Origin of the sequence: Pseudomonas sp. MRSN 12121 (assembly GCF_000931465.1) — a bacterium.
Taxonomy (GTDB): Bacteria; Pseudomonadota; Gammaproteobacteria; order Pseudomonadales; family Pseudomonadaceae; genus Aquipseudomonas.
Genome location: NZ_CP010892.1, coordinates 6,290,323 through 6,516,887 on the forward strand (window position 1 = coordinate 6,290,323; position 226,565 = coordinate 6,516,887).

The following is a 226,565-nucleotide window of genomic DNA, read 5'->3' on the forward strand; positions in this document are numbered from 1 at the left end:
CCCAGGGGTCCGGTGTCTTGCACGGTGCCGACCGGTACTTGCCACACCAGCTTCCTGGTCTTCAGGTCGATGGCCGACATGGTGCCGAATGGCGGCTTCTGGCATGGAATACCGGCAGGCGAGAGGAAACGCTGGCGCATCGCGCCGAACGGCGTGCCGTCCTGAGGCACTACGCCCATTTCGATACCGCTGGCCCCGGCAGCGATCTTGTCGCGCGGGATCATGTAGTTGGCCAGGCCCAGGCGCATGTCGTTGACGAACATGTAGTGGGTATTGGGATCCACCGACACGCTGCCCCAGTTCATGCCGCCCAGGGAGCCCGGGAACTGCAAGGCATGATCCAGGCCCGGCGGGGTGTAGACGCCTTCATGGCGCATGCCCTTGAACTGGATGCGGCACATCAGCTGATCGAACGGCGTGGCACCCCACATGTCCGACTCGGTGAGGGTCTGGTTGCCGATCGACGGCATCTCCACCGAGAACGGCTGGGTAGGCGAGTAGCGTTCCCCCGGCATGTTGCCCTGGGGCACCTGCCGCTCTTCCACCCGGGCGATAGGCACGCCGGTTTCACGGTTGAGCAGGAAGATTTCACCCTGCTTGGTGACCTGCGCCAGCGCCGGCTGCACCCCGCCCTTGTCGTCGGGCACGTCATAGAGCAACGGCTGCGCCGGCAGGTCGAAGTCCCACAGGTCGTGGTGGGTGGTCTGGAAGTGCCAGCGCACCTGACCGGTCTTTACGTCCAGGGCGACGATGGACGAACTCCACTTGTCATCCAGTTCCGTGCGCTGGCCAGCGAAGAAGTCGGGCGTGGCGTTGCCGGTCGGCAGGTAGACCAGGCCGAGCTTGGCGTCATAGGACATGGCCGACCAGACGTTCGGCGTACCGCGGGTATAGGTCTCGCCCGCCGGCGGACGCTTGGTGGTGTTCGGGTTGCCCGGATCCCAGGCCCAGACCAGTTCGCCACTGCGCACGTCGAAAGCTCGCACCACGCCCGGCGGCTCGCCAATGGAATAGTTGTCCGCCACACGGCCGCCAACGATGACCACGTTGCCCGCCACCAGCGGGGTCGAGGTTTGCTGGTAGTAACCAGGCTTCACTTCGCCCATGTCGGTTTTCAGGTCGACCGTGCCTTTGTCACCGAAGTCTTCGCACGGCTTGCCGGTATCGGCATTGATCGCAATCAACCGCGCATCGCCGGTCGGCAGGAACAGGCGCTTGGCGCAGGCAGCGGGCGCCGTCGAGGGTTCGGCGCTGGCGTCGAAGTAGCCCAGGCCCCGGCAACGCTGCCAGTTAGGCGCCGAACCTTGCGGGTCGAACTTCCAGCGCTCGGCGCCGGTGTCGGCATCCAGGGCGAACACCTTGCCGTAGGCGGTGCAGGTGTAGACCGTGTCGCCGATCTGCAACGGGGTGTTCTGGTCTTCGGCACCGGCGCCGGTGCTTTGCGGAATATCGCCGGTGCGGAAGGTCCAGGCCACCTGCAACCGGTCGACGTTGTGCTTGTTGATCTGGTCCAGCGCCGCAAAACGATTACCGGCGGTGGTATTGCCCCAGTGGGCCCAGTCCTTCTGTTCGGTGCCCGGCACCACGGGCTGGATCGCCGGCTCGCTACCGGCCTTGACCACATGGGTCGGTACGAACATGTAGGCCAGGGTAGCCACGATCCCGACGCCCAGCACGCCCGCCAGGCCATGGGCGCCACGGCCGGCGTTCACGCCCGAGGCCCGAGCCAGCGCGGGGTAGATCAATGCCACCACCAGGCCGATCACGGCAAAGGTCAGTACCCGTGATACCAGCGGCCAGTATTCCAGCCCGGCATCCCACACCGCCCAGATCGCCGTAAGCACCAGCGCCACGGCATACAGCCAGGCGCCGCGCGGGTTGCGCCGGGCGATCAGCAGGCCGGAAACGATCATCGCCAGGCCCATCAGCAGGAAGAACCAGCTCCCGCCCAGGCTGACGAGGTATCCGCCCCCGCCTGCTAGCCCCACCCCCATCAGGGCAATCAACGTACCCAGCGTCGCCAGCAGCCATTTGCCGCCAGTGGTAGTTCCAGAGTTTTTCATATCGGAAGTCTCTCCCATTCCTTGCGTGGCCGAGAGAATGTACTAACTGGTTACTTATGACAACTTGTCGCAGGCAATTCGTAGCGAAAAAACCCTCTGCGCTGCCCTGCACGGCCAGGATTCACGCTGCCGACGCCACGCCATAAGCATCTCCGGGGGCGAGGCTGTAACATGCTGCCCACCGTCGCCCGCGCTGGAGTTCGCCTTGTCTGATAACCGCCCCCCCGTCCTCGATGAAATCGACCGCCAGTTGATCGCAGCCCTGCAGATCAATGCCCGTGAAAGCGTGGCCATGCTCGCCCGGCAACTGGGCATCGCCCGCACCACCGTGACCTCGCGCCTGGCCCGCCTGGAAAAGGCCCGGGTGATTACCGGTTATGGCGTGCGCCTGGGCCAGCGGGTCATCGATGGCGGCTTGCAGGCCTATGTCGGGATCAAGGTCCAGCCACGCTCCGGCAAGGAGGTGCTGCGTCGCCTCGGCGCCATGGCCCAGGTCCAGCAGCTCTGCGCGGTGAGTGGCGAATTCGATTATGTGGCCTGGCTGCGTACCGACTCGCCGGAACAACTGGACCAGCTGCTCGACCAGATCGGCAGCGTCGACGGTGTGGACAAGACCACCACCTCGATCATCCTCAGCAGCAAGATCGACCGCGGGCATCCGGTCTGAAGCCTTCCCCCGCGTGGTAAAGCGTTGTTTTGCAAGCGCTTGGCACTCAATGGCCGCTTGCAACAGGGAGCTTCGTGAAACCTTCGTCAGTTAGTAAAAAACATTCGTCATATTGAATTAAAACAATTCAGAACGACGACACTTTGCGTCTTATTAACGTGCGCAACGCTCCCTAGAATGGCTGCCATCTTTTCCTATACTCAGCGCTCTGCTCGAGTCGCCAGCAAGGTCAGCCATGAACAAGAACAATCGTCATCCTGCAGACGGTAAGAAACCCATCACCATTTTCGGCCCCGACTTTCCCTTCGCCTTCGACGACTGGATCGAGCACCCGGCGGGCCTGGGCAGCATTCCCGAAGCCAACCATGGCGCCGAAGTGGCGATCGTCGGCGCTGGTATCGCCGGGCTGGTGGCGGCCTACGAACTGATGAAACTGGGCCTCAAGCCGGTGGTGTACGAAGCCTCGAAAATGGGTGGCCGCCTGCGTTCCCAGGCCTTCGAAGGCGCCGAGGGAATCATCGCCGAGCTGGGCGGCATGCGCTTTCCGGTGTCCTCCACGGCGTTCTACCACTACGTCGACAAGCTGGGCCTGCAGACCAAGCCGTTTCCCAACCCGCTGACCCCGGCGTCCGGCAGCACCGTGATCGACCTCGAAGGCCAGACGCACTACGCGCAGAAACTCGCCGACCTGCCGGCGCTGTTCCAGGAAGTGGCCGATGCCTGGGCCGACGCCCTGGAAGACGGCTCGCGCTTCAGCGAAATCCAGCAGGCGATTCGCGACCGCGACGTGCCACGCCTCAAGGAACTGTGGAACACTCTGGTGCCGCTGTGGGACGACCGCACCTTCTATGACTTCGTCGCCACCTCGAAAGCCTTCGCCAAGCTGTCGTTCCATCACCGCGAGGTGTTCGGCCAGGTCGGTTTCGGCACCGGCGGCTGGGACTCGGACTTCCCCAACTCGATGCTGGAAATCTTCCGCGTGGTGATGACCAACTGCGACGATCACCAGCACCTGGTGGTCGGCGGCGTGGAGCAGGTGCCGCTGGGCATCTGGCGCCATGTGCCGGAGCGCTGCGCCCACTGGCCGCAAGGCACCAGCCTCAGCTCGCTGCACCACGGCGCGCCGCGTCCCGGGGTGAAACGCATCGCCCGGGCCGCCGACGGCCGTTTCAGTGTCACCGACAACTGGGGCGATACCCGCGAATACGCAGCGGTGCTGACCACCTGCCAGAGCTGGCTGCTGACCACCCAGATCGAATGCGAGGAGTCGCTGTTCTCGCAGAAGATGTGGATGGCCCTGGACCGTACCCGCTACATGCAGTCGTCGAAGACCTTCGTGATGGTCGACCGGCCGTTCTGGAAGGACAAGGACCCGGAAACCGGCCGCGACCTGATGAGCATGACCCTCACCGACCGCCTGACCCGCGGCACCTATCTATTCGACAACGGCGACGACAAGCCGGGCGTCATCTGCCTGTCCTATTCCTGGATGAGCGACGCCCTGAAGATGCTGCCGCACCCGGTGGAAAAACGGGTCAAGCTGGCCCTCGACGCCCTGAAGAAGATCTACCCGAAAGTCGATATCGCCGGGCGCATCATCGGCGATCCGATCACCGTCTCCTGGGAAGCCGACCCGCACTTCCTCGGCGCCTTCAAGGGCGCGCTGCCCGGCCATTACCGCTACAACCAGCGCATGTACGCGCACTTCATGCAGGACGACCTGCCGGCCGAACAGCGCGGCATTTTCATCGCCGGCGACGATGTGTCCTGGACGCCGGCCTGGGTGGAAGGCGCGGTACAGACTTCGCTCAACGCGGTCTGGGGCATCATGCGGCACTTCGGCGGGCAGACCCACGCCGAGAACCCGGGACCGGGCGACGTGTTCCACGAGATCGGCCCCATCGCCCTGGCCGACTGAGCCGCCCAGCCATCATCGCGGGCGACCGGGCTTTCGGGCCGCCCGCGGCAACGGCTACAGTGACAGCCCAGAGCACAGAGGAGCCTCTTCATGCGTGTCGCGCTTTATCAATGTGCCCCACAACCCCTGGATGTCGCCGGCAACCTGCAACGCCTGCAGAAAGTCGCCGTGGAAGCCTGCGGCGCCGATTTGCTGGTGCTGCCGGAAATGTTCCTCAGCGGCTACAACATTGGCGTGGAGGCCGTCGGCGCCCTCGCCGAAGCCCAGGACGGGCCCTCGGCGCAGTACATCGCCAACGTCGCGCAGTCGGCGGGTATCGCGATCCTGTACGGCTACCCGGAGCGCGCCGACGACGGCCAGATCTACAACGCCGTGCAACTGATCGACAGCCGCGGCCAGCGCCTGTGCAACTATCGCAAGACCCACCTGTTCGGCGATCTCGATCGCTCGATGTTCAGCGCCGGGGCGGGCGACTTCCCACTGGTGGAGCTCAATGGCTGGAAGCTCGGTTTCCTGATCTGCTACGACATCGAATTCCCGGAGAACGCCCGGCGCCTGGCGCTGGCCGGTGCCGAGCTGATCCTGGTGCCTACCGCCAACATGGTTCCCTACGATTTCATCGCCGATGTCACCGTGCGTTCGCGCGCCTTCGAAAACCAGTGCTATGTGGCCTACGCCAATTACTGCGGCCACGAAGACGACATCCACTACTGCGGCCAGAGCAGCATCGCCGCCCCCGATGGCCAGCGAATTGCCCTGGCCGGCCTGGACGAAGCCCTGATCGCCGGCACCCTGGACCGCCGGTTGATGCTCGATTCCCGCGCCGCCAACCGCTATTTCCACGACCGTCGCCCGGAGCTTTACGACGACCTGAACAAGCGTTGATCCGGGGTTATCCGCTAGCATGAGCGCTTCACTGTTCTGGAAGTGCTCATGCCCGCGCTGAACCACCCTCACCCCCATCGGGAAACCCTGGCCAACGGCCTGCGGATTTCCTTGCAGCACCCCCCCCGATTGAAGCGTTGCGCGGCAGCCCTGCGGGTCGCGGCCGGCAGTCACGACGTACCGCGCGCCTGGCCCGGGCTGGCGCACTTTCTCGAACACCTGCTGTTTCTCGGCACCGCACGCTTTCCCGCGGAACAGGGGCTGATGGCCTATGTGCAACGCCACGGCGGCCAGGTGAACGCCAGTACCGGCGAGCGCCATACCGACTTTTTCTTCGAACTGCCCGCTGCGGACTTTCCCGCCGGGCTGGAGCGCCTGGCCGACATGCTGGCCCACCCGCGCCTGAGCCAGGAAGACCAGTTGCGTGAGCGGGAAGTGCTGCACGCGGAGTTCATCGCCTGGTCGCGGGACGCCGCGGCGCAACGGCAACTCGCCCTGCTCGACGGGCTGTCTGCGGCGCATCCACTGCGGGCATTCCACGCAGGGAACCGCTACAGCCTGAGCGTGCCGCGCCCGGCATTCCAGCAGGCATTGCAGGGCTTCTACCAAACTCACTACCACAGCGGGCAGATGACCCTGAGCCTGACCGGTCCGCAGCCGCTGGATGAACTCAGGGTCTTGGCCCAAGGCTTCGCCGCTGTCCTGGCCGTTGGTGAACCGCGTCCCCAGGATGCGCCTCCGCCCCTGTTGGTATCGGCGCAGCAGCATTATCGACAGCTCGACGGGCGCCACCTGAACCTGCTGTTCGCCTGCGAACAGCTGCCCATGGCCGCCCGCGAAGCGCTGGATTTTCTCTGCACCTGGCTGGGCTCCGGAAAAGCCGGCGGGCTGCTCGCCACACTGGAGGAGCGCGGCCTGGTCGAAGGCTTGCACGCCGCGCCGCTGTATCAGTTCGCCGGCCAAGCGCTGCTGCATATCCAGTTCACCTTGACCGAGCAGGGCGCAACCCAGACCCGGCAGGTGAGCGAGCTGCTCTTCGACTGGCTGGCCTTTTTCAGCAGCCAGCAGGACTGGTCCGCGCTGCGCGAGGAATACGCCTTGTTGCGCCAGCGCCAACGCCAGGTCGCCGGCGCACTGGAGCTGGCCCGGCTGAACAACGAGCAGTTGGAGCCACAGCTGTCCGCGCAGGGTGTCACGGCCCTCAAGGCCCTGCTGGCGCAGCTCCAGCCCGCGTCAGCCGGAAACAGCGGTATCGCTTGGCAACTGCCCGCGGCCAATCCGTTGCTGTGCAGTTCCGCACCGCCGCCCCGGGCGGGCCTGATTCGCGGGCAAACCAGCGCTCACCGCGGCCTGAGGACCTTTGCCCAGGATCGCCTGCGCCAGCGCCGCGAGTCGTCGGGCATGAGTTTCAGCCCCGCGCTCGCCGACGACGCCGGCGAAGCTGCCCTGTACCTGCGCTGGCGCCTGCCGGAAGGCTTGCCGCACACGCTGCGCGATCGCCTGCAAGGCCATCTGCGCGAGCTGCGGGAGGACGGCCGGCAAGCCGGCGTCGAACTGGCTTTGGGTATTTCGGGCAACCAGTGCCTGTTGACGCTCAAGGGCCATCCCGAACCCATACCGGCCATGCTCCAGCAGGCGCTGCTGGCGCTGGGACAACCTGGCGCGCGCTTCTGGCACATGCCCGAGCCTGTCGCTCCTGCCCCGCTGCTGCCGATCCGGCGCCTGCTCCAGGCGTTGCCCGAATTCAGCCTTGGCTTGCCCATAGTCCGGGAATCGTTGGACGAGCAGGGTTGGCAGGCCTTGTGGCAGGAGGCCCGCTGGGATGGCCTGGCCATCGGCCTGGGCCAGGCCCAGGGTGCCATCGGCGCCGCCTTGGGCAAGGCCCCGGGCACCGCCGATAACCAGCCTTCGGCCCCGCCCTCGATCGCCGCGCAACGGCATTGGCACCAGATCGCGACAGCCCCCGGCGAACAGGCGCTGCTGCTGTGTTGCCCGGCTCCCGACACCACGCTGGCGCAAGAGGCGGCCTGGCGCTTGCTCGGGCAACTGATCCAGACGCCGTTCTATCAGCGCCTGCGGGTCGAATTGCAACTGGGTTACGCGGTGTTCAGTGGAGTGCGGCAAATCGATGGCCAGACCGCGCTGCTGTTCGGCGTGCAATCGCCCAGCGCTTCATCGAACGAAATCCTCGGGCACATCGAGGCTTTCCTGGCGTGTTTGCCCGAACTGATCGAGGCGCTGGACAGCGCCGCCCTGGACTGCCTGAAAACGCAACTGGCCGCCCAGTTCGATGCCCGGGCGCTGCCTCTGCCGCAGCTGGCCGAACTGCTCTGGCAAGGCCGGCTGGCCGGTCACCCGTCGGATTACCTGGAGCAATTGCAACAGGAAGTGATGGCAACCACCCGGCAACGGCTGTTGCTCGCCGCCGACCAATTGCAAAAGGCCCGGGGCGGCTGGCGCTGCCTGGCCAACGGTCCCTGCCCGGGCGCGCCCTGGCAAGCGGGCGATTGATCATTACCCGGGCTGCAACGAGCTTTCTTCGACAATTGCGGTCATTCCCCAGAGGGAATTTAGTAAGATAGCCCCCTAAGCATCTGAACATCTCCGGTTGGAGGTGGACTATATGTATAGATCTCAACTGTCCCATCCACCTGAAGGAGTATCTTTATGACCTGGTCCAAACCCGCTTACACCGACCTGCGCATCGGCTTTGAAGTCACCATGTACTTCGCCAGCCGTTGATTGGTCATGCAGTGCAACGCCTCGGCTCGCCGGGGCGTTTTCATTTTCAGCCCGACCTGATGGAGCGGCCATGTTTGTCCAGATTCTAGGTTCCGCCGCTGGCGGTGGTTTTCCGCAGTGGAACTGCAACTGCGCGAACTGCGCAGGGTTTCGCGATGGCAGCCTGCGGGCCAGCGCGCGCACCCAGTCCTCCATCGCCATTTCCGACGATGGCGTGAACTGGGTCCTGTGCAACGCCTCGCCGGACATCCGCGCCCAACTCCAGAGCTTTGCCCCCCTGCAACCGGGCCGGGCCCTGCGCGACACCGGGATCAGCGCGATCATCCTGATGGACAGCCAGATCGACCACACCACCGGCCTGCTCAGCCTGCGCGAAGGCTGCCCGCACCAGGTCTGGTGCACCGACATGGTCCACGAAGACCTCAGCAGCGGCTTCCCGCTGTTCACCATGCTCACCCACTGGAACGGCGGGTTGAACTGGAACCGCATCGAGCTCGAGCAGAGCTTCACTATCCCGGCCTGCCCGAACCTGCGTTTCAGCCCGTTGCCGCTGCGCAGCGCCGCGCCGCCCTATTCGCCCCATCGCTTCGACCCGCACCCCGGCGATAACATCGGCCTGATCGTCGAAGACCTGCGTACCGGCGGCAAGCTGTTCTACGCCCCGGGCCTGGGCAAGGTCGATGCCGCGCTGCTGGACATCATGCGCGGCAGCGATTGCCTGTTGGTGGACGGCACCCTGTGGGACGACGACGAGATGCAGCGCCGCGGTGTCGGGACCCGCACCGGACGGGAGATGGGCCACCTGGCGCAGAACGGCCCCGGCGGCATGCTGGAAGTGCTGGAGCAGTTGCCGGAGCAGCGCAAGGTGCTTATCCACATCAACAACACCAACCCGATCCTCGACGAGGACTCCGCCGAGCGCGCCGAGCTGGTGCGGCGCAAGGTTGAAGTGGCTTACGACGGCATGAGTATCGAGCTGTAGCCACAGGAGCTATCGCGGGCAAGTCGGATCGCCGCCCGCTCGCTCCTACAGATAGCGCTGCCCGCGATAAAGCCCGATCAGGCAATATTATCCAAGGTTGTTCCCCGGAGAACCGCAATGACCGACACAGCAATGTCCCCCGCCGAGTTCGAGCAGGCCCTGCGGGCCAAGGGCGCCTACTACCACATCCACCACCCGTACCATGTGGCGATGTACGAAGGCCGGGCGACCCGCGAACAGATCCAGGGCTGGGTCGCCAACCGCTTCTACTACCAGGTGAACATTCCGCTCAAGGACGCGGCGATTCTCGCCAACTGCCCGGATCGGGAAATCCGCCGCGAGTGGATCCAGCGCCTGCTCGACCACGATGGCGCACCCGGCGAGGACGGCGGTATCGAGGCCTGGCTGCGCCTGGGGCAAGCGGTCGGCCTGGACCCGGAGCAACTGCGCTCGCAAGAGCTGGTGCTGCCGGGGGTGCGTTTCGCCGTGGACGCCTACGTCAACTTCGCCCGCCGCGCCAGCTGGCAGGAAGCCGCCAGCAGCTCGCTGACCGAACTGTTCGCGCCGCAGATCCATCAGTCGCGCCTCGACAGCTGGCCGCAGCACTATCCGTGGATCGACCCGGCCGGCTACGAGTATTTCCGCACCCGCCTGGGCCAGGCGCGGCGCGATGTCGAACACGGCCTGGCAATCACCCTGCAGCACTACACCACCCGTGCCGGACAGGAACGCATGCTGGAGATTCTCCAGTTCAAACTGGACATCCTCTGGAGCATGCTCGACGCCATGAGCATGGCCTATGAACTCAATCGCCCGCCGTATCACAGCGTCACCGCGCAACGGGTCTGGCATAAAGGAATCACCCTATGAGCTTCGATCGCAGCAAGACCCCGACCTGGCGTCCCGGCTACCGCTTCCAGTACGAACCGGCGCAGAAGGGCCATGTCCTGCTCTACCCTGAAGGCATGATCAAGCTCAACGAAAGCGCCGCGCTGATCGGCGGGCTGATCGACGGCGAACGGGATGTCGCGGCGATCATCGCCGCGCTGCAGATCCAGTTCCCCGGCGTGCCCGAGCTCGGTGACGACATCGAGCAATTCATGGAGGTCGCCCGTGCACAGCACTGGATCGAACTTGGCTGATTCGCCAGTGGCGATTGCGCCCAAGCCGGAAGTCGGCCTGCCGCTGTGGCTGCTGGCGGAACTGACCTACCGCTGCCCACTGCAATGCCCGTACTGCTCCAACCCGCTGGACTTCGCCAAGCAGGGCGAGGAGCTGAGCACCGAGCAGTGGCTCAAGGTGTTTCGCGAGGCCCGCGAGATGGGCGCCGCGCAGCTGGGGTTTTCCGGGGGCGAGCCGCTGGTGCGCCAGGACCTCGCCGAGCTGATCGGCGAGGCGCGCAAGCTGGGGTTCTACACCAACCTGATCACTTCCGGCATCGGCCTGACCGAGCAGAAGATCGGCGACTTCAAGAAGGCCGGGCTCGACCACATCCAGATCAGCTTCCAGGCCAGCGACGAGCAGGTGAACAACCTGCTGGCCGGCTCGAAGAAGGCCTTCGCCCAGAAGCTGGAAATGGCCCGGGCGGTGAAAGCCCACGGCTACCCGATGGTGCTGAACTTCGTCACCCACCGGCACAACATCGACCGGATCGACCGCATCATCGAGCTGTGCATCGCCCTGGAGGCCGACTTCGTCGAGCTCGCCACCTGCCAGTTCTACGGCTGGGCCCAGCTCAACCGCGTCGGCCTGTTGCCGACCCGGGAGCAACTGGTGCGCGCCGAACGCATCACCAACGAGTACCGTGCCCGCCTGGAAGCCGAAGGGCATCCGTGCAAACTGATTTTCGTCACCCCGGACTACTACGAAGAACGCCCGAAGGCCTGCATGAACGGCTGGGGCAGCATTTTCCTCACGGTCACGCCGGACGGCACCGCCCTGCCCTGCCACGGTGCCCGGCAGATGCCCGTGCAGTTCCCCAATGTGCGCGACCACAGCATGCAGCACATCTGGTACGACTCCTTCGGCTTCAACCGCTTCCGCGGCTACGACTGGATGCCCGAGCCGTGCCGCTCCTGCGACGAAAAGGAAAAGGACTTCGGTGGCTGCCGCTGCCAGGCCTTCATGCTCACCGGCGATGCCAGCAATGCCGATCCGGTGTGCAGCAAGTCGTCCCATCACGGCGTGATCCTCCAGGCCCGCGAAGAAGCCGAGCACGCTACCCAGACCATCGAGCAACTGGCCTTTCGCAATGAACGAAACTCACGCCTCATCGCCAAAGGCTGAAGCCTTCAGCGCCGCCCGGGCCGTGGCCGCCGGCATCGACTTCGCCGAGCTGCGGCTCGGCGCCCATGGCCTGTTCTGGAACGAATACCGCCCCGAAGACGGCGCCTGCCGGATCTGGCACTGGCGCGACGGCCAGGCCCACTGCCTGACGCCGCCCGGCTTCAGCGTGCGCAGCCGGGTCTACGAATACGGTGGCGGTGCCTTTTGCCTGAGCGACGACGGGCTGCTGTTCGTCAACGAGGCAGACCAGCAGCTCTACCGGCAATCGCTGCAAGGCGAAGCGCCCGTCGCCCTGACCGCTGGCGAATGCCGTTATGGCGACGTGCAGTTCGCCGCCGGCCAGGTGCTGGCGGTGGAAGAACAGCACGACCAGCATCGCCTGGTGAGCATCGACACGGATAACGGCAAGCGCCAGCTGCTGGCCGAGGGAGCGGATTTCTACGCCGCTCCGACCCTGAGCCCGGACGGCCAGCGCCTGGCGTGGATCGAATGGGACCGACCGCACCAACCCTGGACGGCGACCCGCCTGATGGTCGCCGACCGCCTGGCCAACGGCCGCTGGGACGACCCGCGCTGCCTCGCCGGCGATGACGCGCAAGAGTCGTTGCAACAACCGCGCTTCGATGCAACCGGCCGCCTGTATTGCCTGACCGACCGCGCCGGGTTCTGGCAACCCTGGGGCGAAACCCGGAACGGCCTGCAAGCCTTGCCCTGTGCCGCCGCCGATCACGCCCCGGCGCCCTGGCAGTTGGGCGCCTGTACCTGGCTGCCGCTGGGGGGCGACAACTGGTTCGGCACCTGGACCGAAGCGGGCTTCGGCCACCTGGGATTGCGTGTCGATGGAACGCAACAAGACTTCAGCGGCAGCTACAGCCGCTTCCGCAACCTGGCGCTGGACGAGCGGTTTATCTACTGCATTGCGGCATCGCCTGTGAGCCCGTCCGCGGTGCTCGCCATCGACCGGCAGTCGCAGCAGGTCACACTCCTGGCCGGCGGCGTGGCCCCCCTGCCGCCGGAACAGATCAGCCGCCCGCGCACCTTGCGCTACCCCAGCGGCCAGGGCGAAGCCCACGGCTTTTTTTACCCGGCCATGGGCGACGCCGAGCGGCCGCCGCTGGTGGTGTTCATCCATGGCGGGCCAACCTCGGCCTGTTACCCGATCCTCGACCCGCGCATCCAGTATTGGGCGCAACGGGGCTTCGCCGTGGCCGACCTGAACTACCGCGGCAGCAGCGGTTATGGCCGCGAGTACCGGCAGGCCCTGCATCTGCGCTGGGGCGAGGTGGATGTGGAGGATGCCTGCGCGGTGGTCGCCCACCTGGCCGGGCAGGGCCTGGTCGATGGCGAGCGAGCGTTCATTCGCGGCGGTAGCGCCGGCGGCTATACCACGCTCTGCGCGCTGGCCTTCGCCGATGTGTTCCGCGCCGGTGCCAGCCTGTATGGCGTCAGCGACCCGCTGGCGCTGGGCCGGGCCACCCACAAGTTCGAAGGGGATTACCTGGACTGGCTGATCGGCGACCCCGAGCAGGAGGCCGCACGCTACAGGGCCCGCACGCCGTTGCTGCATGCCGGCAATATCCGCGTGCCGGTGATTTTCTTCCAGGGTGAACTCGATGCCGTGGTGGTGCCCCAGCAGACCCGAGACATGCTCGAGGCGCTACAGGACAAGGGGATTGCCGCCCAGGCGCACTACTACCCGGACGAACGCCACGGCTTTCGCAAGGCGGCCAATCAGGCCCACGCCCTGGAGCAGGAATGGCGGTTCTATCGACAGGTGATGGAACAGGCGGGCACACCGCACTAGCCGGCGCCCGGAAGAAACGCGCCCGCTCCTGGCCGGAGCGGGCGCCAGGACTCAGCGCTTGGCGATGATATACACCGCATGCACGATACCCGGGATGTAGCCGCACAGGGTCAGCAGAATATTCAGCCAGAACGCACCGCCGAACCCCACTTGCAGGAACACTCCCAGGGGTGGCAACAGAATGGCGATGATGATGCGGATAAAGTCCATGGGCAGCTCCTGATAGCAATCGACTCGTATGAGCCTCACAGCCAATCGACCTGCGGCGCTCGGCAGGGTTCAGTCTATTCTGGCCAAGGGCCAGTTTTTCACGCCTGGCCTGTCGCCGCGAAAAAGCCGAGACAAAAAAACGCCCCGTGCGAAAAATCAGACACGGGGCGATGCGTTATACCGCGAGACGGTTCAGGAATTCTGTCAGTGCGTTAGCGGGCGTGGCGGCGGTTTCACACCACCAGCCCTTTGCGGCATTGCAACTGCGCGGTGCGCACGCGTGAAAAGGCTCGCGCCAGGCGCAACAGCATTTCGTCGATGTTCGCCTTGCTCACCGTCAGCGCCGGCGTGAAGCGCAGGCAATCCGCTTGCGTCGCGAGCAACAGCAAGCCCTCATAGCGGGCGGCGCTGACCACCGCCTCCGCGCAGTTGTCCCCCAGGCTCAAGCCCCAGAACAGGCCCTGCCCGCGCAGTTCCCCCAAGGCGTAACGATGGGCCAGGCGGGCCAGCCCTTCGCGCAGGTACTGCCCGGTCTCCCGCACCTGCTCGAGAAAGGCGCTGTCCAGGACGTTGTCCAGTACCGCCAGGCCGGCCGCGGTCATCAGGGCATTGCCATGATGGGTGCCGTCCAGTTCGCCCACCTCGAAGCAGCAAGCGCCGCCACGCGCCAGCAAGGCCGCCAGGGGCACGCCACCGCCGAGGCCCTTGCCCAGCGCGACGATATCGGCACGTACGCCGTAGGCCTGCTCGGCCAGCAACGTACCGCAGCGGCCGATGCCGGTCTGTACCTCGTCCAGGATCAACAGAATGCCCAGCTCGCGACACAGGCGCTCGACGCCCTTGAGGTAATGCCCGGTCGCCGGAATCACCCCGGCCTCGCCCTGGATCGGTTCGAGCATGATCGCCACGGTCTGTGCATCCACCGCCGCGTGCAATGCCGGCAAATCGTTGAACGGCACATGGCTGAAGCCCGCCAGTTGCGGCTCGAAGCGGTTGCCGATGCTCGGGCTCGCCGAGGCCGACATGGCCGCGAAGCTGCGACCGTGACAGCTGCCACTGGCGGTGATGATCTTCGCGGCGCCACCGCGATGCAGCTGGCCCCACTTGCGGGCCAGCTTGATCGCCGCCTCACAGGCCTCGCTGCCGCTGCCCAGCAGATACGCCTGGTCGCTGCCGGTGCTGCGGCACAGCCGCTCGCTGAGGTTGAGCATGCCGCGGTTGTAGAATCCCGAGCCGGGGTTGATCAGCGACTGGGCCTGGGCGGCCAGGGCCTTGACCAGCGCCGAGGGGCTATGCCCGAGGCTGTTGGCGGCGTTGCCCTGGACGAAGTCGAGGTAGGCCCGGTCATCGCTGTCCCACAGCCATGAACCCTGGCCACGCACGAATACCGGATGGGGTCGCTGGACGCTGGGCATCAGGCACTCACTGGAAGGAGTGTCGTCCCTCGGCGACAGGCAGGGCTCGGAGACCAGGTCATCGAGGCTCGGCTGGGAACGGCGCAGGCTGAACAGGTTCATGCGCTCAACCCCTCCAGCGGCAGGCCCAGCAGGCGTGAGGACCAGTCCTCGATCAGCCCGGTGCGCATGCGTTTGATCGCGATATCGCGCCAGCGCGAGGACAATGCCGGGCAGTCCACCAGTTTCTTCAAGCCGGCGTGCTCCAAAGGTTCTCGATAAAAGCAGCGCAAGGCCCAGGCCACGGTCAGCCCCGGGTAGCTGCGCTGGATCAGTTCGAAGGGCTGGTCGGCGCTGACAAAGCCGGGCTTGAGCACCCGGTAGAACCAGCCGCAACGACCATTGTGCTGCGCCTGTTGCGGCAGATCGGGAATGCCCCAGCGGTGGCTCAGGCGATAACAGGGCGAACGCGGCTGGCTGACCTGCAGCAACGCGCCGCCCCAGCGGAACATGTCGCCCAGGCACACCTGCTCTTCGGTCAGTTCGCGGGTAGAGAGGTTTTCGCCAAAGGCCGGGGCGCACCAGTCGATCTGTGGATAACGCTTGCGCCAATAGCGGTAATGCTCGGCGGGGTAATGATGCAGCGCCCGCTCCGGGCCGGTGTGAAAACGCGGATCGCCCTGTTCGTCGCTGCCCAGACCCTGTGGCCATAACCAGAGCCGGTTGGCAACCGGGCGTTTGTCCGTATCGCTGATCAACCCCTGTCCGAGGTTTTTTGCCTTGCCTATGTAAACACCATCCACGTAAACGGTATTCATCGCGCCTTCTGGCCCTGTAAGCCTTGTGAATAGCGGTAGACTAGGCTTCTGCGGCATATCGGGCCATTTCGATTTTCCAGCTTTTTCAATAAGCAGAACTTATGGATTTTAAACAACTGCGTTATTTCGTCGCGGTGTATGAAGAAGGCCACGTGGGCCGTGCCGCCGAGCGCCTGTCGATCTCTCAACCGGCGCTCTCGCAACAGATCCGTCAGCTGGAACAGAACCTCGATGTCAGCCTGTTCGAGCGCAGCAGCAAGCGCCTGCTGCCAACCCTGGCGGCGCATACCCTGTACAACCACGCCCTGCCTCTGCTCGACGGTATGCAACGGGCTCGCGAGGCCCTGGGCAACTTCAAGGGCCAGGCGCTGCGCACCCTGGCGATCGGTGTGTTGCAAACCGTACACAGCAGCCTGGTGCCGCAGATGCTCGAACGGGTGCGCAAGGCCCAGCCGCATCTGGTGGTGCAGATCTATGAATTGACCGGCCTGGAAGTCGAGCGGCGGCTGCTCAACGGCTCGCTGGATATCGGCATCAGCTACCTGCCCCCACGCCAGCCGGGGCTGCATGGCGTGCAGCTCTACGAAGACGAGTTGACCCTGGTGATCCCCGCCGAGCATCCCCTGCGCGAATTCAAGAAGGTCTCCATGAGCCAGGCGGCGGAACTGCCCATGCTGTTGCTGGGCGAAGAATTCCAGATACGCCAGATCTGGCAGGCGCAACTGGCCAATCTCGGACGCCGGCCGCAAGTGCAGGCGGAGCTGAACAATATGGCGGGGATTCTCGACAGCCTGCCCAATACGCGCCTGGCAACGGTATTGCCGGGGCATTCGCGCCAGACCCACAGCCATCCGGAGCTGTTATGGAAACCCCTGAGCGAACCGCGGGTGCCATTGAAGGTGGGGTTGGTGTGTCGAGATGTGCAGCGTCAGCAGGCGACTCTGGAGCTGCTGCGGACCTTGCTCGAAGAAGAAATGAGCGGCCCGGACGGACGGATGCCAGGCGCGATGACGCTGGAAGGGCTCGGCTGAAGCAGCCCGGAGAAAAAACGCGGGCAAAAGAAAACCCCGCCGAAGCGGGGCTTTGCAGACTGTTTCCCTGACATCCTTTTCACTCCACCATCCTGGCGGAATCCTACGTGTCCGTGTTCTTGCTTTGCGCTTCCTGCGCGACGTCCATGTGAAGTAGATTAGCTCTGGATCCAATCTGCCGATATGGGTGATTAGCAGCACGTCATGTAAGAGAAAGCTTACATGACGCGCACAGCCTCAGAACTGCGCCGCATCCAGCAGGAACAGGGATTCGCTGCCCGCCTTCACCGACGCGCTCAGGGAGTGGATACGCGGCAGCAGACGAGCGAAATAGAAGCGCGCAGTACCCAGCTTGCTGGCGTAGAAATCGTCTTGCGACTCCTTGCCCAGAGCGGCCTTGGCCATCAACGCCCACATGTAGGCGTACGCCGTGTATCCGAACGCTTGCAGATATTCGACCGAGGCCGCGCCGATTTCGTTCGGATTGGTTTTGGCCCGGTCCAGCAGCCAGGCGGTGAGCTCGTCGAGATTATCCAGGGCGTCGTTCAGCGGTTTGGTGAATTCGCCCAGGTCGCTACTGGCGGTCGCGGTGAAATGGCGGATCTCGTCAGCGAACAGCTTGTAGAACGCTCCGCCGCTGCCAACGATCTTGCGCCCGACCAGGTCCAGCGCCTGGATGCCGTTGGTGCCTTCATAGATCTGGGTAATGCGCACATCGCGCACCAGCTGCTCCTGGCCCCATTCACGGATATAACCGTGGCCGCCGAAAATCTGCTGGCCGTGGACCGTGGTTTCCAGGCCCAGGTCCGTCAGGAAAGCCTTGGCCACCGGGGTCAGCAACGCCACCAGATCTTCCGCGCGTTTGCGCACGACGGCGTCTTCGCTGAACTTGGCGGTGTCCAGTTGCATGGCCACATAGGTGGAAAACGCCCGACCGCCTTCGTTGGCGGCTTTCATGGTCAGCAGCATGCGCCGCACATCCGGGTGGACGATGATCGGATCGGCAGCCTTGTCCTTGGCTTGCGGCCCGGTCGGCGCACGGCTTTGCAGACGGTCGCGGGCGTACTCCACAGCGTTCTGGTAGGAACGCTCGCCCGACGCCAGGCCTTGGATGCCAACGCCCAGGCGCTCGTAGTTCATCATGGTGAACATCGCCGCCAGGCCCTTGTTCGGCTCGCCGACGATGTAGCCGACAGCCTCGTCGAAGTTCATCACGCAGGTGGCCGAAGCCTGGATGCCCATCTTGTGCTCGATCGAACCGCAATTTGCCGGGTTGCGCGCGCCCAGGCTGCCATCGGCATTGACCAGGAACTTCGGCACCAGGAACAGCGAAATACCCTTCGGCCCCGCCGGGGCATCCGGCAGCTTGGCCAGTACCAGGTGGATGATGTTTTCGGTCAGGTCGTGCTCACCGCCGGTGATGAAGATCTTGGTCCCGCTGATCTTGTAGGAACCATCGGCCTGCGGTTCGGCCTTGGTGCGGATGATGCCCAGGTCCGTACCGGCATGGGGTTCGGTCAGGCACATGGAGCCGGCCCAGACGCCGGCGTACATGTTCGGCAGGTAGGCCTCCTTCAACGCTTCGCTGGCGTGGGCGTTGATCGACAGGCAGGCACCCGCGGTCAGCATTGGGTACAGGCCGAACGACAGGCTGGCCGAGTTGACCATCTCCTCGACCTGCGCCGATACCGCCTTGGGCATCCCCATGCCGCCGTAGGCGGGATCACCGCCGACGCCCACCCAGCCGCCTTCGGCGTAAGTCTGATAAGCCTGTGGAAAACCCGCCGGCGTGGTGACGACGCCATCATTCCAGTGACAGCCTTCTTCATCGGCAGCGCGGCTCAGCGGGGCGATGCTCTTGCCGGTGACCTTGCCGGCCTCCTCGAGAATCGCTTCGACGGTTTCGGCGTCGACCGTATCGGCCAGGGCAGGCAGTTCGGCCCAGAGTTTGGCGACCTCGAAAACCTCATTGAGGACGAAGCGCATATCGCGCAGGGGCGCTTTGTAGTCAGCCATGGCAAACCTCGCAAGATCTAAACAAGTGGAGCCGAACAGCCCCATTCACGAAAGCTCGAGTGTAACCGAACAACTTTTGCGACACATAGGGTCAACTAGTGACTTTTATGTAATTTTTAGTCATTAAAAATCAAAGGCAAGCCGGTTCCTGCAAAAACCCACAAGAACCGACTGGCCCGCGATCGACGAGTGCAGGAAAACCTAGAGCGCAAACAACTGCGCCGGCAATTTCATCAGGCATTCGCTGCCCGCCTCGATCGCCGCCTGGTGGGTTGCCGTGCGTGGTAGCAGGCGCTTGAAGTAGAACTCACAGGTCGCCAGCTTGGCCTGGCAATAATCGCCATCGTCTTCACCGGCATCGAGCCTGGCCTGGGCCACCAGCGCCATGCGCAGCCACAGGTAGGCGAGGATGATGTAGCCGCTGTACATCAGGTAATCCAGCGCCGCGGCGCCGACTTCGTCGGGATTCTTCAGGGCCGCCATCCCGACCTTGGTGGTCAACGCGCCCCACTCTTGATTAAGCCCGTTGAGCTGCGCGACATAGGCCTTGAGCTGCGGATGCTCGGCCTGGGCCACGCAGAACCTGTGGACGATGCGAGTGAAGCCCATCAGCAATTTGCCCTGGCTGCCGAGCACCTTGCGCCCCAACAGGTCCAGGGCCTGGATGCCGTTGGTGCCTTCATAGATCGGCGCGATGCGACAGTCGCGCACCAGTTGCTCCATGCCCCATTCGCGGATGAAGCCATGGCCGCCAAACACCTGCATACCGTGGTTGGTCACCTCCAGCCCGGTTTCGGTCATGAAGGCCTTGCAGATCGGCGTGAGAAAGGCCAACAAGTTTTCCGCGTCCTGACGCTGGCTGTCATCGGTGGCCAAGTGGGCGACATCCAGCAACTGCGCAGTGAAGTAAGTCAGGGCGCGATTGCCTTCGTTGAAGGCTTTCATGGTCAGCAGCATACGCCGCACATCGGGGTGGACGATGATCGGATCGGCAGCCTTGTCCGGCGCCTTCGGCCCGGTCAGGGCACGCATCTGCAGGCGTTCGTTGGCATAGCGGATCGCCCCCTGGAAGCTCGCCTCGCCCAGGCACAGCCCCTGCATCCCGGTGCCGAGGCGCGCGTGGTTCATCATGGTGAACATGCAGTTGAGGCCCTTGTTGGCCTCGCCGATCAGGAATCCTTTGGCGCCATCGAAGTTCAGCACGCAGGTGGCCGAGGCCTTGATACCCATCTTGTGTTCGATGGAACCGCAGCTCACGCCATTGCGCTCACCCGCCTCGCCTTGGGCATCGGGCAGGAACTTGGGCACGATAAACAGCGAGATGCCCTTGGTGCCCGCCGGCGCATCCGGCAGCTTGGCCAGCACCAGGTGAATGATATTGTCACTCATGTCGTGTTCACCGGCGGAAATGAAAATCTTGCTGCCGGAGACCGCATAGCTGCCATCGGCCTGGGGCACGGCGCGGGTCTTGATGATGCCCAGGTCGGTGCCGCAATGGGCTTCGGTCAGGCACATGGTGCCCGTCCACTGGCCGGCGGTGAGTTTGCTCAGGTAGGTGCGCTTCTGTTCTTCGCTGCCGTGGGCATGAATTGCCGACATGGCGCCGTGGGTCAGGCCCGGGTACATGCCCCAGGAAGTGTTGCTGGAGCCGACCATCTCGCTGATCACCAGCCCCAGCGACTGCGGCAGGCCCTGGCCGCCATAGGCCGGATCAGCCGCCAGGCCGTGCCAGCCACCTTCGACATACTGGGCGAAAGCCTGCTTGAAACCCTGGGGCGTGGTGACCACCCCATTGGCGAAATGACAGCCTTCTTCGTCACCGGAACGGTTCAGCGGCGCCAGTACGTTTTCACAGAACTTCGCCCCTTCCTCGAGGATGGCGGCCACCATGTCCGGGCTGGCCTCGTTGGCTCCCAGAGCGGCGTAGCTGGCGTGGAAATCGAAGACGTGGTCGATCAGGAAGCGCATGTCACGCAGGGGAGCTTTGTACTCGGGCATGGTCGTTTCTCCGGCGGCAGATCGATCCAACCTACTGCCGCCCCGATAACCTGCCAATCACAGTCCAGACGCTGAATGCGCCGCCATCACTCAACCCGCAGCGGTATCCATGCGCACCGCGCCGCGGCGGTTCTGACCGAACGCCATAACGCAGTTGCGCCCTGCGCCCTTGGCGCTGTAGAGCGCCTGGTCGGCGGACTTGAGCACTTCTTCCGGCGAGCGGTGCTCCATCTGCCGCTCGGCGACGCCGATACTGACGGTGACCGACACACTGGACGCAGCCGCCCCGCCCCGGCGCTGACGCCCCTGCTGGTCGTCCTGGGGGCGGTTTTCCTGATTGCGCAACTGGATGTTGTAGTTGGCGATGGTCTCGCGGATCACCTCCAGGTGCGGCATGCACTCCTCGAGCGTCTTGCCGGCGAACACCACGGCGAACTCCTCGCCGCCATAACGGTAGGCGCGACCGCCACCGCTGACTTTCGACAACTTGCTGGCGACCAGGCGCAGCACCTGGTCACCGACGTCGTGGCCATGGGTATCGTTGAATTTCTTGAAGTGGTCGACGTCGCTCATCGCCAGTACATAATTGCGCCCCAGCCGCTGCATGCGTTCGTTCAGGGCCCGGCGCCCCGGCAACCCGGTCAGCTCATCGCGAAAGGCCATCTGGTACGCCTCATGGGCGACTGCGGCGGCAATCATCAGCATCACCTGGCTGCACATGATGTTCAGGGTGAAGGGAAGGATGAAGGTCTTGGGCAGCATCCAGAACAGGCCCAGCAGCCCCACCAGCTGCGCGGCATGCAGCGGCCGCGGGTTGCGCCAATACTGGATCGCCAGCAACAGGAAGGCAGCGAGGAACACCGGATACGACAACTGGATCAGGCTCATCCAAGCCCCGTGCAACGCTGGCCAGCGGATTTCCGCGAGCCAGGCCAGCAGCGCCTGGGGATAACTCTGCTCGAGCCCCAGCGCCACGCTGCCAAAGGCAAGCAAGACGGCGAACCGCGCAACCATGTCCTGGAACAGATGAGTGCGCTCCTGCCAGGCCGCGAACAGGCCGAACAGCAACGGCAACAGCAGGCAGACCAGGTGAAACACCACCGCCGCGTCCTCGCGCACCTTGCCGTTGTCGCGGTAATAGTCGGTCTGGGTATCGAGCAGGAAGTAGGCGATGTACACCGTGACCATCAGGAACAGTTCGCGCTGGCGTCGGTATACCGCGCAATAGGCGCCGCCGAGCAGCAGCACCAGGGTCGGCAGCACGTTGAACAGGGAGGTGAAGAAAACGTTGAGATCCTTGACGTAGGCAGCCGCGAGCCCCGCAAGCAGGAGTAACAATGACGGTAGAAAATGACTGAAACGTACAGCGGAAGAACGCGGCAAGGGTAAAGCTCCGACGCGGCTAAAACAGTAGATAGCACTATGCCTTCATCAGGCAGAGTAAAACAGGACAATGTGACACATGTCACATTGCCACTTCTGTAACGGCAGCGGACAGATTTCTCTTAACGTTTTAGTCGGATTAATTTGCAGATTTGTCGCACGTACAAAAAAGCCGCTTCTCCCGAAGGAGAAGCGGCTTCTTGAAGAGCTCCGGTAAGGCTTAGTAAGCCAGGCCGAACGCGTCTTCTTTCATGTCCATCAGGTTGTTGGCGCCCGACAGCATGGCCGCAACGTGAGTGCGGGTACGCGGCAGGATGCGCTGGAAGTAGAAGCGCGCAGTCTGCAGCTTGGCGGTGTAGAACGCCTCTTCGGTGGTGCCGGCAGCCAGCTTCTCGGCGGCCAGGCGCGCCATGTCGGCCCAGAAGTAGGCCAGGCAGGCGTAACCGGAATACATCAGGTAGTCCACGGACGCGGCGCCCACTTCTTCACGGTCTTTCATGGCAGCCATACCGACCTTCATGGTCATCTCGCCCCATTCCTTGTTCAGTGCAGCCAGCGGTGCGACGAATTCCTTGACCGACTCGTTGCCTTCGTTGCTCTGGCAGAACTTGTGGACGATCTTGGTGAAGCCTTTCAACGCTTCGCCCTGGGTCATCAGGACTTTACGGCCCAGCAGGTCCAGGGCCTGGATGCCGGTGGTGCCTTCGTACAGCATGGAAATGCGGCTGTCGCGAACGTTCTGCTCCATGCCCCACTCGGCGATGAAACCGTGGCCACCGTAGATCTGCACGCCGTGGTTGGCGGATTCGAAGCCGACTTCGGTCATGAAGGCCTTGGCGATCGGCGTCATGAACGCCAGCAGCGCATCGGCTTTCTTCTTCTCTTCTTCGTCCACGCCGTACTTGACGATATCCACCTGCTTGGCGGTGAAGTAGACCATCGCGCGGTTGCCTTCGGCGAACGCCTTCATGGTCAACAGCATGCGACGCACGTCAGGGTGCACGATGATCGGGTCGGCAGCCTTGTCCGGCGCTTTCGGGCCAGTCAGCGAACGCATTTGCAGGCGATCGCGAGCGTATTTCAGGCCGCCCTGGAAACCGATTTCGGCGTGGGCCAGGCCTTGCAGCGCGGTCCCCAGGCGAGCGGTGTTCATGAAGGTGAACATGCAGTTCAGGCCTTTGTTCGCCGGGCCGATCAGGAAACCGGTGGCCGCGTCGAAGTTCATCACGCAGGTGGCGTTGCCGTGGATACCCATCTTGTGTTCGATCGAACCACAGCTCACCGCGTTACGCTGGCCGACAGAACCATCGGCGTTCGGCAGGAACTTCGGCACGATGAACAGCGAGATACCCTTGGTACCGGCAGGGGCATCCGGCAGGCGGGCCAGAACGATGTGGACGATGTTGTCGGCCATATCGTGCTCACCGGCCGAGATGAAGATCTTGGTGCCGGTGACTTTGTAGGAACCGTCGGCCTGAGGTTCGGCCTTGGTGCGCAGCATGCCCAGATCGGTGCCGCAGTGCGGCTCGGTCAGGCACATGGTGCCGGTCCACTCGCCGGAGACCAGCTTGGTCAGGTAAGCCTCTTGCTGCTCTGGCGTGCCGTGTTCGGAGATGGTGTTCATCGCGCCATGGGACAGGCCTGGGTACATGCCCCACGACCAGTTGGCCTCGCCGACCATTTCGCTGACCGCCAGGCCCAGGGACTCCGGCAGGCCTTGGCCGCCATGCTCGACATCGTGCGCCAGGCTTGGCCAGCCGCCTTCGACGAATTGCTTGTAGGCCTCTTTGAAGCCAGTCGGGGTCTTAACGCCGGACTCGCTCCAGGTGCAGCCTTCCAGGTCACCCACACGGTTCAGAGGGGCCAATACCTGCTCACAAAACTTCGCGCCTTCCTCGAGGATGGCGTCGACCATGTCTGGAGTAGCGTCCTGGCAAGCCGGCAGGCTCTGATAGTGCGCTTCATAGCCGAGCAGTTCGTCACGAACGAAGCGAATATCACGCAAGGGGGCCTTGTAGTCAGGCATAGCGATAAACCTCTGCTGATGTAACCGGGAATGAACAACCGCGTTGATTTATTGTGGCGGTCAAACAGTTGTTTGAAACATACGTTTACGCCCAAATCTTGTCAAGCACCACGCAAACACCGTTCGTCATCGCTCCGCTGCAAGCCTCGCACGCAAAGGCCCGCAGCGGCTGCCGCGAATATTCCAGGGTTGAATAGAAGTGTAGGAGCTGGCTGAGCAGCAAGGCGCAGGAGACTGTGTCGGGAAGAGTCTGACGCGAGCCGCCCCGCACTCAGAAAGGAACGGGGCTGCCGAAGGAAGGGGTCAAGCGTAGGTGTCGATCAACGTACCGAGGACTTCATCGGCGGCCTTGGCGACTTTCACCCCCAGTTCCGCCTGGACCTTGCCCATGGACATCTCGACCATGTTGCTGGCCAGGTCCGATTGCTGGCTGCGATCGACGGAACGCAGGCGCTCGACCTGGACTTCGGAAGACTGGCTGGTGACAGAACGTTCGATGGTCGTGCTGGCGATCTGGCTGGCGGCCTGATCGACACGGTTCTGCCCGCTCTGGACGGTGCTCAGACCCGCGTAGAAAGCGGTATTCCCGGAAATTTCCATGGGACGACTCGACCTTGAAAAGAATGAACAGCGGCTATTGAACCAGACGCGTCAAAAAAAGACCCGTCAAAAACACTAATGGCACACTGCCTCATCATAGGCAAAATCTAGTCAAGCAGGTCCAGTTGCAGGTGTTCGGCCACCGCCTCCGCGCTGGCGGTCTTCAAGCGTGGCACCCGCCCCAGGCAAGGCGCGGGCAGGCGCTCGGCCAGCGTGGCGAGGTTTTCCTCGAGCCGCGAGGTCTTCGGCTCGATGATATTGGCCACCCAGCCCGCCAGTGGCAAACCGTCCTGGGCAATCGCCTCGGCCGTCAGCAGCGCATGGTTGATACAGCCCAGGCGTACACCCACCACCAGAATCACCGGCAGGTCCAGGGCCATGGCCAGGTCCGACAGGTTGTCCTGGTCGGCCAGTGGCACCCGCCAGCCGCCGGCGCCTTCGATCAAGGTGAAGTCCGCGCCCTTGGTCAGCGTCTGGCGCATGGGCGCGAGCAGCGCCTGCACGGTCAACGCCACACCCGCCTCGCGGGCGGCCAGATGCGGCGCGATAGCCGGCTCGAACGCCAGCGGATTGACCTCATCGTAGGTCAGCGGCAACGAGCATTCCGCCAACAAGGCCAGCGCATCGGCGTTGCGCAGCCCCTTGGGCGTCGGATCGCAGCCCGAGGCGACCGGCTTCCCGGCCGCCGTACTCAGCCCCGAAAGGCGTGCGGCGTGCAGCAAGCCCGCGGCTATGGTGGTCTTGCCGACGTCGGTGTCTGTTCCGGTAATGAAATAGGCTCGGCTCATTGCGGTTTCTCCAATACGGCGTAGACCACCTGATACGTCGCGGGCAGCCCCTGCGTCTGACGAAACTGTTCATAGGCGTCGATCAAGCCCTTGATCCGTGCCCGTCCCGTCAGCCCACCGGGCCGGCCAGGATTGAGGTTGTGCGCGCCCAGGGCTTTCAACTCATGGGTCAGGCTGCGCACATCCGGGTAGTGCAATACATGGGGCCGGGTTTCCAGGCTCAGCACCTGCAATCCGCTTGCCGCGCACAACTGCTGATAGGTAGTGAATTCACGGAAGCGGTTGACATGCACCATGCCGTCGACCTGACGCCAGCTATCGCGCAATTCATACAAGGTACCGACACACAGACTAGCAAAAGCCAGCACGCCACCCGGTTTCAGCACCCGATGCGCCTCACTGAGAACCGCTCGGAAGTCCGCGCACCACTGCACCGCCAGGCTGGAAAAAATCAGCTCGCAACTCTGCGCCTGCAACGGCAGGCGCTCGGCGTCACCGGCGATGAAATACCGCGCCCCACCCAAAGGCCGGGCGTGTTCGAGCATGCCTTCGGCGATATCCAGCGCCAGCCCCTCGCCGGCCGGGAAACGCTGGCCCAGCGACCGGCTGAAATGCCCGGTGCCGCAGCCCATGTCCAGCCAGCGGCCGGGGGCACGATCGCGCGGCAGGCGTCCCAACAGCTCGCTGCCGACATCGCGTTGCAACTGCGCCACGCTGTCGTAGCTGGAGGCGGCGCGGGAAAAGGAAGCCGCCACCTGACGTTTGTCGGGCAAATTGCCAGGCAGTTTGGGAAGGGACAGATCAGTCATCGCCGGACTCATGCAGAAAAGCCTGGATCGCCCCGGCCACTCCGTGGGGGTCCTCCAGAAGAAATGCGTGGCTGGCCTGCTCAATCAGGCCCACCTCGACATCGGGCAGCAACGCCAGCAACTCGCTCGCGGCTTCGGCCGGCACCAGGCCGTCGAGCCCGGCGAACAGATGCAACTGCGGGCCTCGATACCTTTGCAGGGCGTGGCGGGTATCCAGTTGCGCCAGCAGTTCGAGGCCCGCCATCAGCGCCGCCCCCGAGGTCTGCGGAGCACCGCCGGTCAGCAGGCGCGCCAGGCCACGGGGATCGGCGGCGCCCTGGGCGCACAGCAGGCTGAAGCGCTTGAGGGTGGTGCGCGGGTCGGCGTTGCAACCGGCCAAAAAGCCATCGAACGTCTCGCCCGGCATCGCGCTCGACCACTCGCCATGGGCCACGAAGCTGGGGTTGCTGGCCAGAGTCAGCAGGCCGCAGCAACGCTCGCCGCGGCGCGCGGCCAATTCGCAAGCCAGCATGCCGCCCAGTGACCAACCGCCGAGCCAGGCATGCTCCGGCAGGCTGGCATCCAGCTCGTCGAGCCACTCGCCAAGGTCACTGGAGTCAAGCTCCGGCAACGGCTCGATCTCGACCCGCAGGTGTTCGTCCAGCCCCTGCAAAGCCGCCGCCAAGGGTTCCAGCGGCGATACGCCAAGGCCCCAACCGGGCAGCAGAATCAGTCGATCACGCATGGCTTGGCTCCGGTCCCAGTTCGCTAAAACACTCCGCCAATGCATTCAACAATAGCTGGACCTGGGCTTCGCTGTGGGCGGCGGACAAGGTCACCCGCAGACGCGCGCTGCCCGCAGGAACGGTCGGCGGGCGAATGGCGCTGACCATCAGGCCGCGCTCGCGCAGCTTCTGCGACAGGCGCACGGCCCGCGCGCTGTCGCCAATCAGGATCGGCTGGATCGGCGTGAAACTGTCCATCAGCGTCAGCCCGATCTGCTCCGCACCGCGGCGGAACTGGCGGATCAGGGTATTCAGATGCTCCCGCCGCCAATGCTCGCTGCGCAGCAGTTCCAGGCTTTTCAGGGTCGCGCAGGCCAGGGCCGGCGGCTGGCTGGTGGTGTAGATATAAGGACGGGCGAACTGCACCAGGCTTTCGATCAACTCCTCGCTACCGGCGACAAAGGCCCCGGCGGTGCCGAACGCCTTGCCGAGGGTGCCGACCAGTACCGGCACCTCGTCCTGGCTCAAGCCGAAGTGCTCGGCGATCCCTCCACCGTTGGCCCCCAAAGGCCCGAAACCATGGGCGTCGTCGACCATCAGCCAGGCGCCCCTGGCCCGGGTTTCACGGGCCAGCGCCGGCAGGTCGGCGAGGTCGCCGTCCATGCTGAACACCCCATCGGTGACCACCAGGGTATTGCCGGTGGCTTTCTCCAGGCGCTTGGCCAGGCTGTCGGCATCGTTGTGCAGGTAACGGTTGAAGCGCGCCCCGCAAAGCAGCCCGGCATCCAGCAACGAGGCGTGGTTGAGGCGGTCTTGCAGCACCGTATCGCCCTGGCCGACCAGGGCGGTGACCGCGCCAAGGTTGGCCATGTAGCCGGTGGTGAAAAGCAGCGCCCGCGGGCGGCCGGTGAATTCGGCCAGGGCTTCTTCCAACTGATGGTGGGGCGTGCTGTGGCCAATCACCAGGTGCGAAGCGCCGCCGCCCACGCCCCAGCGGGACGCACCGGCGCGCCAGGCTTCGATCACTTGCGGGTGATTGGCCAGGCCCAGGTAATCGTTGTTACAGAACGCCAGCAAGGGCTGGCCGTCGACCACCACTTGAGGCCCTTGCGGGCTTTCCAGCAGCGGGCGCTGGCGGTAGAGGTTTTCGGCACGACGGGCAGCGAGACGCGCGCGGAGATCGAAAGACATGCAAGCCTCGCAGGCAAGGAAAGAAACGTCATCCCTGTAGGAGCGGCCGGTCGACGCTCGATTGCCCGCGATCCAGACACCTCGGTGTTCCTGGCTCACGCGGTGAGCCATTCGCGGGCAAGCCTCGCTCCTACAGAGGCGGTAGATCAGACGGCGGCGTTATAGAACTGCTCGCTGCTCTTCTGCTCCACCAGCGCCTGTTCGATGGCTGCCTGGTGCACCTCGTCGGCGTGTTCTTCGCGGGCTTCCGGGGCGATGCCCAGGCGCGCGAACAACTGCATGTCCTTGTCGGCCTGCGGGTTGGCGGTGGTCAGCAGTTTTTCACCGTAGAAGATCGAGTTGGCGCCGGCGAAGAATGCCAGGGCCTGCATCTGCTCGTTCATCGCCTCACGGCCGGCGGACAGGCGCACATGGGATTGGGGCATGAGGATGCGAGCCACGGCCAGCATGCGGATGAAGTCGAACGGATCGACGTCCTCGGAGTTTTCCAGCGGTGTGCCGGCGACCTTCACCAGCATGTTGATCGGCACCGACTCCGGGTGCTCCGGCAGGTTGGCCAGCTGGATCAGCAGGCCGGCGCGGTCGTCGAGGGACTCGCCCATGCCGAGGATGCCGCCGGAGCAGATCTTCATCCCGGCATCGCGCACGTAGGCCAGGGTCTGCAGGCGCTCGCTATAGGTACGGGTAGTGATGATGTTGCCGTAGAACTCCGGCGAGGTATCGAGGTTGTGGTTGTAGTAGTCCAGGCCGGCCTTGGCCAGCGCTTCGGTCTGGTCCTGGTCCAGGCGGCCGAGGGTCATGCAGGTCTCCAGGCCCATAGCCTTCACGCCCTTGACCATCTCCAACACGTACGGCATGTCCTTGGCCGAAGGATGTTTCCAGGCCGCGCCCATGCAGAACCGGGTCGAACCGATGGCCTTGGCCCGCGCCGCCTCGTCGAGGACCTTCTGCACTTCCATCAGCTTTTCTTTTTCCAGGCCGGTGTTGTAGTGACCGGACTGCGGACAATATTTGCAATCTTCCGGGCAGGCGCCGGTCTTGATCGACAACAGGGTGGAAACCTGGACGCGGTTGGCGTCGAAATGCGCGCGGTGCACCGTTTGCGCCTGGAACAGCAGGTCATTGAACGGCTGGACGAACAGGGCTTTGACTTCAGCCAAAGTCCAGTCATGACGCAGGTGGGCAGTGGTGCTGGCGCTCATGGGCGATTCCTTGATTATGCTTGGCAAGCGGCTGCGGGAAGGCAATACCCACAGCGGCGACACGGATGTCGGGCATATTTAAGGAAGCGCCATGCACTGTCAACCACATTACCAAGGACAGGTTTACATCTGGTTAAAAAACAAACAAACCTGTCTGCTCTGCGACGAGTCGACCGACACCCCGCAGCCCATCTGCACCGCCTGTGAAACCGAACTGCCGTGGCTCGGCGCGCATTGCCAGGTCTGCGCCCTGCCCTTGCCCGCGGCTGGCCTGACGTGCGGACAATGCCTCAAGCAACCGCCCGCCTTTGCCCAGGTGATCGCGCCCTGGCGTTATGGCTTTCCCGTGGACAGCCTGGTCAGCCGCTTCAAGCACAACGGCAAATGGCCCTTTGGCCGTCTTTTGGCCGAACTTCTCGCACAATCCCTGCAACATCGTTTTGCCGAGGATCTGCCGCGTCCCGATGCCCTGCTGCCGGTGCCCCTGGCCCGCCAGCGCCTGCGCCAGCGCGGCTACAACCAGGCGGCGATGCTGGCGCGCTGGCTGGGTGCAACCCTGGACATTCCCTGCGACGACGCCTCGTTGCAGCGCATCCAGGACACCCCGCCGCAACAAGGGCTGGATGCCCGGGCCCGGCAACGCAACCTGCGCCAGGCCTTCGCGCTCGCGCCCGGGGCACCGGTCCGCGGCCGGCACCTGGCACTGGTGGACGACGTGTTCACCACCGGCGCCACCACCCGGGCCCTGGCGCAGTTACTGCGCCAGGCCGGGGCGCGGCGGGTAGACGTGTATTGCCTGGCCCGCACGCCGAAACCCGGCGAACCCGACGGAACTTGACTCCCGGGGCTCAAGCCGCAAACCTCTTTACCACTTCCAGCGTTCAAAGCGTCCCGCCATGCCCTTGCCCACCTTGTTGACCCAGCACATCGCCCGTCGTCCGCAGCGCATCGCCCTGCTGCAACACATCGCCGAACAAGGCTCGATCACCCGCGCCGCGAAAAGCGCCGGCCTGAGCTACAAGGCCGCCTGGGACGCCATCGACGAATTGAACAACCTGGCGCAAAAGCCCCTGGTCGAACGCAGCGTCGGCGGCAAGGGCGGCGGCGGCGCCAGGCTGTCGCTCGAAGGCGAACGGGTGCTGCGCCTATACCAGCGCCTGCAAGCCTTGCAGGCCCAGGTCCTGGAAGCCGCCGAAGACGCCGCCGACCTCGACCTGCTGGGCCGCCTGATGCTGCGGACCAGTGCCCGCAACCAGTTGCACGGCACGGTCCAGGCTATCGAAGCGCAGGGCTGCAACGACCTGGTGCGCCTGGCGCTGGCCGAGCACCTGTCGATCCAGGCTCAAATCACCCACGACAGCACCCTGCGCCTGGAGCTGGAACCCGGCACCGAAGTGGTGGCGCTGATCAAGGCCGGCTGGCTGGAACTGCTGGCCGCCGAACAGCCTGCAACACCCGGACACAATTGCCTGGAGGGCAGCCTGGAAGAAATCCTCGACGCCCAGGACGGCCCCTGCGAGCTGCGGATTACCCTGCCCAGCGGCCAGACCCTCTGCGCCCTGGCCGAACCGCTGCAACTGCGAAACCTTGGCCTGAGCGCCGGCAAACCGGTGCGGGTACAGTTCTCGCCGTCCAACGTTCTGCTCGGCACCCCGCTCTGATCCCGCCTGCCTGTAGCCGCTAGCGATCGATTCGGGCGGCACTCCGACGAAGCAGGCGCCGCGCCTGATTTCGCAACGGCGGCATCGCGCTCTGCAATATGTTCGTCATCGACGCTCATTAAGGTGGCTGCAAAAACCAGCAGGAAGCCTGTGATGAGCCTATTAGAAGAAGACCAACCCACCGACCTCGAGCAGATGGTCGGCCTCAGCCGCCGTGGTTTCATCAGTGCCGGCGCCCTGTGCGGCGCAGCCCTGTTCCTGGGCGGCAACCTGCTGAGCCGCAGCGTGCTGGCCGCCAGTGTCAGCGCCGGCACCAGCAAACTGCTGGGCTTCGACAGCATCGCCGCCGCCACCAGCGACACCATTACCTTGCCGCCGGGCTACAAGTCCTCGGTGCTGATCAGCTGGGGCCAGCCCCTGCACAAGAACGGCCCGGCCTTCGACCCGAGCGGCAACGGCACCGCCGCGGCGCAGGAAGTCCAGTTCGGCGACAACAACGACGGCATGAGCCTGTTCGCCTTCCCGGACGACAAGAACCGCGCGCTGATCGCGATCAACAACGAATACACCAACTACCGCTACCTGTACCCCCACGGCGGCATGCCGCAGTCGGCGGAAGACGTGCGCAAGGCCCTGGCCAGCGAAGGCGTGTCGGTGATCGAGGTGCAGCGGCGCAACGGCCAGTGGCAGTTCGTCCAGGGCTCGCGCTACAACCGCCGCATCCACGGCAACGCGCCGATCCGCCTGAGCGGCCCGGCCGCCGGCCACGCCCTGATGAAAACCAGCGCCGACAAGAGCGGTCGCAAAGTCCTCGGCACCTTCCAGAACTGCGCCAACGGCAAGACGCCATGGGGCACCTATCTGACCTGCGAAGAGAACTTCACCGACTGCTTCGGCAGCAGCAACCCCCAGCAGGCATTCGATGCCGCGCAGAAACGCTATGGCGCCTCGGCGGCCAGCCGCGAGATCAACTGGCATCAGTTCGACCCACGTTTCGACCTGGCGAAAAACCCCAACGAACTCAACCGTCACGGCTGGGTGGTGGAGATCGACCCGTTCGACCCGCAATCCAAGCCGATCAAGCGCACCGCCCTGGGCCGCTTCAAGCATGAAAACGCCGCCCTGGCCGAAACCCGCGACGGGCGCGCCGTGGTCTACATGGGCGACGACGAGCGTGGCGAGTTCATCTACAAGTTCGTCAGCCGCGACCGCATCAACCACCGCAATCCCAAGGCCAACCGCCACCTGCTGGACCACGGCACCCTGTACGTGGCGATCTTCGACAATGGCGACGGCAACCCGGACCACCCCAAGGGCCGGGGCAAATGGGTCGAGCTGACCCACGGCAAGAACGGCATCGACGCCAGCAGCGGCTTCGCCGACCAGGCCGAAGTGCTGATCCACGCCCGCCTCGCCGCCAGCGTGGTCAAGGCCACGCGCATGGACCGCCCGGAGTGGATCGTGGTCAGCCCGAAAGACGGCCAGGTGTATTGCACCCTGACCAACAACTCCAAGCGTGGCGAAGACGGCATGCCGGTGGGCGGCCCGAACCCTCGGGAGAAAAACGTCTACGGGCAGATCCTGCGCTGGCAGACCGCCCGGGGCGACCATGGCTCGCTGGACTTCACCTGGGACCTGTTCGTGGTAGCCGGCAACCCGAGCGTGCATGCGGGCAAGCCCAAGGGCGGTTCGTCCAACATCACCCCACAGAACATGTTCAACAGCCCCGACGGCCTGGGTTTCGACAAGGCGGGCCGGTTGTGGATCCTCACCGACGGCGACTCCAGCAACACCGGCGACTTCGCCGGCATGGGCAACAACCAGATGCTTTGCGCCGACCCGGATACCGGTGAAATCCGCCGCTTCATGGTCGGGCCGGTGGGTTGCGAAGTCACCGGCATCACCTTCTCGCCGGATCAGAAGAGCCTGTTCGTGGGCATCCAGCATCCGGGCGAAAACGGCGGCTCGACCTTCCCCGAGCACCTGCCCAACGGCAAGCCGCGCTCCTCGGTGATGGTCATCACCCGGGAAGACGGCGGCATCGTCGGCGCCTGATCCAGCGCTTCGCGGGCCAGCTCGCTCCTGCACCGACCTGCAGGAGCGAGGCTTGCCCGCGATAGCGTCCCCCCGGCCGCCACCTCCCCCCTCGCCTGCGTTACCATGCCTGGCCAGATGCAGCAGCGCGCTGCGCGCAGGAGTCAGCATGTCTCACCCGTTCGATAGCCTTACCCCGGATTTGGTCCTCGATGCCGTCGAAAGCATCGGCTTTCTCAGCGACGCCCGCGTTCTGGCCCTCAACAGTTACGAAAACCGTGTCTATCAGGTCGGCATCGAAGACGGCGAACCGTTGATCGCCAAGTTCTACCGCCCGCAGCGCTGGACCGGCGCAGCCATTCTCGAGGAACACCGGTTCACCTTCGAACTCGCCGAATGCGAAGTGCCCGTGGTGGCGCCGCTGCTGCACCAGGGCGAGAGCCTGTTCGAGCACCAGGGCTTCCGATTCGCCTTGTTCCCCCGCCGTGGTGGCCGCGCGCCGGAACCCGGCAACCTGGACCAGCTGTACCGCCTCGGACAGTTGCTCGGACGCCTGCACGCAGTCGGCGCCACCCGCCCGTTCGAGCATCGCGAAGCGCTGGGCGTGAAGAACTTCGGCCACGACTCGCTGGCCACCCTGCTGGAAGGCGACTTCGTGCCCAGGAGCCTTTTGCCGGCCTACGAGTCGGTGGCCCGCGACCTGCTCAAGCGCGTGGAAGAGATCTACCAGGCGACGCCGCACCGGAACATCCGCCTGCACGGCGACTGCCACCCCGGCAACATGATGTGCCGCGACGAGGTGTTCCATATCGTCGACCTCGACGATTGCCGCATGGGCCCGGCGGTGCAGGACCTGTGGATGATGCTCGCCGGCAATCGCCAGGAGTGCCTGGGGCAGCTGTCGGAACTGATGGATGGCTACAGCGAATTCCACGACTTCGACCCTCGCGAGCTGACGCTGATCGAACCGCTGCGCGCCCTGCGCCTGATGCACTACAGCGCCTGGCTGGCCCGGCGCTGGGACGACCCGGCCTTCCCCCGCAGCTTCCCCTGGTTCGGCAGCGAACGTTACTGGGGCGACCAGGTGCTGGCGCTGCGCGAGCAGTTGGCCGCATTGAATGAAGAGCCGTTGAAGCTGTTCTGACCTGCCCTGTAGGAGCGAGGCTTGCCCGCGATAGCCCCGCCGCGGTGGGCCTGGGGCACTGCGGTGCATTGATCGCGGGCAAGCCTCGCTCCTACGGATTTCATGACGGCGAACAGGGATAACGCCGACAAAGACACAGCCAGACAAATCTCCTTACAATCACTGACTTTGTTAGCTGCCTAAGCAAGGATTCTGCATGCAAGCCGCCAACCCGCGTCGCGGGTACATCCTGGGCCTGAGCGCCTACATCATCTGGGGCCTGTTCCCGATCTACTTCAAAGCCATCGCCGACGTGCCCGCCGTGGAAATCATCATCCACCGGGTGCTCTGGTCCGCGTTGTTCGGCGCCCTGCTGCTGATGGTCTGGAAACATCCCGGCTGGTGGCGCGAGCTGCGCGAGAACCCCAGGCGCCTGGCGATCCTGGCCCTGAGCGGCACGCTCATCGCGGCCAACTGGCTGACTTACGTGTGGTCGGTGAACAACGGACGCATGCTCGAGGCCAGCCTGGGTTACTACATCAACCCGCTGGTGAATGTGCTGCTGGGGATGCTGATCCTCGGTGAGCGGCTGCGGCGCCTGCAATGGGTGGCCGTCGGCCTGGCGACGGTCGGCGTGGCCCAGCAGGTCTGGCAAGTCGGCAGCCTGCCCTGGGTGTCGCTGGTGCTGGCGCTGACCTTCGGCTTCTATGGCCTGATCCGCAAGCAGGCGCCCGTCAAGGCGCTGCCGGGGCTGGTGGTGGAAACCTGGATGCTGGTGCCGATCGCCCTGGCCTGGCTGCTGTTCCACCCTGCCGCAACCAGTGCCCAGGCCGCCTTCTGGACCAGCGCCGAAGCCTGGTGGCTGGTAGCGGCCGGCCCGGTCACCCTGATCCCCCTGGTGTGCTTCAACGCCGCCGCGCGGCACCTGCCCTACACCACCCTGGGTTTCCTGCAATACCTGGCGCCGACCCTGGTGTTGTTGCAGGCGGTGCTGCTGTTCGACGAACACCTGTCGTCGAGCACCCTGGTGGCGTTCATGTTCATCTGGGCCGGCCTGGCGGTGTACAGCGTGGATGCCTGGCTGGGCCTGCGCAAGCGCGCCTGATCAAAAAACACACAAACCTCTGCAGGCCACGATCCACGTGGCCTGCCTCTATCCTTCCCAAGGTTATCCACAGCGTGATCCCCGCCGTTTGTGCACAAGCCCTTGAAATTGCCGGTTTTTTGATCAGATCTTGAAGATCCCCGGCCGGCCTGGGCTGGCGGCCGGTCTCTACAGGTTATCCACAGGCACATGCACGCTAAAACTGGATAACCCGCCCACTCCGGTCTCACCCCTCACTGCGCAGCACCAGCTCCACCATCAGATCGTCCGCCAGGGTTTCCAGGCGTGATTGCAAGACCTCCAGGGACAAGGTCAGCGGCACCGCCAGGGTGGCCTCGGCGTGGAACAGCGGTTCGCTGCTCATGGGCGCCGGACGCACTTCGGTGACCAGCCGCTCCAGGTTCACCCCCTGTTCGGTCAGCAAGCGCGTGATGTCGCGAACGATGCCCGGCCGATCGTTGCCCACCAGTTCCATGGCGATCGGCTTCCAGGTGCAGGACTGCTCGATGCCGCTTTCCGCGATCAGCACCCGGATGCCCTGGGCCGACAGCCCCTGCAAGGCATCCACCAACTCGTCGTAGGCTTCCGCCGGCACGCCGACCCGCAGGATCCCGGCGAACTGCCCGGCCATGCGCGACATGCGGCTCTCCAGCCAGTTGCCGCCGTGCTCGGCGATGCATTGGGCGATGCGCTCGACCTGTCCTGGCTTGTCCGGGGCGAATACCGTGAGTACGAGGTGGTTCATGGCGCAACCCTCTGGCATGACTGTCGTGGTGGAAGGGCAAGTATAGGCAAGGCTCATGGGGCTGTTTTCGCCGTCGCCGCGCACCCCGTGACGGGTAGACGCGCTTTACCAGCGGATGGAGAAGGCCGGAAAACCTGGCGTTGCGCCAGCCGCAAGATAAATCGTGTACAACTGCTTGGATTTATATGGAACAATTCAATAGTTTTTTGAGAACATCCTGCTTCCCAGCGTGACCATTGTGCGAACTTTGGTCGCGGAACGACGTATTTAGTCTAATTTTCACAACCGCAATTCATCATGTAGTATGCCGCAGCGCGCACTACATAACCTTGGATCGATGTCTGCCAAGGCGCACTCGCAACCCTGAAAGCCCCGTCAGCAAGGCTCGAAGCCGTTGATTGGAACCATCCCAGCCGCCCGCGATGGCATGTACTGGTAGAGGGGTTTGTGGTTTAAATGGCCAGAGGCTTCATTGTTAATTTGAAGAGCTGATAAAGCGAAATAGCTGAGCAGAGTGAGGCAAGCAATGACTGAACACGTTCAAGTCGGTGGCCTGCAGGTCGCCAAAGTCCTGTTCGACTTCGTGAACAACGAAGCCATTCCCGGAACCGGCCTCACCGCCGACCAGTTCTGGGCCGGTGCCGACAAGGTCATCCATGACCTGGCGCCGAAGAACAAAGCCCTACTCGCCAAACGCGACGATTTCCAGGCGCGTATCGATGCCTGGCACCAATCCCGTGCCGGACAAGCCCACGACGCCGTGGCCTACAAAGCCTTTCTGCAAGACATCGGTTATCTGCTGCCAGAAGCGGCGGACTTCCAGGCCACGACGCAAAACGTCGATGACGAGATCGCCCGCACGGCCGGTCCGCAACTGGTGGTCCCGGTGATGAACGCCCGCTTCGCCCTCAACGCTTCCAACGCCCGCTGGGGCTCGCTGTACGACGCGCTTTATGGCACCGACGCCATCAGCGAAGCCGGCGGCGCGGAAAAAGGCAAAGGCTACAACAAGGTCCGCGGCGACAAGGTCATCGCCTTCGCCCGTGCCTTCCTCGACGAAGCCGCGCCCCTGGCGGCCGGCTCCCATGTCGACTCCACCGGCTACAAGATCGTCGGCGGCAAGCTGGTGGTCGCCCTCAAGGGCGGCAGCAACAGCGGCCTGCGCGACGATGCCCAACTGATCGGCTACCAGGGCGATGCCGCGGCACCGACCGCGGTCCTGCTGAAGCACCACGGCCTGCACTTCGAGATCCAGATCGACGCGTCCACCCCGGTCGGCCAGACCGACGCCGCGGGCGTCAAGGACGTGCTGATGGAAGCCGCCCTGACCACCATCATGGACTGCGAAGACTCGGTCGCCGCCGTCGATGCCGACGACAAGGTGGTGATCTACCGCAACTGGCTCGGCCTGATGAAGGGCGACCTGGCCGAGGAAGTGGCCAAGGGTGGCCAGACCTTCACCCGCACCATGAACGCCGACCGCGAATACACCGCGCCCGACGGCGGCAACGTCAAGCTGCACGGCCGTTCGCTGCTGTTCGTACGCAACGTGGGTCACCTGATGACCATCGACGCGATCCTCGACAGCCAGGGCAACGAAGTGCCGGAAGGCATCCTCGACGGCCTGGTCACCAGCCTGGCGGCGATCCACAACCTCAACGGCAACACCTCGCGCACCAACAGCCGCACCGGCTCGGTGTACATCGTCAAGCCGAAGATGCACGGCCCGGAAGAAGTGGCGTTCACCAACGAGCTGTTCGGGCGCATCGAAGACGTTCTGAAACTGCCGCGCAATACCCTGAAGGTCGGGATCATGGACGAGGAGCGCCGTACCACGGTCAACCTCAAGGCCTGCATCAAGGCGGCCAGCGAGCGCGTGGTGTTCATCAACACCGGCTTCCTCGACCGTACCGGCGACGAAATCCACACCTCCATGGAAGCCGGCGCCGTGGTGCGCAAGGCCGAGATGAAGGCTGCCAAGTGGATTGGCGCCTATGAGAACTGGAACGTCGATATCGGCCTCTCCACCGGCCTGCAAGGCCGTGCCCAGATCGGCAAGGGCATGTGGGCCATGCCCGACCTGATGGCCGCCATGCTCGAACAGAAAATCGCCCACCCGCTGGCCGGTGCCAACACCGCCTGGGTGCCGTCGCCGACCGCAGCGGCCCTGCACGCCCTGCATTACCACAAGGTCGACGTGTTCGCCCGCCAGGCCGAACTGGCCAAGCGCGCCCGCGCTTCGGTGGACGACATCCTGACCATTCCATTGGCCAGCAACACCAACTGGTCGGCCGACGAGATCAAGAACGAACTGGACAACAACGCCCAGGGCATTCTCGGTTACGTGGTGCGCTGGATCGACCAGGGCGTGGGTTGCTCCAAGGTGCCGGACATCAACGATGTCGGCCTGATGGAAGACCGCGCCACCCTGCGGATCTCCAGCCAGCACATCGCCAACTGGCTGCGCCACGGCGTCGTCACCGAGGCCCAGGTCCTGGAAAGCCTCAAGCGCATGGCGCCCGTGGTGGACCGGCAGAACGCCGGCGACACCCTGTACCGCCCGCTGGCGCCGAACTTCGACAGCAATATCGCCTTCCAGGCGGCGGTCGAACTGGTGATCGAAGGCACCAAGCAGCCGAACGGCTACACCGAGCCGGTGCTGCACCGTCGGCGTCGCGAGTTCAAGGCCCGCAACGGCCTGTAAAAAGCGGCGGTAAATGAAAAAGCCCCGGTCGCAGGACCGGGGCTTTTTTCTTCGTGCTTCGGCGACTGCCGCCTAGCGCACCACTCCCAGCTCATGCTTGACCAGCGCCAGCAGCTTGCCGGTATCGATCGGCTTGAGCAGGAAGTCCACCACGCTCAAATGCATGGCAGCGATGGCGTCGCGCACGTCGGCATCGCCGGAAATGATGATGATCGGCAGCGCCGCCCGCTCCGACTCGCGCACCTGGCGGATCAGGTCCAGGCCATTGCAGGGCGCCATGCGCAGATCGGTGATCAGCAGTCCGATGGACTTGTTCGAGTTCAACAGTTCAAGCGCTGCCTTGCCACTGGCCGCAGTCATGCAGCGAATGCCATCGAGCCCCAGGATCTCCGACAGCAGCTCGCGAGCGTCCTTGTCGTCGTCGGCGATCAGTACTCGCTGAGGCGGCAGGTCAGGCTCGAGCATCACGGCGTTCAGCGCCTCACGCTCGTCATCGCTCAAAATATCGTGGTCGGGCATGGCACTCTCTACATATTCAAATCAATCCCCTAGCACAGTGGTCAGACATCGCTAAGCAGGCCTTCAATGTGCACTTCGTCGGATTTTTTTCCAATAGTCCGATAAGCACATTTTTTGCGTTTTCATCGACGCCTTGAAGCGAATGGGCAGGTGCCGGGCCGCTACCTAGACTTACGTCCAATGGGCACCCCGCACCGGGGGACCGACCATGGCCGCAGACCCGACCACGACAAATCCAAAAAAGACTGCGGTAATGGTTATGAGCAAAGCGGATGCCTTCACCCAGGCAGGGAAAACCGCGGTGTTGCAGAACATCCACGGCACGATGCAATTCCTCCAGCGGTTCCCCCCTTTCAATCAGATGGAAAACGCTCACCTGGCCTATCTGGTCGAGCAATGCCAGCTGCGCTTCTACGGGCCCGGCGAGAGCATCATCAAGCCCGCCGACGGGCCGGTGGAACACTTCTATATCGTCAAGCAGGGGCGGGTCGTCGGCGAGCGCCCGCACACGGCCAAGGGCGGCACCGAAACCACCTTCGAGATCACCACCGGCGAGTGCTTTCCCCTCGCCGCGCTGCTGGGCGAGCGCGCCACCCGGACCGAGCACCTGGCGGCCGAAGACACCTTCTGCCTGCAACTGAACAAGCCCGCCTTCATCAAGCTGTTTGCGCTCTGCGCGGTGTTCCGCGACTTCGCCCTGCGCGGCGTCAGCAGCCTGCTGGACCAGGTCAACCAGCAGGTCCAGCAGAAAGCCGTGGAAACCCTCGGCACCCAATATTCCCTCAACACCCGGCTGGGCGAGCTGGCGATGCGTCACCCGGTGACCTGCAGCCCGACCACGGCGCTGCGCGAAGCCGTGAGCCTGATGCACGAACAGCAGGTGGGCAGCATCGTGGTCGTGGACGAGCACAAGGCGCCGCTGGGCATTTTCACCCTGCGCGACCTGCGCCAGGTGGTGGCCGACGGCACCAGCGACTTCGACCAGGGCATCGAACGCCACATGACCCAGGCACCGTTCGCCCTGTCGCCGGACCACAGCGCCTTTGACGCCGCCATCGCCATGACCGAACGCCACATCGCCCACGTCTGCCTGGTCAAGGACAGGCGCCTGTGTGGCGTGGTGTCCGAGCGCGATCTGTTTTCCCTGCAACGGGTCGACCTGGTGCACCTGGCACGCACCATCCGCAACGCGCCGCGCATCGACAACTTGGTGGCGATGCGCGGCGAAATCGGCCAACTGGTGGAGCGCATGCTGGCCCATGGCGCCTCTTCGACCCAGATCACCCACATCATCACCCTGCTCAACGACCACACGGTGTGCCGGGTGATCGAACTGACCCTGGCCGACAAGGGCGACCCCGGCGTGCCGTTCAGCTGGCTGTGTTTCGGCAGCGAGGGCCGGCGCGAGCAGACCCTGCACACCGACCAGGACAACGGCATCCTGTTCGAGGCACGCGACGCCGTCCATGCCGCCGAAATTCGCGGCAAGCTGCTGCCCCTGGCGCAGCAGATCAACCAGAGCCTGGCGTTGTGCGGCTTCAGCCTGTGCAAGGGCAAGATCATGGCCGGCAATCCCGAGCTGTGCCTGTCCCGGGCCGAATGGGCCCGGCGCTTCGCCGCGTTCATCCGCGAGGCCACGCCGCAAAACCTGCTGGATTCGAGCATCTACTTCGACCTGCGAGTGGTCTGGGGCGACGAGCAGGGTTGTGCGCAACTGCGCCGCGGCATTCTCGACCAGGTCGGCGACAACCGCCTGTTCCAGCGCATGATGGCCGAGAACGCGTTGCGCCAGCGTCCGCCGGTGGGGCGCTTCCGCGAGTTCGTGCTGGCTCGGAAAAATGGCGAGAAAGCCACGCTGGACCTCAAGGTCCAGGGGCTTACGCCCTTCGTCGACGGTGCGCGCCTGCTGGCCCTGGCCAACAACATCGACGCCAACAACACCCTGGAGCGCCTGCGCCAGCTGGTGGCCAGGGAGGTCATCGACCCCCTCGACGGTGCCGCCTATGAGGAGGCCTACCACTTCATCCAGCAAACCCGCATGCAGCAACATCAATTGCAGACCCGGCAGAACCTGCCCTATTCCAACCGCGTCGACCCGGACAGCCTCAACCACCTGGACCGGCGGATCCTGCGCGAATCGCTGCGCCAGGCCCAGCGCCTGCAAAGCAGCCTGACGCTGAGGTATCAGCTATGAGCCTGTTCGCCTGGCTGCGCCCGGCCAGCGCGCCGCTCGACGCTACCCAGCAACGGCGCCGCGAGCGCCTGCCCGGTGCTCCGGCACTGGGCGAGTGCAGCCTGCGCGAGCAGCGCTGGGTGGTGCTGGACCTGGAAACCACGGGGCTCAACCTCAACCGCGATCAGGTGCTGTCCATCGGGGCGGTGGTCATCGAAGACGGTGCCATCGATTTCAGCCAGCAGTTCGAGCGCACCCTGCAACGCAGCGAGCACAAGCTCAGCCCCAGCGTACTGATCCATGGCCTGGGGCCCAGCGCGATCGCCGCCGGCAGCGACCCGGTGGAGGCCTTGCTGGATTTCATGGAGTTCGTCGGCGACAGCCCGCTGCTGGCCTTCCATGCGCCGTTCGACCAGCACATGCTCGGCCGCGCCCTGAAGGACAGCCTGGGTTATCGTCTGCAGCATCCCTTCCTCGACGTCGCCGCCATGGCCCCGCTGCTATGCCCGCAGGCGTCTATCCGCGAAGCCGGGCTGGATGACTGGATGAACCACTTCAAGCTGCACGTCGGCGAGCGCCACCATGCCGCCGCCGATGCCCTGGCCACAGCCGAACTGGCGCTGATCCTGTTCAGCCGGGCCCGCCAGCAGCAGATCCACAGCCCGCTGAACCTGCAACAGCGGCTCAACCAGTGGAAACGCCGCCAGCAGACCCACTCCTTCTGATGTAACCGCTGCCGACTGTAGCCGCTGCCGAGCACCAGCGAGGCTGCGATCGACTGCGAAGCAGGCGCAATCCGGCCAGTGCGTTCCGCCTGAAATACCGCAAGCACAGGCTTTGCGGCCACTACGTGGCCGATCGCAGCCTTGCTGGTGCTCGGCAGCGGCTACAGAGCAGCAACAAGGCGGTGACCAGGTATCGGATAAATCGCAGCCGACCGGCGCCCATTGCGCGGCTCTTTGTGCCCTGCCCCAATCGCGAATAATTCTCGTTAGTTTCAACTTCTCGATTGGTGATGCCCGTTGTCGTCAGCCCAAAGCCCCCACAGTGACCTCGTTGGCGCGTTGTATCGCGACCATCGCGGCTGGCTGCTGGCCTGGCTGCGACGCAACGTCGCCTGCCCGCAACGGGCCGAGGACCTGAGCCAGGACACCTTCGTCCGCCTGCTGGGCCGCGACGAACTGAAGGCCCCGCACGAACCACGAGCGTTCCTGGTGGCCGTGGCCAAGGGCCTGCTGTTCGACTACTTCCGCCGCGCCGCGCTGGAACAGGCCTACCTCGCCGAACTGATGCTGGTCCCGGAAGCGGAACAGCCCTCCCCGGAAGAACAGCAACTGATCCTCGACGACCTCAAGGCCATCGACCGCCTGCTGGGCAAGCTGTCGAGCAAGGCCCGCGCCGCCTTCCTCTATAACCGCCTCGACGGCCTCGGCCATGCCGAGATCGCCGAGCGCCTGGACGTGTCCGTGCCCCGGGTCAGGCAGTACCTGGCCCAGGGCATCCGCCAGTGCTACATCGCCCTGTACGGGGAGCCGACATGAGCGCGCTCAACGCCAAGCCGGTGTCCGCGCGGGTGCTGGACGCGGCGATTGCCTGGCAGCTGGCGCTGGATGCCGGCGAGGGCAACCCGATGGCTTGCGAAGAGTTCGCCCGATGGCACGCCGCCGACGAGGAACACGCCCGCGCCTGGCGCCAGCTGGGCATGCTCGACCAGCGCTTCAGCGTCGCCAGCGGCCCGGCGCGCAACGCCCTGCTGCAATCGCGCGAAGGCCTGCGCCGCCGCGTGCGCAAACTCGGTGGCGGGCTGGCCAGCATCGCCCTGCTGCTGGGCCTGGCGCTGTTCGCCGGCGAACGTTACGGCCAGCTGGACTACTGGCTCGCCGACCAGCGCACCGCCACCGGCGAGCAACGCACCCTGCGCCTGGCCGACGGCACGCTGATCAACCTCAATACCCACAGCGCCCTGGATGTGCGCTTCGACGAAAAACAGCGGCGCATCGTGCTGCAGGAAGGCGAGATCCTGGTCGAGACCGGCCATGGCGACGCCCGGCCCTTTATCGTCGAGACCCGCGAGGGCCATCTGCGCGCCCTGGGCACGCGCTTCCTGGTCAAGCGCGAAGCGCAGGGCACGCGTCTGAGCGTGTTGCAATCGGCGGTGGCCGCGCGCCCGGAATCGAGCCCGGACGAACAGGTCTTCAAGGAAGGCCAGCAAGTGCTGATGCGCCGCGACAGCCTGGGCCCGCTGCTGGCTCTGAACCCCGGCGCCGATGCCTGGACCCGCGGCATGCTGGTGGTGGACAACGCGCGCCTGGCGGATCTGGTGAGCGAGCTGGGGCGCTATCGCCGTGGTCATCTTGGAGTGGCCGATGAGATCGCCGACCTGCGCATCAGCGGCAGCTTCCCGCTGCACGACACCGACCTGGCCCTGCGCGCGCTGCTGCCCACCCTGCCCGTGGCCATCGAGCAGCACACGCCGTGGTGGGTGACCCTGGTGGCGCGGGCCGAGCCCAAAGACAAGCCATAGCCCCGCAGTGTCCGTGCGGTTGTTATCGCGAGCAAGCTTCGCTCCTACAGAAGGCAACACAGCCCTGCGTAGGAGCGAAGCTTGCTCGCGATAAGGCCCCTTCGAACACCACCCCACCCACCTGAAACACCCCCGCTTTTACTGAATCGAAATTATTTTCAATCCGCCCTATCACTTTTCGAATCTCGTGCGGCACATAGGCAATTGAGAAATATTTCCATCCAGGAGCCACCTTATGTCCCGCACGCTCGACACCCTGTTGCGCCCCAGCCTGTTGGCCGTGGCCATCGCCCTTTGCGCGCCGCTGGCCAGCAGCCCGCTGCTGGCCGCCGAACAGGCGTCCGCCGTGCGTGCCTACAACCTGCCGGCCGCGCCGCTGGCCAGCACCCTGAACCAGATCGCCAGCCAGGCCGGCCTGGCCCTGAGCCTCAACCCGAGCCTGGCCGCCGGCAAGACTTCGGCACCGGTCAAGGGCCAGTTCGACGCCGCCGGCGCCCTGCGCGAAGCTCTGCGCGGCACCGGCCTGCAACTGGAGCAAAGCAGCGCCGGCACCTACAGCCTGGTGGCGATTCCGGACGGCGTGGTGGCGCTGCCGGAAACCAGCATCACCGGCCAACAGGCTTACGAAAGCGCCTGGGGCCCGGTCGAGGGTTATGTCGCCACGCGCACCGCCGCCGGCACCAAGACCGACACCTCGCTGGTCGAAGCGCCGCGCTCGATTTCCGTCGCGACCCGCCAGCAGATGGAAGACCGTAACGTGCAGAATCTGGACGACGCCGTGCGCTACATGCCCGGTATCGTTTCCGCCAGCTACGGCAGCGACACCCGCTACGACTGGATGCGGGTGCGCGGCTTCGAGCCCACCCAGTTCCTCGACGGCCTGCCCCTGCCCCGCGGCGTGTACGCCAACCCGAAGGCGGAAACCTGGAACCTCGACCGCCTCGCCCTGCTGCGCGGCCCGGCCTCCTCGGTCTATGGCCAGACCCCGCCCGGCGGCCTGCTGGACATGGTCAGCCGGCGCCCCAGCGCCGAGTCGAGCAGTGCCATCCAGCTGCAGTACGGCAGCGACAACTACCGCCAGCTCAATTTCGCCAGCACCGGCAAGATCGACGATGAAGGCCAGTTTCTCTACGGCCTCAGCGGCGTGGTGCGCGATGCCGGTACGCAGGTCGATCACATCGACAACAAGCGCTACAACATTGCCCCCAGCCTGACCTGGAACATCGACACCGACACCAAGCTGACCCTGCTCTCGCAGTTCACCCGCGACGATACCGGGGCGACCAGCCAGTTCATGCCGATCCAGGGCACCAAGATCAAGTCGCCCCTGGGCAAGGTCTCCCACCACAAGAACCTGGGCGACCCGGACTACGAGTTCTACGACCGGACCTACTACGCCCTGGGCTACGCCTTCGAGCATCGCCTCAACGATGTCTGGCAGTTCCGCCAGAACCTGCGCTACACCAAGTCGGAGCTGTCTTTCCAGCAACTGACCGTGGGTTCCTACGCCTACTCCCCGGCTGACGCGGCGGGCAATATCAGCCGCACCTCGACCAACGTCGACGAGGACATCAGCCAGTTTGCGGTCGACAACAACTTCCAGGCCGACTTCACCACCGGCGACATCAGCCACACCGTGCTGATCGGCCTGGATCACCAGCGCACCGACACTTCTTATCTGTCGATCTACGGCGACGGCGGGACGACCAACATCTTCAACCCGGTGTATGGCAAGCCGATCGTGCGTCCGGCGCGCTCCAGCGCCTATTACGACTACAACCAGAAAACCGTGCAGACCGGCCTCTACATCCAGGACCAGATGGCCCTCGACCAATGGCGCCTGACCTTGGGCGGTCGCGAAGACTGGGTGCACCAGGGCACCACCTACTTCAACAAGAACGACGCGACCAACACCGACCGCAGCAAGAATTTCAGTGGCAATGCGGCGCTGAGCTATGTGTTCGACTCGGGTTTCGTGCCGTATATCTCCTACGCCGAATCGTTCCAGCCAGCCAGCAACGCCAGCGTCTCCCCGACCGAGTCGTACAAGCCCACCGAGGGCCAGCAGTGGGAGCTGGGCATCAAGTACCAGCCGCCCGGTTCGAACACCCTGCTGAGCGCGGCGGTCTATGACCTGACCCAGAAAAACGTGCTGGTGACCAGCATCGGCGCCGGAGGCGAATCGATCACCAACCAGACCGGCGAAGTGAAGGTCAAGGGCCTGGAACTGGAAGCGGTGTCCGACGTGACCGAGAACCTCAAGGTCATCGCCGCCTACACCCTGGCCAAGTCCGAGGTACAAGATGGCATCTACAAGGGCAACCGCCTGCAACTGATGCCGAACCAGCAAGCCTCGCTGTGGACCGACTACACCTGGCACAACGGCGTGCTCGACGGCTTCGGCATCGGCGCCGGCGCCCGCTACACCGGCAACACCTACGGCGACCAGGGCAATACCTGGCTGGGCAAGGCCAATGCCTACACCGTGTTCGATGCCGCCGTGCATTACGACCTCGGCCGCCTGGACAGCAGCCTCAAGGGCGCGTCGCTGAAACTCAACGCCACCAACCTGTTCGACAAGGACTACCTGTCGACCTGCGATGGCTCCTACTGCTATTTCGGCGATCAACGCAGCGTCGTCGCCAGTGCCACCTATCAGTGGTAACCGGCTGGGTTAACGACCAGGCCGTCCGACCAGGGCGGCCTTGGTGTGTCTGAAGGCGAAGAAATGAAAAGCACAACCATCCGCCGCTGGTCCTTTATCCACACCTGGACCAGCCTGATCTGCACGGTGTTCCTGCTGATGCTGGCCCTGACCGGGCTGCCGCTGATCTTTCACCATGAGATCGACCACCTGCTGGGCGATGCGCCCGAGCTGCGGGAGATGCCCGCCGACACCCCGCGCCTGGACCTGCAGCAGCTGGTGCGCGCCGCCGAGGCCCATCGGCCGGGCGAGGTCATGCAGTACTTCGGCTGGGACGAGGAAGATCCCAACGGCGTGCTCACCATCATGGCCAGGACCGCCGGCACCGAACCCAATTCGTCGCACACCTTCATGCTCGACGCCCGCACCGGCGAGGCCGTGGAAACACCCTCGGCCAACGGTGGGCTGATGATGTTCATCCTGCGCCTGCACGTGGACCTGTTCGCCGGGCTGCCGGGCAAGCTGCTGCTGGCGTTCATGGGGCTGCTGTTCGTGCTGGCGATCGTCTCCGGCGTGGTGCTGTACCTGCCGTTCATGCGCCGGCTGGAATTCGCCACCGTGCGCCACGACAAATCCACCCGCCTGCGCTGGCTGGACCTGCATAACCTGATCGGTGTGGTAACCCTGACCTGGGCCCTGGTGGTGGGCGTCACTGGCGTCATCAGCGCCTGCGCCGACCTGCTGATTGCCGCCTGGCGCAACGACAGCCTCAGCGCCATGATCGAGCCGTATCGCGATGCGCCGCCGCTGACTCGGCTGGCCCCGGCCAGCCGCCTGCTGGAGATCGCCAGCGAAGTGGCGCCGGGCATGCAGCCGGACTTCATCGCCTTCCCCGGCACACGCTTTTCCAGCGAGCACCACTATGCGGTGTTCATGAAAGGCAGCACCCACCTGACCTCGCACCTGCTGACCCCGGTGCTGATCGACGCCAGCACCCTGGAGGTCACGGCCGTGGCCGAACGGCCCTGGTACATGGACGCCATGGGCATGTCGCAGCCGCTGCACTTCGGCGACTACGGCGGCATGCCGATGAAAATCCTCTGGGCGACCCTGGACCTGCTGACCATCGTCGTGCTGTGCAGCGGCTTGTACCTGTGGATCGTCCGGCGCCGCGCCGCCCGGCCGGCCCTGGGCGAACCCGCGGGGGTGACACCATGAGGCCGCGGCAAGCGAACTTCTGGAAAGTCTTCGGCGCGCCCCTGTTCATTGCCGTGCTCAGCGCCGCGGGGCTGTTCTCGGCGCTGCTCGGCGACGGCATCTGGGACGCCCTGAGCTGGCTGGGCCTGGGCGTGCCGGCGGCGCTGGCGCTGCGGGGCTTGTTCAGGCGCCAGCCGGCGGCCTGACCGTGGCCGCGGGAAAACCGCGCCACAGGTACAGCGCCAGCCCCAGGCCAATCGGCAGCACCGGGATGAACAGGCGGTTGTCCCGCAGCGCTTCGGCGGCAACCAGCACGCAGAACAGCGCCAGGGCCAGCAAGGGTCCATAACTGAGCGCCAGGCCCCAGCGCCACGGCCGGCTCACCGGCTCGGGGCCCTTCAGGCCCAGCAGGGTGCACCCCAGGGCCGGCAGGGCGAGCGCCGGCAACGCCCAATGCCAGGCCATCCAGGCGAACGCCGTGACCAGTTCCGGTTCGCCCTCGCCGTGGCGCCGGAATTCGTAGTGCAACGCCAGGCACACCGCCAGCGCCCCCAGCCCGCTCAGGGCCAGGCTGTACAACCCGTGTCGTAGATAGGAACCGCGCACTCATCACTCCTTGTCTGTCTTGCCCGCCGCCGTGTGGCCCCTGCCACCGGCTGCGCTAAGATTCCCCGAGGGCGCGAGCCTGCGCTCCACTTCCACCCGCGAGGAGTATTCATGTCCACCCCCAGCATGACGCTGTTCCACAACCCGGCATCACCTTACGTACGCAAAGTCATGGTGCTGCTGCATGAAACCGGCCAACTGGACCGCGTGGCCCTGCAAGCCTGCCAGTTGACCCCGGTGAGCCCGGACGCCGCACTCAACCAGGACAATCCGCTGGGCAAGATCCCCGCCCTGCGCCTGGCCGATGGCAACGTGCTGTACGACAGCCGGGTGGTTTTCGAGTACCTCGACCAGCAACATGTCGGCAACCCGATGATCCCCCGCGAAGGCTCGGCCCGCTGGCGGCGCCTGACCCTCGCGGCCCTGGCCGACGGCATCATGGACGCCTCGGTGCTGATCCGTTACGAGCTGGCCCTGCGCGCCCCCGAGAAACACTGGGAGCAATGGCTCGACGGCCAGCGCGACAAGATCCGCCGCGCCCTGGCCGTGCTCGAGGCCGAGGCGATCGCCGAACTGGCCTGCCATTTCGACGTGGCCGCCATCGGCGTCGCCTGCGCCCTGGGCTACCTCGACTTCCGCCACCCGGACCTGCAATGGCGCACGGCCTACCCCCGGCTGGCGGCCTGGTACGCCGAGGTCAGCCAACGCCCTTCGATGCTGGCGACCCAGCCACCGGTTTGAAGCCGCCGGGCACGGTCATCACCTGCAACACGATGGTGCCCGGGCCGCCCCCATCGCGAGCCAGCTCGCTCCTACAGAAACGGCATCTCCCACTGTAGGAGCGAGCCTGCTCGCGATAACCGCCCCACGGTGTTTCGGGCAACGACCCGACTATCCACGCCAGCAGCGCCTGCGCTGCCTGCCGGTCCTCACGCAACCCCAGCGACCTACTCATGGCCCACCTCTGGCGCGGCTGCCGCCGGCTTGCCCTGGCCAACGCCGTACCAGTCGAGCTTGCGGGTCAGCACCATGAACATCCCCAGCAGGCCGAACAGCAACAGCGAACCCATCAGCAGCGCGTAGTCCTCGGCGCTGAGCAAGCCGTACAACAGGCCGTACAAGGCCGCCAGACCAGCGGCGAAAGCCAGGCCGTGGCTCAGGCTGCGCAAGACGTGGCAGACGTAGAAACCGATCAGCGCCACACAGCCACCCGCCGACAGCAGGTAGGCCAGGCCGAAGCCGAGATGCTCCGACAGCGACAGCAGCAACAGGTAGAAGAGCGCCAGGGCCACCCCCACCAGGGCGTATTGCACCGGGTGTACCGCCAGGCTCTTGAGTACCTCGAAGAGGAAGAAGCCGGCGAAGGTCAGGGCGATGAACAGCAGCGCGTATTTGATCGCCCGGTCGCTCTTGAGGTACTGGTCCACCGGGTCGATGAAACTCACGCCGAAGGTACGGTTCTTGAATTCGTCGCACGACTCGCTGGCCAGGCAGCGGGTCAGCGCGCTTTCCAGGTTGGTGGAGAAGAACGAGGTCTGCCAGCTGGCGGCGAAACCCAGGTCGGAAATCTCCCGCTGCGCCGGCAGGTAATCGCCGATAAAGCTCGGGTGAGGCCAATCGGCCCGCAGGCGTACTTTGCTGGTCCGGCCTACCGGCACCAGTTGCAACTGGCCGGTGCCCTGCAATTGCAGGTTGAAGGCGAAGTCCAGGTCGGTGCTGCGCTTGCCGTCCAGCAGCGGCAGGTTGACGTGCACGCCCTCCCCCAGCCAGTCGAGCTGGGTGCCGGGGGAGAACGGCAGGCTCTGGCCGTTCAGCTCGAGCGCGATGGACTGTTCGATGCCGCGGATGTCGCTGATGCCCACGGCGAGAAACGGCTGCTCGAACCGGTAGTCGGCGAAGTCTTCCTTGATCCCCAGTTGCTCCGGTACGGCGAACTGGCCGCTGATGCGGCTATTGGCGTGGAACAGCCGGGCCTGGTAGATCCCGCGGGCACGCAGCTCGGTCTGCACCTGGCCGTCGAGCTCGAAATGCTCCGGCAGGAAATACAGCCGGCCGCGCTCCTCGCCCTGCTCCTGGTAACGCAGGTTGCTCTTCTCGTTGGTTTTCCAGATGCGCACCACCTTGCGATAGGGCACCACCAGCAGCGGACCGCTCAATTGCTGGCGGTAGCTGGAGCTGCGGGCGATATCGGTCAGCACATCGTCGCGCAGCTCCTGGCGCTCCTGGATCAGCCCGTCGATCATCAACAGCGGGATCATCAGCCCGAGGATCAACAGGGCTATCGCCCCGAGTTTGAAGGTCAGATTGCGGTTCATGGGGTCTCTCCCTGTTCGAATGGGGGAGAGTCTGGGCGGCCCGTGTGGGGGTTTTATGGGGGCAATGTGGAGAGTCTGTGGAGATTGTTATTGGCTGAACTGACTCCACGCACCCTGTAGCCGCTGCCGAGCGCCAGCGAGGCTGCGATCGGTCGCGAAGCGACCGCCAACCCTGAGTCCGCGATCCGCCTGGAAAAACGCGTCAGCAGGTTTTACGACCGCTCCGCGGCCGATCGCAGCCTCGCTGGCGCTCGGCAGCGGCTACATCGGCCCGGTGTATTCCTCAGGATCAGGTGGGGAATTGCAGGGTGACTTCGACGCCGCCTTCCACGTTGCCGATCCGCATCCGGCCGCCATGCAGTTGCACCACCTCTTCGACGAAGTTCAGCCCCAGGCCGGTGCTTTTGCGGCCGCTGTCGGGCCGTGGCAGGGAATAGAAGCGCTCGGTCAGGCGTGCCAGGGCGTAGTCGGGGATGGCCTCGGCCTGGTTGAACAGGCTCACCTGCACGCGCTCGCCCGCCTGGCTGGCCGTCCAGCGCAACACGCCGCCGGCGGGGGTGAAGTCCAGGGCGTTCTCCAGCAGGTTGCCCAGGGCCTGGCGCAGCAGGAACCTCTCGCCCGACAGCTTCAGCCCCGGGTCGATCAGTTGCTCGACCTGCAACCCCTTGCCCGCGATCCGCGCCTTCTGGCTGTCCAGCAGCTGGTTCGCCAGCTCCGCCAGCGGCACTGCCACCCGTTCCTCCAGGCCATGGCGCTGTTCGACCTGCGCCAGGTTCAGCAAGCGCTCGATCAAGTGCTGCATGCGCGCGCTTTCGCTGTCGATATTGCTGACGAAACGCGCGCGCTGCTCGCCGGGCATCTCGCCCTGCAACAGCTCCGCCGCGCCGCGGATCGCCGCCAGCGGGCTTTTCAGCTCATGGGTCAGGGTGTGCACGTAGCGCTCGACATAGGCCTTGCCTTCCAGCTGGGTGCGCATGTGTTCCACCGCCGTCGCCAGTTGCTCCAGCTCACCGCCGCGGTAGTGCGGCAGCTCGGCGCGGCGGCCCTCGCTGACCGCCTGGGCATAGCCGGTCAGGCGGCGCAGGGCCACGCTCAGCCACCAGGACAGCAGCGCGCCGAACAGCAGGCCCAGGCCGATCAGGCCGGCGCCGTACCACAGCAGGCGGCGCTCGGTGCGATCGACATAGGGCTGCAAGGAGCTGTTGGGCTTGGCCACGGTGACCACGCCGATGATCCGGCCGTTGTCACGGATCGGCGCGCCGACGTGCATCACCGAAGAGTTCGGATCGTCCGGCACGCTGCGCGAGGAGCGCGCGCCATATTGGCCGCGCAGGGTCAGGTAGACGTCGTTCCAGCGCGAATAGTCCTGGCCCACCGCCAGGCCGCTGGAGTCCAGCACCACCTTGCCCTGGGCGTCGGTGACGTAGATGCGGTGGTTGACCTGGTTCTTCGGCAGGCCCCAGATGGTCGCCGCCGGCTGCCGCTCGCCGTAGGCCTTGAGCAACTGCGGCCAGCGGTTCTCGCTGAGGGTGCCGGCCTTGAAATCGTCGTGCAGGATTTCCGCCAGCAGGTTGGCGGTGTCCACCAGGGTTTCCTCGGTGGACTGGCGCACCCCGGGGCGGATTTCCTCCATCACCGTGTTGAGCACGAAATAACCGGTCAGGCCGACGAACAGCACGTAGACCAGGAAAATCCGGATTCCCAACGGCATCAGCTGTGCCCCGGGCTGTAGCTGTAGCCCAGGCCGCGATGGGTCTGGATCGGCTCCGCGCTGGCCGCCACCAGGCGCAGCTTGGCCCGCAGGCTCTTGATATGGCTGTCGATGCTGCGTTCGTAGCCGGCGTCCGCCGCCACTCCCAGGGCGTCGAGCAATTGCTCGCGGCTGAACACCCGCTCGGGTTGCTCCAGCAGGCACTGCAGCAGGCGGAACTCATGCCGGGTCAGGCTCAAGGGCTGGCCGCGGTAGCTGATCTGGAATTTCTCGGTATCGACCTGGAAGGTCGGAGCCGGGGCCTCGACCGCCGCTCGCGGCGCCATGCGCTTGAGGATGGCCTTGACCCTGGCGGCGACCTCGCGCGGGCTGAAAGGCTTGACCACGTAATCGTCGGCGCCGATTTCCAGGCCCACCACCCGGTCGATCTCGCCGTCGCGGGCGCTGAGGAACATCACCGGCACCTCGCTGAAGCGCCGCAGCTGCTTGCAGGTCTCGAAGCCGCTGATATCCGGCAGGCCGATGTCGAGAATCAGCAGGTCGGCCGGCGTGCTGCGCTGATAGTCCAGCGCCGCCTGCCCGAGATTGAGCCAGGTGGTACTGAAGCCTTCGCCTTGCAGGGCAAAGATCAGCGTATCGGCAATCGCCGCTTCGTCTTCGACAATCAGGATATGAGGCATGGCATCCGAGCACAGGAAGTAAGTGCCGGAACGGTGCCGGATGCCTCAGGCGCCGTCAATCGGCTGCGCTCAACAGCTGGGCTTGTCCGCGGTGAAGCGCCGTGCCGGGTTCACCGCGGCACCGAACTCGCGCAGGGCCTTGGCGCCGATCAGCAGCGGGTAGTTGAAGCTGCTGCGGTCGGCCAGGTTGACCTCGACGGTGCGCTTGACATTGCCCAGGCACAGTTCCAGGTCAACCACCGGACGCTTGGCCACCTGAGCCTCTTCCTTGTCCTCGTCCTCATCGGCGCGGCTCTTGATCTTGCTGATCCGCGCCACCTTGTGTTCATAGACCTTGTTGCTGGCGCCCTTGGTCGCCAGGCGGAAGCGCACCCAGTCTTCGCCATCGCGGGTGAAGGTCTCGATGTCCTTGGCCGACAGCGAGGCGGTCAGGGCGCCGGTGTCCATCTTGGCCTTCAGGGTTTCGCCGATTTCCGGCAACTGGATGTATTCGTAGCGCCCGTAGAGGGTCGGCTCGGCGGCCATGACCGGCAGCGCCAGCAGGGACAGGAGTGCAAGGACGGATTTCACGTGGGCAGGTTCCTTGGGTAGTGGGCAGCAGGATTTTAGACCGCCGCCGGGCAATTGGTTCGCTATCGTTTGCAGGCCATGCTTCTGTAGGAGCGAGGCTTGCCCGCGATGGCTGCGATCCGACTTGCCCGCGATATAGATACCGCGCGCTGTCTGAACCGACGCCATCGCGGGCAAGCCTCGCTCCTACAGTACGGGGGCGGTCTTTTCGGTTGAATGCACCATACCCTTACAGAAGTGAAACATTCGTCAGCACTCTAGATTTGGCCTGCCCGTCGAAGGTGCTTATCATGGCGCGCCCAAACGCTTTCAAGAGTGCCTTATGCGCCGCCTGCTCACCGGCTGTTTCGTCACCCTGCTGCTATTGCTCAACACCCTGGTCCTGTTCGGGCCGCTGATGGTGTTCGCCCTGCTCAAGCTGGTCTTGCCGGGGCGCCTGCGCGACTACGCGTCGGCGGCAGTGATGTGGATCGCCGAAACCTGGGCCGAGATCGACAAGCTGATCTTCGCCCTGTGCATTCCCACCCGCTGGGACGTGCGCGGCGGCGACGACCTGCAGGTCGACACGTCCTACCTGGTGATCAGCAACCACCAGTCCTGGGTCGATATCCCGGCGCTGATCCAGACCCTCAACCGCCGCACGCCGTTCTTCAAGTTCTTCCTGAAGAAGGAATTGATCTGGGTGCCCTTCCTCGGCCTGGCCTGGTGGGCCCTGGACTACCCGTTCATGAAGCGCTACAGCAAGGCCTTCCTGGCGAAGAACCCCGAGCTGCAAGGCAAGGACCTGGAAATCACCAGGGCGGCCTGCGAGCTGTTCAAGCGCCAGCCGGTCACGGTGGTCAACTACCTGGAAGGCACCCGCTTCACCCCGGCCAAGCGCGAGCAGCAGCAATCGCCCTTCAAGCAGTTGCTCAAGCCGAAAGCCGGTGGCGTGGCATTCGTGCTGGCGGCCATGGGCGAACAGCTCGACGCCATCCTCGACGTGACGGTGGTTTATCCACAGCAGAAGATCCCCGGTTTCTGGGACCTGATCAGCGGCAACGTGCCGCGGGTGATCGTCGATATCCAGACACGAGAGCTGGACCCGGCGTTGTGGCAGGGGGATTACGAAAACGATCCGGCGTTTCGCCAGACCGTCCAGAACTGGGTCAACCAGCTCTGGACCGAGAAAGACCAGCGCATCGACGCCTTGCGCGCCGAGCGCCGTTGATCAGCTGCCGCTGCCGACGCCCCAGATCCCGCCCAGGCTGCTGAGCAGCGAACCGCCAACGCCCTGCTGACCCAGGTATTGCAGGATCACCGGGGCGAACTGGCCGACCATGCCGCTGTCCATGCCCAGCGCGCTGAACGCGGTGTTCAGGTCGTTGGTGTCCTTCACGTTGCCCAACGCGTTCTCCAGGCCCGAGATCTTGGTTCCGCCGTTCTGCCCGAGCAGGCCGCTGAGGGCGCCGAGGTTGCCCAGGGCGTTGCCGCCGGCGAGCTTGTCCAGGCCCGGTACGCTTTTGCTCAGTTGCGAATAGTCGGTGCTGCTCAGCTGGTTCTTCGCCAGGCCGAGCATCGCGCCGGTGCCGCCCACCGCCTGCTCCGGGGTGACGTCCAGCTTGGACAGGGCACTGAGCAGGCCGGCGGTCTGCGAGGTCGGGGCGGCAGCGGCGGCCTTGTCGCCACCCTGCATGCTGGACACGGCATTGGCGGCATCGCTCAGGCTGAAACCACCGGCAAAAACCGGGCTGGCGCCCAGGGTCAGCAACGTAGCCAGTGCAACACTGCGGGAAATCTTCATCGGGACAACCTCTTGAGCATGAAAACCACCCGAGATTGGGTGGGAGAAAACAGCTGTTTGACTGGTGGCCATTAGAAATGTTCCTGTTCGCCTCCAGATAGCAAAGCGCTATGGTTGACCGTCGCTCCCCACACAGCAAGCCACAATGAAAAGAATCTCCTGCCTGCTCCTGGCCGTTGCACTCCTCGCCATCGGCACCTGGCGCATCGGCGCGCCCGTCGATGAACGGGTCTGCGCGGACCAGCCCGCCTACGACGGCCCGCTGACCCGCTTCGTGGCCGATTACTTCAAGCAGAACGATGAACGGGCCTGGCAAGAGGACACCAACGTCTTCGATATCCTGGCCAGCCCCGAAGCCGATGGCATCGCCCGCCAGCCGCAGCGCTATTACTGCGAAGCGCTGGCCCTGCTCGAAAGCCCGGCACGCACCCAGTCGGAAAAGGTCTACACCTCGATCCTGATGCTCAAGCTGCCCATCGACCATTACCTGGGTCTCATGGACCACAGCCACCACCTTTACCAAGCGGGGCGGATCGACGGTACGGTGCTGGGCTTCGTGCTCAAGCCCCGCGGCACCGCCCTCGACTATTGGTGGTTGCCGCAGTGGCGCTCGCGCTTCAACCGGGATGCGCCCTTGGTGTTCAGTGCGCCGCAGAGGGCAGACATACTGTCCGGCCAGTACTGGTTCGACTATCCGAGCGCAGGTTTCTGAGCCGTGAAACAGCCATGAAAAAGGGCGACCCGAGGGTCGCCCTGTTTACTGCGCGGAAGCCTCAGGCGGCGCTGAACAGCTTGTGCGGGTCGATGACGAATTTCTTCGGCACGCCGGCATCGAACTCGCCGTAGCCACGCGGGGCGTCGTCCAGGCTGATGACCTGCACGCCGACCACTTCGGCGATGTTGATGCGGTCCCACATGATGGCCTGCATCAGTTGGCGGTTGTACTTCATTACCGGGGTCTGGCCGGTGTGGAAGCTGTGGGATTTGGCCCAGCCCAGGCCGAAGCGGATGCTCAGGCTGCCCAGCTTGGCCGCGGCATCCACCGCACCCGGGTCTTCGGTGACGTAGAGGCCGGGGATGCCGATCTTGCCGGCCACCCGCACCACGCCCATCAGCGAGTTGAGCACCGTGGCCGGCGCTTCGTGCTGGGCACCGGCATGGCCGTGGCCGCGGGCCTCGAAGCCCACCGCGTCGACCGCGCAATCCACTTCCGGCTCGCCCAGCAGCGCGGCGATCTGTTCGTGCAGCGGGGTGTCCTTGGACAGGTCGGCGATCTCGAAACCCTGGGCCTTGGCATGGGCCAGGCGCACCGGGTTGACGTCGCCGACGATCACCACCGCCGCGCCCAGCAGGCGCGCCGAGGCCGCGGCGGCCAGGCCCACGGGGCCGGCGCCGGCGACATACACGGTGCTGCCCGGGCCGACACCGGCGGTCACGGCGCCGTGGTAGCCGGTCGGCAGGATGTCGGACAGGCAGGTCAGGTCGCGGATCTTCTCCATGGCCTTGTCGCGGTCCGGCAGTTTCAGCAGGTTGAAGTCGGCGTAAGGCACCAGCACGTATTCGGCCTGGCCGCCGGTCCAGTCACCCATGTCGACATAGCCGTAGGCACCGCCGGCACGCGCCGGGTTGACGGTCAGGCAGACCCCGGTGTGTTGTTCCTTGCAGGAACGGCAGCGCCCGCAGGCCACGTTGAACGGCACCGAGACCAGGTCGCCGAGCTTCAGGTTCTCGACGTCGCTGCCCTTCTCCACCACCTCGCCGGTGATTTCATGGCCCAGGACCAGGCCGACCTGGGCGGTGGTGCGGCCGCGCACCATGTGCTGGTCGGAGCCGCAGATATTGGTGGATACCACGCGCAGGATGACGCCGTGCTCGATCTTCCTGCCGCGCGGGTCCTGCATTTTTGGATAGTCGATTTTCTGTACTTCGACCTTGCCGTTGCCGAGATACACGACACCACGATTACCAGACATGCTTTCACCTCGCTGTTGTTTTTATGAAACCGCGTTGCCAAAAAGAGGCAGCGCGTGGAGTGCTCGGGTACAGATGCTGTTTCGTTTTCAAAATCGCTATCGCGGGCAAGCCGGTGCGCTGTCCATGTAGGAGCGAGGCTTGCCCGCGATGGCCGCAAAGCGGCCGGTGTTAAAGCACCACCGTCCGGTTGGCGTTCAAGAACACCCGCCGTTCGATGTGATACCCCACCGCCCGCGCCAGGGTCAGGCCCTCGATATCGCGGCCCTTGGCAATCAGGTCCTCGGGGTAATGGCTGTGGTCCACCACCTCCACGCCCTGGGCGATGATCGGGCCCTCGTCCAGGTCGTTGTTGATGTAGTGCGCCGTGGCGCCCACCAGCTTCACGCCCTTGTTGTAGGCCTGGTGATACGGCTTGGCGCCCTTGAAGCCGGGCAGCAGGGAGTGATGGATGTTGATCGCCTTGCCATCGAGCTTGCGGCACAGCTCCGGCGACAGCACTTGCATGTAGCGCGCAAGGATCACCAGTTCGGCGCCGGATTCCTCGATCACCTGCCACACCTGGCGCTCCTGGGACGGCTTGTCGTTGGGGTCCAGGGGAAAGTGGTGGTACGGAATCTGGTGCCAGTCGGCCAGGGGCTTGAGGTCCGGGTGGTTGGACACCACCGCCACCACATCCATCGCCAGTTGGCCGATGCGCTGGCGGTAGAGCAGGTCGTTGAGGCAGTGATCGGCCTTGGAAACCATGATCACCACTTTCGGCCGATGGTGCGGCGGGGTCAGTTCCACGTTCATGTCGAAGGCCCGGGCGCGCTCGGCCAGGCTGTTGCGCAAGTCCTGCTCGTCGAAAGCCTCAGGCTGGCGGAACTCCACGCGAATGAAGAACCGGCCCGAAAGCCGGTCGTCGAAGGAATGGTGTTCGGTGACATAACAGCCCCGCTCGAACAGAAAACGGGTCACCGCGTCCACCGTGCCGAGCACGCTGGGGCAGTCGGCGGTGAGGATCCAGGTATCGGGGGCGCGGCTCATGCTGGGTAACTCCTGTTCTTGTTGGGCAACCGCGGCGCGGTCGAATCGCGGGCAAGCCTCGCTCCTACAGTAGGTTTGCAGGAGCGAGCGGCGATCCGACTTGCCCGCGATAAAGTCTCAAGCCTGGACGCTGAGACCGTATTCGGCGGCGGCATCCTGCAACCACAACCACCAGTAATCGGAGAAGCTGCGGCGGATCACCAGTTCCCAGGTGTCTTCGCCCATGCGGCGGATCACCAGTTGCGACTTGGCGAACACCGTGCCGACGGCCTTGCCCACCGGGAAGTTGTTGGGGTGCACGTCATAGCTGGTGGACTTCATCAGCACTTCGCGCACTTTCGGCCCGGACAGTTCGAGGATCTGCTGGCCGCCGCTGACGTTGACGATCTGGATATGCAGGTCGCCCAGGGCTTCACGCAGTTTTTTCTCGGCGGCGAATTCTTCTCCGCCCGGCACCACCAGCAACCATTCGTCCGGCCCCATCCACTGCAGGCTGGTCTCGCCCTTGGCGACCACGGTCAGGGCCACTGGCAGCTCCAGGCCCAGGGCCTGGTGCACGCCGGCGGCGAAGGCCGGGTCGTGGGCATCGCCACGGATGGTCAGGTGACCGAGGAGTTTCTTCTCGCGCAGGGTCACGCCTGCGTTCTTGCGGCCCTTGCCCACCAGGCTGGCGAGGTCGGCATGGTGCAGCGACGACTCGGCTTTGGCGCCGGAGGTGGGGCGCTGTTGGTAAACGTTGACTGCGGTCATAGAGCACCTGTCTTCAAATTCTGCATCACACCCGTAGGAGCGGAGCTTGCCCGCGATGAATACGCCGCGGTCTGTCTGAGGCACCGCGTTGGGCTTATCGCGGGCAAGCCTCGCTCCTACGGGATCGGGTTAGACGTTCTGGCGATCGCCTTTCGGATCGAAGAACACCGAAGAAACGATTTCCGCCTCGATCACCGTGCCGTCGGCCAATGGCGCGAACACCCGCTCGCCCATCCGCTTCAGGCCGCCCTTGACCACGCCCATGGCAAACGAATAACCCAGGGAGTTGTGGGCGTAGCTGGAGGTCACGTGACCGACCATGCTCATCGGGATCGCCTGGTTGGTGTTGAACACCAGCTGCGCGCCTTCCGGCAGCCAGACATTCGGGTCGATCGGCTTGAGGCCCACCAGCTGCTTGCGCTGGTCGCGCACGCAGTCTTCACGGTTCATGCCGCGCCAGCCGATCCACGAGAACGGCTTGGTGCGACCGACGCACCAGCCCATGTTCAGGTCGTCCGGGGTCATCGAGCCGTCGGTGTCCTGGCCGACGATGATGAAGCCCTTCTCGGCCCGCAGCACGTGCATGGTTTCGGTGCCGTACGGGGTCAGGTTGTACTTCTTGCCGGCCTCGACGATCTGTTCCAGCACGCCCATGGCGTAGTCGGCCTGGACGTTGACTTCATAAGACAGCTCGCCGGTGAACGAGATGCGGAACACCCGCGCCGGCACGCCGCCTACCAGGCCTTCCTTCCAGGTCATGAACGGGAAGCCGTCCTTGTCCAGGTCGATGTCGCTGACTTCGCTGAGCAGCTTGCGGCTGTTCGGCCCGGACAGGGTCATGGTCGCCCAGTGGTCGGTGACCGAGGTGAAGTACACCTTCAGGTCCGGCCATTCGGTCTGCTGGTAGATCTCCAGCCATTGCAGCACGCGCGCGGCGCCGCCCGTGGTGGTGGTCATGATGAAGTGGTTGTCGCCGACGCAGGCGGTCACGCCGTCGTCGAAGACCATGCCGTCTTCCTTGCACATCAGGCCGTAGCGCGCCTTGCCCACATCGAGCTTGGTCCAGGCGTTGGTGTAGATGCGGTTGAGGAACTCACGGGCATCCGGGCCCTGGATATCGATCTTGCCCAGGGTCGAGGCGTCGAGCAGGCCGACGCTGTCGCGCACCGCCTTGCACTCGCGCTTGACCGCGGCGTGCATGTCTTCGCCGTTCTTCGGGAAGTACCAGGGACGCTTCCACTGGCCGACGTCCTCGAACTCGGCGCCGTTCTTCACGTGCCACGCATGCAGCGCGGTGAAACGTACCGGCTCGAAGATATGCCCGCAGTGACGCCCGGCCACGGCGCCGAAGGTCACCGGCGTGTAGTTCGGACGGAACATGGTGGTGCCCATCTGCGGGATGCTCACGTTCAGCGAGCGCGCCGCGATGGCCAGGCCGTTGACGTTGCCCAGCTTGCCCTGGTCGGTGCCGAAGCCCAGGGCGGTGTAGCGCTTGACGTGCTCGACCGACTCGAAGCCCTCGCGGGTCGCCAGTTCGATGGCGGCGGCGGTGACGTCGTTCTGCAGGTCGACGAATTGCTTGGGTGCCCGCGCGGTGCCTTTTTCATGGGGCACCTGGAACAGCGCCAGGGTGGGTTCCTCATGCCGGCTCAGGGCCTTGGGCAGCACGGCTTCCACCGCCTTGAAACCGGCTTCGCTGGCAGCGCGCACGCCACCTTCGAAACCGTCGGCCAGGGAGTCGCCGAGGCCGTAGACACCGTTGATGCCACCGACGCACACGCGTTTCTGCGGTGCTTCGCCCGGCACGAAACCGAGGATGTCTTCACGCCAGGTCGGCTTGCCGCCCAGGTGCGAAGCCAGGTGCACCACCGGGCTGTAGCCGCCGGAGCTGGCAATCAGGTCGCAATCCAGCCACTCGCCGGGGCTGGTGACCTTGTGCGCCTTGACGTCGATGGCCGCGATGCGGGCACCGGTCACACGCTTGGTGCCGCGAGCCTCGATCACCGCACTGGAAGTGAGGATGCGAATGCCCTTGGCACGGGCTTCTTCCACCAGCGCGCCACGCGGATTGTGCCGGGCATCGGCGATGGCCACCACTTGCAGGCTGGCGTCGAGCCAGTCCAGCGCCACGCGGTAGGCGTGGTCGTTGTTGGTGCTCAGCACCAGCTTCTTGCCCGGCGCCACGCCGTAGCGCCGCACATAGACCGAGACCGCGCCGGCCAGCATGTTGCCCGGCACGTCGTTGTTGCCGTAGACCAGCGGGCGCTCGCAGGCGCCGGTGGCCAGCACCACGCGCTTGGCACGCACGCGATGGATACGCTGGCGCACCTGGCCGATCGGCGCGCGATCGCCGAGGTGGTCGGTCAGGCGCTCGTGAATGGTCAGGAAGTTATGGTCGTGATAGCCGTTCACGGTGGCCCGTGGCAGCAGGGTCACGTCGGGCAGCGACTTCAGTTCGGCGACCACCGCGGCGACCCAGTCGGTCGCCGGCTTGCCGTCCAGGCTTTCGCGGCTGTCCAGCAGGCTGCCGCCGAATTCCTCCTGTTCGTCGGCCAGGATCACCCGCGCACCGCTGCGCGCGGCGGCCAGGGCCGCGGCCAGGCCGGCAGGGCCGGCTCCGACGATCAGCACGTCGCAGTGCTGGTTCATGTAGTCGTAGGTGTCCGGATCGTTCTCGGTCGGCGAGCGACCCAGGCCGGCGGCCTTGCGGATGTACTTCTCGTAGGTCATCCAGAACGATTGCGGATACATGAAGGTTTTGTAGTAGAAGCCCGGCGGCATCAGCTTGCCGCCGACCTTGCCGAGAATCCCCATCATGTCGTTGTTCACGCTCGGCCAGCCGTTGGTGCTGGTGGCGACCAGGCCCTGGTACAGCGCCTGCTGGGTGGCACGCACGTTGGGGATCTGGGTGGCTTCGGTGGCGCCGATCTGCAGCACCGCGCTCGGCTCTTCGGCACCGGCGGCGAAGATGCCGCGCGGCCGGGAATACTTGAAGCTGCGACCGACGATGTCGACGCCATTGGCCAGCAGGGCCGCGGCCAGGGTGTCGCCTTCGAAGCCTTTGTAGCTCTGCCCGTTGAAGGTGAAGCTGAGGACTTTGTTGCGGTCGATGCGTCCGCCGTTGGACAGGCGATTGGACTGGCTCATACCTTCTCTCCCAGAGCCTGCGTGGCCGCTTTCGGGCTATCGGTCTTGTCGGTGAATTGCGGCTTGGTACCGATCTTGTAGGTTTCGAGAATCTCGTAGGTCACGGTGTCGCGGGTGGCGTTGAAGTACTGACGGCAGCCGGCGGCATGGATCCACAGCTCGTGGTGCAGGCCGCGAGGGTTGTCGCGGAAGAACATGTAGTCGCCCCACTCCTCGTCGGTGCAGTTGTTCGGGTCCAGGGGACGCGGGATGTGCGCCTGGCCGGACGAATGGAATTCCTCTTCGGAGCGCAGTTCGCCGCAGTGAGGACAGAAGATGTGCAACATGGGGATTTCTCCTGTTAGTGGGCGACGGCAGCAGCGCCGTGTTCGTCGATGAGGGCGCCGTTGTGGAAACGGTCGATGGAGAACGGTGCGGCCAATGGATGCATCTCGCCCTTGGCCAGGCTCGCGGCGAACACGTTGCCCGAGCCCGGGGTGGCCTTGAAGCCGCCGGTGCCCCAACCGCAGTTGAAGAACATGTTCGGCACCGGCGTCTTGGAAATGATCGGGCAGGCGTCCGGGGTGGTGTCGACGATGCCGCCCCATTGGCGGTTCATGCGCACGCGGGACAGGACCGGGAACATCTCGACGATGGCCTGGATGGTGTGCTCGATCACCGGGTACGAACCGCGCTGGCCGTAGCCGACCCAGCCGTCGATACCGGCGCCGATCACCAGGTCGCCCTTGTCGGACTGGCTGATGTAACCGTGCACTGCGTTGGACATGATCACGCTGTCGATGATCGGCTTGATCGGCTCGGATACCAGCGCCTGCAGCGGGTGGGATTCGATCGGCAGGCGGAAGCCGGCGAGCCTGGCCATGTGCCCGGAGTTACCGGCGGTGACCACGCCGACGCGCTTGGCGCCGATGAAGCCCTTGTTGGTTTCCACGCCGATGCACACGCCGTTTTCCTTGCGGAAGCCGATCACTTCGGTCTGCTGGATCAGGTCCACGCCCAGGGCGTCGGCGGCCCGGGCGAAGCCCCAGGCCACGGCGTCGTGACGAGCCACGCCGCCACGGCGCTGGACGGTGGCGCCCATCACCGGGTAGCGGGTGTTCTTCGAGCAATCCAGGTACGGGATCTCGTCCGCCACCTGCTTGGCGTTGAGCAGCTCGCCGTCCACGCCGTTGAGGCGGTTGGCGCTGACCCGACGCTCGGAATCGCGGATGTCCTGCAGGGTGTGGCACAGGTTGTAGACGCCACGCTGGGAGAACATCACGTTGTAGTTCAGGTCCTGGGACAGGCCTTCCCAGAGTTTCATCGCGTGTTCGTACAGGTGCGCCGACTCGTCCCACAGGTAGTTGGAACGCACGATGGTGGTGTTGCGCGCGGTGTTGCCACCGCCCAGCCAGCCCTTCTCGACCACGGCGACGTTGGTGATGCCGTGCTCCTTGGCCAGGTAGTAGGCGGTCGCCAGGCCATGCCCGCCGCCGCCGACTATGACCACGTCATAGACTTTTTTCGGGGTTGGCGTGCGCCACATGCGCTGCCAGTTTTCATGATGGCTGAGGGAGTGCTTGAAGAGGCCGAAGCCCGAATAGCGTTGCATAGTCATTTGCTCCAAAACCGCACTCAGCGATAAACCGGGAAGTCCGCGCACAGGGCCGCCACCTGGCGAGCGACATTGGCCTCGACATCGGCATCGCCGAGGTGGTCGAGGATGTCGCAGATCCAGCCGGCCAGTTCCACGCACTGGGTGACCTTGAAGCCGCGGGTGGTCACCGCCGGGGTGCCGATGCGCAGGCCGGAGGTGACGAAAGGCGACTGTGGATCGTTCGGGACGGCGTTCTTGTTCACGGTGATATGGGCACGGCCCAGGGCGGCGTCCGCATCCTTGCCGGTCAGGCCCTGACGGATCAGGCTGACCAGGAACAGGTGGTTGTCGGTGCCGCCGGACACTACATCGTAGCCACGTTTGACGAATATGCCCGCCATCGCCTGGGCGTTGTCGATCACCTGCTGCTGGTACGCCTTGAAGCCGGGCTCCAGCGCTTCCTTGAAGCACACGGCCTTGGCGGCGATCACGTGCATCAGCGGGCCGCCCTGGGCGCCGGGGAATACCGCGGCGTTGAGCTTCTTCTCGATCTCTTCGTTGGCCTTGGCCAGGATCAGGCCGCCACGCGGGCCGCGCAGGGTCTTGTGGGTGGTGGTGGTGACCACGTCGGCGAACGGAATCGGGTTCGGGTACAGGCCGGCGGCGACCAGGCCGGCAACGTGGGCCATGTCGACGAACAGCAGCGCGCCGACCTTGTCGGCGATCTGGCGGAAGCGCGGGAAATCGAGGGTCTTGGAGTAGGCCGAGAAGCCGGCGACGATCATCTTCGGCTTGTGCTCGACGGCCAGGCGCTCGACTTCGTCATAGTCGATCAGCCCGGTGCTGGTGTCGATGCCGTACTGCACGGCGTTGTACAGCTTGCCCGAAGACGACACCTTGGCGCCGTGGGTCAGGTGGCCGCCGTGGGCCAGGCTCATGCCCAGGATGGTATCGCCGGCCTGCAGCAGTGCCAGGTACACCGCGCCGTTGGCCGAAGAGCCGGAGTGCGGCTGGACGTTGGCGTAGTCGGCGCCGAACAGCTGCTTGGCGCGCTCGATGGCCAGGGCCTCGACCTTGTCCACGTGCTCGCAGCCACCGTAGTAGCGCTTGCCCGGATAACCTTCGGCGTACTTGTTGGTCAGGCCGCTGCCCTGGGCCTGCATGACCCGCTTGCTGGTGTAGTTTTCCGACGCGATCAGCTCGATGTGATCTTCCTGACGCTGCTCCTCGGCGTTGATGGCCGCCAGCAGTGCATCGTCATAACCCTGGATTTGGTCTTGCTTGCTGAACATCGCGTCTCTCCCAGCGGCGGTTGTGCGCCTTTCGTCTCGGTGAGGCACCTACCCTTCGGCAGTGCCCTTTGGATGCGATGGTATGACCGGCGCAGACCGGTCAAATGCCTATGGACGCCACGCAAAGGTGCGTTTACGACATGGCCCGGCGCAGAGAGACCCAGGGCAGTGCGCGGTACGCGCGCAAGGCTCTATATCCATGGCTTGCCGGCCACCGCGAGCCTTCGTCACCGACCAGTGGCGCTACGGCTTCCAAGGCAATGCGCAGCCCTGTAGCCGCTGCCGAGCACTAGCGAGGCTGCGATCGAGGGACGCAGTCCTCGCAAAACCTGAGCACGCGGTATTTCAGGAAGAACCAGGTCGCCTGGTTTTACGACCGCTTCGCGGCCGATCGCAGCCTCGCTGGGGCTCGGCAGCGGCTACGAGTATTCGCAGCGACAAGGGTCGCCGTCAGGCCAGCAGGTTGCGCAGCGCCAGCAGCAGGAGGAAGTGCCCGGGGTACAGCAGGTAGGCCCAGCGCCGCATCGGCGCAATGGACACGCCGCGCAAGCGCCGCAGCACCAGGAGCCCCAGCCATGGCGCCAGCAGGCAGGCGAGCAGCCCCCAGGCCGCCACCGGGTTGCCCAGGCGGGCCGCCGGCAGCAGGGTTTGCCACTGGTTCGCCGCCAGGCACAGCAGCCCCGGCAGCAGCGCCCAGTACCAGGGCCGCCGGAGCACCAGCAACAGCGCCAGCGGCAGCAGCACGCCGGCCAGGCCGAACATCAGCTGGCGGTCGAACACCCCGCCCAGCAGCGCCGCGCCAAGCCCCAGCCACAGCGCCAGCCCGCTGCGGCGCTGCCAGCCGCGCGCCACCAGCAGGCCCAGGGCCAGGGTCGGCAGGACATTGAGGGTGTCGGGGTCGGGTATGTAGAGCCGGTAGGGCACCTCGCTGAGCAGGCTGAACAGCAGCAGCCAGCCCAGGTAGCGCCACTGCCCCGCCCCGTCGCGAACCGTCGCGCCAGAGCGCGCCACATTCGCCGCCAGCGCCAGGCAGAACCAGGGAAACGCCAGGCGCCCGGGCACATACAACCCATCCAGGGACCAACCGGCATAGCGCAGGTGATCGAGCACCATGCCGAGCAGCGCCAGCCATTTGAGCAGGTCCAGGGCAGTGTCGCGCCCGGCGGTGATCGGGGTGGTCGTCAGGTCTCGCATAGGTCCTCGGGGTCGGTGTATTTTCCGTGCGTGAACAGGGCGTGTGCTCCCTCGCCAATCTTGGGTAAAGTGGCGCACCGCCGATCTCCAGGACGCCTGCGCGAGCTTGCCGGATCGGCCCCATTGCAGGTGCTGTACCCAAGGGTTCCCTACCCGGGAACACCTTATCCGGAGCCCTTTATCCAAGGTCTCCCCCTCGGACCCCTAGCACGGAAGACGGCCATGACCGACAAGAGCCAACAATTCGCCAGCGACAACTATTCCGGTATCTGCCCCGAGGCCTGGGCGGCCATGGAACAAGCCAACCACGGCCATGAACGCGCCTATGGCGACGACCAGTGGACCGCCCGCGCCGCCGATTATTTCCGCAAGCTGTTCGAGACCGACTGCGAAGTGTTCTTCGCCTTCAACGGCACCGCCGCCAACTCCCTGGCCCTGTCGTCGCTGTGCCAGAGTTACCACAGCGTCATCTGCTCGGAAACCGCCCACGTCGAAACCGACGAATGCGGCGCCCCGGAATTCTTCTCCAACGGTTCCAAGCTGCTGGTGGCCGGCACCGAGAACGGCAAGCTGACCCCGGACTCGATCCGCGAGATCGCCCTCAAGCGCCAGGACATCCACTATCCCAAGCCCCGGGTGGTGACCCTGACCCAGGCCACCGAAGTCGGCAGCGTCTACACCCCGGAAGAAATCCGCGCCATCAGCGCCACCTGCAAGGAGCTGGGGCTGAACCTGCACATGGACGGCGCGCGCTTCTCCAATGCCTGCGCCTTCCTCGGCTGCTCGCCGGCCGACCTGACCTGGAAAGCCGGGGTCGACGTGCTGTGCTTCGGCGGCACGAAAAACGGCATGGCGGTCGGCGAGGCGATCCTGTTCTTCAACCACAAGCTGGCCGAAGACTTCGACTACCGCTGCAAGCAGGCCGGGCAACTGGCCTCGAAGATGCGTTTCCTGTCCGCGCCCTGGGTCGGCCTGCTGGAACACGACGCCTGGCTCAAGTACGCCCGCCACGCCAACCACTGCGCGCAATTGCTGGCCCAGCTGGTGGCGGACATCCCCGGGGTGGAGCTGATGTTCCCGGTGCAGGCCAACGGTGTGTTCCTGCAACTCTCGGAACCGGCCATCGCCGCGCTGACCGCCAGGGGCTGGCGTTTCTACACCTTCATCGGCAAGGGCGGGGCGCGCTTCATGTGCTCCTGGGACACCGAAGAAGCGCGGGTGCGTGAACTCGCCGCGGATATCCGCCAGGTCATGGCCGGCTGAAACCGCCGTTGCACCGGCTTCTGTCCAGGGCAGCAGCCGGTCGGCAATCCCCGCCACAGCCTTCAGTTCACATTTTTCTGAACTGATTATTTCCCCCCGCTGATTCAACATCGCAGGCGTATATCCGAGACTCCCGGGTCAATCTATAAAAACAAAGGCAACGACCCCATGACCAGCCTGCCTGCTGCAACGCCAAGAGCCGCCTCCCCCGGCCTCAAGATCGAGACCCGCTCCATCGACTACGTGCCGCGCCACGAGCGCCACGGCAAGGTCTGGCACCAGGGGCCGTTCTGGTTCACCGGCAACTTCGTCCTGACCACCATGGTCACCGGTTTCACCGGCGCGGCCCTGGGCCTGAGCCTGTACTACTCGATCCTGGCCATCGTCATCGGTGTCTGCCTGGGCACCTTCTGCATGGCCTTCCACGCCAACCAGGGGCCGCGCATGGGCCTGCCGCAGATGATCCAGTCGCGGGCGCAATTCGGCCTGCGCGGCGCCATCGTGCCCTTCACCGCGGTGGTGTTCGTCTACATCGGCTTCAACGTGTTCAACGTGATTCTCGCCACCGACGCCATCAACACCGTGGTGCCCGGCGCACGGGCGCCCTGGTACAGCCTGATGATCGTCCTGGCGGTTATCATCGCCGTGGTCGGGCACGACCTGCTGCACGCCGTGCAGCGCTGGCTGACCTACCTGATGATCAGCGTCTTCACCGTGCTGACCATCAGCGCCCTGATGACCCTGCAGGCCGACTCCGCCGTGGCCGGCGCGCACTTTTCCTGGTCGGCCTTCCTGATCCAGCTGTCGGCGGCCGCCGGCTACCAGATCAGCTATTCGGTGTATGTCTCGGACTACTCGCGCTACCTGCCGCACAAGACGCCGTCGCGCCAGGTGATTTTCTGGACCTACCTGGGCGCCGCCGGCTCGGCCCTGTGGCTGATGTCGCTGGGGGCCTTCCTCGCCTCCGCCCTGCCGTCGCCCGACGCCATCGGCAGCGTGCGCGAGGTCGGCAACCAGGTGATCCCCGGCTTCGGCACCTTTACCGTGCTAATCGCCGTGCCCGCGCTGGTCGGCATCATGGCGGTCAACTGCTACGGCGCGATGCTCACCGGCATCAGCGCCATCGACGGCTTCCTGCAGATCCAGCCGAACCTCAAGAGCCGCGTGGTGGGCATCGCCCTGGTGGCGGTGGTGATCTTCCTGATCGCCATGAACATCCCCGAGAGCTACCTGGCGAGCTTCAACACCTTCGTGCTGCTGATGCTGTACTTCCTGGTGCCCTGGACCGCGGTCAACCTGGCGGACTTCTACGTGGTGCGCAAAGGTCACTACGCCATCCGCGACATCTTCAACCCGTCCGGGATCTATGGCCGCTGGGCCATGCCCGGCCTGGTCGCCTATTTCCTTGGCCTGCTCGCGATGATTCCCTTCATGTCGCTGAGCTTCTACCAGGGGCCCGTCTCCCGGGCGCTGGACGGCGCGGACATCGCCTTCGTCGTCGGGCTGGCCGTGGCCGGGGTAGCCTACTGGGCCCTGAGCCGGGGCCTGGACCTGGACGCCGAGCGCCAGGCGATCCAGGCCAGCGAACGCCAATTGGAAGGAGCTGAACAATGACTGCGACCCAGCACCTGAAAGTCGCCTGCCAGCAGGTGGCCCCCCGGGTCGGCGAACTCGACTACAACCGCGGCCTGGCCCAGCGCGCGATCCGCGAGGCCGCAGCCCGGGGCGCCCAGGTCATCGTGCTGCCGGAGCTGGTGCAGAGCGGCTACGTGTTCCACGATCGCCAGGAAGCGCTGGCGCTGGCCGAAGACCTCGACGGGCCGACGCTGAGCCTGTGGAAAACCCTGGCTGCGGAGCTGCAAGTGGTGATCGTCGGCGGCTTCTGCGAGCGCCTGAATGCCGCGGAAGTGGCCAACAGCGCCGCGCTGGTGGAGCCCGAGGGGCGCGTGACGGTCTACCGCAAGGCCCATCTGTGGGATCGGGAGCACCTGGTATTCACCGTCGGCGACCAGCCGCCGCCGGTGGTCGAGACGCGCTTTGGCGCCATTGCGCTGATGATCTGCTACGACCTGGAGTTCCCAGAATGGGTGCGCCTGCCGGCGCTGGCCGGCGCCGCGCTGCTCTGCGCGCCGGTCAACTGGCCCGACGGCCCGCGCCCCGTTGGCGAACGCCCGGCGGAAATGGTCCGGGTCCAGGCCAACGCGGCGGTCAACCGCATGTTCATCGCCGCCTGCGACCGCTGCGGCGACGAGCGCGGCGTGGGCTGGGTCGGCGGCTCGCTGATCGTCGATGCCGACGGCTACCCCCTGGCCGGCGGCGCCCGCAACCCAGGGGAGCAACTGCTGCTGGCGGACCTGCCCCTGGCAGACGCGCGGCACAAGCACATCAGCGAGCACAACCACGTGCATCGCGACCGTCGCCCGGCGCTGTACTGAGCCCCTGCCCGTCGCGGGGCAACCCGCGACAAACCTTGTTTCGCCCCTGACCGTGCGCATCATCGGACATGAACTAGATTGACTGGCGAGCCGCTGTACCCGCTCGGATAACGCCAACAATCAGGAGCGCATTCATGTCCCTACAAGGCAAGACCCTGTTCATCACCGGCGCCAGCCGTGGCATCGGTCGCGAGATCGCCCTGCGGGCAGCGCGGGACGGGGCCAATATCGTGATCGCGGCGAAAAGCGCCGAGGCCCACCCCAAGCTCCCCGGCACCATCTTCAGCGTGGCCCGGGAGGTCGAGGCGGCGGGTGGCAAGGCCCTGGCCCTGCAGGTGGACGTGCGCGACGAAGAGGCGGTGCGCCAGGCCCTGGCCCGGGCGGCCGAGCATTTCGGCGGCATCGATGCCCTGGTCAACAATGCCGGGGCGATCAAGCTGACCGGCGTGCAGCATATCGAGCTCAAGCGCTTCGACCTGATGCATCAGATCAACACCCGCGCCGTGCTGCTGTGCAGCCAGGCGGCCCTGCCCTACCTGAAAGCCAGCCACGGACACATTCTCAACCTGTCCCCGCCGCTGAACCTGGCGAGCAAATGGTTCGCCCAGTACAGCCCCTACACCGTCAGCAAATACGGCATGAGCATGCTGACCCTGGGCATGAGCGAGGAATTCCGGCTCTACGGCATCAGCGTCAACTCGCTGTGGCCGCAGACCATGATCGCCACCGCCGCCATCGAGTTTCAGCTGGGTTCGCGCGAATCGTTCAAGCATGCGCGCACGCCTGCGATCATGGCCGACGCGACCCACGCGATCCTGTGCAGCAGCCAGCGGCGCATCACCGGGCGGCTGTTGATCGACGAGGACATATTGCGCGAGCAGGGCGTGAGCGAATTCGGCCATTACCGCTTCGATCCCGACAGCAGCGAAGCGTTGATGACCGATTTGTTTGTCGATTGAGCGCGACGCAGCAGCCGCGGACCCGGCACTTCGGTAGGTCAGACGCACCGGGGGCTCAGGGTTTGCGACTGCTGCGCAGTCGATCGCAGCCTCATTCTTCGGCAGCGGCTACAGGCGCGGTACAACCTGGGAAAGGTGTAGCCCTCAATACTCGATCCGCACGTCGCCCTTCGGCACGCTGCAGCAGGACAGGATGTAGCCTTCGGCTTCGTCGTCCTCGGTGATGCCGCCGTTGTGGTCCATCTCCACTTCGCCCCCCAGCTTGAGCACCTTGCAGGTGCCGCAGATGCCCATGCCGCAGGCCTTGGGGATCATCAGGCCAAGCTTGGCCGCAGCGGCGTGGACCGTCTCGCCCGGCGCCACGCGGATGCTCTTGCCGGAGGCGGTGAATTCCACCTGATGCAGGTCGGCGGCGTCGACTTCCGGCGCCTCGGCTGCCTGTTCGGCCTGTTCCACGGCATCGGCCCGGGCTTCCGCCGGGGTCGCGCCGAAGGATTCCTCGTGGTAGCGCGACATGTCGAAGCCGGCGGCTTCGAGCAGGCGCTTGACCGCGTTCATGTAAGGCGTCGGGCCGCAGCAGAACACTTCGCGCTCGAGGAAGTCCGGCGCCATCAGTTCCAGCATCTTGTGGTTCAGGTAGCCGCGGTAACCGGCCCAGGGCTCGCCCAGGCCGTGCTTCTCGCAGATCAGGTGCAGGCTGAAGTTGTCGATCCGCGACGCCATGTGCTCCAGCTCGCGGTGATAGATGATGTCCTTCGGCGAACGGGCGCTGTGGATGAACACCATGTCGACATTGCCGTTGGTGTCGTAGAACCAGCGCGCCATGGACATCACCGGGGTGATGCCGACGCCGCCGCTGAGGTAGAGGATTTTCGGGCTCGGGAAGTCGATGGCGTTGAACAGCCCCACCGGCCCGTGCACTGCCAGTTCCTGGCCTTCGTGCAGGGTGTCGTGCAGCCAGTTGGAGACCTTGCCGCCCGGCACACGCTTGATGGTCACCGAGAAGCTGTAGGGCACCGAGGGCGAGCTGGAAATGGTGTAGGAGCGCATGACCTGCTGGCCTTCGATCTCCAGTTCCAGGGTGACGAACTGGCCCGGCTTGAAGAAGAACATGATCGGCTGGTCGGCCATGAAGCAGAAGGTGCGCACGTCCCAGGTTTCCTGGATGACTTTGACGCAACGGACGATGTGTCGGCCATTGGCCCAGGTCTGGGTGGTTACCGGATTCAGGAAGGTGTTGGACATGCTGTTCTCCACGGCCGACTGCCGGCCTTTATGTGGCGATTGTGCGCAGGCCCATGAACGCCCATTTACCTATCCGCGACATTCACATGCTTATCGCGACCAGCCCCCAACCACCGGGCCTGGCGCGTCGGGAACAGATTGCACCATGTCGCCCATGGATAAGGTTCCGGGGCGCGCCGGCCCCACACTCGCCCCAACTGATAACAGCTGGATTCCAGCCTTGCGCCGCAACCGTAGCCACTTTCACCGGCCACACAGATGGCCTCGAGGATAAAACGATGGACGTCACCGCAACCCTGAGCCTGGGCGATCCGCTGGAACCCGCACGCAAGGCCACCGCGCAAATGCTTCAAGAACGCGAGCGGACCTTCTCCCTGCCGCAGCCGTTCTACTGCGACGAGCGCCTGTTCGATATCGACATGCAGGAGATCTTCCAGAAGGAATGGCTGATCGCCGGCATGACCTGCGAGATCCCGACCAAGGGCAACTACCTGACCCTGCAGATCGGCAAGAACCCGATCATCGTCATCCGCGGCGCCGACGGCGTGGTCCACGCCTTCCACAACGTCTGCCGCCACCGCGGCTCGCGGCTGTGCACCAGCGAGAAGGGCAAGGTCGCCAAGCTGGTCTGCCACTACCACCAATGGACCTACGAGCTGGATGGCCGCCTGCTGTTCGCCGGCACCGAGATGGGCGCCGACTTCGACATGAAGCAATACGGCCTCAAGCCGGTGAACGTGAAGACCGCCGGTGGCTACATCTTCATTTCGCTGGCTGAGAACCCGCCGGCCATCGACGACTTCCTGGCGACCCTGGCTCACTACATGGAGCCCTACGACATGGAAAACACCAAGGTGGCGGTGCAGACCACCTTGATGGAGAAAGCCAACTGGAAACTGGTGCTGGAAAACAACCGCGAGTGCTACCACTGCAACGGTTCGCACCCGGAACTGCTCAAGACCCTGCTGGAGTGGGACGACACCAACGACCCGCGCGCCGACCAGGCGTTCAAGGACCATGTCGCGGCCTCCGCCGCCGCCTGGGAAGCCGAGAAGATCCCGTACCTGCACAAGAGCCACGGCCTGCGTAACCGTATCGTGCGCATGCCGCTGCTCAAGGGCACCGTGTCGATGACCATGGACGGCAAGCAGGCCTGCCAGAAGCTGATGGGCCGGATCAAGAACCCGGACCTGGGCTCGATGCGCATCCTGCACCTGCCGCACTCGTGGAACCACTGCATGGGCGACCACATGATCGTGTTCACCGTGTGGCCGATCAGCGCCCAGGAAACCATGGTCACCACCAAGTGGCTGGTGCACAAGGACGCCGTCGAAGGCGTGGACTACCACCCGGAAAACATGCGCAAGGTGTGGGACGCCACCAACGACCAGGACCGTCGCCTGGCCGAAGAGAACCAGCGCGGCATCAACTCCACCGCCTACCAGCCCGGCCCGTACTCCAAGACCTACGAGTTCGGTGTGGTCAACTTCATCGACTGGTACAGCGAACGCATGCTGAGCAACCTCGGCGCCGAACCGGCCCCTTACCTCAAGGGCGTGCAGGTCCAGGGCTGATCCCCCCAACCTGTAGGAGCGAGGCTTGCCCGCGATGAACGCAACCCGGTGCATCTGACACACCGGGTTATCGTTCATCGCGGGCAAGCTTCGCTCCTACCAGGACGAAGTCGCTGTACAAAATCTGATCTACCCCCTTCCCGACCATGGCCGACAAGGCCTCCAGCCTTCCGCGAACAAGTTATCCACATCTCCACCCACAGCAAATGTGGGCAACTCCACTTTCCGCCAGCAGATTCAGGGGCGGAATCTGAAGAAAATCCGTGACTTATCCAGAAAGGTCTTTTCCGCACGGCCTTGATCGTTTTTTGAACAATCCTCTACAAGCCAGGATTTCAAAGGCCCGCAGAGGAAGGCGAACACCTTATCCACAGAAGCGCCAACAGACTTTGGGGGCAACTTCGATGCACTGGGCCTGGTCCTGTGGAAAACCGCTGCGCAACGCGAAATCAGCCGGGTGTAGCGGGCCCGACGAGGGGAAATCGCGGTTTTGGCTGTTTTTTGATCAACCCCTTGAAAGCCGCTATCTATAAGGCGTCCAGCGGATGGCGAACATCTTATCCACAAAAAGGCCAACAGACTTTGGGGGCAACTCGAGCACCGGAAAACGTTCGAGGAACGCCAAAAACCCCAGGAAAAACCTCAACTTAGCCTGATCGTTTTTTGTACAAGCGTCTGCAGGGCTTGATTGGCGGGGGTTTCAGCGAGGCACGAACATCTTATCCACAGAGGGGCGCACAGGGATTGTGAGTAACAGTGGAAACAGCAACGCAAGCGACGCCCCCGTAGGAGCGAAGCTTGCTCGCGATAGCGGCAGTACGGCTGGCGCAGCCCTAGCGGACCACGCCCTCTTCGATCAACAGCTTGAGAATGGCCTCGGCTCCGGCCTGGGCGCTAACGCCCTTGAGCACCTGGCCGCCCCCGCCGCTGGCCTTGGCGGTCGCGGCTTTCATGCGGTCGGCGCCGCTCTTGGCCTTGATCACCTTCAGGCGCTTGGGCCGGGGTTTGGCCGGTTGCAGGGTGGCGCTGGCGAACAGCTCGTCCTCGACCACTTCCACCTGGCGCGCCTGCAGCACCCCCCGGCGGGCCGGACCGTAGGCACTCTGCCGTGGCTTGGGCGCGGCGTTATCCACAGTGGCGAGGAACGGCAGGCGTACCTTCAAGCGGCGCCGCTGGCCGCGCGGCAGGGCTTGCAGCACCAGGGCCACGCTGCCATCGATGGACTCGACCTGGGCCAGGCCCACCACCAGCGGCCAGCCGAGGTTCTCCGCCAGCAGGAACGGCAGCATGCCCGAGCCTTCGCCGGTTTCCGCCTGGCTGCCGGTGAGCACCACTTGTGCCCCGGCATCGCGCAAATAGTCGGTCAGGGCCGGCAGCGCATCGGCCCCGGCCGCTTGCTCCAGCACGTGCATCTGTTCCAGGCCCATGCCCAGGTAGGCGCGCAGCGCCGGCTCGGCGATGTCGCCGGCGTGCAGCACCTGCAAGCGGTCACCGGCCAGTTGCAGCCCCAGCTCCACCGCCCGCGCATCCTGCTCGGCGCGCCGCGGCCGACCGGAAGTCGGGTGGGCGCCGATGGATACCAGGCTGATCACATTGGTACTCATAACTCTGTCCTTCCCTTAAGCCGCATCGCGCTTGGCGCCGTTGCGGTAGGCCTCTACCGCCGCGATCAAGGCTTGCAGCAGCTCGGCGCTCTCGCCTATCACCGACAGGTCGGCGCGTTTGATCATGTCGCAGCCCGGGTCGAGGTTGATCGCCACCACCTTGTCGCAGGCGCCGATGCCCTGCAGGTGCTGGATCGCCCCGGAAATCCCCACTGCCACATACACCCGCGCCGTGACCCAGGTGCCCGAGGCGCCGACCTGGCGATCGCGGGCCATGAAGCCGTCGTCCACCGCCACCCGGGAGGCGCCTTCGGTGGCCCCAAGGGCCGCGGCGGTCCTGTGGAAAAGCTCCCAGTCCTTGACCCCGTTGCCGCCGGAGAAAATGAATTCGGCCTCGGCCATGGGAATCGCCGCCGGGTCCACAGCCACCGCGCCCAGGTCTTCGATCCGCGCCAGGCTGCGCGCCACGCTTGTGGATAACTCCACGGACAAGGCTTCGTGACGGGTTTCGCTGACCGGCTCGGCGCATTCGGCGGCGGCCAGGATCAGCCGCGCCACGGGCCGTGCCAGGTCCTGCAGGCCAGCGCCGGCACGGCCGACGCACTGTTGGTCCTTGACCTGCCAGACCCGCGTGGCCGGGCGTTCGCCCAGGGCCGCGGCGAACCGCCGGCCCAGCTCGCCACCACCGGTACGGCTGTCGGGCAGCAACCAGTGGCGCGGACTGAACTGGTTATCCACAGCCCGCAGGCCCTGCACCCGTTGCTCCGGTGCATAACCGCTGAATTCGTCGCCCTCGAGCACCAGCAGGCGGTCGACGCCCGCCGTGGCGAAGGCGCTTTCCTTGTGTTCGCCGAACACCACCGCCAGCACCGCACCGTCCTTGCCGGCCAACTGGTGGGCCAGCCCCAGCAGGTCGCGGTCGTGGCTGCTCAGGCGGCCGCCGACCATGTCCGGCACCACGCCGATGTAGAACGCAGGTGCAGCCACCTGATGCAGCGGCAGTTGCACTTCGACCGCGGCGCTGCGCTTGACCGCCCCGCCCTGCTGGGCGCCGCTGCGGTCGATGCGCTTGATGCCGTTGGGGCCGATGAAGCCGATCCCGTGGGGGTTCTTGCGGATGATGCCGTTGGGCCCCATCCAGCTGTGCTGCGCCGGTTGCATGGCCGCGTGCAGCGGGTGCAGGCGGTTGCGGGCGATCCACTCGGCCCGCGGGTCGCGGCGGATAATGTCGCTCATCAGTGGGCCTCCGCAGGTTCACGTTTGGCCGGGGCGGCCGGTTTGCCCGACGCGGCGTCTTCGAGCAACGCGTCGGCCACCAGTTCGGCGATGTCCTTGATCAGCGGCCGCGGTTCGACCACGCCCTCGAGCATCGCCGTGCATTGTGGACAACCCACAGCCACCAGCTCGGCGCCGGTTTCGCGGATGTCTTCCATGCGCATGTCGGGGATCCGCTGCTTGCCCGGGATGTCGGTGATCGGCGCGCCGCCGCCACCGCCGCAGCAGCGCGAGCGGAAGCCCGAACGCTGCATTTCCTTGACCTCGATGCCCAGGGCCCGCAGCACTTGGCGGGGAGCCTCGTACTCGCCGTTGTAGCGGCCCAGGTAGCACGGATCGTGATAGGTCACGCTGTCGCCCTTGTGCTGGCCGAGGTTCAACGCGCCGGCCTGGATGATTTCCGCCATGTAGGTGCTGTGGTGCTGAACGAGGTAGTTGCCGCCCAGGGCGCCGTATTCGTTTTTCAGCACGTGGAAGCTGTGCGGGTCGCAGGTGACGATGCGCTTGAAGCTGTATTTGGCCAGGGTCTGGATATTGCGCTTGGCCAGCAGTTGGAAAGTCGCCTCGTCGCCCAGGCGCCGGGCCACGTCGCCGCTGTCGCGCTCTTCCAGGCCGAGCACGGCGAAGTCGACCTTGGCCGCCTTCAGCACTTTGACGAAGGCGCGCAGGGTGCGCTGGTTGCGCATGTCGAAGGCGCCGTCGCCAACCCAGAACAGCACGTCGGTGGCTGTCTTTTCGCTCATCAGCGACAGGTTGAGGTCCGCCGCCCAGTTCATCCGTCCGCCCGGGGCGAAGCCGCCCGGGTTGTCGGTGGCGATCAGGTTTTCCAGGACTTCGGCGCCCTTGTTCGGGGTCGCGCCTTTTTCCAGGGTCAGGTGCCGGCGCATGTCGACGATGGCATCGACGTGCTCGATCATCATCGGGCATTCCTCGACGCAGGCGCGGCAGGTGGTGCAGGACCACAGGGTCTCGGCGTCCACCAGGCCGTTGACGATCGGCTGGTGCGGGTTGCCGCTGTGTTCACCAATCGGTTTGCCGGGGTACGGGCTACCGGCGAACTGGGCGTCAGTACCGCCCGCCAGGCCAACCACCATGTCCTGGATCAGCTTTTTCGGGTTCAGCGGCTGGCCGGCGGCAAACGCCGGGCACGCGGCTTCGCACTTGCCGCACTGCACGCAGGCATCGAAGCCCAGCAGCTGGTTCCAGGTGAAATCCTTGGGTTTTTCCACCCCCAGCGGGGCGTTCGGGTCTTCCAGGTCCAGCGGCTTGAGGCCGGTGGAGCGGCCGCCACCGAAGCGCTCGGGGCGGCGGTGCCAGGCCAGGTGCAAGGCACCGGCGAAGGCGTGCTTCATCGGCCCGCCCCAGGTCATGCCGAAGAACAGCTCGGACACACCCCACAGGACACCGATGCCGAGGATCGCGGCGACCAGCCAGCCACCGAAGTTTTCCGGCAGGATCCCGGCCACCGGCAGGGTCACCAGGAAAAACGACGCCGAGAACGCCAGCAGGCTCTTGGGCAGGCGCATCCACGGGCCTTTCGACAGCCGTGAAGGCGGGTTGCGCCGGCGCCGGTAGACGAAGATCGCGCCGACGAACATCACCGCCGACATCAGCAGCAGCGCATAACCCAGGATGCGGTTATGCAGGCCGAAACCATGCACCAGGATCGCCAGGACGATGGACGCCACCGCGCCACCGGCCGTGGCCACGTGGGTGTTGGCGATGTATTTGTCCCGCGCCACCACGTGGTGCAGGTCGACCATGTAGCGCTTGGGCATGGCCAGCAGGCCGCCGATCAGGTCGACCTTGGACGCGCGGCCCCGGCGCCACATGGCCACCCGCCGCAGCGCGCCGAGGACCGCAAGGCCCAGGGCGGCGAACAGCAGGATGGGAAGAAGGGTGCTTAACATCAGAGTCACCTCTGGCGAGGTGCAAGCTGCAAGCTACAAGCTGCAAGAATGAGCAGCGACGCAGTTCTGCTGTGATCTTGTAGCTTGCCGCTTGCGGCTTGCAGCTGTTCTTAGAAGTCCTTGCAGATCCGCAGGGCGTCGTAGATGGCCGCGTGGGTGTTGCGCTGGGCCACGCAGTCGCCGATGCGGAACAGCAGGTAACCGTCGCCCGCCTGGCTCAACGAAGGCTGCGGCTTGATCGCGAACAGCGCCTCGACATCGACCTGGCCCTTGTTGCGCGAGCCTTCCTTGAGCGCGTAGTAGAGCGCTTCGTCAGGCCGCACGCCGTTCTCCACCACCACCTGGTCGACCACGCGTTCTTCCTTGGCGCCGGTGTATTCGTTCTCCAGCACCGCCACCAGCTTGTCGCCTTCGCGGTAGACCTTTTCCAGCATCATGTCGCCGGTCATGATCACTTCTTTCGGGTACATGCTGCGGTAGTAGGTCGGGAACGACGTACCGCCGATGGCCACGCCCGGCTTGATGTCGTCGGTGACGATCTCGACCTGGCTGCCCTTGTCGGCAAGGAAGTCGGCCACCGACATGCCGGTGAATTCGCAGATGGTGTCGTAGACCAGCACGTTCTTGCCCGGCGCGACCTTGCCGTCGAGCACGTCCCAGCTGCTGACCACCAGCCCTTCGGCGGCGCCCCAGTGTTCGTTCTGCTCGAGGAACGGATGCCCGCCGACGGCCAGCACCACGATGTCCGGACGCAGGTCGAGAATGGTCGCGGCGTCGGCCGCGGTGCCCAGGCGCAGGTCGACCTTCAGCCGCGCCAGCTCCAGCTGGTACCAGCGGGTGATGCCGGCGATCTGGTCGCGTTGCGGCGCCTTGGCGGCGGTGGTGATTTGCCCGCCGATGGCTTCTTTCTTCTCGAACAGGGTCACATCGTGGCCGCGCTCGGCCGCCACCCGCGCCGATTCCATGCCCGCCGGGCCGGCCCCGACGATCACCACCTTGCGTTTCGGCCCGGTGGATTTCTCGATAATGTGCGGCACGCCCATGTATTCACGGGAGGTCGCGGCGTTCTGGATGCACAGCACATCCAGGCCCTGGTACTGACGGTCGATGCAGTAGTTGGCGCCCACGCACTGCTTGATCTGGTCGACCTGGCCCATCTTGATCTTGGCGATCAGGTGCGGGTCGGCGATATGCGCGCGGGTCATGCCGACCATGTCGACATAGCCGCCTTCCAGGATACGGGTAGCCTGGTTCGGGTCCTTGATGTTCTGCGCGTGCAGCACCGGGACCTTGACCACTTCCTTGATCCCGGCGGCCAGGTGCAGGAACGGCTCCGGTGGATAACTCATGTTCGGAATCACGTTGGCCAGGGTGTTGTGGGTGTCGCAACCCGAGCCCACGACGCCGATGAAGTCGAGCATGCCGGTGTCGTCGTAATACTTGGCGATCTGCTTCATGTCCTCGTGGGACAGGCCGTCCGGGTGGAATTCGTCACCGCAGATACGCATGCCCACGCAGAAGTCGTCGCCGACTTCGGCGCGCACCGCCTTGAGCACTTCCAGGCCGAACTTCATCCGGCCTTCGAAACTGCCGCCCCATTCGTCGGTCCGCTTGTTGACCCGCGGGCTCCAGAACTGGTCGATCATGTGCTGGTGCACGGCAGACAGCTCGACGCCGTCCAGGCCGCCGGCCTTGGCCCGGCGCGCGGCCTGGGCGTAGTTGCCGATCACCCGCCAGATCTCTTCCACCTCGATGGTCTTGCAGGTGGCGCGGTGCACCGGTTCGCGGATGCCCGACGGCGACATCAGGGTCGGCCAGTTGAAGCCGTCCCAGCGCGAGCGCCGACCCATGTGGGTAATCTGGATCATGATCTTGGCGCCATGCTTGTGCATGGCGTCGGCCAGGTTCTGGAAGTGCGGGATGATGCGGTCGGTGGACAGGTTCACCGAGCTCCACCATTCCTGCGGACTGTCGATGGCCACCACCGACGAGCCGCCGCAGATCGCCAGGCCGATGCCGCCCTTGGCCTTCTCTTCGTAATATTTCACGTAGCGGTCGGTGGTCATGCCGCCGTCGGTGGCGTAGACCTCGGCGTGCGCGGTGCTGAGCACGCGGTTGCGGATGGTCAGTTTGCCGATCTGGATCGGCTGGAACATCGCTTCGAAAGCCATTTTTCTTAACTCCGCTTACAACGGCTTGACGGTGAACAGGCCATCGTCGTGACCTTCTTCGGAACCGCCGTAGACCTGTTCGGCGACGGTGCGGATCTTGCTGCCACGGGCGGCGAGGATCTGGTCCATGGCGCCGGCGAACCAGCCGGTGAACATGTAGTCGACCTTGCGCCCGACCTTGCCGTACACATAGACGAAGGCCGAGTGTTCGAGCTTGACGCTGGCGGTGCCCTTGTCGAGGTCGATGTCCTGGATCTTGAACAGGCCCCAGCCGCGCTGCGACAGGCGCTTCATGTAGTGCTCGAACACCGCGACGCCTTCCAGGCCGTGGCATTCGGCTTCTTTTTCGCACCAGTGCCAGGCGGACTTGTAGCCGGCCTTGTAGAGAATCTCGGCATAGGCCTCGGCGCCCAGCACTTCCTCGATGCCCATGTGGTTGTTGACGAAGAAATGACGCGGCACGTACAGCATCGGCAGGGCGTCGGAGGTCCAGACACCGGTTTCGCTGTCGACTTCGATGGGCAGTTGCGGGGCGATCTTGGCCATGGAAACTTAACTCCAGAAAATGTGCTGTGTTGCCCCCGGCGCGGACGGCCGGGGGAAAGGAATCAGAAGTGCGGCGGCTTATTCGCCCCAAACGTCTTTGAGGACGTTGACCCAGTTCTCGCCCATAATCTTGCGCACCACGCGCTCGGAATGGCCGCGCTTGAGCAGGGTCTCGGTGAGGTTCGGGAACTCGCCCACGGTGCGGATGCCCAGCGGGTTGATGATCTTGCCGAAGTTGGTCAGGCGGCGGGCGTAGCCCTTGTCGTGGGTCAGGTATTCGAAGAAGTCCTGGCCATGGCCCTGGGTGAAGTCGGTGCCGATGCCGATGGCGTCTTCGCCGACGATGTTCATGGTGTATTCGATGGCTTCGGCGTAGTCGTCGATGGTCGAATCGATGCCCTTGGCCAGGAACGGCGCGAACATGGTCACGCCGACGAAACCGCCGTGGTCGGCGATGAATTTCAGCTCTTCATCGGACTTGTTGCGTGGGTGTTCCTTGAGGCCCGACGGCAGGCAGTGGGAATAGCAGACCGGCTTCTTCGATTCGAGGATGACTTCCTCGCTGGTCTTGGAACCGACGTGGGACAGGTCGCACATCACCCCGACGCGGTTCATTTCGGCGACGATCTCGCGACCGAAGCCCGACAGGCCGCCGTCGCGCTCGTAGCAGCCGGTGCCCACCAGGTTCTGGGTGTTGTAGCACATCTGCACGATGCCCACGCCCAGCTGCTTGAACACCTCGACGTAGCCGATCTGGTCCTCGTAGGCGTGGGCGTTCTGGAAGCCGAAAAGGATGCCGGTCTTGCCCAGTTCCTTGGCCTTGCGGATGTCGGCGGTGGTGCGCACCGGCATCACCAGGTCGCTGTTTTCGCGGATCAGTTTCTGGCTGGAGGCGATGTTGTTGACCGTCGCCTGGAAGCCTTCCCACACCGACACGGTGCAGTTGGCCGCGGTCAGGCCGCCCTTGCGCATATCCTCGAACAGTTCGCGGTTCCACTTGGCAATGATCAGCCCGTCGATAACGATGCTGTCGGCGTGCAATTCGGCTGGGCTCATCAGGCAGTCCCCTTTTATGGCAATTCACGCGCCGAATCGTCTGCCGGCGCTTTGGGGCCAGCATATGCCTCGGTGCCCGGGCAGCCGGGTGCAAAAACGACAGGGGAATTGCCGAAAGCGTCAATCCGCGACAAAGGGTCTGCCACGGGTCCCTCGAGCCATCTGTTCTTTGTCCTGCGCATGGGCCAGAATCCGCCGCACCACTGGATACTTCACGGAAAAATTAGAGGGCGGCGACGCAATGAAACCGATCTTCCTGGCTTTGGCCCTGCTGGCGACTGGCGTACAGGCGGCCGAAGAAGCCGACAATTCCCCCTGCGACAGCGTCGAACAGGACCAACAGACCCTGGAATGCGCCACCTTCAACAAGACCACCGCCGAGCAACTGCTCAACGACAACCTGCAAGGCCTGCTCGAACGCCTGGGCACGCAGTACGGCAGCGACAAGGCACAACTGGCCGACATCAGCGCCAAGGTCCAGGCCGCCCAGCAGCTGTGGCAGAAACAGCGCGACGCCGATTGCGCCATCGATACCTTCCCCGCCAAATCCGGCACCAAGGCCTACGCCATTGCCCAGGCCGACTGCCTGGCGCGCATGAGCGACGAACGGTCGGAGTTTCTTGAATCGATCGGGCAGGAATAACAGCTCGACTTCAAACCTTCCGGTGGCTGGAATGCCGCCATCGCGGGCAAGCCTCGCTCCTACGACAGGAGCGGGTTTGTTCGCCAGCTTCCCTCCCCTCCCCGCTGTAACAAACCATGAGCAATACCCGGACAAGGTTCTCGCCTTGGCATTCGAACGGACATAAGCAAAGATTGATTAATCTTATAAAAGGCTTATATTCGTTCATGAACAGCATCCTGTGGACCCGCAAGGCCGTCAAACAACTGCTGCGATTGCACAGCGCCCATCAGGTACAGATCCGCGACGCGGTGACCTTGCTCGAAGACATGCCCGATACCGGCAACGTCAAGGCACTCAGCGGCTATGCCTATGCCTACCGCTTGCGGGTGGGCAACTATCGAGTCCTGTTCGACTGGGACGGCGCTATCCGAGTGGTCAGTATCCAAGAGGTCAAGAAACGTGACGAACGCACCTACTGACATCCAGATCATCAAGGGCGCGGACGGCCAGCCGGCGTTCGTGGTCATCCCCTATGCGCAGTACGTGGCGCAGCAAAAGGAGCCGGACCTGATCCCCCACGACGTGGTCAGCCGCATGGTCGATGGCGCGACGCCAATCCGCGCCTGGCGCGAGCACCTGCACCTGACCCAGGACGAAGTCGCCCGGCGCCTGGGCATTTCCCAGCCGGCCTTCGCCCAGCAGGAAAGCGTCGCCCGGCCGCGCCGCGCCACCCGCGAGAAGATCGCCGCAGCCTTCGGCATTCGCGCCGACCAGCTGGAACTGTAAGCTGCACGCCATTCCCCGAGAAAAGGTTTTCCCATGAGCATCTGCGGCATCGAGATCAAAGGCAGCGAAGCCATCTTCGCCATCGCCACCCTGCAAGACGGCGCACCGCACCACCAGGCCAACGCCTGCAAGAAAATCGCCCTGGACGACGATGACGAAGCGGCCAACGTCAAGGCCTTCGCCACCCAGGTCGCCGCCTTCGTACGCGACAACGGCATCACCCGCATCGCCATCAAGAAACGCAGCAAGAAAGGCGAATTCGCCGGCGGCCCGACCACCTTCAAGATCGAAGGCGTACTCCAGTTGCTGGACGGCTGCGAGGTAACCCTGCTGTCGCCGCAGACCATCAATGCGCAGGTCAAGAAGCACAATCTCGACCTGCCGGCGACGCTGAACAAGTATCAGCACGAGGCGTACAAGACCGCCTGCTCCGCCCTCTTGAAGAAGTAGGAGCGAGGCTTGCCCGCGATGGCGTACTACCTGATCCAACGGGTTGCCTGCATCGCGAGCAAGCCACGCTCCTACAGAGACGGCCGCTCAGGCCTTCTGGCTTTGGCGCCGATCCTCCCGCGGGCACTGGGCAAAACGCGCGCGGTAGCTGCGGGTGAAATAGGAGGGTGATTCGAAGCCGCAGGCGATGCTGACTTCCAGCACGCTCATGTCGGTCTGGCGCAGCAGCTGCCGGGCCTTTTCCAGGCGCAGCCCCAGGTAGAAATTGCTCGGGGTGTCGTTCAGGTGCAGGCGGAACAGGCGCTCGAGCTGGCGCCGGGTGACCTTGATCGACTCGGCCAACTGCAGGGTGCTCAGCGGCGGCTCGCTGTGCTGCTCCATGTCGCCGATCACCTGCACCAGCTTCTTGTTGCGAATACCGTAGCGCGTGGCGACTTCCATGCGCTGGTGGTCCTTGCGCGGGCGGATGCGCCCGAGCACGAACTGCTCGCTGACCTGGATCGCCAGTTCCGGGCCGTGGGCCTGGCCGATCAGGTCGAGCATCATGTCGATGGACGCGGTGCCGCCGGCCGAGGTGATACGCCGCCGGTCGATCTCGAACAGCTCCTGGGTCACGCTCAGCTGCGGATAGGACTCCTTGAACGCCTCGATCGCCTCCCAGTGCAGGGTCACCCGGTGGCCTTCGAGCAACCCGGCCTCGGCCAGGACCACGCTGCCGGTGTCGATGCCGCCCAGGGTCACGCCTTCCACATCCAGGCGGCGCAACCAGTGCACCAGCGCAGGGCTGGCGAACTTCAGCGGTTCGAAGCCGGCCACCACCAGCAGGGTCGCGCCTTTTTTCAACGGTTCCAGGGCCGCATCGGCGTTGACCGACATGCCATTGCTAGCCAGCACCGCGCCGCCATCGGCGCTCAGTACATGCCAGCGGTACAGCTCGCCGCGAAAGCGATTGGCCACGCGCAGCGGCTCGATGGCCGAGATGAACCCGATGGCCGAGAAGCCCGGCATCAGCAAGAAATAGAAATCCTGGGACATGGAACGCACTCGGTGACGGGCAGCGTGACCCCTGTGATACGCCGTTTCCACGCGGGGTTCAAGACGCGAGGTCGCTGCAGTGCAAGAGCCGGTCGCCGCTGTGCGTTTTCACCGCTCGCCAGCTGCGTAACGTGGCATCACCGGCGCACGAAGACGCCGGAACCGACAATAACGACCTGCCGAGGAAACCCTCATGAAACGACTGATCAGCAGCTGCGTCCTGGCACTCAGCGGTACCGTCTTTCTCAGTTCCGGCGCCATGGCCGCCGACGCCGCCAGTTGCCAGAACGTGCGCCTCGGCGTGGTCAACTGGACCGATGTGATCGCCACCAGCGCCATGGCCCAGGTACTGCTCGACGGCCTCGGCTACAAGACCAAGCAGACCAGCGCCTCGCAGCAGATCATTTTCGCCGGTATCCGCGACCAGCGCCTGGACCTGTTCCTCGGCTACTGGAACCCGCTGATGACCCAGACCATCACCCCGTTCGTCGAGGCCAAGCAGGTCAAGGTACTGGCCGAGCCCAGCCTCAAGGACGCCCGCGCCACCCTCGCCGTGCCCACCTACCTGGCGGACAAGGGCCTGAAGACTTTCGCCGACATCGCCAGGTTCGAGAAGGAACTGGGCGGCAAGATCTACGGCATCGAACCCGGCTCGGGCGCCAACACCCAGATCAAGGCGATGATCGCCAAGAACCAGTTCGGCCTGGGCAAGTTCCAGCTGGTCGAATCCAGCGAGGCCGGCATGCTCGCGGCGGTCGATCGCGCGGTGCGGCGCAAGGAAGCCGTGGTGTTCTTCGGCTGGGCGCCGCACCCGATGAACGTCAATGTGCAGATGACCTACCTCACCGGCAGCGACGACGCCCTGGGCCCGAACGAAGGCATGGCCACCGTGTGGACCGTCACCGCGCCGGCCTACGCCGAGCAGTGCCCGAACGTGCACCGGCTGCTGACCAACCTGAGCTTCAGCGCCGAGGACGAGAGCCGGATGATGCAACCGTTGCTCGACCACAAGGACGCCCTGGACTCGGCCAGGCAATGGCTGGCCGACCACCCGCAGGACAAGGCTCGCTGGCTCGAAGGCGTCACCACCTTCGACGGCAAGCCTGCCGCCGACCACCTGAAACTGACCAGCCAATAACCACCCCGGACTCCGTCTGCGCAGCGCCAACCGGCTGCGCAGCGACCCACCACGCCTGTAAGGAACCCGCACCATGAACCACGACGTCATCATCACCTGCGCACTCACCGGTGCTGGCGACACCACCGCCAAGAGCCCGCACGTGCCGGTCACCCCGAAACAGATCGCGGCCGCCGCGGTGGAGGCCGCCAAGGCCGGCGCCACGGTGGTCCACTGCCACGTCCGCGACCCGCAAACCGGCAAGTTCAGCCGCGATGTCGCGCTGTACCGGGAAGTGATGGAGCGCATCCGCGAGGCGGACGTGGACATCATCGTCAACCTCACCGCCGGCATGGGCGGCGACCTGGAGATCGGCGCCGGCGAGAACCCCATGGAGTTCGGCCCCAACACCGACCTGGTAGGCCCGCTGACCCGCCTGGCCCACGTCGAGGAACTGCTGCCGGAAATCTGCACCCTGGACTGCGGCACCCTGAACTTCGGCGACGGCGACACCATTTACGTGTCCACCCCGGCGCAGCTGCGCGCCGGAGCCAAGCGCATCCAGGAACTGGGAGTGAAGGCCGAGCTGGAAATCTTCGACACCGGCCACCTGTGGTTCGCCAAGCAGATGATCAAGGAAGGCCTGCTGGACAACCCGCTGTTCCAGCTGTGCCTGGGCATTCCCTGGGGCGCGCCGGCCGATACCACCACCATGAAGGCCATGGTCGACAACCTCCCCGCGGACGCGGTCTGGGCCGGCTTCGGCATCGGCCGCATGCAGATGCCGATGGCCGCACAGGCGGTGCTGCTGGGCGGCAACGTGCGGGTCGGCCTGGAGGACAACCTGTGGCTGGACAAGGGCGTACTGGCGACCAACGGCCAGTTGGTGGAGCGCGCCAGCGAGATCCTCAGCCGCCTTGGCGCCCGCGTCCTGACCCCGGCCGAGGGCCGGGCCAGGATGGGCCTGAGCAAGCGTGGCTGATCCCCTGACACCTTCTGTAGGAGCGAGGCTTGCCCGCGATGACGCCGGTACAGACCGCACACCAGCGTGGCACCTGACACCGTCATCGCGGGCAAGCCTCGCTCCTACACGTCCTCTTCTATTTTCAGGAAAGTTGCCATGAGCTTTATCACCGAGATCAAAACCTTCGCCGCCCTGGGCAGCGGTGTCATCGGCAGCGGCTGGGTGTCCCGCGCCCTCGCCCACGGCCTGGACGTGGTGGCCTGGGACCCGGCCCCCGGTGCCGAGGCGGCCCTGCGCAAGCGCGTGGCCAATGCCTGGGGCGCCCTGGAGAAGCAGGGCCTGGCGCCGGGCGCCTCGCAGGATCGCCTGCGCTTTGTCGCGACCATCGAGGAATGCGTGAAAGACGCCGACTTCATCCAGGAAAGCGCGCCGGAACGCCTGGAACTGAAGCTGGAGCTGCACGCCAAGATCAGCGCCGCGGCCAAGCCCGACGCCCTGATCGGCTCCAGCACCTCCGGCCTGCTGCCGAGCGAGTTCTACGAGAGCGCCACCCACCCGCAACGCTGCGTGGTCGGCCACCCGTTCAATCCGGTGTACCTGCTGCCGCTGGTGGAGGTGGTCGGCGGCAAGCACACCGCCCCCGAGGCCGTGCAGGCGGCGATCAAGGTCTATGAGTCCCTCAGCATGCGCCCGCTGCACGTGCGCAAGGAAGTCCCCGGCTTCATCGCCGACCGTCTGCTGGAAGCGCTGTGGCGCGAAGCCCTGCACCTGGTCAACGACGGCGTCGCCAGCACCGGCGAGATCGACGACGCGATCCGCTTCGGCGCCGGCCTGCGCTGGTCGTTCATGGGCACCTTCCTGACCTACACCCTGGCCGGGGGCGATGCCGGCATGCGCCACTTCATGGCCCAGTTCGGCCCGGCGCTGCAACTACCATGGACCTACCTGCCGGCGCCGGAGCTGACCGACAAGCTGATCGACGATGTGGTCGAGGGCACCGCCGAGCAGTTGGGCCAGCACAGCATTTCGGCGCTGGAACGCTATCGTGATGACTGCCTGCTGGCGGTGCTGGACGCGGTGAAGACTACCAAGGCCAAGCACGGCATGAGCTTCAGCGAGTAACGCCCATCCCTGTAACCGCTGCACGCAGCAGCGGTTACAGGGGTTCAGCCCGCCACGCCAATTTCCGTGAGCCCACGACATGCCCGCACTCACCACCTACACCACCCGCATCAGCCCCGATTGGGTCGATTACAACGGCCACCTGCGGGACGCCTTCTATTTGCTGATCTTCAGCTACGCCACCGACGCCCTGATGGACCGGCTGGGCATGGACAGCAACCACCGCGAAGCCAGCGGCAACTCGCTGTTCACCCTGGAGCTGCACCTCAATTACCTGCATGAGGTGAAGCTCGACACCGAGGTCGAAGTGCGTACCCGGATCATCGGCCACGACCGCAAGCGCCTGCACCTGTACCACAGCCTGCACAAAGTCGGCGACGACCTGGAACTGGCCGGCAACGAGCAGATGCTGCTCCACGTCGACCTCGCCGGCCCACGCTCGGCGCCGTTCACCGAGCCGGTGCTGGAACGCCTGCAAGCGATCGCCGCGGCCCAGGCCGATCTCCCCGCCCCCGCCTGGATCGGCCGGGTGATCGCCCTGCCGGCGGGAAAATAACCCTCACGCAAAAGGACCGCACCGTGAATACCGCCACCGCTTTTGCCGACTTCCGCAGCTACCCGTTGATCAGCGCGTTGACCGCCGTACAAGCCCTGGCGGACCGTGTACAGGTGCAGTGGGCCGATGGCCGCGCCAGCCCCTTTCACCATCAGTGGCTGCGTGACAACTGCCCGTGCCCGCAATGCGTCTACAGCGTGACCCGCGAACAGGTGCTGGAGATCGTCGACGTCGCCGAGGACCTGGCGCCGGCCGCCAGCCGGATCGACGCACAGGGTTGCCTGAGCATCGACTGGCAGGACGGCCATCAGAGCCGCTTCGACCCGGGCTGGCTGCGCGCCCACGCCTATGACGACGCCAGCCGTGCCGAACGCCGCGCCCGCCGCCCGCAGAGCCAGTTGTGGGACAGCCGGTTGCCGCTGCCGGTGTTCGACTACCAGGCGCTGCAGGACGATCCGCAGGCGCTGCTGCAATGGTTGCTGGCCCTGCGCGACATCGGCCTCACGCAGGTGCGCGGCGTGCCCACCGAGCCGGGGTCGCTGGCCCAGGTCGCCCGGCGCATTGCGTTTATCCGCGAGAGCAATTTCGGCGTGCTGTTCAATGTGCAGTCCAAGGCCGATGCCGACAGCAACGCCTACACCGCCTTCAACCTGCCGCTGCACACCGACCTGCCGACCCGCGAACTGCAACCGGGCCTGCAGTTCCTGCATTGCCTGGTGAACGACGCCGAAGGCGGCGAAAGCATTTTCGTCGACGGTTTCGCCATCGCCGACGCCTTGCGCCGCGAGGACCCCGAGGCCTTTCGCGCGTTGTGCGAGATCCCCGTGGAATTTCGCAACAAGGACCGTCACAGCGACTACCGCTGCCTGGCGCCGGTGATCGCCTTGAACGCCGTGGGCGAAGTAGCGGAGATCCGCATGGCCAACTTCCTGCGCGGGCCGTTCGAGGCGGCGGTGGACGACATGCCCCGCCTCTACCGCGCCTACCGACGCTTCATCGCCATGACTCGCGAGGCGCGCTTTCGCCTGGTCCGGCGCCTGGAGCCTGGCGAGCTGTGGTGCTTCGACAATCGCCGCACCCTGCACGCGCGCAACGCCTTCGACCCCGCCACCGGCGCGCGGCATTTCCAGGGCTGCTACATCGACCGCGACGAGTTGCTGTCGCGGATCCTGGTGTTGCAGCGGTAGATCGCGTCGTCCCTATCGCGGGCAAGCCTCGCTCCTACACAGCACAGCGTAGGAGCGAGCGGGCGGCGATCCGACTTGCCCGCGAAAATTCTCCCAGGCGCCACCTTTCTCCCAGACAAAAAAAGACCCCGATCAAGCCGTGACAGGACCGGGGCTGAGGAGGGTTTCTGAGGAGCCGACACGAGGGTGACCAAACCTTCGATGACCGAGCTGAAGTCCAGTGTGCCCAGTCGCCGGCGAGCCGGGTTAGCCGAAAACGACATGCTCATAGGCATCATGGACATTGCGACAATTCGCCCTTGCCGACGCTCCGGTGGGCCACCAGAATCGAACCGCGACCACGCTCCCGGAATAAGGATAAGAGTCATGATGCACGCGGATCTGATTGACCAGGACGACCTGCTCGGCCACCTGAGGGCCCTGGGTTTCGAAATGCCGGCCGGCGCCACCGCCGACCAGGCCTGCGAGTGTGCCGTGCGCGGCTTGAGCGATGCCCGGGCCAAGGCGCTCAAGGGCATGGTCGAGCAGATGCTCACCGGCAATGCGACCATCCTGCCGGCCGTGCGCCAGGCCATCGACAAACAGCTGTTGCCGGCCCTGGCCGAGTACCAGAACAACCGCGCCTGAACCTTCGCCGGGAGCCAATCCCGGAGTAGAGTGCGGTTCCCTGCCCTGTGGAACCGCACCATGATTCGCATCGAACCCTGCCAGTCGGCCCATCAACCCGGCTGGCTGCCCCTGCGCCAGGCCCTCTGGCCGCACTGTCCGGCCCAGGAACACCTGGACGAAGCCAACGACCTGCTGAACCACCCGCAGCGCTACATCAACCTGCTCGCCTACACCACCGACGACCAGCCCGTGGGGTTGGCCGAAGCGTCATTGCGCCACGACTACGTGAACGGCACCGAACATTCGCCGGTGGTGTTCCTGGAGGGTTTGTATGTCAGCCCCGAATGGCGGCGCCAGGGCATTGCCGAACGCTTGATCGAGGCCGTCGCCCAGTGGGGACGGCAGCATGGCTGCGTGGAAATGGCGTCGGACACCGGCCTGGACAACCTGCTCGGCCAGAACGTGCACAAGGCGCTCGGCTTCGAGGAAACCGAGCGCGTCGTGTATTTCAGGAAGGGTTTGTAGTTACAGCCTGACGCTGGCGAAAGTCGACTCGTTGCGCGCCTGGCTCAGCGACGACATCGGCCCGGCCAGCACCAGCGCCTGCGGGATCGGCATCATTGCCACTTGCTGCGCGGTGTTGGAACCCACGCGCTCGTCGCGCGGCGGAATGCCGAAGTACTCGCGGTAGCACTTGGAGAAGTGCGGCGTGGAAACGAAGCCGCAGACCGAGGCCACCTCGATGATCGACATCGGCGTCTGCTTGAGCAGCTGGCGGGCGCGGATCAGCCGCAGCTTCAGGTAGTAGCGCGATGGCGAGCAATGCAGGTACTTCTGGAACAGCCGCTCCAGCTGGCGACGCGACACCGAGACATACACCGCCAGCTCGTCGAGGTCGATCGGCTCTTCCAGGTTGGCTTCCATCAGCGCGACGATTTCCTGCAGCTTCGGCTGGTTGGTGCCGAGCATGTGCTTGAGCGGCACGCGCTGGTGATCCTGCTCGTTGCGGATACGCTCGTAGACGAACATCTCCGAGATCGCCGCCGACAGCTCACGGCCATGATCGCGGCTGATCAGGTGCAGCATCATGTCCAGCGGCGCGGTGCCGCCCGAGCTGGTGAAGCGGTTGCGGTCGAGGGTGAACAGCCGGGTGCTCATGGCCACCCGCGGGAAGGCTTCCTGCATCGAGGCCAGGCATTCCCAGTGCACGCTGCAATCGAAACCGTCGAGCAGGCCGGCGCAGGCCAGGGCCCAGCTGCCGGTGCAGACTGCGCCCAGACGGCGGGACTGGCGCGCCTGGCTCTGCAGCCAGGACACGTGCTCACGGGTCACGGTGCGTTGAATGCCGATGCCACCGCAGACGATCACGGTGTCCAGCGCGGGCGCTTTGTGCATCGAGGCGTCGGGGGTGATCTGCAGGCCGTCGCTGGCCCAGACCTGGCCGCCGTCGACACTGAGCGTGGTCCAGCGATACAGCTCGCGACCGGACAACTGGTTGGCCATGCGCAGCGGCTCGACTGCGGAAGCCAGGGAAATCAGTGTGAAATTGTCCAGCAGCAGAAAGCCGATGGATTGAGGCGCACGGTTCTGGGGTTGGGCCCCGGAGTTGAACGACGTCATCGCGGTATCTCCTCACACAAAGCGGGTGATGGCCTCAGGCGGAGGCTCTTGTTATTGCCATCGTTCTCACGGGAGACGGGCTTTGTGATCACAGAGCAATTGCCATGCCTAAACTTGAATGGCCATTCAATAACTCCTGAAAACGACGTCGCGATGCGTCTATATAAGCCACGTGCTATGTGCGGGTTATAAGCGCCGGGATCGGCCACGGGACGCCCTGGCCCGGTAGCTGTGAGCAAATCGGTAGCACTTGTGGGAACGCCGAGAAACGTCCGGCGAAAAGAGTGTCACCGCAAGCACAGCCGGGCGTCGGCCGGGATCGGGGGAAAAACCTGACCGCTGAAGCTGTCGACTTACCTGATTGCGACGCGCCAAAAGGTGGCGTGGGGGTTAACGGGTGGTCAATTTATGAGCAGTGGGTTGGGGGGGGGGGGAGACGTGAATGATCCGGCCCCATCGCGGGCAAGTCGGATCGCCGCCCGCTCGCTCCTACTGTCACGCACAATCTGTAGGAGCGAAGCTTGCTCGCGATGGACTGCGCAGCAGTCCCGCCGTTAAGGCCTCAGCACTCGACAGCGCTGACCGCCAATCCGCCGCGGGAGGTTTCCTTGTATTTGTCGTGCATGTCGGCGCCGGTATCGCGCATGGTGCGGATCACCCGGTCCAGGGAAATGAAGTGCTGGCCGTCGCCGCGCAGCGCCATTTGCGCGGCATTGATCGCCTTCACCGCGGCAATCGCGTTGCGCTCGATGCAGGGCACCTGCACCAGGCCGCCGACCGGGTCGCAGGTCAGGCCGAGGTTGTGCTCCAGGCCGATCTCCGCGGCGTTGCACAACTGTTCCGGAGTGGCCCCGAGAATCTCCGCCAGCCCGGCCGCGGCCATGGCGCAGGCGGAACCCACCTCGCCCTGGCAGCCGACTTCGGCGCCGGAGATCGAGGCGTTCTTCTTGCACAGGATGCCCACCGCCGCCGCGCCGAGGAAGAAGTCCACCACATTGGCGTCGGTGACCTCCTCGCTGAAACGCATGAAGTAATGCAGCACCGCCGGAATGATCCCCGCCGCGCCGTTGGTCGGCGCCGTGACCATGCGCCCGCCGGCGGCGTTCTCTTCGTTGACCGCCAGGGCGAACAGGTTGACCCACTCCATCGCGCTCAGGGTCGAGCCGATCACATTGGGCTTGTTCAACTCCTGCAGGCTGCGGTGCAGCTTGGCGGCGCGGCGCCGCACGTTCAGCCCGCCGGGCAGGATGCCTTCGTGTTTCAGGCCGTGCTCGACGCAGTCCTGCATGGCCTGCCAGAGCTTCATCAGGCCGCTGCGGATCTCCTCTTCCGAACGCCAGACCTTCTCGTTGGCCATCATCAGCTCGGCCACCCGCAGGTTGTGCTTGCGGCACAGGTCGAGCAGCTCCACGGCGCTGGAAAAGTCGTAAGGCAATACCGTGCGATCCAGATCGACCACGCCGCTGCTGGCCTGGGCCTGGTCGACCACGAAGCCGCCACCCACGGAATAATAAGTGTCGCGGTGCAACTCCCCGGCCTCGCCTTCGGCAACGAGGGTCATGGCGTTGGGATGGAACGGCAGGTTCTCGTCGAGCAGCAGCATGTCCCGCGCCCAGACAAAAGAGACAGGCAAGCGGCTGTCCAGCAACAGGGTGTCGGTTTCGCGCAGGGTCTGGATGCGGCTGCCGATCAGCGACGGGTCGATGGCGTCCGGCCATTCGCCCATCAGCCCCATGATCACGGCATTGTCGCTGCCGTGGCCGATGCCGGTGGCCGACAGCGAGCCGTACAGCCGGACCTCGACGCGCCGCACCTGCTCCAGCAGGCCTCGCTCGCGCAGTGCCTGGACGAACAGCGCCGCGGCGCGCATGGGCCCGACCGTGTGCGAACTGGAAGGCCCGATGCCGATTTTGAACAGATCGAAAACGCTGATAGCCATTGCTGCGAACTCCTCGATGAGCACACGCCGGGCGCCGAAAACGCCCGGTGGCGAAGCTGCTACGCTCAAGCAGTAGTCCGCCGAGATACGCGCATCATCAAGCTTTTGCAGGGTCGTTCGACGTCTCACACCGACTCACTCATGCCCACCAACGCCGTGGCCCCCGGGCCTGCGATTCTGGCCGTTTTTTCACGGTCCAGAGGGACAAAAAGTGCGGAAAAAAGCTGTAAGCGACCTCACCGACACTGGATGCGACCCTGCCTGTACTGGATACGACGCACCCTGTAGGCGTCAGATTTTCACTGGTACATGATCAGTCTCGACTCGATTGCAAGGCACTGTGGCAGAGCTGTTCCACACGCCCCAACCGCAATACTTATAAGTGCGGTCAGACACGCCGCCAGAAAACACCCAGGAGTCCACCCCATGAAAGGTTCCCCGTCGTTGTTGTTGGCCGCCATGCTGAGTCTGCCGTTTCTGGCGCACGCCGCAGAACCGGCGCAATGCAGTACCGTAAACTTCTCCGATGTCGGCTGGACCGATATCACCGTCACCACCGCGACCACCAGCGTCATCCTCGACGCGCTGGGCTACAAGACCAAGACCACGATGATTTCCGTGCCGGTGACCTACAAGTCCCTGGCCGATGGCAAGAACATGGACGTGTTCCTCGGCAACTGGATGCCGACCATGGAAAACGACATCAAGCCCTATCGCGATGCCGGCACCGTGGCCACCATCCGCGCCAACCTGGAGAACGCCAAGTACACCCTGGCCGTCCCTGAAGAGCTGTACAACAAGGGCCTGAAGGATTTCGCCGACATCGCCAAGTTCAAGAAGGAACTGGACGGCAAGATCTACGGCATCGAGCCGGGTAACGACGGCAACCGCATGATCCAGAGCATGATCGACAAGAACGCCTTCGGCCTGAAGGACGCCGGCTTCAAGGTGGTCGAATCCAGCGAGGCGGGCATGCTGTCCCAGGTCGAGCGCGCGCAACGGCGCAACACCGCGGTGGTGTTCCTGGGGTGGGAACCGCACCCGATGAACACCCGCTTCAAGATGAAGTACCTGACCGGCGGCGATGAATTCTTCGGCCCCAACTACGGCCAGGCGACCATCTACACCAACACCCGCAAGGGCTACGCCGAGGAATGCAGCAACGTCGGTCAGTTGCTGAAGAATCTGTCGTTCACCCTGAACATGGAAAGCACCCTGATGGGCAATGTCCTGGACGACAAGATGAAACCCGAGGCCGCCGCCAAGGCCTGGCTGCAGAAAAACCCCGGTGTCCTCGATACCTGGCTCGCTGGCGTAACCACCATTGACGGAAAACCTGGCCTGGAAGCCGTGAAAGCCAAGCTTGCGCAGTAATCGTTATATGCCGGGCGGGCTCGCCCGCCCGGGCTGTTTATTCCTTGCATGCGGACGTTCATTACCATGCTCATTGATCAGAAAATCCCTTTAGGCCAGTACATCGCTGCCTTCGTCGAATGGTTGACGCAACACGGCGCCAGCACATTCGATGCGATCGCATCGACCCTGGAAACGATGATCCACGGCGTGACGTTTGCGCTGACCTGGTTCAACCCGCTGGCCTTGATCGGCCTGATTGCCTTGCTCGCGCACATCATCCAACGCAAATGGGGCCTGACGGCCTTCGTGATCGCTTCCTTCCTGCTGATCCTCAACCTGGGTTACTGGCAGGAAACCATGGAAACCCTGGCCCAGGTGCTGTTCGCCACCCTGGTCTGCGTGGTCATCGGCGTGCCGCTGGGCATCGTCGCCGCGCACAAGCCGATGTTCTACACCATGATGCGTCCGGTACTGGACCTGATGCAGACCGTACCGACCTTCGTCTACCTCATTCCTACCCTGACCCTGTTCGGCCTGGGTGTGGTGCCCGGCCTGATCTCCACGGTGGTGTTCGCGATCGCCGCGCCAATCCGCCTGACTTACCTGGGCATCCGCGATGTACCACAAGAGTTGATGGACGCCGGCAAGGCCTTCGGCTGCTCGCGCCGTCAACTGCTGTCGCGTATCGAGCTGCCCCACGCCATGCCGAGCATCGCCGCCGGCATCACCCAGTGCATCATGCTGTCGCTGTCGATGGTGGTAATCGCGGCCCTGGTGGGCGCCGACGGCCTGGGCAAACCCGTGGTCAACGCACTGAACACCGCCGACATCGCCCTGGGCTTCGAGGCGGGCCTGGCCATCGTACTGCTGGCGATCATGCTCGACCGTATCTGCAAACAACCCGAAGCCAAGGTAGGGGGTGACGCATGAGCATAATCCGCTTCGATAACGTCGACGTTATCTTCTCCAAGGACCCTCGCGAGGCGCTCAAGCTGCTGGACCAGGGCATGACCCGCAACGAGATCCTGAAAAAGACCGGCCAGATCGTCGGTGTGGAAAAGGCCAGCCTGGACATCGAGAAAGGCGAGATCTGCGTGCTGATGGGCCTTTCCGGCTCGGGCAAGTCGAGCCTGCTGCGCTGTATCAACGGCCTCAACACCGTCAGCCGCGGCAAGCTGTTCGTCGAACATGACGGCAAGCAGGTGGACATCGCCTCCTGCTCCCCGGCGGAACTGAAAATGATGCGCACCAAGCGCATCGCCATGGTGTTCCAGAAGTTCGCCCTGATGCCCTGGCTGACGGTGCGCGAGAACATCAGCTTCGGCCTGGAAATGCAGGGCCGGCCGGAGAAGGAACGGCGCAAGCTGGTGGACGAGAAACTCGAACTGGTGGGCCTGACCCAGTGGCGCAACAAGAAGCCCGACGAACTGTCCGGCGGCATGCAGCAACGGGTCGGCCTGGCCCGCGCCCTGGCGATGGACGCCGACATCCTGCTGATGGACGAACCCTTCTCGGCCCTCGACCCGCTGATCCGCCAGGGCCTGCAGGACGAGTTGCTGGAACTGCAACGCAAGCTGAGCAAGACCATCGTGTTCGTCAGCCACGACCTCGACGAGGCGCTGAAACTCGGTAGCCGCATCGCGATCATGAAAGACGGCCGGATCATCCAGTACAGCAAGCCGGAAGAGATCGTGCTGAACCCGGCGGACGACTATGTGCGCACCTTCGTCGCCCACACCAACCCGCTCAATGTGCTCTGCGGCCGCAGCCTGATGCGCAGCCTGGACAACTGCAAGCGCATCAACGGTTCGGTCTGCCTGGACCCGGGTGGCGACTCCTGGCTCGACCTGGCCGAAGGCAACACCATCAAGGGCGCCCGCCAGAACGGCGCCAGCCTCGACCTGCAGAACTGGGTGCCGGGCCAGGCGGTGGAAGGCCTGGGCCGCAAGCCGACCCTGGTGGACTCCAACATCGGCATGCGCGACGCGCTGCAGATCCGCTACCAGACCGGCAACAAGCTGGTGCTGCACGACAACAACAAGGTGGTGGGGATCCTCGGCGACAGCGAGCTCTACCACGCGCTGCTCGGCAAGAACCTGGGCTGACCGCCAGGCAGAAACAACAACGCCGCGACCTGGGTCGCGGCGTTTTTGCTTGAGCGGGAAAAGATGCACCTGTTGCAGGAGCGGATGTTGTGGTGAGCCACAAAGAGCTTCGCGGGCAAGCCTCGCTCCTACAGACGAAGCGTGCTTCTGTAGGAGCGAGCGGGCGGCGATCCGACTTGCCCGCGATGCAGGCGACGCGGTGTAACAGTGCTACACCGCCCGCCTGTTTAACGTCTTAGCTGTAAACCCGGCCAAGGAGCTGCCGATGGCTTTCGAACTGATCGAGCACGTCACGGGTGATCTGCTCCTGGGTGAAGCCCATCAGGTCGTATTCCTGGCTGCCGTTGTGCAGGTAAACCTCGGCGCGGTAGTAGCGCGCCCGCTCTTCCGGCACTTCGGTCGATTCGCTCGGCGCGGCCAGGTAGCCGTCCAGGCTCACTTCATAGACAAAAGGGTTGCCCTCTTCCATCTCGATCCGCACGCCCATGCAGCGCTTGGATTTGCCGAGCAGCGTCTGCACGTCCAGGCCCTGGGCGCGCAACTGGCTCGCGGCCTCTTCCAGTGCCGGCGTCACATGCTTGTCCATGAAGCGCTGGACCACCGCCTGGGTCGGTTGCAGGTCCAGCTGGGTCAGGCGTTCGCTGAAACCGCGACGGCCACGGGCCGCCAGTTCCGCCTGCTCCTGCTCGACTTGCGTGTCCTGGCGCATGGCCTTGTGCAGGCCGAACATGAAGCACACCAGCACCACCGAGAACGGCAGGCCGGCCAGCACCACCATGGTCTGCATGGCTTCGAAGTTACCGGCGAACAGCAGGCCGATGGTCACCAGGGTGATCACCACCGACCAGAAGATCCGCAGCCAGTGCGGCGCGTCTTCGTCGACATTGCCGCCCTTGCAGGACAGGTTGGCCATCATCACCGCGCCGGAGTCGGCCGGGGTCAGGAACAGCACGAAACCGACGAAGATCGATACACCGATGACGACCTTCGACGCCGGGTAATGGTCCAGCAGCTGGTAGATCGCCATGGACGGCTGCTCCAGCGCCGTCTTGCCCAACTCCACCGCGCCATGGTTCATCACCAGGTCCAGCGCCGAGTTGCCGAACACCGACAGCCAGGCCAGGGTGAAGCCCAGCGGGATCAGCAGCACGCCCGCCACCAGTTCGCGCACGGTACGGCCACGGGAAATACGCGCGATGAACATGCCTACGAATGGCGCCCAGGAAATCCACCAGGCCCAGTAGAACAGGGTCCACAGGCCCAGCCAGCGGTCGGACTTGGCGCTGTCGCCTTCATACACGTAGAGGTCGAAGGTCTTGAGCACCACGCCGTTGAGGTAGTCGCCGACGTTTTGCACGAAACCGTTGAGCAGGTGCAGGGTCGGACCGAAGAGCAGCACGAAGATCAGCAGGCCGCTGAACAGCACGATGTTCAGGTTGGACAGGCGGCGGATGCCGTTTTCCACGCCGGATACCGCGGCGATGGTCGCCACGGTGCTCATGACGATGATCACGATCAGCAGGTTGGTGTTGCTGTGCTCCATGCCGAACAGGTTTTCCAGGCCGGAAGACACCTGCATCGAGCCGATGCCCAGGTTGGTCACCAGGCCCAGCAGGGTCACGAACATGCCGAAACCGTCCACCGCATGGCCGGCCGCGCCCTTGACCCAGCGCTCGCCCACCAGCGGGTACAGCGCCGAACGCAGCGCCAGCGGCTGGTTGTGGCGGTAGGCGAAATAGGCCACGGCCAGGCCGACCAGGGCGTAGATCGCCCAGCCGTGCAGGCCCCAGTGCAGGAACGTCAGTTGCAGTGCCTGGCGGGCGGCCAGGTTGCTGCCCGGCACGCCTTCAGGCGGGTTGAAGTAGTGGTCCAGGGGTTCGGAAGCGCCGAAGTACAGCAGCGAAATACCGATACCGGACGAAAACAGCATGCCGGCCCAGGCGCCGTAGCTGAAGTCCGGGGTGTCCTGCTTGGCCCCCAGCTTGAGCTTGCCGTAGGAGGAAAACGCCAGGCCGACGACGAATACCAGGTAGGCGGCGATCACCACCATGTAGTACCAGCCGAAACTGCGGGACAACCAGGCCTGGGCAATTCCGAGCAGTCTGCCGGCCTCTTGCGGGGCGATGATCAGAATGGCGGTCAGCAACAGGATCAACGCGGTCGAGGTGTAGAACACCCAACCGTTGACCCGCACCTTTTCCGGTGGGGTCTTTATAAGCGAGGCAGAACTCATGGCACAGATGCTCCAGGCAGTGCGAGAGAAGAACACAAGGCAACACGGCACCCGACCAATCGGTTAGTTGGCAGCCGACCGACGGGTGATATAAAGACACCCCGAAAAAAGCCCGAACCTGCGGCAACTGCGTTGAGAACCAGCGTTGAAGGCCCTGTGCAAACGTGCAGTTCGTCACCTGGCCTTAAGCGTCTTGCCCATTCAACACGTCCGTCCTCGTTGGTTCACGCCATGCCCCGCTTGGGTTTCAGGCTTTTTCGGAGGTCGCTTTTCCGCCATCTACAAGCAGGAAGGACCTGGCAGCAGCGACGATTTGTCGCAGATCTTATTCTTTGTTGATTGAACGTTCAATCAAAACAAAATAGACTGGCCCTCACGCCGGTAGCCGTTTTGCGACTGCCCGCAGGCCTAAGGAGATGTGCAAGATGCCCAAGGTCGGTATGCAACCCATACGCCGCCAGCAGTTGATCGAAGCCACGTTGCAGGCGGTCGATCAGGTCGGGATGGGGGACGCCAGCATTGCGCTGATCGCCCGTTTGGCCGGTGTCTCGAACGGCATCATCAGTCACTACTTTCAGGACAAGAACGGCCTGATCGCAGCGACGATGGGTTACATCATGAGCATGCTCAACGAAGGCGTCAGAGCACGCCGCCAGGCCCTGACGGACGACAGCCCGCGGGCTCACCTGAAAGTGATCATCGAGGGCAACTTCGATGCCAGCCAGGTGAACGGCCCGGCAATGAAAACCTGGTTGGCCTTCTGGGCTTCCAGCATGCACCAGCCCGATTTGCACAGGTTGCAGCGGATCAACGACCACCGCTTGTATTCCAACCTGTGTTGCCAATTCCGCCGCGTCCTGCCGCTCTACCATGCGCGCAAGGCAGCCCGCGGCCTGGCGGCGTTGATCGATGGCCTGTGGCTGCGTGGCGCCCTGTCGGGTGACGCATTCGACACCGACCAGGCGATACGGATTGCTTACGAATACATGGATCTACAACTGGCTAAGCAGGAGCGCCCCGGCACGAATGCGTAGCCAGCAACCTTAATAACTACGTGGCTGAAAACGTAGCGAGCACAGGCTCCAGGACAGCGTCATGCATGCCTGGCACTTGGCCCGCCGTCGTTATCGACCCGCCACACTCAAGCACTTGCGAGGACTTTATGGCCCGTTTCGAATTGCAAAAACTCTACATTGACGGCGGCTACACCGACGCCGGCAGCGACGCCACCTTCGACGCCATCAACCCGGCCAACGGTGAAGTTCTCGCGCAAGTGCAACGTGCGACCAAGGAAGACGTCGAACGCGCCGTCGTCAGCGCCGAGAAAGGCCAGAAGATCTGGGCCGCCATGACCGCCATGGAGCGTTCGCGCATCCTGCGCCGCGCCGTGGAAATCCTCCGTGAGCGCAACGACGAACTGGCTGCCCTGGAAACCCTGGACACCGGCAAGGCCTACTCCGAAACCAAGTATGTCGACATCGTCACCGGCGCCGACGTGCTGGAATACTACGCAGGCCTGGTACCGGCCATCGAAGGCGAGCAGATCCCGCTGCGCACCACCTCGTTCGTCTACACCCGTCGCGAGCCGCTGGGCGTGGTCGCCGGTATCGGCGCGTGGAACTACCCGATCCAGATCGCCCTGTGGAAATCCGCGCCAGCCCTGGCGGCCGGCAACGCGATGATCTTCAAGCCAAGCGAAGTCACCTCGCTGACCACCCTGAAACTGGCCGAGATCTACACCGAAGCCGGCGTTCCGGCTGGCGTGTTCAACGTCCTGACCGGCAGCGGCCGTGAAGTCGGCACCTGGCTGACCGAGCACCCGCGCATCGAGAAAGTCTCCTTCACCGGCGGCACCGACACCGGCAAGAAAGTCATGGCCAGCGCTTCCAGCTCTTCGCTCAAGGACGTGACCATGGAACTGGGCGGCAAGTCGCCACTGATTATCTGCGACGACGCCGACCTGGATCGCGCCGCCGACACCGCGATGATGGCCAACTTCTACAGCTCCGGCCAGGTCTGCACCAACGGCACCCGCGTGTTCGTACCAAGCCACCTGAAAGCCGCTTTCGAAGCCAAGATCGTCGAGCGCGTAGCGCGCATCCGCGTCGGCAATCCGGAAGACGAAAACACCAACTTCGGCCCGCTGGTCAGCTTCGCCCACATGGAGAACGTGCTGGGCTACATCGCCAAGGGCAAGGAAGAAGGCGCTCGCCTGCTGTGCGGCGGCGAACGCCTGACCGACGGCACATTCGCCAAGGGTGCTTTCGTGGCGCCGACCGTGTTCACCGACTGCACCGACGAGATGACCATCGTCCGCGAAGAAATCTTCGGCCCGGTGATGAGCATCCTGACCTACGAAACCGAAGCAGAAGTGATCCGTCGCGCCAACGACACCGACTTCGGCCTGGCCGCCGGTGTGGTGACCCGCGACCTGAACCGCGCACACCGCATCATTCATCAGCTCGAAGCCGGTATCTGCTGGATCAACGCCTGGGGCGAATCCGACGCCAAGATGCCAGTGGGCGGCTACAAGCAGTCGGGTGTCGGTCGTGAGAACGGCATCAGCTCGCTGAACAACTTCACCCGCATCAAATCGGTACAGGTCGAGCTGGGCGACTACGCCTCGGTGTTCTAAGGCGACATTCGCTTCGCCCGCGAGGCCGTCATTCGCGGGCAAGCCTCATTCCTACAGGCAATGCAATCGGTAGGAGCAGGGGGGACGCCCAGTCCTCGCCCGCGATCGAGTGCGCAGCACTCGCAATGGCCAGACCTGACCAACTTCAAAGAGGGTGCATTCAATGTCCCAAGAATACGATTACATCATCATCGGTGCCGGCTCCGCCGGTAACACCCTGGCGACCCGTCTGACCGAAGACGAAGGCGTCACCGTGCTGCTGCTCGAAGCGGGCGGCCCCGACTACCGTTTCGACTTCCGCACGCAGATGCCGGCAGCCCTGGCGTTCCCGCTGCAGGGCCGGCGCTACAACTGGGCCTACGAAACCGATCCCGAGCCGCACATGGACGGCCGCCGGATGGAATGCGGTCGCGGCAAGGGCCTGGGCGGCTCCTCGCTGATCAACGGCATGTGCTACATCCGCGGCAACGCCATGGACTACGACGGCTGGGCAAAACTGCCGGGCCTGGAAGACTGGACCTACCTGGACTGCCTTCCCTACTTCCGCAAGGCGGAAACCCGTGATATCGGCCCGAACGACTACCACGGCGGCGAAGGCCCGGTCAGCGTGACCACCCCGAAAGCCGGCAACAACCCGCTGTTCCACGCCATGGTCGAAGCCGGTGTGCAGGCCGGTTACCCGCGCACCGAAGACCTCAACGGCTACCAGCAGGAAGGTTTCGGCCCGATGGACCGTACCGTGACGCCTAAAGGCCGTCGCGCCAGTACCGCCCGCGGCTACCTGGACGTGGCGAAAAAGCGCTCGACCCTGAGCATCGTCACCCACGCCCTGACCGACAAGATCCTGTTCGAAGGCAAGCGTGCGGTGGGCGTGCGTTACCTGGTCGGCTCCGCCGAAGAACGCGTCGAAGCCCGCGCCCGCAAGGAAGTGCTGGTGTGCAGCGGCGCGATCGGTTCGCCACAACTGCTGCAACGTTCCGGCGTCGGCCCGCGCGCCCTGCTGGAAAGCCTGGACATCCCGGTGGTCCACGACCTGCCGGGCGTCGGCGAAAACCTGCAGGACCACCTCGAGCTCTACCTGCAGTACGCCTGCACCCAGCCCATCTCGCTGTACCCGTCGCTGCTCTGGTACAACCAGCCGGCCATTGGCGCCGAGTGGCTGTTCAACGGCACCGGCATCGGCGCCAGCAACCAGTTCGAAGCCGGCGGTTTCATCCGCACCCGTCCGGAATTCGAGTGGCCGAACATCCAGTACCACTTCCTGCCGGTGGCGATTAACTACAACGGCAGCAACGGCGTGCAGGAACACGGTTTCCAGGCGCACATGGGTTCCATGCGCTCCCCTAGCCGCGGCCGCGTGCAACTGAAGTCGAAGAACCCACGGGACTACCCGAGCATCCTCTTCAACTACATGGCCACCGAGCAGGACTGGCAGGAATTCCGCGACGGCATCCGCCTGACCCGGGAAATCATGCAGCAACCGGCACTGGACCCGTACCGCGGCCGCGAAATCAGCCCGGGCATCGAGGTGCAAACTGACGAGCAGCTGGACAAGTTCATCCGCGAGCACGCCGAAACCGCGTTCCACCCATCCTGCTCGTGCAAGATGGGCACCGACGACATGGCGGTGGTCGATGGCCAGGGCCGTGTGCATGGCATGCAGGGCCTGCGAGTGGTCGACGCATCGATCATGCCGATCATCACCACCGGCAACCTGAACGCGCCGACGATCATGATCGCCGAGAAAATCGCCGACAAGATCCGTGGCCGCCAGCCGCTGCCGCGCAGCAAGGCGCCTTACTACGTGGCGGGCGACGCCCCGGTACGTGGCAAGCCCGTGCGTGAAGTGAGCGCTACCGCGCAGTAAACCGGACGGCGCCGATCGCAACGATCGGCGCCGTTTTACTGTCCGGGCCAAGGCTACATCTTTCCTACACTCCCCTCCCCATCCGCGCTTGATACCGCCCGCCGCCCAGGCCTAATCTAGGCGCCTGCCAATGCTCTGCGGCAACCATTTCTTTCGCTTCGTTCCTGGCTTGCATCAAAGCCCTCCGGGCTTTATCGCGAGCAAGCCCGCGCTTATCCGGAGCCGGCTTGCTCGCGATAAAGCCTGCAAAGCTACGCTGTTCACATGGAGGTTCCTCGCATGTTCGATTTCCACCCCCAGCTCAAGCAGCGTTTCGCTGCCTTGCGCACGGGCGCCGAATTCTTTTCCCTGCGCTACGTGCGCGAGTCCGGCCAGTACCTGTCGGTGCGCAAGAACGTGGCCGAACCACCGAGCCTGAGCCGCGACGAAGGCGCGATGCTGACCGTGCGGGTCAATGGCGTCGAGGCCTATGCCGCCACCAACGACCTGTCGCAACAGGGCCTGCAGGCCGCGCTGCAACGGGCCGAGCAGCAAGCCCGGCTGATTGCCGCCCATGCCCTGCTCGACCTGCGCGAACAGCCGGTATCGAGCGAGCGCGCCGACTATTTCTCGCCCAACCTCGAGCAGCCCTTTGCCACCCTGAGCGATTGCTACCAGTTGCTGGGCGACGAATCCGCGGCGGTGCCCAAGGACGAACGGCTGGTGAACTGGCAGGTCAGCATCGGCCTCACCCATGTCGAGCAGATCTACCTCAACAGCGCCGGCGCCGAGTTGCGCCAGGCCCAGCGTTTCGTCTATCCGGGCCTGGATGTCACCGCCTACGACGGCCAGGACAGCCAGACCCGCAGCCTGGGCCGCGAAAACTTCGGCCAGCAGGGCGGCATCGACGTGATCGGCCGCTGCGGGCTGGTCGGCGCCGGGCCCCAGGTGGCCGACCAGGCCCTGCAACTGCTGCTGGCGCCCAACACGCCGCAAGGCCCACGCGACCTGCTGCTGATGCCGGACCAGATGATGCTGCAGATCCACGAATCCATCGGCCACCCGCTGGAGCTGGACCGCATCCTCGGCGACGAGCGCAACTACGCCGGCACCAGCTTCGTGAAGGCCAGCGACTTCGGCCACCTGCAGTACGGCTCCAGCCTGCTCAACGTGACCTTCGACCCGGACATTCCCGAGCAACTGGCCAGCTACGGCCATGACGACGACGGCACGGCCGCCAGCAAGCAGTTCCTGATCAAGCAGGGCCTGCTGCTGCGCCCGCTGGGTGGCGCGCTCTCGCAATTTCGCGCCGGCCTCGACGGCGTGGCCAACAGCCGCGCCTGCGGCTGGAACCGCCCACCCATCGACCGCATGGCCAACCTCAATATCGAGCCCGGCGACCAGCCGCTGGAGCAGCTGATCGGCGGCATCGAGCGCGGCATCCTGATGTCCACCAACCGTTCCTGGTCCATCGACGACGCGCGCAACAAGTTCCAGTTCGGCTGCGAATGGGGCCAGTTGATCGAGAACGGCGAACTCAAGGGCGTGGTGAAGAACCCGAACTACCGGGCGATTTCCGCGCAGTTCTGGAAGAGCCTCAGCGCCGTCGGCGACGCCAGCACCTTCAAGGTCCTGGGCACGCCGAACTGCGGCAAGGGCGAACCGAACCAGGTGATCCGCGTGGGCCATGCCTCGCCGGCCTGTGTTTTCAGCAATGTCGATGTATTTGGAGGAGACGCCTGATGAGTACGTCCATGAATCAGGCCGAGCAGTTCAAGGCCCTGGTGCAATGGCTGCGCGACGCCGTGCGCGGGCCCGAGCAGTTCACCCTGCGCTATGCCGCCGAGTCCTCGCAGTTCATCCGCTTCAACCACGCCCAGGTACGCCAGGCCGGGCACGTGCAACAGGCCAGCCTCGGCTTCAAGCTGATCGACGACGGACGCCACGCCGACCTCGACATCACCCTCGCCGGCGATCCGCAGGTCGATATCCAGCGCCTGGCCGATGGCCTGCAACAGTTGCGCGAGACCCTGCCGCTGTTGCCCCGCGACCCGTACCTGCTGCTCAACCCCGACGCCTGGAACACCCATGACGTGCAAGAGCACCCGCTGCCCGGCAGCGAACAGGTGGTAACCGAAATCGCCCAGGCCGCGGCCGGGCTGGACCTGGTGGGGTTCTACGCGGCGGGTCCGATCAGCCGGGGGTTCGCCAGTTCCTCGGGGGCCTTCGGCTGGCACCAGGCCAACAGCTTCAACTTCGACTTCAGCCTGTTCCACGAGAACGGCCAGGCGGTCAAGGCCAGCTACGCCGGGCACCAATGGAGCAGCCAGGGCTTCGCCCAGCGCTTCCGACAGGCCCGCGAGCAACTGGCGTTTCTCGGCCGGCCGCTGCGCACCCTGGCGCCCGGGCAGTATCGCGCCTACCTGGCGCCGGCGGCCCTGGAAGAGATCATGGGCATGCTCAGCTGGGGCGGTTTTTCCGCGCAGTCCATCGCCAGCAAGCACAGCCCGCTGCAGAAGCTCTACGCCGGCGATGCCCGCCTGAGCCCGCTGGTATCGCTGGACGAGCAGGTCAGCGGTTCGTTGAGCCCGGCCTTTTCCGATGAAGGCTACCCGCGCAGCGACCTGTCGCTGATCGCCGAGGGCGTCGCCCGCGAACAGTTGGTCAATTCGCGCAGCGCCGCCGAATACGACCTGGCCGCCAATGGTGCCGGCAGCGGCGAATACCCCAGCGCGTTGAACATGGCTGCCGGACAGTTGTCGCAGCAGGACATCCTCAAGCAACTGGGCACTGGCCTGTACATCAACAACCTGTGGTACCTGAACTATTCGGACCAGCCGGCGGCGCGCCTCACCGGCATGACCCGCTTCGCTACCTTCTGGGTGGAGAACGGCGAGATCCAGGCCCCGGTCAGCACCATGCGTTTCGATGACAGCGTCTACAGCCTGCTGGGTTCGCACCTGGAAGGCCTGACCCGCGAGCGTGAGCTGTTGCTTTCGGCCAGCACCTACAGCCAGCGCCAGACGGCCTCGGCACACCTGCCGGGAGCGCTGGTGAGCCGGCTGACGCTGACCTTGTAACCGCTGTCGCCGACACCTCGCGCTTCTGTAGGAGCGAGGCTTGCCCGCGATGGCGGTTCGTCTTCGACATCGATGCTGAATGTCACGCCGCCATCGCGAGCAAGTCGGATCGCCGCCCGTTCGCTCCTACAAATGCCATTTCGTAGGAGCGGGCTGCGATCCGGATCGCCCGAGATGATGTTGTAGAGGCAAGCGTTCATAACGAGAAAGAGATCCCATGCCCAACCGTGCCGAGCTTGATGCCCACACCGCCCGCTGGCTGCCCTGGGTGGTGGCCATCGCCTTTTTCATGCAGTCCCTCGACGGGACCATCCTCAATACCGCCCTGCCGGCCATGGCCCGCGACCTGGCGGAAGACCCATTGCGCATGCAGGGCGTGGTCATCGCCTACATGCTCACCGTGGCGCTGCTGATCCCGGCTTCGGGCTGGATCGCCGATCGCTTCGGCACCCGCAAGATCTTCTTCGGCGCCATCCTGCTGTTCAGCATCGGCTCCTTGCTCTGCGCGCTGTCCAACTCCCTGAGCCTGCTGGTCGGCGCCCGGGTGATCCAGGGCCTGGGCGGCGCGCTGATGCTGCCCGTCGGCCGGCTGGTGGTATTGCGCGCCTATCCCCGCTCGGAACTGGTGCGGATCATGGGCTTCATCACCATTCCCGGGCTGCTCGGCCCGCTGATCGGGCCGACCATGGGCGGCTGGATGGTGCAGTACCTGACCTGGCACTGGATCTTCCTGATCAACCTGCCGGTGGGCCTCATCGGCTGCTACGCCGTGTGGCGCTTCATTCCCGACCTGCGCGGCAGCGAGCGCACGCGTTTCGACGGCCTGGGCTTTTTGCTGTTCGGCGCGGCGATGGTGCTGATCACCATCGCCATGGAGGGCCTGGGCGAATTGCACCTGCCGCACCTGCGGGTGATGTTGCTGCTGTTCGGCGGCCTGGCGTGCCTGGCGGCCTACTGGCTGCGGGCCGGACACATCGACAACCCGCTGTTCGCGCCCTCGCTGTTCAAGGTGCGGACCTTCGCCGTGGGCATCCTGGGCAATCTGTTCGCCCGGCTCGGCAGCGGTGCCCTGCCGTTCCTGGTGCCCTTGCTGCTGCAAGTCGCCCTCGGCTATTCGCCGTCCCAGGCCGGGATGAGCATGCTGCCGCTGGCCGCCGCGGCGATGGTCGCCAAATCCATCGCCCGTCCGCTGATCGAACGCCTGGGCTACCGCATCGTCCTCACCGGCAACACCCTGGCCCTGGGCATCATGCTCGCCAGCATGGGCCTGGTCACCGAACAGACGCCCTACCCGCTGCTGCTGGGCATGCTGGCGGTGCTGGGGGCGATCAACTCGTTGCAGTTCACGGCGATGAACACCGTGACCCTGATCGACCTCGACGACGCTGCCGCCAGCAGCGGCAACGGCCTGCTGTCGGTGGTCGCGCAACTGTCCCTGAGCCTCGGGGTGGCCTGCGCCGGCGCGCTGCTCGGCGGCTTTACCGCCGAGGTCGGCAACGATGGGGTGAGCACCGTGCTCGGCGCCTTCCAGCTGACCTTCCTCACGGTGGGCATCATGGCCATGCTGGCGGCGGCGATCTTCCTCCAGCTGTCGCCCAGGGACGGCCGGAGGACGCAAAAGGTCCAGGAACATATCGAGCATTGACCTCACAACGCCTGTAGGAGCGAAGCTTGCTCGCGATAGCGCCCGGTCAGTCAATGCAGATGTCGACTGGCGAATCGCTATCGCGAGCAAGCTTCGCTCCTACATGGGGGTGGTGCATTGGGGTGGGGCATGGGGACGTGAGCTTTCTGGCTACTTTTCGTCCAGAAATTGCAGGCAGGGGCAGCGGGACTGATACACTGCGCGACATTTTGTTTTGCAGGCCCGTCCCGTGACCACCATCGCCACCGCTTTTAATACTTTGCCGCTGTCCGCCGCCATGCTGGCTAACCTCGACTCACTCGGTTACGCCCAGATGACGCCGGTCCAGGCGCAAAGCCTGCCGGTGATTCTCAAGGGGATGGACCTGATCGCCCAGGCCAAGACCGGCAGCGGCAAGACTGCCGCGTTCGGCATCGGCCTGCTGAACCCGATCAACCCGCGCTACTTCGGCTGCCAGGCGCTGGTGATCTGCCCGACCCGCGAGCTGGCCGACCAGGTGGCCAAGGAAATCCGCCGCCTGGCCCGCGCCGAAGACAATATCAAGGTCCTGACCCTGTGCGGCGGCGTGTCCTTCGGCCCGCAGATCGCCTCGCTGGAACATGGCGCGCACATCATCGTCGGCACCCCGGGCCGCCTGTCCCAGCACCTGCGCAAGGGCTCGCTGAAACTCGACGGCCTCAACACCCTGGTTCTCGACGAAGCCGACCGCATGCTCGACATGGGCTTCTACGACCCGATCGAAGAAATCATCGCCTACACCCCCGAGCGCCGGCAGACCCTGCTGTTCTCCGCCACCTACCCGGTGGGCATCAAGCAGTTGGCCTCGAAGTTCATGCGTAACCCGCAGCAGGTGAAAGCCGAGGCCCTGCACGCCGACAGCGAGATCGAGCAGCGCTTCTACGAGATTTCGCCGGAAGAACGCATCGACGCGGTGGTCAAGGTCCTCAACCACTTCCGCCCGCAATCCTGCGTGGCCTTCTGCTTCACCAAGCAGCAGGTCCAGGAAACCGTCGACCGCCTGACCGCCAAGGGCATGTCCGCCGTGGGCCTGCACGGCGACCTGGAACAGCGCGACCGCGACCAGGTGCTGGCGATGTTCGCCAACCGCAGCACCTCGGTGCTGGTGGCCACCGACGTGGCTGCCCGCGGCCTGGACATCGATGCCCTGGACATGGTGATCAACGTCGAGCTGGCGCGGGATTCGGAAATCCACATCCACCGCGTCGGCCGAACCGGCCGCGCCGGCGAGAAAGGCCTGGCCATCAGCCTGGTGGCGCCGTCCGAAGCGCACCGCGCCCAGGCCATCGAGCAGTTGCAGAAAGCGCCGTTGAACTGGGAACAGATCGACAGCCTGAAACCCCAGGGCGGCGGCCCGCTGCTGCCGGCCATGAGCACCCTGTGCATCGCCGCCGGGCGCAAGGACAAAGTGCGCCCGGGCGACATCCTCGGCGCCCTGACCGGCGAGGCCGGCATTCCCGGGACCCAGGTCGGCAAGATCGCGATCTTCGACTTCCAGGCCTACGTCGCCGTCGAACGCGGCATCGCCAAGCAGGCCCTGCAACGCCTGAACAGCGGCAAGATCAAGGGTCGCTCGCTGCGCGTGCGTATCCTGTAATACCCCCCCTTGTAGGAGCGAGGCTTGCCCGCGATAGCGTCCGAACAGCCGACATCGAGGCTGAAGCTGATGCCGTCATCGCGAGCAAGCTCGCTCCTAACAAATATCGTGTGAGGACATCGTTTTGCGCTCTACCGAAGTCGTGATCATTGGCGCTGGCGCCGCAGGTTTGATGTGCGCGCTGACCGCGGCCGGCCGTGGCCGCCAGGTCATGCTGCTGGACCACGCCAACAAGGCCGGCAAGAAGATCCTCATGTCCGGCGGCGGGCGCTGCAACTTCACCAACATGTACACCGAGCCCGGCAACTTCCTCTCGCAGAACCCGCACTTCTGCAAGTCGGCGCTGGCCCGCTACACCCAGTGGGACTTCATCGGCCTGGTGGCCAAGCACGGCGTGCCGTACCACGAGAAGAAGCTCGGCCAGCTGTTCTGCGACAACAAGTCCAGCGACATCCTCGGCATGCTGCTCGACGAGTGCGAGCAGGTCGGCGTGCAACTGCACCTGGATACCTCGATCCAGCAGATCGAGAAGCTCGACGCCGGCTACCTGCTGGAGACCACCCTCGGCCAGCTCCGCTGCGAGTCGCTGGTGATCGCCACCGGCGGCCTGTCGATCCCGACCCTGGGCGCCACCGGCTTCGGCTACCAGGTGGCCAGGCAGTTCGGCCATGAACTGTTGCCGACCCGCGCCGGGCTGGTGCCGTTCACCATCACCGACCAGCTCAAGGAGCTGTGCGGCGAGTTGTCCGGCACCTCGGTGGATTGCCTGGTGAGCTGCAACGACATGAGTTTTCGCGAGAACATCCTGTTCACCCACCGCGGCCTGAGCGGCCCGGCGATCCTGCAGATTTCCTCGTACTGGCAGCCCGGCGACACAGTCGAGATCAACCTGCTGCCGGACCACGACGTGCCGCACTGGCTGCAACAGCAGCAGGCCGAGCGCCCCAACAGCGAGCTGAAAACCCTGCTTGGGGAAATCTTCACCAAGAAGATGGCGGGCCTGCTGGCCGACAGCTGGTTCGTTTCCAAGCCGATGAAGCAGTACACCCACGCCGAGCTGGCGGAGATCGCCAGCAAGCTGGCCAGCTGGCAACTGGTGCCCGCCGGCACCGAGGGCTATCGCACCGCCGAGGTGACCCTGGGCGGCGTCGACACCCGCGAGGTGTCGTCCAAGACCATGGAATCGCTGAAGAGCCCGGGGCTGTATTTCATCGGCGAAGTGCTGGACGTCAGCGGCCACCTGGGCGGCTTCAATTTCCAGTGGGCCTGGGCTTCCGGCTACGCGGCCGCGCAGTACGTCTGAGGCAGATCCATACCTGTAGGAGCGAGCTTGCTCGCGATGGAGCCAAGAACGCCGCGGGTATCAGACGCTCCGCGTTATCGTTGACGACCTTCGCGAGCAAGCTCGCTCCTACAGATTCGTGAGCCGCCCTCTGTCATCAAGGAACAGAATTTGCTGGCGGATGTGACGACCCCATTGCGCGGTCGTCAATACTGGCTCAATTTAGCGGCATCGCCCCGGAAGGCCTTCCCTCTTCATGTCATCGACCACCTTTCGCCAGTCCCTGCGGCGCCTCTGGGCGCTGGATAAATTCAGCTACAGCGTGCGGGTATTCATCGCCCTGACCGGCAGCATGGCGCTGTGCTGGTACCAGGACGAAATGACCCTGCTGATCCCGCTGTTCCTGGGGATCATCGCCAGCGCCCTGGCCGAGACCGACGACAGCTGGCAGGGCCGGATCAACGCCCTGGCGGTGACCCTGGTGTGCTTCAGCGTCGCCGCCCTCTCCGTCGAACTGCTGTTCCCCTACCCCTGGATCTTCGTCGGCGCCCTGGCCCTGGCCAGCTTTGGCCTGACCATGCTCGGCGCGCTGGGCGAACGTTACGGGGCGATTGCCTCGGCGACCCTGATCCTCTCGGTCTACACCATGATCGGCGTGGACCAGCGCGGCGGCGCGGTGACCAATTTCTGGCACGAACCGCTGCTGCTGGTAGCCGGCGCCGCCTGGTACGGCCTGCTGTCGGTGCTCTGGCAGGCGATGTTTTCCAACCAGCCGGTGCAGCAGAGCCTGGCGCGCCTGTTCCGCGAACTGGGCTATTACCTCAAGCTCAAGTCGTCGCTGTTCGAGCCGATCCGCCAGCTGGACGTGGAAGCCCGACGCCTGGAACTGGCCCAGCAAAATGGCAAGGTGGTGGCGGCGCTCAATACCGCGAAGGAGATCATCCTGCACCGGGTCGGCAACGGCCGGCCAGGCTCGAAAGTCAGCCGCTACCTGAAGCTGTATTTCCTCGCCCAGGACATCCACGAGCGCGCCAGCTCCTCCCACTACCCCTACAACGCCCTGACCGATGCGTTCTTCCACAGCGACGTGCTGTTCCGCTGCCAGCGCCTGCTGCGCCAGCAAGGCAAGGCCTGCCGCGCCCTGGGCGAATCCATCCAGCTGCGCCAGCCGTTCGTCTACGACGCCAGCTTCGCCGAGGCCCTGAGCGACCTGCACGCCTCCCTGGAACACCTGCGCATCCAGAGCAACCCGGCCTGGCGCGGGCTGCTGCGTTCCCTGCGGGCGCTGGCCGCCAACCTGGGCACCCTCGACCGCCTGCTCAGCGACGCCAGCAATCCCGACGCCCTGGCCGACGCCACCGACAGCAGCCTGCTGGACCGTTCGCCGCGCAACCTCAAGGACGTCTGGAGCCGCCTGCGCACCCAGCTGACGCCGACCTCGCTGCTGTTCCGCCACGCCCTGCGCCTGCCCCTGGCGCTCACCGTCGGCTACGCCATGGTGCATTTGATCCACCCGTCCCAGGGGTACTGGATCATCCTCACCACCCTGTTCGTCTGCCAGCCGAACTACGGCGCCACGCGGCGCAAGCTGGGCCAGCGGATCATCGGCACCGCCATCGGCCTGGTGGTCGCGTGGGCGCTGTTCGACCTGTTCCCCAGCCCGCTGGTGCAGTCGCTGTTCGCCATCGCCGCCGGGGTGGTGTTCTTCACCAACCGCACCACCCGCTACACCCTGGCCACGGCCGCCATCACCATCATGGTGCTGTTCTGCTTCAACCAGGTGGGCGACGGCTACGGGCTGTTGCTGCCGCGCCTGTTCGATACCCTGCTGGGCAGCCTGATCGCCGGCCTGGCGGTGTTCCTGTTCCTGCCGGACTGGCAGGGCCGGCGCCTGAACAAGGTGCTGGCCAATACCCTGACCTGCAACAGCATCTACCTGCGGCAGATCATGCAGCAGTACGCGGCCGGCAAGAGCGACGACCTGGCTTACCGCCTGGCCCGACGCAACGCCCACAACGCCGACGCGGCGCTGTCCACCACCCTGGCCAACATGCTGATGGAGCCCGGGCATTTCCGTAAGGAAGCGGATGTCGGCTTCCGTTTCCTGGTGCTGTCGCACACCCTGCTCAGCTACCTCTCCGGCCTGGGCGCGCACCGGGAAACCCAACTGCCGGCGGAAGTCCGCGAACAGCTGATCGACGGCGCGGGCGTCAGCCTGGCCAACAGCATCGACGAAATCGCCCAGGGGCTGGCGAGCAAGCAGCCGGTGGCCATCCAGAGCGATGCCGAGGAAGCGCTGGCCAACGAGCTGGAACAGATGCCGGACGAGATCGACGAAGGCCAGCGCCTGGTGCAGACCCAGCTCGCGCTGATCTGCCGCCAGCTGGGGCCGTTGCGGACCCTGGCGGCGCACCTGATCAAGGACGCCGGCGAAACGCAGGCGGTCTGAAGGCCCGGCCGCCGCCCGCGGTGCGGCTCACATCCCGTGCTGGCGCAACAGGCGGTCGTAGCTGCCGTCGGCCTTCATGGCCTCGATCGCCTGGTCGAACTTCGCCACGATCTGCGCATGCTCGGGGTTCTTCAGGCTGACCAGGATGTGCAGGCCGTTTTCGCTCAGGGAATTGGGCACGAACTCCACGGCATTGCGCACCCGCGGCGACTCCCGCGCCAGGTAATAGCGGGCGACGTATTCGTCCTCCAGGGTCAGCTTGACCCGGTCGGCCGCGAGCATGCGTACCGCCATCGCGAAGTTGTGCACCGGGACTTTCTGCAGGTCCGGGTCACCGTCGAAATCGGGGGCATAGGCATAACCGCGCACCACCGCGATGGGGTACTGGTGCAACTGCTGGAGGTTGCTGTATTCGATGGGCATGTCCTTGCGCCGCAGGAAGCGCACCCGGTTGACCAGGTACTCCGCGGAGAACTGCCCGAGCCGGGTGCGTTCCTCGTTGAACCAGGCATTCACCAGTACGTCGTAACGCCCTTCGCCGACGCCCAGCAGCGCGCGTGCCCACGGCACCTGCTCGAACTCGCTGGCATAGCCGGCCCGCGCCAGGGCGGTGCTGACGATATCGGTGGCCAGCCCGCCATTGACCAGCGTCGCATCCGTGAAAGGCGGCCAGATATCGGCTACCAATCGCAATTTTTCCGCATAAGCGCTCTGGCCCAGCAACAGCAATCCGATCAAAGCAAAAGCTCGATGCAGTCGCGGCATGCTAAAAGATCCTTAGCGGGCGGAAAGCCCTGCGTGTTTTTTTGCCCAAACTCGCGGATCGACGGCCGGTGGACGGCCACGACCCAGGTCCTAACAGTAGCTCATGGGAGCCACTGCACAGCGCTCTCCCGCAGATTACACAAAGAAGACAGCGATGAATCATCGCAATGATGGCATTTTGACCTACCTCACAGAAACGCGACTCGAGTGCAGGCAAGACAAGTTCCGGCCAGGCACTTAACATCTGCCGACGATTTTGAAAGGAATGAAACGATGACGATCGAATGGGTCTGCAAACACCACACCGACCTGGGCAAGGAGCAGTTGTACGCCATCCTGCAGTTGCGCACCGAGGTGTTCGTGGTCGAGCAGAAATGCGCCTACCAGGAAGTCGATGGCCAGGACCTGGAAGGCGACACCTGCCACCTGATGGCCTGGGACGATGATCGGCTGCTGGCCTACCTGCGCCTGCTCGACCCGACCTCCCAGGGCGGCGACGTGGTGATTGGCCGTGTGGTCATCGCCCCCTCGGCCCGTGGTCGTGGGCTGGGGCACGAGTTGATGGAGCACGCCCTGCAACAGGCGCAGAAACACTGGCCGCAGACGCCGATCTACCTGTCGGCCCAGGCCCACCTGCAGGGGTATTACGGGCGTTACGGCTTCAAGGTCGTGGGCGAGGAATACCTGGAAGACGATATCCCCCACATCGGCATGCGCCGGGACTGATATCGCTATCCGATCGAGCGGCCGCCACAGATCCCTCAGGGATACTCCAGCACCGCCTTGATCCGCGCCAGGTTCGCCTCGATCCAGCCCTTGTCGATCGCGCCCCAGCTCTTGATCCGATAGCTGCCGGCGTGATTGCGCGCGCCGTCCTGCTGCTCGAACTCGCAGACGATATCCAGGTCCGCCAGGGCGACGATGGTGTCCTGCGCCGTACGCCGCGGCATGCCGGTCGCCTCGGTCAGCGCCGGGACGCTGGCGGCCAGGCCGCTGTCGATCAGGTAGGCCACATACAGCCGGCGGTAAAAACTGCTCTTGGTCTTGCTCACGTCCATCGCCCGCTCCTTGTGCCCGGGGTCAGTCGGACCCGGCTTGCAGATCGCGCCAGGTCAGGTAGACCCGCAAGTCGAATTCCAGTTGGTGATAGCCCGGCAGCATGTGCTCGCAGAGCTTGTAGAACGCCTTGTTGTGCTCGCTTTCCTTGAAGTGCGCCAACTCGTGGACGACGATCATGCGCAGGAATTCCGGCGCTGCCTCCTTGAAGAGCGAAGCGATGCGGATTTCCTTCTTGGCCTTGAGCTTGCCGCCCTGCACCCGCGAGATCGTGGTGTGCAACCCCAGGGCGCGGTGCGTCAGGTCCAGCCGGTTGTCGAACAGCACCTTGTCGATGGCCGGGGCGTTACGCAGGTATTCCTGCTTGAGCTCCAGGGCATAGCCATACAGCGCCTTGTCGCTCTGCACCGCGTGCCGGCCGGGGTAACGCTGGCTCAGGTAGTCGCCCAGGCGACCTTGCGCGATCAGCTGGCGCACCTGATCTTGCAGGGTCGCGGGGTAGGCCTGGAGGTATTTCAACGCGGTCATGGGGCGGCAACGCAGTCACGAAAAGGCCGCCAGTGTAGCGAATTCAACCCGGCAACGCGCTCCAGTCGAAAGGCTCGGCAAAACGCTCGACGTCGGCGGCCATCGACGGTCGCGCCACCAGGAAGCCCTGCACATACTCGCAGCCATTGGCCTGCAACCAGCGATATTGCTCCAGGGTTTCCACGCCCTCGGCGATCACCAGCACCCCGAGCGCCTTGCACAGCTCGATCACGCAGCGCGCCAGCGCCGCGTCCCGGGCCGACTCCGGCAGCCGGGCGATCAGGTGCCGGTCGAGCTTCAGGGTGTCGAGCTCCAGGTCGCGCAGGTAGCCCAGGGAACAGGCGCTCGAACCGAAGTCATCCAATGCCACCCGCACCCCCAGGTCGCGCAGCAACCGCAGCTGCTTGCGCGACTCGTCGAGGTTCTGGGTCAGGGCATCTTCGGTGACTTCGACTTCCAGCTGCCAGGGCTCCAGGCCATGGCGCTCCAGGACCTGGCGCAGTTCGGTGGCCAGGTTCGGCATGGCGAACTGGGTGCCGCTCAGGCTCACGCCCAGCACGGTCCGTTCGGCGAACAGAGTTTTCCAGGCCGCGCGCTGGCTCGCGCCCTGTTGATAGATCCAGCTGCCCAGGCGACTGATCAGCCGCGCCTCCTCCAGCAAGGGCAGGAACAACCCCGGCGGCACATCGCCAACGCTCGGATGCCGCCAGCGCAGCAAGGCTTCGAAGCCACGCAGGCGCCCATCGGCGATCGCCACCTGCGGCTGATACACCAGGTTGAACTCCTTGCGCTCCACAGCGCTGCGCACGCTTTCCTCGAGCATCAGCCGCGAACGGGCACGCCCGTTCATTTCATGATCGTAGTAACGGTATTGCTGGCGCCCGGCGCGCTTGGCCTCGTACATGGCGATATCCGCTGCGCGCATCAGGCCATCGAGGTTGGAACCGCAATCGGGGTAGATGGCGATCCCGATACTGGCACCCAGGGCGACCTCCAGGCCGTCGAACTGCTGGCAGATGGAGATCCGTTCGATCAGCTTCTCGGAAATCTTCGCCGCCTGCTCCGGAAACTCCAGTTCCAGCAAGGCGGTGAATTCGTCGCCGCCCATCCGCGCCAGGATATCGAAGGAACGCAGGCAGGCCTTCAGCTGTTCGGAGACCCAGCGCAGCACCCGATCCCCGGCGTCATGCCCCAGGGAGTCGTTGACCCGCTTGAAACCGTCCAGGTCCAGGTACAGCAATACCAGCGACTTGTCCGAACGCTCGCTGCGCAACAGCACGCTTTCCACGGTCTGGTAGAAGCCGCGCCGGTTGAGCAGACCGGTCAGCGGGTCGGTGACCGCCTGGTACTCCAGCTGCTGGTGCAGGTGCCGCACTTCCGACATGTCGAGCAGGGTCACCACCATGGCCTTCTGCTCGCTCGGCAGCGGCGCGCAGGACAACGCCACCGACACCTGCTGGCCCGTTGCGGTGCGCAAGGCGGCGTCATGCAGGCGGTAGGTCTCGCCCCGGCGATAGCTGGCATACAGCTCGGATTCGGCCCAGTCCGGCACATGGGGCTTTTGCAGGTAGTCGAGCAACCCCGAGCCTTCCAGCTGGTTCACCGGCGTATCGAGCAGGTGCGAGATCGCCGGGTTGGCAAAACGGATGCCGCCGCGCTCATCCACCACCAGGATCCCCTCGGCGGCGTTATCCAGCACCGAGGCATTGAAGGCCCGGGCGTTCTCCAGGTCATGGCTCAGGCGTTGCAACGCCCGCCGATTGCGCTGCTGCTCCAGCAGCGCCTGGACCTTGGGCTTGAGGATCTGCGGGTCGAACGGCTTGAACAGGTAATCCACCGCGCCACTGGCATAGCCCTTGATCACGGCGTCCTTGGACTGCTCGTTGGCGGTGAGGAAAATGATTGGCGTCAGGCGGGTCCGCTGGCTGCCGCGCATCAGGCGGGCGACTTCGAAACCGTCCATTTCCGGCATCTGCACATCCAGCAGTACCAGGTCGATATCGTGCTCCAGCAACAACCCGAGGGCCTCGACCCCCGAGGCCGCGGTCATGACCTGCCAGTCGTGGCGCTGCAGGAGCGCACGCATGCTGATCAGGTTTTCGGGGTAATCATCAACAATCAGTAAGACCGAGCTGGCTTCATCGGGCCGAGGTTGCGCGCATTCCATGCTGCTTCTCTTGTCGTGTAGGGCCGGCCCCCCTTCAAGGAGGACCGGACAAAAACCGAGCCTTCACTCTAGACCCGGATCCCCCAAAGCAGAAGCTGTCACACAGCCATCATTTCGCCAAAGCCCGGGGCTCCCGACTAACGGTCAGGCCTACAGGCCGCTGAAACCGGCACAGATGGCATTTCGACAGAGGCTTGACGTCAATTACCCGCCAGGCGGACATTAACAAGCGCGCGCCCCGCGTTTATAAAGAGCGCCCTCAAAAGCGCAGGCTAAAGCCTTTGCCGGTCTTATCCGGCATCAAATCGGGAAGCTTTGACTATGATCGACCTCGCAACCTGGAATCTGAGCATTCCCGTCGGCAGCCCACCCGCCACCATCGATACCCCCAAGCTGGTGAGCGGGTTCAAGGATCAATACTTCCATTCCGACACCGGCACGCTGTTCTTCTGGTCGCCCGTCACCGGCTCCCGCACCGCCAACGCCATCTACCCACGCAGCGAACTGCGGGAGACCTACGCCGACGGCACCTTGCGGAACTGGACCTACCCGGAAGCCGACAACCTGCTCTACGCCACCCTGGCGGTGAACCAGGTGCCCTCCTCGGGCAAGGTCGTCATCGGCCAGATCCATGCCTACAACAGCACCAAGCCGCTGGTGAAGGTGGAGTACCAGTACAAGACCAGCACGCAGTACGGCAACATCGTCGCCAAGGTCCGCATGCGCCCGGACGATGCCGAGAGCCGGGTGATCACCGTCGCCGAGAACGTTCCGCTGGACCGCGAATTCTCCTACCTGATCCACCTGAGCCCGGGCGGCGCCCTGGGCATCAGCGCCGCCGGCTACCAGTGGGACACCCAGATCAGCGCCACCTGGAGCGACAAGCCGCTGTACTTCAAGGCCGGCGTCTATGTGCAAGACAACACCGGCTACACCAGCGAGGGCGGCCAGGTGACCTTCTACAAGCTGGATATCGATCACAACCAGACCTGAGCCCCTGCTGTAGGAGCGAGGCTTGCCCGCGATAACCATCTGCCTGGCGCCGCCATATCGACTGTCAGGTCCTCATCGCGGGCAAGCCTCGCTCCTACAAGGTGAGGGGTTTGCTACAGGCACAAAAAAGCCCGCATCGCTGCGGGCTTTTTCGTTCGCTCAACGCCGGGGCTTAGTTGACCTTGGCGTTCAGCTCACCCTTGAGGTAGCGCTGGAACATCGCTTCCAGGGAGATCGGCTTGATCTTCGAGGCGTTGCCGGCGGTACCGAAGGCTTCGTAACGGGCGATGCACACGTCGCGCATGGCGGTCACGGTGGCGCCGAAGAACTTGCGTGGGTCGAACTCGCTCGGGTTGGTGGCCATCAGGCGACGCATCGCACCGGTGGACGCCAGGCGCAGGTCGGTGTCGATGTTGACCTTGCGCACGCCGTACTTGATGCCTTCGACAATCTCTTCGACCGGCACGCCGTAGGTTTCCTTGATGTCGCCACCGTACTGGTTGATGATCGCCAGCCACTCTTGCGGCACCGAAGACGAACCGTGCATCACCAGGTGGGTGTTCGGAATGCGCTTGTGGATTTCCTTGATGCGGTCGATGGCCAGCACGTCGCCGGTAGGCGGCTTGGTGAACTTGTAGGCGCCGTGGCTGGTGCCGATGGCGATGGCCAGGGCGTCGACCTGGGTCTTCTTGACGAAGTCGGCGGCTTCTTCCGGATCGGTCAGCATCTGGCTGTGATCCAGCACGCCTTCGGCGCCGATGCCGTCTTCTTCACCGGCCATGCCGGTTTCCAGGGAGCCCAGGCAGCCCAGCTCGCCTTCCACCGAAACGCCGCAGGCGTGAGCCATGGCCACGGTCTGCTGGGTGACGCGCACGTTGTATTCGTAGTCGGTCGGGGTCTTGCCGTCTTCGCCCAGGGAACCGTCCATCATGACCGAGGAGAAGCCCAGCTGGATCGAGCGCTGGCAGACGTCAGGGCTGGTGCCGTGGTCCTGGTGCATGCACACCGGGATGTGCGGGAATTCTTCGATCGCCGCCAGGATCAGGTGGCGCAGGAAAGGCGCGCCAGCGTATTTGCGGGCACCGGCCGAAGCCTGGACGATCACCGGAGAGTCAGTCTTGTCAGCCGCTTCCATGATGGCGCGCATCTGCTCAAGGTTGTTGACGTTGAAGGCTGGAACGCCGTAGCCGAATTCGGCTGCGTGGTCCAGCATCTGGCGCATGCTGATAAGTGCCATTGTGTATCTCTCTCCCGGTCGAGGGTCGTTAATCGTGCAAGCCTGCCGTAGCGGCGGCCGCTATTCAAGTGATTGCAGATCGGGGGTCGCCCCGGCCTGCGGATTCGTTACTGCATCAATCTCAAAAGCCGCGCCTCTCTCTGTAGGAGCGAAGCTTGCTCGCGATCAGGGCCATCACATTCAACATCTCTGCTGACGGTTGGATCGCTATCGCGAGCAAGCTTCGCTCCTACAGGTTCCGCATCGGTTCCCGGCCTACGGCGCTTTACAGCCGCGGCCGATCAAATCGTTGGTGGCGACCCAGTAGACCAGGCCTTCGTCACCCTTTTCGTGAAACGCCAGCATGTCGTTGCTGTACAGCGAACCGGAACCGCTCGGCTCCAGCTTCAGGCGATAGACCTGGTCGGCCCCGCCCAACCGCACGTCGACTTCCTTGCGGCTGCTGTCGGCGTAGCGCCAGAGCACCTGCGCCTGGCTGTCGCATACCCAGGTCGTCCAGTTGTCCGGCGCGGACGACTTGAACAGATCCAGGTTGGCGCAACCTGCCAGCAATCCCAGCGCCGCCACAGCGATAAAGCCTTTCATCGGTGTTCCTCGGCCGACGGCCAACGGCCGCCAGCACAACGCGTTATCGAATCAGACCCGTCAAGGGCAACCATGTTCCTTGGCCTTGGCTGGAGTCTCGTACTTGTCCAGACCATCGGGGCCCATGCGCTTGTTGATCACCGGCGCGGTCTCGGCCTGCCAGTCAGCCTGGTAGCAGCCTTTCTCCGGCTCGCCCGAGCCGGGCTCCGACTGCGCAGGCTGGCTGCTGCAACCGGCCAGCAAGCCCGCGACGATCAACAGCGGTAACGTCTTGACCATATGAACACTCCTTTGCCTGGCCATGAGGACTTCAGCCTTTGGCCCGGCTTTCCAGGACTTCGACCGCCGGCAGCACCTTGCCCTCGACGAATTCGAGGAAAGCGCCACCGCCGGTAGAAATGTAGGAGATCTGCTCGGCGACGCCATATTTATCGATGGCCGCCAGGGTGTCGCCACCGCCGGCGATGGAGAACGCAGCGCTGTCGGCGATGGCCTGGGCCAGTACCTTGGTGCCGTTGCCGAACTGGTCGAACTCGAACACACCGACCGGGCCGTTCCACAGGATGGTCTTGGACGACTTCAGCAACTGGGCGAAGTTGGCCGCGGTCTGCGGGCCGATGTCGAGGATCATGTCGTCGGCGGCCACGTCGGCGATCAGCTTGACGGTGGCGGCAGCGCTCTCGGCGAACTCCTTGGCCACCACCACATCCACCGGCAGCGGCACGCTGACCTTGGCGGCGATGGCGCGCGCGGTATCCAGCAGGTCCGGCTCGTACAGCGACTTGCCGACCGGGTGACCGGCGGCGGCAAGGAAGGTGTTGGCGATGCCGCCGCCGACGATCAGCTGGTCGCAGATCTGGCTCAGGCTGTTGAGCACATCGAGCTTGGTCGACACCTTGGAGCCGGCGACGATGGCCGCCATCGGCTTGGCCGGGTTGCCCAGGGCCTTGCCCAGCGCATCCAGTTCAGCGGCCAGCAGCGGGCCGGCGGCGGCGACCTTGGCGAACTTGGCCACGCCATGGGTCGAACCCTCGGCGCGGTGCGCGGTGCCGAAGGCGTCCATCACGAACACGTCGCACAGGGCGGCGTATTGCTGGGCCAGTTCGTCGGCGTTCTTCTTCTCGCCCTTGTTGAAACGTACGTTCTCGAACAGCACGATGTCGCCGGCCTTGACCTCGACACCACCCAGGTAATCGGCCACCAGCGGCACTTCGCGGCCCAGGGCGCGGCTCAGGTAGTCGGCCACCGGCTTGAGGCTGTTTTCAGCGGAGAATTCGCCTTCGGTCGGACGACCGAGGTGCGAGCAGACCATCACCGCCGCGCCTTTTTCCAGGGCCAGCTTGATGGTCGGCAGCGAAGCCAGGATACGCGCATCGCTGGTGACAACACCGTCCTTGACTGGGACGTTGAGGTCTTCGCGGATCAGTACGCGCTTACCTTGCAGATCGAGGTCGGACATCTTCAACACGGTCATGGGTCGCAATTCCTGGGTTACTGTTTTTTAGAGACAGAAAGTTGAGCAGCAGGGTGTGGAGCCGCTGTCTGCAGATAATGTTCCGCAACATCCAGCATCCGGTTGGCAAACCCCCATTCGTTGTCGAACCAGGCCAGGATGTTCACCAGCCGCGGGCCGGAAACACGGGTCTGACTGGCATCGACGATGGCCGAATGCGGGTCGTGGTTGAAATCGCAGCTGGCGTGCGGCAGCTCGGTATAGGCCAGCAGGCCCTTGAGCGGACCGCTGGTGGCGGCCTCGCGCAGGATCCGATTGACCTCGCCGGTGTCGGTGTCGCTCACGGTCTGCATCGTGATGTCGAGGCAGGACACGTTGACGGTCGGCACGCGCACAGCTTTGGCCTGGATTCGCCCGGCAAGTTCCGGCAGCAGCCGCTCGATGCCACGCGCCAGACCAGTGGACACCGGGATCACCGACTGGAACGCCGAACGGGTACGGCGCAGGTCTTCATGGTGATAGGCGTCGATGACCGGCTGATCGTTCATCGCCGAGTGGATGGTGGTGATCGACACATATTCCAGGCCGATGGCCTGGTCCAGCAGACGCAACAGCGGCACGCCGCAGTTGGTGGTGCAGGAAGCGTTGGACACCAGCAGCTCGGCGCCGGTCAGGCAGTCCTGGTTGACCCCGTAGACGATGGTGGCGTCGACATCCGCCTCGCTGGCCATCGGCTGGGAAAACAGCACGCGCGGCGCGCCGGCATCAAGGAAACGCTGGCCGTCTTCACGGGTGTGGTAGGCGCCGGAGCATTCGAGCACCAGGTCGACGCCCAGGGCCGCCCAATCGATGCCTTCGGGGGTGGCGCTGCGCAAGACCTTCACGCAGTTGCCATTGATATGCAGACAATCGCCGTCGACCTTCACCTCGCCGGGAAACCGGCCGTGGGTGGAGTCGAAGCGTGTCAGGTATTCCACGCTGGCCATGTCGGCCAGATCGTTGATCGCGACAATCTCGAACCCGGCCGCAGCCCCCCGTTCGAACAGGGCACGCAAGACACAACGACCGATCCGGCCGTAGCCGTTGAGTGCAACTTTGTAGGGACGCGGTTGAGGCATGGGGTTCTCGATTACCGGGGTGAATCCATCGGAGCGCGTTGCCTGGTCCATTGTCATCGCGGGCAAGCCTCGCTCCTACGGGATCTCGGTGATCTGTAGGAGCGAGGCTTGCCCGCGAAGAACAGCAGACAACGCAACCGGCGGACTTAGTCTTCCAGCAGCTCTTCGGCCTGGCCCAGGATGTTGTCCAGGGTGAAACCGAACTCTTCGAACAAGGCTGGCGCCGGGGCCGACTCGCCGTAGGTGGTCATGCCGATGACGCGACCTTCCAGGCCGACGTACTTGTACCAGTAGTCCGCGTGGGCGGCCTCGATGGCGATCCGGGCGCTGACCTGCAGCGGCAGTACCGACTGCTTGTAGCCGGCGTCCTGGGCATCGAACACGCTGGTGCATGGCATGGACACCACGCGCACCTTGCGGCCCTGCTCGGTCAGCTTGTCGAAGGCCTGCACCGCCAGGCCGACTTCGGAACCGGTGGCGATCAGGATCAGCTCAGGCTCGCCCGCGCAGTCCTTGAGCACGTAGCCGCCACGGCTGATCTGGGCGATCTGCGCCGCGTCGCGGGTCTGATGCTGCAGGTTCTGGCGGGAGAAGATCAGCGCCGAAGGACCGTCCTTGCGCTCGATCGCGTGCTTCCAAGCCACGGCCGATTCCACGGCATCGGCTGGACGCCAGGTGTCGAGGTTCGGCGTGGTGCGCAGGCTGGCGATCTGCTCGATCGGCTGGTGCGTCGGACCGTCTTCGCCCAGGCCGATGGAGTCGTGGGTGTAGACGTGGATCACGCGCTGCTTCATCAGGGCCGACATGCGCACCGCGTTGCGGGCGTATTCCATGAACATCAGGAAGGTCGCGCCGTAAGGCACCAGGCCGCCGTGCAGGGCCACGCCGTTCATGATCGCGGTCATGCCGAACTCGCGCACGCCGTAGTACATGTAGTTGCCGCTGGCGTCCTCGGCGCTGACACCCTTGCAGCCTTTCCACAGGGTCAGGTTGGAACCGGCCAGGTCGGCCGAACCGCCGAGGAATTCCGGCAGCAGCGGGCCGAAGGCGTTCAGGGCGTTCTGGCTGGCTTTACGGCTGGCGATGGTTTCGCCCTTGGCCGCGACTTCGGCGATGTAGGCATCGGCCTTCTCGGCGAAATCGGCCGGCAGCTCGCCGCTCAGGCGACGCACCAGTTCGTTGGCCAGTTCAGGGAATTCGGCGGAGTAGGCGGAGAAACGCTGGTCCCAGTCGGCCTCGACGGCGCGACCGGCTTCCTTGGCATCCCACTCGGCGTAGATATCGGCCGGGATTTCGAACGGGCCGTGGTTCCACTTCAGTGCGGCGCGGGTCAGGGCGATTTCCTCGGCCCCCAGTGGCGCACCGTGGCAATCTTCCTTGCCCTGCTTGTTCGGCGAACCGAAACCGATGGTGGTCTTGCAGCAGATCAGGGTCGGCTGCTCGCTCTTGCGCGCGGTGTCGATCGCGATCTTGATTTCTTCCGGGTCGTGACCGTCGACGTTGCGGATCACCTGCCAGTTATAGGCTTCGAAACGCTTCGGCGTGTCGTCGGTGAACCAGCCTTCGACTTCGCCGTCGATGGAGATGCCGTTGTCATCGTAGAAGGCGATCAGCTTGCCCAGGCCCAGGGTGCCGGCCAGGGAAGCGACTTCGTGGGAAATGCCTTCCATCATGCAGCCATCGCCCAGGAACACGTAGGTGTGGTGGTCGACAACGTTATGCCCGGGACGGTTGAACTGCGCCGCCAGGACTTTTTCCGCGAGGGCGAAGCCCACGGCGTTGGCCAGGCCCTGGCCCAGCGGGCCGGTGGTGGTCTCGACGCCTGGGGTGTAGCCGAATTCCGGGTGGCCCGGGGTGCGGCTGTGCAGCTGGCGGAAGCTCTTCAGGTCGTCGATGGTGACGTCGTAGCCGGTCAGGTGCAGCAGCGAGTAGATCAACATCGAGCCGTGGCCGTTGGACAGCACGAAGCGGTCACGGTCGGCGAAGGACGGATTGCTCGGGTTGTGCTTGAGGTAGTCACGCCAAAGTACTTCGGCGATATCCGCCATACCCATGGGGGCACCCGGATGGCCGCTGTTGGCTTTTTGCACGGCATCCATGCTGAGGGCACGAATGGCGTTGGCACGCTCACGACGGCTTGGCATCGCTGATCTCCTGAGGGTTATCTAAATCGAGTTGAATAAAACGAATCGGAAAAAAGGCGTGCATTTTCCCTCAGCCGGTAGGCGGGGGCAATGACAGATAGTCACTCTGGCGCGTTTTTCCGCTGGATAAAGGCGCAATCGGCAGATGAAACCATTCCGCAGTTCGTCTGTAGAACACCGCCACCTGCGTTAAGTGCCATCTATCGAGCAATATCAAAACTTTTTGATATTGGCCTTGCGAGGCCGGGGGTCCTGTCACTAGACTGCTGGCCTTATGAATCTACGTGCGCCCTCCATTAGCCATGATGACTGCGACGAGCTGGCGGCCCTGTGCAAGGCCGGCGGCGATCCGCTGCGGCTGAATGTATTGCGCGCGCTGGCCAACGACTCGTTCGGCGTACTGGAGCTGGCGCAGATCTTCGCCATCGGCCAGTCCGGCATGAGCCACCACCTGAAGGTCCTGGCCCAGGCCGGCCTGGTGGCGACCCGCCGCGAAGGCAACGCGATTTTCTACCGCCGCGCCCTGCCCCATACCGAATTGCTGGGCGGCAAGCTGCACACCGCCCTGCTGGAGGAAGTGGACAACCTGGCGCTGCCTGCCGAAGCCCAGGCGCGTATCGGCCTGGTGCATCGCCAGCGAGCGGCCGCCAGCCAGGATTTTTTCGCCCGGGTCGCGGAGAAGTTTCGCGCCCAGCAGGACCTGATCGCCGGGCTGCCCCAGTACCGCGAAAGCGTGCTGGCGCTGCTCGACAAACTGAACTTCACGGCCACCGCCACGGCGATCGAAGTCGGCCCCGGGGATGGCAGCTTCCTGCCGGAACTGGCCCGGCGCTTTGCCCGGGTGACCGCGTTGGACAACAGCCCGGCGATGCTCGAACTGGCGCGCCAGGTCTGTGAACGCGAAGCGCTGGCTAACGTCAGCCTGCAACTGGCCGATGCATTGAATGGCGTGAGCCTGACGGCCGATTGCGTGGTGCTGAACATGGTCCTGCATCACTTCGCCGCGCCGGCCGATGCCTTGAAACCCATGGCCGGCCTGCTGCAACCGGGCGGCAGCCTGTTAGTGACAGAGTTGTGCAGCCACAACCAGAGTTGGGCCAGGGAGGCCTGCGGTGATCTCTGGCTGGGGTTCGACCAGGACGACCTGGCCCGCTGGGCCACCGCTGCGGGACTGGTGCCCGGAGAAAGTCTGTATGTAGGTTTACGTAATGGTTTCCAGATCCAGGTCCGCCATTTCCAGCGGCCGGCTGGCGACACTCACCATCGGTAAATTTTAGGAAACCGTCGAGATGAGCGAATACTCCCTTTTCACCTCCGAGTCCGTGTCCGAAGGGCATCCGGACAAAATCGCCGACCAGATTTCCGATGCGGTGCTGGACGCCATCATTGCCCAGGACAAGCACGCCCGCGTTGCGGTGGAAACCCTGGTCAAGACCGGTGTGGCGATTGTCGCCGGCGAAGTCACCACGTCGGCCTGGGTCGACCTGGAGCAGATCGTTCGTGACGTGATCACCGACATCGGCTACACCAGCTCCGACGTCGGCTTCGACGGCGCGACCTGCGGCGTGATGAACATCATCGGCAAGCAGTCCCCCGACATCAACCAGGGTGTCGACCGTGCCAAGCCTGAAGATCAGGGCGCCGGCGACCAGGGCCTGATGTTCGGCTACGCCAGCAACGAAACCGACGTGCTGATGCCGGCCCCGATCAGCTTCTCGCACCAACTGGTGCAGCGCCAGGCCGAGGCCCGCAAGTCCGGCCTGCTGCCGTGGCTGCGCCCGGACGCCAAGTCCCAGGTCACCTGCCGTTACGAAGGCGGCAAGGTAGTCGGCATCGACGCGGTCGTGCTGTCGACCCAGCACAACCCGGAAGTGTCGAACAAGGACCTGCGCGAAGGCGTGATGGAACTGATCGTCAAGCACGTGCTGCCGGCCGAACTGCTGTCCAAGGACACCCAGTTCCACATCAACCCGACCGGCCAGTTCATCATCGGCGGCCCGGTGGGCGACTGCGGCCTGACCGGCCGCAAGATCATCGTCGACAGCTACGGCGGCATGGCCCGTCACGGCGGTGGCGCGTTCTCCGGCAAGGACCCGTCGAAGGTCGACCGTTCGGCGGCCTACGCCGGTCGCTACGTGGCCAAGAACATCGTTGCCGCGGGCCTGGCCGAGCGCTGCGAGATCCAGGTGTCCTACGCCATCGGCGTGGCGCAACCGACGTCGATCTCGCTGAACACCTTCGGCACCGGCAAGATCAGCGACGACAAGATCATCAAGCTGGTCCGCGAAGTGTTCGACCTGCGTCCTTACGCGATCACCACCATGCTCGACCTGCTGCACCCGATGTACCGCGAGACCGCGGCGTATGGCCACTTCGGTCGTACCCCGCAAACCAAGACCGTGGGCGACGACACGTTCACCACCTTTACGTGGGAAAAGACCGACCGCGCCGAAGCCCTGCGCGCCGCTGCCAGCCTGTAACCACGGCAGCGCAAAAAGCCCCGCGAGGTTCGCCTCGCGGGGCTTTTTTGTGGCCGCAGGTTTCATCACCGAGCGCGCACCCCATGTACTGCGCGTCGATCGCTTCCGCGCAACACCCGGCAACCCATCCGTCCTTTCCCGCCCCAGCCCTGCGCTCTAGCCTGCAACCTGACTCCCCCGAGCAAGGATGCTCCCCATGCCCTACGCCTCATTTCCGCTGGCCGGTCTCATCCTGACCTCCTTCGCCCTGATCTCCTTGGCCCTGCCGACCGCCGCCGGTGCCTGCCCAGCCTGGACGCCTGCCCAGGCGCGCGGCGAAATGCTCGCCCTGCAGCAGCACATCGAGCGCTGGGACGACAGCTACCACCGCGAGGGCCTGTCGCCAGTGGCCGACGAGCTTTACGACCAGTCCCGCGCCCGGCTCGAGCAATGGCAGGGCTGCTTTCCCGAGATTGCCGTCGAGCCCGGCAACCCGCTGCGCACCGCCCGCGGCACCGTCCCCCACCCCATCGCCCATACCGGCGTGGCGAAGCTGGCCGACGCCAGCGCCGTGCAGCGCTGGCTCGCCGGGCGCGAGGAGGTCTGGGTACAGCCCAAGGTCGACGGCGTGGCGGTGACGCTGATTTATCGCCAGGGACGGTTCCAGCAAGCCATCAGCCGCGGCGATGGCCTCCGGGGCCAGGATTGGACCGGCCCGGCCCGATTGATCGACGCCATCCCCAAACGCCTGCCCGAACCTCGGGACTTGCTGCTCCAGGGGGAACTCTATTGGCGCCAGGACCGGCACATCCAGGCCAGGGCCGGCAGCCAGAATGCACGCAGCCAGATCGCCGGCCTGCTGGCGCGCAACGCGCTGGAGATGCGGCAGGCCAGCCAGGTCGGCCTGTTCGTCTGGGACTGGCCGCAGGGCCCGGACACCCTGCCGGAGCGGCTGGCCGGCCTCGAGGCCCTGGGCTTTCCCTTGAGCGGCGAATACAGCCAGCGCGTCAATACGCTCGCCGAAGTCCGCCAATGGCGAGAACACTGGTACCGATCGGCCCTGCCCTTCGCCAGCGACGGCATCGTCCTGCGCCAGAGCCGGCGCCCGGAAGCCCAACGCTGGCAGGCCCGGGCGCCCTACTGGATCGCCGCCTGGAAGTACCCGCACGCCCAGGCCCTGGCTCTGGTGCGCAAGGTCGACTTCAGGGTCGGCCGCACGGGGCGGATCACCCCGGTGCTCGAACTCGAGCCGGTGCGGCTGGACGACCGCCAGATCAGGCGAGTGAGCCTGGGGTCGCTGGCACGCTGGCAGGAACTGGACATCCGCCCCGGCGACCAGGTGGCGATCAGCCTGGCCGGCCTGACCATACCGCGCCTGGATCGCGTGGTAGTGCGAGCCAGCCGGCGGCCGCCGGTGCAGGCTCCGGACGCCGGCGCGTTCCACACCCTCAGTTGCTGGCAGCCAGTGCCCGGCTGTAAAAGCCAGTTCCTGGCACGCCTGGCCTGGCTCAGCGGCAAATCCGGACTGGACCTGCCGCACGTGGGGCCGGGCACCTGGAATACACTTCTGGACGCAAAACTGATCAACGGACTGGTCGATTGGTTGACCCTCGACCCCGCAGAGCTTGCTAACATTGCCGGCCTTGGCGAGCGCAGCACCGCGCGCCTGCTGAACAGCCTGCGCAGTGCCCGGCAACAGCCATTCCATCGATGGCTCAAGGCCCTCGGATTGCCACCGACCGGAAATGCCGGGCTCGAACACGGCTGGGAAGCACTGGCAGCCAGGACCACCGAACAATGGCAGACCGAAAGCGCAATCGGCCCGGAACGCGCCGCTCAGTTGAGCGCCTTCTTCCGCGATCCGCAGGTCCTGGCCTTGAGAGAAAAATTACGCGCCGCCGGCATCGAGGGTTTCTGAAGCCTTTACCGCCGGAGGCATTGAACCCCGGCGGCGCATGTGGCTCAAACAGCCCATCGCCCCACTCCTGCTATTCATCTTTTCACCTGGAGCCCTTATGAAATTCCTTGCACCGCTCACCCTTTTCGCCGCGTTCAGCCTCGGCGCCCCAACCCTGATGGCGGCCGAACAGGCCCAGCCACTCACCGGCTGCGCCGCCAAGCGCCAGGCCATCAGCACCCAGATCGAACAGGCCAAGGCCCACGGCAACAGCGAGCAACAGGCCGGCCTGGAAAAGGCCCTGAGCGAAACCACCGCCAACTGCACCGACGCCTCGCTGAAAAAGGAACGTGAAAACAAGGTGCTGGAGGCCAAGCATGAAGTCAGCCGGCGTCAGGCCGACCTGGACAAGGCGATGAAAAAAGGCGACGCAGAGAAGATCAACAAGCGCAAGGACAAGCTGGCAGACTCCCGCAAGGAATTGCAGGAAGCCCTCGACGAGCTGGACAAGTAAGCGCGCGCCGTCGCGGCAGCAACGCCTGCCGCGAGCCTATCGGGCAGCAATCAATCAGTGATCGCGGAACTCTTTGTGGCAGGCGCTGCAGGCATCTTCGACCTTCTGCACCGCCGGCCCCAGGTTGCTGGCCTTGTACGGCTGGACCTGGCTGGCGATCACCAGTTCGCCGGTGGCCGCCTCGAGAATGCGGGCCAGTTCCTGGAAACGCGCCTGCTTCTGCCAGACATCGTCGGTGGCGCTGCTGTGCTCCTGCTCCCGGACCTGCGGAAAGTGCTTCCAGGGCTCGTGCGACAGGCTGTCCAGCTTGACCGCGCCTTCGGTAAAACGCGGGCCGTCGAACGGGATGCGTCCGCGGAGCATGCCGCCCAGGTCCTCACCGGTCTTGAGCATCTGCTTGAAGATCGCCTTGCGCTGGCCCAGCGGGGAGTTCGGATCGACGCCGCCACAGGCGGACAGCGCCAGGCAGGCCAGCAATACAACAGAGAGTCTTTTAAGAGTCATGGTGGCTTCAGGTCACGGGAAACGGCCGCCAGTATCCTCGCCTGCCCGGCAAAGACCAATAGCCCTATTAATAATATGGATTGCCCGCAAGCGCCCGGCGCCCAGGCAACCTCCAAAGGAAACCCTCAATGAACACCCGCTTCAAGCTATGGCGTCGACACCTGGCGTGGGCCCTGCCCACGGCGATCCTGCTGGCCGGATGCAATGGCGGCGACATCGGCAAGCCACCCCAGACCCACGCCATCGCCACCTACACCAGCGCCAGCTGGGAGGCCTTGCCCGCCGTGTCCGACAACGACCTGCTGGCCGGCTTCGGCTCCTGGCGCAGTGCCTGTACCCGCTTGAAAACCGACCCGACATGGGGCCCGACCTGCGCGAGCGCGGCCAGCGTGCCGCTGACCGCTCCCGACGTGCGCGGCTTCCTCAAGGAGCACCTGGACGTCTACGGCCTGCGCTCGGCCAGCGGTAGCAGCAATGGCCTGATCACCGGCTACTACGAGCCGGTCTACCCGGGCAGCCTGACCCAGACCACCACCGCCTCGGTGCCGGTGTATGGCGTACCGGAAGACATGATCATCGTCGCCCTCGACAGCATTTACCCCGAACTCAAGGGCAAGCGCCTGCGTGGCCGCCTCGAAGGCCGGGTGCTGAAACCCTACGACGATGCCGCGACCATCGAGAGCAAAGGCGTCAAGGCGCCCGTCATCGCCTGGCTGACCGACCCGATGAACCTGCAATTCCTGCAGATCCAGGGCTCGGGCCGCATCCAGCTGGAAGACGGGCGCCAGTTGCGCATTGGCTATGCCGACCAGAACGGCCACCCGTACCGCCCCATCGGCCGCTGGCTGGTGGACCAGGGCGAGCTGAAGAAAGAAGACGTGACCATGGGCACCATCGCCGCCTGGGCCAAGGCCCACCCGCAGCGCATCCCGGAGCTGCTGGGCAGCAACCCCAGCTATGTGTTCTTCAACCGCAACCCGGACAGCAACGAAGGCCCGCGCGGCTCGCTGAACGTTCCGCTGACGTCCGGCTACAGCGTGGCGGTGGACCGCAAGGTGATTCCCCTGGGCAGCCTGTTGTGGCTCTCCACCACCCGGCCGGATGGCAGCAGCCTGATCCGTCCGGTGGCGGCGCAGGACACCGGTGGCGCGATCGCCGGCGAGGTGCGCGCCGATCTGTTCTGGGGCACCGGCGACGCGGCGGGGCAACTGGCAGGCGACATGAAACAGCAGGGCCAGATCTGGATGCTCTGGCCCAAGGGCGCCACCCTGCCGAAAGTACCCGAGGTTGCCGACGGCAAATGATCCTGTAGCCGCTGCCGGGCCGGCGCCCAGACGGGCGGCATTGCGCTGCGGCGGCCGCAAGGGGCCAACGCGGCTGGCCAGACCCGACGCCTTCTCAGGTTTTGCGCCTGCTGCGCAGTCGATCGCAGCCTCGCAGGCTCGGCAGCGGCTACAGGGTCAGCGCCAGGCTTGGTCAGATGGAAACGAAAAACAGGCTGGCGACCAGCACCATGCCGATGAGCCAGACCAGCGAGCGCAGGATCGCCCAATCCGCCAGGTAGCAGATGATGTACAGCAGGCGGCTGGTGATGAACAGCACGGCGATCACGTCGATGGTCACCAGCTCGGCGACGTTGGCGATATGCGCGATGATCACTCCGGCCGCGAAGGCCGGGGTCACTTCGAAGCTGTTGAGCTGCGCCGAATGCGCGCGTTTGGCGAAACCCTCGAGCCTCTCCAGATAGGCCCGGGGGTCGTGGTTGTCCCGCAGGCCGAAGGTGCCGCCACTGAACTTGGCGAGGCCATTGCACAGGTAAGGCAGGAAGATAGCGATCAATACACACCAGAACGCGACGGTCATGGCAGGGTCCTTTTTTTAATGTCATGAGGAGGGAACAGGGTCAGAACTTCATTACCAGCATGCCGATCAGCACCAGCCCACAGGCTAAGAGCCGGGGTCGGCCGAAAGGTTCTTTCAGGTAGCGCATGCCGAACAGCACCACCAGGATCACGCTGATTTCCCGCAATGCGGCCGCCTCGGCGATCGACCCCAGTTGCATGGCCCACAGCACCAGAGCGTAGCTGAACAGCACGCAGAATCCGACGCTCAGCCCCAGCCGCCATTGTTCGCGCCAGAACAGCGTGAACGCCGCCCGCTTGCGCAGCAGCGCCAGCAACGGGAAGGGCCAGGCGCTGAGCAGTGTCACCCACACCAGGTAATCCAGTGGGTGGGACCAGCGGCGCAACGCCTGGCCGTCGATAAAGGTGTAGCAGCCGATGCACAGGCCGATCAGCGCCACCACCGGCAGCATCGACCAGGGCAGACGGTCGCCGCCACCGCCCTGCCACAGCAGGCACAACATGCCGAAGGGGATCAGCAGGATGCCGAGGATCTGCTGCGGGCTGAGCACTTCGCCGGCGAAGATCAGGGTCAGGGCCAGCACCACCAGGGGCGAAAGGCCACGCATCAGCGGGTAGACCAGGCCCAGGTCGCCGACCCGGTAGGCCTGGATCAACAGATAGCGGTAGAGCAATTCGAAGGCCGCCGAAGCCAGGATCCACGGCCAGAGCGCCAGCGGCGGCCAGTCGACGAACCCCAGCATCAGCGCCACGAACAACAGGGCGACGCTGTCCATGCAGGCCACCACCAGCAAGCGTTCGCCACTGAACTTGATCAGGGTATTCCACGCCGCATGCAGCAGCGCCGCCACCAGTACCAGAGTTGTCGCCAGCACCCCAACCTCCCTGTTTGCTTGAAGAGAATCGATTCACCTGGGCATCCCGGCTGTCTATACTGACGCCAACCACGCCGCACTCAGTTGCGCATGTATCTATTCCAATAATTTCTGCCGCCACCCGATCCGCCGGACTCGATCCCCGCGGAAGAGGAGAGCCGGCATGCGCATGCCTGATCAGAGCGTCAAGACTACAGACAGAGAATCCTTGCATGCCACTCGCCTTGCTTGCACTGGCTGTTGCCGCCTTCGGCATCGGTACCACTGAATTCGTCATCATGGGCCTGTTGCCCGATGTCGCCCGCGACCTGTCCGTCAGCATCCCCCATGCCGGCCTGCTGATTACCGGCTATGCCCTGGGCGTGGTGTTCGGCGCGCCGATCCTCGCCATCGGCACGGCCAACATGCCGCGCAAGGCGACTCTGCTGGGCATGACCCTGATGTTCATCCTCGGCAACGTGCTCTGCGCGCTGGCGCCGAACTACACCACGCTGATGGCGGCACGGGTGATTACCGCGCTGTGCCACGGGGCATTCTTCGGCATCGGTTCGGTGGTCGCCGCCGGCCTGGTGGCGCCGAACAAGCGCGCCCAGGCCATCGCCATGATGTTTACCGGCCTGACCCTGGCCAACGTGCTCGGCGTACCGCTGGGCACCGCGCTGGGGCAATACGCCGGCTGGCGCTCGACCTTCTGGGCGGTCTCGGTGATCGGCGTGGTCGCGGCCATTGCCCAATGGCTCTGGCTGCCCCGGCACATCGCCATGGACAAGGCCAACCTGGCCAGCGAGTTCAGGGTCCTGGGCAAGGCCAATGTGCTGCTGGCCCTGGGCATGAGCGTCCTGGCGTCCACCAGCCTGTTCAGCGTCTTCACCTATATCGCGCCGATCCTGCAGGACGTCACCGGTGTCAGCCCTCATGGCGTGACCGTCATGTTGCTGCTGTTCGGCGTCGGCCTGACGGCCGGCAGCATGCTTGGCGGGCGCCTGGCCGACAGCCGCCTGCTGCCCTCGCTGGTGGCCATGGCGCTGGCCGTGGTACTGGTGCTGGCCGCGTTCAGCCAGACCAGCCGGGCGCTGGTCCCGGCGGCAATCACCTTGCTGCTGTGGGGTGTCTTCGCCTTCGCCCTGTGCCCGATCCTGCAATTGCTGATCATCGACCAGGCCCATGAAGCGCCCAACCTGGGCTCGACCCTGAACCAGAGCGCCTTCAACCTGGGCAACGCCGCCGGCGCCTGGATCGGTGGCCTGGTGGTCGCCAGCGGCGCCGACCTGGCCGACTTGCCCTGGACCGGTGCGCTGGTCGGCGGGTTGACGGTGCTGACCGCGCTGTTTTTCATTTACCTGCAACGTCGTCAGGCCGCCGCGGTCAACGTATCGGGCTGAGCCTCGCCGGGGTTGCCGGTCCATCGAGCGCGCCGGCCGGCATCGCCAGAGAAATCTGAACTTTCCTGACCGGTGTGCCCCAGGCCGCCCCCGCCCCATCAAACCCTTGCCCGATGGTTTTCGGGCGTTCTTTTCACGCTTTCATCCAAAGGAGTCCGGATGCTCGAGCTTGTCGCTGCCTTCATCTGCCTGACCACCCTGCTCACCTACGTCAACTTCCGCTTCATCGGCCTGCCGCCGACCATCGGCGTCATGGTCACCGCCCTGCTGTTCTCCCTGTTGCTGCAAGGCCTGAGCTTCCTCGGCTATCCCGGCCTGGAAGAGCGCGTGCAACAGCTGATCGGCCAGATCGACTTCGGCGACCTGCTGATGAACTGGATGCTGTCGTTCCTGCTATTCGCCGGCGCCTTGCACGTCAACCTCAACGACCTGCGCAGCTATCGCTGGCCCATCGGCCTGCTGGCCACGGTTGGCGTCTTGATCGCCACCTTCGTCATCGGCAGCCTGGCCTACTGGATCTTCGGCCTGTTCGGCTGGCACGTGAGTTTCCTCTACTGCCTGCTGTTCGGCGCGCTGATCTCGCCGACCGACCCCATCGCGGTACTCGGTGTGCTGCGTACCGCCAACGCCTCCAAACCGTTGAAAACCACCATCGTCGGCGAATCGCTGTTCAATGACGGCACGGCGGTAGTGGTGTTTACCGTGCTGCTGGGCATCGCCCAGCTCGGCGAGACCCCGACCCTCGGCGCCACCGCGCTGCTGTTCGCCCAGGAGGCCATTGGCGGCGTGGCGTTCGGCGGGCTGATCGGCTACCTGGTGTACCTGATGATCAAGAGCATCGAGCAGCACCAGATCGAGGTGATGCTGACCCTGGCGCTGGTGATCGGCGGCTCGGCAATGGCCAGCGAACTGCACGTCTCGGCACCGATCGCGATGGTGGTGGCGGGCCTGATCATCGGCAACCTGGGGCGCAACCTGGCGATGAACGACATGACCCGGCGCTACCTCGACGGTTTCTGGGAACTGCTCGACGACATGCTCAACGCCCTGCTGTTCGCGCTGATCGGCATGGAGCTGTTGCTGCTGCCGTTCAACTGGCTGCACCTGGCGGCGGCGAGCCTGCTGGCGGTGGCGATCGTGCTGTCGCGGCTGCTCACCGTGGCCCCGGCCATCGTCCTGCTACGGCGCTGGCGCAGCGTGCCGCGCGGCACCATCCGGGTCCTGACCTGGGGTGGCCTGCGCGGCGGGGTTTCGGTGGCCCTGGCCCTGGCCCTGCCATTGGGCCCGGAACGCGACCTGGTGCTGAGCATCACCTACATCGTGGTGCTGTCGTCGATCCTCTTGCAGGGCCTGACCATCGGCAAGCTGGTGCGCCGTGTCACCAGCGACGCACCGGCGGCCACGCAGGACGCGCACTGACACCCTGTAGGAGCAGATTGCTCGCGATCAGGGCTGCCAGGCGACGCGATCTGACTGAAACAGCGCGGGGCCTGGGCGGGCCGATCGCGAGCAAGCTTCGCTCCTACAAGGGGATCGGGTCAGGCGATGGGATCGCCGTCCTTGAACTGGTCCTTCACGTATTTGATTTCGGTACGCCCGTGAGGGGCCGGCAAACCATCCTCGCCCAGGTTGACGAAGACCATCTTCTCCACGGTGAGGATGCTCTTGCGGGTGATCTTGTTGCGCACTTCGCACGTCAGGGTGATCGAGGTGCGGCCGAATTCGGTGGCGGTGATGCCCAGCTCGATGATGTCGCCCTGGCGCGAGGCGCTGACAAAATTGATTTCCGAAATGTACTTGGTGACCACGCGCTGGTTGCCCAGCTGGACGATCGCGTAGATCGCCGCCTCTTCGTCGATCCAGCGCAACAGGCTGCCGCCGAACAGCGTGCCGTTAGGGTTGAGGTCTTCGGGTTTTACCCACTTGCGGGTGTGGAAATTCATGCTCGCTCCTGACCGTCTTGCCGATTGATGCCGGCATCATGGCAGAGCCCGGCGCAGAGCTCTATTGGGCTTCTACTATGGTCGCGATTACCGTTCGAACATCGTCCGACAGAAATCCTTGGGAAGTCGCTGGCAGACAGCTATAATCGCCCCGCTTCAAAACGGTAACTATCACTTGATACCGTTTTCCCGCCACCTGTCCGAGGGGCGCTGCAGCAGGTTCGACCTGTCAGGCTCGGATGGGGCGTTGTCTGGTCGTGAAGTTCGGCCAGTCACTAAACGCACAACGGCGCCCATTCGCATACTTACGAATGGAGGCTCTTCATGAGCGCTGTAATCACGCCTGCAGATTTTACCGACTACAAAGTCGCCGACATGTCCCTGGCCGCCTGGGGCCGTCGCGAAACCATCATCGCCGAGTCGGAAATGCCGGCCCTGATGGGTCTGCGCCGCAAGTACGCCGCTGAACAACCGCTCAAGGGCGCGAAGATCCTCGGCTGCATCCACATGACCATCCAGACCGCCGTGCTGATCGAGACCCTGGTTGCCCTGGGTGCCGAAGTACGCTGGTCGTCCTGCAACATCTTCTCGACCCAGGACCAGGCCGCCGCTTCCATCGCCGCCGCCGGCATCCCGGTATTCGCCTGGAAAGGCGAGACCGAGCAAGAGTACGAGTGGTGCCTGGAGCAGACCATCCTCAAGGATGGCCAGCCTTGGGACGCCAACATGATCCTCGACGACGGCGGCGACCTGACCGAGCTGCTGCACAAGAAGTACCCGCAGGTGCTGGATCGCGTCCACGGCGTGACCGAAGAAACCACCACCGGCGTGCACCGCCTGCTGGACATGCTGGCCAAGGGCGAGCTGAAGATCCCGGCCATCAACGTCAACGACTCGGTGACCAAGAGCAAGAACGACAACAAGTACGGCTGCCGTCACAGCCTGAACGATGCGATCAAGCGCGGCACCGACCACCTGCTGTCCGGCAAGCAGGCGCTGGTCATCGGCTACGGTGACGTGGGCAAGGGCTCGGCCCAGTCCCTGCGTCAGGAAGGCATGATCGTCAAGGTGTCCGAAGTCGACCCGATCTGCGCCATGCAAGCCTGCATGGACGGTTTCGAACTGGTTTCGCCGTTCATCGACGGTATCAACACCGGCACCGAAGCGAGCATCGACAAGGCCCTGCTGGGCAAGATCGACCTGATCGTGACCACCACCGGTAACGTCAACGTCTGCGACGCGAACATGCTCAAGGCCCTGAAGAAGCGTGCCGTGGTCTGCAACATCGGCCACTTCGACAACGAGATCGACACCGCCTTCATGCGCAAGAACTGGGCATGGGAAGAAGTGAAGCCGCAGGTCCACAAGATCCACCGTACCGGCCCGGGCGCATTCGACCCGCAGAACGACGACTACCTGATCCTGCTGGCCGAAGGCCGCCTGGTGAACCTGGGCAACGCCACCGGTCACCCGAGCCGCATCATGGACGGTTCGTTCGCCAACCAGGTACTGGCGCAGATCTTCCTGTTCGGCCAGAAGTACGCCGACCTGTCGCCGGCCCAGAAAGCCGAGCGCCTGACCGTTGAAGTACTGCCGAAGAAACTCGACGAAGAAGTGGCCCTGGAAATGGTCCGCGGCTTCGGCGGCGTGGTCACTCAACTGACCAAGCAACAGGCTGACTACATCGGCGTAACCGTCGAAGGCCCGTTCAAGCCGCACGCTTACCGCTACTGATCGGTTCTGCCGCCTGCGCTCTTCCAGGGAGCAGGCGGCAGAAACCCTGCTGCTCCCTGTAGGAGCGAAGCTTGCTCGCGATGCAGGCACCGCGGTTTCCCAAAACACCGCGGGGCGGCTATCGCGAGCAAGCTTCGCTCCTACGGGCAGCCCAGCACCCGCAAGGCTTACGAGTTTCCAAGGGTATGACCATGTCCCAAGACCGTCGCTACAGCTTCGAGTTCTTCCCGACCAAGACCGATGCTGGGCATGAAAAACTGCTCGCCACTGCCCGCCAGCTGGCCAGCTACAACCCCGACTTCTTCTCCTGCACCTACGGTGCCGGTGGCTCGACGCGCGACCGCACGATCAACACCGTGCTGCAGCTCGAAAGCGAAGTGAAGATCCCGGCCGCGCCACACCTGTCCTGCGTGGGCGACAGCAAGGCCGACCTGCGTGGCCTGCTGAGCCAGTACCAGGCTGCCGGCATCAACCGTATCGTCGCCCTGCGCGGCGACCTGCCTTCGGGCATGGGCATGGCCAGCGGCGAGCTGCGTCACGCCAACGACCTGGTGAGCTTCATTCGCGAAGAAACCGGCGATCACTTCCATATCGAAGTCGCGGCCTATCCGGAAATGCACCCACAGGCGCGCAATTTCGAAGACGACCTCAACAACTTCGTACGCAAGGCCAACGCCGGCGCCGACAGTGCGATCACCCAGTATTTCTTCAACGCCGACAGTTACTTCTACTTCGTCGATCGTGTCAGAAAAATGGGGGTAAACATTCCGATTGTTCCGGGCATCATGCCGATCACCAATTACAGTAAACTCGCGCGCTTCTCCGATGCCTGCGGCGCGGAAATCCCGCGCTGGATCCGCAAGCAACTGGAAGCCTATGGCGACGACAGCCAGAGCATCCAGGCCTTCGGCGAACAGGTCATCACCGAAATGTGTGAACGTTTGTTACAGGGCGGTGCGCCAGGGTTGCACTTCTATACTCTGAACCAGGCCGAACCAAGCCTGGCCGTCTGGAACAACCTGAAGCTGCCGCGTTAACCCCCCGACAGCATCAGAAGAAGGCCTTGGCGGAATCCAAGGCCTTTTTTTTATCCCTAAACATCTGAAGGATCGCCGTAGATGTCTACAGGCAGCACCGCAGCACGCCCGCAATTGATCTATCTGGTTTATGGCGCCGCGACCTATCACCAGGAAGCCGTGTTCAGCATTGCCAGCGCCTTGGCCGGGCTGCGTGAAACACCGGGGGAGCCCCTCGACATCCAGGTCTTCACCGACAATGCCGCGCCTTATCGCGACCTGCCCGTGCGCGTGCGCCCGCTGGACGAAAGCACCCGCCAGGCGTGGATCGCCCCGCACGGCTACCACTTCCGCGCCAAGCACGTGGTGATGCGCCAGGTGCTGCAAGAATCCGAACTGGCGCTGCTGATCGACACCGACACCTTCTTCCACTGCTCGCCGCTGGAGCTGTTTCGCCGCATCGAGCCCGGCACCCTGCTGTGCAACGCGTTTGGCATGTGCTACGGCGCCAACAAGGAATCCGGCCTCTACCAGCACCTGGCCGGCCTGCTGCGGGAACGAGAACTGGCCGACGACCGGATGCCCCTGCTGAATTCCGGGGTGATCGGCCTGCACCGGGCGGATGCCGATGTGCTGGAGCGCTCCATCGCCCTGATGGACGAGTTGTACCCCTTGGCCCACGGCGCCTACACCCTCGAAGAGTTCTGCCTGTCGGTAGCGGCCTACCGCCGCAAGCAGGTCCGCGAATGCCCCGATCTGATCCACCACTATTGGAGCCGCAAGCAGCTGTTCCGCGCCAAGACCAAGGCCTGGCTGCACAAGCACAGCGCGGCGCCCACCAGTACGGTCGCCCTGGACGAAACCCGGCTGGTTACCGCCACGCTGCCTCGTCCGCCCGTCCTGCAACGCCTGGCCTACAAACTGGTGACCCTGGCCCTGCCTGCCCATCAGCGGCAGTTCATGCGCGAGATCCTCTACGGCTGCTACCGCCACACCAACGAATTCGACCAGGCCTGCGCCCCGGTCTGGTGGGAAAAGGCCCGGGAAAACGCCGAAGGCCGCTTGAAACAACAGCTCGACAGCCATCAACTGGAGCGCTGGTTCAACCACCCGGTCATTCGCCTGGTACTGGGGCAGCGCCGCAACGCCATCTGCCTCCACCTGATCGAGGCAAAGGCTGACTGAGGCTTGAGCTAGACAGCCTCTAGCCATTGAACGGCCTCTGGGCGTAATCTCCCGCGATGCCCGTCATTGCCCAGCTGCTGACCACCTTTCTCCTCGCTTGCCTGAGCCTGACCGCCCATGGCGAGAAGCTGCTGATCGTCACCGAACCCTGGGCCCCCTACGTGTATGAGGAACAGGGCAAGGCCCAGGGACTGGACTACGAAACCACGGCCATCGTCTTCCAGCGCCTGGGGATCGAGGTCGAATGGCAATTCCTGCCCTGGAAGCGCTGCCTGGCCATGCTCGAACAAGGCCAGGCCGACGGCGCCCTGGACATTTTTCACAGCGACGAACGCGAGAGCAGCCTGCTCTACCCCAGCGAACCGCTGTCGGACGTCGAGTTCGTGATGTTCTACGCCAACGCGCGGCCCCACCCCTTCCGTACCCTGGACGAACTGAGCGGGCTGACCGTGGGCACCTCCCCCGGCTACCTGTACAGCCAGGAGTTCAGCCAGTCCGCCCTGTTCAAGCACGAGCCGGCGCCGACCCACGAAGCCAACTTCGGCAAGCTGCTGCGCGGGCGCATCGACCTGCTGATCACCGACCGGCGGGTCGGCCAGCACCTGCTGGACCAATTGCAGATTCGCCAGCAGGTCACCATGAACCCGGTGGTCATCAGCCGCCAGAGCCAGTTCCTGGCAGTGCGGCGCAACGCCGGCATGGACCTGCTGGTGCAACGTTTCGGCGCCGAACTCAAGCGCTTCAAGCGCGAGCCGGCCTACGCCGAACTGAGCGCCCGCTACGGCGCGGCGCCGGCCCTGGTCGACGCTGGCGCGGGCGCTGCGCTGCCACCGGCTGAAAACCGTTGAGCAGCAGGACAGCAGCGTACGCCGATTGCTCTGTTATACTCCGGCCTTCCCGCCAGGCTCACGCCCGGACGCTCGACCCTGTTCAAGGCCTCTCGATACGCTACAGCGCAGCCACAAGGCCCGCGCGAGCCCTCGCCGATGAGCCTTCAGGAGCCAGCAGGACCGGACGGGATTGCGTCCTCTTGAACGCCATTCGCGCCAGGCAAGATTATCCCTCTGGGCCAAGCCCTCACTAAAACAGGATTACTCATGTCCTTTGCTTCCCTCGGTCTCTCCGAGGCTTTAGTCGGCGCCATCGAAGCCGCCGGCTACACCCAGCCTACTCCCGTGCAACAGCGGGCCATTCCCGCCGTGTTGCAAGGTCGCGACCTGATGGTCGCGGCACAGACAGGTACTGGTAAAACCGGTGGTTTCGCCCTTCCGATCCTGGAGCGGTTGTTTCCCAACGGTCACCCGGACAAATCCCAGCGTCACGGCCCGCGCCAACCGCGCGTACTGGTCCTGACCCCGACCCGCGAACTGGCCGCGCAAGTGCATGACAGCTTCAAGCTGTATGCCCGCGACCTGAAGTTCGTCAGCGCCTGCATCTTCGGCGGCGTCGGCATGAACCCGCAGGTCCAGGCCATGGCCCGTGGCGTCGACGTGCTGGTGGCCTGCCCCGGCCGCCTGCTTGACCTCGCCGGCCAGGGCAGCGTCGACTTGTCCCACGTGGAAATCCTCGTACTGGACGAAGCCGACCGCATGCTCGACATGGGCTTCGTCCATGACGTGAAGAAAGTCCTCGCCCGCCTGCCCGCCAAGCGCCAGAACCTGCTGTTTTCCGCGACCTTCTCCAAGGACATCACGGACCTGGCCGGCAAGCTGCTGCACAACCCCGAGCGCATCGAAGTCACGCCGCCGAACACCACGGTCGAGCGCATCGAGCAACGGGTGTTCCGCCTGGCCGCCAGCCACAAGCGTGCGCTGCTGGCCCACCTGATCACCGCCGGCGCCTGGGAACAGGTGCTGGTCTTCACCCGGACCAAGCACGGCGCCAACCGCCTGGCCGAGTACCTGGACAAGCACGGCCTGACCGCCGTCGCGATCCACGGCAACAAGAGCCAGAACGCCCGCACCAAGGCCCTGGCCGACTTCAAGGCCGGTGAAGTGCGGATCCTGGTCGCCACCGATATCGCCGCCCGCGGCCTGGACATCGACCAGCTGCCGCACGTGGTCAACTTCGAGCTGCCGAACGTCGACGAAGACTACGTGCACCGGATCGGCCGTACCGGTCGCGCCGGTCGTTCGGGCGAGGCGATCTCGCTGATCGCCCCGGATGAAGAGAAGCTGCTCAAAAGCATCGAGCGCATGACCAAGCAGAAGATCCCCGACGGTGATCTGCAAGGTTTCGACGCCAGCGCCGTGGAAGCCGAGAAACCGGAAGTGCGCGAGCGTCCGGATGTGCGTAACCCGCGCAACGCCCGTGGCGCGCGCGGCGACGGCGCGAGCAACGGCGGTGGCCGCAAAGACAAGGGCAAGGACAAGGGCAAGGACAAACCGGCCGCCCGCGGCGAGCGTCCGGCCCGCGAACAGAAACCTCGCGAAGGCACCCCGGCCAGCCAGCAGCGCCCGCCGAAGCCAAGCCCGGACCGCGCCCCCGACGAGTTCCTGGACGACGATGTGGATAACTTCGGCAATCGCGCCGACTACGTCAGCCCGTACCAGAACAAGAACAACCAGGGCCGCGGCCGCCGTCCTGGCGCGCCAGGCCAGGGCGCAGCCAACGGCAATGCGCCACGCGGCGGCGGCCAGGGTCGCACCGGCGGCGGTCAACGCAACGGTGGCGGCGCCAGCAACTCCGGCAGCCAGCCGGCCAAGCGCAGCGGTGGCTCGCGCAACGGTGCCGCGCGTGACGGCCAGGGACGTCGCGAAGAATCGCGTAACCGTCGCCCCGGTCGTGATGACCAGGCGCGCCAGGAGCCCGCGGTCCAGAACACCCGCAGCAACCAGCCGAAGATCATGCACAAGGAGTCGAAAGCCGACCGCTTCCCGACACCCGAGCAGCTCGATCAACTGCCAAGCCGCCCACGCGGCGAAAAACCGGCCTTGCTGACCCGCAATCGCTGAGTTTTCCACCGCAATGAAAAACGCCCCTGATCGGAAGATCAGGGGCGTTTTTGTTCCGCTATGCGTACGGTATGAAAAACGCCCCGGGCCGTGGGACCCGGGGCGTTTTTCTGGAGCTTCTGTAGCCGCTGCCGAGCCTGTGGCGAGGCTGCGATCGACCGGGAACCGGTCGCAGGCTTCAGGGCCATGAAGGTCCTGCGGACCTTGTCGCAGCCTCGCGGGCTCGGCAGCGGCTACAGGCGAAGCATTACTTTGCTTTCACACCTTCGAAGGTGATGTACAGCTGAACGGTGTCGGACTGTGGACCAACATCCATGCCGTCCTTGTTGAACTCTTTACGGCTGATGCTGGTGGTGCCTTCAAAACCTGCACGGTAGCCACCCCATGGATCCTTGCCTTCACCCAGGAAGGTGGCCTTGACCACGATAGGCTTGGTCACGCCGTGGAAAGTCAGGTCGCCAGCCACGTCAGCGGTCAGCTTGCCATCAGCATTCTTGCCAGTTGGCTTGACGCTGGTGGACACGAACTTCGCATCAGGGAATTTGCCCGATTCCAGGAAGTCCTTGCTGTTGACGTGCTTGTCACGCTCGGCGTGGTTGGTGAACACGCTGGCGGTGCGCACATTGACTTCGATCTTGGCGTCTTCAGGCTTGGCCGCGTCGAAGCTGAACTTGCCGTCCAGGTCCTTGAAGGTACCGGTGATGAAGCTGTAGCCCAGGTGGCTGATCTTGAAGTCGACGAAGGCGTGCTGGCCTTCCTTGTCGATCACGTAGTCGGCGGCCATCGCCTGGCCGGCGGACAGCAGGGCAGAACCGATTGCCAGAGCGGCGAGAGTCTTTTTCAACATGCTTCCTATTCCTTTTGAGTCGAGGTTGAACATCAGGCTTTGCGCCCCAGCATACGAGTCAGGGTCGCGTCACGATCGATAAAGTGGTGTTTCAGCGCGGCCAGCCCATGCAGCCCGGCGAAAATCACCAGGGCCCAGGCCAGGTACAGGTGCACCTCGCCAGCCACGTCCGCCTGGTCCGGAAGACCGGAAACCAGGGCAGGAACTTCAAACAGACCGAACACCGGGATCCCGACACCGTCTGCGGTGGAAATCAGGTAACCGGCAATCATCACAGCGAACAGGCTGAGATACAGAAAGGCATGGCCGAAAACTGCGCCCAGGCGCGTCAGGCGACCGTGGCTGGCCGGTGCGGGCGGCGGCGGGCTGACGAAGCGCCACAGCACCCGCAGCAGCATGACCGCGAACAGCGTCAGGCCGATGCTTTTGTGCAGGTCCGGCGCGTCTTTGCGCCATGCACTGTAGTAATCCAGGCCCACCATCCACAGGCCCAGCGCGAACAATCCGAAGACTACCAGCGCCACACTCCAGTGCAGGAAAATGCTGACCGCGCCATAGCGCGAAGAAGAATTGCGTAGCTGCATCACTTAAATCCTGTAAGAACTGCTGCCCAAGACTATCGATTTAACTATCGGATTAAAGCGGAAATTTTCGCTTTGAAATATCGAGAAATACGATGTTGATCGTACGAACAGTAAATTAACCAAGCGTTAAGGTCTACGTGGGGCAAACGTGACAGAGCGTTCCACCACCGCGTCCAATTCGTTCGCACCCTTGCAATGGGTTGTGACGCCGCCTGGCATTGCATAGGCTTGCGCGATTGTTTGCCGGCATACCCCGCCACCGTTTCCTGGAGACTGAACATGGGCCTCAACCACCAGTGGATGCAACGCGACCTCGCGGTGTTATGGCATCCCTGCACCCAGATGAAAGACCACGAACAGCTGCCGCTGATCCCGATCAAGCGCGGCGAAGGCGTGTGGCTGGAGGACTTCGAAGGCAAGCGCTACCTCGACGCCGTCAGTTCCTGGTGGGTCAATGTGTTCGGCCATGCCAACCCGCGCATCAACCAGCGCATCAAGGATCAGGTCGATCAACTGGAACACGTGATCCTCGCCGGCTTCAGCCATCAGCCGGTGATCGAGTTGTCCGAGCGCCTGGTGAACATCACCCCCGAGGGCCTGACCCGCTGCTTCTACGCCGACAACGGTTCGTCGTGCATCGAAGTGGCGCTGAAGATGAGCTTCCACTACTGGTTCAACCGCGGCCAGCCAGGCAAGAAACGCTTCGTCACCCTGACCAACAGCTACCACGGCGAGACCATCGCCGCGATGTCGGTGGGCGATGTGCCGCTGTTCACCGAAACCTACAAGGCGCTGCTGCTGGACACCCTCAAGGTGCCGAGCCCGGATTGCTACCTGCGTCCCGAAGGCATGAGCTGGGAAGAGCACTCGCGCAACATGTTCGCGGCCATGGAGCAGACCCTGGCCGAACACCACGAGAGCGTCGCCGCGGTGATCGTCGAGCCGCTGATCCAGGGCGCCGGCGGCATGCGCATGTACCACCCGGTGTACCTCAAGCTGCTGCGCGAGGCCTGCGATCGCTACGGCGTGCACCTGATCCACGACGAGATCGCCGTCGGCTTCGGCCGCACCGGCACGATGTTCGCCTGCGAACAGGCCGGCATCCGCCCGGACTTCCTCTGCCTGTCCAAAGCCCTGACCGGCGGCTACCTGCCGCTGGCCGCGTGCCTGACCACGGACGAGGTGTACAGCGCTTTCTACGACGACTACCCGACCCTGCGCGCGTTTCTGCATTCGCACAGCTACACCGGCAATCCACTGGCCTGCGCGGCGGCGCTGGCGACCCTGGACATCTTCGAGCAGGACCAGGTCGTCGAGAGCAACAAAGCCCTGGCCCAGCGCATGGCCAGCGCCACCGCACACCTGGCGGACCACCCGCACGTTGCCGAAGTGCGCCAGACCGGCATGGTCCTGGCCATCGAGATGGTCCGGGACAAGGCCAGCAAGACCGCCTACCCCTGGCAGGAACGCCGTGGCCTGAAAGTCTTCCAGCACGCCCTGGAGCGTGGTGCCCTGCTGCGCCCCCTGGGCAGCGTGGTGTACTTCCTGCCGCCCTATGTGATTACCCCGGAGCAGATCGACTTCCTCGCCGAGGTCGCCAGCGAAGGCATCGATATCGCCACCAGCGACAAGCTCAGCGTCGCCGTTCCCGAAGATTTCCACCCGGGCTTCCGCGATCCGGGCTGATGCCCCGCCAACCGGCCTGCTCCGCGCTGGAGCGGGTCGCCTCGCGACGCACCGATTGACCAGCCTTTTTCCCAGAGAACCACCATGAGACTGTCCCGCTTCTTTATCGACGCCCCCCTGAGCCTCGGCGAACACGAACTGCCGGAGGCCCAGGCCCACTACATCGGGCGCGTGCTGCGCATGGCCGAAGGCGATGCGCTGCAACTGTTCGACGGTTCGGGCCACGAATTTCGCGGCACGCTGCTGGAAGTCGGCAAGAAACGCGTGGTGGTCCGGCTCGACGAAAGCTTCGCCGGGCAGGTCGAGTCGCCGCTACAGATCCACCTCGGCCAGGGCCTGTCCCGGGGCGAGCGCATGGACTGGGCGATTCAGAAAGCCACTGAACTGGGGGTGAACGACATTACCCCGATTTTCAGCGAACGCTGCGAAGTGCGTCTGAAGGACGAACGCGCCGACAAGCGCCTGGCCCACTGGCGCCAGGTGGCCATCAGCGCCTGCGAGCAATGCGGGCGCTCGCGGGTGCCGGTGATTCATCCGCCGGTGTTGCTGGCCGACTGGATCAAGCAGACCCAGGCCGACCTCAAGCTGGTGCTGCACCCGGTGGCCGAGCCGCTGGAGAGCCATGCCAAGCCTGCGACCCTGGCATTCCTGATCGGGCCGGAAGGCGGCTTGTCCGACGCCGAAGTGGCCCAGGCCCAGGACGCGGGCTTTTTGCCGGCGCGCCTCGGCCCACGGGTACTGCGCACCGAAACCGCGCCAGTGGTGGCGCTGGCGGTGGCGCAGCAGCTCTGGGGCGATTTCTGACCCACATCTGTCTCTGTAGGAGCAAGCGGGCGGCGATCCGACTTGCTCGCGAAGCATTTCACCTGACACTCCGCGGCGCAGCCATCGCCAGCAAGCTTGGCTCCTACAGAAGCCGACCAGCCGCAACCTCGCTTCTGTAGGAGCGAGGCTTGCCCGCGAGGCGTTTTGCCTGACCCACCGCGGTGCTGGCCATCGCCGGCAAGCCTGGCTCCTACAGAAGCGCAAGCGACCTAACTACTCCACCGGATCGCTCACTGGCTTGGCGATGATCGCCTTCAGCTCGCTGGTCATCGGGAATTCCAGGTTCAGGCCCTTGGGCGGAATCGGCTGCTCGAACCAGCGCTGGTAGATGCCGTTGATCTCCCCTGAGCGGTACAGGTCGGCCAGGGTGGCGTTCACCAGTTCGAGGAACTGCGGGTCGTCCTTGCGCACCATGCAGCTGTAGATTTCCCGTGACTGCTCCTCGCCCACCACCACCCAGTTGTGCGGATCGCGGGCCTTGGCCCGTTCGCCGTAGAGCAGCGCGTCATCCATGTAGAACGCCGCGGCGCGACCGGATTGCAGCATCTGGAAGGCTTCGCCGTGGTCCTTGGCGCTGATCACGAACATGTCGATCTTGTGCTCGACGTTGTAGCTCTTGAGGAAACGTTCGTTGGTGGTGCCGGCGGTGGTCACCACGTTCTTGCCGCGCAGGTCGGCAAAGCTCTTGATCCCGCTGTCCTTGGCGGTCAGCAACTGGCCTTTGACGTAGATGAAACCGTAGGAAAACGCCACCTGCTTCTGCCGTTCGGCGGTGACCCCGGTGGAGCCGCACTCCAGGTCCACGGTGCCGTTCTGCACCAGCGGGATACGGGTCTGCGAGGTCACCAGGTTGTACTTCACCGCCAGGTGCGGCAGCGCCAGCTGTTGGCGGATGCGCTCGACCACCTTGTTCGCCAGGTCCACCGAATAGCCCATCGGCTTGCCGCTGCTGTCGCCCACATAGGAAAACGGCACCGACGCATCGCGATAACCCAGGGTAATACTGCCGGCATTGGCGATCTTGCCCAGGGTGCCGGTCAGCGGCGCCTCGCTGGCGTACAGCGGGGAGCCGAGCAACAGGCCGAGGGCGCAGCCGAGCAACGTGATTTTTTGCATTGTTATTCTCCGTTGTGGGTGAAGGCGTTAGCGGCGAGCCGCGATGACAGTGATTTCCACCAGGATTTCCGGGCGCGCCAGCGCGGCCTGCACCGTGGTACGGCTCGGCGCCTGCCCCGGGGACAACCAGGCCGACCACACCTCGTTCATCGCCGCGAAGTCGCGCTGGATGTCTTTCAGGTAGATGGTCGCGCTCAGCAGATGATCCTTGTCGCTGCCGGCCTCGGCCAGCAAGGCGTCGATCTTGGCCAGCACTTCGCGGGTCTGGCCGCTGGCATCCAGGGCCGCGCCCGGTACCTGGCCGGAGAGGAACAGCAGATCGGCGAAGCTCACCACGCCGCTGAGACGGTCGTTGCTGTGAAGACGCTGGATAGTCATGGAACAACTCCTTGTAGGTTGAAGAGTTCAGGCGGCATGGGGCGCGAGCCCCTGCATGTCGATGGAAGTACGGCGCTGGCCGAGCAGTTCGGCCAGCAGTTGCCCGCTGCCACAGGCCAGGGTGAAGCCCAGGGCGCCATGGCCCAGGTTGAGCCACAGGTTGCGGTAGCCGGTGGCGCCGATCAGCGGCACGCCGCTAGGGGTCGCCGGGCGCATGCCGGCCCATTCGACGGCGGCATCGTAATCGCCGGCATGGGCGAAGGTTTCCCGCGCCTGGCGCTGCATCAGCGCTAGTCTTTTCGGGTCCAGGGCCGGGTCGAAGCCGACGATATCGACCATGGCCGCCACCCGCAGCTGCTGGCCGATCCGCGCGTAGACGATCTTGCGGTTGTAATCGGTGATGCTGATCTCCGGCGCCCGGTGTTGCGCGCCGATCGGCACGCTGAGGCTGTAGCCCTTGAGCGGGTACAGCGGCAGCTTGAGCCCGGGCAGCGCCAGTTCGCCGCTGCGATGCCCGGCGGCGAGAATCAGCTGGTCCACCGCCAGCACCTCGTCGCCCAGCTCGATGGCCCGGACCTGGCCGCCCGCCTGGCGAATCCCGGTGACCGCACGCCCCGTCAGCAGCTGGCAGCGCCCGGAGGCCCGCAGGCGCGCCACCAGTTGCTGGCAGAAGGCGTGACAGTCGGCCACCTCCTCGTCCGGGGTAAAGATGCCGCCGACAAAGGGCGCGCCGCCGAGGGCCGGTTCCAGCTGCACGCACTCGGCGGCGGACAGCACCTGCTGCTGGCGCGGATCGGCCAGGCCGTGGCGCGCGTGCTCGAAACTGGCGGTTTCACGGAAGGTCACCAGCTTGCCGTTGCGCCGCCAGTGGAAACCGTCGAGCCCATCGTCGTCGCGCCAGCGCTGCAAGGTGGCCTGGCTCAACAGCGCCAGGCGCAGCAGGTGCGCGCCGTTGCGCCGGTTCACCGAGCCGCGGCAGGCCGCCAGGAACCCGGCCATCCAGCGCCATTGGGCCGGGTCCAGGCGCGGGCGCAGTTTCAGCGGCGAGTCGCCGCGCAGCATCCAGCCCAGGGCCTGCCAGGGCACGCCGGCGTCGGCCAGCGGCGCCACGTAGCGGTACGACAGCTGGCCGCCGTTGGCGAAGCTGGTCTGGCTGGCGAAGGCGTCCCGTGCCTCCACCAGGCTGACGTCGAACCCCTCGCGAACCAGGGCGTAGGCGCTGGCCAGGCCGATGACCCCGCCGCCGATGATGCAAACCCGCTGTGCCATGTCAGTCCTTAATCCCTCGTTGAGCGGGCTTCAGGTTAGGGCCAGGTGACAGGCGCGGGACAATGAATAAAGATGGTCCACCCATAAACAAAGGTTATGGACTTGCCATGCGACTGCGCCATATCGAGATTTTCCAGGCCATCCGCCAGACCGGTTCGATCAGCGGCGCGGCGCAATTGCTGCACGTTTCCCAGCCGGCGGTGACCAAGGTGTTGCAACACGCCGAACAGCAGCTGGGCTTCCCGCTGTTCCTGCGGGTCAAGGGCAAGCTGCAGGCCACCCCGGAGGCCCTGGAGCTGGAGCGCGAGGTCGACAAGGTCAGCGAAAGCCTGCAAGGGGTGCGGCGCCTGGCCCAGAGCCTGCGCCGCGAACCGGGCCACAGCCTGCGCATCGGCGCCACCCCGGCGCTGGCCCTGTCGCTGCTGCCGCCGGCCATCAGCGAATGGACCCGGCGCTACCCGGATATCCTCTGCGAGCTGTCCAGCGCCCACAGCCGCGAACTGGTGCAGAACCTGCTGATGCGCGAGATCGACGTCGCCCTGACCCTGCAACGCCCGGATCACCCGGGGCTGACCGCCCAGGCCCTGGCCAGCGGGGTGCTGGTGGCGCTGGCGCCGCTGGATTACTGGCCCCTGGCGGCCCGGGGCACGCCGCTGTCCTTGCTGGAACTGGCGGGCGCGCCGTTGATCGGCCTGTCCAGCGCCGACCCGCTGGCGGCGAAACTCGACGGTTACCTGAAAGCCGTGGAGCCGGCGCCGCGGGTCAGCATCGCGGTGCAGACCTATTCCCTGGCCCGCGCCATGGTCGAATCCGGCGCCGGGCTGGCGGTGATCGATCCGTTCACCGCCCTCGGCGCCTCGCCCGCCAGCACCGCGATCCGCCCGCTGACGCCGGCGCTGCCGATCACCCTGTACGCCGTGACCCGCGCCGCGGAGGCGCTGCCGCATACCTTGCGTAGCCTGCTGGAGATTTTTGGTGGGCGGGCGCAGGAGCAGTTGGATCGGTTGATGACCGGGGATTGAGGCAGCCTGTCAGGACGCCATCGCGGGCAAGCCTCGCTCCTACAGGGATGTACGCTACCCGTTGTAGGAGCGAGGCTTGCCCGCGATGAACGATGATGCGGTCGCTCGTCACAACACGTAAAACAAGATCGCCACGAAGTGCAGCAAACTGCCGGCGATCACGAACAGGTGCCAGATCCCATGGGCATGGCGCAAACGGCTGTCCAGGGCAAAGAAGATAATGCCGACGGTGTAGAGCACCCCGCCCGCCGCCAGCCAGATGAAACCGGCGATGCCCAGGGCCGCCAGCAGCGGCTTGACCGCCACCAGCACGATCCAGCCCATCACCGCATAGATCACGATGGACAGGATCCGCGCCTCGGAGCGCGGCTTGATCTCCTGCAGGATGCCGATCAGCGCCAGCCCCCAGACGATGCCGAACAGCGTCCAGCCCCAGGGTCCGCGCAGGGTCACCAGGCAGAACGGCGTATAGCTGCCGGCGATCAGCAGGTAGATGGAGAAGTGATCGACTTTCTGCATGATGTTTTTCGCCCGCCCGCGCACGCTGTGGTAGACGGTCGAGACGCTGTACAACACCAGCAGGGTGAAGCCGTAGATGGCGACGCTGACGATTTTCCATGGGCTGCCGTCAAGGCTGGCCAGCACCACCAGCCAGATTCCCCCGACAAGTGCCGCCACCGCACCGACCAGGTGCGTCCAGGCGTTGAGTCTTTCCCCGTGATACATGTACCCCTCACCTCCCAAGGCGAAAAATCTGCGCAAGGCGCGAAGCTGTAGCCTGCAAGCGCAATGTTTCCGAATAAGGTATGGACGAAAAAACCTCCAGCCAAGTCATGGCTCGACAGGCACAATCGGTGCATTCGAAAAAGAGTGCCGACCATGCTGATCGATGAAGAACTGACCCTGAAGAAGCTCGAGGTGTTCCTCGCGTTCATGCGCACCGGCAACCTGGCCCGCGCCGCCGCCGAGTTGCAGACCAGCAATGTCAGCGTGCACCGGGCCATTCACTCCCTGGAAAGCGCCCTGCGCTGCCCGCTGTTCAAGCATGAAGGACGCAACCTGACCCCGCTGGAAAGCGCCTTCGTCCTCGAAGAGCGGGCGCAGAAACTGATCCAGGACGTGGTCGAAAGCGTGCGCCTGACCCGCGAAGCCGCGGGTTTCTCGGCGGAGCGCTTCAAGCTCGGCTCGCTCTATTCATTGACGGTGAAGACCGTGCCGCAGCTGATCATGGGCTTGAAGCTGCGCCGCAGCGAGCTGAACATCGACCTGATCCTGGGCTCCAACATCGACCTGCTGTACAAGCTCAAGAACATGGAAGTTGACGCCATCCTGGTGTCGCTGGACGACAGCGTCAGCGACCCGGACTGCGAACAGATCCCGCTGTTCTCCGACGATATCTTCCTCGCCACGCCCGCCGATTCGCCGTTCGCCCAACAGGCCGAGGTCGACCTCAGCGATGTGCGCGACGCGACCTTCATCACCCTCACCCAGGGCTTCGCCACCCACCAGGACGGTGTGCGAGTGTTCAAGCAGGCGGGGTTCGAGCCGAAGGTGGCGATGCAGGTCAACGACATCTTCACCCTGCTGAGCATGGTCAGCTCGGGGGTGGGTTATGCCCTGTTGCCGGGAAGGATCGCCGCGGTGTACGAAAACCGCGTGAAGCTGATTGCGCTGCAGCCGCGCTACCGGCTGCAACAGCATATCGGCGTGGTGTTTCTCAAGGCCAAGGAACGCGATCCGAACCTGCTGGCGTTGTTGGCGGAGTGCCGGATGTATTCGCGGGGGTCATAAGACGCTATCGCGGGCAAGTCGGATCGCCGCCCGCTCGCTCCTACAGGTTTTGCGTGATTCTGTAGGAGCGGAGCTTGCCCGCGATGGCGTCATATCAGCCAACCAACCCGCGCACGATAAAAAACAGCAACGAAGGCCCCAACAGGCAACCCAACCCGGTATGGAAGGTCGCGGTCAGCGCGCCATAAGGCACCAGGCGCCGGTCGGTCGCCGCCAGGCCCGCGGTCACCCCGCTGACGGTGCCCGCCAGGCCACCGAAGACCATCGCCGAACGCGGATTGTCCAGGCCCATCCAGCGCGCCGCCATGGGCGTGCCGACCATCACCAGGATCGCCTTGATCAGCCCCGTGGCGATGGACAGCGCCACCACATCGGAACTGGCGCCGATCGCCGCCCCGGTCACCGGCCCGACGATGTAGGTCACCGCGCCGGCGCCGATGGTGGTCATGCTCACCGCATCGCGATAGCCGAAGGCCCAGGCGATGCTTGCGCCGACAATGAACGGCAGCACCGTCCCCAGCAGCAACGCGATGGCGCCGATCATCCCGGCCTTGCGCGCCTCGGTGGCCTGCACTTCGAAGGCCGTGGCGACAATCGCGAAATCGCGCAGCATGGCGCCGCCCATCAGGCCGATGCCGGAGAACAGCGTCAGGTCCGCCAGGCCCTTTTGCCCGCCGGTGAGCGTGCCACCGACCCAGGCCAGCACCAGCCCGATGACGATGGCGATGGCCGAGCCGTGTACCCGGCCAAAGGTCAGGTGCCTGGACAGCAGCACCGAGACCCACATGATTACGCCGACGAAGGCGAAGGCCGTGACCAGGCCATTGTGTTCCAGGCCTTTCTCGATCAGATCCCACATATCAGCGTCCCCCGGCCGGAGTGGCGCCGGGCGCCGCTGTTTGCGGCTCGTCCGGCAACGGTTCGCCTTTGTGGGTACGACTGATCAGGGCAATGGTGCCGCCGCACAGCAGCACCGAGCCGATGGCCGCCAGCACCGCCACCGGGCCGCCGTGCAAGGCGGTGACCACGTTCTGTTGCGCGGCCATGGCCACCACCACCGGGATGTACATGGCGCCCCAGAAGCCGACGCCCATCTCGCAATCCTTGGTCATGCCACCGTGCCGGTGCATCCACAGGCGCGCGCAGATCAGCAGGATCATGGCGATGCCGACCCCGCCGACGTTGGATTTGACGCCCAGCAACACGCCGAGCAGGTCACCGATAATCACCCCTGCCAGCGTACAGATCGCCAGCAGCGCCACACCGTAGATAATCATTGTTGTTGTCCTCAAAGTGCATCGTCGAAGTTGTTGTTCTTGTGCTTCGCAAGCTTGAGCCGGTGTCTAGGGTTGGCGGTCTACCTCCTCACGCAACAGCGCTTGCAGGGTGTCGAGCCGGGCACCGTCGCAGGCAATCACGGTGCCTTGCTCGAACACCCGGCGCGCCAGGGCCGTCAGCACCGCCCCGGGCGGCAGTTCGATCTGCAGCCGCACGCCGCGCTCGTAGGCGCTTTGCACGGTGCCGCGCCAGTCCACCACCCGGCACATGTTGAAGGCCAGGTCGTCGCGCAACTGCTCCGGCGTACGCAGCGGCCGCGCACGGCTGCCGCTCAGGTAACCCAGGCGCGGCGGTTGTAGCGCCACCTGGGAAAACGCCTGCGCCAGGGCCCGGGCTGGCGCCTCCAGCAGCGGGCAATGGGACGGCACGCTGACCGCCAGGCGCTTGGCGACCCCGACCCCACAGCCCCGGGCCAGCTCGGCAACCCGGGCCATGGCGGCGTCGCTGCCGGCGATCACCACCTGGTTGTCGGCATTGATATTGGCCAGGTACACCGGCTGCTCCGGGCTATGTACCTGGGCCAGCAAAGCCTCCACCGTCGCCAGTTCCAGGCCGAGGATCGCGGTCATCCCGTAACCCTGGGGATAGGCTTGCTGCATTAGCTCGCCGCGCAGGCTGACCAGACGCAGCGCATCGCCGAACGCCAGGGCCCCGGCCACCACCGCCGCGGGGTAGGCGCCAATCGACAGGCCCGCCACGTAATCCGCCCCCGGCCCCTGTTCCAGCAGCACCCGGGCATGAACCACGCCGGCGATCAGCAGGCACAGCTGCACGGCGCGGGTGCTGGCCAGGGCCTCGGGCGTGTCCAGGGTCAGGACGTCCTCGCCCAGCACCTCGCTGGCCTGTTGCAGGCAGGCATCCGCCACAGCGCTCTGGGGCAGGCGATGCAGCATCCCCGGCTGCTGCGCGCCCTGGCCCGGGAATACCAGCAGGCTGCTCACGCCACCTGCTCCAATGGCTGCCACGGATCGCTGACCAGCCGCGCGCCGCTGGCACTTTTCAGCAGCACCCGGGCCGAGGCCCCGGCCCACTCGCGCAGGGCCACGGCGCCATGAGGCGTCTGCAATTGCATATCCACCGGGCAAATGCCGGTATCGAGCAGCGCCAGCAACGCCCGGGCCTGTTCCCGGTTCATGGGCTGTTCAGTGCGCAGGATCAGGTCCAGGTCGCTGTGTCGATGCAAGGCCGGCACACCGCTGGCCAGCTCGAACCCGGCGCTGCCGCTGACGCCCCAGGCCCAGCCACAGGCGTCCAGCGGCCCGCGCAACTCGGCCAATGCCTGAAGGGCTGGCCAGGCATGATCCGACTCGGCGTGACGCAGGTCCTCCGGTCGCACCCGGCGTTCGATGGCTGCCAGCGTCATCAGCGTTGCATAACGTTGTTCACGTTGTTGTCCACGCACGCCTACCGCCACCTGCCCCGCCGCGGTCAGCGCGCGGCGCACCACCACCGGCTGCCCCGCGGCCATGGCCGCCACTGCCCAGGCCGGGGCATCGGCGGGTAATTGCCGCGGGGTCAGGCCCCACAGCAGGTCGTGGGGCAACAAGGCATCGTTCACGGCGCTCACCATTGCTCGCGCAACAGCTGGCGGACCCGGCTGGACGCGCCGCGATTGCTGGCGCCCAGACGGCCCGACAGGTCGCGGCCATGCGCCCGCGCATCGGCAATCGCCTGCTCCAGGCATTGCCGTACCCGCGCCAGATCGTCCGCGCCGGGCTGCTCGATCTGGCTGACCTCCAGGGTCTCCCAGAGCAGGCCGAGGCTGGCATAGCTGTCGATGTCATAGGCCATGGGCGGCACGCTGGCGGCCAGGGCCTCCAGTTCCTCGACGCTGCGCAGGGTGACCCGCGCCGCCGAGGCCTTGCCCATGGCATGCACCATCACCCCCGGATCGCGCAGGGCGATCAGGCGGTTGGCCTGGTAACCGTGGGCCAGGAAGGCCCCGGACATGGCCTTGCCCACCAGCAGGCCGATCACCGGGTGCCCGGCCAGCCGGGCCCGGGCGTAACTGTCGGCAGCCGCGGCCAGGGCCTGGTGGATGCCCAACGCTTCCTCGCGCCGCCCATAGGCCTGGCTTGGCACGTCGACAATGGCGATCAGCGCGCGTTTGACGCTCTGCTCGCGGTCGGCCTCGATCGCCTCGTCCACCGCCTTGGCCAGGCCCCAGCCTTCCAGCAGGCCGACCTCGCCGTTGCGCGCCCGCACGAAGGGGTTTTCAGGGTCGGCGACCACGGCGATAAAACGCACCGGCTGCTGCGCCAGCACGGCATCCGCCACCTTCAGCGACGCCGGCAAACCGGTCACCGGGGCAGCCCCCGCGCTCAGGGCGTGGAACCAGTTCAGGCCCCTCAGGGAATAAGCACTCATCAGTGGTCTCCTCGATACAGCTGGCGAACCGTCGCCGGGTCGATCTGTGGGCGGCTGTCCAGCCGCGACAGGCATTGCAGGTAGCGTTCGGCCTGGCGGCTGCGCTGTGCGGTGGGCAGCCCCTGGGCCAGCAGCTCGCCGAGCTGCTGGCGGATCTGCGCCACGTCGTCGGCCACATAACGGTCCGCCAGGCCGCTGGCGAAGCGCTGCTCGCCGCCGGTCAGGCTCCAGATGAAAGGCCGGTCGCGGGAGTCGTATTCCTCAAGGCCCGCTTCCTGCTCGATCACCTGCGGGCCATTGAGGCCCAGCCGCGCCTCCTGGGTCACCAGCAGCGAACTGCACAGCCCGGCGGCAATCGACATGCCGCCAAAACAACCGACGCTGCCGGCGACGATGCCGATCACCGGCTGGTACTGGCGCAAGTCGACGATCGCCGCGTGAATGTCGGCAATCGCCGCCAGCCCGAGATTGGCCTCCTGCAGGCGCACGCCGCCGGTTTCCAGCAGCAATACCGCACGGGTCGCAATGCCCTTGCGGTTGTCCTCGGCCGCCAGTTCCAGGGCGCCGGCGATCTTCGCCCCGCCGACCTCGCCGAGGCTGCCGCCCTGGAACGCGCCTTCGATGGCGGCGATCACCACCGGCAGGCCGTCGATGCTGCCTTTGCCGATCACCACGCCGTCATCGGCCTGGGGCACCACGCCCTGACGCGCCAGCCACGGCGACATGACGCGCTGGAAGGGGTCGAGCAATTCGCGAAAGCTGCCGGCGTCGAGCAGGGCCCTGGCGCGCTGCCGGGCGCCGAGCTCGACGAAGCTGTGCTTATTGAGCAAACGGGCGCTGTCAGTCATGGCCGATCTCCTCGAAACCTTGCTCCAGGCGCAGGCGCACCACGCCGGGGGTGGCGCCGAAATCATGGATGTCGATACTCAGCGCCGGCGGCGTCTGGCCGTCGAACATGCGCTCGAACAGGTGTTGCCAGCGCGAGGCGCTGCCGTTGACCGAAGTCTGCACCTGGATGCTCAGCTTGCCGGGCTGCCCGGGCTCGAGCAGCACTTCCAGATCGCCCGAGCCGACACAGCCCACCAGCGCCCGGCCCCGGGCGGGTTGCCCGGCGGGAAATTCGAAAGACAAGGTTTCCATCACACTGCTCCCTGGGTAAAGGCGGCGCCGGAGGCGATCCGGTCGATCAGCAGGCAGGCCGCGAGCAAGTCCGCGGCGCCACCGGGCGAGGCGTTCAAGGCCACTAGTTGTTGGTCCAGCTCGTGCAACCGGCGACGCCCGGACAGGCTGGCGCTACCGCCGGCCTCAAGTACTGCCTGGGCGCCCTGCTGCATGGCCTGCAAACCTTCCTCACCGGCGCGATATAAAACGCAGGTGTCGGCCAGGCCGCTCATGATCGCCAGCAGCGCATCGAGCCGGGCGTTCTGTTCGCCATGCCCCTGGGCACGGCTGCGCTGGAGTTGCGGCAGGCCCCGTTGCAGCACCGCCGGAAAGCCCAACTGGGCTTCTTCGCGCGCACCGCGCACGCCATAGCGCAGCGCCACTTGTGCGCCGTGGCTGAGGGGCCGTGGCGCGTAGCGATCGTCCAGCAGCGCCAGGCGCGCGGCCCGCAGGCAGAGGGCGCCGGCGCTGTTGGCGTGAGGCTCCAGGGCGGCGGCGGCCACCAGCAGGCCCAGGGCCCAGATCGCCCCACGATGGGTGTTCACGCCGTGGGTGGTGGCGAGCATCGCCGCTTCGCCGTCACGGCCGATGCGCCCCAGGGCTTCGCGCAGGGGCAGGCCAATGGCGCCGGCCTCGCTGGCAGCCTCGGCCATTTCCTTGAACGCCGGCCACAACGACAGCGCCGAGGCATGCATCAGCCCCAGGTGCAGGTCGCTGTGGGCGCCATTGCCACGGCGGTCGACCAGGGCCGGTTTCGGCGACAGGTCCGCCTCATCGATCAGCGCATCCACCGCCAGGTCCGCCAGGCGCTCGGCCAGGCTCAGGGATTGTGTTTGCAGGTTGAAGGCGTGCATTTACCAGCTCCTGAACTTGGCGGGCGGGTTGTACAGGCCACCCGACCACTCCACCAGGTCGGCGACGCTTTTCGCCGCCAGCAGCTCGCGGGTCGCGTCGGTGCGGCGGATGCCGAGGTCTTCGGGCAAGGCGATCAACCCTTCGCGACGCATGCGCGCGGTGTCCTTGGGGTTGTGGCGCAGGCCGATGGCGGTCACCCCGGCCACCGCCGCGATCATCGCCTGGCGCTCTTCCAGGGAGCGCGCCTTGTACAGGTAGGCAATGCCCTCTTCGGTCAGCAGGTGGGTGACGTCGTCGCCGTAGATCATGATCGGCGCCAGCGGCATGCCGCTTTTCTTCGCCACTTCCACCGCGTCCAGGGTTTCGACGAAGGTCGGTTTGCCGCCCTCCTGGAAGGTCTCGACCATCTGCACCACCAGTTTCTTGCCGCGTTCGAGCATCGGTTGCGGCGCGTCGTCGTGGCGCATGTCGAGCCAGGCCGGGGTGCCGTGGCGCCGGCCACGCGGGTCGTGGCCCATGTTCGGCGCACCGCCGAAGCCGGCCAGGCGGCCGCGGGTCACGGTGGAGGAATGACCATCGCCATCGACCTGCAAGGTCGCGCCGATAAACAGGTCCACCGCGTACTGCCCGGCCAGTTGGCAGAACATCCGGTTCGAGCGCAGCGAACCGTCGCGCCCGGTGAAGAACACGTCCGGCCGCGCGGCGATGTACTGCTCCATGCCCAGTTCGGTGCCGAAGCAATGCACGCTGTCCACCCAACCGCTTTCGATAGCCGGGATCAGGGTCGGATGGGGGTTGAGGGTCCAGTTGCGGCAGATCTTGCCTTTCAGGCCCAGGGATTCGCCGTAGGTCGGCAGGATCAGCTCGATGGCCGCGGTGTTGAAGCCGATGCCGTGGTTCAGCGACTGGACGCTGTGTTTCTCGTAGATGCCGCGGATCGCCATCATCGCCATCAGCACGTGCACCGGCTTGATATGGCGCGGGTCGCGGGTGAACAGCGGCTCGATGTAGAACGGCTTGTCGGCCACCACCACGAAATCGACCCAGGACGCCGGGATATCCACCCGCGGCAACTCGCTGACATCGTCCACCAGCTGGTTGACCTGGACGATGACGATGCCGTCGCTGAACGCCGCCGGCTCGATCAGTGCCGGGGTGTCCTCGGTGCTCGGCCCGGTATAGATGTTGCCGGCGCGGTCGGCCATGAAGCCGGCCGAGAGCACCACGTTGGGGATCAGGTCCACCACCAGCCGCGCGTAGAGCTCGATGTAGGTGTGGATCGCGCCGATTTCCAGCAGGCCGTCTTCCAGCAACTGGCTGATGCGCAGGCTCTGGGTGCCGGCGAAAGAGAAGTCGAGCTTGCGCGCGATGCCGCGTTCGAACAGGTCCAGATGCTCCGAACGCCCGACGCTGGGCATGATCATGTGCAGGTCATGCAGCTTGCCCGGGTCGGCCTTGGCCAGGGAGCGAGACAGAAAGTCCGCCTGCTTCTGGTTGTTGCCCTCCAGCACCACACGGTCGCCGGGCAGGATCAACGCCTCCAGCGCCGCGACAATCTTGTCGGTGGGCAACACAGCGCCATCGGCGAGCCCCCGCACCTGTTCAAGCCGCCGCTGCTTCTCACTGCGCCGCCGCGTCCAGCGCGAGTCGGGGGATAGTCTTGTTGTCATGTCCACTCCACGGGTTCGCTGTCGTGGCAGCTACCTTAGGAGCGCAGGAGGCAAGGCATCAATCAAGCAGAGTGGCGGATCGTTACGGTCAGGGTAATGATCGAAGGGCGCAGGGCCGTTCCTATGCCCCCCTGTAGCCGCTGCCGAGCCCTGGCGAGGCTGCGATAGGACCGAAGGTCCTCCTGCGGTTTCGAGATCCCTGCGCCTGCTGCGCAGTCGATCGCAGCCTCGCTAAGGCTCGACAGCGGCTACAGGTGCCGCGGCTGAGGCGGGGCAAGGCCTTTTGGGTAACGATCAGTTCTTCGGAAAGGCCTAGGACAACCCCGCCTTCACCAGCATCTCCTCCAACCCCAGCAAATCCGGCACCTTCGCCACCTGCTCCCCCACCTGCACCGCCGCTTTCTCCAGCGGTGCCAATGGCACATCGACGTAGCTGAGCTGGCTGTCGAGCCGGCAGGAGCGCGGGATGCCCTGGATTACCAGGGCGATGAACTTGAGGCGTTCGCGGCCGCCCAGGGTGTTGAGCACGACGATGCGCGCGCGTTCGCCGATGGCCAGGGGCTGGCCGCAGGCGGCCTCGAAGCTGATCAGCGGCAGCTGGCGGTCACGCCAGGCGACCGCGCGCAGGTACCAGGGCGGCGCGTCGCTGGCGGGTTCGCCGCGCTGGTAGTCGATCAGCTCGGCGACGGCGACATTGGGCAGGATCAGGGTGCGGTCGGCCAGGGGCAGCAGCAGCCCGGTGAGGAAGCTGGCGCGGTAGTCATGCATGGGGTCTGCTCCACTGGGCGATGCTCTCCAGCAGCACCGACTCCTGGTAAGGCTTGCCGAGGTAATCGTTGACGCCGATGGCCATCGCCCGGTCGCGGTGTTTCTGCCCGGTGCGCGAGGTGATCATGATGATCGGCAACTGCCGCAGGCGCGGGTCGGCGCGCACCTGCTGCGCCACCTCGAAACCGTCCATGCGCGGCATTTCGATGTCCAGCAGCATCAGGTCCGGGGTGTGCTCCTGCAGCAGCGCCATGGCGTCGACCCCGTCCTTGGCGGTCAGCACGTTCATGCCGTGGCGCTCCAGCAGGCGGCTGGTGACCTTGCGCACCGTCACCGAATCGTCGACCACCAGCACCAGCGGCGGCCGCAGCGGTGCGGCCTCCGCCGGCGCTTCGTCATCCACCGCCCGCGGCGCCGGTGGCCGCGCCTGCAAGGCGCGGATATGTGCCAGCAGGTCGAGAATCAGCACCACCCGGCCATCGCCGAGGATGGTCGCCCCGGACAAGCCCTGCACCGCCGCGAACTGCGGGCCCAGGCTCTTGACCACGATTTCCCGGGTGCCGGCCATGGCGTCCACTTGAACCGCGATCCGGTGTTCGTTGTAGTCCACCAGCAGTACCGGCAGCGGCAGGCTCTGGCCCAACAGTTTCGGCCGCGGCACGGTGTGCAGCAGCTCGCCGAGATAGCACAGCTCATAGCGCTGGCCGGCGTATTCGTAGTGCGGCGGATCGAGCTGGTAATAGCTTTCCAGTTCGTGGGGCACGACCCGGACGATGCCCTCGATGGTGTTCAGCGGAATCGCGTACTGCTCGTCCTGGCACTGCACCATCAGCGCCCGGTTGACCGACACGGTGAACGGCAGGCGAATGCGGAAATGCACGCCCTGCCCCGGGATCGAGTCGATGGTCATCGAGCCGCCGAGCTGGCGCACCTCTTCATGGACCACATCCATGCCGACCCCGCGCCCGGAAATCTGGGTGATCTTCTCCGCCGTGGAAAACCCCGGCTGCATGATGAATTGCAGCACGTCGCGGTCGCTGATCTCGGCGTTGGGGTCGAGCAGGCCGCGCTTGATCGCCTTGCGCCGCACCGCCTCCAGCGGCACCCCGGCGCCGTCGTCGCGCATGTCGAAGACGATATCGCCGCCTTCGTGGGACAGGTCCAGGGTGATCCGCCCCTGCTCCGGCTTGCCCGCGGCGCGGCGCACTTCGGCGGACTCCAGGCCATGGTCGACGGCGTTGCGCAGCATGTGCTCCAGGGGCGCGACCATGCGCTCCAGGACGTTGCGGTCCATCTCGCCCTCGGCATTGCCGACGCTGAACACCACGTCCTTGCCCAGCTCCTCGGCCACCTGCCGGACGATGCGCTTGAGGCGCGGCACCAGGCGCTCGAACGGCACCATGCGCGTGCGCATCAGGCCTTCCTGCAGCTCGGTGTTGACCCGCCCCTGCTGCTGCAACAGGTTCTCCGCGTCCTGGTTGCGCCGGTCCAGCGTTTCCTTGAGGTCGAGCAGGTCGGACGCCGACTCGAACAAGGCCCGCGACAGTTGCTGCAACTGCGAATGACGGTCCATCTCCAGCGGGTCGAATTCCTCGTACCCCAGGCGTTCGGCCTCGACCTGCTGGCGGCTGAGAATCCGCCCCTGGGTTTCGGTGTCCAAGCGCCGCAGCTGGTCGCGGATACGCTCGATGGTGGTCTCCATTTCGTTCAGGGCGACCCGCGCATCGTTGACCTGCTGCTCGATGCGTCCACGGAAGATCGACGTCTCCCCGGCCAGGTTGACCAGGTCGTCGAGCAGCTCGGCCGAGACCTTGACCATGTCCCCGGCCTCTGCCGGCGCCGCCGGTGGCTCGGGCTTGCCCGGCGGCGAGAGGTCCGGCAGCACCAGGGGCGGCGTTGCGGCCTGCACCGGATGGGTGAAGCCGCGGATCGCCTCGATCAGGCTCTCGGCCGGCTTGATCGGCTGTTCAGCGCGGGCGGCGTCGAGCATCTGCGCCAGCCGGTCATGGCTCTTCTGCAACAGGCCGAACAGGGCCGGCGTCGCCTGCAACAGGCCACTGGACAGGCCCTCGTAGAGAAACTCCAGCTCGTGGGCCAGGTCGCCGATCGGTGCGATTTCCACCATGCGCGCACCGCCCTTGAGGGTGTGCAGGTCGCGCAGCAGGGTTTCCACTTCCTGGCGGCTGCTCGGCTCGGCCTGCCAGCGCGCCAGGGCCGCACCGGAGCTGTCGAGAATGTCGAAACCTTCTTCGAGGAAGATCTCCAGCAGTTCCGGATCGTGCGCCGCCGCGTCATCGCTCACCGCCGTCTCGGGCAGCTCGCTGGCGACCCCGCTGCGCTGGCGGAACCCGCGGATCGTCTCGATCAGCGCCTTCGGATCGCTCAAGGCTTGCTGCGCCTGCAATTGCTGCAACAGCAGCGCCAACTGCTCATGACTGCGGCGCAACAGGTCGGCCAGTGCCTCGCCATGCTGATAACGGCGATCCACCAGGCCTTCGTAGAGGTTTTCCAGCTCCTGGGCGAGGTCGCCCACCGGCCCGACCTCGGCCATCCGCGCGCCGCCCTTGAGGGTATGCAGGTCGCGCTGCAGGGACGACAAGGGCGCGCCGTTGTCCGGGTCGGCCAGCCAGCGCTGCAGGGCTTGGCCGGCACTGTCGAGGATATCCACCGCCTCTTCGAGGAAGATCGCCACGATTTCCGCGTCCGGTCCCGCCACCTCGCTCTGCGCCTCGTGCTGCATTTGCGCGGTAGCGCGGGTCAGGTCGGTGATGCTCAGGGTGCGGCTGCCATCGCTGCGGATCAACCCCATGGCCGCCGGGTCGAGACCTTCCTCCAGCAGTTCGTGCAGCGCGCGGATCAGCGCCGGTTGCGGGCTGACTTCCTGCCCGGCGGCCAGTTCGTCGAGCATGTCGATCAAGGCTTCGTGGGCCTTTTCTGCCTCGTGGAAGAAGCGCTCGCCGACCACCAGGCTGCTTTCTTCCACCGCGCCGTACAGGTCCAGCAGCGCCTCGCACAGCTCGTCCATCGGTTGCAGGTCCGCCAGGTGCGCGCCTTCGCCGAGGGTGGTCAATTCGTCCAGCAGGTCGCTCAGTTCCTGGCGCTCGCCCGGGTGCTGGCGCCAGCGGCGCAGCAGGTTCTCCGCGTCCAGCAGGATGTCCATGCCCTGGGCCAGGAAGTTGCTGATCAATTGCGCATCGCGCTTGACCCGTAGCCCGGTGTTGGGGGCCTCAAGCAGGCTGGCCAGGCGCGCGGCGGTCAGTGCCCGGACCCGCTCGACCAGGTCGGCGGCGCCGTCGATGGGCGCCAGCGGGTCGCTGCCCAGCTGTTGCAGGCCACGGCGGAACAGGCCTTCGGCCTCTTGCAGCAGCTCGATTTCGTCCAGGTCCAGGGCCATCAGGTGCGCACGGTATTCCCGCGCCAACAGATCCAGCGGCGCCGCCAGCTCGGCGATCGGCAGCACACCGGCCATATGGGCGCTGCCCTTGAGGGTATGCAGGGCCCGCTGCAATTCGTCGCTGGCCTGCAGGGGCAGGTGCTCGGCGGCGCGCTCGAGAAAACGCTTGAGGCTCTCCAGATGGGTTTCGGCCTCGTTGCGAAAGATCTCCAGCAACTGCGGATCGAGCCCGTCCTGCACTTCGTCCGCCAGCGTCGCCTCGCCCCGGGCCAGGGCATGCGCGCGGGCCGCCAGCCGGTCGACATCGTCGCGCTGGCGCTGGGCCTGGGCGGCGAATTCGTCGACCAGTTCGGGCAGCAGTTGCAACACGTCTTCAAGCAGTTGCCGCACCAACGGCCCGGGCTCGACGCTGTTCTCCAGCACCCGGTTGAGCAGGTTCTCCACGGCCCAGGCCAGCTCGCCCAACACCAGCGCGCGGACCATGCGCCCACTGCCCTTGAGGGTGTGGAAGGCCCGCCGCAGCTCACCCAGCGCCGCCTTGCCATGGGGATCGGCGACCCACAGGGGCAGGTACTCGCGCAGCACGTCGAGCACCTCATCGGTCTCCTCGAGGAAGACTTCGCGCAACTCGTCGTCCACCGGATCTTCATCGCCCGGCGGCGGCAATAGACTGTCCGGAGTGTCCAGCGCCGGCGGGTTGAGCACCGAGACCGGGCTGGCCAGGACCTCGGCCAGGGACTGCACCACTTCCGGGCTGTCCAGCTCCTGCAGGTCCTGCATCACCAGGGCTTCGCTGGGGCTGAGCACATCGCTGAGCAGCGGCACCTGGTCGTCCGCCACCGCTACATCCGGCGTATAGCCCAGCGCGGCCAGGCCCTGTTCGGCGACGTCGAGGATCTTCTCCCCCGGCGCCTGGTGATCGTCGCTCAGGCGCTCGAGGTAATACTCGAGGCTGGTGATCACGTCGGCCAGGCTGTCCAGTTGCTGCCAGCCCGGCCGGCGCGGATCCAGCAACAGGTGTTCGCGCACGAAGCCGACGCAGGCTTGCAGAAGGCCCGCCGCCCGGCCCAGGGGAATCATCGCCAGGGCCCCGCGCACCTGGGTCAGCAACTCCGGCAGCGGCTGCAAGCGTTCGCGCTCCCAGCCGGCGTCGATGTAGTCGACGATCAGATCCTTGGCCTGCTGCAGGCAGACCCGCGCTTCCTTGATCACCAGTTGATGGATCTGGGTCAGGTCGGTGGTCGGCAGGCGGCTGTCTTCGCGGCTCTCGGGCTCGGCCGGGCCAGCCATGCCGGCCAGGGTCGCCTCGACGTACAGCAAGGCCCCGGCGACGTCCATCAGCACTGCGTCGTTCGGCTCGCGCTGGCCCTGGGCCAGGCTCAGCACCACGGCGAGCTGGTCGATGATCACCTTGCGCGGCTGACCGAAGCCCAGCACCGCCAGGGTGTCGGCGATCTGCCGCAGGGGCGCCAGCAGGCTGTCCAGGTCCGAGGCGTGCTGGCGGTCGCTGCGCACGAACAGGTCCAGGCGCTCCTTGACCCGCACCAGCTCCTCGCACAGGGCCGCCAGCACCGAGCGCATGGCGTCGCGGTCCGGACCGGCCATGCGGGCGCGCTCCTGATCGACCAGGGCGTTGTCGGGCACAGCGTCATCGAGTCCGTAGGCGTCTTTCATGGTCTGCATCTGCGCGGTGGGGTAACGGGCCTTGGCGATGTAAAACAGCAGGCTTTTCAGCAGTTCGTCCGGGGCCGGCTGGTTGATCCCGGCGATGCCCTGTTCATAGAGGCGCTTGAGTTCGCGGTCGGCATCCTTGAGCAGGCTGCGCACCGCCGGGCTGTTGGCGATCGCGCCGCTGCCGATGCCTTCCACCAGCGCCAGGGAGATCTGCCACAAGGGCCCCAGCGGCGCGTCCTGGCAAAGCCCCTGGAGACGTTCGAACACCTTGGCCATGTAGCCCAGGCTGGCCTTCACGTCCTGCTCGCGCAGCAAGTCGACCAGCGCGGTCTGCAACATGTGCCGCAACTTGCGCAACAGGATGGTCAGGTCGGGGGGCGCCAGGCGGTCCAGGGTCGCCTCGTCCAGCGGCGGCAGGTCCGGCAGTTGCGGGCTGAACAGGCTGGTTTCGGTCAGCAGGCTTTCGCCGCGGGCGCTGCGCAGGTCGTTGAGCAGCGGCAGCACCACCAGCGGCAGGTCGCGGCGCGCGCCCTGCACCCGCTCAAGGTACTGCGGCAACTGGCTGATGGCCTGGCGCAGCAGGTAGATCGCCTCGTCGCGCTGGGCCACGCGGGACTCGCGCAGCGCCTGGGCCAGGGCTTCCATTTCTTCGGCGAGCAGCGCCGCGCCATAGAACTCGACCATCTGCAGGCTGCCATGGACCTGATGGATGCACTCCAGGCACTGGTCGAGGGCCGCCACCGCCTGCGGCTCGTCGACCAGGCGATCGAGCGCCTGGTGGGCCTGCTTCAGCGTTTCGGCAATTTCGCCCTTGACCCACTCCAGGGCCACATAGTCGTGCCGGCCACCCATAACCATTCCCATCGAAATCGTGCTCCGGCCTCAGCGGTTTTCCCGCGGCGTCTGCTCGCGACTCGCCGGCAAGGTGAAGCCGGACACCGAGCGCCGCAGTTGGCTGGCCATTTTCGCCAGGTTACCGATGCTTTCGGCCGTCGCGGTCGAGCCGGACGAAGTCTGTGAAGTGATCTGCTGGATCACGTTCATCGTCAAGGATATCTGTCCGGCCGACGACGTCTGCTGCTGGGCCGCGTTGGAGATGCTCTGGATCAGCGCCGCCAGGGTCTTGGAGACGCCTTCGATTTCCTCCAGGGCCACCCCCGCATCCTGCGCCAGCCGCGCACCGCGCACCACTTCCGAGGTGGTCTGCTCCATGGAGATCACCGCCTCGTTGGTGTCGGTCTGGATCGCCCGCACCAGGTTCTCGATCTGCCGGGTGGCCGCCGAAGAACGCTCCGCGAGGCGCTGCACCTCGTCGGCCACCACCGCGAAACCGCGCCCGGCATCCCCGGCCATGGACGCCTGGATCGCCGCATTGAGCGCCAGGATATTGGTCTGGTCGGCAATGTCATCGATCAGGCTGACAATATCGCCGATTTCCTGGGACGACTCGCCCAGGCGCTTGATGCGCTTGGCGGTGTCCTGGATCTGCTCGCGAATGTTGTCCATGCCGTGAATGGTGTTGTGCACCACCTCGTTGCCCTTGTTGGCGATCTCCACCGAGCGCTCGGCCACCGCCGAAGACTCGGCGGCGTTGGCCGACACCTGGTCGATCGACTGGGCCATCTCGTTGATCGCCATCGAGGCTTCGGAAATCTGCTGGGCCTGATGCTCCGAGGCTTCGGCCAGTTGCATGGCGGTGGCCTGGGTTTCCTGCACCGCCCCGGCGACCTGACCGGCGGTGAGGTTGATGGTCGCCACCAGGTCGCGCAACTGATCGACGGAATAGTTGATCGAGTCGGCGATGGTGCCGGTGAAGTCCTCGGTCACCGAAGCGGTCACCGTCAGGTCGCCGTCGGCCAGGTCCTCGATTTCGTCCAGCAAACGCATGATCGCGTTCTGGTTGCGTTCGTTCTTCTCCGCGGTTTCGTGCAACTGGCGATTGGTTTCGCGGACCATCACCAGGCCGATCAGGATGATCGAGGCCAGCGCGGCCAAGCCCAGGACATAACCGCCGATGGTGTCCAGCGAACGCCCGCCGGCCAGGTTCTCGAAACCGATGGCCAGGCGCGAGGCTTCGTCGAGCAGGGTCTGAGACAGGCTGAAGATATTGCTCGCCGACTCGCGGACCTGGAACAGCTCGGGCGAGGTCTCGAGGATTTCGTCCACCGAGCCGGAAACGAACTGGAACAGCTCGCTGATCTCGGTCAAGCGCGCCCGCGCGTCGCGGTCCTCGACCTGGCTGATCTTCAGGCTCGGATTGCCCTGGAGCATGCCGCTGAGCACCTGGCCGAAGCGCGCCGCGTCGCGACCGAAGGCATCGGCGGCCTGCACCGCGTTCTCGTCGCCCGCCAGCACGGTGTTCACCGCACCGAGGATGCGCTCGGCCAGCAGCGACTGGCGCTGCGCCATGGCCACCTGGGCCGCCGGGGCGCCGCGCTGGAGGAGGATTTCCACGACCTTTTCATACTCGACCTGCAACTGCGGCACGGTTTCCGCGAGGGTCGCGGCCACCTGGTGCAGGGACAGCACCGTCTGTTCGCTGGCCAGGATCGCGTCGGCGTTGTGCAGCAGCTTGTCCCAGTCCTGCTGCACGGCGTGCATTTCCTCGCGCACCGCGATCGGCGCGGCGGGCAGCCCGGTGGCCGGGTCGCCTTTTTTCAGGTAGCCCCAGCGCTGGGCGAAATCGTTGCGCGCATCGCCCAGCAGCTTGAATGCCGCGGCCTTGCCGGCGGCGGCTTCCGTGGCGTTCTTGGCGATGCGCTGGGACAGCACCCGCAGCTCGCCGGCATGGCCGATGTACTGCTTGTCGTAGGTAGCCTGGGTGTTGAGGTAAGCGAAGTTGGCGAACAGCAGCATGATGAACACGATCAGCGCGATGAACAGCACGATGATCTGCGAGCGGCTGCGCGATCCTTCCATTGGCTTGCCTGGGTTGGCTTTCAGTATCTGCACAGCTGGATTCCCGTTGTTCCGTTGCCCGCAATGAACCTCATGCGGTGAGCCGCGCCATCCGTTTCGCGGGCAAGCCCCGCGCCTACAACATTAAACTGCCACATTCAGGAACCCCGGCGACTGCGCCAGGGCGAAGGGACTGAAGACCCACCACACCGGCTCACACGGGAAATACCCCCGCAGGTACGGCGTGATGGCGCCCTGTTCGCTACCGTCGGCGGTCGTTTCCAGGCTGCTCGGCGCGAAATGCTGCATGCCGGCCACTTCATCCACCATCAGGCCGGCGAAGATGTCCTTGTGCTCGACCACCAGCACGCGCCGCTGCTTGCGCAAGGCCGACAGTTCGTGGCCGAAGAATCCGCACAGGTCCATCACCGGCAGCAGCCGCCCGCGCAGGTTGGCTACGCCCCTGACCCAGGGCTTGACCCCAGGCAGCTGGGTGTAGCGCGGCTCGTGCAGGACTTCGCTGACCTCGCCCATCGGCGCGACGTACCAGCGCTCGCCAAGACGGAAACCGATGCCGCTCCAGCCGTGCTGGCGGGTTTCCTGGGAGGGCAGGTCGGCGGCCAGCAGGCGGCAGCGCCGGTCGATCTCGAGCAGCAGTTCGAAGGCGGTTTGCGACTCGGCCATGGCGCGGGCGGTCAGCCGGCCAGGACGTTGTTCAGGGTCTTGATCAGGGTGTCTTCGTCGACCGGCTTGGTCAGGTAATCCCTGGCGCCCTGGCGCGTGCCCCAGACCTTGTCGGTTTCCTGATCCTTGGTGGTGATGATGATCACCGGGATATGGCTGGTCTCGGCGTCCTTGGTCAGCTGGCGCGTGGCCTGGAAACCGTTGAGGCCCGGCATGACGATGTCCATCAGCACGGCATCGGGCTTTTCCTGGCGCGCCAGGGCCACGCCATCGGCACCGTTCTCGGCCTTGAGGACTTCATGGCCGTGCTTTTCCAGCATGCCGGTCAGTTTGTACATTTCGGTCGGCGAGTCGTCGACGATCAGGATACGAGCCATGGTCTTCCCCATACGAATAGGCGTGCGGCCCGCTGGCCGGACCTCAATGTGCTTGTTCTACTGCGGCGAACCCCGGCACATGGGCCTTGATCGCGCTCAGCAGTTCTTCCTTGCTAAAAGGCTTGGTCAAAAACTGGTCAGAGCCGACGATGCGACCCTTGGCCTTGTCGAACAGGCCGTCCCTGGAGGACAGCATAATCACCGGCGTGGACTTGAACGCGCTGTTGTTCTTGATCAGCGCGCAGGTCTGATAGCCATCGAGCCGCGGCATCATGATGTCGACGAAGATGATGCCCGGATGATGGTCGACGATCTTGGCCAGGGCCTCGAAACCGTCGACCGCGGTAATGACTTCGCACCCGGCATTCTTCAGCAGCGTTTCGGCCGTGCGGCGAATCGTCTTCGAATCGTCGATCACCATCACCTTGAGGGCGCTGGATTGCTGTTCCATATCTGCTCTACCGTCGCCACCGTGAATCGATTCCCTGCCCGTACCGCCGGCCGAGGCCCCAAGCCCTTGATGTTCAAGGCCTGGGCCCGGCATGCGAGCCTTTTTAGCATACTCTCCCCATGCAATCTATCGGCCGACCGGCGCGGTGGTTTTTCCTTGACCGGGGACCGCCCGGGCGCCACTCTGACGCCACTTTTTCAAGCCATTGCGCCCACTAATTTTCGAGGAAACCGCCCATGAGCGTTCGCGTCGGGATTGTCATGGACCCCATCGCCAGCATCTCCTATAAAAAGGACAGCTCGCTGGCCATGCTGCTGGCCGCCCAGGAACGCGGCTGGACCCTGTTCTACATGGAGCAGAAGGACCTGTACCAGGCGACCGGTGGCGTGGCGCGGGCGCGGATGCGTCCGCTGAAGGTATTCGCCGACCCGCAGAAGTGGTTCGAACTGGACGCCGAGATCGACAGCCCCCTGAGCGATCTGGACGTGATCCTGATGCGCAAGGACCCGCCGTTCGACATGGAGTTCGTCTACTCCACCTACCTGCTGGAGCAGGCCGAGCGCGACGGCGTGCTGGTGGTCAACAAGCCGCAGAGCCTGCGCGACTGCAATGAAAAGCTGTTCGCCACGCTGTTCCCGCAGTGCACCCCGCCGACCATCGTCAGCCGTCGCCCGGACGTGCTGCGCGAATTCGCCGACCATCACGGCGACGTGATCCTCAAGCCCCTGGACGGCATGGGCGGCTCGTCGATCTTCCGCCATACCACCGGCCACCCGAACCTGTCGGTGATCCTCGAGACCCTGACCCTGCATGGCAAGCAGCAGATCATGATCCAGGGCTACCTGCCGGCGATCGTCGACGGCGACAAGCGCATCCTGATGATCGACGGCGAGCCGGTGGATTATTGCCTGGCACGCATCCCGGCCATCGGCGAGACCCGCGGCAACCTCGCCGCCGGCGGCCGTGGCGAAGCCCGCCCGCTGACCGACAAGGACCGCTGGATCGCCGCCCAGGTCGGCCCGACCCTGCGCGAGAAGGGCCTGCTGTTCGTGGGGCTCGACGTGATCGGCGAGCACCTGACCGAAATCAACGTCACCAGCCCGACCTGCATCCGCGAGATCGACAACGCCTTCGGCACCAACATCGGCGCCATGCTGATGGATGCCATCGATCAGAAGCTCAAGGCGCGTTGATCCAGAACCGCCAAGCACAAACCAACATTGCGTTATCATGCGCCGCCTGTGAAACGCGCGATGTTGGTTCTGTGATGCCTTTTGTGATGTTAAGCCGCCGATGACTCTCCCTGCCGATCTGCCTCCCGAGCTGGCCCACAGCGGCGTGCGCCCGGCCGATCGCCTGGGATTTACCCTGTTCCTGGCCGCCTTGCTGCACATCGCGCTGATTCTCGGCCTGGGCTTCTCCTTCGCCGAACCCAAGCAGATCAGCAAGACCCTGGAAATCACCCTGGCCACCTTCAAGAGCGAAACCAAGCCGAAGAAGGCCGATTTCCTGGCCCAGGAAAACCAGGAAGGCAGTGGCACCCTGGACAAGAAGGCGATCCCCAAGACCACCGAGGTGGCGCCGTTCCAGGAAAACAAGGTGAACAAGGTCACCCCGCCGCCTCCGGCCAAGACCGAACCCAAGGAAGCCGCGCCCAAGGCCGCGGTCGCCACCACTGCGCCGAAACCGAAGAAGACCGTCACCCAGCGTGAAGAGGTCAAGACCGAGGCGAAACCCAAGGTTCCCGCGCCGACGTTCGACAGCTCGCAGCTGTCCAGCGACATCGCCAGCCTGGAGGCCGAGCTGGCCCAGGAGCAGCAGCTGTACGCCAAGCGCCCGCGCATCCACCGCCTGAGCGCGGCCTCGACCATGCGCGACAAGGGCGCCTGGTACAAGGACGAGTGGCGCAAGAAGGTCGAGCGCATCGGCAACCTCAATTACCCGGAAGAAGCCCGGCGCAAGCAGATCTACGGCAACCTGCGGCTGATGGTGTCGATCAACCGCGACGGTTCGCTGTACGAGGTGCTGGTGCTGGAATCCTCCGGCCAGCCGCTGCTGGACCAGGCGGCGCAGCGCATCGTGCGCCTGGCGGCACCGTTCGCGCCCTTTACCGGCGACTTGTCGGATATCGACCGCCTGGAAATCATCCGCACCTGGAAGTTCGCCCGCGGCGACAAGCTGTCCAGCAATTGATGGGGCGTGGCTGTCTGGCCCGACGCTAGCGCGGGCAAGCCTCGCTCCTACAAAAGAAATAAGCGGACTCTGTAGGAGCGAAGCTTGCTCGCGATAGATCCCAAGCCAAACACCGTTGCCCAGCCCGCCAGATTCCGCCACATCCCCAGCTTGTCAGTTCGCCCCTGCGCCGCCACACTAGCGCTCATGAAAAACGTCAGCCCCAGCTACCTCAAGCATCACTTCCTGATCGCCATGCCGCACATGGCCGACCCGAACTTTGCGCACACCTTGACCTACATCGTCGAGCACAATGCCAATGGTGCCATGGGCCTGGTGGTCAACCGTCCGCAGGACCTGAACCTCGCCGACATCCTCGAGCAATTGCGCCCCGAGATCGAACCGCCAGCCCTGTGCCAGCACGTACCGATCTTCACGGGCGGCCCGGTGCAGACCGACCGCGGCTTCGTCCTGCATCCCAGCGGCCCGACCTTCCAGGCCACGGTCGAGCTCGAGGGCGTGTCGCTGTCCACCTCCCAGGACGTGCTGTTCGCCATCGCCGACGGCGTCGGCCCGGCCCAGAGCCTGATCGCCCTGGGTTATGCCGGCTGGGAAGCCGGGCAACTGGAAGCCGAACTGGCGGACAACGCCTGGCTGACCTGCCCGTTCGACGCCGACATCCTGTTCAACACCACCAGCGAACTGCGCCTGGAAGCGGCGGCCCGGCACCTGGGCGTCAACCTCGCCCTGCTGACCAGCCAGGCAGGCCACGCCTGATGGCCCTGCGACTGATCCTCGGTTTCGACTACGGCACCCGGCAGATCGGCGTGGCAGTGGGCCAGGCCATTACCGGCCAGGCCCACGAGCTGTGCACCCTGAAGGCGCAGAACGGCGTCCCGGACTGGAACCAGGTCGAAGCCCTGATCAAGGAATGGAAGCCGGACGCCGTGGTAGTGGGCCTGCCGCTGAACATGGATGGCACCCCGAGCGAGATGTGCGTGCGCGCCGAGAAGTTCGCCCGGCGCCTCAACGGGCGCTACAACCTGCCCTTCTATACCCATGACGAACGCCTGACCACCTTCGAGGCCAAGGGCGAACGCCTGGCCCGCGGCGGTCAGAAAGGCAGTTACCGCGACAACCCGGTCGACGCCATCGCCGCCGCCCTGCTGCTGCAAGGCTGGCTCGACGAAAACGCAGCGCTGTTGAACAACTGAAACGCCGAATCCTGAAGATGCGTGGTCGACCCCGGCCACGCGCCTCCTGGCCACCCACCCGCCGTAAGCCCCAGCGCCTTTTGCCGGATGCAACCAGGCGCGAGCCCACGAAGGAGCAATCATGAGCCTGCCCAACCCCGCCGAACTGATCAGCCAGATGGCCGTGCGTCTCACTGCCCACCTGGAACACCGCGCCATCAGCGAGCCGCGCTATATCGGCATCCGCACCGGCGGCGTCTGGGTCGCCCAGGCGCTGCTCGCCGAACTGGGCAGCGACGCACCGCTGGGCACGCTGGATGTGTCTTTCTACCGCGACGACTTCAGCCAGAACGGCCTGCACCCGCAGGTGCGCCCTTCCGAACTGCCGTTCGAGATCGAAGGCCAGCACCTGGTGCTGATCGACGACGTGCTGATGAGCGGCCGTACCGTCCGCGCCGCCCTCAACGAACTGTTCGACTATGGCCGCCCGGCCAGCGTGACCCTGGTCTGCCTGCTCGACCTGGACGCCGCCGAACTGCCGATTCGTCCGAATGTGGTCGGCGCCACCCTGTCGCTGGCGGCCCACGAGCGGGTAAAATTGTCCGGTCCTGCGCCGCTTCAACTCGAACTCCAGGACCTCGCCCTTTAATTCGCCCTCCCAAGAGTCCATTGCGATGACGCCTCTAGACGCCAAGCGCCCGCTGCAGCTCAACGATCAGGGCCAGCTGCGCCACTTCCTCTCGCTCGATGGCCTGCCTCGCGAGCTGCTGACGGAAATCCTCGACACCGCCGACTCCTTCCTCGAAGTCGGCGCCCGGGCGGTCAAGAAGGTCCCGTTACTGCGCGGTAAAACCGTGTGCAACGTGTTCTTCGAAAACTCCACCCGCACCCGCACCACCTTCGAACTGGCGGCCCAGCGCCTGTCGGCGGACGTGATCACGCTCAACGTGTCCACCTCCTCGGCGAGCAAGGGCGAGACCCTGCTCGATACCCTGCGCAACCTCGAAGCCATGGCCGCCGACATGTTCGTCGTGCGCCACGGCGATTCCGGCGCCGCGCACTTCATCGCCGAACATGTGTGCCCGCAGGTGGCGATCATCAATGGCGGCGACGGCCGGCACGCCCACCCGACCCAGGGCATGCTCGACATGCTCACCATCCGCCGGCACAAGGGCGGCTTCGAGAACCTCTCGGTGGCCATCGTCGGCGACATCCTGCACTCGCGGGTGGCGCGCTCGAACATGCTGGCCCTCAAGACCCTGGGTTGCCCGGACATCCGCGTGATCGCGCCCAAGACTCTGCTGCCGATCGGCATCGAGCAGTACGGGGTGAAGGTCTACACCGACATGGCCGAAGGCCTGAAAGACGTCGACGTGGTGATCATGCTGCGCCTGCAGCGCGAACGCATGCAGGGCGGCCTGCTGCCCAGCGAAGGCGAGTTCTACCGCCTGTTCGGCCTGACCACCGCGCGCCTGGCCGGCGCCAAGCCGGACGCCATCGTCATGCACCCGGGGCCGATCAACCGCGGCGTGGAGATCGAATCGGCGGTGGCCGACGGCCCGCGTTCGGTGATCCTCAACCAGGTGACCTACGGCATCGCGGTACGCATGGCCGTACTGTCCATGGCCATGAGCGGGCAGACCGCCCAGCGACAATTCGAGCAGGAGAACGCCCAGTGAAGCTCAGCATTCTCGGCGCCCGTGTCATCGATCCGGCCAGCGGCCTGGATCAAGTCAGCGACATCCACCTGGAAGCCGGCAAGATCGTCGCCATCGGCGCCGCCCCGGCCGGTTTCAACGCAGTCGAAAGCATCGACGCCAAAGGCCTGGTGGCCGCCCCGGGGCTGGTGGACCTCAACGTCTCCCTGCGCGAACCGGGCTACAGCCGCAAAGGCACCATCGCCAGCGAAACCCGCGCGGCCGCCGCCGGTGGCGTCACCAGCCTGTGCTGCCCGCCGCGCACCAAGCCGGTGCTGGACACCTCGGCGGTGGCCGAGCTGATCCTCGATCGCGCCCGCGAAGCCGGCAACACCAAGGTGTTTCCGATCGGTGCATTGAGCAAAGGCCTGGACGGTGAACAGCTGGCAGAGCTCATCGCCTTGCGCGACGCCGGTTGCGTGGCCTTCGGCGACGGCCTGGAAAGCTTCCGCAGCACCCGCACCCTGTGCCGGGCGCTGGAATACGCGGCGACCTTCGACCTGACAGTGATTTTCCACTCCCAGGACCGTGACCTGGCCGAAGGCGGCCTGGCCCACGAAGGCGCCACCGCCAGCTTCCTCGGCTTGCCGGGCATCCCGGAGACCGCGGAAACCGTGGCCCTGGCCCGCAACCTGCTGCTGGTGGAGCAAAGCGGCGTGCGCGCTCACTTCAGCCAGCTGACCAGCGCCCGGGGCGTGGCCCTGATCGCCCAGGCCCAGGCCCGCGGCCTGCCGGTGACCGCCGATGTCGCGCTGTATCAGCTGATCCTCACCGACGATGCGCTGATCGACTTCTCCAGCCTCTATCACGTCCAGCCGCCGCTGCGTTCGCGCGCCGACCGCGAAGGCCTGCGCGAGGCGGTGAAGTCCGGGGTGGTCCAGGCCATTTCCAGCCATCACCAGCCCCATGAACGCGACGCCAAGCTGGCGCCGTTCGGCGCTACCGAGCCGGGCATCAGCAGCGTCGAATTGCTGCTGCCGCTGGCCCTGACGCTGGTGGAAGACGGCCTGCTCGACCTGCCGACCCTGCTGGCCCGCCTGAGCAGCGGCCCGGCCGCCGCCCTGCGCCTGCCGGCCGGCAGACTGGCGGTAGGCGCCCCGGCGGACCTGGTGCTGTTCGATCCGAGCACGTCGACCATCGCTGGCGAACACTGGCTGTCCAAAGGCGAGAACTGCCCGTTCCTCGGCCATAGCCTGCCGGGCCTGGTGCGCTACACCCTGGTGGACGGCCGGATCAGCCACAAGGGCTGAGTTCGGCGTCGCCTGCTTATCGCGGGCAAGTCGGATCGCCGCCCGCTCGCTCCTACGGATCACGCGGACCTGTAGGAGCGAGGCTTGCCCGCGATAACAATCTCGAAATCTAGCCCCGCTGCGAGTTACGCAACGACACCTGGTCGTTCAGCGTCCAGAAGTCGTACAGCACCCCCAGGAAGAACAGCCCGCCGGTCACCAGGTACAGCAGGCCGGTGAGCCATTTGCCCTGGTACATGCGGTGCACGCCCAGGACCCCGAGGAAAGTCAGCAGGATCCAGGCAACGCTGTACTCGATGGGGCCGGGGGTGAAACGCAGGTCCGCCTCGCGGTCCATGGCCGGGATCAGGAACAGGTCGATCAGCCAGCCGATACCCAGCAGGCCGAAGGTGAAAAACCACAGGGTTCCGGTAATCGGCTTGCCGTAATAGAAGCGGTGGGAGCCGGTAAAACCGAAAATCCAGAGCAGGTAGCCGATCACCTTGCTGTGGGTGTCATGGGGCGAACCGTCGGGACGATAGGTGTTCATCGAGTACCTCTTTCCATGCGATAGATAAATTTTCTTTGATTCTTTGTGACTTTTTTACAGGCGTCCGACGTGTGGCAAATGTTAAGGTTGCTGCCGTGAAACCCTTGTACTGCCTGACTTCTGTCGGACAATTGCGTCAATTTGCCACCGCTTCGACGAATTTGACTCCCAGGTTGAATCGACCAACGGCCTGAGAAGTGACACAAAAGCTGTTATAAAGTTGCGCGCTAACCCATATGAGCCTTGCCTAATGCGTCCATTTTTCAAGACATGGCTAACCATTTGCCTATTGATGCCACTGGCCGCCCACGCCACCAATCGTGAGCAACGTCTTCCCTACGTGAACGGCTTCACACCAAAAGCCCACGTGACCCAAGTCAGCAAGAGCAGCGCCAAGACCAAGCCATCGGTCAAGCGCCCGACTCACCTGGCCACCGTCAGCAACAACAAAGCGGTCCCGCAGATGGCGGCCAAGCAGAGCAGCACCGTGCTCAGCCGTGCCGTCAACGTCCTGGGCACCCCTTACCGCTGGGGCGGCAGCAGTCCAAGCAAAGGCTTCGATTGCAGCGGCCTGGTGAAATACGCCTTCAACGACGTCGCCGCGGTGGATCTGCCGCGCACTTCCAATGCCATGGCCAGCGGTCACGGGCAGAAAGTCGAGCGCAAGGACCTCAAGCCGGGCGACCTGCTGTTCTTCAATCTCAAGAGCCGGCGAGTCAACCACGTCGCCATCTACCTGGGCAACGATCGTTTCATCCACGCGCCGCGTCGCGGCAAGTCGGTGACCATCGATACCCTGAAGAAGCCTTACTGGGACAAGAACTACGTGGTAGCCAAGCGGGTCCTGCCAAAAGAGCAGAACAACCTGCGCATCGTGCAGCGCTGATCCCTCCCGTCGCGAGCAATCGGGCATCGACCGATTGCTCGCGATTGCATTTCCCGCTCCACCCTCAGATGCTCTCCGGCGCCCGCGCCTTCTCCCGGGCGTGCTCCAGGCTGACCAGCCCCGCCCCCACCAGCGCCTTCAGGCTCATGTCCAGGGTCTGCATCCCCACTCCGCCGCCCGTCTGGATCGCCGAGTACATCTGCGCCACCTTGTCCTCGCGGATCAGGTTACGGATCGCCGCGGTCCCCAGCATGATTTCGTGAGCCGCGACCCGGCCACCGCCGACACGCTTGAGCAACGCCTGGGAAATCACCGCCTGCAACGACTCCGACAGCACGGAGCGGACCATGGCCTTTTCCTCGGCGGGGAACACATCCACCACCCGGTCCACGGTTTTCGCCGCCGACGTGGTGTGCAAGGTGGCGAACACCAGGTGCCCGGTCTCGGCCGCGGTCAACGCCAGGCGAATGGTTTCCAGGTCGCGCAGCTCGCCGACCAGGATCACATCGGGGTCTTCGCGCAAGGCCGAGCGCAGGGCGCTGGAGAAACTGTGCGTGTCGCGCTGCACCTCGCGCTGGTGGATCAGGCACTTTTTCGGCTCATGGATGAACTCGATAGGATCCTCGATGGTGAGGATGTGCTGGTGCCGGTGCTGGTTCAGGTGGTCGATCATCGCCGCCAGGGTGGTGGACTTGCCCGACCCGGTCGGCCCGGTCACCAGCACCAGGCCGCGGGGCGCTTCGCTGATCCGGCGAAACACCTCGCCCAGGCCCAGCGCGTCCAGGCTCGGCACCTGGTCGGGAATGCTGCGAAAGACCGCGCCATTGCCGCGCTGGTGGTTGAAGGCATTGACCCGGAAACGCGCCACGCCCGGCAGCGCGAAGGAATAATCGATCTCCAGCGCCGCCTTGAACTCGGCCCGCTGCGGGTCCGTCATGCTGGCGAGGATCAGCTCGTGCACCTGCGGCGCCTCCAGCAGCGGCAGGTTGATCCGGCGAATATCGCCGTCGATGCGGATCATCGGCGGCAAACCCGCCGAGAGGTGCAGGTCCGAAGCGCCCTGTTTGACGCTGAAGGCCAGCAACTCGGTGATATCCATAGCGTTCCCCAATTCCAGTAGAATGCCGCGAACCCAAGAGCCGCTGGCGTACATCGAATGTCCACGATAGCAGACAACATTTCCCTGGTTAGTGCTCGGATCCGCGCCGCCGCCCAGGCTTCGCAACGCGATGAAACAAGTATCCAGCTGCTGGCCGTGAGCAAGACCAAACCCGCCGCCGCCCTGCGCGAAGCCTATGCCGCGGGCCTGCGCGACTTCGGCGAAAACTACCTGCAGGAAGCCCTGGGCAAACAGGCGGAACTGGGCGACCTGCCCTTGAGTTGGCACTTCATCGGCCCCATTCAGTCGAACAAGACGCGAGCTATCGCCGAGAACTTCGCCTGGGTGCATTCCGTGGATCGCTTGAAAATCGCTCAACGCCTGTCCGAGCAACGCCCGGCCGACCTGCCGCCGCTGAACATCTGCATTCAGGTCAATGTCAGCGGCGAAGCCAGCAAGTCCGGCTGCGCCCCGGCCGACCTGCCGGCCCTGGCCAGCGCCATCGGCGCCCTGCCACGCCTGAAACTGCGTGGGCTGATGGCGATTCCCGAACCCACCGACGATCGCGCCGCCCAGGATGCCGCCTTCGCCGCCGTACGCCAGTTGAACGATGACCTGCGCGAACGCCTGAACCTGCCAACCGACACACTTTCCATGGGCATGAGCCACGACCTCGAAGCGGCCATCGCCCAGGGCGCCACCTGGGTACGTATCGGTACCGCTTTGTTTGGCGCCCGTGATTATGGCCAGGCATGACCCTGGCGGCCCCATCTCTCTATAAGGACCTGTCATGAGCAAGACTCGTATCGCCTTTATCGGCGCCGGCAACATGGCTGCCAGCTTGATCGGCGGCCTGCGCGCCAAGGGCTTGGACGCCAGCCAGATCCGCGCCAGCGACCCGGGCGCCGAAACCCGCGCCCGGGTCCGGGCCGAACACGGTATTGAACTGTTCGCCGACAACGCCGAGGCCATCGACGGCGCCGACGTGGTGGTCCTGGCGGTCAAGCCGCAGGCCATGAAAGCCGTGTGCGAAGCCCTGCGCCCGAGCCTGAAGCCGCACCAGCTGGTGGTGTCGATCGCCGCCGGCATCACCTGCGCCAGCATGAACAACTGGCTCGGCGCGCAGCCGATCGTGCGTTGCATGCCCAACACCCCGGCCCTGCTGCGCCAGGGTGCCAGCGGCCTGTACGCCACCGCCGCGGTAAGCGCGCAGCAGCGCCAGCAGGCCGAAGAGCTGCTGTCGGCCGTGGGCATCGTCCTGTGGCTGGAACAGGAGCAGCAACTGGACGCGGTAACCGCCGTTTCCGGCAGCGGCCCGGCGTATTTCTTCCTGCTGATCGAAGCCATGACCGCCGCCGGCGAGAAACTCGGCCTGCCTCGGGAAACCGCCGCGCAACTGACCCTGCAGACCGCCCTGGGCGCAGCGCACATGGCGGTGTCCAGCGATGTCGACGCGGCCGAGCTGCGCCGTCGCGTGACCTCGCCGGCCGGCACCACGGAAGCGGCGATCAAGTCGTTCCAGGCCAGCGGCTTCGAGGCCCTGGTGGAAAAAGCATTGGGTGCCGCCGCGCACCGCTCGGCCGAAATGGCCGAACAACTGGGCCAATAAGGAGCCAATGATGATTGGATTGAACACTGCGGCGGTGTACGTGCTGCAAACCCTGGGCAGCCTCTACCTGCTGATCGTGTTGATGCGTTTCGTGCTGCAACTGGTACGCGCCAACTTCTACAACCCGCTGTGCCAGTTCGTCGTGCGCGCCACCCAGCCGCTGCTCAAGCCGATGCGCCGGATCATCCCGAGCCTGTTCGGCCTCGACATGTCGTCGCTGGTCCTGGCGATCCTCGTGCAACTGCTGCTGATGGCCCTGACCCTGCTGCTGACCTACGGCACCACCGGCAACCCGGTGCAACTGCTGATCTGGTCGATCATCGGCGTGACTGCGCTGTTCCTGAAGATCTTCTTCTTCGCCCTGATCATCAGCGTGATCCTGTCCTGGGTCGCCCCGGGCAGCCACAACCCGGGCGCCGAGCTGGTCAACCAGATCTGCGAGCCGGCCCTGGCGCCGTTCCGTCGCATCCTGCCGAGCATGGGCGGCCTGGATATCTCGCCGATCCTGGCGTTCATGGTGCTCAAGCTGATCGACATGCTGGTGATCAACAACCTGGCCGCGATGACCATGATGCCGGAAATCCTGCGCCTGCTGATCTGACCCGGCCCCGCTGATGAGTTACTTTCGCTGGGACGGCGACGACCTGATCCTGGAGTGCCACCTGCAACCTGCGGCCCGTAGCGACGACTTCGCCGGGCTGCATGGCGAGCGCCTGAAGATCCGCCTCACCGCGCCGCCGGTGGAGGGCAAGGCCAACGCCTACCTGATGGCATTCCTGGCCAAGGCCTTCGGCGTGTCCAAGAGCCAGGTCAGCCTGGTCAGCGGCGAGCTGAACCGGCAGAAACGGGTGCGGATCAACGCACCGAAAAAGCTGCCGGACCTGCCGGGACTACAGCGCCCGTCCAACTGACGTCGTCATCCTTCATCGCGGGCAAGTCGGATCGCCGCCCGCTCGCTCCTACAGTGCAAGGCGGCCCTGTAGGAGCGAGGCTTGCCCGCGATTGCCCCACTGCGCTTCAACGGCCTGAAATCAGCCCCGGCCTTTGCTTGCCGCTGGGAACAGCGGTCTTTAGACTTACGCCTCATTTGAACGAGAGCAGGGTCGATGCCAACTGCCTTTCCCGCCGATTCCGTTGGTCTGGTAACGCCGCAAGTGGCGCATTTCAGCGAGCCCCTGGCCCTGGCCTGCGGTCGCTCCCTGGCCGCCTATGACCTGATCTTCGAGACCTACGGCCAGCTGAACGCCACGGCGAGCAATGCCGTGCTGATCTGCCACGCCCTGTCCGGCCACCATCATGCCGCCGGCTACCACAGCCCCGACGACCGCAAGCCGGGCTGGTGGGACAGCTGCATCGGCCCGGGCAAGCCGATCGATACCAACAAGTTCTTCGTCGTCAGCCTGAACAACCTCGGCGGCTGCAACGGCTCCACAGGGCCGAGCAGCATCAACCCGGACACCGGTAAGCCGTTCGGCGCCGACTTCCCGGTGCTGACCGTGGAAGACTGGGTGCACAGCCAGGCGCGCCTGGCCGATCGGCTCGGCATTGTGCAGTTCGCCGCGGTGATCGGCGGCAGCCTGGGCGGCATGCAGGCCCTGCAATGGACCATCACCTACCCGGACCGGGTGCGCCATTGCCTGGCTATCGCCTCGGCGCCCAAGCTGTCGGCGCAGAACATCGCCTTCAACGAAGTGGCGCGCCAGGCCATCCTCACCGACCCTGAATTCCACGGCGGCTCGTTCCAGGAACAGGGCGTGATCCCCAAGCGCGGGCTGATGCTGGCGCGGATGGTCGGGCACATCACCTACCTGTCCGACGACTCCATGGGCGAGAAATTCGGCCGCGGCCTGAAGAGCGAAAAGCTCAACTACGACTTCCACAGCGTCGAGTTCCAGGTCGAGAGCTACCTGCGCTACCAGGGCGAGGAGTTCTCCGGGCGTTTCGACGCCAACACCTACCTGCTGATGACCAAGGCGCTGGACTACTTCGACCCGGCGGCGAACTTCGACGACAACCTGGCGAAAACCTTCGAAGGGGCCAAGGCCAAGTTCTGCGTGATGTCCTTCACCACCGACTGGCGCTTCTCCCCGGCCCGCTCGCGGGAGCTGGTGGACGCGCTGATGGCGGCACGCAAGGACGTCAGCTACCTGGAAATCGACGCGCCACAGGGCCACGACGCCTTTCTGATTCCGATCCCGCGTTACCTGCAGGCGTTCGGTAACTACATGAACCGAATTTCGCTGTGAGGAACCCGTCATGAGAGCGGATCTGGAAATCATCCAGGAATGGATCCCCGCCGGCAGCCGCGTGCTCGACCTCGGCTGCGGCGATGGCGAATTGCTGACCTGGCTGCGCGATCACAAGCAGGTCACCGGCTACGGCCTGGAAAACGACCCGGACAACATCGCCGAGTGCGTGGCCAAGGGCATCAACGTCATCGAGCAGGACCTGGACAAGGGCCTGGGCAACTTCGCCAGCAACAGCTTCGACATCGTGGTCATGACCCAGGCCCTGCAAGCCGTGCACTACCCGGACCGGATCCTCGACGAAATGCTGCGCGTCGGCCGCCAGTGCATCATCACCTTCCCCAACTTCGGCCACTGGCGCTGCCGCTGGTACCTGGCCAGCAAGGGGCGGATGCCGGTCTCCGAATTCCTCCCGTACACCTGGTACAACACGCCGAACATCCACTTCTGTACTTTCGAGGACTTCGAGGAACTGTGCCGCGAACGTGAAGCCAAGGTCATCGATCGCCTTGCGGTGGATCAACAGCACCGCCATGGGTGGGCCAGTAAGCTATGGCCTAATCTGTTAGGTGAGATCGGCATCTACCGCGTCAGCAGCCCCGGCCTGCAGGACCACCAGATCGCGGTATAAACCAGGTACAGCAAGGAGAACGATCATGGGTCGCTTGGTTACTTTTCTATTGGCAGCGTGCCTCGGCGCGTCGGCGATGGCCGCCGACACCATCAAGGGCGAGCGCCAGGAAGTGTTCGGTGACGTGACCGTGCACTACAACACCTTCAACTCCACCTTCCTGCAACCGGACATCGCCAAGGCCGCGGAGCTGGTGCGCAGCAAGAACCAGGGCGTGATCAACGTTTCCGTGCTCAAGGCCGGCAAGCCGCAGGTCGCCCAGGTGACCGGCACCGTCAAGGACCTGACCAGCAACGCGGTGCCACTGAAATTCAAGCAGATCACCGAACAGGGTGCGATCTACTACATCGCCCAATACCCGGTAGAGCAGCAGGAAACCCGCACCTTCGAGGTCAAGGTGCAGACCGGTGACACGATCAACACCATCAACTTCAACCAAGAACTTTTCCCCGGCGAATGATGACTTTTACCCAACTCGTACTGGCCAGCCATAACGCCGGCAAACTCAAGGAGCTCCAGGCCATGCTCGGCGGCTCGGTGCAACTGCGCTCGATCGGCGAGTTCAGCAGCGTCGAACCAGAAGAAACCGGCCTGTCGTTCGTCGAGAACGCCATCCTCAAGGCCCGTAACGCCTCGCGCATTTCCGGCCTGCCGGCGCTGGCGGACGATTCGGGCCTGGCGGTGGATTTCCTCGGCGGCGCGCCGGGCATCTACTCGGCGCGTTATGCCGATGGCCGGGGCGACGCGGCGAACAACGCCAAGCTGCTGGACGCCCTGAAGGACGTGCCCGAAGCCGAGCGCGGCGCGCAGTTCGTCTGCGTGCTGGCCCTGGTGCGGCACGCCGACGACCCGCTGCCGATCCTCTGCGAAGGCCTGTGGCATGGGCGCATCCTCACCGCGGCCAGCGGCGAACACGGCTTCGGCTACGATCCGCTGTTCTGGGTGCCGGAGCGCAACTGCTCCAGCGCCGAACTGGACCCGGTGCAAAAGAACCAGCTCAGCCATCGCGCCCGCGCCATGGCCATCCTGCGGCAACGCCTGGGCCTGCAATGACCATCGATTCGTCCGCGTCGCCGCTGATCTTCGGCGGCGCGCCAACGCCCCGGGCGGCCCTGCCCCACCTGCCGCCCCTGGCGCTGTACATCCACATCCCGTGGTGTGTACGCAAATGCCCTTACTGCGACTTCAATTCCCATGCCGCCAGCCCGGTGCTGCCGGAAGAAGAGTACGTCGACGCCCTGCTGGCCGACCTCGAACAGGACCTGCCCGCCGCCTACGGCCGTGAGCTGAGCTCGATCTTCTTCGGCGGCGGCACGCCGAGCCTGTTCAGCGCCCAGGCCCTGGGCCGCTTGCTCGAAGGCGTGAAGCAACGCATTGCCTTCGCCGCCGATATCGAAATCACCCTGGAAGCCAACCCCGGGACCTTCGAGCAGGAGAAGTTCACCGCCTATCGCGCCCTGGGCATCAATCGCCTGTCGATCGGCATCCAGAGCTTCCAGGAAGACAAGCTCAAGGCCCTGGGCCGCATCCACAACGGCGACGAAGCGGTGCGCGCCGCCGACATGGCGCGCCGGGCCGGGTTCGATAACTTCAACCTGGACCTGATGCACGGCTTGCCCGACCAGTCCCTGGAGGATGCCCTGGGCGACCTGCGCCAGGCCATCGCCATGCAGCCGACCCATCTGTCCTGGTACCAGCTGACCCTGGAGCCCAACACGGTGTTCTGGAACCAGCCGCCGACGCTGCCGGAAGACGACACCCTGTGGGATATCCAGGAAGCCGGCCAGGCGCTGCTGGCCGAGCACGGCTACGCCCAGTACGAAGTCTCGGCCTATGCCCAACCCGGCCGGGCGGCGCGGCATAACCTGAACTACTGGAGCTTTGGCGACTTCATCGGTATCGGCGCCGGCGCCCACGGCAAGCTCAGCCACCCGGACGGGCGCATCGTGCGCACCTGGAAGACCCGTCTGCCCAAGGACTACCTCAACCCGGCAAAAAGCTTCAAGGCCGGCGAAAAGGCCCTGGCCGACGACGAGCTGCCGTTCGAGTTCCTGATGAACGCCCTGCGCCTGACCGAGGGCGTCGAGGCGCAGCTCTACCCGGAACGCACCGGGCTGCCCCTGGAAAGCCTCGCCGAAGGCCGTCGCGAGGCCGAACAAAGCGGCCTGTTGCAGGTCGAACCGTCACGCCTGGCCGCCACCCCGCGTGGCCAGCTCTTCCTCAACGACTTGCTGCAGAAATTTCTGAGCTGATTTCAGCCCTAAGGGAAACCACATGGATTTGATACTCGACCTGCTCGCCACCGTGTCCCGCTGGAGCCGCAGCAACCTTTCGGAAATCTCCCTGGCCCTCGTGGGTTGCCTGCTGGTGCTGTTCGGCGCGGATATCAAGGGCTGGGTCGAAGCCCGCCTGGGCGGCCTCGCCGGTGCCCTGCGCGTGCCGATGATGGCGCTGCTGTGCATGATCGGCAGCGGCGCGGCGCTGATCTACGCCACGCCCTGGATCGTCCGCGGCCTGAGCCAGTTCAACAATTACAGCCTGGCGCCGGTGCTGCTGGTGGTGCTGGTGTTGATCGGCGTGGTGGCGGACCGCCGCTGACCTGATCGCGGGCGAGCCTCGCTCCTACAGGGATCACGCCGTACCTGTAGGAGCGAAGCTTGCTCGCGATGAACGATAACGCGACATCCAGACAGGCCGCGGGACTCCCATCGCGGGCACTTCGGATCACCGCCCACTCGCGCCTACAGAACGCAGGGATGCATGAAATATGAGTAAGAAACGACTGGACGACACCAGCAAATTCCTCAGCTACGTGCTGCGCCATGAACCCCAGGCGATCGGCCTTGAGCTGGACAGCGAAGGCTGGGCCAGGATCGATGCCTTGATCGACGGCGCCGCCCGCGAAGGACGCCAACTGACGCCCGAGCTGATCGCCGAGGTGGTGGCCAGCAACGACAAGAAGCGCTTCGCCCTGTCCGCAGACCAGCAGCGCATCCGCGCCGTGCAAGGCCACTCCAGCGCCAGCGTGAACCTGCAACTCGCTGAAAAGCAGCCCCCGGCCGTGCTCTATCACGGCACCGCCAGCCGGTTCATGGCGTCGATCGACGAGAAAGGCCTGATCCCAGGCTCGCGCCATCACGTGCACCTGTCACAGGACATGGCGACGGCCGAGGCGGTGGGCCAGCGATACGGGAAGGTGGTGATACTCAAGGTCGCCGCACAGGACATGCAGGCGCAGGGCTTCAAGTTCTATCAGGCCGAGAACGGGGTCTGGCTGACCGACCACGTTCCCGTCGATTTCCTCTCGCCCCTGTAGGAGCGAAGCTTGCTCGCGATAGCGGACTTCGCTGCGTCGACTTTTCAGCCTGGCAGCTGATCGCGAGCAATCGAGCATCCAGCGGATGCTCCTACACAGCAGGGCTCAGGCCAGCTTTTCGAACTTCAGATCCCACACCCCATGCCCCAGGCGCTCGCCGCGGCGCTCGAACTTGGTGATCGGGCGTTCGGCCGGGCGTGGCACGCACTTGCCGTCTTCGGCCAGGTTGCGGTAACCCGGCGCGACATTCATCACTTCCAGCATGTACTCGGCATACGGCTCCCAGTCGGTGGCCATGTGCAGGATGCCGCCGACCTTGAGCTTGCTGCGCACCAGCTCGGCAAAAGACGCCTGGACGATACGGCGCTTGTGGTGACGGCTCTTGTGCCACGGATCGGGGAAAAACAGCATCAGGCGATCCAGGCTGTTATCGGCGATGCAGCGGTTGAGCACTTCGATCGCATCGCAATCGTAGACCCGCAGGTTGGTCAGGCCCTGAGTCAGCACGCCGTTGAGCAGCGCGCCAACACCCGGACGGTGCACTTCCACACCGATGAAATCCTGCTCCGGCGCAGCCGCAGCCATTTCCAGCAGCGAATGGCCCATGCCGAAGCCGATTTCCAGCGAGCGCGGCGCCGAACGGCCGAACACCTGGTCGAAGTCCACCGGCGCGTCGGCCAGCGGCAGCACGTACAGCGGCGCGCCCTGCTCCAGGCCGCGCTGCTGGCCTTCGGTCATGCGCCCGGCGCGCATCACGAAACTCTTGATGCGGCGGTGTTGGCGCTCGTCGCCGGCTTCCGGCTGGATTGGCGTGTCGTTTGATTCAGTCATCAATGGCTCTTACTTGATCAGACCATCCAGCGGCGAGGAGGCGCTGGCATAGAGTTTCTTCGGCATGCGGCCGGCGAGGTACGCCAGGCGGCCTGCCACGATGGCGTGCTTCATGGCCTCGGCCATCAGCACCGGTTGTTGCGCGTGAGCGATGGCCGAGTTCATCAGCACCGCCTCGCAGCCCAGCTCCATGGCGATGGTGGCATCGGAGGCGGTGCCGACACCGGCATCCACCAGCACCGGGACCTTGGCTTCTTCGAGGATAATCTGCAGGTTGTACGGGTTGCAGATCCCCAGGCCAGTACCGATCAGGCCGGCCAGCGGCATGACCGCGATGCAGCCCATTTCCGCCAGCTGGCGGGCGATGATCGGGTCGTCGCTGGTGTACACCATCACGTCGAAACCTTCCTTGACCAGCACTTCGGCGGCCTTGAGGGTTTCCAGCACGTTGGGGAACAGGGTCTTCTGGTCGGCCAGCACTTCCAGCTTCACCAGGTTGTGGCCGTCGAGCAGCTCACGGGCCAGGCGGCAGGTGCGCACGGCCTCGACCGCGTCATAGCAACCGGCGGTGTTCGGCAGGATGGTGTAGCGATCCGGCGGCAGGATATCCAGCAGGTTCGGCTCGCCGGGGTTCTGGCCGATGTTGGTCCGGCGCACGGCGACGGTGACGATCTCGGCACCCGAGGCTTCGATGGCCAGGCGGGTTTCTTCCATGTCACGGTACTTGCCGGTCCCTACCAGCAAGCGCGACTGGTAGGTACGGCCAGCCAGGACGAAGGGCTTGTCGCTGCGAACGTTGCTCATCGGAAATCCTCTGTTGGGGTGAGGTTCTTGCAGAATTCTGTAGGGTTCCACGCCGAGAAACCCGGGAGGCGCCGCCAGGAACCGACGCCAGGCGATCCATTACGGGCGGCAAATGCGCATTCCGGGCCGGCTTGGCCTGCCGCGGGGCTCTTACCCTGGGCGGCTAGCCGCCGCCGATGGCATGCACCACTTCAACCTGATCGCCCTCGTTGAGGGTGGTCTCGGCGTGCAGGCTGCGCGGGACGATATCCAGGTTGAGCTCCACTGCGATCCGGCGTCCGGTCAGGTCCAGACGGGTCAGCAGGGCCGCAACGGTCTCGCCGTCGGGCAGTTCATAGGATTCGCCGTTCAACTGAATGCGCATGCCGGATGCCGCCATCATTTTTAGGGGCCAGCATTCTAGCCCGATCATGACCTAAAGGTCAGCTACAAGCGTCAAGCGGTCAGTTGCAGGCGCCAGGCGGCAAGACCGAGCAAAAACCAGCCGACCAGGAACGCCAGGCCGCCCAGCGGGGTGATGATGCCCAGCTTGCCGATGCCGGTCAGGGTCAGGAGGTAGAGGCTGCCGGAAAACAGCAGGATCCCCAGGGCGAACGAGGCACCGGCCCAGTTCACCAGGCGGCCGGGAATCTGCGTGGCCAGCAACGCCACCCCCAGCAGCGCCAGGGTATGGATCAGCTGGTAGGTAACGCCGGTGTGGAAAATCGCCAGGTAGTCGGCGCTCAGGCGGTTTTTCAGGCCATGGGCGGCAAAAGCCCCCAGGGCAACGCCGGTAAAGCCGAAAAAGGCGGCCAGCATCAGGAAGCCACGCAGCATGAGGAACTCCAGTCAGAATCAGCGAGCGGGTCTGTATAATGGCGCGCTCAACGGGTTCGGCCAAGCCATCTCTATGCTGCGTTTACTTCTTCGTCGCGTCTCTAAAGTCCTGCTCTGGTTCGCTGTGGGCAGCGTCTTGCTGGTATTGCTGCTGCGGATCGTGCCGCCCCCGGGAACGGCCCTGATGGTCGAACGCAAGATCGAGTCCTGGGTCGACGGCGAGCCCATCGACCTGCAACGCAGCTGGAAACCCTGGGACGAGATCGCCGACGACCTGAAGGTGGCGGTGATCGCCGGCGAAGACCAGAAGTTCTCCGAGCACTGGGGGTTCGACATCGGCGCGATCCAGGCCGCCTTCGCCCACAACGAGCGCGGCGGTTCGATCCGCGGCGCCAGCACCTTGAGCCAGCAGGTGGCGAAGAACCTGTTCCTGTGGTCCGGACGCAGCTGGTTGCGCAAAGGGCTGGAGGCCTGGTTCACCGGGCTGATCGAGATCTTCTGGTCTAAACAGCGGATTCTCGAGGTCTACCTCAACAGCGTCGAATGGGACGAAGGCGTGTTCGGCGCCGAAGCGGCGGCGCAGCATCACTTCGGTGTCAGCGCCCGTTCGCTGTCGCGGCAACAGGCCAGCCTGCTGGCGGCGGTCCTGCCCAACCCGCGGGTCTGGAGCGCCAGCCACCCAAGCCCTTATGTAGCGCAACGGGCCGGCTGGATCCGCCGGCAGATGAGCCAATTGGGCGGGGACAGCTATCTGCTGGGGCTGAACGATTCGCGCAAGGCGCTGTGGTCGCAGTAACGTTCAAGACCTGATCGCGAGCAAGCTTCGCTCCTACAGAAGAATGCGCGGCCCCGTAGGAGCGAAGCTTGCTCGCGAGAGCGCCCCTACAGACACCACAACTCCCACAAACAAAAACGCCCCGATCGGATCGGGGCGTTTTGCGTAGCGCTGTGTATTACGCGGTAATCGACAGCTTGAGCTTGTTCATCGCGCTCTTTTCGAGCTGACGGATACGCTCGGCCGAGACGTTGTACTTCTGCGCCAGGTCGTGCAGCGTGGCTTTCTCTTCCGCCAGCCAGCGCTGGTAGAGGATGTCGCGGCTACGGTCGTCCAGTACTTCCAGCGCCTCGTGCAGGTTGCTGGTGGAGTTGTCGGTCCAGTCGGCGTCTTCCAGCTGGCGAGCCGGATCGTACCGGTGGTCTTCCAGGTAGTTGGCCGGCGATTGGAAGGCGCTGTCGTCATCCGCTTCGGCGGCTGGGTCGAAGGCCATGTCATGGCCGGTCAGGCGACTTTCCATCTCGCGCACTTCGCGCGGTTCCACGCCGAGGCTTTCCGCCACGCGATGGACTTCTTCGTTGTTCAACCAGGCCAGGCGCTTCTTCTGGCTGCGCAGGTTGAAGAACAGCTTGCGCTGGGCCTTGGTGGTCGCGACTTTCACAATGCGCCAGTTGCGCAGGATGAACTCGTGGATTTCCGCCTTGATCCAGTGCACGGCGAACGACACCAGGCGCACGCCCATTTCCGGGTTGAAACGCTTTACTGCCTTCATCAGGCCGACGTTGCCTTCCTGGATCAGGTCGGCCTGGGCCAGACCGTAGCCGGAATAGCTACGGGCGATATGTACGACAAAACGCAGGTGGGCGAGCACCATCTGCCGAGCCGCCTCAAGATCCTGCTCATAGTAGAGACTCTCGGCCAGTTCACGCTCCTGCTCGGGCGTCAGCAAAGGAATGCTGTTCACCGTGTGCACGTAGGCCTCCAGGTTCGCACCCGGGACCAAGGCATAAGCAGGTTGCAAAGAAGTGGTCATACGAAAAAACCTCCGACTCACATAACTCGTGCTTATTCAGCACTGCTGAAAATTGACCGGAAACCGAAAAACAAGTTCCCAAAAATACTGAAAGGTCAATGCAAGCAAAAAGACACTATTTCGGCGCCAGCTCCCGCAAGTGGCGGGCGACTGCAATCCACGCACCGATATACCCCAACAACACGGCGCCAAGCAAGAGCGACAGACCATCGGCGACCGGCACGCCAGCGAGGGCAAAATCACTGCCGTACAAGCCAGCCAGCCCCACTACCGCGTCGTTCAACCAGTTGAGGCCGAACGCCAGGACACCCCATGACAGGATCCCCGCACCGAAGCCATACAAGGCACCCATATAAAGGAAGGGACGCCGCACATAACTGTCAGTGCCGCCGACGAGTTTAATCACTTCTATCTCGGTGCGGCGGTTTTCAATATGAAGACGAATGGTATTGCCTATCACCAAAAGTAATGCAGAAACCAGCAGCACCGTCAGGCCGAAGACAAACCGGTCGCCCAGCTTGAGAATCGCCGCCAGGCGCTCGACCCATACCAGGTCCAGCTGCGCCTGTTGCACCTTGGGCATTTCCGCCAGGCGCTGGCGCAAGGCTTCCAGGGTGGTCTTGTCCACTTCGTTGGGCGTCACCAGGACCACGCCCGGCAGCGGGTTCTGCGGCAACTCCTTGAGCGCCTCGCCCAGCCCGGACTGTTGCTGGAACTCATCCAGCGCCTTGTCCTTGCTGATGAACTCGGCATCCGCCACGCCCGGCATGGCCTTGATCTGTTCGCTCAGGCTTTCGCCCTCGCCGGCACTGGCGTCGAGTTCCAGGTACAGGGAAATCTGCGCCGCACGCTGCCAGGATCCCCCCAGGCGCTCGACGTTGCTGAGCAACAGCGACAAGCCCATCGGCAGGCTCAGCGCCACCGCCATCACCAGGCAGGTGAAGAAGCTGCCGATCGGCTGCTTGCCCAGGCGACGCAGGCTGTCCAGCAGGCTGGCGCGATGGCTTTCGATCCAGGCGTGCAGCAGGGTGCTGAAATCCGGGCCGTCGTCTTCGTCGCGCTTTTTCTTCTGCGGCGGCTGGTCCGTGGCTTTGGGAGCCACGCGTTCGGCCACTTTCGGGCTGCGGGTCGCACTCATACGCCAGCCTCCCCGTCGCCGATCAATCGGCCGCGCTGCAAGGTCAGCATGCGATGGCGCATGCGCGCGATCAGCGCCAGGTCGTGGCTGGCGATCAGCACGCTGGTGCCCAGCCGGTTGATATCTTCGAATACGCCCATGATTTCCGCCGCCAGACGCGGGTCGAGGTTACCGGTGGGTTCGTCCGCCAGCAGCAAGGCCGGGCGGTGCACGATGGCGCGGGCGATGCCGACGCGCTGTTGCTGGCCGGTGGACAAGTCGCCCGGGTACAGCTCGGCCTTGTCCGACAGCGCCACGCGCTCCAGGGCCGAGTCCACGCGCTTGGCGATTTCGGCCTTGGACAGACCGAGGATCTGCAACGGCAAGGCGACATTGTTGAACACAGTGCGATCGAACAGCAGTTGGTGGTTCTGGAACACCACGCCAATCTGCCGCCGCAGGAAGGGAATCTGCGCATTGCTGATGGTGCTCAGGTCCTGGCCGGCCAGCAGCAGCTTGCCGCTGGTGGGGCGCTCCATGGCCAGCAGCAACCGCAGCAGCGTGGACTTGCCGGCACCGGAATGGCCGGTCACGAACAGAAATTCGCCCCGACGCACCCGGAAACTCAGCTCGTGCAGGCCGACATGGCCGTTCGGGTAACGCTTACCGACCTGTTCGAAACGAATCATGAACGCTCCCGCTCGGCAAACAGTGCCTGGACAAAGGGTTCGGCTTCAAAGGCGCGCAAATCGTCGATGCCCTCGCCGACGCCGATATAGCGGATCGGCAGGCCGAACTGCTTGGCCAGGGCGAAGATCACCCCGCCCTTGGCAGTGCCGTCGAGCTTGGTCAGGGCCAGGCCGGTCAGTTCCACGCTCTGGTTGAAATGCTTGGCCTGGTTGATGGCGTTCTGGCCGGTGCCAGCGTCGAGCACCAACAGCACTTCGTGCGGCGCGTCGGCATCGAGCTTGCCGATCACCCGACGGACCTTCTTCAGTTCTTCCATCAGGTTGTCTTTGGTGTGCAGGCGCCCGGCGGTGTCGGCGATCAACACGTCGATGCCACGGGCCTTGGCGGCCTGCACGGCGTCGAAGATCACCGAAGCCGAATCCGCGCCGGTGTGCTGGGCGATCACCGGGATCTTGTTGCGCTCGCCCCACACCTGCAGCTGTTCCACAGCGGCGGCGCGGAAGGTATCGCCCGCGGCCAGCATGACTTTCTTGCCTTCGAGCTGCAGCTTCTTGGCCACCTTGCCGATGGTGGTGGTCTTGCCGGCGCCGTTGACGCCCACCACCAGGATCACGAACGGCTTGGTTTGCGAGGCGATCCGCAGCGGCTGCTCCACCGGCTTGAGCATGCTCGCCAGCTCGGCCTGCAGCGACTTGTACAGCGCATCGACATCGGTCAGCTGTTTGCGTGCGACCTTCTGCGTCAGGTTGCGAATGATCACCGCGGTGGCTTCCACCCCCACGTCGGCGGTCAGCAGGCGGGTTTCGATGTCTTCCAGCAGCTCGTCGTCGATGGTCTTCTTGCCCAGGAACAGGCTGGCCATGCCTTCGCCGATGCTGGCGCTGGTCTTGGACAGGCCCTGCTTGAGGCGGGCAAAGAAACCGACCTTGTTTTCTTCGGCGCGGGGAGGCTCGACGGCAGCGGGCTCTTCGACCGCCGCAACTGGAGCAACTGGAGCAACGACAGCAGGAGCAGGCTCCGGCGCACGAACGGGCTCAGGCGCAACGAAGGCGGCGATCACCGGTTGTGGCACGTCGTCCGCTTCGAACGGCATCCCGGCCTCGGCCGGCTCGCTGGCGCGCACCGCTTCGGCCGCCAGCAGCTCGGCGGCCTGCTGCACCTCGGTCGCGGCCGGAATCGGCGGCGTGATGTGCGGGGCTTGCTCGTCTTCGACCAGGGCCACCGGCTCTTCCGCCACCGGGAGGGTCAGCCAGGGTTGGTGTTCGGCGTGCGCAGGGGCAACGGGGGTCGGCTGCGGGGCCGGTTCCGCCACGGGCTGCAGGACCGGCTCGGCGATAGGCAGCACCACCGGTGCGGCGGCTTCCACGACAGGGGCCGGTTCGGCAACAGGAGCCGGGGTCGGCTCGACGGGGGCTTGCGGCTGTTCGACGACGGTTTCCTGCGGCTTCTTGCGCAGCCATCCGAACAGGCCTTTCTTCTCGCCAGCCGCGGCTGGGGTCTTCTTGTCGTCGTTGGAACCAAACATGGAGGACGGCTATCTCAAGGTAGCGACGCGCCAGCAAGGCGCATCGGCAATTAAATATTCGATGCAGAACAGACTGCGTTTCCGCCGGCTTGTTCACGCGCAACATTTTGTCGAGGTGCCCAGCGGCGCCCCAAGGATCGATTTTACTAAAGGACTGAAACGGCAAAATCGGCGAAAAGTCGAAGTCTAGTCGATAAAACTGCGCTTCTTGCCGGAAACCCATACAACCTGCTCAAGCACACATTGATCCATGCGAGCCTGATAGGCGTGGCCGCCAGTAAAACGGATCAGTATCCTAGCATCTCCTCGCCCGCCGACGCTAAGACCAAGCGGGCAGCCCAACAGGTTTAAAAAACGAATGAATGCTCTAGCCCGCCGCGCCGCAGGCCTGCTGCTCAGTACGGTTTGTCTGCCCCTCGCAGCCCTGGCTGCCGACTCACAACCCACCCACGAATTCACCCTCGACAACGGCCTCAAGGTCGTGGTCCGGGAAGACCACCGAGCCCCGGTCGTGGTCTCCCAGGTCTGGTACAAGGTCGGCTCCAGCTACGAGACCCCGGGCCAGACCGGCCTGTCCCACGCCCTGGAACACATGATGTTCAAGGGCAGCGAGAAAGTCGGCCCGGGCGAAGCCTCGCTGATCCTGCGCGATCTGGGCGCCGAAGAGAACGCCTTCACCAGCGACGACTACACCGCTTATTACCAGGTACTGGCCCGCGACCGCCTGGGCGTGGCCTTCGAGCTGGAAGCCGACCGCATGGCCAGCCTGCGCCTGCCGCCGGACGAGTTCAGCCGCGAAATCGAAGTGATCAAGGAAGAGCGCCGCCTGCGCACCGACGACAAGCCGATGTCCAAGGCCTTCGAGCGGTTCAAGGCGATGGCCTACCCCGCCAGCGGCTACCACACGCCGACCATTGGCTGGATGGCCGACCTGGAGCGGATGAAAGTCGAGGAACTGCGCCACTGGTACGAGTCCTGGTACGTGCCGAACAACGCCACCCTGGTGGTGGTCGGCGACGTCACCCCGGATGAGGTCAAGACCCTGGCCCAGCGCTATTTCGGCAGCATCCCGAAACGTGACGTGCCGGCCGCGAAGCAACCGCTGGAACTGGCCGAGCCGGGCGAGCGGCAGATCACCCTGCGGGTGAAAACCCAGCTGCCGAGCGTGATGCTGGCCTTCAACGTACCGAGCATCGCCACCGCCGGGGACAAGCACTCGGTGCACGCCCTGCGCCTGATCGCCGCGCTGCTCGACGGCGGCTACAGCGCCCGCATCCCGACCCGCCTGGAGCGTGGCGAAGAACTGGTGTCCGGCGGTTCGTCGAGCTTCGACGCCTACACCCGCGGCGACAGCCTGTTCCTGCTTTCGGCCATCCCCAACAGCCAGAAGAAAAAGACCGTCGCCCAGGCCGAGGCCGGACTGTGGCGCCTGCTCGACGAGCTGAAGGCGACCCCGCCGACCGCCGAAGAGTTGGAACGCGTGCGCGCCCAGGTGATCGCCGGCCTGGTCTACGAACGGGATTCCATCTCCAGCCAGGCCACCGCCATCGGCCAGCTGGAAACCGTCGGCCTGTCCTGGAAACTCATGGACACCGAGCTCGCCGAACTGCAAAGCGTGACCCCTGAGGACATCCAGAAGGCCGCCCGCACCTATTTCACCCGCGAACGCCTGAGCGTTGCCCATGTACTGCCCGAGGAGTCCGCTCATGAGTAAGCGCAAAAGCGCCAGCCCGGTCCTGCTCGGCCTGGCCCTGGTGGCCCTGATCGCCGGCGCCGGCCTCTACCTGCTGCGCGCCGACGAGTCCAAGGCCAGCCAGGCCCTGGAAAAAGCCAAGAGCACCCAGAAACTGCAATCCCTGGCCGAACTCGACGGCAAGGCGCCAAGCCACCGCAGCCTCGACATCAAGACCTGGAGCACCGCCGAAGGCGCCAAGGTGCTGTTCGTCGAAGCCCATGAACTGCCGATGTTCGACCTGCGCCTGACCTTCGCCGCCGGCAGCAGCCAGGATGGCGGCACGCCCGGCCTGGCGCAGTTGACCAACGCCATGCTCAACGAAGGCGTGGCCGGCAAGGATGTCGGCGCGATCGCCGAAGGTTTCGAAGGCCTGGGCGCCGACTTCGGCAACGGCGCCTACAAGGACATGGCCATCCTTTCCCTGCGCAGCCTGAGCGCGCCGGACAAACGCACGCCGGCCCTGCAATTGTTCAGCGAAGTCATCGGCAAGCCGACCTTCCCCGCCGACTCCCTGGCCCGCATCAAGAACCAGATGCTCGCCGGCTTCGAATACCAGAAGCAGAGCCCCGGCAAGCTGGCGAGCCTGGAGCTGATGCGCCGCCTGTACGGCACGCATCCGTATGCCCATTCCGCCGACGGTACGGCGCAGAGCGTGCCGTCGATCAGCCTGGCGCAGTTGCGGGCGTTCCACGCCAAGGCCTATACCGCCGGCAACGTGGTGATCGCGCTGGTGGGCGACCTGTCGCGCAACGAGGCCGAGGCGATTGCCGCGCAGGTTTCCGCGGCGCTGCCAAAAGGCCCGGCCCTGGCGAAAATCCCCCAGCCGACCGAGCCCCAGGCCAGCATCGGCCATATCGAATACCCCTCCAGCCAGACCACCCTGCTGCTGGCGCAATTGGGCATCGACCGCGACGACCCGGATTACGCAGCGCTGGCCCTGGGCAACCAGATCCTCGGCGGTGGCGGTTTCGGCACCCGGCTGATGAGCGAAGTCCGCGAGAAACGCGGCCTGACCTACGGCGTCTCTTCCGGCTTCAGCCCGATGCAGGTGCGCGGCCCGTTCATGATCAGCCTGCAGACCCGCGCCGAAATGAGCCAGGGCACCCTGAAGCTGGTGCAGGATGTGCTCGCCGACTACCTCAAGACCGGCCCGACCCAGAAAGAACTCGACGACGCCAAGCGCGAACTGGCCGGCAGCTTCCCGCTGTCCACCGCGAGCAACGCCGATATCGTCGGCCAACTGGGCGCCATCGGCTTCTATAACCTGCCGCTTAGCTATCTTGAAGACTTCATGCAGCGTTCCCAGAGTCTTACCGTGGACCAGGTCCGCGAGGCGCTGAACAAGCACCTGAGCACGGACAAGATGGTGATCGTCACCGCCGGTCCGACCGTACCGCAAAAGCCGTTGCCGGCCCCTACTGACAAACCCGCCGAGCAGCCGCTCGGGGTTCCGGAGCACTAATGGCCAGCCCATCGCGTCACAGCAAGAAACCCGCCCACAACCCGCACAACGGCGCGGGCCAGTTGCGCATCATAGGCGGCGAATGGCGCAGTCGGCGCCTGAGCTTCCCCGATGTGCCGGGCCTGCGCCCGACGCCGGACCGGGTGCGCGAAACCCTGTTCAACTGGCTGGCGCCCTACGTTCCGGGCGCCAAGGTACTCGACCTGTTCGCCGGTAGCGGCGCGCTGTTCCTCGAGGCGCTGTCCCGCGGCGCCACCCTGGGCCTGGCGCTGGATGCCAGCAGCGTGGCCGTGTCGCGCCTGCGCGAACACCTGGGCACCCTGCGCTGCACCGTCGGCCAGGTACAGACCGCCGACGCCCTGCGCTATCTGGAAACCCAGCCGGCCAGCCGCTTCGACCTGGCGTTCCTCGACCCGCCGTTCCATCAGAACCTGCTGCCAGCCGCCTGCGCCCTGCTGGAAGAGCGTGGCTGGCTGGCGGACGACGCCTGGGTCTACACCGAAAGCGAGACCCCGCCCTCCACCCTCGGCCTGCCGGCCAACTGGCGCCTGCACCGCGAGCAAAAATCCGGGCAGGTGTACTACTCCTTGTGGCAACGTATGGCAGAGATCGCCGGCTGACCGTCGGCCCGATGAAGGTGCGCGACCCCAAGCGGGTCGCGCACCGCTGCTACGAGAATCACCGTGCCCACTCCGTCAGAACGCTTCATTCCCGCCTTCGGCCTCGGCAATCCGCACCTGCAGACCCTGTGGGGCCCGCTGTGGCGCAAGACCACGCACCTGGAGCGCCAGCGCGAACGCTTGTGGCTCGACGACGGCGACTTCCTCGATCTCGACTGGCACGGCCCGCATACCGCCAGCGCGCCTCTGGTCCTGGTGCTGCACGGCCTGACCGGCTCTTCCAACTCGCCTTACGTCGCCGGCCTGCAACAGGCCCTGGCACGTCAGGGCTGGGCCAGCGTGGCGCTGAACTGGCGCGGCTGCTCGGGCGAACCCAACCTGTTGCCGCGCAGCTACCATTCGGGCGCCAGCGAAGACCTGGCCGCCGCCATCGACCATCTGCGCCGCCAGCGGCCGCTGGCGCCGCTGTTCGCGGTGGGCTACTCGCTGGGGGGCAACGTCTTGCTCAAGCACCTGGGGGAAAGCGGCAGCGCCAGCCAATTGCAGGGCGCCGTCGCGGTCTCGGTGCCGTTTCGCCTGGACCAGTGCGCCGACCGTATCGGCCAGGGGTTTTCCAAGGTCTACCAGGCGCATTTCATGCGCGAGATGCTGGCCTACATCAAGGACAAGCAACGCCAGTTCCAGCACGACGGACGCCATGAAGGCCTGGCCGTGCTGGAACGGCTCGGTTCGCTGGAAAACCTGCGGACCTTCTGGGACTTCGACGGCCGGGTCACCGCGCCGCTGAACGGTTTCGCCGACGCCGAGGACTATTACCGGCGTGCTTCCAGCCGCTATTTCCTGGGGGAAATCCGCACGCCGACCCTGATCATCCAGGCCGCGGACGATCCTTTCGTCTTCCCCCACAGCCTGCCGGAAGCCGGCGAGCTGTCCAGCAGCACCCATTTCGAGTTGCAGGCCAAGGGCGGCCATGTCGGCTTTGTCGACGGCACGCTGAAGACCCCCGGCTATTACCTGGAACGCCGCATTCCGCAATGGCTGGCCGCCCCGGGCCGGGAGCCTAGATGAACACCGACCAGGGCGAGTCGATCCGTTTCTGGCAGACCGCCCCCCTGGCCGGCGTGGAGTTGCTGGCCGCGCGCTACATCGAGCATCGCTTCGTCCCCCACGTCCACGACGGCTATGTGATCGGCATGATCATGGCCGGCGCCCAGCGCTACCGCTATCGCGGCGCCGAACACCTGGCGGGACGCGGCACCCTGGTGCTGATCAACCCGGACGAGTTGCACACCGGGCACAAGGGCACCGAGGACGGCTGGCTGTATCGCGCGTTCTACCCGGACAACGCACAGATCCTCGGCATGCTCGACGAACTGGAACTGCCCAGCGGCGACCTGCCGGCCTTCGGCGCCACGCTGTATCGCGACCCCGACCTGGTCCACGGCTTCTGCCAGTTGCATCAATTGCTGGAAAGCCCGGCCAGCGCCCTGCAGCAGCAGACCGTCTGGCGGGAAATGATGCTCCTGCTGCTGCGACGCCATGCCGGGGTCAAGGCGCCTGGCGCCGCCGGTCGGGAACATCGGGCGATCGTCCGGGCCAAGGACCTGCTGCAAGCGCAGCTGGCCGCCCCGCCCTCGCTGGAGGAGCTGGCCGCGGCGGTCAATCTCTCGCCTTTCCACTTTGCCCGGGTGTTTCGCCGCGCCACCGGCATGCCGCCGCACACCTGGCTGATGCAACAGCGCATCGCCCAGGCCCGGGCCCTGCTGCGCGACGGCTGCCTACCCCTGGAAGTGGCGACGCAACTGGGGTTCGCCGACCAGAGCCACCTGAGCCGGCAGTTCAAGCAGGTTTATGGCGTGGGCCCGGCGGCCTATCGCAGTGCGCGCCAGTCCCTTTAACCCCGCCCTCGCCCTCCTGACCTCCTGTAGGAGCGAGGCTTGCCCGCGAAAAATCCCCCAGGCAGCGCGGTCCGTCAGGCCGTACGCGGCGCCTGGAAGTACGAATCGCGAGCAAGCTTCGCTCCTACAGGAGGCAGCGTCGATCAGTCGCCAGTGGCAACCGCGCGCTGCGGATCGGTGATCCATTCGCTCCAGGAGCCGGCATACAGGCTGGCCAGGGGATAACCGGCCAGGCACAGGGCGAACAGGTTGTGGCAGGCGGTCACGCCCGACCCGCAGTAGGCCACCAGCTCGGTCGGCGAACGCTCTCCCAGCTTGGCGGCAAACCGCTGCCTGAGCTGATCGGCTGGCAGGAAACGGCCGTCGCTGCCCAGGTTGTCGGTGAAGGCCGCGCATTGCGCGCCGGGAATGTGCCCGGCCACCGGGTCGATGGGCTCCACTTCGCCGCGAAAGCGTGGCGCGGCGCGAGCATCGAGCAGGGTCAGGCCGGGCTGGCCGAGGCGCTTTTGCAGTTGCTCGGCGTTCAGCAGCAAGGATGGGTCAGGTTGGCCCGAGAAATGGCCGAGGACGCTGGGCGGCGCATCCAGGCTCAGCGGCAGGCCGGCGGCGTGCCAGGCTTTCAGGCCGCCATCGAGGATAAACACCCCGTCGCGCTTGCCCAGCCAGGCCAGCAGCCACCAGGCGCGGGCGGCAAAGGCACCGGGGCCGTCGTCGTAGAGCACGATATCGCTGTCGGCATCGATACCCCAGGCCTGCAACCGCGCGACCAGCGCCGCCGGCTCGGGCAGCGGGTGGCGCCCGGTCACACCCTTGGTCACCGGGCCGCTGAGGTCACGCTCCAGGTCGGCGAAATGCGCGCCGGCCAGATGCCCTCCGGCATAGCTGCGCTGGCCGTAATCCGGATCTTCCAGGGCAAAACGACAATCGAGAATCACCAGCCCGGGCTGCTCCAGGCGAGCGGCCAATTGCTGCGGGCTGATCAGTTGCGCGATGGGCATGACGGGCTCCAGTCATTGAGGGTGATTGATCCTACTGCACTTCTTCCAGGGCCTGGGCAAAGGGTACGTAAAACTCCTCGAACAGGCTGTTCACCGCGTCCCGGGCCTGCTCGGTGACAAAACCGGCCTCGAGCACCAGCACCTGATAGACGCCGCGCTTGATGGCTTCTTCGCTCAGGTGCATGGAATTTTCCCGGGTGGTGCACAAGAAGCGCACCCAGGACGTGAGGATGATCCAGGCATTGAGGGTCAGGGACTCGATCTGCACCTTGTCCATCCTGAGGATGCCAGCCTCGACGAAACCGGCATAGATCGCCGTGCCATGGATCAGGCAGCGCTGGGAGAACCGCCGGTAGCGGGCGGCCAGTTCGGCGTCGCTGTCGAGCAGGTGCTCCAGGTCGCGGTGCAGGAAGCGATAGCGCCACATGGCAGACAGCACCGCCTCCAGGTAGTAGCGCTTGTCTTCCACGGTCACGGCGCGCCCCGGCGGCAAGCGCAGGAAGCTGTCGACCAGGGCTTCGTACTCGCAGAACAGCACGGCGATGATCGCCTGCTTGTTGGGGAAGTGGTAATACAGGTTGCCCGGCGAAATCTCCATGTGGGCGGCAATGTGGTTGGTGCTGACACTGCGCTCGCCTTGCTGGTTGAACAGCTCCAGGCTGTTCTGGACGATACGTTCGCGGGTTTTTATGCGTGGGGCCATGAGCGTGGGCTTTAATCGAGGAGGCGTTGCCCGGCATCTTACGACCTATCCCCCATGGGATAAATCAAAGCCGGGCCGGGATGTTATTTGACATTTTAGAGTATAAGCTCTAAAAATCGCCCACCCACCCGTCCGGAGCCGTCCATGTCTGCCGAAGTCGCCTACCTGTCGCAAGCCCAATCCCAGCTGGACGAGCTCCATGACCTGTTCGCCGCCCAGCGCCAGGCCTACGCGGCCAACCCGATGCCACCCGCCGCCCAGCGCCAGCAATGGCTCAAGAGCCTGCGCGAGCTGCTGGACAGCGAACGCCAAGCGCTGATCGACGCCATCAGCGCCGACTTCAGCCACCGTAGCGCCGACGAAACCCTGCTCGCCGAGATCATGCCCAGCCTGCATGGCATCCACTACGCCAGCAAACACCTGAAACGCTGGATGAAACCTTCGCGGCGCAAGGTCGGCATGGCCTTCCAGCCGGCTTCGGCCAAGGTCGTCTACCAGCCGCTGGGTGTGGTCGGCGTGATCGTGCCGTGGAACTACCCGCTGTTCCTGGCCATCGGCCCGCTGGTGGGCGCGCTCGCCGCCGGCAACCGCGTGCTGCTCAAGCTCAGCGAGTCCACGCCTGCCACCGGCCTGCTGCTCAAGCGCCTGCTGGCCAAGGTGTTCCCCGAGGACCTGGTCGCCGTGGTCCTGGGCGAAGCCGAAGTCGGCATGGCGTTCTCGAAACTGCCTTTCGATCACCTGTTGTTCACCGGCGCCACCAGCATCGGCAAGCACGTGATGCGCGCCGCGGCGGAAAACCTGACCCCGGTGACCCTGGAGCTGGGCGGCAAGTCGCCCGCCATCGTGTCCGCCGATGTGCCGCTCAAGGACGCCGCCGAACGCATCGCCTTCGGCAAGACCATGAACGCCGGCCAGACCTGCGTCGCCCCGGACTACGTGCTGGTCCCGGAACACCGGGTCGGGGCCTTCGTCGATGCCTATCGCCAGGTGGTCCGCGGCTTCTTCCCGACCCTGGCCGACAACCCCGACTACACCGCGATCATCAACCCGCGGCAGCTGGCGCGCCTGAACAGCTACATCAGCGACGCCACCGGCAAGGGCGCGCTGCTGATCCCGCTGTTCGAGGAGAACCAGGAGCGGCGCATGGGCCACAGCCTGATGCTGAATGTCAGCGACGACATGCTGGTGATGCAGGACGAGATCTTCGGCCCGATCCTGCCGATCGTGCCCTACACCGGCCTGGACCAGGCCTTCGCCTATATCAACCAGCGCCCGCGGCCCCTGGCGCTCTACTACTTCGGCTACGACAAGGCCGAGCAGGACCGGGTCCTCAACGAAACCCACTCGGGCGGTGTCTGCCTCAACGACACCCTGCTGCATGTGGCCCAGGACGACATGCCGTTCGGCGGCATCGGCCCCTCAGGCATGGGTCATTACCACGGCCACGAGGGCTTCCTGACCTTCAGCAAGGCCAAGGGCGTGCTGAGCAAGCAGCGCCTGAACGCTGCGCGGCTGATCTACCCGCCTTATGGCAAGCCGATCCAGCGGCTGATCCAGAAGCTGTTCATCCGTTAACCAGACCACTGCCGGGAAATAACCACAATGACTCCCAGCCTGCCTGCCACACCCGTCCTGTCACGCCGCGGCCTGTTGAAAATCAGCCTGGGCGCCAGCGCCTTCCTGGCCACCGCCGGCCTCGGCGCCAGCCTCAGCGGCTGCTCGTCCAGCACCGCGGCCCATGGCTTCGCGGTACTGCGCGACAGCGACCTGCCGATCCTGCGGGCGCTGGTCCCGGTGCTGCTCGAAGGCGCCGTGGCCGCCGGGCAGCTGCCAGCCGCCATCGACGCAACCCTGAACGGCCTGGACAGCAGCCTCGATCATCTGTCGCCGGAAATGCTCAAGCTCACCCGCCAACTGCTCGACGTGCTGGCCATGGGCATTACCCGCGGCCCGCTGACCGGTATCTGGGGCAGTTGGGAAAGCGCCAGCGCCGAAGACATCCGGCACTTTCTCGATCGCTGGGAAAACAGCGCCATCGGCCTGCTGCGCCAGGGCCGCGCCTCCCTGCTGCAACTGGTGACGATGGCCTGGTACGGCCGCGCGGAGTCCTGGGCCCACTGCGGCTACCCCGGGCCACCCAGGATCTGACGCCCCTGCCTAATCCCCCCGAAAAACAATAAGAGACCGCCCGATATGCCCGTACCCGATCTGTTTCGCGAAGGCCTGGCCCGCGGCTGGAAAACCTACAACGGCACGCAATTGCAGCAGGACCTGACCCTCGAAGCGGATGTCGCCATCATCGGTAGCGGCGCGGGCGGCGGCACCACCGCGGAAATTCTCAGTGCCGCCGGCTACAAGGTGCTGCTGATCGAGGAAGGTCCGCTCAAGACCAGCGACGACTTCAAGATGCTCGAGGACCAGGCCTACGCCAGCCTCTACCAGGAAGGTATCGGCCGCATGAGCAAGGATGGCGCCATCACCATCCTGCAAGGGCGCGCAGTCGGCGGCACCACCCTGATCAACTGGACCTCCAGTTTCCGCACCCCCGACCCGACCCTGGAACACTGGGCCCGCGAGCACCACGTCAAGGGCCACAGCCCGGCCGAGATGGCGCCCTGGTTCGAGAAAATGGAGCAACGCCTGGGGGTCGCGCCGTGGATCATGCCGCCCAACGCCAACAACGATGTGATCAGGAACGGTTGCGAAAAGCTCGGCTACAGCTGGCATGTGATCCCGCGCAACGTGCGTGGCTGCTGGAACCTCGGCTACTGCGGCATGGGCTGCCCGACCAACGCCAAGCAATCGATGATGGTCACCACCATCCCCGCGACCCTGGAGAAAGGCGGCGAGCTGTTGTACCTGGCCCGCGCCGAACGCCTGCGGATCCAGGGCGAGCGGGTCGAAAGCCTGCAATGCCTGGCCATGGACGAGCGCTGCGTGGCGCCCACCGGGCGCACCATCACGGTCAGGGCCCGGCATTACGTGCTGGCCGGCGGCGGGATCAACAGCCCGGCCCTGCTCCTGCGTTCCGACGCGGCCGACCCGCACCGGCGCCTGGGCAAACGCACCTTCCTGCACCTGGTGAATTTTTCCGCCGGGCAATTCGACGGCGTGATCAATCCCTTCTACGGCGCGCCGCAGTCGATCTACTCCGATCATTTCCAGTGGCAGGACGGCACTACCGGCAGGATGTCCTACAAACTCGAGGTGCCGCCGCTGCAACCGGCGCTGGCCGCCACTTTGCTCGGGGGCTTCGGCCCACAGAGCGCCCTGAACATGCAGCAGTTGCCCCACACCCACGCCATGCTCGCGCTGCTGCGGGACGGTTTTCACCCGGACAGCAGCGGCGGCAGCGTGGAACTGCGCGGCGACGGCTCGCCGGTGCTCGACTATCAGGTCTCGGACTACGCCTGGGACGGCCTGCGCCGGGCGTTTCACAGCATGGCGGAAATCCAGTTCGCCGGCGGCGCGCAGGCGGTCATGCCATTACACAACGATGCCCGCTACGTGAAGACCCTAGCCGAGGCCAAGGCAATGATCGACGGCCTGCGCCTGGAGCTGTACCGCACCCGCCTGGGCAGCGCCCACGTGATGGGCGGCTGCGCCATGGGCGAAGACCCGAAGAGCGCCGTCGCGGACAGCCTGGGCCGCCACCATCAGTTGGCCAACCTGTCGATCCACGACGGTTCGCTGTTCCCCACCAGCATCGGCGCCAACCCGCAGCTGTCGGTCTACGGGCTGACCGCGCAATTGGCCACGGCCCTGGCCGAACGGCTGAAAACCGGGTGAAAACGCCGCTTATTTCCGTCGTCTATAGTGCTTTCTTCCGTGACAGGCGACTTGGCCGACCGGAAAGGCTGCGATACCATCCGACTCCCCAACGGATTCCCGCCAGGACGACGCGATGAACCGAGTGTTGTACCCAGGTACCTTCGACCCTATTACCAAGGGCCATGGCGATCTGGTCGAACGCGCCTCGCGGCTGTTCGATCACGTGATCATCGCCGTCGCCGCCAGCCCGAAGAAAAACCCGCTTTTCCCCCTGGAACAGCGCGTGGAACTGGCTCGCGAGGTCACCAAGCATCTGCCGAACGTTGAAGTCGTCGGTTTTTCCACGCTGCTGGCACACTTCGCCAAGGAGCAGAACGCCAATGTCTTCCTGCGGGGGCTGCGCGCGGTTTCCGACTTCGAATACGAATTCCAGCTGGCCAACATGAACCGCCAGTTGGCGCCGGACGTGGAAAGCCTGTTTCTCACGCCTTCGGAACGCTACTCGTTCATTTCCTCGACCCTGGTCCGGGAAATCGCGGCATTGGGCGGCGATATCAGCAAGTTCGTGCATCCGGCCGTGGCCGACGCCCTGACCCTGCGCTTCAAGAAATAAGCCCCGCGGGCGCTGGCCAGGCCCGCGCCAGCTCCCGCGCTGCCAACCTGCAAACGCCCCTCCCATCGCGCCCGCGTGCACTGCGCCCGTCAATACGGCACAATTGCGCCATTGATTTTTCAAATGCCTGGGCCCGCCGCCCCGGCCGGAGTGCCCCATGTCCCTGATCATCACCGACGATTGCATCAACTGCGACGTCTGCGAACCCGAGTGCCCGAACGCTGCGATTTCTCAAGGCGAAGAGATCTACGTGATCGACCCGAACCTGTGCACCCAATGTGTCGGCCACTATGACGAGCCGCAGTGCCAGCAGGTGTGTCCGGTGGATTGCATCCCGCTGGACGAAGCCCACCCGGAAACCGAAGAAGAGTTGATGGCCAAGTACCGGAAGATTACCGGTAAGGCGTAAACCGCTGGTTTTACCGCGTCGCGGCAAACGTTATCGCGGGCAAGCCTCGCTCCTACAAGGCTCTGTGAACGGTAGGAGCGAGCGGGCGGCGATCCGGCTTGCCCGCGATGCTTTTCAGCTCTGGCATTTAGGGCAATACACGCTCGCACGCTGCCCCAGCTTGACCTCGCGCAGCCCGCTGCCGCAGACCTTGCAATGCTCCCCGCCGCGCCCGTAGACGAACAGTTCCTGCTGGAAATAACCCGGCTGCCCGTCGCCGCCGATAAAGTCGCGCAGGGTCGTCCCGCCGCGCTCGATGGCCGCGGCCAGGATGCGCTTGATCTCGATCGCCAGCTTCAGATAACGCGCCCGGGAAATGCCTTTGGCTTCGCGGCGCGGATCGATACCAGCGGCGAACAGCGCTTCGGTCGCATAGATGTTGCCCACCCCAACCACCACCGCGTTATCCATGATGAACGGCTTGACCGCCATCGAACGGCCCCGCGACAGCTGGTACAGGCGCTCGCCATCGAACAGGTCGGTCAACGGTTCCGGTCCCAGGCGCACCAGCAACTCGTGATTGAGCGGGTCGAGGCTCCAGAGCATCGCGCCAAAGCGCCGCGGGTCGGTGTAGCGCAGCGCCAGGCCGGACTCCAGTTCGATATCGACATGCTCATGCCTGGCCGCCGGCATGCCGATCTCCACCAGGCGCAGGTTGCCCGACATGCCCAGGTGGCTGATCAGGGTGCCGACTTCGGCATTGATCAGCAGGTACTTGGCGCGGCGCTCGACCTTGACGATCTGCTGCCCGGACAGGCGCACGTCGAGGTCCTCGGGAATCGGCCAACGCAGGCGCCGCTCGCGCACGATCACGCGGCTGACGCGCTGCCCTTCCAGGTGCGGCGCGATACCGCGCCGGGTGGTTTCGACTTCCGGTAATTCAGGCATGTGCGCCTCGCGTGCTCATACGTGGTCGGGAATCAGTGCGCGCCCAGTTCGCGCACGGTTTCCTTGAGGTTCTCGAAGTCGTAGTCGGACAAGCCGACGTAATCGAGGATCAGGTGGCCGATGCTGTTCCATTCGTGGTCGTCGACCTGGTTGCCCAATACGCGATAGGACGCGCAGATGTGCTCGGCCATCTTCAGGATCGCCAGCAGGTTCTTCAGCTGGCTGTTGCGCGACGACTCGTCGCTGAAGATCGCCAGGGCGTTGTGGTGATTGGCGATGGCGTTGGTCACATGCTCCGGCAGGCGCCAGGACTTGGCCGTGTAGTAACCGACCACCGCGTGGTTGGTGTTGAACACACGGTTTTCCGTATCCACCACGCGGTTCTCCGGGCCCGCGCCGGCGTAGGCCTCTTCCAGCACCGTCATGTAGTCGGGGAAACGCTTGAGCATCAGCGGCACGCCACAATCGTGGAACAGGCCCAGCGCGTAAGCCTCGTCGACCGCTTGCGACCCGGTGCGCTTGGCCAGGGTCAGGCAGGTCATCGCCACGTCCTGGGCGGTGTCCCAGAAACGGTTGAGGGTGACGATGGTTTCGTCGCTCATTTCGCCCTTGATCGACTGCGCGTTGATCAGGTTGATGATCGAGCGGCTACCCAGCAGGTTCACCGCGCGCTGGATCGAGGCGATCTTGTTGCTCAGCCCGTAATACGGCGAGTTGACGATTTTCAGCAGGGCGCCGGAGAGCCCCGGGTCCTGGGAAATCAGCCGCGCGATCACTTCCAGGTCGGGGTCGGGCATGTACTGCTCCATCTGCAAATCCACCATGATTTGCGGTTGGGGCGGCACGCTGATGCCTTGCAGGGCCTGTTGAATCTGTTCGGCGGAAAGCTCTTGGGACATCGCTTGGGACATAGTTACGCACTCTGGGTCAGGCGGCGATTCTAACCCGTTAGATGGCCACCATGGCCAGCCGAAAGGAACTTTATAACAGTGCCCGGCGGCTCCCCCGCCACCACATATCCACTCGCCAGCCTCCCGGCGGTCGCAACACGTTATACTCCCGCTCTTTTTTCCGGAGCGACGTCATGTCCCTGCCAAGCCTGCGCCTCAAAGCCAACGCCGATCGCCGCCTGCGCGCCGGCCACCTGTGGGTCTACAGCAACGAAATCGATGTAGCCGCCACCCCACTCCACGGCTTCAAGGCAGGCGACCAGGCAGTGCTGGAAGCCGCCGGCGGCAAGCCGCTGGGCATCGTCGCCATGAGCCCGAACAACCTGATCTGCGCCCGCCTGCTGTCGCGCGACGCCAAGCTGGCGCTGGACAAGTCGCTGCTGGTGCACCGCCTGAACGTGGCCCTGTCGCTGCGCGAGCGCCTGTTCGACAAGCCGTTCTACCGCCTGGTCTACGGCGACTCGGACCTGCTGCCGGGCCTGGTAGTCGACCGTTTCGGCGACATCCTGGTGGTGCAGCTGGCGTCGGCGACCATGGAACAGCACAAGGACGACGTGATCGCCGCCCTGGTCCAGGTGCTCAAGCCCAGCGGCATCCTGTTCAAGAACGACTCGGCCGCGCGCGATGCCGAAGGCCTGGGCCGCTACGTGGAAACCGTGTTCGGCCTGGTGCCGGAGTGGGTCGCCCTGGAAGAGAACGGCGTGAAGTTCGAGGCCCCGGTGATGGAAGGCCAGAAGACCGGCTGGTTCTACGACCACCGCATGAACCGCGCCCGCCTGGCGCCTTACGCCAAGGGCAAGCGGGTGCTGGACCTGTTCAGCTACATCGGCGGCTGGGGCGTGCAGGCCGGGGCCTTCGGCGCCAGCGAAGTGTTCTGCGTCGATGCCTCGGGCTTCGCCCTCGACGGCGTGGAACGCAACGCCGCGCTCAACGGCATCGCCGAGAAAGTCACCTGCATCGAAGGCGACGTGTTCGAGGCCCTGAAGGAACTCAAGGCCGCCGAGGAGCGTTTCGACGTGATCGTGGCCGACCCGCCAGCCTTCATCAAACGCAAGAAAGACCTGAAGAACGGCGAAGGCGCCTACCGCCGCCTGAACGAGCAGGCCATGCGCCTGCTGAGCAAGGACGGCATCCTGGTCAGCGCCTCGTGCTCGATGCACCTGCCCGAAGACGACCTGCAGAACATCCTGCTCACCAGCGCCCGCCACCTGGACCGCAATATCCAGCTGCTGGAGCGCGGCGGCCAGGGCCCGGACCACCCGGTGCACCCGGCGATTCCGGAAACCCGCTACATCAAGAGCATCACCTGCCGGTTGCTGCCTAACAGCTGAGTACCGAGAGCAAAAAAATCCCGGCCAGGCGCCGGGATTTTTTATCGCTGCCGATCAGTCACGCGGGTGGAACCACTGCGTGTTCAGTTCCACGCCATCGATCCGCAGCGTCTTGTAGCGCGGCCTCACCGGCTTGATCTGGCCCTCGCGAATCTGCGCGATCAGCCCTGGAGCATCCTCGATTCCGGACAACGTGCCCTCATGACGCCATGAGCCCTTGCCCTGATCCCGACGGGCGAACAGCAGCGCCGACGACGCCCAGCTCTGCTTGTCGATCAGCAACACTTCGTCGATGCCATCGTCATCCAGATCAACCGCCCACGCGGTACACCCCGGCGGCGTGCACTCGCTCAGGGTCGTCAGTACGTCGATGAGTTGCTGGCTGCCGTCCGGCACCGGGCCTAGCCAGTACAGATGCGGCTTGAGGTAATCGGCGGGCTGATCCTTGGGCGACACCCCTTCCAGAAGTCCGAGCAACTGTGCCCTGCCCGGCTCATCGAGAATCTGCCCCTGCCGCACCCGCTCAAGCAACGCGTCGAACTGCTCCCGGCCTGGTACGCCCAGACGTTGGCGCAGCGTCCTGGCGTCGAACTCACTCACCGGCGTACGCCCGTCCAACAGACGTTGCACCTGGTTGCTGGCGCTGAAGGCCTGCGGGTCCAGCACAGGGGAAAACACCAACAGCAGCACCACGAAACTCAACAGGGCCATCCAGGGGTTGCTGCGACGCAGGCTGGCAAGCCACACCGATTGCTTGCCCAAGACCGCCCACAGCGCCGCCAGGCTGTGCACCAGGGCCAGGACGACAAACAGCATGGCCAGGAAGCGTGCGGGAGTCAGGCCGTATTGATCAATCCGCAGCCAACTCGAATAGCCCGCCAGCAACACCAGCAAGGGCAGACAACACAGGCTGGCGTTGACCAGGACTTTCAGGGGCTTGGCGTAGCCAGCGTCGTGCTGGCCGTCCTGGAATACGCCATTGAGCAGGAACAGATTGCAGCCTGCCAGGCACAGCAAGATGCTGCTGGAGTAGCCGGTGCTCCAGATCGGCTGCAGGCCGGTGAGCGCCAGGGCCAGGGTGAAGACCAGCGTAATCAGCGCGCTGAGGGGCAGCAGGTAGCGACACACCGTCAACAGAATCCCGCGCAGCAAGCCGATGACCCTTTCGTTCTCGCGGCCCATGCGCATGCCCAGCGAGAAGAACATCGGCAGGCTGAAACAGATGAAGTACGGCGAAGCGAACAGTTCGCCGGGTTGCGGCATGCCGAGGATGCTGAACAGCTGGCCGCACAGCCACAGCAGCAGGCTGAAGGCCAGGGTCACCAGCAGCGCCAGGAGCACGATGAACGCATTGTTCCAGGCATGCCGGAACAGGTCCTGATAGCGCGGGCGGTTCCCCTCGCGGGTCGGCCAGCTGAGGACGAACGCGGTGCCGATATACACCAGCACAGCCGCCGCGAAAAGCCAGAACCTCCAGAGCCAGCCATAGGGATCGTGATTGAACACCCAGCCGGAAAGCCCCGACATCAGCACACTGAAGCCAATGACCAGCAACCAGGTGCCACGCTCAAGCAGCGCGTTGCCAAGCAGTTGCAGGTTGACCCCGGCCACCAGGGCCAACATCAAGGAGACGCTGGCAAGCGCTGGCTGGCGATAGATCAGGCCGCTGACCAGCAGCAGCCCCTGTACCAGAGCGATGGCGATATAGAACAACAGGGAAGGGTTCAACACGGGCATTGCAAATCCTTTTGTGAGGTGGTGCTCGCAGGGCGGCGAGGGTGGCCAGGCATCGCTATCAGGCAGCCGCCGCGCTTCTGCGCCGCAGCACCGCAGCCAGGCACAGGCCGATCAGGAACAGGCCGATGGAGAACGCCAGGGTCGGCCCGGCAAAGAACACCAGCGACAGAAAGCCGCCCTTGAGCGGGTCGCGATAGTGCCTGAACGTCCAGGCCTTGAAGAGCGCATGTGCGATCCAGGGCAATGGCAAGGCCAGCGCCACCCACAGCGCATAGCCGAAAAAACGTCGCCAGAGGTTCGTGCGCCCCTGCAACACAGCCGCGCTGAACAGGGTCATGAGGATCAGGCCGGTCGACACGCCAGCCAACGCCAGGCCGGTCATCGGCAGCTCTCGACAGGCTACGACTGCGCCCGCCGCCGCCAGGGCCAACGCGAGCAACGCCAACCACATGCGCCGTTCACGTCGACGCTCAGGCAGCAGCTGCAACAACCCGCCGCCCATCAACAGCGCCGCCGCCAACGCGGCCATCGCGATACCGGACCAGCCGCTATAAAGCACAGCCCACATCAACAGCAGCCCCTGCAGCAGGCCGATGACCAGGTAGAACCTCAAGGATCGCAGCGTCGCGGACATTCCAGCTCCATTGGAAGGTGATCGAAGGCCGGCGAGTCTAAACCAGCCGGCTGGCTATTTCGCTACCCAGGCAATCGACACCGTAGAGCGGCCACGGCATTCCTTCCTGACGCCAGCGGTGTAGAATCGCGAGATTCATCGCCAGTCATCCCCCGGCGGGTTTATGAGCTCAGGCCGAGGCGCGCGGCGATCCCGCGGCGTCATCGGCAGCTTCAGGACACACGGCCATTTCCGGGTGTTCCCAAGGTCAATAGAAGCTCACTCCCCATTTGTCACCTGATTAGCCGCCCGGAGTGCTCCATGCCTGATTACCGCTCGAAAACATCCACCCACGGCCGCAACATGGCCGGCGCCCGCGCACTGTGGCGCGCCACGGGGATGAAGGATGACGACTTCAAGAAGCCGATCATCGCCATTGCCAACTCCTTCACCCAGTTCGTCCCGGGCCACGTGCACCTCAAGGATCTGGGCCAGCTGGTCGCCCGCGAAATCGAACGCGCCGGCGGCGTGGCCAAGGAATTCAACACCATCGCCGTGGATGACGGCATCGCCATGGGCCACGACGGCATGCTCTATTCGCTGCCGAGCCGCGAGATCATCGCCGACTCCGTGGAGTACATGGTCAACGCTCACTGCGCCGACGCCATCGTCTGCATCTCCAACTGCGACAAGATCACCCCCGGCATGCTGATGGCCGCCCTGCGCCTGAACATCCCGGTGATCTTCGTTTCCGGCGGCCCGATGGAAGCCGGCAAGACCAAGCTCGCCTCCCACGGCCTCGACCTGGTCGACGCCATGGTGATCGCCGCCGACTCCAGCGCCTCTGACGAGAAGGTCGCCGAGTACGAGCGCAGCGCCTGCCCGACCTGCGGTTCCTGCTCCGGCATGTTCACCGCCAACTCGATGAACTGCCTGACCGAAGCCCTGGGCCTCGCCCTGCCGGGCAACGGTTCGACCCTGGCCACCCACAGCGACCGCGAGCAGCTGTTCCTGCAGGCTGGCCGCACCATCGTCGAGCTGTGCAAGCGCTACTACGGCGACAACGATGAGTCGGTGCTGCCGCGCAATATCGCCAACTTCAAGGCGTTCGAGAACGCCATGATGCTCGACATCGCCATGGGCGGCTCGACCAACACCATCCTGCACCTGCTGGCCGCGGCCCAGGAAGCCGAGATCGATTTCGACCTGCGCGACATCGATCGCCTGTCGCGCAGCGTGCCGCAGCTGTGCAAGGTGGCGCCGAACATCCAGAAGTACCACATGGAAGACGTGCACCGCGCCGGCGGCATCTTCAGCATCCTCGGCTCCCTGGCCCGCGGCGGCCTGCTGCACACCGACCTGCCGACCGTGCACAGCCGCAGCATGGAGGAAGCCATCGCCAAGTGGGACATCACCCAGACCACGGATGAAGCCGTGCACCACTTCTTCAAGGCGGGCCCGGCCGGCATCCCGACCCAGACTGCGTTCAGCCAGTCGACCCGCTGGCCGAGCCTGGACGACGACCGTGAAAACGGCTGCATCCGCAGCGTCGAGCACGCCTACTCGAAAGAAGGCGGCCTGGCCGTGCTGTACGGCAATATCGCCCTGGACGGCTGCGTGGTGAAGACCGCCGGCGTCGACGAGTCGATCCATGTCTTCGAAGGCAACGCGAAGATCTTCGAAAGCCAGGACAGTGCGGTACGCGGCATCCTCGCCGACGAAGTGAAGGAAGGCGATATCGTCATCATTCGCTACGAAGGTCCGAAAGGCGGCCCGGGCATGCAGGAAATGCTGTACCCGACCTCCTACCTGAAGTCCAAGGGCCTGGGCAAAGCCTGCGCCCTGCTGACCGACGGCCGCTTCTCCGGCGGCACCTCGGGCCTGTCCATCGGCCACGCCTCGCCGGAAGCCGCCGCGGGCGGCGCCATCGGCCTGGTGCAGGACGGCGACAAGGTGCTGATCGACATTCCGAACCGCTCGATCAACCTGCTGGTCAGCGACGAGGAACTGGCGGCACGCCGTGTCGAACAGGACAAGAAGGGCTGGAAGCCGGCGGAAAAACGCCCACGCAAGGTGACCACGGCCCTGAAAGCCTACGCCCTGCTGGCCACCAGCGCCGACAAGGGCGCCGTGCGCAACAAGGCGCTGCTCGACGGCCTGTGATCGTCAGCCGCTGAAATGAAAATGCCCCGCCAAGTGCGGGGCATTTTTTTGCCTGGAGATCGACCTCTGCGAGGCCTATCGCGGGCAAGTCGGATCGCCGCCCGCTCGCTCCTACAGACGCCACTGATCACGTAGGAGCGAGGCTTGCCCGCGATAGGGTCCAACCCGCCGTTACTGGATGTCTTCAGGCTTGACGATCACCCAGTTCTTGTCCGCCGTCACCGGCAGGCCTTCCTTGGCCTGGGCCGCGGCGTGCTTGGCCATCATGCCGTTGAGCTGGGTCATGTACTTGTCCTTGCGGTTGATCCACAGGTGGATGCCGCCCTTGGCCACGTCGACATCGTGGAACAGCATGTAGCCGTCGCTGGTCGGGGTGTCGCCGCCCACCAGCACCGGTTTTTTCCACTCGTCGATGTAGGTCAGGATCGCCGCGTGCTTGCCGGCCATCCAGGTGGCCGGGGTCCACAGGTAGGGGGTCAGTTCCAGGCCGAGGTTGGCCTTCTCGTCATATTTGCCGGCGGTGATCTGCTTGCGCGCGGTGGTCAGCTCGCCGGTCTTGCGATCCTTGAGCAGGGTGGTAACGCCAATGACGTTCTGCGGCTTGACGTTGTAGCCGTACTTCGGATCGGACGCGACCATGCGCACCAGTTCCTCGGAAGCGGCGGTCATCACGTAGACCTCGATGCCGTTCTCCATCAGCTTGTTGTACAGCTCGGTCTGGCCGGTGAAGACTTTCGGCGGGTTGACCTCGGTGCTCTTGACCGCGTCGCCTTCGTAATAGGTGACCGGCACCGGCTTGCCGGAAGCCATCAGCTCGTCCACGTAGCCCTTGAGCTCCTTGAGGGTGAAGCCGGAGAACACCTGCGCCACCCAGGGGTAGCAGACCATGTCGTCGACTTCGCAGAGGCGGTAGTAATAGCTGAAGAGGCTTTCCTTGTGCTCGGCGGTGTCCTTGAACGGCATCAGCTTCAGGGAGGGATCGAGCTTGTCGCGGGTGATCAGGCCCTTGTTCTCCATGAACGGCAACAGCGACTCTTCCAGGTCGTAGCGGTAACTGGTGTTGTCCATGTCGAACACCGCGTAGTTACCCTTGTTGGCGTTGGCCGCGATCATCGCGTCCAGCTGCTTGGCCTGGTCCGCGGGCCAGTGTTTCAGGTCGGTGGCAAGGGCCTGGCCGGCAAGGCCCAGGCAGAGTGCGGCAGCCAGAAATGTCGGAGCGAGTTTCATCGGCGTTTTCTCCCTGATTGAAAGAGCTCGACGCTAACAAATCGCTGTGACAATTCTCGCCTGTGGGCGACCGTGCGCGTCCTGATTCCGCCACCGGCATGCGCCTGAGCGTCAACGCCTTATTCCAAAAACGACAGTCGCCATGCGTTTTTGGTATTAATTCATTAGATATCAAGCTGTTAGGCTTGCCGGTTCGCAATCGCCGCCATACGCGATTGGCACAAGTCTTATGGAGCCTCAATGAACCTGCCGCTGATCCTCAATCTGCTGGTGTTCCTGGCCTTGCTGCTGGGCCTGGCACAAACCCGTCACACCACCTGGAGCCTGGCGAAAAAAGTCCTGCTGGCCCTGGTGCTGGGCGTGGTCTTCGGTGTGGCCCTGCACAGCCTTTACGGTGCCGGTAACCCAGTCCTGAAAACCTCCATCGCCTGGTTCGACCTGGTGGGCAACGGTTATGTGCAACTGCTGCAGATGATCGTGATCCCGCTGGTATTCGCCTCGATCCTCAGTGCCGTGGCGCGGCTGCACAACGCCTCGTCCCTGGGCAAGATCAGCTTCCTGACCATCGGCACCCTGCTGTTCACCACCGCCATCGCGGCGGTGATCGGCATTGCCCTGACCAACCTGTTCGGCCTGACCGCCGAAGGGCTGGTGGCCGGCACCCAGGAAATGGCCCGCCTGCAAGTGATCCAGAGCGATTACGCGGGCAAGGTCGCCGACCTGAATATCCCGCAGCTGCTGCTGTCGTTCATCCCGTCGAACCCCTTCGCCGACCTGGCCCGGGCCAAGCCGACCTCGATCATCAGCGTGGTGATCTTCGCGGCATTCCTGGGCATCGCCGCCCTGCAACTGCTCAAGGACGACGTGGAAAAGGGCCAGAAAGTGGTCAACGCCATCGACACCCTGCAAGCCTGGGTCACCCGCCTGGTGCGCCTGGTGATGAAGCTGACCCCCTACGGCGTGCTGGCGCTGATGACCAAGGTGGTCGCCAGCTCCAACCTGCAGGACATCATCAAGCTCGGCAGTTTCGTGGTGGTGTCGTACATCGGCCTGGGCCTGATGTTCGTGGTCCATGGCCTGCTGGTGTCGCTGGCCGGGATCAACCCGCTGCGCTTCTTCCGCAAGGTCTGGCCGGTGCTGACCTTCGCCTTCACCAGCCGCTCCAGCGCTGCGACCATCCCGCTGAGTATCGAGGCGCAGACCAGCCGCCTGGGGATTCCGCAGTCCATCGCCAGCTTCGCCGCCTCGTTCGGCGCGACCATCGGCCAGAACGGCTGCGCAGGCCTGTACCCGGCAATGCTGGCGGTGATGGTGGCGCCGACCGTGGGCATCAACCCTCTGGACCCGCTGTGGATCGCCACCCTAGTGGCCATCGTGACCCTGAGCTCGGCCGGCGTGGCCGGGGTGGGCGGCGGCGCGACCTTCGCCGCGCTGATCGTGCTGCCGGCCATGGGCTTGCCGGTTTCCCTGGTGGCGCTGCTGATTTCGGTGGAACCGCTGATCGACATGGGCCGCACCGCGCTGAACGTCAGCGGTTCGATGACCGCCGGTGCGATCACCAGCCAGATCATGCAGCAGACCGATAAAGAAAAGCTCGATGCCGATGAGCATGCGGAGCTGGCGCAGGCCTGATCGTCCAGCCCCGCTCCGGACTCCCCGGAGCGGGGTTACGACCGTAGCTCTGTAGCTCTGTAGTTCTGTAGCCGCTGCCGAGCCTGCGAGGCTGCGATCGGCTGCGAAGCAGTCGTAAAACCGGACAATCCATTCTTCCTGGAAAACCGCGTGCTCAGGTTTTGCGAGGACTTCGTCCTCGATCGCAGCCTCGCTCCGCTCGGCAGCGGCTACAGGGCTACAGGGCTACAGGGCTACAGGGTTAAACCCGTTCCCAGACTTCGAAGTTGTAGGCCGGCTTGTCGGCTTCCGCCGGGTTCGGCACGTTCGACACCCGTTGCCACTGGTTCAGATCGAACTCCGGAAACCATGCATCGCCTTCCGGGCTCAAGGCCACGCGGGTCAGGTACAGGCGATCGGCCTGTTCCAGCCCTTGCGCATACAGCTGCGCGCCACCGATCAGCATCAGCTCGCCAACGCCCTGCTCCAGCGCCCACTGCTCGGCTCGCGCCACTGCCGTGTCCAGCGACGGGTACACCTCGGCGCCTTCCAGGCGCAGATCGGCCTGGCGGCTGACCACGATGTTCAGCCGTCCCGGCAGCGGGCGGCCCAGCGAATCCCAGGTCTTGCGCCCCATGATGATCGGCTTGCCCAGGGTGGTGGCCTTGAAATATTTGAAGTCCCCCGGCAAGTGCCAGGGCATGCTGTTGTCGACGCCGATCACGCGGTTTTCACCGAGGGCCGCGATCAGGCTGAGGGGGAGAGTTTTTTTCATGCCGGCGAGGATACCAGAGGCTCGGCGCCCCGCAACGTACCCCGATCGGCGTGACAGCGGTTATGCTCACCCCTCATTTGAGCAACGGAATGACGCGTGAGCGAACTGACCCCACTGGAAAAACTCTGGCTCACCGAAGCCATCCGCCTGCGTGAAGAACAGGCCGGCGCCCTGGAGGACCAGGAAGCCAATCGCCTGGCCCGCAGCGCGGGTGGCGACCTGGCGAGCCGCATCCAATACCGCGCGCTGTGGCTGGCCGAACGCGACGGCCTGGCCGCGGCCCTGCGCCACTGGACCCAGGGCGCGCGCCTGGCGCTGATACTGCTGGCACTGCTGGCCCTGGTCAGCGGCGCCGGCCTGGCCTTCGCCGCCCTGGGCGACGGGCAAACCCCGGTCAATGTGTTCTGGGCCCTGGGCAGCCTGCTCGGCCTCAACCTGCTTCTGCTGCTGGGCTGGGTGCTGGGCCTGTTGTTCGCCGGCGAACACGGCGCCAGTCTCGGCCGCCTGTGGCTGTGGCTCAGCGCCAGGCTCGCCCGCGACGCCAAGGCCGCGCAACTGGCGCCCGCCCTGCTGCTGTTGCTGCAACGGCGCAAACTCAATCGCTGGGCCATCGGCACCCTGGTCCACGGCCTGTGGCTGCTGGCCCTGCTCAGCGCCGTGGCGATCCTGCTGATGCTGCTGATCACCCGGCGCTACGGGTTCTACTGGGAAAGCACCCTGCTCGGCGCAGATGCCTTCGTGGCGATCACCAATGCCCTCAGCGCCTTGCCTCGCGCCATAGGTTTCGGGATGCCGACCGTAGAGATGATTCAGGCCAGCACCCGGGACGTTTACAACACTGAACAGGTGCGCCAGATGTGGGCCATCTGGCTGGTGGCCTCGCTGATCATTTACGGCGTGCTGCCGCGCCTGCTGCTGATGCTGTTCTGCCGCTGGCGCTGGAAGCACGGCCAGGCGCGCCTGCGGCTGGACCTCAACCTGCCCGGCTACAGCGCGTTGCGCGAAGCCTTGATGCCCAGCAGCGAACGCCTGGGGATCAACGATGCCGCCCCCGAACGGCTGCACCGTGTCGAAGGCGGTGCCAGCACCCTGGACAGCGCTGGCGCCCTGCTGGTGGCCATCGAGCTGGACGACCAGCGCCCCTGGCCACCGCAATTGCCGGCCACGGTGAAAGACGCCGGCATCCTCGACAGCCGCGAATCGCGCAACCGGCTGCTGGAACAGATGAGCCGCTTTCCCCCGGCGCGCCTGGCCATCGCCTGCGATCCGCGCCGCTCGCCGGACCGCGGCAGCCTGGCATTGATCGCCGAGCTCGCCCGCAGCGCCAGCGCCACCCGGGTCTGGCTGCTGCAGGCGCCTGCGGGCCAGGCCCTGGATGCCGAACGCCTGGGCGACTGGCATGCGGCCCTGCAACAACTGGAGCTGCCATTCGCCGATTGCGCACCGCTGAACTGGCTGGAGACCGGGCATGACTGACCCCCGCAAGCCCCCCTTGAAGCTGGCAGTGGTCGGCCACACCAATGTCGGCAAGACCTCCCTGCTGCGCACCCTGACCCGCGATGTCGGGTTCGGCGAGGTGTCCCATCGCCCCAGCACCACCCGCCATGTCGAAGGGGCGCGGCTGTCGGTGGACGGCGAACCGCTGCTCGACCTGTACGACACCCCCGGCCTGGAAGACGCCATCGCCCTGCTCGACTACCTGGAACGCCTGGAACACCCCGGCGAGCGCCTGGACGGCCCGGCGCGGCTGGCGCGGTTTCTCGACGGCAGCGAGGCGCGCCAGCGTTTCGAACAAGAAGCCAAGGTGCTGCGCCAGTTGCTGGCCTGCGACGCCGGGCTGTATGTGATCGACGCCCGCGAGCCGGTGCTGGCCAAGTACCGCGACGAGCTGGAAGTCCTGGCCGGCTGCGGCAAGCCGCTGCTGCCGGTGCTGAATTTCGTCAGCAGCGCCAACCACCGGGAGCCAGACTGGCGCGAAGCCCTGGCCCGCCTGGGCCTGCACGCCCTGGTGCGCTTCGACAGCGTGGCGCCGCCGGAAGACGGCGAGCGGCGGCTGTATGAAAGCCTGGCGCTGCTGCTGGAAAACTCGCGGCCGCAGCTGGAACGCCTGATCGCCGACCAGCAGGCGCAGCGCGCGGCCCGCCGGCAAAGCGCCGCGCGGCTGATCGCCGAGCTGCTGATCGATTGCGCCGCCTGCCGGCGCAGCGTGGTCAGCGACGTCGAACAGGAACAGCAGGCCATCGGCGAACTGCGCAAGGCCGTGCGTCAGCGTGAGCAGCGCTGCGTCGAGGCGCTGCTCAAGCTCTACGCGTTCCGCCCGCAGGATGCCGCCGCCAGTGATCTGCCGCTGCTCGACGGGCGCTGGGGCGATGACCTGTTCAACCCGGAAACCCTCAAGCAGCTCGGGGTGCGGGTCGGTGGCGGGATCGCCGCCGGGGCGGCGGCCGGGGCTGGCGTCGACCTCCTGGTGGGCGGCCTGACCCTGGGCGCGGCGGCCCTGGCCGGGGCCATCGCCGGCGGCGCGCTGCAAACCGCGCGCAGCTACGGCAGCCGTCTGCTGGGCAAACTCAAGGGTCAGCGCGAACTGACCGTGGACGACAGCGTGCTGCGCCTCTTGGCCCTGCGCCAACGGCAATTGGTGCAGGCGCTGGACCGGCGCGGCCATGCGGCGCTGGACAGCATCCAACTGACCACGCCCCAGGACCAGGGCTGGCGCGAAGGCAAGTTGCCGGAAGCGCTGAACAAGGCCCGGGCCCACCCGCAGTGGTCGTCGCTCAACCCCGGGGCGCGTCCGAGCCAGGCCGAGCGCCAGGAGCAGATCGAGGTGTTGGCGCAGAAATTGGTGGTCGAGGAGTAGATCGGCGGCGTTCTCACGGACGCCATCGCGGGCAAGCCTCGCTCCTACAGGTCCGCCAACCCCGTAGGAGCGAGGCTTGCCCGCGATAACCATGGCCCAGGCACCGCAGAACCCCGGATCAGGCCACCAACAGACGCACCGCCTTGTCCTTGAGCACCTGCAAATCCATCACCGGCACGCCCGGCTCCTTGGCCTGTTCGTCCCAGTGGCGCATGCGCAGGCTGACGGCGCACAGCGGGTCCTGCTCGAAGGCCCGGGCTTGCTCGGCGCTCATCATCCCGCCCTGGTAATGCAGGGTGCGCCGGCTGGCTTCACTGAGCCGCTGGTAGTAGCCCGGCTCCTTGAACGTCAGGTAACGCTTGGCCTGGACGTGATATTCCACCAGCCGCGCCAGACGCTCGCCGAAGCCGGCGCGCCGCAGGTAATCCGCGCCCAGCCGCTCATGGCTGACCACCCCGAAACCGCCCATGCTCTCGGCATCATCCCCGCAGATGTGCCCGATATCGTGGAAGAACGCCGCCAGCACCACTTCGTCGTCGAAGCCTTCGGCGATGGCCCGTTGCGCGGCCTGGGACATGTGTTCGAGCTGCGACACCGGTTCGCCGATGTAGTCGCTGGCGCCAAAACGCTCATACAGGCCGAATACCTCGGCGATCCGCTGCTCGGGGCCCATCACGCTTCCTCCAGCAAACGGGCGATGTTGCCCTCGGCCATGGCCGGGCCGACGCTCATGCCCACCCCGGTATGCATCAGGGCCACGCTGATCCCGACGGCCGGTTGCAGGAACGAGAACGGCCCCGGCCCGCGGGCACCGTAGACGCCCTGCCAGCGCTCGACGACCCGCACCTTGCAGCCCAGGGTCTGTTCCGCCAGCTCAAGCATCCAGTCGTCCACCTGTTCGGCATTGAACGGCGACGGATCGCTGCCGTAATGATGGGAATCGCCGATGATCAGCTCGCCATAGGGGGTCGGGCTGATCAGCAGGTGGATGCCGTTTTCATGCAGGTGCGGCGTGTCGCGCAGGATCTCGGCCTGCACCGCCGCCGCTTCGGGCAGGTCGGCGAAGGCGCCGTAATGCACGCAGCTCAGGCCGGTGAGCAGCGCATGCTGCAGGTCCAGCGCCACCTCGGGTCGCGCGCGGAGCATTTGCAAGCGACAGACCTGGGGCGCCAGGGCGGCGATCGGCTCCGCCAGCAGAGTCTGGTAGTCATGCCCGGAACAGACCAGGATCTGCGCCGCGCTGAAACTGCCGGCGGTGCTGTGCAAGCGACCGGGCTCGAGGTCGCGCACCAGGGTGGAGAAGTGGAATTGCACCCCCAGGTCGCGGCGCAGGTAATCGATCAGCAGCGGGATGGCTTCCCGGGAATACAGCTGCTGGTCGTCCAGGCCGTGCAGCGCCGCCCGGTGATGGCGAAAACGACCGCCATACAGGTCGTTCAAGGCCGCGCCGCGCAGCAGTTCGACGCGGTAGCCGTATTCCCGCGCGCGACCGGCGCAGAAGGCCTGCAACACATGCTCCTCGGCCTCGGTGCGAGCAAAGAGGTAGGAGCCGTTGCGTTTCAAGGGCAGGCCGGCCAGTTCGGCCCAGTCGCCCCAGATCCCGCGGCTGGCCCGGGCCAGGTCGAGCATGGCCCCGGGTGGCTGGCCGGTCACCAGGGCCTGGCCGAAATTGCGCACCGACGCGCCCAGGGGCGTGGCGCTGCGCTCGAAAACCCGGACCCGCAAACCGCGCTTGGCGGCCGCATAGGCGTGGGACAGCCCGAGGATGCCGGCGCCGACGATCAGCAGGTCGTTGTGGTTGCTCATGGGTGGGGTCCTTGTAAAGACGACCTCTGCGAGGTCGAATCGCGGGCAAGCCTCGCTCCTACAGAAGCGTCTGTAGGAGCGAGCGGGCGGCGATTCGACTTGCCCGCGATGTGGTCTGTCGGTTACTTGGCGGCGACCTTCTCGGACTTGCCGTCATAGCGCTTGCGCCATTCGGCGAGGATTTCGTCGCGGTTCTTCGAGGCCCAGGCGAAATCGTTCTTGATCAGGCGCTGCTCGTAGTCGGCCGGCAGTTCGGTCTGCGGCTTGGCGATGCCCGGCTGGGCCAGGACCGCGAAGTTTTCCTTGTACAGCTCCATGGCCGCCGGGCTGGCGGAGAAGTCGGCGAGCTTCTTCGCGGCTTCTTCATGCGGCGTGCCTTTGATCACCGCGGTGGCTTCGATTTCCCAGCCCAGGCCTTCCTTCGGCAGCACGATGTCCAGCGGCGCGCCCTGGCGCTTGAGCTGCACGGCCGGGTATTCGAAGGAGATGCCGATCGGGAATTCGCCGGCCGCCGCCAGCTTGCACGGCTTGGAACCGGAGTGGACGTACTGGCCGATGTTCTGGTGCAGGTCGTCCATGTACTGCCAGCCCTGCTTCTCGCCGAAGGTCTGCAACCAGGCGCTGACGTCGAGGAAGCCGGTGCCGGACGACGCCGGGTTGGGCATCACGATCTTGCCCTTGTACTCAGGCTTGGTCAGGTCCTGCCAGCTCACCGGCTTGGTCAGGCCCTGCTTTTCGGCCTCGACGGTGTTGAAGCAGATGGTCGCGGCCCACACGTCCATGCCGACCCAGGCCGGCGGGTTGGCGGCGTCGCGGTAGTTGCCGCCGATCTTGCCCAGGTCCTTCGGCGCGTAGCTTTGCAGCATGCCCTGCTGGTCGAGGATCGCCAGGCTGGAAGCGGCCAGGCCCCACACCGCGTCCGCCTGCGGCCGGGCTTTTTCCGCCAGCAGCTTGGCGGTGATGATCCCGGTGGAGTCGCGCACCCATTTGATTTCCACGTCCGGGTTGGCGGCTTCGAAAGCCTGCTTGTAGCTCTTGAGCTGCTCGGCCTCCAGGGCGGTATAGACGGTCAGTTCGGTCTTCGCGGCAAAGGCGTTCATGCTGAAAGCCGTGAGGACGACAGCGGCGACAGCCAGGGGCTTGAACATGGTGCGGTTCCTTTTCTGAGTGGAAGTGCGGGTTGGGCGGATTCAATGGCCGGGCGCGGTCTGCCGCCAGGCCTGGGAACGGCGCAGCAAGCCGCGCGCAGCCCAGGCCAGGAGCAACGACACGCCCGCCGAGGTAAAGAGGATCAGGGTCGACATGGCGGCCGCGCCGCCGACGTTGCCGGCGTCGTCCATGTTCAGCACCGCCACCGCCGCGAGGATGGTGTCGGGGCTGTAGAGGAAGATCGCCGCCGAGACGGTGGTCATTGCCGAGACGAACAGGTAACGCACGATGTCCAGCAGCGCCGGCAGGCAGATCGGCACCGTGACCTTCAGGTAATGGCGGTACAGCGGCGCCTTGAGCGACAGCGCGGCGGCCTCGAACTCGGCGTCGAGCTGGCGCAGCGCGGTGGTGGCGGTCATCTGCGCGGTGGTCAGGTAGTGAGCGATGGTGCACACCACCAGCAGGGTCATGCTGCCGTAGAACACATGCAGCGGATTGCCGCCCAGGTTGAAGAAAAAGACATAACCCAGGCCCAGCACCAGGCCCGGCACCGCCATCGGCACGAAGCTGAGCATGCGCAACGCCAGGTTGAGGCCACGCT

The 226,565-nt window shown here is 65.0% G+C and carries 206 protein-coding genes, 1 pseudogene and 1 riboswitch (2 of these 208 only partly in view); of the genes and pseudogenes, 109 read left to right on the forward strand and 98 right to left on the reverse strand.

The genetic code is table 11. From position 1 onward, the window contains the following. Window positions 1–2,063: the 5' portion of a glucose/quinate/shikimate family membrane-bound PQQ-dependent dehydrogenase gene (locus TO66_RS28745; protein WP_044465421.1), read on the reverse strand. 292 nt of this gene lie to the left of the window's left edge; 2,063 of the gene's 2,355 nt are visible here — the first part of the coding sequence; the start codon lies at window positions 2,061–2,063; its stop codon lies beyond the left edge, outside the window. A 205-nt stretch (window positions 2,064–2,268) separates the two neighbouring features. On the opposite strand from TO66_RS28745, the gene TO66_RS28750 reads away from it, so the two are divergent. The 10 genes from TO66_RS28750 to TO66_RS28790 all read left to right on the forward strand — a co-directional run bounded on the left by TO66_RS28750 (window position 2,269) and on the right by TO66_RS28790 (window position 13,347). Further along, window positions 2,269–2,730, forward strand: coding sequence for an Lrp/AsnC family transcriptional regulator (locus TO66_RS28750; RefSeq protein WP_044465422.1), 462 nt, complete (start codon window positions 2,269–2,271; stop codon window positions 2,728–2,730). Window positions 2,731–2,965: 235 nt separating this feature from the next. Beyond that, window positions 2,966–4,648 carry an NAD(P)/FAD-dependent oxidoreductase gene (locus TO66_RS28755; protein ID WP_044465423.1) on the forward strand — a complete coding sequence of 561 codons (1,683 nt, stop codon included), beginning with the start codon at window positions 2,966–2,968 and terminating at the stop codon, window positions 4,646–4,648. 90 nt (window positions 4,649–4,738) lie between these two features. After that, window positions 4,739–5,533 (forward strand): carbon-nitrogen hydrolase family protein, encoded by a 795-nt coding sequence (locus tag TO66_RS28760; protein ID WP_044465424.1) that lies wholly within the window; start codon window positions 4,739–4,741, stop codon window positions 5,531–5,533. Window positions 5,534–5,581: 48 nt separating this feature from the next. Further along, entirely contained in the window at window positions 5,582–8,044 is a 2,463-nt protein-coding gene (gene pqqF / locus TO66_RS28765; RefSeq protein ID WP_044465425.1) for a pyrroloquinoline quinone biosynthesis protein PqqF, read from the forward strand. A gap of 156 nt (window positions 8,045–8,200) precedes the next feature. Further along, on the forward strand, window positions 8,201–8,275 hold the full coding sequence (gene pqqA / locus TO66_RS33020; RefSeq protein WP_003194766.1) for a pyrroloquinoline quinone precursor peptide PqqA: 75 nt from the start codon (window positions 8,201–8,203) through the stop codon (window positions 8,273–8,275). Between the two features lie 70 nt (window positions 8,276–8,345). Then, window positions 8,346–9,257: a pyrroloquinoline quinone biosynthesis protein PqqB gene (gene pqqB / locus TO66_RS28770; protein ID WP_044465426.1), complete on the forward strand. Its 912-nt coding sequence runs from the start codon at window positions 8,346–8,348 to the stop codon at window positions 9,255–9,257. A 117-nt stretch (window positions 9,258–9,374) separates the two neighbouring features. Continuing rightward, entirely contained in the window at window positions 9,375–10,127 is a 753-nt protein-coding gene (gene pqqC, locus TO66_RS28775) for a pyrroloquinoline-quinone synthase PqqC (RefSeq protein WP_044465427.1), read from the forward strand. Next, window positions 10,124–10,399 (forward strand): pyrroloquinoline quinone biosynthesis peptide chaperone PqqD, encoded by a 276-nt coding sequence (pqqD, locus tag TO66_RS28780; RefSeq protein ID WP_044465428.1) that lies wholly within the window; start codon window positions 10,124–10,126, stop codon window positions 10,397–10,399. The genes pqqC and pqqD overlap by 4 nt, the downstream gene beginning before the upstream one ends. Continuing rightward, window positions 10,371–11,543, forward strand: coding sequence for a pyrroloquinoline quinone biosynthesis protein PqqE (gene pqqE, locus TO66_RS28785; RefSeq protein WP_044465429.1), 1,173 nt, complete (start codon window positions 10,371–10,373; stop codon window positions 11,541–11,543). Before pqqD ends, pqqE begins: the two co-directional genes overlap by 29 nt. Continuing rightward, entirely contained in the window at window positions 11,509–13,347 is a 1,839-nt protein-coding gene (locus tag TO66_RS28790; RefSeq protein ID WP_044465430.1) for a S9 family peptidase, read from the forward strand. The genes pqqE and TO66_RS28790 overlap by 35 nt, the downstream gene beginning before the upstream one ends. 51 nt (window positions 13,348–13,398) lie before the next feature. Here the strand turns inward: TO66_RS28790 and TO66_RS33025 are convergent, their stop codons facing one another. The 3 genes from TO66_RS33025 to TO66_RS28805 all read right to left on the reverse strand — a co-directional run bounded on the left by TO66_RS33025 (window position 13,399) and on the right by TO66_RS28805 (window position 15,769). After that, window positions 13,399–13,557: a YqaE/Pmp3 family membrane protein gene (locus TO66_RS33025; RefSeq protein ID WP_003228885.1), complete on the reverse strand. Its 159-nt coding sequence runs from the start codon at window positions 13,555–13,557 to the stop codon at window positions 13,399–13,401. 233 nt (window positions 13,558–13,790) lie between these two features. After that, entirely contained in the window at window positions 13,791–15,074 is a 1,284-nt protein-coding gene (locus TO66_RS28800; protein WP_044465431.1) for an aspartate aminotransferase family protein, read from the reverse strand. Continuing rightward, the gene (locus tag TO66_RS28805; protein ID WP_044465432.1) at window positions 15,071–15,769 is read right to left on the reverse strand and encodes an MOSC domain-containing protein; all 699 of its coding nucleotides are present in this window, start codon (window positions 15,767–15,769) and stop codon (window positions 15,071–15,073) included. Before TO66_RS28805 ends, TO66_RS28800 begins: the two co-directional genes overlap by 4 nt. 101 nt (window positions 15,770–15,870) lie before the next feature. On the opposite strand from TO66_RS28805, the gene TO66_RS28810 reads away from it, so the two are divergent. Beyond that, window positions 15,871–16,800, forward strand: coding sequence for a LysR family transcriptional regulator (locus tag TO66_RS28810; RefSeq protein ID WP_044465433.1), 930 nt, complete (start codon window positions 15,871–15,873; stop codon window positions 16,798–16,800). A gap of 237 nt (window positions 16,801–17,037) precedes the next feature. Here TO66_RS28810 and TO66_RS28815 read toward each other — a convergent pair whose 3' ends face one another. From TO66_RS28815 to bioB, 10 genes are all read right to left on the reverse strand, one after another. Continuing rightward, on the reverse strand, window positions 17,038–18,816 hold the full coding sequence (locus TO66_RS28815; RefSeq protein WP_044465434.1) for an acyl-CoA dehydrogenase C-terminal domain-containing protein: 1,779 nt from the start codon (window positions 18,814–18,816) through the stop codon (window positions 17,038–17,040). 201 nt (window positions 18,817–19,017) lie between these two features. After that, entirely contained in the window at window positions 19,018–20,814 is a 1,797-nt protein-coding gene (locus tag TO66_RS28820; RefSeq protein WP_044465435.1) for an acyl-CoA dehydrogenase C-terminal domain-containing protein, read from the reverse strand. A gap of 90 nt (window positions 20,815–20,904) precedes the next feature. Then, a complete protein-coding gene (locus TO66_RS28825) occupies window positions 20,905–22,197 on the reverse strand; it encodes a GGDEF domain-containing protein (RefSeq protein ID WP_044465436.1) in 1,293 nt (430 codons plus the stop codon). Window positions 22,198–22,417: 220 nt separating this feature from the next. Then, window positions 22,418–24,223 carry a phenylacyl-CoA dehydrogenase gene (locus TO66_RS28830; protein WP_044465437.1) on the reverse strand — a complete coding sequence of 602 codons (1,806 nt, stop codon included), beginning with the start codon at window positions 24,221–24,223 and terminating at the stop codon, window positions 22,418–22,420. Window positions 24,224–24,526: 303 nt separating this feature from the next. Beyond that, window positions 24,527–24,823 (reverse strand): hypothetical protein, encoded by a 297-nt coding sequence (locus tag TO66_RS28835; RefSeq protein ID WP_044465438.1) that lies wholly within the window; start codon window positions 24,821–24,823, stop codon window positions 24,527–24,529. 107 nt (window positions 24,824–24,930) lie between these two features. Next, window positions 24,931–25,611: a dethiobiotin synthase gene (gene bioD / locus TO66_RS28840; RefSeq protein ID WP_044465439.1), complete on the reverse strand. Its 681-nt coding sequence runs from the start codon at window positions 25,609–25,611 to the stop codon at window positions 24,931–24,933. Further along, the gene (gene bioC, locus TO66_RS28845; RefSeq protein WP_044465440.1) at window positions 25,608–26,420 is read right to left on the reverse strand and encodes a malonyl-ACP O-methyltransferase BioC; all 813 of its coding nucleotides are present in this window, start codon (window positions 26,418–26,420) and stop codon (window positions 25,608–25,610) included. Before bioC ends, bioD begins: the two co-directional genes overlap by 4 nt. Then, entirely contained in the window at window positions 26,413–27,144 is a 732-nt protein-coding gene (locus TO66_RS28850; protein ID WP_044465441.1) for an alpha/beta fold hydrolase, read from the reverse strand. The genes bioC and TO66_RS28850 overlap by 8 nt, the downstream gene beginning before the upstream one ends. Beyond that, window positions 27,137–28,315, reverse strand: a complete 1,179-nt coding sequence (bioF, locus tag TO66_RS28855) for an 8-amino-7-oxononanoate synthase (RefSeq protein WP_044465442.1) — start codon at window positions 28,313–28,315, stop codon at window positions 27,137–27,139. Before bioF ends, TO66_RS28850 begins: the two co-directional genes overlap by 8 nt. Before the next feature lie 146 nt (window positions 28,316–28,461). Next, window positions 28,462–29,517: a biotin synthase BioB gene (gene bioB / locus TO66_RS28860; protein WP_044465443.1), complete on the reverse strand. Its 1,056-nt coding sequence runs from the start codon at window positions 29,515–29,517 to the stop codon at window positions 28,462–28,464. A 91-nt stretch (window positions 29,518–29,608) separates the two neighbouring features. Here bioB and TO66_RS28865 point away from each other — a divergent pair, with 91 nt between their 5' ends. The 5 genes from TO66_RS28865 (at window position 29,609) to rarD (ending at window position 35,440) form a co-directional block, all read left to right on the forward strand. Then, window positions 29,609–30,355 (forward strand): ComF family protein, encoded by a 747-nt coding sequence (locus tag TO66_RS28865; RefSeq protein ID WP_044465444.1) that lies wholly within the window; start codon window positions 29,609–29,611, stop codon window positions 30,353–30,355. Between the two features lie 58 nt (window positions 30,356–30,413). Continuing rightward, the gene (locus TO66_RS28870; RefSeq protein WP_044465445.1) at window positions 30,414–31,178 is read left to right on the forward strand and encodes a TOBE domain-containing protein; all 765 of its coding nucleotides are present in this window, start codon (window positions 30,414–30,416) and stop codon (window positions 31,176–31,178) included. A gap of 153 nt (window positions 31,179–31,331) precedes the next feature. Next, entirely contained in the window at window positions 31,332–33,233 is a 1,902-nt protein-coding gene (locus TO66_RS28875; protein ID WP_044465446.1) for a PhoX family phosphatase, read from the forward strand. Window positions 33,234–33,381: 148 nt separating this feature from the next. Continuing rightward, a complete protein-coding gene (locus tag TO66_RS28880) occupies window positions 33,382–34,356 on the forward strand; it encodes a serine/threonine protein kinase (RefSeq protein WP_044465447.1) in 975 nt (324 codons plus the stop codon). 196 nt (window positions 34,357–34,552) lie between these two features. Further along, window positions 34,553–35,440 carry an EamA family transporter RarD gene (gene rarD, locus TO66_RS28885; RefSeq protein WP_044465448.1) on the forward strand — a complete coding sequence of 296 codons (888 nt, stop codon included), beginning with the start codon at window positions 34,553–34,555 and terminating at the stop codon, window positions 35,438–35,440. 226 nt (window positions 35,441–35,666) lie between these two features. Here the strand turns inward: rarD and TO66_RS28890 are convergent, their stop codons facing one another. Then, entirely contained in the window at window positions 35,667–36,185 is a 519-nt protein-coding gene (locus tag TO66_RS28890; RefSeq protein WP_044465449.1) for a glycine cleavage system protein R, read from the reverse strand. Between the two features lie 526 nt (window positions 36,186–36,711). On the opposite strand from TO66_RS28890, the gene TO66_RS28895 reads away from it, so the two are divergent. Next, a complete protein-coding gene (locus TO66_RS28895) occupies window positions 36,712–38,889 on the forward strand; it encodes a malate synthase G (RefSeq protein WP_044465450.1) in 2,178 nt (725 codons plus the stop codon). A 72-nt stretch (window positions 38,890–38,961) separates the two neighbouring features. Here TO66_RS28895 and TO66_RS28900 read toward each other — a convergent pair whose 3' ends face one another. Next, window positions 38,962–39,408, reverse strand: coding sequence for a response regulator (locus TO66_RS28900; RefSeq protein WP_044465451.1), 447 nt, complete (start codon window positions 39,406–39,408; stop codon window positions 38,962–38,964). A 253-nt stretch (window positions 39,409–39,661) separates the two neighbouring features. On the opposite strand from TO66_RS28900, the gene TO66_RS28905 reads away from it, so the two are divergent. The 7 genes from TO66_RS28905 (at window position 39,662) to TO66_RS28935 (ending at window position 48,152) form a co-directional block, all read left to right on the forward strand. Further along, window positions 39,662–41,602, forward strand: a complete 1,941-nt coding sequence (locus TO66_RS28905) for a putative nucleotidyltransferase substrate binding domain-containing protein (protein WP_044465452.1) — start codon at window positions 39,662–39,664, stop codon at window positions 41,600–41,602. Continuing rightward, on the forward strand, window positions 41,599–42,306 hold the full coding sequence (locus TO66_RS28910) for a PolC-type DNA polymerase III (RefSeq protein ID WP_044465453.1): 708 nt from the start codon (window positions 41,599–41,601) through the stop codon (window positions 42,304–42,306). The genes TO66_RS28905 and TO66_RS28910 overlap by 4 nt, the downstream gene beginning before the upstream one ends. 297 nt (window positions 42,307–42,603) lie before the next feature. Then, window positions 42,604–43,122, forward strand: coding sequence for an RNA polymerase sigma factor (locus TO66_RS28915; RefSeq protein WP_044465454.1), 519 nt, complete (start codon window positions 42,604–42,606; stop codon window positions 43,120–43,122). After that, complete coding sequence (locus TO66_RS28920; RefSeq protein ID WP_044465455.1) at window positions 43,119–44,105, forward strand: FecR domain-containing protein; 987 nt, start codon at window positions 43,119–43,121, stop codon at window positions 44,103–44,105. The genes TO66_RS28915 and TO66_RS28920 overlap by 4 nt, the downstream gene beginning before the upstream one ends. Window positions 44,106–44,340: 235 nt before the next feature. Continuing rightward, window positions 44,341–46,770 (forward strand): TonB-dependent siderophore receptor, encoded by a 2,430-nt coding sequence (locus TO66_RS28925; RefSeq protein WP_044465456.1) that lies wholly within the window; start codon window positions 44,341–44,343, stop codon window positions 46,768–46,770. Window positions 46,771–46,833: 63 nt separating this feature from the next. Further along, on the forward strand, window positions 46,834–47,967 hold the full coding sequence (locus TO66_RS28930) for a PepSY domain-containing protein (protein WP_044465457.1): 1,134 nt from the start codon (window positions 46,834–46,836) through the stop codon (window positions 47,965–47,967). Beyond that, window positions 47,964–48,152 (forward strand): hypothetical protein, encoded by a 189-nt coding sequence (locus TO66_RS28935; protein WP_044465458.1) that lies wholly within the window; start codon window positions 47,964–47,966, stop codon window positions 48,150–48,152. Before TO66_RS28930 ends, TO66_RS28935 begins: the two co-directional genes overlap by 4 nt. Here the strand turns inward: TO66_RS28935 and TO66_RS28940 are convergent. Continuing rightward, window positions 48,130–48,552 carry a hypothetical protein gene (locus TO66_RS28940; protein ID WP_044465459.1) on the reverse strand — a complete coding sequence of 141 codons (423 nt, stop codon included), beginning with the start codon at window positions 48,550–48,552 and terminating at the stop codon, window positions 48,130–48,132. The two genes, TO66_RS28935 and TO66_RS28940, sit on opposite strands and share 23 nt — an antisense overlap. Before the next feature lie 111 nt (window positions 48,553–48,663). Here TO66_RS28940 and TO66_RS28945 point away from each other — a divergent pair, with 111 nt between their 5' ends. Then, window positions 48,664–49,293, forward strand: a complete 630-nt coding sequence (locus TO66_RS28945) for a glutathione S-transferase (RefSeq protein ID WP_044465460.1) — start codon at window positions 48,664–48,666, stop codon at window positions 49,291–49,293. 206 nt (window positions 49,294–49,499) lie between these two features. Here the strand turns inward: TO66_RS28945 and creD are convergent, their stop codons facing one another. From creD to TO66_RS28965, 4 genes are all read right to left on the reverse strand, one after another. Next, entirely contained in the window at window positions 49,500–50,867 is a 1,368-nt protein-coding gene (gene creD / locus TO66_RS28950; RefSeq protein WP_044465461.1) for a cell envelope integrity protein CreD, read from the reverse strand. Window positions 50,868–51,156: 289 nt separating this feature from the next. Further along, window positions 51,157–52,578 carry a two-component system sensor histidine kinase CreC gene (gene creC, locus TO66_RS28955; protein WP_044465462.1) on the reverse strand — a complete coding sequence of 474 codons (1,422 nt, stop codon included), beginning with the start codon at window positions 52,576–52,578 and terminating at the stop codon, window positions 51,157–51,159. Next, window positions 52,578–53,258 carry a two-component system response regulator CreB gene (gene creB, locus TO66_RS28960; protein WP_044465463.1) on the reverse strand — a complete coding sequence of 227 codons (681 nt, stop codon included), beginning with the start codon at window positions 53,256–53,258 and terminating at the stop codon, window positions 52,578–52,580. Before creB ends, creC begins: the two co-directional genes overlap by 1 nt. Window positions 53,259–53,327: 69 nt before the next feature. Continuing rightward, a complete protein-coding gene (locus tag TO66_RS28965; protein ID WP_044465464.1) occupies window positions 53,328–53,828 on the reverse strand; it encodes an ATP-dependent zinc protease in 501 nt (166 codons plus the stop codon). 322 nt (window positions 53,829–54,150) lie between these two features. On the opposite strand from TO66_RS28965, the gene TO66_RS28970 reads away from it, so the two are divergent. After that, entirely contained in the window at window positions 54,151–55,038 is an 888-nt protein-coding gene (locus TO66_RS28970; RefSeq protein WP_044465465.1) for an acyltransferase, read from the forward strand. On the opposite strand, the gene TO66_RS28975 is transcribed toward TO66_RS28970, so the two are convergent. Beyond that, window positions 55,039–55,611 carry a DUF2780 domain-containing protein gene (locus TO66_RS28975; protein WP_044465466.1) on the reverse strand — a complete coding sequence of 191 codons (573 nt, stop codon included), beginning with the start codon at window positions 55,609–55,611 and terminating at the stop codon, window positions 55,039–55,041. Window positions 55,612–55,756: 145 nt separating this feature from the next. Here TO66_RS28975 and TO66_RS28980 point away from each other — a divergent pair, with 145 nt between their 5' ends. Then, on the forward strand, window positions 55,757–56,323 hold the full coding sequence (locus TO66_RS28980; RefSeq protein ID WP_044465467.1) for a hypothetical protein: 567 nt from the start codon (window positions 55,757–55,759) through the stop codon (window positions 56,321–56,323). A gap of 61 nt (window positions 56,324–56,384) precedes the next feature. Here TO66_RS28980 and fdhA read toward each other — a convergent pair whose 3' ends face one another. The 8 genes from fdhA to TO66_RS29020 all read right to left on the reverse strand — a co-directional run bounded on the left by fdhA (window position 56,385) and on the right by TO66_RS29020 (window position 66,570). Next, window positions 56,385–57,584, reverse strand: coding sequence for a formaldehyde dehydrogenase, glutathione-independent (gene fdhA / locus TO66_RS28985; RefSeq protein ID WP_044465468.1), 1,200 nt, complete (start codon window positions 57,582–57,584; stop codon window positions 56,385–56,387). Between the two features lie 169 nt (window positions 57,585–57,753). After that, window positions 57,754–58,611 carry a formyltetrahydrofolate deformylase gene (gene purU, locus TO66_RS28990; protein ID WP_044465469.1) on the reverse strand — a complete coding sequence of 286 codons (858 nt, stop codon included), beginning with the start codon at window positions 58,609–58,611 and terminating at the stop codon, window positions 57,754–57,756. 117 nt (window positions 58,612–58,728) lie between these two features. Continuing rightward, window positions 58,729–59,361: a sarcosine oxidase subunit gamma gene (locus tag TO66_RS28995; protein ID WP_044465470.1), complete on the reverse strand. Its 633-nt coding sequence runs from the start codon at window positions 59,359–59,361 to the stop codon at window positions 58,729–58,731. A 129-nt stretch (window positions 59,362–59,490) separates the two neighbouring features. After that, window positions 59,491–62,508, reverse strand: coding sequence for a sarcosine oxidase subunit alpha (locus TO66_RS29000; RefSeq protein ID WP_044465471.1), 3,018 nt, complete (start codon window positions 62,506–62,508; stop codon window positions 59,491–59,493). Further along, entirely contained in the window at window positions 62,505–62,834 is a 330-nt protein-coding gene (locus tag TO66_RS29005) for a sarcosine oxidase subunit delta (RefSeq protein WP_007926380.1), read from the reverse strand. Before TO66_RS29005 ends, TO66_RS29000 begins: the two co-directional genes overlap by 4 nt. 14 nt (window positions 62,835–62,848) lie before the next feature. After that, complete coding sequence (locus tag TO66_RS29010; RefSeq protein ID WP_044465472.1) at window positions 62,849–64,099, reverse strand: sarcosine oxidase subunit beta family protein; 1,251 nt, start codon at window positions 64,097–64,099, stop codon at window positions 62,849–62,851. Between the two features lie 23 nt (window positions 64,100–64,122). Beyond that, the gene (locus TO66_RS29015; protein ID WP_044465473.1) at window positions 64,123–65,376 is read right to left on the reverse strand and encodes a serine hydroxymethyltransferase; all 1,254 of its coding nucleotides are present in this window, start codon (window positions 65,374–65,376) and stop codon (window positions 64,123–64,125) included. 450 nt (window positions 65,377–65,826) lie between these two features. Further along, window positions 65,827–66,570 carry a TraX family protein gene (locus tag TO66_RS29020; RefSeq protein WP_044465474.1) on the reverse strand — a complete coding sequence of 248 codons (744 nt, stop codon included), beginning with the start codon at window positions 66,568–66,570 and terminating at the stop codon, window positions 65,827–65,829. A gap of 222 nt (window positions 66,571–66,792) precedes the next feature. Between TO66_RS29020 and TO66_RS29025 the strand changes: the two genes are divergently transcribed. From TO66_RS29025 to TO66_RS29040, 4 genes are all read left to right on the forward strand, one after another. Further along, the gene (locus TO66_RS29025) at window positions 66,793–67,833 is read left to right on the forward strand and encodes a low specificity L-threonine aldolase (protein ID WP_044465475.1); all 1,041 of its coding nucleotides are present in this window, start codon (window positions 66,793–66,795) and stop codon (window positions 67,831–67,833) included. A gap of 168 nt (window positions 67,834–68,001) precedes the next feature. Further along, the gene (locus tag TO66_RS29030) at window positions 68,002–69,447 is read left to right on the forward strand and encodes a cytosine permease (RefSeq protein ID WP_044465476.1); all 1,446 of its coding nucleotides are present in this window, start codon (window positions 68,002–68,004) and stop codon (window positions 69,445–69,447) included. Then, window positions 69,444–70,268, forward strand: coding sequence for a nitrilase-related carbon-nitrogen hydrolase (locus tag TO66_RS29035; RefSeq protein ID WP_044465477.1), 825 nt, complete (start codon window positions 69,444–69,446; stop codon window positions 70,266–70,268). Before TO66_RS29030 ends, TO66_RS29035 begins: the two co-directional genes overlap by 4 nt. A 134-nt stretch (window positions 70,269–70,402) precedes the next feature. Continuing rightward, entirely contained in the window at window positions 70,403–71,227 is an 825-nt protein-coding gene (locus tag TO66_RS29040) for an NAD(P)-dependent oxidoreductase (RefSeq protein WP_044465478.1), read from the forward strand. 144 nt (window positions 71,228–71,371) lie between these two features. Here the strand turns inward: TO66_RS29040 and gbcB are convergent, their stop codons facing one another. After that, window positions 71,372–72,472 carry a glycine-betaine demethylase subunit GbcB gene (gbcB, locus tag TO66_RS29045; RefSeq protein ID WP_044465479.1) on the reverse strand — a complete coding sequence of 367 codons (1,101 nt, stop codon included), beginning with the start codon at window positions 72,470–72,472 and terminating at the stop codon, window positions 71,372–71,374. A gap of 278 nt (window positions 72,473–72,750) precedes the next feature. On the opposite strand from gbcB, the gene gbcA reads away from it, so the two are divergent. Continuing rightward, complete coding sequence (gbcA, locus tag TO66_RS29050) at window positions 72,751–74,046, forward strand: glycine-betaine demethylase subunit GbcA (RefSeq protein WP_044465480.1); 1,296 nt, start codon at window positions 72,751–72,753, stop codon at window positions 74,044–74,046. An 833-nt stretch (window positions 74,047–74,879) separates the two neighbouring features. On the opposite strand, the gene TO66_RS29055 is transcribed toward gbcA, so the two are convergent. From TO66_RS29055 to TO66_RS29080, 6 genes are all read right to left on the reverse strand, one after another. Continuing rightward, window positions 74,880–75,650 carry an electron transfer flavoprotein subunit beta gene (locus TO66_RS29055; protein ID WP_044465481.1) on the reverse strand — a complete coding sequence of 257 codons (771 nt, stop codon included), beginning with the start codon at window positions 75,648–75,650 and terminating at the stop codon, window positions 74,880–74,882. A gap of 15 nt (window positions 75,651–75,665) precedes the next feature. Then, entirely contained in the window at window positions 75,666–76,886 is a 1,221-nt protein-coding gene (locus TO66_RS29060; RefSeq protein WP_044465482.1) for an electron transfer flavoprotein subunit alpha/FixB family protein, read from the reverse strand. After that, complete coding sequence (gene dgcB / locus TO66_RS29065; protein WP_044465483.1) at window positions 76,886–78,835, reverse strand: dimethylglycine demethylation protein DgcB; 1,950 nt, start codon at window positions 78,833–78,835, stop codon at window positions 76,886–76,888. The genes TO66_RS29060 and dgcB overlap by 1 nt, the downstream gene beginning before the upstream one ends. A 110-nt stretch (window positions 78,836–78,945) precedes the next feature. Beyond that, on the reverse strand, window positions 78,946–81,006 hold the full coding sequence (dgcA, locus tag TO66_RS29070) for a dimethylglycine demethylation protein DgcA (RefSeq protein ID WP_044465484.1): 2,061 nt from the start codon (window positions 81,004–81,006) through the stop codon (window positions 78,946–78,948). A gap of 15 nt (window positions 81,007–81,021) precedes the next feature. After that, window positions 81,022–81,552: a DUF5943 domain-containing protein gene (locus tag TO66_RS29075; protein ID WP_003228980.1), complete on the reverse strand. Its 531-nt coding sequence runs from the start codon at window positions 81,550–81,552 to the stop codon at window positions 81,022–81,024. 78 nt (window positions 81,553–81,630) lie between these two features. After that, window positions 81,631–82,608: a dipeptidase gene (locus TO66_RS29080; protein WP_007926352.1), complete on the reverse strand. Its 978-nt coding sequence runs from the start codon at window positions 82,606–82,608 to the stop codon at window positions 81,631–81,633. Between the two features lie 241 nt (window positions 82,609–82,849). Here TO66_RS29080 and TO66_RS29085 point away from each other — a divergent pair, with 241 nt between their 5' ends. The 4 genes from TO66_RS29085 (at window position 82,850) to TO66_RS29100 (ending at window position 84,469) form a co-directional block, all read left to right on the forward strand. Next, on the forward strand, window positions 82,850–83,251 hold the full coding sequence (locus TO66_RS29085) for a lysozyme inhibitor LprI family protein (RefSeq protein WP_044465485.1): 402 nt from the start codon (window positions 82,850–82,852) through the stop codon (window positions 83,249–83,251). 206 nt (window positions 83,252–83,457) lie between these two features. Further along, window positions 83,458–83,712 (forward strand): type II toxin-antitoxin system RelE/ParE family toxin, encoded by a 255-nt coding sequence (locus TO66_RS29090; RefSeq protein WP_044465486.1) that lies wholly within the window; start codon window positions 83,458–83,460, stop codon window positions 83,710–83,712. After that, complete coding sequence (locus TO66_RS29095) at window positions 83,693–84,019, forward strand: helix-turn-helix domain-containing protein (RefSeq protein WP_044465487.1); 327 nt, start codon at window positions 83,693–83,695, stop codon at window positions 84,017–84,019. Before TO66_RS29090 ends, TO66_RS29095 begins: the two co-directional genes overlap by 20 nt. 33 nt (window positions 84,020–84,052) lie before the next feature. After that, window positions 84,053–84,469 (forward strand): DUF3010 family protein, encoded by a 417-nt coding sequence (locus TO66_RS29100; RefSeq protein ID WP_044465488.1) that lies wholly within the window; start codon window positions 84,053–84,055, stop codon window positions 84,467–84,469. Between the two features lie 87 nt (window positions 84,470–84,556). Here the strand turns inward: TO66_RS29100 and TO66_RS29105 are convergent, their stop codons facing one another. Further along, window positions 84,557–85,504 (reverse strand): GlxA family transcriptional regulator, encoded by a 948-nt coding sequence (locus TO66_RS29105; protein WP_044465489.1) that lies wholly within the window; start codon window positions 85,502–85,504, stop codon window positions 84,557–84,559. Window positions 85,505–85,697: 193 nt separating this feature from the next. Between TO66_RS29105 and TO66_RS29110 the strand changes: the two genes are divergently transcribed. The 7 genes from TO66_RS29110 (at window position 85,698) to aac(6') (ending at window position 91,584) form a co-directional block, all read left to right on the forward strand. Next, the gene (locus TO66_RS29110) at window positions 85,698–86,642 is read left to right on the forward strand and encodes a choline ABC transporter substrate-binding protein (RefSeq protein WP_044465490.1); all 945 of its coding nucleotides are present in this window, start codon (window positions 85,698–85,700) and stop codon (window positions 86,640–86,642) included. A 73-nt stretch (window positions 86,643–86,715) separates the two neighbouring features. Then, the gene (locus TO66_RS29115; protein ID WP_044465491.1) at window positions 86,716–87,603 is read left to right on the forward strand and encodes a 3-keto-5-aminohexanoate cleavage protein; all 888 of its coding nucleotides are present in this window, start codon (window positions 86,716–86,718) and stop codon (window positions 87,601–87,603) included. Between the two features lie 138 nt (window positions 87,604–87,741). Next, window positions 87,742–88,707 (forward strand): L-carnitine dehydrogenase, encoded by a 966-nt coding sequence (locus TO66_RS29120; protein ID WP_044465492.1) that lies wholly within the window; start codon window positions 87,742–87,744, stop codon window positions 88,705–88,707. Between the two features lie 79 nt (window positions 88,708–88,786). Further along, window positions 88,787–89,263, forward strand: coding sequence for a thioesterase family protein (locus tag TO66_RS29125; protein ID WP_044465493.1), 477 nt, complete (start codon window positions 88,787–88,789; stop codon window positions 89,261–89,263). 23 nt (window positions 89,264–89,286) lie between these two features. Then, window positions 89,287–90,450, forward strand: a complete 1,164-nt coding sequence (locus TO66_RS29130; RefSeq protein ID WP_044465494.1) for a gamma-butyrobetaine dioxygenase — start codon at window positions 89,287–89,289, stop codon at window positions 90,448–90,450. Window positions 90,451–90,816: 366 nt separating this feature from the next. Beyond that, window positions 90,817–91,077 (forward strand): hypothetical protein, encoded by a 261-nt coding sequence (locus tag TO66_RS29135; protein WP_044465495.1) that lies wholly within the window; start codon window positions 90,817–90,819, stop codon window positions 91,075–91,077. Window positions 91,078–91,137: 60 nt separating this feature from the next. Then, the gene (aac(6'), locus tag TO66_RS29140) at window positions 91,138–91,584 is read left to right on the forward strand and encodes an aminoglycoside 6'-N-acetyltransferase (RefSeq protein ID WP_044465496.1); all 447 of its coding nucleotides are present in this window, start codon (window positions 91,138–91,140) and stop codon (window positions 91,582–91,584) included. Here aac(6') and TO66_RS29145 read toward each other — a convergent pair whose 3' ends face one another. Both TO66_RS29145 and TO66_RS29150 read right to left on the reverse strand, forming a co-directional pair. Beyond that, a complete protein-coding gene (locus tag TO66_RS29145; protein ID WP_007925992.1) occupies window positions 91,585–92,679 on the reverse strand; it encodes a GlxA family transcriptional regulator in 1,095 nt (364 codons plus the stop codon). It abuts the gene before it with no gap. 562 nt (window positions 92,680–93,241) lie between these two features. After that, complete coding sequence (locus TO66_RS29150) at window positions 93,242–94,618, reverse strand: L-serine ammonia-lyase (protein ID WP_044465497.1); 1,377 nt, start codon at window positions 94,616–94,618, stop codon at window positions 93,242–93,244. 426 nt (window positions 94,619–95,044) lie between these two features. Between TO66_RS29150 and TO66_RS29155 the strand changes: the two genes are divergently transcribed. From TO66_RS29155 to choV, 3 genes are all read left to right on the forward strand, one after another. Continuing rightward, entirely contained in the window at window positions 95,045–95,992 is a 948-nt protein-coding gene (locus TO66_RS29155) for a choline ABC transporter substrate-binding protein (RefSeq protein ID WP_044465498.1), read from the forward strand. A 66-nt stretch (window positions 95,993–96,058) separates the two neighbouring features. Then, window positions 96,059–96,904, forward strand: a complete 846-nt coding sequence (gene choW / locus TO66_RS29160) for a choline ABC transporter permease subunit (protein ID WP_044465499.1) — start codon at window positions 96,059–96,061, stop codon at window positions 96,902–96,904. Further along, window positions 96,901–98,079, forward strand: coding sequence for a choline ABC transporter ATP-binding protein (gene choV / locus TO66_RS29165; RefSeq protein ID WP_044465500.1), 1,179 nt, complete (start codon window positions 96,901–96,903; stop codon window positions 98,077–98,079). Before choW ends, choV begins: the two co-directional genes overlap by 4 nt. A 235-nt stretch (window positions 98,080–98,314) precedes the next feature. On the opposite strand, the gene TO66_RS29170 is transcribed toward choV, so the two are convergent. Next, entirely contained in the window at window positions 98,315–100,255 is a 1,941-nt protein-coding gene (locus TO66_RS29170; protein WP_409077204.1) for a BCCT family transporter, read from the reverse strand. A 482-nt stretch (window positions 100,256–100,737) separates the two neighbouring features. Here TO66_RS29170 and betI point away from each other — a divergent pair, with 482 nt between their 5' ends. The 9 genes from betI (at window position 100,738) to yccS (ending at window position 114,864) form a co-directional block, all read left to right on the forward strand. Further along, window positions 100,738–101,346, forward strand: coding sequence for a transcriptional regulator BetI (gene betI / locus TO66_RS29175; protein WP_044465502.1), 609 nt, complete (start codon window positions 100,738–100,740; stop codon window positions 101,344–101,346). Window positions 101,347–101,474: 128 nt separating this feature from the next. Beyond that, entirely contained in the window at window positions 101,475–102,947 is a 1,473-nt protein-coding gene (gene betB, locus TO66_RS29180) for a betaine-aldehyde dehydrogenase (RefSeq protein ID WP_044465503.1), read from the forward strand. 163 nt (window positions 102,948–103,110) lie between these two features. Continuing rightward, on the forward strand, window positions 103,111–104,814 hold the full coding sequence (gene betA, locus TO66_RS29185; protein ID WP_044465504.1) for a choline dehydrogenase: 1,704 nt from the start codon (window positions 103,111–103,113) through the stop codon (window positions 104,812–104,814). A 279-nt stretch (window positions 104,815–105,093) separates the two neighbouring features. Continuing rightward, complete coding sequence (locus TO66_RS29190) at window positions 105,094–106,536, forward strand: TldD/PmbA family protein (RefSeq protein ID WP_044465505.1); 1,443 nt, start codon at window positions 105,094–105,096, stop codon at window positions 106,534–106,536. Beyond that, a complete protein-coding gene (locus tag TO66_RS29195; RefSeq protein ID WP_044465506.1) occupies window positions 106,536–107,873 on the forward strand; it encodes a TldD/PmbA family protein in 1,338 nt (445 codons plus the stop codon). The genes TO66_RS29190 and TO66_RS29195 overlap by 1 nt, the downstream gene beginning before the upstream one ends. 217 nt (window positions 107,874–108,090) lie before the next feature. Next, on the forward strand, window positions 108,091–109,518 hold the full coding sequence (gene mdtD / locus TO66_RS29200) for a multidrug transporter subunit MdtD (protein WP_044465507.1): 1,428 nt from the start codon (window positions 108,091–108,093) through the stop codon (window positions 109,516–109,518). Window positions 109,519–109,795: 277 nt separating this feature from the next. Then, window positions 109,796–111,133 carry an ATP-dependent RNA helicase DbpA gene (gene dbpA / locus TO66_RS29205; RefSeq protein WP_230010201.1) on the forward strand — a complete coding sequence of 446 codons (1,338 nt, stop codon included), beginning with the start codon at window positions 109,796–109,798 and terminating at the stop codon, window positions 111,131–111,133. A gap of 124 nt (window positions 111,134–111,257) precedes the next feature. Then, on the forward strand, window positions 111,258–112,436 hold the full coding sequence (locus TO66_RS29210) for an NAD(P)/FAD-dependent oxidoreductase (protein WP_044465509.1): 1,179 nt from the start codon (window positions 111,258–111,260) through the stop codon (window positions 112,434–112,436). 235 nt (window positions 112,437–112,671) lie between these two features. Further along, window positions 112,672–114,864, forward strand: coding sequence for a YccS family putative transporter (yccS, locus tag TO66_RS29215; protein ID WP_044465510.1), 2,193 nt, complete (start codon window positions 112,672–112,674; stop codon window positions 114,862–114,864). A 27-nt stretch (window positions 114,865–114,891) separates the two neighbouring features. Here the strand turns inward: yccS and TO66_RS29220 are convergent, their stop codons facing one another. Further along, on the reverse strand, window positions 114,892–115,629 hold the full coding sequence (locus TO66_RS29220) for an ABC transporter substrate-binding protein (protein ID WP_044465511.1): 738 nt from the start codon (window positions 115,627–115,629) through the stop codon (window positions 114,892–114,894). A 273-nt stretch (window positions 115,630–115,902) separates the two neighbouring features. Between TO66_RS29220 and TO66_RS29225 the strand changes: the two genes are divergently transcribed. Continuing rightward, entirely contained in the window at window positions 115,903–116,355 is a 453-nt protein-coding gene (locus TO66_RS29225) for a GNAT family N-acetyltransferase (protein ID WP_044465512.1), read from the forward strand. Window positions 116,356–116,390: 35 nt separating this feature from the next. Here the strand turns inward: TO66_RS29225 and TO66_RS29230 are convergent, their stop codons facing one another. The 3 genes from TO66_RS29230 to TO66_RS29240 are packed head-to-tail and all read right to left on the reverse strand — an operon-like array spanning window position 116,391 to window position 119,380. After that, window positions 116,391–116,687, reverse strand: coding sequence for a helix-turn-helix domain-containing protein (locus TO66_RS29230; RefSeq protein ID WP_044465513.1), 297 nt, complete (start codon window positions 116,685–116,687; stop codon window positions 116,391–116,393). Between the two features lie 22 nt (window positions 116,688–116,709). Next, on the reverse strand, window positions 116,710–117,213 hold the full coding sequence (locus TO66_RS29235) for a M48 family metallopeptidase (protein WP_044465514.1): 504 nt from the start codon (window positions 117,211–117,213) through the stop codon (window positions 116,710–116,712). A gap of 43 nt (window positions 117,214–117,256) precedes the next feature. Then, window positions 117,257–119,380, reverse strand: a complete 2,124-nt coding sequence (locus tag TO66_RS29240; protein WP_044465515.1) for a bifunctional diguanylate cyclase/phosphodiesterase — start codon at window positions 119,378–119,380, stop codon at window positions 117,257–117,259. A 321-nt stretch (window positions 119,381–119,701) separates the two neighbouring features. Between TO66_RS29240 and TO66_RS29245 the strand changes: the two genes are divergently transcribed. Next, on the forward strand, window positions 119,702–120,373 hold the full coding sequence (locus TO66_RS29245; RefSeq protein ID WP_044465516.1) for a polysaccharide lyase family 7 protein: 672 nt from the start codon (window positions 119,702–119,704) through the stop codon (window positions 120,371–120,373). Window positions 120,374–120,545: 172 nt separating this feature from the next. Here TO66_RS29245 and fba read toward each other — a convergent pair whose 3' ends face one another. From fba to tkt, 6 genes are all read right to left on the reverse strand, one after another. Continuing rightward, on the reverse strand, window positions 120,546–121,610 hold the full coding sequence (gene fba, locus TO66_RS29250) for a class II fructose-bisphosphate aldolase (RefSeq protein ID WP_003229012.1): 1,065 nt from the start codon (window positions 121,608–121,610) through the stop codon (window positions 120,546–120,548). Window positions 121,611–121,865: 255 nt separating this feature from the next. Beyond that, entirely contained in the window at window positions 121,866–122,195 is a 330-nt protein-coding gene (locus TO66_RS29255; RefSeq protein WP_044465517.1) for an MliC family protein, read from the reverse strand. A 60-nt stretch (window positions 122,196–122,255) separates the two neighbouring features. After that, window positions 122,256–122,474 carry a hypothetical protein gene (locus TO66_RS29260; RefSeq protein ID WP_044465518.1) on the reverse strand — a complete coding sequence of 73 codons (219 nt, stop codon included), beginning with the start codon at window positions 122,472–122,474 and terminating at the stop codon, window positions 122,256–122,258. Window positions 122,475–122,505: 31 nt separating this feature from the next. After that, a complete protein-coding gene (locus TO66_RS29265; protein WP_044465519.1) occupies window positions 122,506–123,669 on the reverse strand; it encodes a phosphoglycerate kinase in 1,164 nt (387 codons plus the stop codon). A 17-nt stretch (window positions 123,670–123,686) separates the two neighbouring features. Then, window positions 123,687–124,766: an erythrose-4-phosphate dehydrogenase gene (epd, locus tag TO66_RS29270; protein ID WP_044465520.1), complete on the reverse strand. Its 1,080-nt coding sequence runs from the start codon at window positions 124,764–124,766 to the stop codon at window positions 123,687–123,689. A gap of 146 nt (window positions 124,767–124,912) precedes the next feature. Further along, a complete protein-coding gene (gene tkt, locus TO66_RS29275) occupies window positions 124,913–126,910 on the reverse strand; it encodes a transketolase (protein WP_044465521.1) in 1,998 nt (665 codons plus the stop codon). Window positions 126,911–127,184: 274 nt separating this feature from the next. On the opposite strand from tkt, the gene TO66_RS29280 reads away from it, so the two are divergent. From TO66_RS29280 to TO66_RS29295, 4 genes are all read left to right on the forward strand, one after another. Further along, entirely contained in the window at window positions 127,185–128,180 is a 996-nt protein-coding gene (locus TO66_RS29280) for a metalloregulator ArsR/SmtB family transcription factor (RefSeq protein WP_044465522.1), read from the forward strand. 19 nt (window positions 128,181–128,199) lie between these two features. Further along, a complete protein-coding gene (gene metK / locus TO66_RS29285) occupies window positions 128,200–129,390 on the forward strand; it encodes a methionine adenosyltransferase (protein WP_044465523.1) in 1,191 nt (396 codons plus the stop codon). Between the two features lie 196 nt (window positions 129,391–129,586). Further along, on the forward strand, window positions 129,587–131,287 hold the full coding sequence (gene ligB, locus TO66_RS29290) for an NAD-dependent DNA ligase LigB (protein WP_044465524.1): 1,701 nt from the start codon (window positions 129,587–129,589) through the stop codon (window positions 131,285–131,287). A 97-nt stretch (window positions 131,288–131,384) separates the two neighbouring features. Further along, a complete protein-coding gene (locus TO66_RS29295) occupies window positions 131,385–131,780 on the forward strand; it encodes a DUF1090 domain-containing protein (RefSeq protein ID WP_044465525.1) in 396 nt (131 codons plus the stop codon). Between the two features lie 54 nt (window positions 131,781–131,834). On the opposite strand, the gene TO66_RS29300 is transcribed toward TO66_RS29295, so the two are convergent. Further along, window positions 131,835–132,284, reverse strand: a complete 450-nt coding sequence (locus TO66_RS29300) for a cytochrome c (RefSeq protein ID WP_044465526.1) — start codon at window positions 132,282–132,284, stop codon at window positions 131,835–131,837. 128 nt (window positions 132,285–132,412) lie between these two features. On the opposite strand from TO66_RS29300, the gene TO66_RS29305 reads away from it, so the two are divergent. Further along, window positions 132,413–133,588 carry a murein transglycosylase A gene (locus TO66_RS29305; protein WP_044465527.1) on the forward strand — a complete coding sequence of 392 codons (1,176 nt, stop codon included), beginning with the start codon at window positions 132,413–132,415 and terminating at the stop codon, window positions 133,586–133,588. A gap of 172 nt (window positions 133,589–133,760) precedes the next feature. On the opposite strand, the gene TO66_RS29310 is transcribed toward TO66_RS29305, so the two are convergent. Together TO66_RS29310 and TO66_RS29315 are read right to left on the reverse strand one after the other, a co-directional pair. Then, window positions 133,761–134,147 (reverse strand): MAPEG family protein, encoded by a 387-nt coding sequence (locus TO66_RS29310; RefSeq protein WP_044465528.1) that lies wholly within the window; start codon window positions 134,145–134,147, stop codon window positions 133,761–133,763. A gap of 40 nt (window positions 134,148–134,187) precedes the next feature. Next, window positions 134,188–135,021 carry an EamA family transporter gene (locus tag TO66_RS29315; protein ID WP_044465529.1) on the reverse strand — a complete coding sequence of 278 codons (834 nt, stop codon included), beginning with the start codon at window positions 135,019–135,021 and terminating at the stop codon, window positions 134,188–134,190. 212 nt (window positions 135,022–135,233) lie between these two features. Here TO66_RS29315 and TO66_RS29320 point away from each other — a divergent pair, with 212 nt between their 5' ends. After that, window positions 135,234–136,403, forward strand: a complete 1,170-nt coding sequence (locus TO66_RS29320) for an MFS transporter (protein WP_044465530.1) — start codon at window positions 135,234–135,236, stop codon at window positions 136,401–136,403. 159 nt (window positions 136,404–136,562) lie between these two features. Next, complete coding sequence (locus tag TO66_RS29325; RefSeq protein ID WP_044465531.1) at window positions 136,563–137,822, forward strand: sodium:proton antiporter; 1,260 nt, start codon at window positions 136,563–136,565, stop codon at window positions 137,820–137,822. A 119-nt stretch (window positions 137,823–137,941) separates the two neighbouring features. Here TO66_RS29325 and TO66_RS29330 read toward each other — a convergent pair whose 3' ends face one another. Next, window positions 137,942–138,346, reverse strand: a complete 405-nt coding sequence (locus TO66_RS29330) for an acyl-CoA thioesterase (protein WP_044465532.1) — start codon at window positions 138,344–138,346, stop codon at window positions 137,942–137,944. A gap of 196 nt (window positions 138,347–138,542) precedes the next feature. After that, a riboswitch (S-adenosyl-L-homocysteine riboswitch) is annotated at window positions 138,543–138,648 on the forward strand. A 22-nt stretch (window positions 138,649–138,670) separates the two neighbouring features. Between TO66_RS29330 and ahcY the strand changes: the two genes are divergently transcribed. The 5 genes and pseudogenes from ahcY to TO66_RS29355 all read left to right on the forward strand — a co-directional run bounded on the left by ahcY (window position 138,671) and on the right by TO66_RS29355 (window position 145,235). Then, on the forward strand, window positions 138,671–140,080 hold the full coding sequence (ahcY, locus tag TO66_RS29335; RefSeq protein ID WP_044465533.1) for an adenosylhomocysteinase: 1,410 nt from the start codon (window positions 138,671–138,673) through the stop codon (window positions 140,078–140,080). Between the two features lie 191 nt (window positions 140,081–140,271). Beyond that, window positions 140,272–141,117 (forward strand): methylenetetrahydrofolate reductase [NAD(P)H], encoded by an 846-nt coding sequence (gene metF, locus TO66_RS29340; RefSeq protein ID WP_044466182.1) that lies wholly within the window; start codon window positions 140,272–140,274, stop codon window positions 141,115–141,117. Between the two features lie 81 nt (window positions 141,118–141,198). Then, a complete protein-coding gene (locus tag TO66_RS29345; RefSeq protein ID WP_044465534.1) occupies window positions 141,199–142,281 on the forward strand; it encodes a hypothetical protein in 1,083 nt (360 codons plus the stop codon). A 56-nt stretch (window positions 142,282–142,337) separates the two neighbouring features. Continuing rightward, window positions 142,338–143,151, forward strand: a pseudogene (locus tag TO66_RS29350) (substrate-binding periplasmic protein); the annotation flags it as partial. A gap of 227 nt (window positions 143,152–143,378) precedes the next feature. Next, window positions 143,379–145,235: a DEAD/DEAH box helicase gene (locus TO66_RS29355; protein ID WP_044465536.1), complete on the forward strand. Its 1,857-nt coding sequence runs from the start codon at window positions 143,379–143,381 to the stop codon at window positions 145,233–145,235. Between the two features lie 247 nt (window positions 145,236–145,482). Here TO66_RS29355 and TO66_RS29360 read toward each other — a convergent pair whose 3' ends face one another. Further along, on the reverse strand, window positions 145,483–146,082 hold the full coding sequence (locus tag TO66_RS29360) for a YceI family protein (RefSeq protein WP_044465537.1): 600 nt from the start codon (window positions 146,080–146,082) through the stop codon (window positions 145,483–145,485). 32 nt (window positions 146,083–146,114) lie between these two features. Next, the gene (locus TO66_RS29365) at window positions 146,115–146,666 is read right to left on the reverse strand and encodes a cytochrome b (protein ID WP_044465538.1); all 552 of its coding nucleotides are present in this window, start codon (window positions 146,664–146,666) and stop codon (window positions 146,115–146,117) included. Between the two features lie 279 nt (window positions 146,667–146,945). Between TO66_RS29365 and TO66_RS29370 the strand changes: the two genes are divergently transcribed. Beyond that, window positions 146,946–148,352 (forward strand): adenosylmethionine--8-amino-7-oxononanoate transaminase, encoded by a 1,407-nt coding sequence (locus TO66_RS29370; protein WP_044465539.1) that lies wholly within the window; start codon window positions 146,946–146,948, stop codon window positions 148,350–148,352. Between the two features lie 84 nt (window positions 148,353–148,436). Continuing rightward, window positions 148,437–149,156 (forward strand): 16S rRNA (uracil(1498)-N(3))-methyltransferase, encoded by a 720-nt coding sequence (locus TO66_RS29375; protein ID WP_044465540.1) that lies wholly within the window; start codon window positions 148,437–148,439, stop codon window positions 149,154–149,156. Between the two features lie 234 nt (window positions 149,157–149,390). On the opposite strand, the gene TO66_RS29380 is transcribed toward TO66_RS29375, so the two are convergent. Genes TO66_RS29380 through TO66_RS29390 form a run of 3 tightly spaced genes read right to left on the reverse strand, consistent with a single transcriptional unit; the run spans window position 149,391 to window position 151,940 of the window. Next, window positions 149,391–150,293 carry a transporter substrate-binding domain-containing protein gene (locus tag TO66_RS29380; RefSeq protein ID WP_044465541.1) on the reverse strand — a complete coding sequence of 301 codons (903 nt, stop codon included), beginning with the start codon at window positions 150,291–150,293 and terminating at the stop codon, window positions 149,391–149,393. Between the two features lie 27 nt (window positions 150,294–150,320). After that, on the reverse strand, window positions 150,321–150,671 hold the full coding sequence (locus TO66_RS29385; protein WP_044465542.1) for a RidA family protein: 351 nt from the start codon (window positions 150,669–150,671) through the stop codon (window positions 150,321–150,323). A gap of 27 nt (window positions 150,672–150,698) precedes the next feature. Then, window positions 150,699–151,940, reverse strand: a complete 1,242-nt coding sequence (locus TO66_RS29390; protein WP_044465543.1) for a D-amino acid dehydrogenase — start codon at window positions 151,938–151,940, stop codon at window positions 150,699–150,701. 107 nt (window positions 151,941–152,047) lie between these two features. Here TO66_RS29390 and TO66_RS29395 point away from each other — a divergent pair, with 107 nt between their 5' ends. Beyond that, entirely contained in the window at window positions 152,048–152,962 is a 915-nt protein-coding gene (locus TO66_RS29395) for a LysR family transcriptional regulator (RefSeq protein WP_044465544.1), read from the forward strand. 108 nt (window positions 152,963–153,070) lie between these two features. Here TO66_RS29395 and trhA read toward each other — a convergent pair whose 3' ends face one another. Beyond that, complete coding sequence (trhA, locus tag TO66_RS29400) at window positions 153,071–153,688, reverse strand: PAQR family membrane homeostasis protein TrhA (RefSeq protein WP_044465545.1); 618 nt, start codon at window positions 153,686–153,688, stop codon at window positions 153,071–153,073. A gap of 153 nt (window positions 153,689–153,841) precedes the next feature. Here trhA and TO66_RS29405 point away from each other — a divergent pair, with 153 nt between their 5' ends. After that, window positions 153,842–154,753: a LysR substrate-binding domain-containing protein gene (locus TO66_RS29405; RefSeq protein WP_044465546.1), complete on the forward strand. Its 912-nt coding sequence runs from the start codon at window positions 153,842–153,844 to the stop codon at window positions 154,751–154,753. Between the two features lie 94 nt (window positions 154,754–154,847). Here the strand turns inward: TO66_RS29405 and madM are convergent, their stop codons facing one another. The 15 genes from madM to pilG form a co-directional block, all read right to left on the reverse strand. After that, the gene (gene madM / locus TO66_RS29410) at window positions 154,848–155,612 is read right to left on the reverse strand and encodes a malonate transporter subunit MadM (RefSeq protein ID WP_044465547.1); all 765 of its coding nucleotides are present in this window, start codon (window positions 155,610–155,612) and stop codon (window positions 154,848–154,850) included. A gap of 1 nt (window position 155,613) precedes the next feature. After that, entirely contained in the window at window positions 155,614–156,030 is a 417-nt protein-coding gene (gene madL, locus TO66_RS29415) for a malonate transporter subunit MadL (RefSeq protein ID WP_044465548.1), read from the reverse strand. Window positions 156,031–156,096: 66 nt separating this feature from the next. After that, a complete protein-coding gene (gene mdcH / locus TO66_RS29420) occupies window positions 156,097–157,032 on the reverse strand; it encodes a malonate decarboxylase subunit epsilon (RefSeq protein ID WP_044465549.1) in 936 nt (311 codons plus the stop codon). Further along, entirely contained in the window at window positions 157,029–157,661 is a 633-nt protein-coding gene (locus tag TO66_RS29425; RefSeq protein WP_044465550.1) for a malonate decarboxylase holo-ACP synthase, read from the reverse strand. The genes mdcH and TO66_RS29425 overlap by 4 nt, the downstream gene beginning before the upstream one ends. Further along, window positions 157,655–158,458 (reverse strand): biotin-independent malonate decarboxylase subunit gamma, encoded by an 804-nt coding sequence (gene mdcE / locus TO66_RS29430; RefSeq protein WP_044465551.1) that lies wholly within the window; start codon window positions 158,456–158,458, stop codon window positions 157,655–157,657. The genes TO66_RS29425 and mdcE overlap by 7 nt, the downstream gene beginning before the upstream one ends. Beyond that, on the reverse strand, window positions 158,458–159,306 hold the full coding sequence (locus TO66_RS29435) for a biotin-independent malonate decarboxylase subunit beta (RefSeq protein ID WP_044465552.1): 849 nt from the start codon (window positions 159,304–159,306) through the stop codon (window positions 158,458–158,460). Before TO66_RS29435 ends, mdcE begins: the two co-directional genes overlap by 1 nt. Beyond that, window positions 159,299–159,598 carry a malonate decarboxylase subunit delta gene (locus TO66_RS29440; protein ID WP_007932573.1) on the reverse strand — a complete coding sequence of 100 codons (300 nt, stop codon included), beginning with the start codon at window positions 159,596–159,598 and terminating at the stop codon, window positions 159,299–159,301. Before TO66_RS29440 ends, TO66_RS29435 begins: the two co-directional genes overlap by 8 nt. Beyond that, window positions 159,598–160,473, reverse strand: a complete 876-nt coding sequence (locus TO66_RS29445) for a triphosphoribosyl-dephospho-CoA synthase (RefSeq protein ID WP_044465553.1) — start codon at window positions 160,471–160,473, stop codon at window positions 159,598–159,600. Before TO66_RS29445 ends, TO66_RS29440 begins: the two co-directional genes overlap by 1 nt. Further along, window positions 160,474–162,144 carry a malonate decarboxylase subunit alpha gene (gene mdcA, locus TO66_RS29450; protein WP_044465554.1) on the reverse strand — a complete coding sequence of 557 codons (1,671 nt, stop codon included), beginning with the start codon at window positions 162,142–162,144 and terminating at the stop codon, window positions 160,474–160,476. A 312-nt stretch (window positions 162,145–162,456) separates the two neighbouring features. Then, window positions 162,457–162,912 (reverse strand): chemotaxis protein CheW, encoded by a 456-nt coding sequence (locus tag TO66_RS29455; RefSeq protein ID WP_044465555.1) that lies wholly within the window; start codon window positions 162,910–162,912, stop codon window positions 162,457–162,459. After that, the gene (locus TO66_RS29460; protein WP_044465556.1) at window positions 162,905–168,832 is read right to left on the reverse strand and encodes an Hpt domain-containing protein; all 5,928 of its coding nucleotides are present in this window, start codon (window positions 168,830–168,832) and stop codon (window positions 162,905–162,907) included. Before TO66_RS29460 ends, TO66_RS29455 begins: the two co-directional genes overlap by 8 nt. Before the next feature lie 30 nt (window positions 168,833–168,862). Continuing rightward, window positions 168,863–170,899, reverse strand: coding sequence for a methyl-accepting chemotaxis protein (locus tag TO66_RS29465; RefSeq protein WP_227698254.1), 2,037 nt, complete (start codon window positions 170,897–170,899; stop codon window positions 168,863–168,865). 123 nt (window positions 170,900–171,022) lie between these two features. Further along, window positions 171,023–171,562: a chemotaxis protein CheW gene (locus TO66_RS29470; protein ID WP_044465557.1), complete on the reverse strand. Its 540-nt coding sequence runs from the start codon at window positions 171,560–171,562 to the stop codon at window positions 171,023–171,025. An 11-nt stretch (window positions 171,563–171,573) separates the two neighbouring features. After that, window positions 171,574–171,939: a twitching motility response regulator PilH gene (gene pilH, locus TO66_RS29475; protein WP_011336365.1), complete on the reverse strand. Its 366-nt coding sequence runs from the start codon at window positions 171,937–171,939 to the stop codon at window positions 171,574–171,576. Between the two features lie 43 nt (window positions 171,940–171,982). Beyond that, window positions 171,983–172,390 carry a twitching motility response regulator PilG gene (gene pilG, locus TO66_RS29480; RefSeq protein ID WP_044465558.1) on the reverse strand — a complete coding sequence of 136 codons (408 nt, stop codon included), beginning with the start codon at window positions 172,388–172,390 and terminating at the stop codon, window positions 171,983–171,985. 236 nt (window positions 172,391–172,626) lie between these two features. Between pilG and gshB the strand changes: the two genes are divergently transcribed. The 7 genes from gshB (at window position 172,627) to TO66_RS29515 (ending at window position 178,702) form a co-directional block, all read left to right on the forward strand. Next, entirely contained in the window at window positions 172,627–173,583 is a 957-nt protein-coding gene (gene gshB / locus TO66_RS29485; protein ID WP_044465559.1) for a glutathione synthase, read from the forward strand. 100 nt (window positions 173,584–173,683) lie between these two features. Next, window positions 173,684–174,583, forward strand: a complete 900-nt coding sequence (locus TO66_RS29490; RefSeq protein ID WP_044465560.1) for an energy transducer TonB — start codon at window positions 173,684–173,686, stop codon at window positions 174,581–174,583. 186 nt (window positions 174,584–174,769) lie between these two features. Continuing rightward, window positions 174,770–175,339 carry a YqgE/AlgH family protein gene (locus TO66_RS29495; protein WP_044465561.1) on the forward strand — a complete coding sequence of 190 codons (570 nt, stop codon included), beginning with the start codon at window positions 174,770–174,772 and terminating at the stop codon, window positions 175,337–175,339. Then, window positions 175,339–175,776, forward strand: coding sequence for a Holliday junction resolvase RuvX (gene ruvX / locus TO66_RS29500; protein WP_044465562.1), 438 nt, complete (start codon window positions 175,339–175,341; stop codon window positions 175,774–175,776). The genes TO66_RS29495 and ruvX overlap by 1 nt, the downstream gene beginning before the upstream one ends. 121 nt (window positions 175,777–175,897) lie before the next feature. Beyond that, window positions 175,898–176,404 (forward strand): bifunctional pyr operon transcriptional regulator/uracil phosphoribosyltransferase PyrR, encoded by a 507-nt coding sequence (gene pyrR, locus TO66_RS29505; RefSeq protein WP_044465563.1) that lies wholly within the window; start codon window positions 175,898–175,900, stop codon window positions 176,402–176,404. A gap of 25 nt (window positions 176,405–176,429) precedes the next feature. Further along, window positions 176,430–177,434 carry an aspartate carbamoyltransferase catalytic subunit gene (locus TO66_RS29510; protein ID WP_044465564.1) on the forward strand — a complete coding sequence of 335 codons (1,005 nt, stop codon included), beginning with the start codon at window positions 176,430–176,432 and terminating at the stop codon, window positions 177,432–177,434. Then, on the forward strand, window positions 177,431–178,702 hold the full coding sequence (locus TO66_RS29515; protein ID WP_044465565.1) for a dihydroorotase: 1,272 nt from the start codon (window positions 177,431–177,433) through the stop codon (window positions 178,700–178,702). The genes TO66_RS29510 and TO66_RS29515 overlap by 4 nt, the downstream gene beginning before the upstream one ends. Before the next feature lie 109 nt (window positions 178,703–178,811). Here the strand turns inward: TO66_RS29515 and TO66_RS29520 are convergent, their stop codons facing one another. Next, window positions 178,812–179,231: a TM2 domain-containing protein gene (locus TO66_RS29520; RefSeq protein WP_044465566.1), complete on the reverse strand. Its 420-nt coding sequence runs from the start codon at window positions 179,229–179,231 to the stop codon at window positions 178,812–178,814. Between the two features lie 250 nt (window positions 179,232–179,481). Here TO66_RS29520 and TO66_RS29525 point away from each other — a divergent pair, with 250 nt between their 5' ends. Beyond that, window positions 179,482–180,117, forward strand: coding sequence for a C40 family peptidase (locus TO66_RS29525; protein WP_044465567.1), 636 nt, complete (start codon window positions 179,482–179,484; stop codon window positions 180,115–180,117). Between the two features lie 64 nt (window positions 180,118–180,181). Here TO66_RS29525 and TO66_RS29530 read toward each other — a convergent pair whose 3' ends face one another. Further along, window positions 180,182–181,216: a type IV pilus twitching motility protein PilT gene (locus tag TO66_RS29530; RefSeq protein ID WP_044465568.1), complete on the reverse strand. Its 1,035-nt coding sequence runs from the start codon at window positions 181,214–181,216 to the stop codon at window positions 180,182–180,184. A gap of 57 nt (window positions 181,217–181,273) precedes the next feature. Here TO66_RS29530 and TO66_RS29535 point away from each other — a divergent pair, with 57 nt between their 5' ends. From TO66_RS29535 to TO66_RS29585, 11 genes are all read left to right on the forward strand, one after another. Continuing rightward, a complete protein-coding gene (locus tag TO66_RS29535) occupies window positions 181,274–181,972 on the forward strand; it encodes a YggS family pyridoxal phosphate-dependent enzyme (RefSeq protein WP_044465569.1) in 699 nt (232 codons plus the stop codon). A gap of 34 nt (window positions 181,973–182,006) precedes the next feature. Then, entirely contained in the window at window positions 182,007–182,825 is an 819-nt protein-coding gene (gene proC / locus TO66_RS29540; protein WP_044465570.1) for a pyrroline-5-carboxylate reductase, read from the forward strand. 10 nt (window positions 182,826–182,835) lie between these two features. Beyond that, on the forward strand, window positions 182,836–183,426 hold the full coding sequence (locus TO66_RS29545) for a YggT family protein (protein WP_044465571.1): 591 nt from the start codon (window positions 182,836–182,838) through the stop codon (window positions 183,424–183,426). A gap of 13 nt (window positions 183,427–183,439) precedes the next feature. Then, window positions 183,440–183,736, forward strand: coding sequence for a DUF167 domain-containing protein (locus TO66_RS29550; protein ID WP_044465572.1), 297 nt, complete (start codon window positions 183,440–183,442; stop codon window positions 183,734–183,736). A gap of 195 nt (window positions 183,737–183,931) precedes the next feature. Next, window positions 183,932–185,071 carry a homoserine O-acetyltransferase gene (locus TO66_RS29555; RefSeq protein WP_044465573.1) on the forward strand — a complete coding sequence of 380 codons (1,140 nt, stop codon included), beginning with the start codon at window positions 183,932–183,934 and terminating at the stop codon, window positions 185,069–185,071. A 10-nt stretch (window positions 185,072–185,081) separates the two neighbouring features. Continuing rightward, window positions 185,082–185,702 carry a methionine biosynthesis protein MetW gene (metW, locus tag TO66_RS29560; RefSeq protein ID WP_023967992.1) on the forward strand — a complete coding sequence of 207 codons (621 nt, stop codon included), beginning with the start codon at window positions 185,082–185,084 and terminating at the stop codon, window positions 185,700–185,702. A 25-nt stretch (window positions 185,703–185,727) separates the two neighbouring features. Then, complete coding sequence (locus TO66_RS29565) at window positions 185,728–186,162, forward strand: DUF4426 domain-containing protein (protein WP_044465574.1); 435 nt, start codon at window positions 185,728–185,730, stop codon at window positions 186,160–186,162. After that, window positions 186,159–186,755, forward strand: coding sequence for an RdgB/HAM1 family non-canonical purine NTP pyrophosphatase (gene rdgB, locus TO66_RS29570; protein ID WP_044465575.1), 597 nt, complete (start codon window positions 186,159–186,161; stop codon window positions 186,753–186,755). Before TO66_RS29565 ends, rdgB begins: the two co-directional genes overlap by 4 nt. Then, entirely contained in the window at window positions 186,752–187,954 is a 1,203-nt protein-coding gene (gene hemW, locus TO66_RS29575) for a radical SAM family heme chaperone HemW (RefSeq protein ID WP_044465576.1), read from the forward strand. The genes rdgB and hemW overlap by 4 nt, the downstream gene beginning before the upstream one ends. Window positions 187,955–187,976: 22 nt before the next feature. Then, complete coding sequence (locus TO66_RS29580) at window positions 187,977–188,300, forward strand: DUF3392 domain-containing protein (protein ID WP_007921199.1); 324 nt, start codon at window positions 187,977–187,979, stop codon at window positions 188,298–188,300. Between the two features lie 169 nt (window positions 188,301–188,469). Further along, complete coding sequence (locus tag TO66_RS29585) at window positions 188,470–189,018, forward strand: RNA 2'-phosphotransferase (RefSeq protein ID WP_044465577.1); 549 nt, start codon at window positions 188,470–188,472, stop codon at window positions 189,016–189,018. Window positions 189,019–189,123: 105 nt separating this feature from the next. Here TO66_RS29585 and trmB read toward each other — a convergent pair whose 3' ends face one another. From trmB to TO66_RS29605, 4 genes are all read right to left on the reverse strand, one after another. After that, window positions 189,124–189,849, reverse strand: coding sequence for a tRNA (guanosine(46)-N7)-methyltransferase TrmB (gene trmB / locus TO66_RS29590; RefSeq protein ID WP_016704842.1), 726 nt, complete (start codon window positions 189,847–189,849; stop codon window positions 189,124–189,126). Between the two features lie 9 nt (window positions 189,850–189,858). After that, entirely contained in the window at window positions 189,859–190,653 is a 795-nt protein-coding gene (locus tag TO66_RS29595) for a thiazole synthase (protein ID WP_007921204.1), read from the reverse strand. 163 nt (window positions 190,654–190,816) lie between these two features. Beyond that, window positions 190,817–191,017: a sulfur carrier protein ThiS gene (gene thiS, locus TO66_RS29600; protein ID WP_045880755.1), complete on the reverse strand. Its 201-nt coding sequence runs from the start codon at window positions 191,015–191,017 to the stop codon at window positions 190,817–190,819. Window positions 191,018–191,088: 71 nt separating this feature from the next. Further along, on the reverse strand, window positions 191,089–191,469 hold the full coding sequence (locus TO66_RS29605; protein ID WP_044465578.1) for a DUF423 domain-containing protein: 381 nt from the start codon (window positions 191,467–191,469) through the stop codon (window positions 191,089–191,091). A gap of 73 nt (window positions 191,470–191,542) precedes the next feature. On the opposite strand from TO66_RS29605, the gene mtgA reads away from it, so the two are divergent. Next, window positions 191,543–192,265, forward strand: coding sequence for a monofunctional biosynthetic peptidoglycan transglycosylase (mtgA, locus tag TO66_RS29610; RefSeq protein ID WP_044466185.1), 723 nt, complete (start codon window positions 191,543–191,545; stop codon window positions 192,263–192,265). A gap of 157 nt (window positions 192,266–192,422) precedes the next feature. On the opposite strand, the gene rpoH is transcribed toward mtgA, so the two are convergent. The 4 genes from rpoH to ftsY form a co-directional block, all read right to left on the reverse strand. Beyond that, the gene (gene rpoH / locus TO66_RS29615) at window positions 192,423–193,277 is read right to left on the reverse strand and encodes an RNA polymerase sigma factor RpoH (RefSeq protein WP_044465579.1); all 855 of its coding nucleotides are present in this window, start codon (window positions 193,275–193,277) and stop codon (window positions 192,423–192,425) included. Between the two features lie 115 nt (window positions 193,278–193,392). Next, entirely contained in the window at window positions 193,393–194,415 is a 1,023-nt protein-coding gene (ftsX, locus tag TO66_RS29620; RefSeq protein ID WP_044465580.1) for a permease-like cell division protein FtsX, read from the reverse strand. Then, the gene (gene ftsE, locus TO66_RS29625; RefSeq protein ID WP_044465581.1) at window positions 194,412–195,083 is read right to left on the reverse strand and encodes a cell division ATP-binding protein FtsE; all 672 of its coding nucleotides are present in this window, start codon (window positions 195,081–195,083) and stop codon (window positions 194,412–194,414) included. The genes ftsX and ftsE overlap by 4 nt, the downstream gene beginning before the upstream one ends. Further along, window positions 195,080–196,609 (reverse strand): signal recognition particle-docking protein FtsY, encoded by a 1,530-nt coding sequence (gene ftsY, locus TO66_RS29630; protein ID WP_044465582.1) that lies wholly within the window; start codon window positions 196,607–196,609, stop codon window positions 195,080–195,082. The genes ftsE and ftsY overlap by 4 nt, the downstream gene beginning before the upstream one ends. Here ftsY and TO66_RS33540 point away from each other — a divergent pair. The 6 genes from TO66_RS33540 (at window position 196,608) to TO66_RS29655 (ending at window position 202,324) form a co-directional block, all read left to right on the forward strand. Further along, entirely contained in the window at window positions 196,608–196,799 is a 192-nt protein-coding gene (locus TO66_RS33540; RefSeq protein ID WP_156162106.1) for a hypothetical protein, read from the forward strand. The genes ftsY and TO66_RS33540 overlap by 2 nt on opposite strands. 168 nt (window positions 196,800–196,967) lie before the next feature. Beyond that, a complete protein-coding gene (locus TO66_RS29635) occupies window positions 196,968–198,323 on the forward strand; it encodes a pitrilysin family protein (protein ID WP_044465583.1) in 1,356 nt (451 codons plus the stop codon). Then, a complete protein-coding gene (locus TO66_RS29640; protein WP_044465584.1) occupies window positions 198,316–199,806 on the forward strand; it encodes a pitrilysin family protein in 1,491 nt (496 codons plus the stop codon). The genes TO66_RS29635 and TO66_RS29640 overlap by 8 nt, the downstream gene beginning before the upstream one ends. Then, on the forward strand, window positions 199,806–200,426 hold the full coding sequence (rsmD, locus tag TO66_RS29645) for a 16S rRNA (guanine(966)-N(2))-methyltransferase RsmD (protein ID WP_044465585.1): 621 nt from the start codon (window positions 199,806–199,808) through the stop codon (window positions 200,424–200,426). The genes TO66_RS29640 and rsmD overlap by 1 nt, the downstream gene beginning before the upstream one ends. A 63-nt stretch (window positions 200,427–200,489) precedes the next feature. Continuing rightward, entirely contained in the window at window positions 200,490–201,494 is a 1,005-nt protein-coding gene (locus TO66_RS29650) for a hydrolase (protein ID WP_044465586.1), read from the forward strand. Next, window positions 201,491–202,324, forward strand: a complete 834-nt coding sequence (locus TO66_RS29655) for an AraC family transcriptional regulator (RefSeq protein WP_044465587.1) — start codon at window positions 201,491–201,493, stop codon at window positions 202,322–202,324. The genes TO66_RS29650 and TO66_RS29655 overlap by 4 nt, the downstream gene beginning before the upstream one ends. Before the next feature lie 143 nt (window positions 202,325–202,467). On the opposite strand, the gene TO66_RS29660 is transcribed toward TO66_RS29655, so the two are convergent. Together TO66_RS29660 and TO66_RS29665 are read right to left on the reverse strand one after the other, a co-directional pair. Beyond that, window positions 202,468–203,322, reverse strand: coding sequence for a sulfurtransferase (locus TO66_RS29660; protein WP_044465588.1), 855 nt, complete (start codon window positions 203,320–203,322; stop codon window positions 202,468–202,470). 31 nt (window positions 203,323–203,353) lie between these two features. Next, complete coding sequence (locus TO66_RS29665) at window positions 203,354–204,025, reverse strand: TetR/AcrR family transcriptional regulator (protein WP_044465589.1); 672 nt, start codon at window positions 204,023–204,025, stop codon at window positions 203,354–203,356. 144 nt (window positions 204,026–204,169) lie between these two features. Here TO66_RS29665 and TO66_RS29670 point away from each other — a divergent pair, with 144 nt between their 5' ends. The 5 genes from TO66_RS29670 to TO66_RS29690 all read left to right on the forward strand — a co-directional run bounded on the left by TO66_RS29670 (window position 204,170) and on the right by TO66_RS29690 (window position 208,818). Then, window positions 204,170–205,600, forward strand: coding sequence for a coniferyl aldehyde dehydrogenase (locus TO66_RS29670; protein ID WP_044465590.1), 1,431 nt, complete (start codon window positions 204,170–204,172; stop codon window positions 205,598–205,600). Window positions 205,601–205,627: 27 nt separating this feature from the next. Beyond that, complete coding sequence (locus tag TO66_RS29675; protein ID WP_044465591.1) at window positions 205,628–206,173, forward strand: hypothetical protein; 546 nt, start codon at window positions 205,628–205,630, stop codon at window positions 206,171–206,173. A gap of 45 nt (window positions 206,174–206,218) precedes the next feature. Then, window positions 206,219–207,814 carry a GMC family oxidoreductase gene (locus TO66_RS29680; protein ID WP_044465592.1) on the forward strand — a complete coding sequence of 532 codons (1,596 nt, stop codon included), beginning with the start codon at window positions 206,219–206,221 and terminating at the stop codon, window positions 207,812–207,814. 115 nt (window positions 207,815–207,929) lie between these two features. Next, window positions 207,930–208,409 (forward strand): pantetheine-phosphate adenylyltransferase, encoded by a 480-nt coding sequence (gene coaD, locus TO66_RS29685; RefSeq protein WP_003229157.1) that lies wholly within the window; start codon window positions 207,930–207,932, stop codon window positions 208,407–208,409. A gap of 157 nt (window positions 208,410–208,566) precedes the next feature. Further along, window positions 208,567–208,818, forward strand: a complete 252-nt coding sequence (locus TO66_RS29690; protein WP_007921257.1) for a YfhL family 4Fe-4S dicluster ferredoxin — start codon at window positions 208,567–208,569, stop codon at window positions 208,816–208,818. Between the two features lie 114 nt (window positions 208,819–208,932). On the opposite strand, the gene mutM is transcribed toward TO66_RS29690, so the two are convergent. Further along, window positions 208,933–209,745: a bifunctional DNA-formamidopyrimidine glycosylase/DNA-(apurinic or apyrimidinic site) lyase gene (gene mutM / locus TO66_RS29695; protein WP_044465593.1), complete on the reverse strand. Its 813-nt coding sequence runs from the start codon at window positions 209,743–209,745 to the stop codon at window positions 208,933–208,935. Between the two features lie 32 nt (window positions 209,746–209,777). Further along, on the reverse strand, window positions 209,778–210,590 hold the full coding sequence (locus TO66_RS29700) for an HDOD domain-containing protein (RefSeq protein ID WP_171820088.1): 813 nt from the start codon (window positions 210,588–210,590) through the stop codon (window positions 209,778–209,780). Between the two features lie 239 nt (window positions 210,591–210,829). On the opposite strand from TO66_RS29700, the gene TO66_RS29705 reads away from it, so the two are divergent. Next, window positions 210,830–212,026 (forward strand): class I SAM-dependent rRNA methyltransferase, encoded by a 1,197-nt coding sequence (locus TO66_RS29705; protein WP_044465594.1) that lies wholly within the window; start codon window positions 210,830–210,832, stop codon window positions 212,024–212,026. A 54-nt stretch (window positions 212,027–212,080) separates the two neighbouring features. On the opposite strand, the gene TO66_RS29710 is transcribed toward TO66_RS29705, so the two are convergent. Beyond that, entirely contained in the window at window positions 212,081–213,763 is a 1,683-nt protein-coding gene (locus tag TO66_RS29710; RefSeq protein WP_044465595.1) for a DUF4153 domain-containing protein, read from the reverse strand. 58 nt (window positions 213,764–213,821) lie between these two features. Continuing rightward, complete coding sequence (locus TO66_RS29715; protein ID WP_044465596.1) at window positions 213,822–214,397, reverse strand: hypothetical protein; 576 nt, start codon at window positions 214,395–214,397, stop codon at window positions 213,822–213,824. A gap of 300 nt (window positions 214,398–214,697) precedes the next feature. Between TO66_RS29715 and ilvD the strand changes: the two genes are divergently transcribed. Further along, on the forward strand, window positions 214,698–216,539 hold the full coding sequence (gene ilvD / locus TO66_RS29720) for a dihydroxy-acid dehydratase (RefSeq protein ID WP_044465597.1): 1,842 nt from the start codon (window positions 214,698–214,700) through the stop codon (window positions 216,537–216,539). Window positions 216,540–216,710: 171 nt separating this feature from the next. Here the strand turns inward: ilvD and TO66_RS29725 are convergent, their stop codons facing one another. Further along, the gene (locus TO66_RS29725) at window positions 216,711–217,766 is read right to left on the reverse strand and encodes a hypothetical protein (RefSeq protein WP_044465598.1); all 1,056 of its coding nucleotides are present in this window, start codon (window positions 217,764–217,766) and stop codon (window positions 216,711–216,713) included. Between the two features lie 240 nt (window positions 217,767–218,006). Here TO66_RS29725 and TO66_RS29730 point away from each other — a divergent pair, with 240 nt between their 5' ends. Next, window positions 218,007–219,398, forward strand: coding sequence for an L-cystine transporter (locus TO66_RS29730; protein ID WP_044465599.1), 1,392 nt, complete (start codon window positions 218,007–218,009; stop codon window positions 219,396–219,398). Window positions 219,399–219,639: 241 nt separating this feature from the next. Here the strand turns inward: TO66_RS29730 and TO66_RS29735 are convergent, their stop codons facing one another. Beyond that, window positions 219,640–220,152: a dihydrofolate reductase gene (locus tag TO66_RS29735; protein WP_044465600.1), complete on the reverse strand. Its 513-nt coding sequence runs from the start codon at window positions 220,150–220,152 to the stop codon at window positions 219,640–219,642. 96 nt (window positions 220,153–220,248) lie between these two features. Between TO66_RS29735 and TO66_RS29740 the strand changes: the two genes are divergently transcribed. After that, on the forward strand, window positions 220,249–221,628 hold the full coding sequence (locus TO66_RS29740; RefSeq protein ID WP_044465601.1) for a DUF2868 domain-containing protein: 1,380 nt from the start codon (window positions 220,249–220,251) through the stop codon (window positions 221,626–221,628). Next, window positions 221,621–223,009, forward strand: coding sequence for a GTPase/DUF3482 domain-containing protein (locus tag TO66_RS29745; RefSeq protein ID WP_044465602.1), 1,389 nt, complete (start codon window positions 221,621–221,623; stop codon window positions 223,007–223,009). Before TO66_RS29740 ends, TO66_RS29745 begins: the two co-directional genes overlap by 8 nt. 118 nt (window positions 223,010–223,127) lie before the next feature. Here the strand turns inward: TO66_RS29745 and TO66_RS29750 are convergent, their stop codons facing one another. The 4 genes from TO66_RS29750 to TO66_RS29765 form a co-directional block, all read right to left on the reverse strand. Beyond that, complete coding sequence (locus tag TO66_RS29750) at window positions 223,128–223,682, reverse strand: phosphonate degradation HD-domain oxygenase (RefSeq protein ID WP_044465603.1); 555 nt, start codon at window positions 223,680–223,682, stop codon at window positions 223,128–223,130. Beyond that, window positions 223,682–224,815 (reverse strand): TIGR03364 family FAD-dependent oxidoreductase, encoded by a 1,134-nt coding sequence (locus TO66_RS29755; protein WP_044465604.1) that lies wholly within the window; start codon window positions 224,813–224,815, stop codon window positions 223,682–223,684. Before TO66_RS29755 ends, TO66_RS29750 begins: the two co-directional genes overlap by 1 nt. A gap of 122 nt (window positions 224,816–224,937) precedes the next feature. After that, window positions 224,938–225,963: a putative 2-aminoethylphosphonate ABC transporter substrate-binding protein gene (locus TO66_RS29760; RefSeq protein WP_044465605.1), complete on the reverse strand. Its 1,026-nt coding sequence runs from the start codon at window positions 225,961–225,963 to the stop codon at window positions 224,938–224,940. A 42-nt stretch (window positions 225,964–226,005) separates the two neighbouring features. Continuing rightward, on the reverse strand, window positions 226,006–226,565 hold the final stretch of the coding sequence (locus TO66_RS29765; RefSeq protein WP_044465606.1) for a putative 2-aminoethylphosphonate ABC transporter permease subunit. It continues 1,165 nt past the right edge of the window; the window shows 560 of its 1,725 coding nt (coding positions 1,166–1,725); its start codon lies off the right edge, out of view; it ends in the stop codon at window positions 226,006–226,008.

What these genes read in the sequence shown, in the direction of transcription:
- TO66_RS28755 (WP_044465423.1), top strand. Translation starts at nt 2,966, where the DNA reads ATGAACAAGAACAATCGTCATCCTGCAGACGGTAAGAAACCCATCACC.
- TO66_RS28760 (WP_044465424.1), top strand. Translation starts at nt 4,739, where the DNA reads ATGCGTGTCGCGCTTTATCAATGTGCCCCACAACCCCTGGATGTCGCC.
- pqqF (WP_044465425.1), top strand. Translation starts at nt 5,582, where the DNA reads ATGCCCGCGCTGAACCACCCTCACCCCCATCGGGAAACCCTGGCCAAC.
- pqqB (WP_044465426.1), top strand. Translation starts at nt 8,346, where the DNA reads ATGTTTGTCCAGATTCTAGGTTCCGCCGCTGGCGGTGGTTTTCCGCAG.
- pqqC (WP_044465427.1), top strand. Translation starts at nt 9,375, where the DNA reads ATGACCGACACAGCAATGTCCCCCGCCGAGTTCGAGCAGGCCCTGCGG.
- pqqD (WP_044465428.1), top strand. Translation starts at nt 10,124, where the DNA reads ATGAGCTTCGATCGCAGCAAGACCCCGACCTGGCGTCCCGGCTACCGC.
- TO66_RS28790 (WP_044465430.1), top strand. Translation starts at nt 11,509, where the DNA reads ATGAACGAAACTCACGCCTCATCGCCAAAGGCTGAAGCCTTCAGCGCC.
- TO66_RS33025 (WP_003228885.1), bottom strand. Translation starts at nt 13,557, where the DNA reads ATGGACTTTATCCGCATCATCATCGCCATTCTGTTGCCACCCCTGGGA.
- TO66_RS28800 (WP_044465431.1), bottom strand. Translation starts at nt 15,074, where the DNA reads ATGAACCTGTTCAGCCTGCGCCGTTCCCAGCCGAGCCTCGATGACCTG.
- TO66_RS28805 (WP_044465432.1), bottom strand. Translation starts at nt 15,769, where the DNA reads ATGAATACCGTTTACGTGGATGGTGTTTACATAGGCAAGGCAAAAAAC.
- TO66_RS28810 (WP_044465433.1), top strand. Translation starts at nt 15,871, where the DNA reads ATGGATTTTAAACAACTGCGTTATTTCGTCGCGGTGTATGAAGAAGGC.
- TO66_RS28815 (WP_044465434.1), bottom strand. Translation starts at nt 18,816, where the DNA reads ATGGCTGACTACAAAGCGCCCCTGCGCGATATGCGCTTCGTCCTCAAT.
- TO66_RS28820 (WP_044465435.1), bottom strand. Translation starts at nt 20,814, where the DNA reads ATGCCCGAGTACAAAGCTCCCCTGCGTGACATGCGCTTCCTGATCGAC.
- TO66_RS28830 (WP_044465437.1), bottom strand. Translation starts at nt 24,223, where the DNA reads ATGCCTGACTACAAGGCCCCCTTGCGTGATATTCGCTTCGTTCGTGAC.
- TO66_RS28835 (WP_044465438.1), bottom strand. Translation starts at nt 24,823, where the DNA reads ATGGAAATTTCCGGGAATACCGCTTTCTACGCGGGTCTGAGCACCGTC.
- bioD (WP_044465439.1), bottom strand. Translation starts at nt 25,611, where the DNA reads ATGAGCCGAGCCTATTTCATTACCGGAACAGACACCGACGTCGGCAAG.
- bioC (WP_044465440.1), bottom strand. Translation starts at nt 26,420, where the DNA reads ATGACTGATCTGTCCCTTCCCAAACTGCCTGGCAATTTGCCCGACAAA.
- TO66_RS28850 (WP_044465441.1), bottom strand. Translation starts at nt 27,144, where the DNA reads ATGCGTGATCGACTGATTCTGCTGCCCGGTTGGGGCCTTGGCGTATCG.
- bioF (WP_044465442.1), bottom strand. Translation starts at nt 28,315, where the DNA reads ATGTCTTTCGATCTCCGCGCGCGTCTCGCTGCCCGTCGTGCCGAAAAC.
- bioB (WP_044465443.1), bottom strand. Translation starts at nt 29,517, where the DNA reads ATGAGCGCCAGCACCACTGCCCACCTGCGTCATGACTGGACTTTGGCT.
- TO66_RS28865 (WP_044465444.1), top strand. Translation starts at nt 29,609, where the DNA reads ATGCACTGTCAACCACATTACCAAGGACAGGTTTACATCTGGTTAAAA.
- TO66_RS28870 (WP_044465445.1), top strand. Translation starts at nt 30,414, where the DNA reads ATGCCCTTGCCCACCTTGTTGACCCAGCACATCGCCCGTCGTCCGCAG.
- TO66_RS28875 (WP_044465446.1), top strand. Translation starts at nt 31,332, where the DNA reads ATGAGCCTATTAGAAGAAGACCAACCCACCGACCTCGAGCAGATGGTC.
- TO66_RS28880 (WP_044465447.1), top strand. Translation starts at nt 33,382, where the DNA reads ATGTCTCACCCGTTCGATAGCCTTACCCCGGATTTGGTCCTCGATGCC.
- rarD (WP_044465448.1), top strand. Translation starts at nt 34,553, where the DNA reads ATGCAAGCCGCCAACCCGCGTCGCGGGTACATCCTGGGCCTGAGCGCC.
- TO66_RS28890 (WP_044465449.1), bottom strand. Translation starts at nt 36,185, where the DNA reads ATGAACCACCTCGTACTCACGGTATTCGCCCCGGACAAGCCAGGACAG.
- TO66_RS28895 (WP_044465450.1), top strand. Translation starts at nt 36,712, where the DNA reads ATGACTGAACACGTTCAAGTCGGTGGCCTGCAGGTCGCCAAAGTCCTG.
- TO66_RS28900 (WP_044465451.1), bottom strand. Translation starts at nt 39,408, where the DNA reads ATGCCCGACCACGATATTTTGAGCGATGACGAGCGTGAGGCGCTGAAC.
- TO66_RS28905 (WP_044465452.1), top strand. Translation starts at nt 39,662, where the DNA reads ATGGTTATGAGCAAAGCGGATGCCTTCACCCAGGCAGGGAAAACCGCG.
- TO66_RS28910 (WP_044465453.1), top strand. Translation starts at nt 41,599, where the DNA reads ATGAGCCTGTTCGCCTGGCTGCGCCCGGCCAGCGCGCCGCTCGACGCT.
- TO66_RS28920 (WP_044465455.1), top strand. Translation starts at nt 43,119, where the DNA reads ATGAGCGCGCTCAACGCCAAGCCGGTGTCCGCGCGGGTGCTGGACGCG.
- TO66_RS28925 (WP_044465456.1), top strand. Translation starts at nt 44,341, where the DNA reads ATGTCCCGCACGCTCGACACCCTGTTGCGCCCCAGCCTGTTGGCCGTG.
- TO66_RS28930 (WP_044465457.1), top strand. Translation starts at nt 46,834, where the DNA reads ATGAAAAGCACAACCATCCGCCGCTGGTCCTTTATCCACACCTGGACC.
- TO66_RS28935 (WP_044465458.1), top strand. Translation starts at nt 47,964, where the DNA reads ATGAGGCCGCGGCAAGCGAACTTCTGGAAAGTCTTCGGCGCGCCCCTG.
- TO66_RS28945 (WP_044465460.1), top strand. Translation starts at nt 48,664, where the DNA reads ATGTCCACCCCCAGCATGACGCTGTTCCACAACCCGGCATCACCTTAC.
- creD (WP_044465461.1), bottom strand. Translation starts at nt 50,867, where the DNA reads ATGAACCGCAATCTGACCTTCAAACTCGGGGCGATAGCCCTGTTGATC.
- creC (WP_044465462.1), bottom strand. Translation starts at nt 52,578, where the DNA reads ATGCCGTTGGGAATCCGGATTTTCCTGGTCTACGTGCTGTTCGTCGGC.
- creB (WP_044465463.1), bottom strand. Translation starts at nt 53,258, where the DNA reads ATGCCTCATATCCTGATTGTCGAAGACGAAGCGGCGATTGCCGATACG.
- TO66_RS28970 (WP_044465465.1), top strand. Translation starts at nt 54,151, where the DNA reads ATGCGCCGCCTGCTCACCGGCTGTTTCGTCACCCTGCTGCTATTGCTC.
- TO66_RS28975 (WP_044465466.1), bottom strand. Translation starts at nt 55,611, where the DNA reads ATGAAGATTTCCCGCAGTGTTGCACTGGCTACGTTGCTGACCCTGGGC.
- TO66_RS28980 (WP_044465467.1), top strand. Translation starts at nt 55,757, where the DNA reads ATGAAAAGAATCTCCTGCCTGCTCCTGGCCGTTGCACTCCTCGCCATC.
- fdhA (WP_044465468.1), bottom strand. Translation starts at nt 57,584, where the DNA reads ATGTCTGGTAATCGTGGTGTCGTGTATCTCGGCAACGGCAAGGTCGAA.
- purU (WP_044465469.1), bottom strand. Translation starts at nt 58,611, where the DNA reads ATGAGCCGCGCCCCCGATACCTGGATCCTCACCGCCGACTGCCCCAGC.
- TO66_RS28995 (WP_044465470.1), bottom strand. Translation starts at nt 59,361, where the DNA reads ATGACCGCAGTCAACGTTTACCAACAGCGCCCCACCTCCGGCGCCAAA.
- TO66_RS29000 (WP_044465471.1), bottom strand. Translation starts at nt 62,508, where the DNA reads ATGAGCCAGTCCAATCGCCTGTCCAACGGCGGACGCATCGACCGCAAC.
- TO66_RS29005 (WP_007926380.1), bottom strand. Translation starts at nt 62,834, where the DNA reads ATGTTGCACATCTTCTGTCCTCACTGCGGCGAACTGCGCTCCGAAGAG.
- TO66_RS29010 (WP_044465472.1), bottom strand. Translation starts at nt 64,099, where the DNA reads ATGCAACGCTATTCGGGCTTCGGCCTCTTCAAGCACTCCCTCAGCCAT.
- TO66_RS29015 (WP_044465473.1), bottom strand. Translation starts at nt 65,376, where the DNA reads ATGTTCAGCAAGCAAGACCAAATCCAGGGTTATGACGATGCACTGCTG.
- TO66_RS29020 (WP_044465474.1), bottom strand. Translation starts at nt 66,570, where the DNA reads ATGCGAGACCTGACGACCACCCCGATCACCGCCGGGCGCGACACTGCC.
- TO66_RS29025 (WP_044465475.1), top strand. Translation starts at nt 66,793, where the DNA reads ATGACCGACAAGAGCCAACAATTCGCCAGCGACAACTATTCCGGTATC.
- TO66_RS29030 (WP_044465476.1), top strand. Translation starts at nt 68,002, where the DNA reads ATGACCAGCCTGCCTGCTGCAACGCCAAGAGCCGCCTCCCCCGGCCTC.
- TO66_RS29035 (WP_044465477.1), top strand. Translation starts at nt 69,444, where the DNA reads ATGACTGCGACCCAGCACCTGAAAGTCGCCTGCCAGCAGGTGGCCCCC.
- TO66_RS29040 (WP_044465478.1), top strand. Translation starts at nt 70,403, where the DNA reads ATGTCCCTACAAGGCAAGACCCTGTTCATCACCGGCGCCAGCCGTGGC.
- gbcB (WP_044465479.1), bottom strand. Translation starts at nt 72,472, where the DNA reads ATGTCCAACACCTTCCTGAATCCGGTAACCACCCAGACCTGGGCCAAT.
- gbcA (WP_044465480.1), top strand. Translation starts at nt 72,751, where the DNA reads ATGGACGTCACCGCAACCCTGAGCCTGGGCGATCCGCTGGAACCCGCA.
- TO66_RS29055 (WP_044465481.1), bottom strand. Translation starts at nt 75,650, where the DNA reads ATGAGTACCAATGTGATCAGCCTGGTATCCATCGGCGCCCACCCGACT.
- TO66_RS29060 (WP_044465482.1), bottom strand. Translation starts at nt 76,886, where the DNA reads ATGAGCGACATTATCCGCCGCGACCCGCGGGCCGAGTGGATCGCCCGC.
- dgcB (WP_044465483.1), bottom strand. Translation starts at nt 78,835, where the DNA reads ATGTTAAGCACCCTTCTTCCCATCCTGCTGTTCGCCGCCCTGGGCCTT.
- dgcA (WP_044465484.1), bottom strand. Translation starts at nt 81,006, where the DNA reads ATGGCTTTCGAAGCGATGTTCCAGCCGATCCAGATCGGCAAACTGACC.
- TO66_RS29075 (WP_003228980.1), bottom strand. Translation starts at nt 81,552, where the DNA reads ATGGCCAAGATCGCCCCGCAACTGCCCATCGAAGTCGACAGCGAAACC.
- TO66_RS29080 (WP_007926352.1), bottom strand. Translation starts at nt 82,608, where the DNA reads ATGAGCCCAGCCGAATTGCACGCCGACAGCATCGTTATCGACGGGCTG.
- TO66_RS29085 (WP_044465485.1), top strand. Translation starts at nt 82,850, where the DNA reads ATGAAACCGATCTTCCTGGCTTTGGCCCTGCTGGCGACTGGCGTACAG.
- TO66_RS29090 (WP_044465486.1), top strand. Translation starts at nt 83,458, where the DNA reads ATGAACAGCATCCTGTGGACCCGCAAGGCCGTCAAACAACTGCTGCGA.
- TO66_RS29100 (WP_044465488.1), top strand. Translation starts at nt 84,053, where the DNA reads ATGAGCATCTGCGGCATCGAGATCAAAGGCAGCGAAGCCATCTTCGCC.
- TO66_RS29105 (WP_044465489.1), bottom strand. Translation starts at nt 85,504, where the DNA reads ATGTCCCAGGATTTCTATTTCTTGCTGATGCCGGGCTTCTCGGCCATC.
- TO66_RS29110 (WP_044465490.1), top strand. Translation starts at nt 85,698, where the DNA reads ATGAAACGACTGATCAGCAGCTGCGTCCTGGCACTCAGCGGTACCGTC.
- TO66_RS29115 (WP_044465491.1), top strand. Translation starts at nt 86,716, where the DNA reads ATGAACCACGACGTCATCATCACCTGCGCACTCACCGGTGCTGGCGAC.
- TO66_RS29120 (WP_044465492.1), top strand. Translation starts at nt 87,742, where the DNA reads ATGAGCTTTATCACCGAGATCAAAACCTTCGCCGCCCTGGGCAGCGGT.
- TO66_RS29125 (WP_044465493.1), top strand. Translation starts at nt 88,787, where the DNA reads ATGCCCGCACTCACCACCTACACCACCCGCATCAGCCCCGATTGGGTC.
- TO66_RS29135 (WP_044465495.1), top strand. Translation starts at nt 90,817, where the DNA reads ATGATGCACGCGGATCTGATTGACCAGGACGACCTGCTCGGCCACCTG.
- TO66_RS29145 (WP_007925992.1), bottom strand. Translation starts at nt 92,679, where the DNA reads ATGACGTCGTTCAACTCCGGGGCCCAACCCCAGAACCGTGCGCCTCAA.
- TO66_RS29150 (WP_044465497.1), bottom strand. Translation starts at nt 94,618, where the DNA reads ATGGCTATCAGCGTTTTCGATCTGTTCAAAATCGGCATCGGGCCTTCC.
- TO66_RS29155 (WP_044465498.1), top strand. Translation starts at nt 95,045, where the DNA reads ATGAAAGGTTCCCCGTCGTTGTTGTTGGCCGCCATGCTGAGTCTGCCG.
- choW (WP_044465499.1), top strand. Translation starts at nt 96,059, where the DNA reads ATGCTCATTGATCAGAAAATCCCTTTAGGCCAGTACATCGCTGCCTTC.
- choV (WP_044465500.1), top strand. Translation starts at nt 96,901, where the DNA reads ATGAGCATAATCCGCTTCGATAACGTCGACGTTATCTTCTCCAAGGAC.
- betI (WP_044465502.1), top strand. Translation starts at nt 100,738, where the DNA reads ATGCCCAAGGTCGGTATGCAACCCATACGCCGCCAGCAGTTGATCGAA.
- betB (WP_044465503.1), top strand. Translation starts at nt 101,475, where the DNA reads ATGGCCCGTTTCGAATTGCAAAAACTCTACATTGACGGCGGCTACACC.
- betA (WP_044465504.1), top strand. Translation starts at nt 103,111, where the DNA reads ATGTCCCAAGAATACGATTACATCATCATCGGTGCCGGCTCCGCCGGT.
- TO66_RS29190 (WP_044465505.1), top strand. Translation starts at nt 105,094, where the DNA reads ATGTTCGATTTCCACCCCCAGCTCAAGCAGCGTTTCGCTGCCTTGCGC.
- TO66_RS29195 (WP_044465506.1), top strand. Translation starts at nt 106,536, where the DNA reads ATGAGTACGTCCATGAATCAGGCCGAGCAGTTCAAGGCCCTGGTGCAA.
- mdtD (WP_044465507.1), top strand. Translation starts at nt 108,091, where the DNA reads ATGCCCAACCGTGCCGAGCTTGATGCCCACACCGCCCGCTGGCTGCCC.
- dbpA (WP_230010201.1), top strand. Translation starts at nt 109,796, where the DNA reads ATGCTGGCTAACCTCGACTCACTCGGTTACGCCCAGATGACGCCGGTC.
- yccS (WP_044465510.1), top strand. Translation starts at nt 112,672, where the DNA reads ATGTCATCGACCACCTTTCGCCAGTCCCTGCGGCGCCTCTGGGCGCTG.
- TO66_RS29220 (WP_044465511.1), bottom strand. Translation starts at nt 115,629, where the DNA reads ATGCCGCGACTGCATCGAGCTTTTGCTTTGATCGGATTGCTGTTGCTG.
- TO66_RS29225 (WP_044465512.1), top strand. Translation starts at nt 115,903, where the DNA reads ATGACGATCGAATGGGTCTGCAAACACCACACCGACCTGGGCAAGGAG.
- TO66_RS29230 (WP_044465513.1), bottom strand. Translation starts at nt 116,687, where the DNA reads ATGGACGTGAGCAAGACCAAGAGCAGTTTTTACCGCCGGCTGTATGTG.
- TO66_RS29235 (WP_044465514.1), bottom strand. Translation starts at nt 117,213, where the DNA reads ATGACCGCGTTGAAATACCTCCAGGCCTACCCCGCGACCCTGCAAGAT.
- TO66_RS29240 (WP_044465515.1), bottom strand. Translation starts at nt 119,380, where the DNA reads ATGGAATGCGCGCAACCTCGGCCCGATGAAGCCAGCTCGGTCTTACTG.
- TO66_RS29245 (WP_044465516.1), top strand. Translation starts at nt 119,702, where the DNA reads ATGATCGACCTCGCAACCTGGAATCTGAGCATTCCCGTCGGCAGCCCA.
- fba (WP_003229012.1), bottom strand. Translation starts at nt 121,610, where the DNA reads ATGGCACTTATCAGCATGCGCCAGATGCTGGACCACGCAGCCGAATTC.
- TO66_RS29255 (WP_044465517.1), bottom strand. Translation starts at nt 122,195, where the DNA reads ATGAAAGGCTTTATCGCTGTGGCGGCGCTGGGATTGCTGGCAGGTTGC.
- TO66_RS29260 (WP_044465518.1), bottom strand. Translation starts at nt 122,474, where the DNA reads ATGGTCAAGACGTTACCGCTGTTGATCGTCGCGGGCTTGCTGGCCGGT.
- TO66_RS29265 (WP_044465519.1), bottom strand. Translation starts at nt 123,669, where the DNA reads ATGACCGTGTTGAAGATGTCCGACCTCGATCTGCAAGGTAAGCGCGTA.
- epd (WP_044465520.1), bottom strand. Translation starts at nt 124,766, where the DNA reads ATGCCTCAACCGCGTCCCTACAAAGTTGCACTCAACGGCTACGGCCGG.
- tkt (WP_044465521.1), bottom strand. Translation starts at nt 126,910, where the DNA reads ATGCCAAGCCGTCGTGAGCGTGCCAACGCCATTCGTGCCCTCAGCATG.
- TO66_RS29280 (WP_044465522.1), top strand. Translation starts at nt 127,185, where the DNA reads ATGAATCTACGTGCGCCCTCCATTAGCCATGATGACTGCGACGAGCTG.
- metK (WP_044465523.1), top strand. Translation starts at nt 128,200, where the DNA reads ATGAGCGAATACTCCCTTTTCACCTCCGAGTCCGTGTCCGAAGGGCAT.
- ligB (WP_044465524.1), top strand. Translation starts at nt 129,587, where the DNA reads ATGCCCTACGCCTCATTTCCGCTGGCCGGTCTCATCCTGACCTCCTTC.
- TO66_RS29295 (WP_044465525.1), top strand. Translation starts at nt 131,385, where the DNA reads ATGAAATTCCTTGCACCGCTCACCCTTTTCGCCGCGTTCAGCCTCGGC.
- TO66_RS29300 (WP_044465526.1), bottom strand. Translation starts at nt 132,284, where the DNA reads ATGACTCTTAAAAGACTCTCTGTTGTATTGCTGGCCTGCCTGGCGCTG.
- TO66_RS29305 (WP_044465527.1), top strand. Translation starts at nt 132,413, where the DNA reads ATGAACACCCGCTTCAAGCTATGGCGTCGACACCTGGCGTGGGCCCTG.
- TO66_RS29310 (WP_044465528.1), bottom strand. Translation starts at nt 134,147, where the DNA reads ATGACCGTCGCGTTCTGGTGTGTATTGATCGCTATCTTCCTGCCTTAC.
- TO66_RS29320 (WP_044465530.1), top strand. Translation starts at nt 135,234, where the DNA reads ATGCCACTCGCCTTGCTTGCACTGGCTGTTGCCGCCTTCGGCATCGGT.
- TO66_RS29325 (WP_044465531.1), top strand. Translation starts at nt 136,563, where the DNA reads ATGCTCGAGCTTGTCGCTGCCTTCATCTGCCTGACCACCCTGCTCACC.
- TO66_RS29330 (WP_044465532.1), bottom strand. Translation starts at nt 138,346, where the DNA reads ATGAATTTCCACACCCGCAAGTGGGTAAAACCCGAAGACCTCAACCCT.
- ahcY (WP_044465533.1), top strand. Translation starts at nt 138,671, where the DNA reads ATGAGCGCTGTAATCACGCCTGCAGATTTTACCGACTACAAAGTCGCC.
- metF (WP_044466182.1), top strand. Translation starts at nt 140,272, where the DNA reads ATGTCCCAAGACCGTCGCTACAGCTTCGAGTTCTTCCCGACCAAGACC.
- TO66_RS29345 (WP_044465534.1), top strand. Translation starts at nt 141,199, where the DNA reads ATGTCTACAGGCAGCACCGCAGCACGCCCGCAATTGATCTATCTGGTT.
- TO66_RS29355 (WP_044465536.1), top strand. Translation starts at nt 143,379, where the DNA reads ATGTCCTTTGCTTCCCTCGGTCTCTCCGAGGCTTTAGTCGGCGCCATC.
- TO66_RS29360 (WP_044465537.1), bottom strand. Translation starts at nt 146,082, where the DNA reads ATGTTGAAAAAGACTCTCGCCGCTCTGGCAATCGGTTCTGCCCTGCTG.
- TO66_RS29365 (WP_044465538.1), bottom strand. Translation starts at nt 146,666, where the DNA reads ATGCAGCTACGCAATTCTTCTTCGCGCTATGGCGCGGTCAGCATTTTC.
- TO66_RS29370 (WP_044465539.1), top strand. Translation starts at nt 146,946, where the DNA reads ATGGGCCTCAACCACCAGTGGATGCAACGCGACCTCGCGGTGTTATGG.
- TO66_RS29375 (WP_044465540.1), top strand. Translation starts at nt 148,437, where the DNA reads ATGAGACTGTCCCGCTTCTTTATCGACGCCCCCCTGAGCCTCGGCGAA.
- TO66_RS29380 (WP_044465541.1), bottom strand. Translation starts at nt 150,293, where the DNA reads ATGCAAAAAATCACGTTGCTCGGCTGCGCCCTCGGCCTGTTGCTCGGC.
- TO66_RS29385 (WP_044465542.1), bottom strand. Translation starts at nt 150,671, where the DNA reads ATGACTATCCAGCGTCTTCACAGCAACGACCGTCTCAGCGGCGTGGTG.
- TO66_RS29390 (WP_044465543.1), bottom strand. Translation starts at nt 151,940, where the DNA reads ATGGCACAGCGGGTTTGCATCATCGGCGGCGGGGTCATCGGCCTGGCC.
- TO66_RS29395 (WP_044465544.1), top strand. Translation starts at nt 152,048, where the DNA reads ATGCGACTGCGCCATATCGAGATTTTCCAGGCCATCCGCCAGACCGGT.
- trhA (WP_044465545.1), bottom strand. Translation starts at nt 153,688, where the DNA reads ATGTATCACGGGGAAAGACTCAACGCCTGGACGCACCTGGTCGGTGCG.
- TO66_RS29405 (WP_044465546.1), top strand. Translation starts at nt 153,842, where the DNA reads ATGCTGATCGATGAAGAACTGACCCTGAAGAAGCTCGAGGTGTTCCTC.
- madM (WP_044465547.1), bottom strand. Translation starts at nt 155,612, where the DNA reads ATGTGGGATCTGATCGAGAAAGGCCTGGAACACAATGGCCTGGTCACG.
- madL (WP_044465548.1), bottom strand. Translation starts at nt 156,030, where the DNA reads ATGATTATCTACGGTGTGGCGCTGCTGGCGATCTGTACGCTGGCAGGG.
- TO66_RS29425 (WP_044465550.1), bottom strand. Translation starts at nt 157,661, where the DNA reads ATGGTGAGCGCCGTGAACGATGCCTTGTTGCCCCACGACCTGCTGTGG.
- mdcE (WP_044465551.1), bottom strand. Translation starts at nt 158,458, where the DNA reads ATGAGTGCTTATTCCCTGAGGGGCCTGAACTGGTTCCACGCCCTGAGC.
- TO66_RS29435 (WP_044465552.1), bottom strand. Translation starts at nt 159,306, where the DNA reads ATGACTGACAGCGCCCGTTTGCTCAATAAGCACAGCTTCGTCGAGCTC.
- TO66_RS29440 (WP_007932573.1), bottom strand. Translation starts at nt 159,598, where the DNA reads ATGGAAACCTTGTCTTTCGAATTTCCCGCCGGGCAACCCGCCCGGGGC.
- TO66_RS29445 (WP_044465553.1), bottom strand. Translation starts at nt 160,473, where the DNA reads ATGCACGCCTTCAACCTGCAAACACAATCCCTGAGCCTGGCCGAGCGC.
- mdcA (WP_044465554.1), bottom strand. Translation starts at nt 162,144, where the DNA reads ATGACAACAAGACTATCCCCCGACTCGCGCTGGACGCGGCGGCGCAGT.
- TO66_RS29455 (WP_044465555.1), bottom strand. Translation starts at nt 162,912, where the DNA reads ATGCATGACTACCGCGCCAGCTTCCTCACCGGGCTGCTGCTGCCCCTG.
- TO66_RS29460 (WP_044465556.1), bottom strand. Translation starts at nt 168,832, where the DNA reads ATGGGTGGCCGGCACGACTATGTGGCCCTGGAGTGGGTCAAGGGCGAA.
- TO66_RS29465 (WP_227698254.1), bottom strand. Translation starts at nt 170,899, where the DNA reads ATGGAAGGATCGCGCAGCCGCTCGCAGATCATCGTGCTGTTCATCGCG.
- TO66_RS29470 (WP_044465557.1), bottom strand. Translation starts at nt 171,562, where the DNA reads ATGGCCGAGTCGCAAACCGCCTTCGAACTGCTGCTCGAGATCGACCGG.
- pilH (WP_011336365.1), bottom strand. Translation starts at nt 171,939, where the DNA reads ATGGCTCGTATCCTGATCGTCGACGACTCGCCGACCGAAATGTACAAA.
- pilG (WP_044465558.1), bottom strand. Translation starts at nt 172,390, where the DNA reads ATGGAACAGCAATCCAGCGCCCTCAAGGTGATGGTGATCGACGATTCG.
- gshB (WP_044465559.1), top strand. Translation starts at nt 172,627, where the DNA reads ATGAGCGTTCGCGTCGGGATTGTCATGGACCCCATCGCCAGCATCTCC.
- TO66_RS29490 (WP_044465560.1), top strand. Translation starts at nt 173,684, where the DNA reads ATGACTCTCCCTGCCGATCTGCCTCCCGAGCTGGCCCACAGCGGCGTG.
- TO66_RS29495 (WP_044465561.1), top strand. Translation starts at nt 174,770, where the DNA reads ATGAAAAACGTCAGCCCCAGCTACCTCAAGCATCACTTCCTGATCGCC.
- ruvX (WP_044465562.1), top strand. Translation starts at nt 175,339, where the DNA reads ATGGCCCTGCGACTGATCCTCGGTTTCGACTACGGCACCCGGCAGATC.
- pyrR (WP_044465563.1), top strand. Translation starts at nt 175,898, where the DNA reads ATGAGCCTGCCCAACCCCGCCGAACTGATCAGCCAGATGGCCGTGCGT.
- TO66_RS29510 (WP_044465564.1), top strand. Translation starts at nt 176,430, where the DNA reads ATGACGCCTCTAGACGCCAAGCGCCCGCTGCAGCTCAACGATCAGGGC.
- TO66_RS29520 (WP_044465566.1), bottom strand. Translation starts at nt 179,231, where the DNA reads ATGAACACCTATCGTCCCGACGGTTCGCCCCATGACACCCACAGCAAG.
- TO66_RS29525 (WP_044465567.1), top strand. Translation starts at nt 179,482, where the DNA reads ATGCGTCCATTTTTCAAGACATGGCTAACCATTTGCCTATTGATGCCA.
- TO66_RS29530 (WP_044465568.1), bottom strand. Translation starts at nt 181,216, where the DNA reads ATGGATATCACCGAGTTGCTGGCCTTCAGCGTCAAACAGGGCGCTTCG.
- TO66_RS29535 (WP_044465569.1), top strand. Translation starts at nt 181,274, where the DNA reads ATGTCCACGATAGCAGACAACATTTCCCTGGTTAGTGCTCGGATCCGC.
- proC (WP_044465570.1), top strand. Translation starts at nt 182,007, where the DNA reads ATGAGCAAGACTCGTATCGCCTTTATCGGCGCCGGCAACATGGCTGCC.
- TO66_RS29545 (WP_044465571.1), top strand. Translation starts at nt 182,836, where the DNA reads ATGATTGGATTGAACACTGCGGCGGTGTACGTGCTGCAAACCCTGGGC.
- TO66_RS29550 (WP_044465572.1), top strand. Translation starts at nt 183,440, where the DNA reads ATGAGTTACTTTCGCTGGGACGGCGACGACCTGATCCTGGAGTGCCAC.
- TO66_RS29555 (WP_044465573.1), top strand. Translation starts at nt 183,932, where the DNA reads ATGCCAACTGCCTTTCCCGCCGATTCCGTTGGTCTGGTAACGCCGCAA.
- metW (WP_023967992.1), top strand. Translation starts at nt 185,082, where the DNA reads ATGAGAGCGGATCTGGAAATCATCCAGGAATGGATCCCCGCCGGCAGC.
- TO66_RS29565 (WP_044465574.1), top strand. Translation starts at nt 185,728, where the DNA reads ATGGGTCGCTTGGTTACTTTTCTATTGGCAGCGTGCCTCGGCGCGTCG.
- rdgB (WP_044465575.1), top strand. Translation starts at nt 186,159, where the DNA reads ATGATGACTTTTACCCAACTCGTACTGGCCAGCCATAACGCCGGCAAA.
- hemW (WP_044465576.1), top strand. Translation starts at nt 186,752, where the DNA reads ATGACCATCGATTCGTCCGCGTCGCCGCTGATCTTCGGCGGCGCGCCA.
- TO66_RS29580 (WP_007921199.1), top strand. Translation starts at nt 187,977, where the DNA reads ATGGATTTGATACTCGACCTGCTCGCCACCGTGTCCCGCTGGAGCCGC.
- TO66_RS29585 (WP_044465577.1), top strand. Translation starts at nt 188,470, where the DNA reads ATGAGTAAGAAACGACTGGACGACACCAGCAAATTCCTCAGCTACGTG.
- trmB (WP_016704842.1), bottom strand. Translation starts at nt 189,849, where the DNA reads ATGACTGAATCAAACGACACGCCAATCCAGCCGGAAGCCGGCGACGAG.
- TO66_RS29595 (WP_007921204.1), bottom strand. Translation starts at nt 190,653, where the DNA reads ATGAGCAACGTTCGCAGCGACAAGCCCTTCGTCCTGGCTGGCCGTACC.
- thiS (WP_045880755.1), bottom strand. Translation starts at nt 191,017, where the DNA reads ATGCGCATTCAGTTGAACGGCGAATCCTATGAACTGCCCGACGGCGAG.
- TO66_RS29605 (WP_044465578.1), bottom strand. Translation starts at nt 191,469, where the DNA reads ATGCTGCGTGGCTTCCTGATGCTGGCCGCCTTTTTCGGCTTTACCGGC.
- mtgA (WP_044466185.1), top strand. Translation starts at nt 191,543, where the DNA reads ATGCTGCGTTTACTTCTTCGTCGCGTCTCTAAAGTCCTGCTCTGGTTC.
- rpoH (WP_044465579.1), bottom strand. Translation starts at nt 193,277, where the DNA reads ATGACCACTTCTTTGCAACCTGCTTATGCCTTGGTCCCGGGTGCGAAC.
- ftsX (WP_044465580.1), bottom strand. Translation starts at nt 194,415, where the DNA reads ATGAGTGCGACCCGCAGCCCGAAAGTGGCCGAACGCGTGGCTCCCAAA.
- ftsE (WP_044465581.1), bottom strand. Translation starts at nt 195,083, where the DNA reads ATGATTCGTTTCGAACAGGTCGGTAAGCGTTACCCGAACGGCCATGTC.
- TO66_RS33540 (WP_156162106.1), top strand. Translation starts at nt 196,608, where the DNA reads ATGGAGGACGGCTATCTCAAGGTAGCGACGCGCCAGCAAGGCGCATCG.
- ftsY (WP_044465582.1), bottom strand. Translation starts at nt 196,609, where the DNA reads ATGTTTGGTTCCAACGACGACAAGAAGACCCCAGCCGCGGCTGGCGAG.
- TO66_RS29635 (WP_044465583.1), top strand. Translation starts at nt 196,968, where the DNA reads ATGAATGCTCTAGCCCGCCGCGCCGCAGGCCTGCTGCTCAGTACGGTT.
- TO66_RS29640 (WP_044465584.1), top strand. Translation starts at nt 198,316, where the DNA reads ATGAGTAAGCGCAAAAGCGCCAGCCCGGTCCTGCTCGGCCTGGCCCTG.
- rsmD (WP_044465585.1), top strand. Translation starts at nt 199,806, where the DNA reads ATGGCCAGCCCATCGCGTCACAGCAAGAAACCCGCCCACAACCCGCAC.
- TO66_RS29655 (WP_044465587.1), top strand. Translation starts at nt 201,491, where the DNA reads ATGAACACCGACCAGGGCGAGTCGATCCGTTTCTGGCAGACCGCCCCC.
- TO66_RS29660 (WP_044465588.1), bottom strand. Translation starts at nt 203,322, where the DNA reads ATGCCCATCGCGCAACTGATCAGCCCGCAGCAATTGGCCGCTCGCCTG.
- TO66_RS29665 (WP_044465589.1), bottom strand. Translation starts at nt 204,025, where the DNA reads ATGGCCCCACGCATAAAAACCCGCGAACGTATCGTCCAGAACAGCCTG.
- TO66_RS29670 (WP_044465590.1), top strand. Translation starts at nt 204,170, where the DNA reads ATGTCTGCCGAAGTCGCCTACCTGTCGCAAGCCCAATCCCAGCTGGAC.
- TO66_RS29675 (WP_044465591.1), top strand. Translation starts at nt 205,628, where the DNA reads ATGACTCCCAGCCTGCCTGCCACACCCGTCCTGTCACGCCGCGGCCTG.
- TO66_RS29680 (WP_044465592.1), top strand. Translation starts at nt 206,219, where the DNA reads ATGCCCGTACCCGATCTGTTTCGCGAAGGCCTGGCCCGCGGCTGGAAA.
- coaD (WP_003229157.1), top strand. Translation starts at nt 207,930, where the DNA reads ATGAACCGAGTGTTGTACCCAGGTACCTTCGACCCTATTACCAAGGGC.
- TO66_RS29690 (WP_007921257.1), top strand. Translation starts at nt 208,567, where the DNA reads ATGTCCCTGATCATCACCGACGATTGCATCAACTGCGACGTCTGCGAA.
- mutM (WP_044465593.1), bottom strand. Translation starts at nt 209,745, where the DNA reads ATGCCTGAATTACCGGAAGTCGAAACCACCCGGCGCGGTATCGCGCCG.
- TO66_RS29705 (WP_044465594.1), top strand. Translation starts at nt 210,830, where the DNA reads ATGTCCCTGCCAAGCCTGCGCCTCAAAGCCAACGCCGATCGCCGCCTG.
- TO66_RS29710 (WP_044465595.1), bottom strand. Translation starts at nt 213,763, where the DNA reads ATGCCCGTGTTGAACCCTTCCCTGTTGTTCTATATCGCCATCGCTCTG.
- TO66_RS29715 (WP_044465596.1), bottom strand. Translation starts at nt 214,397, where the DNA reads ATGTCCGCGACGCTGCGATCCTTGAGGTTCTACCTGGTCATCGGCCTG.
- ilvD (WP_044465597.1), top strand. Translation starts at nt 214,698, where the DNA reads ATGCCTGATTACCGCTCGAAAACATCCACCCACGGCCGCAACATGGCC.
- TO66_RS29725 (WP_044465598.1), bottom strand. Translation starts at nt 217,766, where the DNA reads ATGAAACTCGCTCCGACATTTCTGGCTGCCGCACTCTGCCTGGGCCTT.
- TO66_RS29730 (WP_044465599.1), top strand. Translation starts at nt 218,007, where the DNA reads ATGAACCTGCCGCTGATCCTCAATCTGCTGGTGTTCCTGGCCTTGCTG.
- TO66_RS29735 (WP_044465600.1), bottom strand. Translation starts at nt 220,152, where the DNA reads ATGAAAAAAACTCTCCCCCTCAGCCTGATCGCGGCCCTCGGTGAAAAC.
- TO66_RS29745 (WP_044465602.1), top strand. Translation starts at nt 221,621, where the DNA reads ATGACTGACCCCCGCAAGCCCCCCTTGAAGCTGGCAGTGGTCGGCCAC.
- TO66_RS29750 (WP_044465603.1), bottom strand. Translation starts at nt 223,682, where the DNA reads ATGGGCCCCGAGCAGCGGATCGCCGAGGTATTCGGCCTGTATGAGCGT.
- TO66_RS29755 (WP_044465604.1), bottom strand. Translation starts at nt 224,815, where the DNA reads ATGAGCAACCACAACGACCTGCTGATCGTCGGCGCCGGCATCCTCGGG.
- TO66_RS29760 (WP_044465605.1), bottom strand. Translation starts at nt 225,963, where the DNA reads ATGTTCAAGCCCCTGGCTGTCGCCGCTGTCGTCCTCACGGCTTTCAGC.